Genomic DNA, 172,967 nt, shown 5'->3' with positions numbered 1-172,967 from the left:
CAGCGACTGGCCCTTCTTCTACAACTGGTTGTTCTTCAGCGACTGGCCCTTCTTCTGCAACTGGTTGTTCTTCAGCGGCTGGCCCTTCTTCTACAACTGGTTGTTCTTCAGCGACTGGCCCTTCTTCTACAACTGGTTGTTCTTCAGCGACTGGCCCTTCTTCTACAAATAGTTTACTTTCCTCTGTTTCTGCAATTAAAACATTCGCAAAACTTTGGACATCTTCCTTCGTTTGTTCATCAGCCTCAGCAACATGTATGAATTCATTTTTTTGTTCAATTGCTTCATCTAATACCATTTCTTGCTGCGTTTCCTCAAGTTCTACAATTGCTTCTACTTCAGACCCCTCTGTTTCTGCAATTACTTCTGCTTCTTCAGTTTCTTCCATTTCCGCCATTACTTCTGCTTCTTCAGTTTCTTCTGCTTCCGCCATTACTTCTGCAACTTCTCCAAGCTCTTCTGGTATTTCCACAATGATTGTTTCTTCAAGTTTTTCTTCTGCTTTGACAATCACTGATTCTTCTGGAGCTTGCTTTTCTACTTCCATAATAGGTTGTTCTATTTCTGTATTACGTTTAATTTCTTCTGATAATATTGTATCCTCGTGCTCTACTTTGGAATCTACTAATTCCTCTTGTAAAATGTTTTCGTTTAGCACCACTACATCTTTTTCTTGCTCTGCATCTTCCATACGCTCAGCTACCGTTTTATGAAGTAATTCATCCGCTGAAACTTCCTGCGGTGTATTTATTTCTTGAATTACTTCTTTTTCTTCTACTACTGGCTCTTGGCGCTCAATTTCATAACCGTTTTTCTCGAGCCATTGATCAACAACTGACTTTTCTTCCTTTTTACTCTGTTGACCTTGCTGATCAACGTCTTGATGACTAGAAGAAGTCGGTGCTTTTCCTTCTGAGAAATAAGATAATGTATACCCTTTTTTCTCTAACCATGCATCAACGACTGATTTGCCCTCTACAGATATTTCAAGATCTTCTCTTTCCTTTTCTTCCTCCTGCTTTTCTTCCTTTTTCTCTACTGAAGGACGATTATATCCATAAATCGGCGAAATCATTTCTGTTGGACGAAATGGTCTACGGCTACTTTCTTGCGGCGATACAGATACTTTTTTTACGACTGGCTCTGGATCCGGTTCATATTGCACTTCCGGCTCTTCGTATGTAGAAACTGCATTCTCCACATACTGCCGTCTACTTCTCTCCACTTTTATTCCTCTTTGAGTAGGCTGCTCTTCGTATATACCTCTTTGAACAGGTTGTTCTTCAAAGTGAGGTAATTCTCTTACGTCATCCTCATCAAATCCATCATCTGGTATTAATGGAAAACGGCATTTACCTGCATTTCTGCTTGCCATTTGTGCTTCTCTTGCTTCAGTGTAGTGGTTTACACGAGGAATTTTCGGCTGACTTTCAATTTGTTTCATTGCTTCTTTATTCATCGCTGTTTGTTCTTCCTCTTTGTTAAACAGCTTTTTCATCCAATCTAACATGCTTACCACTCTTTCTACTAAATAGTAACATCCTTTATTGTATCAGCATTCGGCAAAAAGTGCAGGTAAAATTAAGCATGTCATATTTATCCATAACATTCTAATTTACGATTGTTTTCATATAGAAAAAAGCAGCCTTCTATGTAAGACTGCTTTTAAGCTTTACTCTTCCGATATTCATCTACACTATCTGTTACACTTTGCAGTAAAGAATTTACATACTGCGGGTCAGATAATTTTTTATCTTCATCCTCATTGGACATAAACCCGAGCTCTAATAGTACGCCAGGAACTTTCGCCCAATTAAATCCAGAAAGGTCATCCCTAAATTTAATCCCATTTACTTTCACCTGATTGTTTTCTCTCATTTTATTTACTATCTTTTGCGAGATTTGAAGACTTTCTGCATAAATCTCTTTCGTATAGGGACTTCCTTCTGCTGGCGTCAATACAGCAAACCCACTTTGATTTGGATTTTCAGAACCATCTGCATGAAGGCGTAAAAATAAATCTGCCTTATGATCGTTTGCGAATGTCGCACGTTCTTTATTGCTTATATCAACATCTTGTGACGTTCTCGTCATTACTACTTGTATCCCTTTTGCTTCAAGCTTTTCTTTTAATAAAAAAGACATTTCTAATACAAGTACAGCCTCTCTCTTTTTCGTCACAACACCCGTTGTACCATCTGTCACTTTATATTTTTGCGTCGTTGCCCCTGGTCCAATCGGTTCTAAATTTAAATTTGCTTTTTGTTGATGCCCTGGATCAATAACGACGAGAAACTTTCCTTGTTTTTCATTACTCTCTACTTTTTGTTCATTATTTTGCATAAGTTGCTCAGTTGGCTTCACCGGCGTATTTTCCTCTTTCTTTTCCTCGGCCGATACTTCCTCCCGCTTAGTTTCTACTTGTTCATTCGTTTGAATTGTTTGCGATTCTTCTTTTTTTTCTTGTTCTTCTTGCTGCTTTTCTACCGGTGCTTCTTCTTTATCATCTTTACTATTTTCTTGTGTAGAAGATAATGTTTCTTTTTTCGACTGTTCTTGTGAACAACCTCCCATATATATTCCAATGAATGCAGTCATGACCATTATTTTTATATACTTCATGCTTCTCTCCCATCACTTTGCACCGGACTCAAAGTTTTTCTTATAATTGTTTTATAACCTCATCCATACTTCCAATATAAACAGGCTGCCACGTTTCTGTACCACGCTCTGCCGTATAGACTGGATAAGCGTCATCATCCACATTCACGAAAACTGGATCACCCATATCTGTTTCATATCCAATAACAATCCATTCTTCTTGCCATTTTCCACTTTCATTGCTTATTAATGAATTTTTATGTTTATCATATCGATAACCGATCTGCCCTTTTTCCAGTTCATCTTCACTAAATACATATATTTCATAAGTACCTAGCTCAACATCTTGCTGTTTTGAAGTTTCAATTCGTTTTAGAAGTTCTGCGATTTTTGGTTGTTGTTTCATACGTTTATCCCCTTCTATTTTTCTAAATTTTAACTAGATTGTTTATAAAATACAATATAGATTTTTTAAAAAAAGGTGACACCCTTATCATATTAACGATTTTTTGAGTATATCTATCACAACTCTCAATATATCAACGATTTTTTAAATATATCCATCACAACTCTCAATATATCAACGATTCACTACGAAATTTCGACTTACCGACAAAGAATGATAAAAAGAAAAGAGAGGCTGTCCAAAAGGACAACCTCTCTTTTCTTATATCAATTAAAATTTAAACTCTTGTCCAACTTCAAAGCTATCTTCTAATACAAGAATACCTTTTTCTTGCGGAGCGTCTGGAAGCTCTAATTCACGTGCAGAGCAGATCATTCCAGAAGAAGGAACACCGCGAAGCTCAGCTGGCTTAATTAACATACCACTTGGCATAACAGCGCCGATTTTTGCAACGACAACTTTTTGTCCTGCATCAACGTTTGGTGCACCACATACGATTTGTAATGTTTCTGTACCAATTTCTACTGTACAAATGTTTAATTTATCAGCATTTGGGTGCTTTTCTTTTTCAGCTACATAACCTACAACAAATTTCGGAGAAAGATCTGCTTCTACTTTTTCTTCAAAGCCGTTCTTCGCTAAAATTTCGTTGATTGTTTCTACAAGCTCTTTCGTTAATGTCAGGTTACCTGTTTCTTTTACTTCTAAGTAAGAAGATGCATTAAAGATGTTGAATCCTGCTGTTACATTGCTTTCACGATCGTATACGCGTGCAACATCTCCTTTACGATCAAAAGTACGGTTCTCTAAAGTAATATCTTGTAAGGCAACAATTAAAGTGTCACCAATTCCTTCAAGGTTATAAAAAACGTTCACTTCGTTCATCCTTTCTCTTTTCCATCTGTCTTCTTCCGATTCTTCGCTAAAATAAAGATTGGTTCAAAGTCCCCATCTTCATAAACGAATGAAAGTGATGTAATCGGAACATGCCCTTCGGCAAAAAATTTCATTGTCATTTGTGCAATAATATCATAACCGATTTCGTTGACGATATCAGCAATAATTAATACGTCTTGGTGAGGAACAGCAACAACCATGTCACCAGAGATCTTTTCACGCATCGATTGTAGTAACGTTTCGTTTAAAATACGACTCGCATCATACCCATCATTTGTGTTTAAAAAGTAGAATGTATTATCCGCTACTGTGTCCTGCTTAAATTCATAACCTAATGAGCGAGCATTAAATAATGCCATTTCGCGCACTTGCTGCTCTGTAAGCTCTAATTTTTGTAATAAGCGCTCATCAATTAGGCGATACGTTTTATTAGAATCTAGCGCGTAATAAATACGTGTTTCCGCCGTATGATCCGTCATAATAAACGGATTTCCTTCTTCTGATTGTTTTGGGAAAGAAGTAGAGCGAATAACAGGTAAAATTTTCGCCGTGCTATTTTCTTCTCTATGCATTGCAATTAACGCTTCTTGTACATAATAAGCAACCTCTTCAATCGCCTTTTCTTTGTTCACTTCCCATTTCGCTACTACTCCTGGAAGTGATACGTTAATACCTTTTTTCGAGTTTGTTTGTTCAATACGAAGAACTTCTTTCTCGCTATCATAATGAAAATCCCATTCTGGTCGAGATAATTTCTTCATTAACTCGTCTTTCATCTTTTTACTTGTCATTTTCATCTCTTTTTCCTCCCTTCCAAAAAAATAACCTCCCCCGCGAAGGTAGAGGTTGTTTTTACAATTCAATTGGCTAATTGTTTTATTTTAAACCTTCAATAAACTCTTCGATTTGCTCTTGTGTTTTACGATCTTTGTTTACATAGCGTCCAGTTTCTTCACCTTTATTGTACGCTACAAAGCTTGGAATGCCAAATACGTCTAATTTTACGCATAGATCAATAAACTCATCACGATCTACATAGTAAAATGAGAAATCACTATACTTCTCTTCTACTTCTGGCATAAATGGATCAACGAAACGGCAATCTGGGCACCATTCTGCTGAGAACATGAAGACTACATTCTCTTCATTTTTTAATTCTTGGAATTGTTCCATGCTTTCTAATGATTTCATCTATATTTCCTCCTCTAATGCGTGCACTTTTTTCACACTATAATCTTTTCTTTATACTACCATACATCGTACACGGTGCAAGGTTTATGCTTGCTTTTTATCATACTTATATTGCCCAACGAGTAACTTAACAACGTGTACAAATAATTCCGTTCGATCGACATAATCGTCTGTAAAAATACCGATAGCACCTTCGTGACTACGAATATCTTTCCGCTCTACAAACTCTTCCATCACTTCACTTAACTCTTTACCATCTTCAAGAGGCGTTAAAAAATCGTCTGGTAACTTAATACGTGCTCCTCCGGCAACGAATATCTTATCGTCACTCGTTGCGAGTGCGCCCCAGTTACACATAAATAAACCGTGATCCGTTTTCATCACGCCGCCTTCTAACCCAATACCAATTTGAGCTTCTCCTTCTTGCAATGCTCGCTTCGCTCTATTAATTGCTCCTTGCATCGTCTCTTCATCTGAAAATGGCTGTGCAGATACTCCCGATGGGACAGAAAGAGATGTAATTTCAGCATCTTTCAATACCTTCTCCACAGCCCCAACCTTCGTTTTATTCTTCGATCCAACTACTACCTTCATTTCGTTCACCTCTATAAGAATTCATTATTCTGTTCTAATATCCACTTCAGCACAAATGAAGTGCCAACCACTACCACACACCACCAAGGAATCCCTTCTACCTATAGTAGAAGGTGACTTCCCACAATATTTTTGGTCCCGAACACAAAAACATTCTTCCGCGGTCTTCATGCATTATTCGAGCACTAATTAAGCACTGACCGCTACTACACATCGCTGGGTCATCTCTCCTACCTAAAAAAAGAAAGAGCTCTGCAGCCCTTCCTCTTTACGCGTTATTCTTAATTGTTTCTAACGTCGTTTTGTCCGTTGTTCTTACAAGCTTTGTAATAAGTTCTTTTGCTGCTGCATAATCATCAACATGTAAAATAGAAGCATGCGTATGAATGTAGCGAGCACAAACACCAATTACTGCTGATGGGATACCTGAGTTACTTGTATGTACACGGCCCGCATCTGTCCCACCTTGTGAAATAAAGTATTGGTAAGGAATATTATGTGTTTCTGCTGTATCTAAAATGAATTCGCGCATTCCTCGATGAGTTACCATCGTACGATCGTAAATACGAAGAAGAGCACCTTTTCCTAATTGACCGAACTGCGTTTTATCACCAGAAGCATCGTTTGCTGGACTTGCATCAAGCGCATAGAAAATGTCTGGTTGAATCATATTAGCAGCTGTTTGTGCTCCGCGAAGACCTACTTCTTCTTGTACAGTAGCACCAGAGTATAATGTATTCGGTAATGTTTCATCTTTTAATTCTTTTAATAACTCGATTGCCAGGCCACATCCATAACGGTTGTCCCAAGCTTTCGCCATAATTTTCTTCTCATTTGCCATCGGTGTGAACGGGCAGATTGGCACGATTTGTTGTCCTGGTTTTACACCAATTTCAATCGCATCTTCATAACTATCTGCACCTATATCGATTAGCATATTTTTTATATCCATCGTTTTTGCACGTTGCGCATCACTTAATAAATGAGGAGGGATAGAACCAACAACCCCTATAACAGGACCATTCTTCGTCATCACTTGTACGCGCTGCGCTAATAGCACTTGGCTCCACCAGCCGCCTAACGTTTGAAAACGAAGCATTCCGTTTTTCGTAATTTGCGTAACCATGAAACCTACTTCATCCATATGACCTGCTACAAGAACACGTGGGCCAGTTTCGTCCCCTTTTTTCAGACCAAATACGCTACCTAAACCGTCTTGCACAATTTCATCAGCATATTTGCTTAATTCTTGCTTCATAAAACGGCGTACATCATGTTCAAAACCTGACGCACCTTGTAATTCTGTTAACGTACGAAATAATTGTAATGTCTCTTTATTCACGAAGTCCCCTTCTTTCAAACCTTAGTAGAATACCTTTTTTATTGTAACGAAATTTTCGAAATGTTTCTAGTTTCTTCTTTTTTAGCTGCATTTGCTTTATAATTATTATCGGTACACTATTTTTATTTTATAGAATTGAGGTGAATATATGAGCTGGAAAGGTTTAGTAGCAGGTCTTGGCGTTGGATTTGCAGCTGGTTATTTCGTTGCAAACAAAGTACAAGAACAATCCCATATTTCTTCAGAAAAAGCATTGAAAATGGTGAAACAAGCATTAAATCATAAAGGTGAAATTACTGGCTCTTGGGTACATATGGTTCCAGAGACATTTGAAAAATATGATGTTGCGTATGAAGTTTATCGCGGCGGTCTTACAACAATGTTAGATGATATACAAGAACGATTTGAATTTTTAGTTGATGCTAAAACAGGTACTGTTTTAGAGGTAATAGCAGCATAAAAAGAGGTTTCCCATTAGGTGAACCTCTTTTTTTTGAAAAATTGCGGATAGTGATTAAAATTATATCGGCGATTTTCCGAATATATCGGCGCAACTCGATTTATATCAGCGATTTCCCAATTATATCGGCGCAACTCAAATTATATCAGCGTTTGTTTAAATATATCGACTTACCGACAAAACCCGACAATAAAAAAGAGGCTGCTCCAATAAATATGATGGAACAACCTCTTTTTTTTAAGCTTCTATACTCGTTTTTCTCTCAATTTTTTCTACAATATGTCCTTCCTTATTCCACTTCACTGCACGATAATATGCGTCATGATAAAATGAAAACCATGCATCGTTTTCAGCACCGTACTTCATCCACTTTTGCTTATTTTCAATCGATGTCATCGGATAATCATCGTACGCCATTACCCATAATACATTTTGATGGGCGTGCGTCGGCAATAGATCAGCTAAATGAAGCATCGTTTCACCTTTGCTTTCTAACGCAATAACTGCATGTCCATCACTATGACCGCCTGTATGCGCCATTTTTATTTCATCCGTAATTTCTATTTCTTGCTGAAACGTAACAACTTGATCTACAATCGGCTCCCAATTTTCCTTCCAATATGTATTACGTGATCTAATATTTGGGTTCCTCATTTCATTCCATTCTGTTTCACTTACATAAACTTTCGCATTCGGAAACGTCGGTACAAGGTGCTCCCCTTCCCATTTCGTTAAACCAGATGCATGATCAAAATGAAGGTGCGTCATTAAGACGTAGTGAATATCTTCAGGCTTTAATCCCCGTTTTTCTAAAGATTCATAAACCGATGACTCTTCCGTTACTCCTTGATTTCTCTTCATTTTCTCATTCAATTTACCGTTTCCTATTCCAGAATCAATAAGCATATTTCCATCTTTCGTTTGCAAAAGTAACGGATCTGTTCGTAAATATATATGATTTGTATCGTTATGTTTATATTTTCGTGACCAAAGTACTTTCGGCACAACGCCAAACATTGCCCCGCCATCTAAATGTGTGTTCCCACCTTTTAACCACGTCACTTTTATATCTCCAATTCGTAATTCTTCCATCACACATCCCCCTTTTACATTAATTTTAACATAAAATTCTGATTATTTTAGTTATAAAAAAACCTATGCATTACTGCATAGGCTCTGTGCGATACTTCGCTTCAACTCGATAAATACGATGACCTTTACTAGAGAACTTCTCTTCGTACTCAGTCATAATATTACCTTCAAAATCACTGTTATGAAGATCTAGGCTTAAGTAAGTTAGTAACATACCATACTCAGCCATACTCATTAGAGAGTATTCAAATAACCCTTGGTTATCTGTTTTGAAATGAATTTCTCCGCCCTCTACTAACACTTCTTCATAATTGCGTAAAAACGTTTTATACGTTAAACGACGCTTCGTGTGACGATTCTTCGGCCATGGATCTGAGAAGTTTAAATAAACACGATCAATTTCACCTTTTGCAAAGAAAACTGTTAAATCTTCAGCATCTTTATTTATTAACTTTAAGTTCGGTAATTCTTCTTCAATTAATTTATCAAGTGCATCTACAACAACACTCGTAAATTTTTCAATTCCAATATAATTAATATGTGGATTTGCTTTTGCCATATCGTACATAAAGCGGCCACGACCTGTACCTACTTCAATGTGAATGGGTTGTTCATTTCCAAATACTTCTTTCCAATTACCCGCGCGCTCTTCTGGGTTTCCAATTACGATATGTGAATACTCATTAATTCGATCTAATGCATATGGTTTATGTCTTAAACGCATAGATGTCTCCCTCTCTTTACAAAGCTATTTTAAAGGAATGATTCCTTTTTTCTGTTTTAATCAATCTACCAAACAAAAAACCAAGTACGTACGAGCACTCGGTCCGTTTCTTTCAAGTATAAGATGTACCATTTTGATAAAAACTACATACAGCATTAAACATTCCATGACGACGTAGCTTTTTCTCTTACATTCCGAGAAGAGAAAAACAATCGAAAGGATGATCCGTTCATGCCAATTAGTCAACAACATCAATTAGAAGTGCTGAAAGATATTTTAGTCAATCACCAAAGCGATTGCTGCGGGACAGTTTCTGAATGCGAGCAATTAGAGCGCCTCATTCAATCGTTACTCGCAAACGATAATATAAGTAATGACGCTAAAACAATGCTAAACGATGTATATTCTTATAGTCAATCGGGTAAATCTTCCTCTAATTTGGACAACCATATTTCCAATAATCAAGAACAACTTACTCAGTGGATTGCTGGAATGGACAATTTTTCTTAAGTATTATTCTGAAGCAAGTAGTTGCTGTAAATATTGATGCCAATATTCAGCTTCTGCTTGCTGTTTTTTTGTTGTGTGCCATTGAATAGATAAAATCGTTTGTGCTATTACATACCATCTCATACGCCTAAGCAATGATTCATCCATTTCAATATCATAATACCCGAGCCACTCACTCCATTCATGACGCGGAATGTACCAGTATAATAACATACCTAGGTCTAGAGCTGGGTCAGCAATGACAGCTCCATCCCAATCAATTAAAAACAACTCATCTTCGTCCGACAATATCCAGTTGTTATGGTTTACATCACAATGGCATACAACGAATTCATTGTATTCAATACTTTTTAATGAATCCGTTAAATATTGAAGGCCTTGCTGAATTGTTTCATCTACCCTTATATCTCCCCTTAAAACAAGTTGCAATTGTTGTAATAACTCTTGGGCGTGAAGCGGCTGCTTCCCAAGTCTTTGAATCATCTGCACAAGCGCTTTAGAGGAGTGTATTTTCTTCAAAAGTTTCGCAACACGTTCTAGTTTCATATCCTCTGGCTCTAGCTTCTGTCCCGGAAGCCATTTTTGAGCAGAAATCACATCACCGTTCGTTACCCTTCTTGTCCAAAGTAATTTTGGAACAATTCCTTCTGCTGACAATACCGCTAAAAAGGGCGATGTATTCCGCTTTAAAAATAACTTCTGTTGTCCGTTTTGCGCAATATATGCATCGCCCGTTACTCCACCAGCCGGTACAAGACTCCACTCTTTTCCTAATAATTGTTCCAACCATTCCATATTCATTACCCGTTAACAAATCCTTATCTTTTATAGTTATGAAAAGAAAAACCGCAACATTTCTACACATGTTGTGGATTCATATATATTTTACTGTAAATGAAAAGAAAACTTGGCATAAGCCAAAAACTCTCTATTTTATTTTACAAAACCACTCATAGAATGACAACTTATCAAAATCGTCACCTTTGTCAATTCTACATTTATTACATTCTCATCGTCAAGTAGCGATTTGTCACATTATCGTCAATATATACGTGCTAATGGGAGCCAATTGAAGTTCCTTTCCTCTAAATGAAGAAATTGGCTCTATTTTCGCTTGCTTTTCGTTTACTAACACATGCCACGTTCCTTCTTTTGGAAGCTGCACCGTTTTAGCTTCCAAACCGCTATTAAATAAAACGACAATTTCTTTCCACGGCCCAAACAATTCTACATGCTCTAGGTGGTATGCAAGTACTTCTGTAGATGTTTGCAAAAAAGTCATATGCTTTTTTATAAGATCTGCGTTTTGTAATCGGAATGCCCCGTGCTCTTTGCGAATCGCAATTAACCCTTTTATATAGTTAACTGTCTCCATCTCTTTCTCTTTTTGATCCCAGTCTAATCGATTTATTTCATCATTTGCATTATAACTATTTTCATTTCCATTCTTCGTACGATAAAACTCTTGTCCTGCGTGTAAGAAAGGAATTCCTTGCGAAAGAATAACTATTGCGCTTGCTAGAAGGTGCCGTTTTTTCAAAATTTCTTCCGGTTCTTCATTACTGTGCACTAGTTTATCCCACATCGTCATGTTGTCATGACATTCTACATAGTTAATACTTTGTACCGGTTCTAGAAATAATCCTGTTTCTTTCACACTTAAAAGACTACCTGATGCTATATACTGTAAATGCTGACAGTCTACATGCCCACCAAACGCAAAACCACGTTTAGTTACATTAAATGTGCTACCTTTTATTCCATCACGAAATTGATCATTAAACTGCGCGATATGTGGCATTTTTCTTGCATTATTTAACGTTGCTTTTTCCTCAAGAGGAAGCGGTGTTTGTAAATCCCATCCTTCTCCTAATAACAATGCGTCTCGCTTTATGTTTCGCACTTCTTTTTCTATTATGTTCATTGTATCAACATCTAAAATCCCCATTAAGTCGAATCGGAATCCATCAACATTGTATTCCGTCAGCCAATATAAAATAGACTCTATAATGAATTTCCTCATCATTTTCCGTTCAGACGCTATATCATTTCCAACTCCCGTCCCATTAGAAGGCATACCATCTTCGCCATGGCGAAAATAATAACCTGGAACAAGCTTTTCAAATGATGATAGTTCTCTTTCATAAACGTGATTATATACAACATCTATAACTACTCGGATACCGTTCTCATGAAATGTTTCAATCAATTGCTTACACTCTACTATCCTGTTATACGGATCAGCAAGGTTTGTAGCATAAAACCCCGTTGGCGTATTGTAATATAATGGATTATAACCCCAATTATATGCGCCGGAAGGATTTGCCTCATCTACACCACCGAAACAAGATAACGGTAATAATTCAACATGTGTAACACCTAAATCTTTTATATGAGACAATCCTGTTAACGTCCCATTCCGTCCCGTCGTCCTCTCTTCCATCAACCCTCTATATGTTCCTTTTTTATTCACTCCACTATTTGGGTGAATAGTCGCATCACGAATATGCAGTTCATACAATATAGCATCTGTCATTGACTGTAATGGTGGTAATTCCTCTCGTCTCGTTACATTCGTCTTTTCCAAATCGATAACAACACCGTATTTCCCATTTGCAGTCGTTGACTTTGTGTATGGATCCACCGCTTCATTCCATATTAAATTAATACAGACGAGGAAGGTATATCGAGCCCCATCATGATCCCCTTGTAATGCATGAACCCAAACACCATTTTCTTCTCTATGCATGTCATAATCGGTATATTCTTTATCACTTTTATAAAATCTTACTTTTGCAAGCCTCGCAGTTGGAGCCCACACTTTAAATGTTGTTGCTTCTTTTTTGTATACAGCACCTAAATCTGTGCCTTCGTAATAATACTTCTCATCGAAAATTGCCGTTCGAATAACAGCGCCTATTTGTAAATCCGTTTCTTCGTTCCGTTCATCTCGTACTGTATAATACTTCCCCACATCTAGTGACTCTTCTATAAAGCACTCATACTTTGTTGCATCTGGAAGCGCAATAGTATGAGCAATCGGTAAATCTTTCACATTATTTCCTTCTTGCAAACGAAATGTCCGACTTGTTCCATACGCATGTGGGAGCAAAATTGTAATTTTATTCATTTCATCTAAATAGGCATCAAATGGACGTTTTACTTTCAACATAAAAAAATCACCATCATTCTCAAAATTAAAATAAAGTGAATCTTTAATCAATTCAGGGTATCCCCTGCTAATTATTAGCCCCCACCAATCGGGCCTTTGTGTGAGTATACGAGCTGCAAATAATAAAGCTTTTCTTATTAGCAAGACTCTATACAGTAACTCCATTATTCTCTATAGTATATTCACCTGTATAAAAAACGTTTTCATACATTCTATTTTTGTAGTTTTATTTCAGCAATCGATTTATATTTCGGTGTTTCCTTCACGTGAGATTCGTATAAAGTAATTGTATCCGCTTGAAATGATATTTCAGGCACTTTTTTTATATTTTCCAAATGAAACTTTCTTTCTCCCATCCATTTACGAGCAACAGTAATATGTGGATGATACGGACGTGTTTCTAAAGAAAACCCATTCCCTTCACAAATCGCATGCACTTGCTTTTGTAACTGAAACAACTCATGATTCTCACTTACCTTCGCCCAAAAAATACGTGGCCTGTCTTCCATGCCAAATGTTGAAAATCCTTGTAATGTGAAAGGTAGTTCCTTTTTTTCTATAAGTGTTTGTAATCCATTCTTTATTCCTTCTAATTGTTCCTCTGTCGCACTTCCTAAAAAGGAAAGGGTAATATGATAGTCTTCCTTATGTACCCACGAGCGAAATGGTAATTCCTCCTCCATATCCTCTTTATAATTAGAGAGCACTTCTTTTATATAATTTGGTAAAGTAATTGCGACAAAATAATGCGGCTCCATTTATATCATCTCCTTCTTTTTATTGTTGCTTTTCTTTCTTATCTCATTCAGTTAAAAAGAAGCCGCCCTCTAAAGTAGAGAGCGGTCATTATTCATATATCCTTTATTTCGCTAATTCATGAATTGCTTGCGCGTAAATTGCTGTTGCTTTTAATAAGTCTTCAATTTCAATGTACTCATCTTTTTGATGCGCAAGTTCTTCTTTTCCAGGGAATAGCGGGCCAAATGCAACGCCAGCTTTCAATGAACGGGCGTAAGTACCACCGCCGATTGCTAATAGCTCTGCTTTTTCTCCTGTTTGTTCTTCATACACGCGCTGCAGCGTACGAATTAATACGTGGTCTTTATCGACGTGATGCGGACGAGAGTTAGAATAATCCGCTACTTCAAATCCATGAATACTAACGTATTCTTTTAACTTCGCAATCATTTCTTCAAAGTTAGTCGTAACTGGGTAACGTACGTTTAACCCTAAGTTGCCACCGTTTTCTTTCGTATAAGAAAGGCGACCGACATTCACTGTTAACGGACCGCTAACTTCGTCTTTATAAGCAATAGTAGCTTTTTCACCAAAAATATCACCAGTAAATGTTTCTGCTGCAAATGTCGCAAATGCATTTGCTTTTCCATCAAGTGAAACTGTAGTTAAGAAGTTTGCTAATAGTAAACCTGCATTTTCTCCTTTTTCTGGAGTAGATCCGTGTGCTGAAATTCCTTCTATTTGCAACGTCACTGTATTTCCTTCTATAGTTGAGTTCCCTATTTTTTTAGCCGTTTTTAAATACTCTTCATATGCTACTGTAAGTGCATTTACATCTTCTCCTGTAATAACCGCTTTTGCAAAATCAGGAACCATGTTTAAACGGCGGCCTGACTCAAATGAAACGAGTTCATATACACCTTTTTTCTCTTCACTACCATTTTGCACAACTTGTATATCAGAAATTCCTTTTTCTGCATTAATAATTGGAAAGTCCGCGTCTGGCGCAAAACCGATTGTTGGCATTTCTTCGTTTTTAAAGTAGTGATCTACACATTTCCAGTTACTTTCTTCATCTGTTCCTAAAATCATACGAACGCGTTTTGAAAGAGGCAACCCTAATTCTTTCACAATTTTCATCGCATAATAAGCTGCCATCGTTGGGCCTTTATCATCAATTGCACCACGTGCAAAAATCTTTCCTTCGCGAATATCTGCACTATATGCAGGAGTCGTCCAGCCATCTCCTTCTGGTACAACATCAACATGACAAAGAATACCTACTAGTTCTTCTCCTTGTCCCATTTCAAGATGACCTGCATAACCTTCTAAATTTTTAGAAGAAAAACCTTCTAATTCTCCTTTATGTAACATGAAAGATAAAGCTTTTTCTACACCTTCACCGAACGGTGCGCCCTCTTTCGCCGACTCTTCTTCCCACACACTTTTAATTTGCAAAAATTGTTGTGTATCACGAATTAAATCATCTTTTCGTTTTGCAACTTCTTCTGTCCAATTAATCGCTGACATCACGCATCCATCCTTCGCTATATTATCTCTTTCATCATAGCAAACCGAAATCCCTTATGCCATACACGAAAGTCAAATACCGAACAATTGTAATATTTCAGATATTTCCCATTAGTTTTTCTTTTATTTTTTCAAAAATTTTTGCAGGAATTTGGCGTTTTACGTAGAATTTTATGTGTTAGTTGACTGATCATATATACAATGTCAACTACCAATATTTTTCTATATGAAATTTTGTTAAACTTTTGTAAAATTTAAGTAGATTAAAGCATGAATTTTATCATGTAGAGTACAATGGTAGTAACGACCTTCTTTCCTGAATGGGGTCAAAAAAACTAGTAGAGGAGTGGTTTTCTCTTGAAACCTACAACTACTCGTATGCTAACACGCATTAAATCAATTTATATGTACATCAATGAAAACGGAACGGTAACGACGAAAGACCTTGTAGATGAGTTCGGGATCACACCGCGAACGATACAACGTGATCTAAATGTGTTGCAGTTTAATGAACTCGTGTATAGCCCTTGCCGCGGTAAGTGGACAACAACAGGAAAGAAAGTGAGAATGACCTCATAACGAAAAAATAATTGTATGTAAATAAATACATACCCCTTTCTAACTCATTAGAAAGGGGTCTTTTCTGCGCCTAAAAACAGGACTACTTCTCAGTATCTACTTGATATGTTTTTAACATTTCTACTTCTTCATCTGTTAGCTCTCGGTATTCTCCAAGTTCTAGTTCTTCATCTAATACTAACGGACCCATCTCTGTTCTCTTTAGGTAAACAACCTTTTTCCCTACTGCTTCAAACATGCGCTTCACTTGATGGAATTTTCCTTCTGTAATCACAAGCTCAATTTCAGAAACATCATCGCTTTTTAATATTGTAAGTGCACCTGGTTTCGTTTCATAACCATCGTCTAAAATAACACCTTTAGCAAACTCTTTTACATCCTCTTCCGTTACAACTCCTGCAACGTGTGCATAGTATTTTTTCGGCACATGCTTTTTCGGAGATAATAATTGATGTGATAACTTCCCGTCATTTGTTATCAATAAGAAACCTTCCGTATCGATATCAAGTCGTCCAACTGGGAACGGATCAAAGATTGCATCTTCTAGTTCTAATAAATCTATTACTGTTTCGTGATTATCATCTTCTGTAGCTGAAATTACACCTTGTGGTTTATGCAGCATTAAATAAACAAACTCTTTATATTCTACAACTTCACCGTGAATCATAACTTCTTGCTCTTCTACATTTACATGAACCTTTGCATCTTTCACCGGCGTTCCATCAATCTTCACAACGCCGTCTTTCAATAATTTCTTTACTTCTTTTCTACTTCCGTATCCCATATTCGCTAATAATTTATCTAATCTCACGTTTTTCACCTTCTTTATTTATCATAGAAAAGGGGACGTATTTACGCCCCTTTTGATTTCAACTTTATTTTGAATCTACTGCCAAGTTTACGCTGGATTTTCTCTAACGCTTCTCCGCCAAATACTCTTTCAAGTACTCCTGTGCGAATTGCTAACAGACCGTAAACAAGACCACCAACACCTGCACAAATCGCAACTGTAATTAAAGCACCAATACGGCCATCTGGCGAAATCATGAAGGATAGAATCCACTGTGATAGTTTTACCGCCACGACCATTACAAGTGTTAATACTGCAATTTGGAATGTTCTCTTATATACAACACCAAATGAATAGTGTGCATGTTTTTGGATTTGTCTATTCGTATACCATACGGACGCTAAGAAACCGACTGCAGTAGCTAAAATCGCTCCTACTGTACCGAAATATCGAATAAAGATTACGTTACATACAAATTTCAAAATAACACCCATAACAAGTGCGACAATCGCATGTTTTTGTTGATTAATCCCTTGCAGAATCGCGGCTGTTACCGTAAATAAAGCAAATAACAATGCAACTGGTGCATACCACATTAACACTTGTCCACCTAATGGATCTGAATCGTAAAACGCAGTGTAAATTGGATAAGCAAGTGTTGAAATACCGACAACTGCTGGCAATGTTAAAAACATATTCGCCTGGAATGTTTGTGTAATTTGTAATTTTAAATAGCGATATTGTTTTTCCGTAAATGATTTTGTAATCGCTGGTACAAGCGTTAAACTAAACGCTGTTGCAAGCGATACTGGAATCATAATTAATTTATGCGTCCACATTGTGAAAATACCGAGCGCTCGCTCTGCGATATCACCTTGACCAATTGCCTGCATAATAGAGTTAAATGTCAATGTATCAATTTGTTGATATAAAGGAATTGTTAACCCAATTACAACGTAAGGAATTGCATACGCAAATAACTCTTTAAACAATTGAACGGTACTTACTGTCGATTCTGGTACAGTTTGTTCAATTAAATATTGATCCAAATATTTTTTACGTTTTAACCAGTACCAAATTAATACGCCGAGTGCTCCAACTGCTGAAACGAATGCAGCGAATGTCGCAACTCCGACTGCTGTTGCTACTGTACCGCCAAGTATTTTAATAACGATGAAACTACCCGCTAGTAAAAAGACGATACGAATAATTTGTTCAATAATTTGTGACACCGTAGTCGGTCCCATCGATTGGTGACCTTGGAAATAACCACGAATCAAACTTGCTGCCGGTACAACAATAAGTGCGAAACTTACGAGGCGAATAATCGTCGTAACTTCTTCTACCTTATTTTGTAAACTTTGTTTACCAAGCATTGCTTCTGCAAATAATGGTGCGGTCATGTACAGTACTAAGAAGGAAAGAACTCCTGTTACTATCATCATAACCATTCCCGAGCGGAACATTCTTCGGCTCGTTTTATAATCTCCAAGTGCATTATATTTGGAAACAAACTTTGAAACAGCAAGCGGCACCCCTGCCGTTGCAATACTTAAAAATATCGTATATGGAATATATCCATATGTATAGAGCGTTCCGCCTTCTGTGCCTACTAATGCATGAAACGGAAAGACGTAAATCATGCCTAAGAACTTTACTAAAAATGTCCCTAACGTCACAATAAGCGTTCCGCGCAGAAATTTTGAATCGGACATACGAAAATCCTCCTACTTCCTATATAACGCTGAACTCTAACTTTTGTATTGTACCACAATTCTCCCCTCAAGCAGTACTTCACTCTATTTTTCTTTTAAGGGAAAACATGCTATTCTTTTAGGCAGGAAATGTAGAAAATGAGGTCGATATATTATGCATTATGATGTTATTGTAATCGGTGGCGGGCCTTCTGGGCTAATGGCTGCAATCGGTGCTGCAGAAGAAGGCGCAAATGTCTTACTTCTTGATAAAGGAAATAAACTAGGGCGCAAACTTGCGATTTCTGGTGGTGGTCGTTGTAACGTAACAAACCGTCTACCACTTGATGAAATCGTTAAACATATACCAGGAAATGGCCGCTTCTTATACAGCGCTTTTTCTATTTTTAATAATGAAGATATTATTACATTCTTCGAAAATCTCGGGGTAAAATTGAAAGAAGAAGATCATGGCCGTATGTTCCCTGTATCAAACAAAGCGCAATCTGTTGTAGATGCACTTTTAACACGATTAAAAGACTTAGGTGTGAAAATCCGTACGAATACACCTGTTGAAACGATTGAATATGAAAATGGTCAAACGAAAGCAGTTGTATTACAAACAGGCGAAGTGTTAGAAACGAATCACGTCGTTATCGCTGTTGGCGGAAAATCTGTTCCTCAAACTGGTTCTACTGGAGACGGATACGCTTGGGCTGAAAAAGGTGGTCATACAATTACAGAATTATTCCCAACAGAAGTACCCATCCTTTCAAATGAACCATTTATTCGAGACCGTTCACTGCAAGGTCTTGCTTTACGTGATATAAACTTAAGCGTATTAAACCCGAAAGGAAAAGCTATCATTTCTCACAAAATGGACATGCTCTTCACTCATTTCGGCCTATCTGGTCCTGCTGCTCTTCGCTGTAGTCAATTCGTCGTGAAAGCACTGAAAAAGTTTAAAACGAATACAATACAAATGAGTATTGATGCATTACCAGAAGAAAATAGTGAACAACTATTCCAGCGCATGCTGAAACAAATGAAAGAAGATCCGAAAAAAGGAATTAAAAACGTGTTAAAAGGATACGTTCCCGAGCGTTACTTCCTATTCTTATTAGAAAAAAATGAAATTGACGGTAGCGAACAAGCTGGACAAGTTTCTCATGAAAAGATTCGTGCACTTGTGAAAGACTTTAAAGAATTTACTGTGAATGTAAATGGTACGCAGTCAATTGAAAAAGCATTCGTTACTGGCGGAGGCGTATCTGTTAAAGAAATTAATCCGAAAGAAATGTCTTCTAAATTCACGAATGGCTTATATTTCTGCGGCGAAGTTCTTGATATTCACGGTTATACGGGCGGTTATAACATTACATCCGCTCTCGTTACTGGTAGAATTGCTGGAACTACAGCTGGAGAAAATGCGAAAATGCAATATTAAAAAAGAAACAGGATTCCTGTTTCTTTTTTTATAGGTACACGAAATTATATCGGCGATTCTGCAAATATATCAGCGATTCCACGACTTATATCAGCGATGTTTCAAAAATATCGGCGATTTCTCAAATATATCGACTTACCGACAATAAGCGACAAATATACACTCCTCCTAACTTCCCATTACTTATTTGTTGCTTTATATACCTTAGTACCTTTATATTTTATATTGTTGAATATTTAAAAAAGGGTAAGGGGAAAACATATGAGAAAAAAAGTCATGGTGTCTTTAATGCTAATGACGTTTCTTTCTGCCGTAGAAGGAACGATTGTTAGTACAGCAATCCCTCGTATAACGAGTGATTTGTCAGGCGTCGAACTTGTTAGCTGGGTTTACGCAATTTATATGCTCGCCACAGCGGTTTCGACTCCAATATACGGAAAATTGGCTGATTTATTCGGTCGTAAAAAAGTTCTGCTTATCGGAGCTACAATCTTTTTAATCGGCTCTGCACTTTGCGGTGTCGTTACATCGATGGAACAATTAATCTTCTTCCGTGCTCTTCAAGGTATAGGCGCTGGCGCTGTTATGCCAATCACAATGACGATTATTGGAGACTTATATAGCGAAGCGAAAGACCGCGCGAAAGCACAGGGCTGGATGAGTGCCGTTTGGGGTGTATCTGGTGTTGTCGGGCCGTTAGTAGGTGGTTTTTTAGTTGATTCTCTTTCTTGGCGCTATATTTTCTTCTTAAACGTTCCTTTCGGAATTATCGCTTGCTTAATGTTTGCCACTTCTTATAAGGAATCTGTTAAGTCTGCCGCCAAGCAGCATATCGACTATATTGGTGCGACAGTCTTCTCATTAAGTACAATTGCTTTACTATACGCATTATTAACAGGTAGCAGTAAGCAAAACTGGGGAGACATTACAATCATCGGTCTATTAATCTTTGCGGCTGTGTCATTCATTATTTTCTTATACATCGAGAAAAAATCTCCGGAACCATTAATTCCGCTAGCACTTTTCTCTAACCGTACATTATCTACGATAAACATATTAACTCTTATTGCCGGTGCGATGATTATTAGTATTACAATGTACCTTCCAATTTGGAGCCAAGGTGTATTAGGAAAAAATGCGACAGAAGCTGGACTCATTTTAATGCCAATTCCTGTTATGTGGACATTCGGTGCTATGTTCTCCGGTAACTTAGTTGGCAAATTACAAACGAAACAAATTATTTTACTTGGAGCTAGCATTTTATCAGTTGCCACCTTCTTATTATTTACATTGTCAACAAATTCACCATCATTCCTTATTTATGTTGCAGTCGGATTATTCGGCTTAGGCATGGGGCTTGTGACACCTATTTACATGGTAACAATTCAAGCAGCCGTACCAGCTCATACACGCGGAACAGCCGTTGGTTTAAACACATTTATTAACACATTTAGTCAAACGTTAGGTGCTGCAATATTCGGTACAATCTTCAATACGATGATTCACGCACGTGGTATTAAAAACCTTGATCTTGTATCTGGCGGACACGGCGGAACTACAGCAAACGTAGCAACTGAATCACAATCTGCATTAGCAGCAAGTGTACACGTTATTTATATGAGTACTTTCGTATTAGCAGTATTTACATTAATTATTGCTTGGCTCTTATTAAAACCAGCTACACAAACAAGTGAGCAATAATAAAGAGGATGACCCAAATGGTCATCCTCTTTTATTCTTCATTCTCCACAATATGTTTAAGCACGGACAATTTATTATCCCAAAATCGTTCATAATATGAGAGCCACTGCTTTAATTCTTCTAACGGCTCCGGCTGCAAACAATATATCTTCTCTCTTCCACTCTTTCTTCCACTTACTAAATTCGCTTCTGAAAGAATATGAAGATGCTTCACAACAGCCGTACGACTCATCGGAAAATGATCCGTTATTTTTGAAATTGGTAACTCTTTATCACTTAATAACCGTAACACTTCTCGGCGGGTCGGATCAGCAATTGCTTGAAATACATCATATTTCGCTGCTGACGAAGACATTTATCCTTCAACAACCTTTTTCAGTTTTTCATTTACAATCGCTACCCAGCCGCCATTCATTCTATCGCGAATAATAGAGCTCTTCGCATTCGCTTTCGGCAGAATTTCATCAGGATGTTTCCAACCGCCGTGAATTAATGTAAATTCTGTTTTATTCTCTCCTAAGTCTCTCAAATGGAATGAAACAACCCAGCCATCTGTGTCCCATGAGAAAGATAAATGGTTTGGTTCATCAATTTCTAACACTTTACATGGTGACGGTCCAAATGGTGATTGAACATGAAACTCATGTCCTACCTCTAATTCAAAATCATTCGGCATAAACCATGATGCAATTCCTTCTGCAGTTGACACTACATTCCATACTTTTTGAATAGACGCGTTAAAAACGATTGTTTGTTTAATATCGTTTAATGTATTTTGTTGAGTCATTTTTTTAGCTCCTTTATCCGGCATCAAAACATAACACCTTTTAGTTGTATTTGAATAATATAACACCTTTTGGTTTCATGTCAACACTAATTCTTTTTACCGTTGAGAAATTCTCAACATTTTTTCAACAGGACAAACACCCTCTCAGCATTCCCTCATAATATACTCACAAAGGCAATAAAAAATAAAAAATTCTCTCAACATGAAACTCCATCATTCATATTGAAAGAAGTGCCTTACTTATATCATGCGTACATCGTCTCTCCTCCTTCCCTCAAGAGGCAATACGCAAAATATAAAAAATCAGAAGGAATATGCCCACCATTTAAGTAGGTAGTTATTTCTCTTCTCCTCAACATTTCCTTAGGAGCGAAATGACTACCGACTCACTTTTTTAAACAAAAATAAAAAGGGGATGAAAGCTATGTTCTATTGCATTAACTGCTCTGACATTCACCATGAAAAACATCCGAATGATAAAGTATTCAAAAACGGTTTTTATATTGATCCATTTTTAGGTGATCGCTATCACCTTGGTATGTGTAAAGATGCCCAAGATCATGAAACAGAGGCAAACCTTTTAACGACAAAGAAATTAGGCGCACCCCAATCTATTATGAACGTATTACCAACCCATGTTGTCCCAACATAAAGCATAAAAAAGAGCTGGCTCACCCAGCTCTTTTTTATGCTTTATAAACAATCATTGCTGAAAAACAATAAATTTGGTTTTCATCATCGTTAATAGAAACACCAACTTGGTACTTAATATCTACAAAGTGACTATCATCAATCTTTTTCAAAAACACATTTACAGCGTCTTCTAAGTCTTTTTCGTGACTTTCATCAAACACTTTCACACGAATCATGTTAACACCATCCTAGATCGCAGCCCTCCGCCGCTTGATTATTGCCACGGTGCGTATCTATGATGCGATAAAACTTTCCATTTTCATATATATATCCGTCTTCTAACACATATTGTTTATCTTCAGTATAGACATAAAACTTACCTATCATAAATTTACTCGTATATAATTCCAAATAATTTGATCTAAATTTAGCTACAACTTTATTTGTAATATCAATTTTTATTGTGTGCCCCACCTTCTCTCCCTCCTTTGCAAAGAACGGATTTAGGTATATTGTATTAGCGATTTTACATTTTATGCTTAAAAATAAGTGGATATGCCCCTTCTTCACCCTGTACTATTTTTCTAAAAAAGTTACCTATATTTATTTCACATAAAACCATAAAAAAATACATAAAAAAAGACCTTTTACATATTGACTCAAATGTATTCAATATGGTATTATATAAAATTTGACATTTTTACGAACTTATGTTATCATTAAAAGTGGTTACCACATATGGAGGTGGATGATTTGTTTCAAATTGGTGATAAAATCGTTTATCCAATGCACGGTGCAGGAATTATCGAAGCAATTGAAGAGAAAGAAATATTAGGTACTTCACGTCAATATTGTGTGATACGCATCATTAGTAAAGATATGCAAGTAATGCTTCCGATGGAACAATTAAAAAAATCAGGTATTCGTTATATCGTTGATCGAGGTACGTTAGATGATATACTTCTTGAATTTCAAAACGGGGAGTCAGACCCATCACTCTCATGGAAACAAAGATATACAATGAATATGGAAAAAATGAAAAATGGCAATTTACAAGATAGCGCAGAAGTGGTTCGGGATTTACTTCGCCGTAATAAAGAGAGAACATTAAATGCGAGCGAAAAACAAATGCTAGATAATGCACGAAAAATGATGATCAGCGAAGTCGCGCTCGTACAAAATGTTACTGAACATCAAGCAACAGAATTTCTTCAAGATACAATTAATCACTAAATTTAAAATAGCTGGCCGCTATTTTTTTTTGTAAAAAAAGGACGAAGAGTTTTATCTCTTCGTCCTTTTATATTACCCACGCCCAGCTTGAAACGATGGATATAACGTCATTCCACCATCTGCAAATAGCGTAATTCCCGTTACATAACTCGCCTCTGATGAAGCAAGCCAAGTTGCTACCGCTGCAATTTCTTCCGGTTTCCCAATATAGCCCATCGGTATCATACTTTCTACGTCAGCCCGCTGTTTTGGATCAGCAAACTTTTCGGCATTAATTGGCGTATTAATTGCACCTGGTCCAATATTATTTACTCGAATACCTTTTGGTGCATATTCTAACGCTAACGTTTCTGTCATAAGTTTAATACCGCCCTTACTTGCTGCGTAGTGCACGAATAGTGGCCACGGAATTTTCTCATGAACGCTAGACATATTAATGACAGATCCTTTAATGTCGTGTTCCACAAAGTATTTAATCGCTTCACGGCTTCCTAAAAAAGCGCCTGTTAAATTTGTATTGATTACTTTATTCCAATCTTCTAACGGCATTTCATGCGACGGTACCGCGTTTTCTATTCCTGCATTATTAATCATAACGTCGAGCGTACCAAACTCTTTCACAGCAGATTGAATGAGATTCATAACATCTGCCTCGACCGTCACATCACCTTTTACAGCAATCGCTTCTCCGCCTACCTTTTTAATTTCTTCTAACACATCATTCGCTTCTGAATCTCGTGAGCGATAGTTAATAACGACCTTTGCTTTCTCCTTAGCAAACCTTACTCCCATCGCTCTTCCGAGACCCGTTGCTGATCCTGTAATAACGACGACTTTCCCTTCTAAATCACTATACATTTCAATACCTCCTTAACCTTTTGCAATTCCTAACATAATTCCAGCTGCAATAATAAAAACGATCCCAACAACGATACCTGTTAATTGACGTTTCGTTTTTCTTTCGCCTAATATAAGAATCCCGCCAAGCGTCGAAATAACAATTCCCATTTGCGATAGTGAAAAGCTTGTTGCGACTCCGACACGCGGCTGCGAAATGAATAAAAACATATTTCCAGCTGCCCAAATTAATCCTGGAATAATATTTCGTATCGCATATTTATTAAATGGATGATGTTTAAACGTAAGTAAAATACCTCCTAACACCATACCAACTGCTTGTGGTAATAAAGCCGACCAACCATCTACGTTAAATAGCCTAATAACTACTACGTAAACTAAATAACCGACTGTTGAAATTAATAAAATTATGATGCCCCTTTTAAAATTTGCTGCTTGCTCTGCATTTTTTTCTTCTTCACTTTGAAGTGACGTTAAAATAACACCGATAAGAATACAAACGAGCGCTAAAATTCCAAGGACGACTGAAATTGTCGTGGACCATTCATGAAATACGATAACGCCAAATAAAGTCGTCGCAACTAATTGCAGTCCTGTTGAAATTGGCATCGTCCTCGAAACACCCATTAAATCAATACTTTTCAATTGATTCGCCTGACCAAGTGCCCAAAATAAACCTGACACAATTCCAACTCCAATAACGGTAGGAGTTAATACTGGCTTTACAAAAATATAAACAACAATCGAGAAAATAAGTGCACCAAGCGTTGTGCCAAGCGTTTGACTATACGGTCCACCGCCCAGTTTCACGTTAAATAGCACAATACTTCCCCAAAATATAGCTGGTAAAATCGCTAAAAATATATCCATGGCTCATTACCTTTCTTTACGAAATGTCATCAGTTACCGCTCTACACTGTTAGAGTGTGCTTTCATTTTTTCTTTCGCTTGTGCGCAAACCTTTTCTGCGATCGCACTAGAAACATTTTTTTCTCTTTCCACTTTCTTGATCTTTATGTGATCTAAATTATCTTCCAAAGTAAGTGTAACTTTGTCATTTGGCGGATTATGTGCACCTTGAAAAGTAAGAAATTGTAGCGTCACTTCAAATCGAGGAACGAATTCGTCTTTCTTACCGAGACGCTTTATATTTACAACTGAATCACATTCATATTGATCTTCTGTCGCTTGCCTTATAACGGAGTAATATCGATTTAAGAGCGCACTCTCTAAAAGTTGTTCTTTCGATTCTTTCGCCAAAGAGTCGCTTGGAGAAAAGAGAAAGATAGAACATATTATCGTCATCATTACACATATTTTTTTCATAATGCCCTCCTTGTTCTATAAATTAGTGTTCTCAAAAATACCATAAAAAAACGACTTCCCCTATTCAGGAAAGTCGTTTTAATGAATCCAATATTAACCACCGCTCACTGGCGGTATGAGTGCAACAACATCACCAGATTGAATTTTATCATCTTCATTTGCGTATTCTTCATTAATTGCAACCATAATTGGCGCTGATACTGGTACATTATATTCATTGGTAACAATATCTTTTAACTCTGCAACCGTAATATTTTCTTTCTCTATTCGTAATTCACTTGTTCCTGCTTCTTCTTGCAAGTGCGCAAATAACAATACTCGAATCATACTTATAACTCCTTCCCAGGCTCTCCCGCCGGATATGGCGTTTTTTCTAATTGGTCACCAATCCACGAGTCACCATCTTCCCAAAACTCCTTTTTCCAAATGGGAACAATTTGTTTTATGCGTTCCATAATATATTCATTCGCTTCATAGGCCGCTTTACGATGCGGTGTTGAAACAGCCACAACAACCGCGATATCAGAAATTTGCAATGTACCTATGCGATGCGTAATCGCAACGTGTGTATCTGGCCATTTCTCCTTCACTTCTAAGCCTATTTTCTGTAGCATCTTTTCTGCCATCGTCTTATAAGCGACATACTCTAAGTATAATGTACGACGCCCTTTCGTAAACTCCCTAACCGTTCCAATAAACGTTGTAACAGCACCGCATTCACGGCGAATTACTTTCTTCGCTACCTCTTCAATCGAGATTTCTGTATCAATTACTTCATAATATGTATTTATCATTTCGCACTCCTAACCGTTTGTAAAAACCAGCCTATGTACAACTTTTCTTCTGTTATATGAAATACTTTATATTCTTCTCGTAAATTTACCGGCGCATTATACCACGTAATGACCGCTACTACATTTTCTACTTTATGTACAAGTTCAACGTCTTCCGCAGAACGAAGTAACACTATTTTCGGATAGTTCTCTTTTTTATAGCCCTCTATTAAAATTGTATCCACTTCAAAAAACTCATATAAGCGAATAATTTCTTGTAAGGACCATTCCTCTCTTAACGAAGAAAGTGAAAGTAATCCCGCACCTTCTACACTACTTACGACAGCACCGGCTTTTCTGTGTCTTTCACTATCTTTTTGTGCTACTTCTGGAAAACCTCCGTGCCCGTGATGTTTAATTGTAGCAACTTTCATTTCGCTTTCGGCTAAAGCATGCACAACTTTCTCTACAAGTGTTGTTTTCCCGCTATTTTGATACCCTACTATTTGTATGATTGAAGAGACTTTGCCCAAGGCCAATCACATCCCTCCGAATGCTCTAACAATAATACGGATACTTTCATCCCTGCCTCAAATCCTCTCGTTCCTCCAGGCAACACGATAAACGCATTTGCATCCGCAAGTGAAGATACCGCACTCGATTTATCTAAACCGACCGGCATCGCTTGTAATGCCCCATCCACGATCGTCACGTTTGCTCTTACGAAACGAGTAAATGGATTTGGCTTTGGAAAATCTTTTTGTAAAATAGCATCAGCTCTATATACGTGAGGCTCCTTCGCATACAAATACGTTTTTATAATCGGATGCACAAATAATTCAAAGCCTACATAACAAGCAGACGGATTCCCTGATAAACCGAAAAGTAACTTTCCATCAACTTCAGCTACTGTCGTTACACTTCCTGGTCTCATCGCTATTTTATTAAAGAGGACATTCGCCTGTAATCTTTCATATATAGCTGGTAAGTAGTCATAATCTCCTACCGAAACACCGCCTGTTGTAATTAAAATATCAACCTCATCCATCGCCGATTGAACAGCTGTAAAACATGCATCTAGCTCATCAGCCAGTTGGCCATAATATCGGACCTTTCCACCAGCTTTCATAATTTGAGCGGCAATCATATAAGAGTTACTATTTCTAATCTTTCCTGGTTCTAACGACTCGTGTACTTCTAGTAATTCACTCCCTGTCGTTACAATACCGACAACAGGCTGTTTTACAACTTTCACAGTACTATATCCAAACGTCGCTAATAGCGCAGCAACACCTGGATTAATTGCAACACCTTTCTTAACGAGAACTTGATTTTGTTTTATATCTTCTCCTTTAAATGACACATTGTCACCACTATTAAAAGGACGCTTTAACCTCATATATGTTTTTCCGTTCTTCTCAAATCCTTCTGTCAGTTCTAGCATTACGACTGCATTGCAATCCTCTGGAATAGCTGCTCCCGTCATAATACGAACTGCTTCAAAAGAACCTACCTCTTCTACAAAAACAGACCCCGCTCCAATTTCTCCTATTACTTCAAATTCAACTGGATTCTCTTGATTCGCTTCTTTCGTATCTTCTGCTCGAATTGCGAAACCATCGTAAGGAGAACGATCAAAATGAGGAACGTCATGATCTGAGACAACATCTTCCCCAAGAATTCTCCCGTAACTTTCCGTAATAGAAACTTCTTCTACTTCACCATGCTTCGCATATTTCATTACCCGCTCTACTGCCTCAGCAACTTGAATTGGAATTCGTTTTTCCACCATCGTTTCTCACCTCATATTTGCAATTTTTTTTATCTCGATTAAACTTTATATATTAAACAGAAATTACTTCAAGGAGGAATTCCATGTCTTCATTCACACACTTTAATGACCAAGGACGCGCGAAGATGGTTGATATAAGCGACAAAAAAACAACCGTTCGAACAGCAATTGCGTGCTCTAGCATTGTAGTTACGAAAGAAATTTATGATAAAATCTCTCACAATGAAATTGGGAAAGGTGACGTATTAGCAGTTGCCCAAATCGCAGGCATTATGGCTGCAAAACGCACTTCTGATATTATCCCAATGTGCCATCCTTTATTATTAAAAGGTGTTGACGTTTCTTTCGATTGGCAACAATCAAATGAACAATATCGATTACTTATTGAAGTAAAAGTTAAAACAGAAGGTAGCACTGGCGTTGAAATGGAAGCTTTAACAGCTGCTTCTGCTACGGCTCTTACCGTGTATGATATGTGTAAAGCTGTTGATAAAGGTATGATTATTGGTGAAACGTACTTACTTGAAAAAACAGGTGGAAAAAGTGGCAATTATACGAGAAATTCGTAATCCTCTCCGTTGAACCTAAAGGATTTCCTTTAGGTTCAACCTATATATCTTGCATATAAACTTTTCGCTACATTCATATCATTTGTCCCATGAATAAACGCCCTACCATCTGTAAATAGAACAAATCGATATTCTTCTATCGGGAATGATAATAAATAAGGTGTTGCCTTTACCTCTACACTTTTTTGTAAGCGCTTTTTAATTTCTTCTAAATTAAAATCTTTCCGCATCCCTGGACGAATTTGTACTGTATTCCGCCCACATAACACTTCCGTTTTCGTTTGTGCTTCAAATGTTAAACTCGGATATGTACGTAATCTTCCACAAGATAAACACGTATCTTTTTTCTGCCTATTCACTTTAAATGCCATCTGCTGATTATTCCAAAGGTCAAACGATAGCATCGTTTCACGAAGCGCACCAAAGTCTTCTACTAATATTTTCAACGCTTCTGTTATTTGATGCGCAACTACTAACTGCACCGCTGGCTGTATAATACCAACTGTATCACATGTTGCTCCACTCGCCGGATGCTCCATTAAACAGCGGAAACACGGTGTTTTCCCTGGTAAAATTGTATAAGTCACTCCGTAACTTCCGACACAACCACCATATATCCACGGAATATTATACTTTTGTGAAATATCATTAATGAGAAGACGCGTTTCAAAATTATCTGTCGCATCTAATATTAAGTCTACACCATTCACTAGTTCTTCCATTTCTTGCACCGTTACATCAGTTACAACTGGATTAATTTCCACCTCAGAATTAATCTCTTTTAAATGTTCTGCTGCCGCTACCGCCTTCGGTTTATACTGCTTTGCATCTTCTTCTGTATATAATTGTTGTCTTTGTAAATTGCTCCATTCTACATAATCACGATCTGCAATCGTTACTTTTCCAACACCTGCTCTAACAATCGCTTCTGCATTTGCCGCACCTAGGGCACCAGCGCCGATAATAAGCACATGCTTCTCTCTTATTTTTCGCTGCCCTCCTTCTCCAACACCAGGAAATAATATTTGTCTTGAATATCGCTCCTGCATACGATAGCCCCCTTCCTTATCCTCCTATATAAGACATTTCAATTTTCGGACGATTTTTTGCACTTTCTTCTGTCCGTTCATCTGAATATCTATCTTTTCTATTCATCCATACATCTTGTATAACATGTAATAGCTCTTCATCCGAAAGATTATCTCTAAGAAGTTCCCTTATATCCAATCCTTCCGTCGCAAACAAACAAGTATAGAACTTTCCATCCGCCGAAATTCTCGCTCTCGTACAAGAAGAACAAAACGACTCAGAAACAGAAGTAATAAAACCGACCTCTACATTTGTTCCAACATACCGATATCGTTTCGCAACTTCACCAAAATAATGCGCTTCAGCTTGCTCAAGCGGATACACTCCATGAATTGTCTCAATTAATTCCCGCTTCGTAACTACTTGATCAAAATTCCATCCATTCGTACTACCAACGTCCATAAACTCAATAAATCTAAGCGTGATTCCTTGTTCTTTAAAATATGCAGCCATCGGTAGTACTTGATGATCGTTCATCCCTTTTTTCACAACCATATTTACTTTTACTTCAAGCCCTGCCTCTTTTGCTGCTATAATGCCCTTAATCACAGGTTTCGTATTAATATTTCGACCATTAATATTTCTAAATGTATCATCATCTATCGCATCTAAACTAACATTCACTCTATGTAATCCAGCTTCTTTTAATGCCTTCGCTTGTTTCGTTAAATGAATCGCATTTGTCGTTAATCCTATATCTACAAGCCCGTCAATTTTCACGAGACGTGCAATAAGTTTTGTTAAATCTTTACGAAGCAGTGGTTCGCCACCAGTAAGTCTAATTTTTCGTACACCGATGCTAACAAACACTTTTGCCAAACGTTCAATTTCATCAAACGTCAGTAAAAACTCATCTTTCAAAAAAGCATAATCAGGCCCAAATACTTCTGCTGGCATACAATATGTACATCTAAAATTGCAACGATCAATGACAGATATGCGTAAATCTTGAAGTGGGCGTCCAAAAAAGTCTTTAACCATCTCCTGCATCGCCACCCTCCCTTTCTGCCAAATTTCTTTCTTTTCATTCTATTATAATATATTTTCGAACTGCGATGTTTTTGCTAAGGTGAATAAAGTGAAACTTTAAACAATAGGAAGTTATCCATTCCCCTCTGATTAGCGAGAATTACTCTCAAATACTGGGATAAAAAAACCTTGAAACATAAAAGTTCCAAGGTTTTCTACTTATTAACTTAATCTAATAATCGTTAGAGTAGCTCCTGGCGTTGCCGTAGATAATGTAGCCAGTGCAACTACTCCAAATAATTGCAAACTAACGGCAGCTCCAGCAGGCAAATTAGCAATTATTGTTGCACTAAATGAACCAGTAGCCACTGCTGGGGAGTTTATCGTTCCCGCAAGCGGACTTCCATTTACAGTTATACGCGAACTTACAAGTAATCCTGCTGTTAAATTAATTGTATAGGCTATATAATAATTCCCTGCATTGGCAACTGTAAATACAGTATTTCCACCACTAACGGTTATTCCTGGTCCAATATTTTGATTGTTTGGTAATGGGATATTTGTACCGCCTAATAAAACAGAAATAACACTTCCTGATGTATTATTCGCAAATGCATACGTTGCAGTTGTACTAACTCCAGTCGCCCCGGTCGCTCCAGTGGCTCCAGCTCCGGTGGGACCTGTATCTCCAGTTGGACCTTGTGAACCGGTTGCTCCTGTAGCCCCCGTTGGACCTTGGATTCCTTGTGGGCCTTGAATTCCTTGGGGACCTGTCGCTCCGGTTGCTCCTGTAGCTCCCGTTGGACCTTGAATTCCTTGCGGGCCTTGAATTCCTTGTGGGCCTTGAATTCCTTGGGGACCTGTCGCTCCGGTTGCTCCTGTAGCTCCCGTTGGACCTTGAATTCCTTGCGGGCCTTGAATTCCTTGTGGGCCTTGTGGGCCGGTCGGACCTATGTCACCTTGCGGACCTTGGATTCCCTGTGGGCCTTGTGCTCCGGTTGCCCCCGTCGCTCCTTGGATTCCTTGAGGACCTTGTGGACCTTGAATTCCTTGTGGGCCGGTTGGACCTATGTCGCCTTGTGGGCCTTGAATTCCTTGGGGACCTTGTGCTCCGGTTGCCCCCGTTACACCTTGGATTCCTTGCGGACCTTGAATACCCTGTGGACCGGTTGGACCTATCTCTCCTTGAACACCTTGGATTCCTTGCGGACCCTGTAAACCCGTCACTCCGGTTGCTCCCGTTGCTCCTGTCGCTCCTGTCACTCCAGTTGAGCCTGTCGCCCCGGTATCTCCTGTTACTCCTGTCGCACCTGTTGCTCCTGTCGGGCCAGGTGGTCCACCTGATGGACCTGTCACTCCCGCTGGACCTGATGGCCCCGTTGGGCCGGTCGGTCCTGCTGGTCCTCCTGACGGGCCAGTCACCCCTGTTGGACCGGTTACTCCTGTTGGACCGGTAGTTCCTTCTCCCGTTGCTCCGGTTGCCCCCGTATCTCCTGTTGCTCCCGTCGGACCTTGTATCCCTTGAATTCCTTGTGGTCCTTGCACTCCTTGCGCACCTGTTGCTCCTTGTATCCCTTGAATTCCTTGCACTCCCTGTGTCCCCATCGGACCGGTTGGACCAATCGCCCCTTGTACACCTTGCACTCCTTGGGGCCCCTCTGGACCGGTTGCTCCTATTTCCCCTTGTATCCCTTGAATTCCAGTTTCTCCTTGTGCTCCAGTTGCTCCCGTTATCCCTTGCACACCTTGGATTCCCTGTATTCCTTGTGGACCTTGTGGGCCTGTTGCTCCTACCGGTCCTTGAATGCCTTGTATCCCCTGAGGACCCTCTGGACCCGTTGCTCCAACTGGCCCTTGAACACCTTGTATTCCTTGCGGGCCCTGAAGTCCCTCTGGGCCTTCTGGACCGGTTGCTCCTATCTCTCCTTGTATCCCTTGGATTCCAGTTGGACCTTGTGGCCCAGTCGGACCTATGTCACCTTGCGGACCTTGGATTCCCTGTGGGCCTTGTGCTCCTGTTCCCCCTGTCGCTCCTTGGATTCCTTGAGAACCTTGTGGACCTTGAATTCCTTGGGGGCCGGTTGGACCTATGTCGCCTTGGGGGCCTTGAATCCCTTGCGGACCTTGATCTCCAGTGGCCCCCGTTACTCCTTGAATTCCTTGGGGACCTTGAACACCTTGGGGACCCGTCGGACCTATCTCTCCCTGTACTCCTTGGATTCCTTGCGGACCTTGTAAACCCATCACTCCGGTTGCTCCCGTTTCTCCTGTCGCTCCTGTCATTCCAGTTGAGCCTGTCGCCCCGGTATCTCCTGTTGCTCCTGTCGGGCCAGGCGGTCCACCAGATGGACCTGTCACTCCCGCCGGACCTGATGGTCCTGTTGGACCGGTCGGTCCTGCTGGTCCTCCTGACGGGCCAGTCACCCCTGTTGGACCGGTTACTCCTGTTGGGCCTGTAGTGCCTTCCCCTGTCGCCCCGGTTGCTCCCGTATCTCCTGTCGCTCCCGTCGGACCTTGTATCCCTTGAATTCCTTGTGGTCCTTGCACTCCTTGTGCACCTGTTGGGCCTTGAATCCCTTGTATTCCTTGCACTCCTTGTGCGCCCATCGGACCTGTTGGACCAATCCCCCCTTGAGCACCTTGTACTCCTTGGGGACCCTCTGGACCCGTTGCTCCTATTTCCCCTTGTATCCCTTGAATTCCAGTTTCTCCTTGTACTCCTGTTACTCCCGTTATCCCTTGCACACCTTGTATTCCCTGTATTCCTTGTGGGCCTTGTGGGCCCGTTGCTCCTACCGGTCCTTGTATGCCTTGTATCCCCTGTGGCCCCTCTGGACCCGTTACTCCAACTGGACCTGGCACTCCTTGTATTCCTTGCGGGCCTTGAAGTCCCTCTGGGCCTTCTGGACCTGTTGGGCCTATCTCACCCATCGGACCTTGTATCCCTTGAACTCCTTGTGGTCCCGTTGCTCCTGATGGACCTGGTACTCCTTGTATACCTTGTGGACCTTGATCTCCTGTTGCTCCTGTTACACCTTGAGGTCCTATAGCTCCCTGTATACCTTGTGGGCCTTGATCTCCGGTTGCTCCCATTATTCCTTGAATCCCCTGAACACCTTGGATCCCTTGCTCACCAGTTACTCCCGTCGGACCAGGGATACCTTGAATTCCCTGTGGCCCTTCTGGACCTGTTGGGCCAATTGGCCCTTGAATTCCTTGTATTCCTTGTAGCCCCTGCGCACCTGTTTCTCCTGTACTTCCTGTCGGACCGGTTAGCCCCTGACCTGTTGCTCCAGTATTTCCAGTTGCTCCTGTTGGTCCTGTCACCCCTGTACTTCCACTCGGTCCACCCCCAGGACCTGTTGCTCCTGTCGGGCCAGTTGGACCTGGAGGGCCTCCTGAAGGTCCAGTTATCCCTGTTGGACCTGTTATTCCTGTCGGGCCTGTAATCCCTTGACCTGTTGCTCCTGTTGTTCCCGTACTTCCACTCGGTCCCTCTGTCCCTTGGATTCCTTGCACTCCTTGAATCCCTTGTGGACCTGTTGCTCCCGGTATCCCTTGCACTCCTTGGATTCCTTGAGAACCCTCAGGTCCGGTAGCTCCAATCGGACCCTGTAATCCCTGTACACCCTGTATCCCTTGTACTCCAGTCGTACCTGTTGGACCAATGGGCCCTTGTAATCCTTGCACCCCCTGTAAACCTGTCGCTCCAGTTTCTCCTTGTGGTCCTCTCAATCCTTGTGGCCCCTGCTGTCCTTCTGGTCCAGTCGCACCTATTGGTCCGACTGGACCTTGAATTCCTTGCACACCTTGAGGTCCTGTTGGGCCCCTCTCCCCCATTGTGCCTTGAAATCCTCTTGGTCCTTGTGGGCCAGTCGGACCTTGTGGACCTGTTGGGCCAGTAATCCCAATGCCAGTAAATCCCGTTGGAACGGGAGGAAAAGTAGGGCCAATAAGATTTGGTGAAATTCTGAAATTAGAGTTTAATGAATTTTGTTTATCGCGCTCTTTCACACTTTCACCACCTACATACCATCTTTTTTTGACATTAAACAAACCTTTTCTTCTTAATATGTATTTACAAAAACAATCTCAAAGACTATTTTTATTTCAAATAAATAAAAACCCCCTTAATTCCTTAAGGGAGTCCAGCAATTGAATCCATATTATCTGTATTCGGGACAGCTTGCGCTATACTCGATGCATTTACACTTTGCCCCATATTTGTTCCTGTTACAGTACCAGCAGGAGTACCTCGTGTATATGTTGTCGTCACAGAATCACCCGGCTGTAAACAAAGCTTCGTCTCTGTTCCTATTACTGTAACAACATCAATCCAAGTACACCCCATTGAACCACTATACGATTTCGTAGCAGTAAATGAAGTATCACTCAAATTGTCACCTGTAAATATATTCCCAGTATTATTAACAATAACAAACTCTTTTATATGCGCAGGCATAATTACACTCTACCTTTCCTCTACGAACCTAATGTACGTGTACTCGTTGCTAATGGCGGAAGGAATACTGATGTTCTAATCACCGCTTCTGGCTGCCTTTTTCCATTTAAAAAAATAGCCGCACTCGATCCTCCAGCACCCGCGTATATTTTCGCTACAGCTAAAGGTGAGATATCATAACAGTCGCCGACATTAACAGCTCCTGTATTATTAATAATTTTTACTTTACGCAAATTAATCCCCATTTCCCCCTCCTCCTTTTGTATACTGTATGCAAAAGAAAAAAACTTGAAACAGACTCGTTTCAAGTTTTTAGTAATTAACTATTTCATTTCGCCTTCATATTGAAGCATACCGCCAACCATATTCACTGTTTTAAATCCTTGCTCATTTAAATAATGGCATACATTCTCACTGCGCATTCCCGAACGGCAAATAAAGATATATTCATTCTCTTTATTAAAGAAGTCTACTTTATTTGGGATATCACCCATTTTAATATGTACCGCTTCTGGAATTTTCCCTGCTGCTACTTCTTCATCTTCCCTTACATCTACTAAAAATAACGTTTCTCCATTTTCTAAACGTTCTTGTACTTCTTCTGTTGTAATTGTTTTTACTTCTGTCATATGTCGTTCCTCCTTATATACAATAAAACCTTTCGTTTCTTCTTTAAACAACCATTTCTAATCAATTTTAGCATGCAAAAGAAGGAACGCAAAGAATGGAGAATTTATTTCTCAATTTCTCCGTAAAACTTATTCTTTACAAACATCTCTATCGCATTGTATCCTCAATATACTTGTTTTATGAAAGGAGTCGATTAAAATGACACTTTTTCTTTTCATTATGAGCATTATTTTTTTAACCGCCGCAATTATTGTACTCAGCATGAAAAATAATAAAAAGTTAAAATCTCCCCAAGAAATGTCATTCTTATTTCTATTACTTAGTATAGCGTTCTTCGGTATAGCAATCGCTACATATATTTTCCGTCTACAAATCATGTAAAAAAAGGTGCCTACTACACATATTGCACCTTTTTCACATCATTTATTTTCTACACAAAACTAGACACTTTCCGATTTAAAAATTCATAAACTTTCTTTTCAAATAAATGAATATCTAACGCTCCCGCCATATGCCCATTTATACTTTCTATTTCATAGACCTCCGCATACTTCCCTTGTTTTTGCAAAATGTCTACCATTTTATAATTGTAACGAGACGGCTGAAGTAAATCTTGTTTACACGGAATCATAAGTACATTCGCTTCTATTTTAGAAAGAGCCTCTTCCAAAGAAGAAAATCCATGCGCAATATCATGCAATAAAACTGCTTTCGCAGTGTACATCCACGAATTTGCATCTACTAACTCTATACTTTTGTATGTCACTTTATTTATCTCTTTCTCAAATGATGTTAGTGTAGAAAACTTTTCATAAGGTTCTACCTCAATACTGTTACGAGGAAATTCCGTTTCATAAAAATGCTCATCAAAAGCGTTCATAAACATCATTCTGTTTGCTAAATGAAGCCCCTGCATTGGCTGTGTTTCTCCATATTTCCCGCCCTTCCAACTTGGATCTAGTTGAATTGCTTCAATCGCATTTTGCGCTACATTTACTGACGTTATAATTGGATTTTGCGGGTTCGTAATAACGCCAATCATTCGCTCTACCATATGAGAGTAGTGAACAGCCCATTGCTGCGCAATCATTCCACCCGCCGACAGCCCTATTACAGCATGTAACCTTGAGATTCCCATATTTTTTATTAACTCATATTGTATACGAGCTACATCAAGAAAGGTAAACACAGGGAAATCCATAACATATTCTTCCCCTGTTTTTGGATTAATCGACTTCGGTCCCGTTGTAATTACATACGGGTTCTTCACCTGTACATTACAAAGATTATCAGTACATATAACAAAATATTTATTTGTATCAATCGCTTTTCCAGGTCCAATTAGCCCATCCCACCAACCAGACTCCTCATCATGCACAGTATATTTTCCTGCTGCATGACTTGTTGCACTAAAATAATGACAAACCAAAATGGCATTTGACCTTTCTCTATTTAAAATACCATACGTCTCATATCCCATTTGAACAGGGATTTCCCTACCATTTTCAAATGTAAACTCATTTAATGCAAACTTCTCTTTTTTTACAATTTGCACAGACTCTCCCTCTTCCCGTTATAGTATGAACTGCTTACTAAAGGTTTTTTTCTATGCAAATCAATCTCCTTCTTCTTTTCATAAATAAATGAATAATATACAAAATTAGCCACAAAATAGCACTATATTACAAAAATCAAAGAGGGCATACATATGATTTGGAATTGGCTACGTAAGAAAAAAAAATCAAATTCAACAGAGACAAAAGAAGCAGATAACCCGAAGCAGCAGCCTAGTAATCAAGAGATTGTGAACAAAGATCAGACTAGAAGTATGAAACATAATAAAGGTGATAGTAGCGAGCAAAAAAAATCGAAACAAGATGATTACTCTCATAAGAAACAGCAAAATTCTAAACAAGATGATCCTTCTCATGAGAAACAGCAAAACTCGAAACAAGACGATTCCTCTCATGAGAAACAACAAAATTCTAAGCAAGACGACTCTTCTCATGAGAAACAACAAAACTCGAAACAAGACGATTCCTCTCATAAGAAACAACAAAATTCTAAGCAAGACGACTCTTCTCATGAGAAACAACAAAATTCTAAACAAAACGACTCTTCCCATGAGAAACAACAAAATTCTAAACAAGACGACTCTTCCTATGAGAAACAACAAAATTCTAAACAAGACGACTCTTCTCATGAGAAACAGCAAAACTCGAAACAAAATGATTCTTCTCAGAATAAACAACAAAGCTCTGGAAGTAATAGTATTTATGATTTTTCGAAGCCAGAAAAAGACCGTATTCATTCACTACAAGATTTAATAGAGAAGCTCAAGAAGTCTAGTGATTTTGTTAATTATCACACATCTGATGATGAAACGATGCCATATTGGATTTCTTACTATCGTCCTTCACTTGATGGGGAGAAATTGCAAAAGTATTTAATGCCTACTCTTTTGGAACGACCTAATGCTTCACTAGAAGAACTGAAGGAACATATTCCGATGAGTGGTATCACAATTACGAATGACTTACAAAAAATTGAGGACATGGTTTTAAAAGGACATGCAATTATTCAATTGAAGCAGCAAGATCAAAAATGTATGCTTGCAAACATTGCAATTGATAATTATCGTGCACCAACCCCTCCTTTAAACGAATCAACTGTTATTGGGCCACAAGAAGGTTTCGTAGAGGATATTGATACAAACATTAATTTAGTTCGAAAACGTCTTCCTGTTTTAGATTTACAAACAAAAGAAATGATTATCGGCGAGTTTTCCAAAACAAAAGTTGTCATGATGTATTTAGACAACCTCGCTGAAAAAGATAATGTTGATTTTCTCGAGGAATCATTACGCGCTCTTGAATATGATCAAATTAATGATAGTGCTTATATACAAGAATTGATGGGTGAAAAATCGATTTTCCCTCTCTATATCAATACAGAACGCACTGATAGAGTTACAAAAGCACTCATTGATGGAAAAATCGCTATTTTTGTTGATGGTTCTCCAAGCGTGCTACTTACTCCAGTATCCTATTTCGATTTTTTCATTTCACCAGAAGACTATAACGTCTCCTGGATGTACGCTACATTTTCAAGGATTTTAAGATTAATCGCCGTTCTATTTTCAATCTGCGCTACACCGTTATACGTTGCAGTCTTAAATTATCATTATGAACTCATTCCAAGTGACTTACTTGAAACTTTGATTTTATCAAGGGCACAAGTACCATTCCCACCTTTAATTGAAGCACTCTTTTTAGAACTAGCAATCGACTTACTGAGAGAAGCTGGCGCGAGGTTACCGATGAAAGTCGGTCAAACGCTCGGTATTGTAGGCGGTATCGTAATCGGGCAAGCATCTGTACAAGCTGGTTTAACGAGTAACATTTTATTAATTATCGTTGCCTTATCAGCACTCGCTTCCTTTATTACACCTATTTATAAAATGGGTAATGCGGTTCGATTACTACGCTTCCCGTTTCTCGCATTTGCAGAAATAGGAGGACTTTTCGGGATTTCTCTTGGATTTATCTTCTTATTTACTCATCTATTCAGGCTTACGTCCTTACGTAAGCCGTACGCTTTGTTTTATCCGACAAGACAACAATCCGTTAAAGATTCTTGGATTCGTTTCCCTTTAACAATGATTGATACAAGAGATGTGCAAGCAAGACCACAACATGTAAAAAAAGCAGCAAAAGGAATTTCAACAAAACATAGATCGGACTTTGATGATTAAGAAATGAGGTGCATTCGATGAGTAAAGTTCAAGAAAAATATCAAATATCTCCTATCTTCGTTTTCTTCTTAATTCACGGTGCACAGTTCGGTGCTGGCGTTCTCGGCTTCGCTCGAATCATCGCAAAGGCCGCTGGATACGACGGATGGATGGGCGTTCTAATCACAGGACTCTGTATTCACCTCCTTATATGGATGATGTATTTTTTAGTAAAAGAAACAAACGGAAATTTAATTGATTTACAAAGGCAAACGTTTGGAAAGTGGATAGGGAATGTCTTTAATATCATCTTTGCAGCTTATTTTTTAATCGTCAGTATTTCGGTTATTCGAACGTATGTCGAAATTATTCAAGTATGGATGTTTCCTACCGCTTCCACCTTTATGTTAACACTCTTTTTGTGCTTAGTTAGCTATTACATTATCTCTTCTGGATTTCGTGTAATTACCGGTATTTGCGTCATCTCTGTTGGTGGTACATTAGGATATTTATTTCTAAGCTTATTCGTTTTGAAATATTCACATTGGGAGAATTTACTACCTATATTCACCCATTCTTTTTCAGACATTTTAAAATCCGCTCAACTGTCAATCTACAGTATGACCGGTTTTGAGATTTACCTCATGGTGTATCCATTTGTGAAAAAGCCTATGCAATCTCATAAATACGCTCAGCTTGGAGCACTATTTTCAAATCTTCTATATCTATTTAGCACCCTTTTAGCCTTTGCATTTTTTAGTGAAAAACAATTGTTAAAAACGATATGGGCCCAACTTTCTATGACCCAAGTCATTCAATTACCATTTATAGAAAGACTCGAATATATCGCAATTTCCGCTTATGCACTCGTTATTATTACAAGTTTTATCCTCCCTTTATGGGCGTCAATGAGAGCAACTCACGAAATATTCCGTGTAAAACAAAGAGGTATTTTAATCGCTTTTATCATTATCACTCTCATTGTTTCGCAACTTTTAACAAACAGACAAGATATTAATAACTTTATTAGTAATGCATCAAAAGTTAGTTTTTGGCTCATTTATGTATACATCCCAATCCTATTTATTATTGTGTGGGTGAAAAGAAAATGGAAAAAATCAAAAGCACAAGTAAATTAATACTTATTTCTTGTATAACATTCTTCAGTTTAACCGGATGTTTACAAAAAAATATTATCGATGATGTACAACTTATTCAAGGAAGCGTTTTTGATGTAGCAAAAGATAATAAAGTAAAAGTGACATTCGTTTGTCCCATTCAGAAAAAAGGAAATAAAGTTCAAGTTTTTGAAGGTAGCGCCAATGCGGTAAAACAAGTAAAAGCAGACACATCTTTAGAATCTTCTCAACCTTTTGCTAGCGGACAAATGCGTGTCGCTCTATATACTATAAGACTTGCCAAAAAAGGAATGTCTACTTCATTCGATACATTACTTCGAGATGTGAATATAGGGAACGCTTTATATGCTGCTTTGTTAGAGGGGAATGGTACTGAACTTTTAAAAGGCAAATATACAACCTCATACAACGTTGCAATTTATATAAAAAAGTTGCTAGAACATAATATGGAGACCGGTCCTTTACCAAGAGATAATCTGCATGTAGGAGCATTCCGTTATTATCAAGAAGGACAAGACTACTATATTCCAATTTTAAAGAAACATGGTGATAAAATAAAAATCACCGGAATTGGTCTTTTTAAAAAGGATAAATATATCGGTAAAATTGCGCAAAAAGATATGTTCATATTTAAAGGACTGTTAGAGAAACATAAATTAGATTCACATGAATTTAAAACAGATTCTGCGTACGTAATGATTAATAATATTCGTTCTGTTCCAACTTACGATATAAAGATTAAAAGCGGAAAGCCTTCTTTTTTCATTCACGTTCATCTTGATGCACGTATTCAAGAACTATCGAAACAAATTAACTTAGAAAATAACAAGAACACAAAAAACATTGAAAAAAATGTCCAAAAACAATTGGATGTACAGGCTGCCAAATTAATTAAGCAGTTCAAATCTTTAGGCGTCGATCCCCTCGGGCTAGGAGCAAGATATAAACACCATTATCGCCCATTCAAATTAGAAGAGTGGAGACAAATGTACAAAGATGTTCCAATTCATATAAAATACACCGTAAATATTACAAATTCTGGTGTGATTGAATGAGAAATGATTGAACTCCTCTCTCCGGCATGATACAACGGATAGAGGAGTTTTTATTTTAGATAGAGAGAGAAGATATTTATGGGGGAGCTTATGTCTAAAAAATTAGTAAAGCCTATTTTAAACGGTATTTTATTTCTCGGCGTCTTTTTATTTGCTCATACATACTTAAAAAATGTTTCCTTCACACGTTATTTACTTGTCGTTATACCGATGTTACTCGTTGGTATGTTCGGCATCGACCTTATTTTATCCATTTTAATAAAAAAAGAAGAATAACGAGCGAGGATGTCTCATAAGTCGAGATTTTTGACTAGATGACATCCTTTTCATTTTCTATTTTGGAATCAGCGCTACAGTACATGAATTTATATCAACGATTTTTCAAATATATCTACCATAACTCAAAATATATCAACGATTCGACACAAAATATCGATTTACCAACAAAAATTGACAATAGTAACAACCTATAATAAGAAGAGAATTTTTCAATATATTTTTAGAACATCCTTTTTTTATTTAATAATCACCTTATGTTACAATGAAATTCGGCACAAAGTGAGAAAGGATGAAACAACATGACAAACGAAAAAGGTTTAGATAAAGGGTACGAGCTTGTTGCAAAAATGCATGAAGATTTCGGACATCCTGTAACAAATACTCCAACAAAACTAACAGAAGAGCGCGCAAAAATCCGTGCAAGTTTTATGCAAGAAGAGCTAGAAGAATTTCTAGAAGCAACTACTGTTGAAGATCAATACGATGCACTTATTGACCTTATTTACTTTGCATTCGGAACGTTTGCAGAAATGGGCGTACGTCCAGATAAAGGATTCGAGATTGTAAACAACGCAAACATGGCAAAACTATTCCCTGATGGGAAACCTCGATTCCGTGAAGGCGACGGCAAAATTTTAAAACCAGAAGGCTGGCAAGCACCAGAACCACAACTTCGAGCTGAAATCGAACGTCAGCGCCAAGAAGCTGAAAAAAACTGCTAGGATTTCCTAGCAGTTTTTTATTATGTCTTTTTTTCTGCAGCTCATTAATGACCCACGTGCCCCGCGTGTCCTGCTGCTCCACTAATACTAGCTGCTCCTGCTGCTCCTGTTCCCATTCCACCTGTCCAAGGAGAAGATTGTTGATATTGCTGATATTGTTGGTGCTGTTGGTGCTGTTGACCTTGGTGTCCATGATGTTGGCCTTGGTGCCCATGATGACCGTGTTGGCCTTGATGACCTTGGTGATGGTGGTGACCTTGGTGTCCATGATGTTGGCCTTGGTGGTGATGTCCATGGTGACCATGTTGGCCTTGATGACCGTGTTGGCCTTGGTGACCGTGTTGGCCTTGGTGACCGTGTTGGCCTTGGTGAGTTTGATAAAGAACAGCTTGTGGATGAATGTGGTGGTGACCGTGGTGATGTACTTGTTGTTGGTGATGACCTTGATGGTGGTGATGACCATGATGGCCGTGTTGACCTTGATGGTGGTGATGACCGTGTTGGCCATGTTGACCTTGATGGTGGTGATGACCGTGTATGACTTGCGGATACCCACCTACTCCTCCTGCTACAACACCTACTCCTGGTACAGGGAATCCTGTCTGTCCCCCTCCAACGAAAGAAGGAAATGTAGTTGGTACTCCTACTGGAATTCCAGTTTGTGCGCCAGCTACTGATGTCGGAAATCCTCCCGTTAACGTTGGAATTCCAGTTTGCATGCCTGCTACTGATGTTGGAAATCCTCCATGTGCTCCACCCATCCAGCTCGGAATTCCACCGTATCCTTGTTGCCCTGCTCCTCCCATTAACATCATTTGTTCATAACTATCCGATCCACCTCCGAAGAAGCCATGCGGTGCATTATTGTCCATCCCTTTCATTCCTTTCACCCCTTGTTTTCAATTTAACCTACCTTTTGTATCATATTTCCTAGTTAAAAATAGGTGTTTGTCTGCATAATAATTCCTCACCTTTTTCCTCATTCATGATAGAATCAATTGACTAATTATTCTTTCTCCACTTTAAAAGGAGGCATTTCTATTGAGAAACGTTACAAAAGCTTCAAACGACAATTTAGATTCAATCTTACATATAGATATTGATGTAATTGGAGACGATAGTAGACGAAATTATATTAAACACGCTATTGATAAGGAGCAATGCATCATTGTAAAAGAAGACAATTCTATTTTAGGTTTTCTGACGTATGATACGAACTTCTTTGGCTACACGTTCCTCTCATTAATTATTGTTTCGCCAACAAAAAGAAGACAAGGTCATGCAAGCTCATTAATCTCCTATATGTTAAGTAATTCTCCTACTCAAAAAATATTTTCTTCAACGAACGAATCGAATACAAATATGCAAAAAGTTTTTAAAGCGAATGGATTTATGCGTAGTGGAATAATTGAAAACCTAGATGAAGACGATCCAGAAATTATTTTCTATATAAAAAAGCCCAGAGCATAAAGGCTCTGAGCTTTTCTTTCATTCATTAGTTTGCAACAACGTTAACAAGTTTTCCAGGAACGACAATTACTTTACGAACTGTTTTTCCTTCGATTTGTTCTTTAATTGCTTCAAGTGCAAGTTGTTCCATTTCTTCTTTTGATGCGTCTTTACTCATTGTTAATTTTGCGCGAACTTTGCCCATAATTTGAACAACGATTTCAACTTCATCTTCTACAAGTTTAGACTCATCAAATGTTGGCCAGCTTGCATATGTGATTGTTTCATTGTAACCAAGCTTGCTCCAAAGTTCTTCCCCGATATGAGGTGCAACTGGTGCAATCATTTTTACGAAACCTTCTACATATTCTTTCGGAAGTGTATTAGCTTTGTATGCATCGTTGATGAATACCATCATTTGAGAAATCGCTGTGTTGAAGCGAAGCTCTGCATAGTCTTCTGTTACTTTCTTCACTGTTTGATGGTAAGCTTTTTCAAGCTCTTTATTTGGTGCATCAGTAATTTTCTCACTTAATTCACCGTTATCTTGAACGAACAGGCGCCATACGCGGTCTAGGAAACGACGAGCTCCGTCAAGACCATTTTCAGACCAAGCAATTGAAGCATCTAATGGTCCCATAAACATTTCGTATAGACGAAGTGTATCTGCACCGTGGCTCGCTACGATATCATCAGGATTTACAACGTTACCTTTTGATTTACTCATTTTCTCGTTGTTTTCACCTAGAATCATACCTTGGTTGAATAATTGTTGGAACGGCTCTTTCGTTGGAACTACACCGATATCATATAATACTTTATGCCAGAAACGAGCATATAGTAAGTGAAGTACAGCATGCTCTGCACCGCCGATATAAATATCAACTGGAAGCCATTGTTTTACTTTTTCAGGATCTACAAGTGCTTCGTTATTGTTTGGATCCATGTAGCGTAGGTAGTACCAACAGCTACCAGCCCATTGTGGCATTGTGTTCGTTTCACGACGACCTTTTTTACCAGTTTCAGGATCAACAACATTTACCCACTCTTCGATGTTAGCTAGTGGTGATTCCCCTGTACCTGAAGGACGGATGTTTTCTGTTTTTGGAAGAACTAACGGTAATTCTTCTTCTTTCACAGCTGTCATTGTGCCATCTTCCCAATGGATTACTGGAATTGGTTCACCCCAGTAACGTTGGCGGCTAAATAACCAGTCACGTAGACGATACGTTACTTTTTGATTTCCTGCACTTGTTACTTCAAGCCATTCAATCATTTTTGCGATTGCTTCTTCTTTATTTAGTCCATCAAGGAATGCTGAGTTTACGTGTGCACCATCACCTGTGTACACTTCTTTCGTAATGTCTCCGCCTTTTACAACTTCCTTCATTGGAAGATTGAATACTGATGCGAATTCATAGTCACGCTCATCGTGAGCTGGAACTGCCATTACAGCACCTGTTCCGTAAGTTGCAAGAACGTAATCAGCGATCCAGATTGGTAATTTCTCACCGTTTACTGGGTTAACTGCGTAAGCACCAGTGAATACACCAGTTTTTTCTTTCGCAAGTTCTGTACGCTCTAGGTCACTCTTCATTTTTACAGAATTAATGTAAGCTTCTACAGCTTCTTTTTGTTCTGCTGTTGTAATTTCAGCAACAAGTGCATGCTCTGGAGCAAGTACACAGTATGTTGCACCAAATAATGTATCAGGGCGCGTTGTGAAAACTGTGAACTTCTCATCTGTACCATCAATGTTGAAGTGAACTTCTGCACCTTCAGAACGACCGATCCAGTTACGCTGCATATCTTTTAAGCTTTCCGGCCAATCAAGCTCATCTAAATCTTCTAATAGACGATCTCCGTAAGCTGTAATTTTTAACATCCACTGTCTCATCGGACGACGTTCAACTGGATGTCCACCGCGCTCACTCTTACCGTCAATGATTTCTTCGTTTGCAAGTACTGTACCAAGCGCTGGACACCAGTTTACAGGTACTTCATCAACGTAAGCTAAGCCTTTTTCAAATAGTTTTAAGAAGATCCATTGTGTCCACTTGTAGTAGTTTGGATCCGTTGTATTTACTTCACGATCCCAATCATAAGAGAAGCCTAATGCTTTAATTTGATTACGGAACGTATTAATATTAAGCTCTGTAAATTCTGCCGGGCTGTTTCCAGTATCAAGTGCATATTGCTCTGCTGGAAGACCGAATGCATCCCACCCCATTGGATGAAGAACGTTATATCCTTGCATACGCTTCATACGAGATAAAATATCTGTCGCTGTATAACCTTCTGGATGTCCTACGTGTAAGCCTGCACCTGATGGATATGGAAACATATCTAGTGCATAAAATTTTGGTTTTTCTGTCTCATCTGGCGTACGGAATGTTTTATTCTCTTCCCAATATCCTTGCCACTTCTTCTCAATTTCTTGATGATTAAAGCTCATGAGATACCCTCCTTGAAATTCTATTTATTTTCACCGCCCAAAATACAAAAAACCTCTCATCCCTAGAAAGGGACGAGAGGTTATAGATTCCCGCGGTACCACCCTAAATTAATGTAAAATATACATTCGCTTAGATCCGTAACGTGGATTAACGGCAATTGCTACTATTAGTTTCACAACTGCAACTCAAAGGCGAGTTCATAACGAAACGTGGATTGACTTGCACCGACCGTCAACTCTCTAAACCAGCTTCTATTACTACTACTCCTTTTCACTGTTATTACAAATATGAGTTAATTTAAATATATTCTAAAACATGTTACATGTTCCGTCAAACTAAACTGCAATTTTTTCTTCAACTGTTTCTTCTACTTTTACTCGTTTGTCATAAATGCTCGTTGCTATAAGCGCTACTACAAGCATTACCATGATCGCGATAAACAATACTTCCATATTGTATAAATCAACAATTGCTCCGCCAACGACTGGTCCGAACATTTTCCCTACAGTCGCCGCACTATTTACGACCCCTTGATAAAATCCTAATTTATCTTTCGGTGCAAGTATATTTGCAATGGTCGGAACCGCTGGCCATACGAATAACTCACCAATCGTTAATGTTACCATCGCAACGAGGAACATCGTAAATTGCTGCGCTTGACTTAACACAATGAATGAAGCCGCAAAAATGAAAATCCCAATCATAATTTGTTGTTTTAAAGAACGCTTCATCCAGCGAATTAGCATACTAACGAGCGGCTGCGCACAAACAATCATCGCTCCGTTTATCGTCCATAATAAACTATAGTGACGAAGGCTAATATTTAATTCTTGCATATGTGTTGCAATCGCCCCTTGCCACTGTACGTATGTAACCCAGCATAAGGCATATGCTACACACACAATAAGAAGTGCTTTGAATCCCGGTGTAAGTGACCACCCTTTTTTCGTTTCGACTTCTTTTTGTACCTCTGACCCTTTTTTGTCTTCCATACCACGGAATCCAATAAAAGCAATTAAGAAGAAAACAAAGTATAAAATAAAGTTCGCTAAGAAAATATAATCAAAACGATACGACGCAACTAAACCACCGCACGCTGTTCCAATCGCAATACCAACGTTTTGTCCAACATACATCGCATTAAATGCTCGTCTTCCGCCCTCTGGCCAAACTGTACCAACCATCGCATACATCGATGGAAAGACCATTCCAGAACCAAAGCCAATTAATGCTAGCCATACAACATATAACGGCCAACCGTGGAAGAACACAAGACCTAAAATCGATACGAGTGTAATGACAATTCCTACTAAAATTGATTTATAACCGCCCCATTTATCAAATAAAACACCGCCGAGCAAGTTTCCGATTACACCAGTAAGCGAGTTGATCATTAATACCATTCCAGCCACTGATAAAGATTTCCCTAGATGATCATGCAAATAAATTGTATTAAAAGGCCATAAAAAAGAAGCACCCGTGACATTAATAATCATCCCAGCTACTAATAGCCATACTTTCCTTGGCATATTCTCCCCTCCTATTCTATTTTTTTCGTTCATATATAACAGTAAAATTGTAGTCGTTTTTAAATAGGAAGGCAACTGATTAATAGTTGATGAAATTCAGATAATGGTTTATCGGTAAATGAAATTATATTGATTGCTTCTTGGATTATATCAGCGATTATTAGAATATATCGACTTACCGACAAAAAATAACAACAGTAACAATATATAAAAGGGTAGACTGCATGAAATTTTCATGCAGTCTACCCTTGTTTGTACTACCCAACTTCTTTTTCTCGCTTCGCACGTTCTTTAGCGCTCCATTTAAATATTTTATCCAACAGAGAGTATATCCTCCCAGACTCTTTCGTTAATAAAGGTCCTAACGATGCCAATATTAACACGTATAAAGCTGAAAATGGTTTAATCGTCGCCATTAAGCCGCCCGCAATTCCAATATTCGCGACAATAATGGAGAATTCTCCGCGTGATACAAGCGTTAATCCGATATTCGTAGATGCCTTATGTGATAACCCTGCTTTACGTCCCGCAGCCATTCCAGCGATAAAATTACCGATGAGAGTAATGAAAACTGCTCCTAAGGCCAACCACACGGCTCCTCCAAGAGAAAATGGATCTATACTTAAACCGAAACTGAAAAAGAATATAGCTCCAAAGAAATCACGAAACGGAACGACAAGATGCTCGATTCGATCACTATGCTCCGTTTCAGAAAAGACAAGCCCTAATAATAACGCTCCAATCGCCTCAGCAACATGAATCGTTTCTGAAAAACCAGCCACAAAGAATAAAATAGCGAATATTACGATAATAAAAATTTCATTAGACGAAATATCTAATACTTTATTTAGGAACGGCGTAGCTTTTCGAGCGATTATAAAGAATAATAACATATAGCCTACTGCGATTAAAACAGATGTAAGAGCACCTACAAATGACGTTGCCCCTCCGAGTACTAACCCTGAAACAACTGACAAATATACAGCTAAAAAGATATCATCAAACATAATGATTCCTAAAATTAGCTCCGTCTCTTTATTACCAGATCGCCTTAAATCAACAATTACTTTTGCGACAATTGCACTCGAGGAAATTGTTATGATTCCGGCAATAATTAATGTTTCTAATAAGGGGAAACCCATTATATATCCGTAAAGCAAACCTAATATAAAATTAAGCGATATATGAACAGTTCCCCCAAAAGCAATCGACTTTCCGGATTTAATTAATTTTTTTATTGAGAATTCTAAGCCTAAATAGAATAAGAGGAATATGACGCCAACACGGCCGAGGAAGGAAATTACTTCTCCGCTTTCAATAAACCTTAAATCGATAAGCCCTAAATCTGGGGCATGAGGCCCCACTAGCATACCAAGTATAATGAGAAACGGAATAATCGAAAACTTTAACTTTGCAGCGAGGATAGCTGCAAAAGCTACTAATACTAACGCAGTTCCAACTTCAAAGACTAAAGTATCCATCGATTATGAGTCACCTCCCGCTGAAAGCAACTCATTAATAATTCTCTTCACTTCATGTCTTTCACCCGATAATACGAGCATATCACCAGCCTCAATGATAGAATCTGGACCTGGATTGAAAAATTTCTTCATATTCTTTTTCAAAATAGCAATGATTGTTACGTTATATGTTTTACGAACATGTAAACTACCAATTGTCTTTTGTACGACTGGTGCGTTATTTTCTATTTTAAACCACTCAATTGATAATCCTTCAAAAGCCATCTCAATCGTGTCTAACGCTTGTGGCCTATAGACCATTCCGCCTAATATAGCCGCAATTTGTCTCGCTTCAGAATCGCGAAGAGAAATGCTTGAAATACTCTCATCATGATCCACATCAAAATGATACATTTCTCTTCTTCCATCATCATGAATAACGATAACCATTTTTTCATTACCTTTCGTAATTACTTCAAACTTACAACCAATACCCGGAAGTTCACTTTCTCTAATATTCATATTTTCCGCCCCCTAAAATTTTTAGTTACGGCTTTTACAAATCTACATCGATCTCCGTTTTAAACTTTTCATCTTTTGAAATACCTAAATATTTGAGCGTTTCTGATGGCGTTGCGTGATGGAAATGTTTTTGCAGTAGCGCAATCGCTATTCCTCTTTTGTACGCGTGAAACCCAAATGTTTTTCTCATTGAATTCGTTCCAATCTTCCCAACAATTCCAACTGCTTCCGCAGCATTATGAATCACCCGATAAGCTTGTTGACGCGTAATTGAATTTGTCGTTTTATTAGATTGAAATACGTAGTTTTCTCTTTGAGCATCAAAAGATTGTACGTACGCTAAAAGCGCTTCTTTTACTTTTGTATTTAAATAAATATCTTGTTTAAATTTTTCATCTTTCACAGGAAGAGAATAAAACTCTTTAGCAGTTCCATCTTCATTTAATACATCTTCAAACTTCATACTAAGTAGCTCAGTAATTTTTAATCCCGTGTTAATTCCAATAACGAATAAAAGATAATCTCGCTGGGAATGCTCTTTCAAATATTTTTTCATAGCCTCAATTTGGCTTATATCTTTTAGTGCCTCTACAACTTCCATACATGTATTCTCCTCATCTTATGAACGGTAATTTTCTCATCATGTTGTCCATTTTACCTTATCATGCTATGGGAATTCCATGTATTATCCATTTCCTTTTAAATTTTTTACGCTATACAATTGAAGCGATATACTTTAATGCACCTAAAAATTCTGGATATTTATGATTTGGAAACTTACTATTGTAAAAATACGTTGCGGTTAGAAAAATAACGAGGGATAAAGATGAAAATAGTAAAACTTCTTTGGACCTTAGCGCTATACTTATAACTTCAAATAAAGATCCATCTTCTTTCTGCAAGTTGGATTCCTCCTTTCATTTCCTGCTACTTTATACATTCATTTTATGTTACTTAATTATATTCTATAACACAATTAAGTAACATATCAATGTTTTTTGATATTTCTTTCTGAAAATAAAGAAAAATACCGAGCACCCTATGCTCGGTATTTTTGTTATTAGTCCTCTTTCGGAAGAACAATTCCTTTATACAATTGAACTGTAATGAAGTAGTAGATCGCATAAATGACTACGAAAATTACAATCGGTACCCAAATACGGAAATACGGATCAACTAAAATGAAACCAAAAATATTCATACCAACTAATACATGGGCAATACCGACAATTGCCGGGAATAAGAATACTAAGAACAACTCTTTATAAATCGATTTCGTTAATAATTCACGGCGCACACCGATTTTACGAAGCATTTGATAACGCGTAATATCTTTTGATGCACCAGAAAGAATTTTAAACATTAAACAACTTGCCATCATCGCTAAGAAAGCAATTCCAAGGAAGAAGCCCATAAATACTGTTCCACTCGCAACGCCATAGAACATGTCGTAAGCTTGATATTTACTATTTAATCTTTCAGCTGCTACATTTTTATATTTATCTAGCTGCAACTCGTCAAGTTTTTTCCATTCTTTTGTGTATGCTACAAAATCATCTGTTTTCCCTGTAAATACGATTCCTTCTTTACCATTTACAGTATCGTACATTTTTTGATCTACAATTTTAATTGCATGATTCTCATATACGTAAAATGGGTGAATTGTTCTGAAAGCCTCGTCCCATTCTTCTGGAAGTTCTTTAGCGTTCGCATCTTTTTCATTCATTTCTCTAGAAACTGCACCTACCGGTAGTTCCTCTGAAACTTTCTTCGTATTCACTAAATCTTTCATCGACTTCATATTTGACATATCTTTTATTAAAGGACGATTTTTTTCTAAATCTTCTTTTACATAATAAACGTATTTACCATCTACTTTGTAACGATATTCGTTTTTCTCTTTAAATGTAATACCGTCTAAAATTTTCTTTTCTTCAGCTGTTGGGTTATGAACTACTGAATCATATATTACTAAACCATCTACCATTTTTATAACATTATTTTTAAACGCCATACCACCTGAAATTGCACCGGCTCCAAGAGCAACTAACATTGCTACTGTCGCAAGCACTTTCGTTAAACTATTAATACGGAAGTTTAATTGTGCAAAAGTAAAAGCGTTAAGCCCTTTTTCGCTTCGTTTTTTATTACTTTTTAACTTTTTAATAATAACAGGAAGAAGCGATCCAAATAGCATGTAAGTACCAGCTGTTGTTGTAATTAATGCAATAAGGATTCCCATTTCTCTTAGCTTTTCCATATAAATCATTGATGCATAGCCAATACCTAATAAAATAACCGCAAGGAATGCAACTAAACCTGTCATTTTCCCTTTTACTGCAACACGTTCTGTTTGTGCATCTGCATGTACAAGTTGTAATACAGAAATACGTGATAATTTAATACTATTCATAATTGCTGATAATACAAATAATGCAAAGAAGAAGATGCAAGTAACAGTCATGGATGGTAAATAAAATGCTTTATAACCTTCACCCGCAAATTCGAGTTGTTTCATTAACAACTGACCAATACCTTCAGCAAGTCCTACACCAACTGCAAGTCCAATCGCAAGAGACGCGGCACCTAATACAATTGTCTCAATAAACATAAGTAATGTAACTTTATGCTTTTTTGCTCCTAACATCATATACATACCAAACTCTTTTTGACGAAGTGATAGTAAGAAAGAGTTCGCATATAAAATATAGAAGAAGGTTATAATTGCTAATAAAAATGAACCTGCTTGGAATACGAATCCAATTGATTTAATAACTGAGTTAGATTCGATAAACGCTTCATTCAGCGCTAACGTTTGGAACATATAAAAAATTGAAATCGACATGACAAGACCAACAAGTAAGACGATATAATCTTTCAGCTTACTTTTTAGCCCTGACATGGAAAGTTTGAATAACATGCCAAAGTCTCCTTTCTTACGCTTTTTGTGTGCCTAAGTCTGCAAGCACATCTAAAATTTCTTTATAAAACTCTTCACGTGTACCACCACGGTGAATTTCTTTATATAGCTCACCATCTTGAATGAATAAAATACGCTGACAGTAACTTGCACTATACGGATCATGTGTAACCATCATAATAGATACGCCTTGATCTTCATTTAAGTTTGTCATCGCATCAAGTAAACTCGCTGCATTTTTAGAATCAAGCGCTCCTGTTGGCTCGTCCCCTAAAATAATTGCAGGCTCATGTACTAAAGCGCGCGCTGCTGCCGAACGTTGCTTTTGTCCACCAGATACTTCAGATGGATACTTTTGAAGTATTTCTGTGATTCCTAACATATCTGCTACTTTTTCTACTTTCGGTCCAATGTTACGTGATGAAACACCTTGAAGTGAAAGTGGAAGTGCAATGTTTTCATAAATAGATAAGTTTTCTAATAAATTAAAGTCTTGGAAGATGAATCCTAACTTTTGTGAACGGAAATCTGAAAGCTCACCTTGCTTCATTTTTGTAATATCCGTACCCGCAATTTCAACAACGCCGCCTGTTGCTTTATCTAACGTTGAAATTACATTTAATAATGTCGTTTTACCAGAACCAGATGGTCCCATAATTCCTACAAACTCACCCTCTTGAATTGAGAATGATACACCTTTTAACGCGTGTGATTGGTTCTCACCTTTTTTACCGTACACTTTTTGAACGTTTTTCACGTCTACAACTGGTTTCGTCATATATATCCTCCTATGCTTGTTTTTCCATTACCTATTTTGCGCTTTTTGGAGGGGAACTGCTATTTGTTAACATTACATTTACCTTACACTTTTGTAATATAAAAAGGCTGAGCATGTAAGGTTGGCTTTTTTCCTTTAAATACAAATTCGTTCACTTTTTGAAATGGTACATCCGCAAATGAAATTATATTGACTTACCGACAAAAGCTGAAAATAAAAGTAGGCTGTTCCACAAAAGGAACAGCCTACTTCTCTTTTTATTTCTTTAAAGGTGTTACCGTCCAGTACGTAATAACACGCCAAATCCATTCTAGTGGACCCATCTTAAAGATTTTCATCCAAATCACACTAAACACAATTTGAATTGCGTAAATTGCAATACATACATATAACGTCTGCATGTACGTTAAGTTTCCCGCAAAGTTAAATGCACTTCCTGCAATTAAAATCATTGCAGTTTGTCCGATATAATTTGTTAACGCCATACGACCATAGTATTTGAGTGGTGCTAACAATGTTTGAACTGTTTTTAATTGAAGTAATAAAATTAATGCGCCCACATAGAAAGCTGAAATGACTGGTCCAACTGTAACACCAATTTTTAAAAATTGGCCTGCAGCATCCATTGTTCCGTCCTCATTCATAAGTATCATATTTACAAATGGCTCAGCAGGCACGTGCCCGTATTGATACCATACAGCTACGACACTTAAAACAAACATAATACCTGTAAAAATAGCGACTTTCTTTATATTTTTTGAAAGATTTTCAAATACACGATATTGGCCTGCAGCAAGACCTAATAAAATTAAACCAAGTGGTAATAGTTCTTTAACACCCATTACACTAAAGGCTATTGTCAAAATAAGACCAATTACTAAGTTCACTTGTTTTTTCGCTTTATAAAACGGTAAAACGATTAACCCGCAAATTGCATATAACGTTAGCGCTTCTCCAGGCTGAAACATGTAATGAATCAAACCGAAAATAAATAATGCAACTACGCGGCGTAGAAATAAAATGTATCCATTTTTCCCTTTTGCAATTGCTCTCGTAATGAAGATATAGAATCCCACTCCAAATAAGAATGAGAAAATCGAGAAGAAACGACCTTCTACAAATAAGTATAGAAACCTTTGATAACTTGCATCCACTGTATTAGGGTCTGGAATTTTAATATTAAGTAGTGCAAGAATATTTACTAAAATAATCCCCAGTAGTGCGAAACCACGAATGTAATCTAACTCATCAATTCGTTTGTTTGTAATATTGTTCCCCATAAAGCAACTCCTTGTATAAAATTTAATCCTTCCTTACTCTACTGGAAAAGGACAATCGTAACTATCGGTTAACCTTACAGGAATCTTACATTATTGTAATATAATAAAATAAAACCAGGTCATATTGCGACCTGGTCTACTCTGATTGCTTCGATCTTTGAGGTTGTCCTTTTTTACTGTTGCGCTGTTTCACTTGCACAACTGGATCAAGCTCATTCGAAAACTCAGCGTTATGTCCATTTTGTGTTTTTTGTTCTGGGTTATTTTGATCTGAACGTTTCGCCATTACATTCACTCCTTATTAGTGCGGTGTAATAATCATTTGATGTTGCAATTGGCGAATTGCCATACGTGCTCTATTTAACTGCTCACGTTGCTCATCATTCGCATGTTGTTGCATCGTTTGTAAATCGTTATATGCTTGTTCTAATTGTAACTGTGCATCTGAATACTCCATCGTATTGTAATGCTCTTGTCTCATACCAAGATCTAATTGCTCTTTCGCATATTCCACCGCTTGTTCCGCCTGTGTAATATACGATTCAAGTGATTGACGCTCTGCCATAATTGTCCCTCCTTGCTTCAATTCCCCTTTAGTGTGTCCCTTCCATCTGAACCTTATGAGTATGTTATAATGGATTTTGTTTCATTTTGACTCGGCTTAGGAGGGAAAATAATGAAGGTTCAAAACCCTTTTCCATATACAAACGACAATAAACGTTATCATACATGGAATTACCATTTACGAAATGAATTTGGTGAAAAAATCTTTAAAGTTTCATTAGATGCTGGCTTCGATTGTCCGAACCGTGACGGTACAGTTGCTTACGGTGGTTGTACATTTTGCAGTGCTGCCGGATCTGGCGACTTCGCTGGTGATCGCCGCGATGATGTTATAACGCAATATCATGAAATGAAAGAAAAAATGCGTTCAAAGTGGAAAGATGGAAAATGTATCGCTTATTTTCAGGCTTATACAAATACACATGCACCACTTGAAGTGTTAAAAGAAAAATTCGAACCGCTTCTAGCAGAAAAAGACGTTGTCGGTCTTTCTATCGCGACTCGTCCAGATTGCTTACCGGACGATGTCGTTGCATATTTAGCGGACTTAAATAAACGCACGTACCTTTGGGTTGAACTCGGATTACAAACTGTTCATGAACGAACTGCCAATCTGATTAACCGTGCTCACGATTATCCTTCTTACGTTGAAGGCGTAAATAAATTACGTAAACATGGCATTAGAGTTTGCTCTCATATTATTAACGGCCTTCCTCTTGAAGATTACGACATGATGATGGAAACAGCTCGTGAAGTAGCGAAGCTTGATGTACAAGGAATTAAAATCCACTTACTTCACTTATTAAAAGGAACGCCAATGGTGAAGCAATATGAAAAAGGACAACTAGAATTCCTTTCTCTTGAGGATTACGTAAGTCTCGTTGTAGACCAACTTGAAATGATTCCAGAAGACGTAATTGTGCACCGTATCACAGGTGACGGTCCACCTGATTTAATGATTGGCCCAATGTGGAGCTTAAATAAATGGGAAGTATTAAATTCCATCGATGCAGAATTTGTACGCCGCGGAAGCTGGCAAGGAAAATATGCAAATGAGGAGAAACAAAAATGAAATTAGAACGTGTATTACCGTTTGCTCGCACTCTCTTGCAAACGGCAGTAAAAGAAGGCGATTACGCTGTAGATGCAACGCTCGGCAATGGGCATGACACTTGCTTCCTAGCTGAAATCGTTGGAGATAACGGAAAAGTATTTGGATTTGATATTCAAAAAGAAGCTATCGAAAGTTCTACCATCCGTCTAAAAGAAAAAGAACTTTTTGAACGTACAGTTTTAGTTCACGATAGTCACGATACACTTGTATCCGTATTACCAGAAGATGCAAAAGGAAAAGTGACAGGCGCAATCTTCAACTTAGGTTACCTTCCAGGCGGAGACAAACATATCGTTACAAAGCCGAACTCAACGATTTCGGCGATCGAACAGTTATTAGAAGTAATGGCACCTGAAGGTATCATCGTCCTCGTCATTTACCACGGACATCCAGAAGGACAAGTAGAACGCGACGCTGTACTTAAATTTGCAGAAGAACTCGACCAAAAACATGCTCACGTTTTGCGATACGGCTTCATTAACCAACAAAACAACCCGCCATTTATTGTGGCGATTGAGAAGCGATAAAGTGAAACTTTAATCAGTGGGGGCATCCCCCGCCGATTATCAGCCCTCACCAGTCGGGCATTTACGGGGTAATTATATCAACGATTTTTCAATTATATCTATCATAACTCGGGATATATCAACGATTTTTTCGATATATCTATCATAACTTACAATATATCAACGATTTCTTGGATATATCGATTGTTCGACAAAACATAACAAAAAGACGTGCACTCACTGCACGTCTTTTTGTTATTCTCCTATATAATGGATATATACAATGTTAAAGGAGACGAAAAAATGATTGGAATACTAGCAGGAATGGGGCCAAAATCAACTGGGCCATTCGTCGATACAGTTGTAGCAGAGTGCCAAACAATATACGGAGCAAAACATGATATAGACTTTCCTCATATGATGATTTATTCTTGCCCAACACCGTTTTACATGGATCGTCCTATCGATCACGAAGCGATGAAAAAAGCGATTATTGAAGGAGCACAAAAACTCGAAAGTGCTGGTGTAGACTTTATTGCTATGCCTTGCAATACAGCGCATCTTTATTTTGAAGAATTACAGCATTCTCTTTCTATTCCAATTTTGAATATAGTCGATGAGACGTTACGAGCAATTCCTGAAACTGTAAAAAGAGTCGCTCTTCTCGCAACAGAAGCGACTGTTCAAGCTGGAATTTACCAAGACGGGATTGCAAAACGTAATATAGAATACCTCCATAATGAAAAATGGCAGGAGATGATTAATCAAATTATTACTTGTATTAAAAGCGGAGAAGTTGAAGAAGCCCGCAAATTATGGAGCGCGCTCGTTTTACAATTAAAAGATGAAATAGATACTGCTATTATCGCATGTACTGATTTGAATGTTGTGGCGAGTGAGGATTTTGTGGATTCTGCTCAATGTCTTGCTGAGGCGGTTGTTAGGATGTATCTATCAAATACTAAGAGATCTTCATAAACATAGAAAACAGCCCTTTTAAAATGTGTTTTTTGTTTGCTAAAAATCCCCAAAACTTTTAACTTTCTTCACAATTCTTTCAAAGTATCCACACTTAATCTCGCTATATTAAATAAGTAGTTATTCATATAGGGAAGGTTAGGGGAACTGAAAGTATGAAAGTAAATCGTTCGCTTCATTACATTTTTTGGCGTTGGCATTTTTATGCTGGGCTTTTTATTACGCCACTTCTTATTACGTTGTCACTGAGCGGAATTGGGTATTTATTTCGAGAGGAAGTTGAAGATTTCATCTATAAAGATTTATATTTTGGGAAGAGCGCCCAAACAGAATCTATTTCGATGTCTGATTCTATTTCCTTAACAGAGAAAAAATATCCACATTATAGTGTGGCGAAAATTAGTGAGTTTAATGGGGATTATAATACGAGGCTTACTATTGCAAATGAATATACTGGGCAACAAAAATATGTGTATTTAGATAGCAATAATCAAATTGTTGGGGATCAAAACGCTAGTGAAACGTTTGCCAATATCATGCGGGAATTACATAGTTCTCTTTTAGTTGGTGGTACTGTCGTCAACTATATTGTAGAACTCGCGGCATGCTGGACAATCTTTTTAATTATGACTGGTTTATATATGAGTATACGCCAATTCAAAAACACACCATCATCCAATAAGCGAGAAAAAGCAAAACGGCGTCATTCTATTATCGGTATTATATTTACAATTCCTCTCGTTCTGCTAGTCGCATCTGGATTGCCGTGGTCAGGATTTATGGGCAACCAAATTTATAAAATCGCAGCGTCGAATGAATCGATCGGATATCCCAAATTATATATGGCACCGCCTGAATCGAAGGTAAAAGAATTGCCGTGGGCAACAAGAAAAGAAGCTCCGCCTGAATCGAATTCAAATGAACCGAAAGCAATTTCTGTCGATGAATTACAAAAAGGAATTGAAATAAAAAAGCCATATGTTATCTCACTACCAGCTGATCCGAAAGGTGTATTCACTGTTTCAAAATCGAGCGGTTCTGGTATTACGGGTATGCATGTTGCACCCAATGAAGAGATAACAGCTTACTTTGATCAATATAGCGGAGAACTCATTTCAAAAACGGACTATCGTGATTATGGCTTATTTGCACAATGGTTCACTTACGGTATCCCGCTTCACGAAGGACATTTATTCGGATGGCCAAATAAAATATTATGCTTACTAACGACATTTTCTTTATTACTTCTCATTTATTACGGAATAAAAATGTGGTTAGCAAGAAAACCGAAAGGAAAATTAGCAGCACCGCCAAAGCAAAGAGATAAGAAAAGCGTACTCGTTTTCTTTATCATGATGGTTATACTAGGCGCTGTCATGCCTTTATTCGGACTATCTGTTTTAGTTATTTTCGCGATTGAACTTCTTATATATGTATTTTCAAAAATACGATCATAATAAAAAGCATTTGTACCCCCGTGTACAAATGCTTTTTATTTACTATTTTCTTTTTTCCTACCACTTATTAAAAAGACAATGTCTACTATAATAATCAATGCAATGATAACTTGAGCCACATAATCCATCGTTGTAGGACCGCCGGCTTTATTCATCATCATATACGTTCCAGTTACAAATGAAATGGAAAGTAGCACGAGTAATGTTACTTCCATATGGTCATATACCCTTTGAAACACTCTCTTCATTTCCACCACCTCTTTCCCATATTATAACAAGAAAACCACTCTACAAGAGTGGTTTTCTTCATCACTGCGCCATTTTCTTTCGGTACAACTTCCCGTTCCAATAGAAGAATCGTGAAGTAAGCCCTCCGTATTTTACAATGCGCCGTGCCATTTTGTGCATATTCTTTTGTGCTGATACTTTTTGGTCTGATAAATAAATACCAAGTAACCCTCGGCTAATAAGACGATGAAACTTCGCATGAGGCAAATCACCAATGCTGTTCTCTGCTTCTTCTACAAAATGTTTCATGCGATCTAATATCGCTTGCTCATTTTCGTAATAACTACAGAAATTCAAATCTCCGCCTATACGGTCTTCTTCTTGATCAATGAAATAATCAAGCAAAATATGAAGTCCTTGTACGTAAGGGAAGTATCCTTGTCTAATTTTCGCAATATCTTCATCATGTAATTCATCATGAAATGCATATGCTACAAGACAGAAGATTCCAAGCGTAGAACCCGCACATGCTGAAAATTCAAACCAGCTCATCTCGGGTAAGTTTTCTTTATGTGCTTCAAACCATGTTTTTAAACGTGGTTCTCTTTCTTCTAACTTCACGTGTTTATGAATTTGTAAATCACAATAATAACAAGCTAGTTCATGAAGAACAGGAGCAATTTTGTCATAGTGCTTCGTTTTCTTTAAAACATCTTGGCACGTTTCAACAAGTTCATCTAAATAACCACCATCATCTTGATCATCACGATAACGATAATAATTACCGCCACCTTCTACTTCAGGTGATAATGCCATTAACATGGATTCATGCAGCGCGGCAAAATCGTTCGGATCAAGCGATGTACTGCGATCACATAAATTATCTAAATAGTCGCTAATCGTTTGATACGCTACGATAAAACGAATACATTCCTCTCGGTGTTCATTTGCTAATAGCGCTAAAATGCCACCGCCCTCGCAATGAAACGTTTTATGCTCAATACTTGCGATTGCCTGACTATGAAGCTCATCATTCGGAATATGGTAGGCACGCTCTTTCCACATCGCTAGCTCATGGTGTACAACCGGAAACACATCACGGTATACTTTCGCCATGAGCGTTATGGGATTACTCGGTACGTTCACTTCTTCCTTCATCTCCTCTATTCATTGTACAAATAATTTACTTATTTGTTTCTATTATGTTATTGATACGTATTTCAGTAAATGACTGAATATAATTCAAAATTTCATCACGCTCATACTCATTTAATAATTCATGATAACAATTAGGCCATTCTTTATATGCCTTATCACTTATTTTAACATTATCAAACCACATGCGGACACGTATTTTATCTACAAGTTTATCCTCACATGCTTGCATTAGCAAGAGCGGAACATCTGGAAAATCGTTTATTTTCTTATGAGCCATTTCAATAGACTTAATTAATTCACTATACCAACGTACTGATACTTTGCGCAAGAACAATGAATCATTCTCCATCGCATCTCTCACTTCATGATTACGTGTCGACATTTCCACTGTAAGATTCGTTGCAAATTGCAATTTTGGTGCAACAACATTTAATATTTTTGAAGCCGCTCGAAGCGGAGCAGCAGGTGCAGCTAATACGCCTAAACATGGCGAACTTAAAATGATACCATCTATATCTTCTCTCTTCGTTTCTTGCATCATACGAATCACGATAAGACCGCCCATACTATGACCGAATAGAAAAATAGGTACCCGGTATTTTCTAGCTTCTTTCACCCATAATTTAACTTCTTCTATGTATTCATCAAATGAATCAATATGTCCTCTATTTCTCGAAGTCGTTCCATGTGACGGAAGGTCTCCCATCACGACGTGGTAGCCGATATGATTCCACATTTCCGCGACCGCTTCGTAGCGTCCGTGATATTCCATTGCGCCGTGTACAATAACGACTACAGCTTTCGCTTCCTCCGCTTCATAATTCCACATACAGACCTCCTCCATTTCACTCTTTTTCATAATTTGATACACTAAAACTAGTCTCTAGGAAAGGAAGGCTTTACATGATATATCCTTATAAAGAAAAAAACCCAAAAATTTCGAGTAGTGCTTTTATCGCTGACTATGTTACGATTACAGGCGATGTTTCCATTGGTGAAGAAGCAAGTATTTGGTTTAATACAGTCATCCGAGGTGACGTATCACCGACTATAATTGGAGACCGGGTAAATGTACAAGATCAATGTACACTCCACCAAAGCCCTCAGTATCCTCTTATTTTAGAAGATGACGTTACAGTTGGACATCAAGTCATTTTACATAGCTGTCACATTAAAAAAGATGCTTTAATTGGAATGGGATCTATTATATTAGATGGTGCTGAAATTGGTGAAGGAGCCTTTATCGGTGCTGGGAGTCTCGTTTCACAAGGGAAGAAAATTCCACCAAATACGTTAGCGTTCGGTCGCCCAGCGAAAGTCATTCGTGAATTAACAGAAGAAGACCGTAAAGACATGGAACGAATTCGCACACAATACGTTGAAAAAGGTCAATACTATAAATCATTACAAAAATAATTTTCCTGCTGCCATAAGATTGGCAGCTTTTTTCATCCCGATTGGTGAAGGCTAATAATCAGTGGTGGATGAACAGAATCCCCACTGATTAAAGTTTCACTTTATAAAAACTAACTTTTTCTTTACAAAACATTATTATTCCCTCAACAAAATCTTATTAAAATAGAAGCAAATATCTCCATATATATGTAGATGAGGGAGGAGAATTTTCATGAAGGTCAGTGGATTATATAAAATAGAATGTTACATTTTCAAAGGAATTAATCGCTACTTTGATCAAAAAACATTAAATATCTTTTTCAGCAATATTACTCATATTGGTGGTGCCACTTTCTCCATTGCACTCACACTTTTCTTTTTAATTTTCGCAAAAGGGACTTTGCATCAAGCTGCAATTGCAACTGCTATTTCTTTAGCAATTAGCCATATTCCTGTGCAAATATTAAAAAGATATTATCCACGAAAACGTCCTTATTTAACAATTCAGGATGCAAAATATCCAGTCCATCCATTAAAAGACCACTCTTTCCCGTCTGGTCATACAACGGCTGTTTTCTCTGTGTTCATTCCATTTATTTGCTATAATCCAAGCTTACTTGTTTTTCTATTACCGTTAGCATTATGCGTCGGGATTTCTCGCATTTATTTAGGGCTTCACTATCCGTCAGACGTATTCGTCGGTATGTGCCTCGGCACTTGCTCTGGCATCATCTCTTTTTATCAATGCATCCCACTCTTCACGTAAAGGAGCGATATGATGAGAGTCGCCATATTTACCGATACTTTTACACCACAAATCAATGGGGTTGCGAAAACATTAGAGCGATTAACACGTTACTTTCAAAAAGAAAATATCGCCTATTCTGTTTTCGCCCCTCAGCATACCGCTGAAGATAATTTCGTAGCAAATGTGAACAAAATGAGAAGTATCCCGTTAACAATATTATATCCAGAATGCCGCTTTTCTTTTCCTACTCCGCGCATTAAACGGGAACTTCTTACCTTTAAACCTGATATGATTCACATTGCTACACCTTTCAACATGGGACTTTGTGGATTGTATTATGCAAAAAAGTTAAACATTCCAGTTGTCGGTTCTTATCATACTGATTTCGATGCCTATTTACGCTATTACAAAATCGAATTCCTCTCTAATATGCTTTGGAACTATTTAAAATGGTTTCATAGTCATATGCAAAAGAATTTTGTTCCTTCCTCTGAAACATTACATCAACTAAAAAATAAAGGGTTTCAGTCCCTCTCTATTTGGGGACGTGGTGTAGATTGCACACTCTTTCATCCAGCTTATAATACAGAGCTATTCCGAAAAAAATATAATATTACAGCGAAGTATGTCCTTTCCTATGTTGGACGGATTGCTCCTGAAAAAGATATTGATACGTTGCAAGACCTTATCGTTAAATCCGCGCATACTCGAAACGACATTCATTGGCTCATCGCCGGAGATGGTCCTCTAGCAGCAAACTTATGTGAAGCTGTCTCGAAAACAAATGTCACTTTTACTGGCTATTTACAAGGTGAAGATTTAGCTGAAGCATATGCTTGTTCTAACATAATGGTATTTCCATCAGCTACTGAAACGTTTGGAAATGTCGTACTCGAATCACTTGCATGTGGTACCCCTGTCATTGGTGCAAATAGTGGCGGAGTTAAAAATATTATTACAGATGGAAAAACGGGAGTTCTTTGTCCACCAAAAGATGCGGATGCATTTCTATCATCCATTTATTCTTTATTACAAAATAAAGAAAAACTTATACAGATGGGAATAGCAGCTTCGTCTTATGCGAAATCTAAAAGCTGGGATGAGATTTTTCGTGGCTTACTTAATCAATATGAAGAAGTCCTTCAGCACACCACATCAGAATTACTCGCTTAAACACAAAAACTCCCTTCAAAAAAATGAAGGGAGTTTATTACACGAACACAAATTTTAGTTTAATAAATGATACATAAGGTTAAATATCACTTTATTCCTATATTCATTATAGCAAAAATAAACATAACTAAACAGACTTGTAATAAAAACCCATAAAAATTAATATATGGTTATACAGTGTTTTTACTGTATAGTGATTTTAAGAATTCCCCTTAAAATCAGCTTACTCACATACCTTTATACAGCAATTGTTCCCCAATTCTGTATATCAAAAAACCTTTCAATCATTTGAAAGGTTTTTTTGAGCTTGCACATATTCTTCTTTCGTATTTACATTTATAAACCATTCTGCATTTGCTTGTATATCTTCTCCGGCAACATATTTCACATTACATTGTAATAAAAGCTGCCCCATACTTCTTTTTTCTTCTTGAAGTAAAGTATAAATCTTTTCTTTCACACGGTTATGATACGCTGCAAGTAACGGTTGTTTTCTTCCATTAATAATAGGTACAACCGCATCATATTCATTGTTCGTTTGCTCTAATAAAATAGTAAACCACTCATGCGAAACATTTGGCGCATCGCAAGGCATAATAGCGTACCAATCTGCTTCTATATATTCCATTCCTGATACAATTCCAGCAAGTGGACCGTTTCCTTTATAGTGTAGAATATCTTCTATAACAGGAACTTGTACGAATTGCTCTACTCGCTCTTTTATATCAGAATGACTAATGACTACAACCTCTTGGAGCGTCCTTGTCATCACTTTCAAAATATGCTCAATAAACGTACTCCCTTGCCAGCTCGCTAACGCTTTCGGCTCACCAAACCTACTCGACATACCGCCCGCTAATACAATTCCAGCCCATTTACTCATTGGCGATGCAGCTCGAATGTAATATGACCTAACTCCGGTAAAATCAACTTATTCATCGCAAGGCGAACTGCTCCGCTAGATCCTGGCATTGAAAAGACAACTTTTCGCCCAATTGTGCCACCAACCGCTCTACTTAACATTGCACTACTTCCGATATCTTCTAAATAACTAATCATGCGGAACAACTCACCAAATCCGACAATTTCTTTATCTAATAAAGCTGATACAGCTTCAATTGTGACATCACGTTTCGTAATACCTGTACCACCATTTGTTAATACAACATCAACATCTTCCTTATGATAACCAGCTAACACTGCTTGCTGAATACTTTCTTTATCATCTTTTACAATTGCATAAGAAGTCACTGTATGGCCTGCTTCTTTTAACAATTCATGTAATAGTTGTCCGCTCTTATCTGTCTCTTCCGTACGTGTATCGGAAATTGTTACAATCTTGCAACGCACTTCTTTTGGCGCTTGTTTTTTATGTTCATTGACACTCATTTTTCTTCTTCCTTTCTTAAAGACTTTTCTTCATTTTATCATACATACCTTTACACAATTATGTATGAAGACGATGATGCATCATGATACAATATAAGTATAGTAATCCACAAAAAGGAAAATGAAAAACATTCTTTCTTATCCCCCTAGACTTCACATCATTAGCTAACCTTTAACTTTTCTTATATTTTCTACATAGTAGAATTCAGTTTTTAAAATTGCACTACCAAATAAATCGGAGGTCTACCTATTATGGAACTATACAAAAAATTAACAACAACATTCATCCTCTTATTCGTTGCTTCCATCACTGTCGGTTTTTCTCTAAAAGGAGCAATTCCATACGCCACATTAGTAAGTATTATATTCGCAACGCTATTTTTACTAAGCAGTGCCTTTTGCGCGGGTAAAGCACGTCAAATGAAAGGTTGATTGCATATGTTACATAAGAAACGGACCATTTGTAAATCATGTGAAAAAGAAATACAAACATATGAAAAATCACGGATTCATATGCCATTTCCAGCAAGTGGTATGACTAATATGAAAAAATATATTGAGCTAGACGGAGAAGTGTATTGTAAATCATGCATTCAAATTGTAAGTAAAACGAAATAAAAAAAGCTTTGCGCTCACTGCGCAAAGCTTTTTTTCATATATTATAGACCAGCTTGCTCTTTTAAAGTAGCTGCTTTGTCTGTACGTTCCCATGAAAGATCTACATCAGTACGTCCAAAGTGACCGTAAGCTGCTGTTTGTTTGTAAATTGGGCGACGTAAGTCTAGCATTTTAATAATACCAGCTGGGCGAAGATCGAAGTTGTTACGAACTAGTTCTACTAGTACGTCTTCAGATACTTTACCAGTGCCAAATGTATCAACTGAAATTGATACTGGTTGTGCTACGCCAATTGCGTATGCAAGTTGTACTTCTGCTTTGTCAGCAAGTCCAGCTGCTACGATATTTTTCGCAACATAACGAGCTGCATATGCTGCAGAACGGTCAACTTTCGTTGCATCTTTACCAGAGAATGCACCGCCACCGTGGCGAGCGTATCCACCGTAAGTATCAACGATGATTTTACGTCCTGTTAAACCAGCATCACCTTGAGGTCCACCAATTACGAAGCGGCCAGTTGGGTTAATGAAGAATTTCGTTTCTCCATCCATTAATTCTGCTGGAACTACAGCTTTAATTACATGCTCTTTTAAATCGCGATCGATTTCTTCCCATGTAACATCTGGATGATGCTGTGTAGAAATTACAATTGTATCTACACGTACAGGTTTACCATTTTCATCATACTCAATTGTAACTTGCGTTTTTCCATCCGGACGTAAGTATGATAATGTGTCATCTTTACGTACTTCAGTTAAACGGCGAGCTAATTTGTGAGCAAGCGAGATTGGAAGTGGCATTAATTCTTGTGTTTCATTACATGCAAAACCAAACATTAAACCTTGGTCTCCTGCACCAATTGCCTCAATCTCAGCGTCAGTCATTTGACCTTCGCGTGCTTCTAGCGCTTGGTCAACACCCATAGCGATGTCAGCAGATTGCTCATCGATAGATGTTAAAACTGCACAAGTTTCTGCATCGAATCCGTATTTTGCGCGTGTGTAACCAATGCCTTGAATTGTTTCACGAACGATTTTTGGAATGTCTACGTAAGTAGAAGTCGTAATTTCCCCCGCTACCAATACTAAACCAGTTGTTACAGTTGTTTCACAAGCTACACGTGCATTTGCGTCTTTTGATAAGATCGCATCTAAAATTGAATCAGAAATTTGGTCACAAATTTTATCTGGATGTCCTTCAGTTACAGACTCAGATGTGAACAGATGACGTTTTTTTGTCATGTGGTAAACCTCCCTACAGTAATTGTATATATTGTACGGAACTCATCCTTAATTTGCCACAAACTGCGACATACATTTATTCTCCCACACAAGCATACAGAAAAACCTTTCCTACTTAACATAGAGGAAAGGTTTAATTTGCTACTTGCATACTGCTTTTTGCCCTTTGCTCTTATCGTTCGAGACCATTAGCCTCGCACAGGTTTTAGCACCTATTCACATGTATTTACCACTACAAGTGAGGTTGCTGGGCTTCATCGGGCCTGTCCCTCCGCCAGCTCGGGATAAGAGAGTATCCGTCCCAACCTATACTAAAGAAATGATATTCATTTGTCAATTAATATTCACATTTTCCTGAAAGTTTTTCTCAATACGCCTGGAATGAAATATTAATAAGGAAATAATACATTCACACAAACAAAAATAAATAAATAGTATACATTATTTATATAATTGTGTTATACTCTTGATGGGGATTACGAGAAATATTTCATTAAATGAAAAGGATGGTATATAAATATGAGTACTGTGAATGTCCAAATCGGTTTACATGAATTATTGAACGGAAGCAATGCACAGATTCAACTAAGTGTTCCGCAATTAGTGGAAAAAGTATTAATGCGAAATGAAGGGAAATTAACTTCTACTGGTGCAGTTTCTGCTTCAACAGGAAAATACACAGGACGTTCTCCTAAAGATAAATTTATTGTGAAAGAAGCATCGGTTGCTGACAAAATTGCTTGGGGAGCTGTGAACCAACCGATTTCTGAAGAACATTTTAATAAATTATATACTAAAGTTTTAGAATACTTAAAAGAAAAAGAAGAGTTATTCGTCTTCAAAGGATTTGCAGGCGCTGATCGCAACTATCGCCTACCAATTCAAGTTATTAACGAATATGCATGGCACAATCTATTTGTACATCAATTATTTATTCGTCCAACTGAAGAAGAATTAACAACTCATGAATCAGAGTTTACAATTGTTTCTGCACCGAACTTTAAAGCAGATCCAGTAATTGACGGTACAAACTCTGAAGCATTCATCATGGTTTCATTCGAAAAACGTATCGTACTAATTGGTGGTACAGAATACGCTGGAGAAATGAAAAAATCAATCTTCTCTATTATGAACTTCTTACTACCTGAACAAGATATTCTTTCTATGCATTGCTCTGCAAACGTAGGTGAAGAAGGTGACGTAGCACTATTCTTCGGTTTATCTGGAACAGGTAAAACAACTTTATCTGCTGATCCAAACCGTAAATTAATCGGTGATGATGAGCATGGTTGGTCTGATAACGGTGTATTCAATATTGAAGGCGGTTGCTATGCGAAATGTGTAAACCTTTCTCATGAGAAAGAACCACAAATCTTTGATGCAATCAAATTTGGATCTGTTTTAGAAAACGTTGTCATTAATGATCAAACACGCATCGCTGACTATAACGATACTACTTTAACAGAAAATACACGTGCTGCCTACCCTATGCATGCGATTGACAATATCGTGTTGCCAAGTGTTGCAGGACATCCAAATACAATCATTTTCTTAACTGCTGATGCATCTGGCGTATTGCCTCCAATCAGTAAGTTATCAAAAGAACAAGCTATGTACCATTTCTTAAGTGGTTACACTAGTAAACTAGCAGGAACAGAGCGCGGCGTTACATCTCCGCAAGCTACATTCTCAACTTGCTTCGGTTCACCATTCTTACCACTTGATGCATCTCGCTATGCTGAAATGCTTGGTGAAAAAATTGAGAAACACGATGCGAAAGTATTCTTAGTAAACACTGGCTGGACTGGTGGCGAATACGGTGTTGGTAAGCGTATGAACTTAGGTTACACTCGCGCAATGATTCAAGCAGCACTAAGCGGTGAACTTGCAAAAGCTGAAACTGCTAAACATGACATCTTCGGTCTTGAAGTACCTCTTCACGTACCAGGTGTACCTGACGAAGTATTAATGCCTGAACAAACTTGGGCTGATAAAGCTGCTTACAAAACAAAAGCAATTGAACTTGCAAACGAATTCAAAGCTAACTTCAAAAAGTTCGACAGCGTTTCTGAAGCTATTATTAACCTAGGCGGTCCAATCGCTTAAGTTAAAACTTTCTGTTGGAATAACCCTTTACTCATATGAATAAGTGTCGTGTAACCGAAAAGTTTCGCGTACTCACCGACAAAACCCAATGCGGCTTAACGGTTACACACACTTACATAAAAAAGAAGCTTACGTTTTTACGTAAGCTTCTTTCTATCTATTTTTTATACAAGTACGGAGCTAAAAAAGGCTCTAACCGCTTCCAACCATCGCCGGATTCTCTATTCCATCTAAAAAATTCCCAACCACAATCTAGAATTCATATACTTACATTTTCACACATACAAATCACGGATTCAAACACACAAACTATTTCCCTACTTACTACATCCTTCTGTTCTCACACTGTATGGAGCTAAAAAAGTCTCTAACCGCTTCTATCCACCGCTGGATCCTCTATCCCATCTAAAAAGCAGCTTTTATCTTTTTATCTCTTCGTTAATTCTTTCTCATCTTTCATGCTATAGTAGCCTAAATTAACAACAATTAAGAAATAACCGCCCATAATCCCTACTGCAAAAGCCCACATCACCATATGGTGCTCAATTTCGTACATAATAATAGCACCCAAAATAGCAGCGGCAAAACGGTTAAACATACCGAGCGTCGGTGCTTTCGTTTTCTTTACAATACTATCTCCTAACTTCTCAATCCTTCTCCCTAAAAGCCAAACACAATACATACTTACCATAAGTCCAATTCCTGCACCTAGAAAATGCGCTGAAAACGGCGTTAACCTCCAGCCTAATAGCAGAATACCTAGTAAATAATACGATTGAATTTTAAACGATCTTAATGACATACTAATCATGCTGTACCCCTCTTCAGTAGTTTTAATCTATCCAACAAAAGCTGTATAACTCATTTCTTTCGAGTTCATACTACTTAAAATTCTCTTCACTCAAATTAAAAACAACATAAACCCAATGTTTATGTTGTTTAAATGTTTTCAGAAAATAATATTATACAAGATTTCGAACATCATATTCTTATAATTTGTGACGTTTTTCCAAACATTTTTCGTCCATTTATGAAAAAAGTGATATCAATCTATGAACATACGGATATGATGTAATAAATACACAAATAAAGGGGGCGTCTAATGATTTATTTTTTAATGGCTCTCATTCATCTCATTGTCCCTGCACTTATTGGACTTTCGCTATATTGGTACACGAAAAATCATAGTATTTTCTACGCTGTCCTCGGTGTTCTCCTTCCAGGTATTATTCTTATCACACTCTTCCGTATTCCATTTTTAAACTTAATTCCACTTATTACTGCTATCTTATTTCTCGTCTTCTTACCAAAAATAAAAAAATAGGAAAGCAGATCATAAGTGATCTGTTTTCCTATTTTGATATAGGTTCCTGTACGGTAGTATGAACTTTTACTTTCTCCAATTTTACAAACCATAGACCAAAGAAAATGATTATCCCACCGATCATTTGTTGTAATGAAATAGATTCATTTGCCCATATAGCTGCAAATAAAACCGCTACAATCGGTGTAATATACATATATACCATCGTATGGGATGCCCCAATTTTTTGAACACCGATATACCACATTACTAAACCAAATACTGTTACAAAGAAAATAGAATATAGTAAAGCAAATAGTGTCATCCCTTTTGTAATGTGAAACGGCATGACAAATACATGTGGACCACTTAATAATAAAAGCGGAATTGCTCCAACTAATGCCGACCATGCAGTAACACGTAGTGCTGAATATTTTTTAATTAATGGCCCTGCTAAAACAGGATAAAGCCCCCAGCATATTGATGTAATCATTCCAATTCCATTCCCGTAAAAAGAACTAGCGAGTGAATGCCCCGCTACTAAAACTAATGCTGCACCCACAAAGGCAATCATAGAACCAATTAACTTCCGAGAAGAAAACTTTTCTTGTTTCAAAAAAAACGCAAATAAAGTTGTAAAAATAGGTGAAATAGAAATGAGTAAAGAGGCATTTGTAGCGGATGTATATTTAACAGTTTCCATAAATAACGTTTGATATAGTACAATACCTACAAAACTAACAACGATTAATCTTGGTATATCTTTTCGCTCCACATAAAGCGACTTTTCAATAAAGAATGTAATCAATAACAGTAACGGTGCCGCCGCCATCATCCGAATAGCAGTAAACTCAATTGCTGTAAATTCTACAAGCCCATATTTTGCAATGGTATAGTTAATACCCCAAATCATAACGACACTTAAAATTAATAACTCAATTCCCCATCTTCTCATGCGTATCCCCTCCGCAAAGAAAATTATACAGAAAATTCAATCATGTGTACATTTCATTATGTGAAAAAATCTTTTTATTGTATCAAGAGCTTTACTTTGACACATGAAATTATATCGGCGATTTTTTAAGTATATCGACTTATCAACAAAAACGGCAATAATAACACCTTATGCAATAAAAAAGACGATTCCAAAAACATATTGGAACCGTCTTTTCTTTATTATACTCGAACATGTAACTTCATATTTGGATTATAAAACTGGCTCGGGCTTTTCAACTGAAGAGTTCCTCCACCTTCATGCCAATCAACCGTTAACTTATCATCCATAAATACAAGCTTTGTACGATCGGCGATAAAGCTAAGTGTACTTGATTCAATATCTACATCACGCTCATCTTTTTCAGCTACAGCTACTAAATCAATGATTCCGCTCATAACACAACCGCAACCTTCATTATCGTAAAATAACTTTATATATTTCGCTTCATTTGGAATCGTATCCATAATTTTTTTATATGCTGCTTCTGTTACAGTAACGTACATCTGTTAATGTTCATCCTCTCTTCTCGTATCATTCATATATTGTACCACTATTTTTCTAAAACTTTGTATACAGAAAATTAAGACTAATATACAATGTATGTGATAAAGGAGGTTCTATCACTGATGTCTCAACTAAAGCGATATCCTATTTTATTAGGCCTATTAGGTAGCTTTTTTATTTCTAGCGGAATGATATTACAACATATACTTCCCTATTCTCCTTCTATTGGTTGGATTCTAGGTTTTATTTGTTTCCTATCCACTTCTTATTTTGCCATGAACAATAAAAATAACTAATAGAGTAAGAATTAGTTTAAGGAGGATAACACAACATGCCAGCTTTAAAAGAAATAGAACAATCACTCAATCATATATTCCAAATCGAAAAATACGGTAAAGACATTGCCTTTAGTCGCTTTATCCCTGCTGTATATGATTCTATCCAATTTCCATGGCAACAATTTTTTGAAGCAACTTTTGTAGAGCTATTTAACGGTCTTATGATACGAGGGGCTGAAAATGTAAACAAAGTATTTTTAGCTGTATTCCCTACAGATGACGTTCTTGAAGCCTTCATTTCACAATCGACACCCGGTGATTTACTCTTTATGCATCATCCACTTGTAATGGAGTGCGGTGATCCGCTTGGAAAATCAGGCCGTGGTTTTATTCCCATTCCAGAAAAATATTTGCAGGCGATAAAAGAAAAACAACTTTCTATATATACATGTCACGGACCAATGGATTTTCATCAAACGTATGGAACAAGCATTTCAATCGCAAAAGCACTCCAAGCCAGTGTAATTGACGGATTTGCTTACGGTGGTCCAGAAAGCGAGCCAGTCGGTCTCATTTGTGAAATAGATGAAACATCAACAGAAGCACTCCAAAAACGTCTAAAAAAACTCTTCCACATTCCTTACACAGACTTCGAAGGTAAACAACACGATTCCATTAAAAAAATTGCAATTATCGCTGGATGTGGCGATGTCGTATCTTTAATGAACGAAGCAGAAGAAAAAGGTGCTGAAGCATATATTGCAGGAGAAATCCATTGCCATATCGACAATGATTACGGTAGACATAAATACTCGCTCATTATGGATTACGTAAAAACAACGAATATGTCACTCATCGGTGTGTCACACTCTGCCTCTGAATATTTAGTGAAAGAGACATTGATATATGATTGGTTTAAAGAAAACTTTCGTTTGGATATTACTTTAATTCCGCAGGAGAAATGGTGGTTATAAAAGGACGCTTTAATTAGTGAAGATGGGTACACACACCAATTGATTTTTTACAGAATAAAAAAGGAGATCGCTCTCAAGTAAGTAATCTCCCTTTTTCGAATATTTTATCATTACATCGGCAACATTACCTTTACCGTCGTTCCAACTCCAACTTCACTTTCAAAGCTCATTTTACCGTTGTGGTCTTTAATAATTTTTTCTGTAACTACTAACCCTAAACCTGTGCCCGTTTCTTTCGTTGTGTAAAAAGCTTCATTTAACTTTGGAATTTTATCTTTTGGAATGCCGCACCCCTCATCTTTCACCTGAACGACGATTCCATCTTCTACGGTAACTTTAATCGTAATCGTTCCACCAACTGACATTGCTTCAATCCCATTTTTGATTAAATTAAAAAATACTTGTTTTAATCGTTTTTCGTCGCATGTAATTGACGGTATGTCTTTACTGTAAATACCTTGTATGTGCACCCCTTGTTCTAAAGCAGGCTTACCCATAACCCGAATAACATAAGCGATAATTTCTTGTATGTTATGAGTTTCTGATTCTATCGATTTAGATTTTTCAAATCCACTAAGTTCTGTAGTAATTGTATGAATTCGTTCTACCTCTTGCTTCATAATATCGCTATAAATCTTATCCTCGGGATGCTTGTTCGCTTGTTTATTCACAAGTTTTTTTAAAGTTGCTAAAGGTCTTCTAATCTTATAGCCAATAACTGTTGCCATTTTTCCAACAGTTGCTAGCTTTTCTGTTTGTTTTATTTCTTTATCCATCATCTCAATCGTACGAATGTAAGACTGGAATCTCAAAAATATAATCCAACATATAATGGAGAATACGCTACATAATGTCATTGGGATTAAAACGAGAGAAGATTGAATAATGATTCCAATAAGAGCGTACCTTCCAACTATTATCCCTATAACTAACCAAAAATATTTTTTACTCACGAAGATTGGTGCAAATAAAATGAAAAATCCTTCTACTATATTTCCACCATCAAACTCAGCATCACTACCAGAATAAATCATAATATTATGGATAAAATCTAATATATTATAGCCAATTAAAATGATATACTTTACCGCAAATGGATTCTTCCATTTCATAAAATATATGCCGATACAAAACAATATCACCATCCAAAAATAGAGCCATAAACCTAAACCATCTTCGAATTTTCCTACTCCTTCTTGTTCTCCCCCTATTAAAGGTACGATAAATTCATAGGCAAGATCATATACAAAAAATATAATAAAAAATAAGCTTAAAAATACTTTGAGTGCCTTTATTTCTTCATTTTTAAATATATAGCCTTTATTCATATGGTAACTCCTAGCTTTTCTTCCACTTGGATTTCATAATTTCCAAACTTCATTGGAAGAATGATGTCTATTCTTGTTCCAATATCTCTTTCACTTACAATGCATAATTCACCAAGATGCTCGGCAACAATTCGATCCGCTACCGTAAGTCCTAGACCAATTTTATCTTGTTTCGTTGTATAAAAAGCCTCTGTCACACGGGCTAAATTTTCCTTCTTAATACCGTAACCACTATCGATTATACTTATCATCACATAATCTTTCCCTTTATTTTCTAATCGCAAATCTAAAATGCCACCTTGCTCCATTGCCTCCAGAGCATTATTTATGACATATAAAAAAACTCCTCTTATTTTTCGTTCATCACATTCAACTTCCACTGTTTTTTCTTCCACATTAGAAATAAGTTGAACATTTGATTCATTCATTTTTTCGCGAAGAGTTTTTACTGCTTGTAATACAATTTTTCCTACATCATGTTTCTCATAAATAGAAGGTTTACATGTAGCAACTTCCATTAACTCACTTATCATATTATTCATATTTTCTATTTCAAAGATCATTCGTTTATAAATAGGATCATCTTCATGCTTCTCTCGCTGTAATTGTGTAAATCCTTTTAACGAAGCAAGTGGATTTTTAATTTCATGCCCGACTGTCGCTGCCATTTTTCCGATCACTGCTAATTTTTGTGATTCACTAGCAATCTTAATACTTTCCTTTACAGCTGAAAGATATTGTAAAAATCGATTTAAAATGATGTATGCAGCTATTAATAAAAGTGTATACATAATAAGAAACATAAACGCTTTTACTTCCTCTAATACAAATAAATAAATCACATATTTCCCTATAATCGTAGCAAGTAAAAACACAAAATACTTTTTATTTAAAAATATAGGTACAAAGAAAATGAAAATAATTTCTATTATATTTACCCCATCAAATGCCGCCTTATTATAAAGAATATACGAAAGTATATTCGCCATTTCTATCCCTATGTATGCAAATAAACATGCATATTTAACAAGGTTTGCTTTCTCTTTTTTTATTAAATATATATTCACGCCGAGTATTGCTGTTCCACAAATAACTTGCCATAGTATGTTATGTCCCTTATCCGTTAGTGATTTATTTTCTAATACGATTGCATAGAAAATTTGATATGCAGTAACAGTAACAAATAGCACCCATAAGAAAATTTTTGCATTCCTTTCTTCTTCTTTATATGATAGAAAACTTTCTTTCACTTTAACACCCCTTCAAAATAATATCTCGAAGAATACCATTTATTATAATAAATGATTTTCATAGACAAACAAAGATAAATCGAACATTTGAGGAAAATCATACCAACAGTGTAATATCTTCAGACTATATGCAAGCATAAAAACTACAATCAATAATACGTATATTATGGGAGGTGTTTTATATGGACGGCAAAAAAATAAAAAGACAGCACAGCTCCAATCCTTTACACGCGAAAATGAAGGAAAGGAGATGACAACAAATACAGGTGTTAAAATTTCAAATGATGAAAACTTTTTAACTGCCAGTGATCGTGGCCCTACCCTTCTGGAAGATTTTCTTATGCGAGAAAAGCTTTCTCATTTTGATCGTGAACGAATTCCTGAAAGAGTCGTTCATGCACGAGGATACGGAGCACATGGCATTTTTGAGTTATATGAATCTTTAGAAGAGCTAACAATGGCACACTTTCTACAAAACCCTTCAAAAACAACACCACTTTTCGTTCGTTTTTCTGAAGTAGCGGGATCAAAAGGAGCCAATGAAACGAATCGAGATATTAGAGGATTCGCTGTTAAATTTTATACAGAAGAAGGGAATTTCGACTTAGTAGGAAATAACATACCAATTTTCTTCATTCAAGATGGTATTAAATTTCCTGATCTTATTCACGCCCTTAAACCAGAGCCACATAATGAAATTCCACAGGGCCAAACAGCACATGATACTTTTTGGGACTTCATCGCCAATAATCAAGAATCAGCTGCAATGATGATGTGGATTATGTCCGACCGTACAATTCCAAGAAGTTTTCGAATGATGCAAGGATTTGACGTTCATACATTTCGTTTCGTTAATAAAAATGAAAAGTCGCGATTCGTAAAACTCCACTGGAAGCCAAAGCTCGGCGTTCATTCGTTAATTTGGGATAGAGCATACTAACACACATAAGGGGGATACTTCATGTTTGTTACGGTCGAGAAAGATGTTCATATTTTTGTGCAAGACGTTAATCCCGGTCCTGGTAGTAAAACTGTTTTTTTCGTCCATGGCTGGCCTTTAAATCATCAAATGTATCAATATCAACTCAATGTTTTACCGGAGCACGGCTTTCGCTGCATCGCCATGGATATACGCGGAAATGGGCAATCTGATAAGCCATGGACTGGTTACACGTATGACCGATTAGCTGATGATATTGCAATTGTTCTGGAAGCACTCCAAGTAGAAAATGCTACGTTAGTCGGTTTTTCAGTCGGCGGTGCTCTTTCTATTCGCTATATGTCTCGCTACAATGGGCGTCGTATTTCTAAGCTCGCATTAATTGATGCCGTCTCTCCTTCTTTCGTGAAAAATCAAGAGTCCCCTTACGGTGTACCAAAAGAACAAGCAGATACCCTCATTCATCAAATGTATGTAAATTTACCAAAATTTTTAAGTGATGTATCTTTATCATTTTTCAATAGAAACTTAGGAGCTGCAACCCTTGAATGGTTTTCTTATCTCGGTATGCAGTCCGCTTCCTATGCTCTCATCAAAATTTTGCAAGCAGCTGCAAACGAAAACGTAACGAAAGACTTAAGTAAAATTAACGTTCCAACAAAAATATTCCACGGCGTTCACGACCAACTGATCCCATACAAAAGTGCTGAACTCACGCAAAAACGGATTAAAAATGCTCAACTACATGCTCTTACAAATAGTGGTCACGGCTCTCCAATCGACCAAGCAGATGAATTAAATGCAGAACTTATAAAATTTTTAAATTCATAGTTTCCTTACAGCAAATTCTTTTTTATTAACTATCTTTTTTGTTTATCCAATTAAATCGGCCCATTCATAAGTAAGAATAACTACGATACGAATGATACATTTTGTTATCTTCTCATCTCCTGTTTTAATTTATCCCATCGAATATCATTACAACTTATTTTTCAAAGAAAGTGAAAGTATATGCCCTATAGATTATTTGTTGAAGTGAATGAAGTTTTTACAAAATAAAATTCACACATTTCTCACAAATCAATCAATAAAACGATTACATTTTTGTTTATACTAAATGTACAAGTAATACTCCCTAAACCCAGCTTGTCTGGTTACCCCGTTAAATACTATGAAAAAAGGACTTGTATCCTATACAAGTCCTTTTTTGTTTCCCCTATTTAAAGAGTATATCTTTACTATACTGCTTTCCAGCAAGTAAATCATATTGAATCATTTTATATTGCTCTAACATTTCTTTTTGTTTCTTTGTTAAGTCTTTAATCTCTTCGCCATTTTTATCAACTTTTAATTCATCTCTAAGCACTGGGATTTCTTTATATAATCCCGATAAAAATTGATAAAATGGTGATTTATTTAATCCTGCGTAATCAAAAACAAGATTTGAGAAATACATTGGACTTACTAAACCTAAGTTGTCATTTGGTATATCAAAATTTGCATACATTAACAATGGTGTTTCTGCCATTGATAATCTTTCACTTACAGTTTCTTCATTCTCTATATATCCAGCCTCTTTATAAATAGCCTTATTTGTCCCTAGTACTGGTAAATGATCTCCAAAAAAGACTAATAAAGTAGGTCTTTCTAATTCATTAAGCTGGTCTATTAAATATTTTAAAGCTTCATCGGAGCGCCTTACACCTTCCGTATATATTTCTAATTCTGCCTTCGATGCATCTTCTGTTAATCCATTAACTTCTATTTGATTTTCTTCAAATCGTCCCGGATTATACGGAAAATGATTTTGCATCGTTACGGCATGAATAAATGTAGGCTGTTTTCTCTTATTCAATTCATCTATTATTTCTTTACTCATAGACAAATCACTAACATTGTCCCCAGCTAATTCTTTATGCTTCATCGTATCTTCTGCATTAAAGTTATCAAATCCAAATACATTATATACAGTATCTCGTTTGTAAAATGAGCGATCAAAAGCATGAATTGCACTTGCATAGTATCCTTGTTTTTTCAATTCACTTGCAATAGATGGGATTTCTTTCTGACCTGTAACAGCTTGTTGATACGGTATAGAACCGGGCATTAACAAACTCATTGAATAACTCGTTAGCGCTTCAAATTCGGTATTCGCTGTATTCCCCCCAAATGTAGGAGCTATTGTTTGTCCACCTGGAAAATTCTCAATATAATGATGTAGATTCGGGACTGGATCTTCGCTAAATGAAAGATTCGTTAGTTTTGTAGGGTCCCAAAAAGCCTCGCTCATCAGAAATATAATATTCGGTTTCTCAGCTTTTTTTTGTTCACTCACATTAACACCATATTGTTTCTTTATGTCATTCGCAATTTGAAGCATATTTTCCTTTGAATATTTTTCTGGTTCCTGAATAACTGTCGTATCTAAGTTACTTAAAAATCCTAAAACCAAGCCATTTTGACCATAGTTCATATTTTGATTCCATAAAGGGAAATATACCCCACCCTTTACAAATAACTTATTCACAAATGTATTAGGGTAATTACTAAACGCATATACCATAAACAGAGATGTACATATTAAAACAATTCGCATACCGATATGGATTTTTATAGATTTAATATGCTTTCGAATAGTAAAAACAACAAATGCAAATACAACTATACTAATGATTCCTATTAATATATTTTTCAAACTAAAATAATCCATAACCATTGGTATAACTGACTGCATATGCCCTATTTGTGTAAAGTCAGATGGATATAGCGGCTCTCCTCTGAACATACTCTTGAAGTAATTAACAATCCCTAAAATAATAAAAGAACAACTAGTTAACATTACACTTAGTAAAATTTTCCCAATTGAATTGTAAACTAAAATATACACCATATAAATGAGTAAAACGCTGAATAGGCACTGTGTATACTGCAAATAAATCCAGTTATTCACAAGCAAAAAATTCATATATTCTTGTATGAATATATAAATAAAAACTATTAAATGAGCTATTGGCAGCAATAAAATATGAACTCTTATAGCTGGTCTAAGTTTATTGATTATCCCTTTATTCAAATAATCAATAAAAAATAGTATGCTCCATAAAATTATAGTAATTATACTTAACGTGATTCCTTCATTAAAAAATAACTTCGTCTTCTCTAATTCGAAATAGCCTAATGTAATAACAAACAACGTTTCTAAAAAAACAGTCCATATTCCGCTAATAATGAAAGAAAGTAACGGGCTCTTTCTTTCTTGCTGAACAGAAAAATTATAACGAAATTCATTTCTTCTTTGTTGCTGAACTACAAAATCCAAACTCAACTTATTTCCCTCTTTTCTCTTCTTGTTTTCTTCTCTCTATTTCACCCCGCATCAGTAAAAAACATTATACTTATGAACTTTATATCTATTTTTATTATATATATATAACCTTAAATACCCCTTAAAAAATAACATTTTTTCGTACTTTTTACAACAAAATAGATTCTCAAAAGTACAAAAATACTGCATATACAAACTATATTACAAAAGGATTCCACCTTTAAAAAAGTTAAAATTTACCGTTATTTTAGGAGATATAATCTATTTATTATGCAAATTAAAATACGAAGCAAAACCTGATCAAACTTGCAGGTTTTGCTTCGTATTTTGATTTCTATTGCTTATTCCTTACAAACTAAGAGGACAGATCATGATGCCTTTAAGAACGTGTTGAAACATCTACTATAAAAGAGAAACTATCCACATTCTCCATATAATACATACGATTACTATAAATACAAAATCAAAAAAATCTAGTCTCGGACCCTTTTCCATATGCATATGTAGCCACATATGAACCCATTTCATTTTTTATACTTATGAATATTTTTCTGTGTAAATTGATAAATGAGCAGTTGCATGATGTAAAAACCGACTACAAAAATGAATACTAAAATGAGAAATCCAATCACGAAATTCCTTCCTATTTTTGTAGCGCTTTTTCGACGATATGGTTCTTCAAAACCCACTCCTCAAACTGAGCACTTCCAAATTCCCAGCTTAAATCACGAGCATGTACAGAAAAAACGTAATGACCAGCATGTTCGTCCATAAACCTTCCTAACTCTACATCCTCTTTCTGAATACCGTATACTCTAAAATTAAAATACACATCCCATACGTCTTCATTCTTCCTCTTATAAGCAATCGATTCCATATCACATTCTGTTCCGAAATAATCAAGATGTAAATGTACGCTATCATCATATTCGTACTTCATTTTATCACCCCTTATATTTGTACTTCTTTATCACTCAAAAAATTCCTGCTATCTATACTCACATATGGGCACTTACCTACATATCATGCTTGTAGAGTGACTTCTAGGAGGTGTTATATAGTGAAAAAATTAATAGCTGTTTTTTGCATCATGTTACTAACTGTTTTCACTTTTGCTGCTTGTAGTAGTAAAAAAGAAGGGCCAAAAGATCAAACTCAAAACATTCGCGTCGGCGAAGTTACCCATTCTCTTTTCTATGCACCGTTATATGTTGGGATTGGAAAAGGTTTTTTTAAAGATGAAGGACTAAATATTGACCTACAAACAACAGCTGGCGGAGATAAGACGATGACCGCCCTATTATCTGGTGGAATTGATATTGCTCTTGTCGGTTCTGAAACGTCTATTTACGTTCATCAACAAGGAGCAAAAGACCCTGTTATTAACTTCGCACAGCTTACACAAACAGATGGGACATTTTTAGTTTCACGTAAAAAACTAGATTCTTTTAATTGGAATGACGTAAAAGGTGTTACGTTTTTAGGTCAGCGTAAAGGCGGCATGCCGCAAATGGTTGGAGAATACGTTTTAAAGAAAAATGGCATTGATCCTCACAAAGATACGAACTTAATTCAAAACATCGAGTTTGCTAATATTGCAAATGCCTACGCATCTGGTACGGGAGAATTTGTACAGCTCTTTGAACCGACTGCAAGTATATTCGAAAAAGAAGGTAAAGGTTATATCGTCGCTTCGTTCGGAAATGAATCTGGTACTGTTCCTTATACATCGTTCATGGCAAGAGAAAGTTTCTTAAAGAAAGATAAAACTGCTGCTGAAAAGTTCACACGTGCGCTCTATAAAGCGCAGCAATGGGTTGATACACATAGTCCCGAAGAGATCGCTGATGCCGTTTCTCCGTTATTTAAAGACACTTCAAAAGACATTACAGTAAAAGTAATTGAACGGTATAAAAAGCAACATTCTTATGCGACAAATCCGCTATTAGATGCGGAAGAATGGAAACAGCTCCAAACTATCATGAAAGACGCTGGTGAATTACAAAAAGAAGTCCCACATGAAGCGCTCGTCAATACGAAAATTGCCGAAAGCGTTATTAAGAAATAGAGGCGAAGTGTATGAGTTTTTTACAAATACGTAACGTTTCTCACTGCTTTTTCGCAAAAGAGAATGCCAAACTGATTCTCGAAGATATGAGTTTACAAGTGGAAGAAGGAGAATTTATTTCTATACTCGGTCCAAGTGGTTGCGGGAAAACAACGCTTCTCTCGATTATCGCCGGTCTACTTGATCCAATTGAAGGCATCGTATTTTTAGATGGTGAACCAATTACAACAAAAAGTCCATCTATGGGTTATATGCTCCAGCAAGATTACTTGTTTCCGTGGAAAACAATTGAAGAAAATATTATGCTTGGACTTCATATTCGAAAGATTTATGATGAACGAACGAAAGAACATACTTTAAAGCTTTTAAAACAAGTCGGTTTGCATGATGTAGAACAGCAATATCCTCGTGAATTGTCCGGTGGTATGCGTCAACGCGCTGCACTCGTTCGAACATTAGCGACTGATCCAAAAATTTTATTGTTAGATGAACCATTCTCCGCTCTCGATTATCAAACAAAGTTAAAACTAGAGGATCTCGTTTTCACATTATTACGTAACTTTAAAAAAACATCTTTACTCGTGACACATGATATTGAAGAAGCAATTGCGATGAGTGATCGTATTTATTTACTACAAGCGAATCCTGGGAAAATTGCAAAAACGTTCGTCGTCCCAGAAAGTATTCGCTCCTTATCACCGTTAGAATCGCGCCATCACTACGACTTCCCAGCCCTTTTCCAAGACATATGGAAGGAGCTGGAGCGCCTTGGATAATATAAAACAGCTACATGAACAATTTCGAAAGAAAGAACGCAGGCGTGCATGGATTGCTCGCTCGCTACAACTTTTATTGCTCATTCTTTTCTTTGCATTATGGGAAATAGCTAGCAAAAACGAATGGATTGATCCTTTACTCTTTAGCTCTCCGTCGAGTATTTGGGATCTCTTTCTTAGCAAGTGGATTGATGGTTCGCTTTGGATTCACATATGGACGACACTACTTGAAACAGGAGTAGGCTTCATTCTTGGAACAGTACTCGGCGCTATTATTGCCACGTTCCTTTGGTGGATACCACTTTTAGCTCGCGTTCTTGATCCATATCTCGTCGTCCTAAATGCAATGCCCAAAGTCGCACTCGGGCCTATTATCATTGTAATCTTCGGTCCTAATATTTCATCGTCTATTGCAATGGGCGTAATCATTTCCATCATCATTACCATTCTCGTTATTTACAGCGCATTTCAAGAAGTCGATTCTAACTATATAAAAGTAATGGACACATTTGGCGCAAATAAATGGCAATGCTATAAGCAAGTTATACTCCCCTCATCGTTCCCTGCAATTATTTCAACGCTAAAAGTGAACGTTGGATTATCATGGGTCGGTGTTATTTTCGGTGAGCTTCTCGTTTCTAAACAAGGGCTTGGTTACTTAATCAGCTATGGATTCCAAGTCTTTAACTTCACACTCGTCTTACTGAGTGTGCTACTCACATGTGTTCTCGCAACACTGATGTATGTGTTTGTAGAAGCATTTGAAAAACTTCTAATCGGAAAACGAAAAAGAAGCTGACTCAAAACGATATGCTAGAGTCAGCTTCTTTCTTTTACCTTTTATCACACATTTTTGTTTCATTTGTAACATTTCCATCGGCAACCGTAACTGTATGGAAACAGTCTTTCACACGTACTGTAACGACATTATCTTTTCGATCTATTACATGATAATCGTTGAACTTTTTATTTAGTGCACTACGAATTTGCTCCCCTTCAAAAATCGGAAAACCGTGAGACATTACCCAAATGAGACCAGCAACAGCAAGAATCGTTTTCATACGTTTCATTACCTCCTCGAGAGTAAACTTATAGTCCCTACAACACGCGCATTATAATTGTGTCTAAATTGTGACATTTTTATACTAATTCTCTTTTATAGCACTAGTTCCTTCTTCTTTTTTAAAAAAGACAGAATTTTCAACTTTCTCAACATAAAAAACGTAAAGAACTAAAATTCTTCACGTTTTCTCTTGGCTAAAATATATCGGATACATAGCTCCCATTCATGTCCAATTGGTTACTCTATCGTTTTCGAAACATCATATAATCCAGCTAACACTTCCGCTCTCATTTTTACAAGCTCAGGGAACTGATAGAAAAACGCAATTTTTTTATATTTTAACTCCGTTCCTTCTTTCACCTTTTTTGAATCTTGTAAAATAAACGCTGTAAATGTATCTGCAATGTCTTCTGCTACATTTGTCGTCCCGTAAAGAGAAACAAACTCATTTTGTTTCTCTTTAAAAAATTCAATTTGAGCTTCTTCGCTTTCTTCCACTTTCTTTTCTGTCCACTCCTGCTCAATTGGTTTCCAGAACAAATTGTGGAATTGATTTATATAAGAGCTCTCCTTCGCACATCCTTCTTGCAAGAAAAGAGATTTACATTTATTTTGGTATGATGAAATATCTTTTTCTTCTTCAAAAGCCTTTAAGTATTTTTCATTTACTGATATTTGTTTATGCCCGAGTGTTAATACGTGTGCTGTCTCATGTATTAATGTTTTCATCACTTGATCAATATTTACTGCAGAATCAAGCGTATCTAAACTAAGGGTCCACTCTTTCGGATACTCTACATTCGGCATAACGTGGGCGACAATTCCATCGTAACCATCTGTTACCATGTCAAACTCTTTTATGTCAGTGCGATACTTAGCTGGAATAAGAGTGCTATACATCTCCCATAATGATTGATGATACGCTTTATCTTGACGTTGTTTTAGTATCTCTTCTTTCGCTTCTTTATCTTCTGCGAACGCCTTATTCAATCGTTTCCGATCTAGTTTATCGAAATACGGATCTACAATTTCATCACCATCAATATAATAAGAAGCTAAAAAGAAATAATTTTCATCATCCTCTTTTTTCATTTCCGCTTCTTTCATATCATTACTTGAATTTCCTTCTAAAACATAATCCTCTAGTACTTCAAGTTCTGAAAGTCCATCTATTTTTTTATATACTTTTTGAAGCGTCTTATCACCTATTTGTGCACATTCTTCTGTCGTTTTGCACACATCTTTTTTCTCTCTTTTTGAAGTTTGCTCCGACATATCACATCCAGCTACTAAGCCCGTTGAAATCATAAAACACACTAACTTGCCATACAGTTTTTTCATACGCCCCTCCATTATTCCATTCTACAAAAATATCATAATCATTTTTTAACGAATATGCGATAATTAATTATAAAAACTGTATGGAGGTTTCCCATGATTCGAGCAGTCTTATTTGACTTAGATGGAACACTATTAGATCGTCGCCAATCTCTAGAGCAATTTATTCGTGATCAATATAATCGTTTCGCCTTTCATTTGATAAACATAGAAAAATTCGAGTATTGCTCTCGTTTTCTCGAGCTCAATAATAATGGTTACACGTGGAAAGATAAGGTATATTCCACTCTCCTTTGCGAATACAACATTACCACTTTAACGCCAGAGCAACTGTTGCACGACTACATTACAAACTTCCGACATCATTGTATTCCTTTCCCAAACATGCATGAACTACTTCAACAATTAAAACAGCGAAACATTAAAATTGGTATAATTACAAACGGCTTTACTGAATTTCAAATGAGCAACCTTCGAGCATTAAACATACATACGTATACAAATACAATTCTCGTTTCAGAAGCGGAAGGAATCAAAAAACCTCATCCTGAAATTTTCGAACGTGCTTTACAAAAGCTGAATGTAAAAGCCGAAGAATGTCTTTACGTTGGAGATCATCCAGAAAACGACGCGCTCGGTTCTGAACAAGTAGGAATTCTTGGCGTTTGGAAGAGAGATTTATTTTGGGGTGACTTCGAGCATTCACGTGTGATAGATGATTTATTAGATGTTCTTTCATTTTTAGAGGTAGAGATAAAAACAAGATAATAGTAAATAAATTATATAAGCGATTTACCGTCAAAAAGAGGAGGCCGTTATTTAAAAACACCTCCTCTTCCTTAAATTATGTAAAGATATATTTACATTCTCGAACAAAAAAAGAAACCGGCCATTTTACTTCGTAAAACAGCCGATTTCTTCTATATGTTTCATCGTACGCGCTAATACATCGTCGCGCATAATAAAGCTAAATTTTCTATCAGTTTTAATGTTATCAGGAATGTCTTTTAATAAAACAGACCCTTTCGTTTCTTCGTAATGCGTATGTTCTTCTACCGCACTAATTGTTGCAAAATAAATGTTTTTAATGATTATTTTGTCTTTTCCAGATACTTTATATTGTCCTAAGTAAGTTAAATCCGAAACTATGCCGCCGGTTTCTTCATGAACTTCTCGAACCGCCGCTTCTTCCGGTGTTTCCCCTAGTTCTACTTTACCACCTGGAAATTCAAGACCGCGACGTAAATGATGCGTTAATAACCATTGATCCCCGTACCGGCATACAACCCAAACATGCTTTGGCTCAGGAGAAAATGGATAACGTTCAAACGATAATTGTACAGTGTTGTGGTAATAATCTTTAAATTTGTACATGCCATTACTCCCCTATTGATGGTTACAAGTTTTTCCTACCACAAATTGTAGCATATTCTCGCTTTTCTGCATAATATTATCCAATTACAATCCATTGATTATTCCCATTTGTGCGACTAATTCTTTCGTCTCATGATTTCCTAATTCGTAAATCATTTTATATGCTTTTTGTAGTTGTTCATCATATCGATCATTATTTGAATCGTGATGATATTCAACAAATGGAACGTGAGACCGTACAAATGAACCTAAATCCTCTACATATGCTTGATCAAAGTACGCTCTTAACTCCGTAATTTCCTCATCATTTGCGTAAACTTCAAAATTGTACGTATCTGCCGTCTTCACTTGTGAAATTTGACCATTACCTATTGATATATAATATGTTTTTTTCTTCTCCATGTAACACCCTTCTTTCATCCTTTTAGTTTCTATTGTTTTCATCAATTACAAAATTATGTAAAATAAAGAAAAGGAGGGATTTCATGTTCAAAATATTAATTATCGGTATCATAATCGTCCTAGTCATACTAGTACTCTCCGTCATGACGATTAATAAAGGCTATGCATACAAACATTCCGTTGATAAACCAGAAGATAATCCTTTTACAAAAAATAATAAGGAGGATTCATAATATGCTTCGTGTACTTCGCATTGCAATCGCACTCACTGTGATCATAATGTCGATAATCGGGCTCTATACAGGTCAAAATAACTTTCTACCACTTTCACAATTTTTATTAGGAGCTCTCATGTTCCTCATTGCAATGGAACAAATAAAAAAGAAGGATTCAGGAACAGGATTCATTTGTATTGTTGCCGGTGCTTTCATTTGGATTGTTCTTATCATTAGCTATATAAAATAAAGGGGATACATGTATGCTAAAAGGATTGCGAATTACTTTTTCACTTATTGCTTTATGTATAGCAATCTATAGTTTCTTTACTAGTAATAGAGAAATTATGCCTTATATGTTCATCTTTTTAGGGATGATGGCTTTCGCTATTAGTATAGAGGAAATCTTAAAACAGCAAAAAGGTGGTAGTATACTTGCTCTGTTAGCAGGAGCTAGTGCTTTATTTCTTGGCTTCTCAGAAATATTTCGATAAATAGTCTCTTTAAAGGAGGTATACAACGCTAACTGGATTACGCTATTTTTTCATGCTTCTCACACTCTCTCTTTGCACTTATTCTCTTGCTACCGACAACTTCACACTTCTCCCATACATGCAATTTGCTCTCAGTTGTTTCTTTATTCTTCTAGGAATTAATGAACTGAAATCCGGAAGAAAATCAATGGGTATCTCGCATTTTTTCGTTTCTAGTCTTATGCTCTTCATTGTAATATCGAATTACTTTCACTAAAGATAACATGTAATTTCCAATCACCTACTGCCTTTCATTTCTTAAAAATGCTCATAAGTGAAACTCGTTGTTTTTCTATACAACCTTTACTTTTCTCTTTTACAAATAAAAAAACTGCCTTTTCACAGGCAGTTTTTCTTTATCCAAATACTTTTTCAAGTTCGTCTTTATCTTGGCTTAACCAGAAGTTCATTAAGCGTTGTGCTCCTTCTAAATCGTGAAGCTTCGCTTGGCCACATTGTGTTTCGTTTGCAGCTGGAATTTCTGTAATTTGAACCGCATCTTTTAATGTTAGTTCTAATAAATCAATGATTTCACGAACTGTTGGTGTTCCGCTTACAACAAGATAATATCCTGTTTGACAACCCATTGGTGAAATATCGATAATATCAAAATGCGGATAACGATCAATATATTTACGTAAATTAAATGCTAATAAATGCTCTAACGTATGAATAACATCTGGTTTCATTGCTTGTTTATTCGGTTGGCAAAAACGAATATCGAATTTATTTACAATACCGTCACTACCTACGTTATGAACTCCGCAATGTCTTACATAAGGTGCCTTTACAATCGTATGATCTAATTCAAAGCTTTCTACTGATGGCATACAACATCTCTCCCGCTTTTAATTTAATTCCGTTATATCCAATATGATATAACGGAAATTCACATTAGTAAAGTATTATGTACAGTCGTGCTATAATACTTTAAGAATATGCTGAAAAGGAGACCATTATGAAACAGATTTTCATTGGAATTATACGCTTTTATCAAAAATTCATTTCTCCGGTGACGCCGCCAACGTGCCGCTTTTATCCGACTTGTTCTCATTACGGATTAGAGGCGTTTCAAAAACATGGCGCACTCAAAGGCTTTTGGCTTACTTGTACGCGTATATTAAAATGTCACCCTTTCCACCCGGGAGGATTTGATCCTGTCCCAGATAAAAAGGATGACAAAGTAAATTCTTAATTGTCGTAACCATTCACAACTAAATCTAATTTTCCTGTATCAGGATCTATAACAAGACCGTGAACAGGTACTTCTTCCGGAAGTAACGGATGATTGCGAAGTATTGATACACTATGTTCTACACTTTCTTCAACACTAGAGAACCCTTGTAGGAATCTTTCTAAATCGATTCCAGAATAACGGAGTGTATCTAATTTCTCATCTGTTACACCGCGCTCTTTCATCTTCTCAATTGTACTGCTTGCTTGAATTTTTGCCATACCACAATCATGGTGACCAACTACACAAACTTCATCGGCACCAAGTTCGTATACAGCAACTAAAATACTACGCATAATACTTCCGAATGGATGGGAAATAACAGCGCCTGCTACTTTAATAATTTTCACATCACCGTTACGCATATTCATCGCTTTCGGTAATAATTCAACAAGACGAGTATCCATACAAGAGATAATTACCATTTTTTTATTTGGAAATTTTCCTGTTTCATACTCTTCGTATTTTTTCTCTTCAACAAATTTCTCATTGTACTGCAAAATCTCTTCTAATGACTTCATAGTAAGGAACCCTCTTTTCTCTCATTTACACTACATAAATAGTGTACCAAAATATGAAAAACTCAAAAAGGATATCGCTTTATAGTAAAAATAAGATTTTTTCAGATAATCGACATAATTCTTTCAAAATATACACACAGCTTTGTAACAAGTTTCACATACTTTAAACGTATTTTCACTATAAACTGATTGTAGATAATGTAAAAAAGGAGTGAATATTCATTATGTCCGACGTTCTATTACTGAGTCGTTTTCAATTTGCAATTACTATTTTTTATCACTTTTTATTTGTACCTTTGACAATCGGACTTGTCATTTTAGTAGCATGTATGGAAACTCAATACGCCCGCACATTGAATCCAACATACCGCAAAATGGCAAATTTCTGGGGTAAATTATTTACAATTAACTTCGTAATGGGGATTATAACCGGGATTACGATGGAATTCCAATTTGGAACAAACTGGTCTGAGTACTCCAAATATATGGGAGACATTTTCGGATCACCTCTCGCAATTGAAGCACTCGTTGCCTTCTTCTTAGAATCTACTTTCATGGGAATATGGTTATTCGGTAAAGACAAAATTTCACCAAAGTTCCGTGCCTTCTGTATGTGGATGGTTGCACTTGGAACAAATATTTCCGCACTTTGGATTATTACAGCAAACGGCTTTATGCAAAATCCTGTTGGCTATGTAGTACGTAACGGCCGCGCTGAATTAAATGATTTCTGGGCACTTGTTACAAATCCATATGCTTGGAACATGTTCTTCCATACTGTAATTAGTTGTTATATCGTTGGTGCTTTCTTCGTTATGGCCATTAGTGCCTATCACTTGCTACGTAAAAATGAAGTGGAATTCTTCAAAAAATCATTTAAGTTTGGTTTAATGTTAGGCTTATTCGCCGCAACTATTACACCGTTTATGGGACATCAATCTGGTGTATCGGCAGCTAAATATCAACCTGCTAAAGGAGCTGCGATGGAAGCAGTTTGGGAAACTGGAAAAGGACAAGGTTTCTCAATCATTCAAATTCCTGATGTGAAAAATGAAAAGAACTTTGAACTACTTACAATTCCAAAACTCGGAAGCTTCTTCTATACAAACTCATTTGATGGAGAAATTGTTGGTTTAAAAGATATTCCGAAAGAAGATCGCCCAAACGTTAACCTCGTGTACTATAGCTTCCGCTTAATGGTCGCACTTGGCATGTTCTTTATGGCGTTAACTTGGTTCGGTTTCTATTTAAACCGAAAAGGAAAACTAGAAAACTCAAAACGTTATTTAAAAATTACAATGTGGTCTGTCTTACTTCCGTACATTGCGATTAACGCTGGCTGGATTGTCGCTGAAGTAGGTCGTCAACCGTGGACAGTTTATAAACTCATGCGTACAGCAGAATCTGTATCACCTATATCAGTTCCACAAATTTGGTTCTCATTAATTAGTTTAATATTGTTCTACACTTTACTTTTAATTGCAGACGTATACTTAATGCTGAAGTTCGCAAAAAAAGGACCAGCTGCATTAGAAGAGCCTGCTACTGAAGGAGGTACAGCTCATGTCTCATGATATGCTTGCAATCATCTGGTTCGGTTTATGGGGCGTAATTTGGACAGTTTACTTCATTCTTGATGGCTACGCACTCGGTAACGGAATGATTTTCCCATTCGTTGCGAAAGACCGACAAGAACGAAATCAATTACAAGAAGCAATTGGCCCATTCTGGGGTGGTAATGAAGTATGGTTAATTACAGCTGGTGGTGCAACATTTGCTGCCTTCCCAATCACATATGCAAATATGTTTAGTTACCTATACACACCACTATTTTTAGTATTACTTGCACTATTTGCTCGTGCTGCTGGACTTGAATTTATGCATAAAGATGATTCACCAATTTGGCAAAAAACTTGTAAATGGGCATTTACAATTGGTAGTTTTCTAATCGCCTTTTTATTCGGTGTTACATTCGCTAACCTATATTACGGACTACAAATTGGCAAAAATGGCTATGAAGGAAATTTACTTAGCTTACTAAACCATTACGGTATTTTAGGAGGTCTGTTCTTCACTGCTATATTCGTCGTATCTGGTGCTCTTTGGGTCATGATTAAAACGACTGGTGAAGTATCCGACCGTGCTTATAAAATCGCAAGACCATTTTCAATGGCAGCTGCTATCATTTTAGCTATCTTCTATGTAGCAACTGCAAATCGCACAAACTTATTCCAAAACTTTACGGAATATCCGGTACTATTTATTCTTCCAGTACTTGCAATGTTAATGAGTGTACTCGCACTTATTATGGTGTACAAACATAAAATCGGTCTTGCCTTTACATTTGTTTGCTTAACAATCGCAATGTTTATGACAACTGGCTTTGCAGGTATGTTCCCAAGAATGTTACCTTCTCGCATTAACGACGCCTATAGTACAACGTTATACAACGCAGCTGGTAGCCAATTAAACTTAAAAATTATGTTCTTCGTTGCAATAGTTATGGTACCAATTGTTATTAGCTATCAACTTTGGAGCTACAGTATTTTTAAAAATAAAATCCATAAAGACTCTGCTAAAGGATATCACTAAGATAAAAAGACACTTCGTTTGAAGTGTCTTTTTTACGTATGATTTTCGATAAAGTGAAACTATAATCAGTGGGGATTTTGTTCATCCCCACTGATTATTAGCCCACACCAATCGGACATTTCCGGGCAGTTGATTCCCTACCTAAATACTCAGCACAAGCCGATCTGTGAGGTGGGAGTCTTACTGCCCGTAAATAGCAGGATAAGATGTTATACTTTCAATCTAACAACTATGATACAGAAGAATCACAAACAGCTCACTACTAAATTGTATCATAGGGCAAATTCATCATTTTATGCAATTTTACATATTGCACTATAAGGTAAATTGTATCTCTTGGTCATTTACATCATTATCCCTTACATCTGCTGTACTAATCCCGCTAAATGTTCTCACATTTAATCCAGTGTTCGATGATCCCGATCCATTATAAGCTTTCGTCTTTTCAATCGGTTGCACGTTATATTTATCCCCTAAATTAATCGTCCCATTGCAGTTTTCAATAATAACACCTTCAACAACTGCCGGCATATTGTCACCTACTTTCATTTCCTTACTTTCATTTTATGAAAATCGCCTATAAAAATAGCATGTTTCAATAAGAAAAAGCACTCAAAATGAGTGCTTTTTCTCTAAGCATGAATGGCAAGTTTGGAGACAGTTGACTTCTTCAAAATTTTATTAGGGGTAATATTTTGAAAAAGAAAGCCTTTCATATTTAACTTAACACCACTGGAATATATAGTAAATTGATAATATTTATACGGAAGATTGCTAATGTTTAGTATAGATAGTTTCCACTATGTTAACAGTAAAAACTCATCTCCACTAAACAACAAAAAGTGCCCTCAAAGAAGACACTTTTCATAAACAGACACTATAAAACAGAATTATTTATCCCGCATTAACGGGCAGTAAGACCCCCACCTCAAAATTCAGCGAAAGAAAAAAAGTTAGGTGGGGGATCAACTGCCTGTAAATGCCCGATTGGTTCAACTAATAATCAGCTGAGGATGAATCCCCACTGATTAAAGTTTCACTTTATTGTTATACGATTGTTAGATACAAAAAGTAGAGGGAAATGCTTGTACAAAATTCTGCTTTATAAAGTCTGTCTACAACTTATATTTTAATCCTCTTCATTTGAAAATAAATATAATATGCACAATTACATACAAAAAAGAAAAGACACTCTACCGAGTGCCCCTTCAACCATTTTACTTTTAATATATCGCCTTACATACATTTTAACATATGTATCTATATAATTTATTAAGAAAATTCAAAATCCTTTTTCTTTCATTTTCACTTATGAAATCATGTAATATAAAAGATATGTCAAATTCTTATACAAGTTGAGGTGTACTATATTTATGCTGTATTTTGGAATTATTCCTCTTATATTGTTTATTATTTTTCTTATCTCTTATTTAAAAGATCCGCGAAAAATCATAAACGGCTTTTTATTTAATGCCTTTATCTGTTTTTTCCTTCTTTTTTGCGTAATCGCATCTTTGAACTCAGATAGTGCTGTCTTGCGTTACATTATATTTTTACCTTTTTTAGCCCTCCTCATTATGCTTCCTTTCGGTATTATCGCTTTAATGTTTGGATTATTTCTTAATGCAAGAATTTTAATGAAGCGAGAAGGAAGACGGTTCACTAACTGTTTAACGCTCCTTGCTGCATTAGGGATGTTATTCTTTATGTTACTCCCTATTATAAATCCAGCAAGTTTGGTCTCATCACATTTAGAGCCTATTTTTGCAGGTATTTCTCTTATAAGCGTATATTTCTTTATACACTTATCTAACTTTTTAAGTGCTTATTTTCTATACCAATTCAACAGACCAAGACGTAATCAAGATTTCATCATCGTTCTCGGTAGTGGCTTAATTAATGATAAAGTACCACCTTTACTTGCAAGCCGCATTAATAAAGCTATCGAATTTTATTGGAAACAAGCAGCTGTGAATACACCACCAACAATTATTTTCTCTGGTGGACAAGGTCCAGATGAAGGGCTTCCTGAAGCAGAAGCGATGCAAAATTATGCGGTTGAAAAAGGAATTCCTCTTGAACATACAGTGCAAGAAAATCGTTCTGTAAACACATATCAAAATATGTCGTTCTCTAAAGAAATTATGGATTCTTTAAAACCTGAAGGTACGTATAGAAGTATTTTTACAACGAATAATTTCCACCTTTTCCGCGCTGGTATATATGCAAGACAAGCTGGCCTGAATAGCCAAGGAATTGGATCAAAAACCGCATTTTATTACTGGCCTAATGCAATGATTCGTGAATATGTTGCGATTGTCGTAATGGGACGTAAACGTCATATGAAGTTTTGCGGAGCTATTTTAGGATTCGCTTTATTCGTGTCAGTACTTAGCTTTATATTTTCTTAATAGCATCCCATCCTTTGAAAGGATGGGATTTCTTATACTCATTTCAAAAATATTTTAAAGATAATATGGCGATAATATTCCCTCCATACATCCATTAAAGGAGAATTTTTTCAAATTAAATGTTAAAATGAAATTTAGGTGTGAATGATGTAACAAACAAGAAACTAGTTTGAAACGAGGAAATTATATGGAGAAAACTATCAAAAACAAGCCCAATAAGCTAAAAATCGCTTCAAAAGCTTTGATGATTATTATTGGGGCATTTATTACAGCGTACGGATTAGAAGCTGTCTTAATTCCAAATAACGTATCCGACGGTGGTGTAACTGGTTTAAGTATCGTTAGTTCAAGATTATTTGGATTGCCATTAGGGGCTCTAATCGCAGTTATTAACATTCCTTTCGTTTGGTTAGGATATAAGCAAATCGGTAAAAGCTTTGCAATTTATTCCATTATCGGGATTGCTTCATTAGCAATAGGTACCGTTGTCATGCACGGAATACCAACTATTATTGAAGGCGATACATTATTAGTTACAGTTGTTGGTGGTATTATTATCGGTTTTGGTATGGGACTAGCATTACGTAACGGCGGAGCATTAGATGGAATCGATATGCTAGCTGTATTACTTTCTCGCAAGTTACCTTTTGGAACGAGTGACCTTATTTTATTCTTAAACATGTTCGTGTTTATTTTCGTATCAACAGTATTCGGTCTTCAAGGAGCTATTCTTTCGGCAATTGCTTACTTTATTGCTTCGAAAGTGATTCATATCGTTGAAGTTGGTTTAAGTGGTTCGAAAACATTTAAAATTATCACAAAAGAGCCTGAATTAATGGTAGAAACAATTCGCGATCGTTTAGGCCGAAGCGCAACGTATAACGAAGTATACGGTGGTTATTCAAGAGAGAAATTCAAAGAAATTTCTTGTGTAATTAACCGTTTAGAAGAAAGTAAAATGAAAGATCTTATTAATGAAATCGATCCAAATGCCTTTATTACAGTTTATGACGTAGCAGAAGTAAAAGGCGGTAATTTCAAGAAACGTGATATTCATTAATCGTTATGAAAAACGAGGCTGTGCCAACATTTTGGCACAGCCTCGTTTTATTATTAAGTTGCTATCGTTGTCAATTTTTGTCGGTAAGTCGATATATTCCAATAAGCGCTGATATATTTGGAGTTGTGGTCGATATATTCCAATAAGCGCTGATATATTTGGAGTTGCGGTCGATATATTCCAATAAGCGCTGATATATTTTTACTTTCCCCCCTTATGCCTAAATCGTACCACCTGAAAGGAATTAATTTCCACGACATAAAAAAGACCAAAAAGCAATTTACACTTTTCGGTCTCTATACTATCTTCTCTTCGTAATTTTCCCAGAACCACCGACCCTCGTTTTCGGAGGAGATGTATTCCTTGGCGGGGTTTTAATAGATGATTTCGGCTTCACATCTGATCCGCTTGAACCACCTGGTGTTTTTGTAATTTTCCCTTTGCTTCCGGTAGAAGGTGGAGGCGTCGTATTATTTCCTTTTTCAGTAATACTTCCCTTATCACCTACTGATGACTTCGAATCTACATTATCGCCTCGCTTAATGATAGATCCTTTCCCCTCCTTCGTAATTGGAGGCGGGGTTTTCTTTTCTTCTTTCGTAGGTGGCCTTTCCGGAATAACTGGTTTATGATTTTGTCTGTCATTATATCCTCGATAATCACCAGATGATGATTTTTTTGAACCGAATATATCGTTTAATATACTCCCCATAATATACCCTTGCAAGAAGGATGGTTGGTAATTTTGACGGACAAACTCTTTATTACTTATTTCAATTAACGTATCAGACGGTTTCTCTTTATCCTTTTGCAGATTATAAATCTTATCAGAATAAACGAGGAACATTTGATTTTCGTCTTCTTTAGATGCTTGCTTCGGTTCTCTTTCATTAATGAGTTCCTTTGCTACTTCAGGAACAGACCGATTGGCGGCCCTATACACGTAAGATTCTTGTTTACCTTCCTTTGCAACAGACTCGAGTGGATAACGGTCTTGAATCGACTTCGTCTGCCCGCCTTGACAGCCTGATAAGGCATAACCGGCAACAACAAGTAAAATAACGATAGCAAGTATAGGGATCACGAACGATTTAATCATGGTAAACAATCGGTTTGACATGATTACGCCCCCTTACGTTGCTCTTATAATTTGTACATCAGCAGGAATGATAGCTTCTCCCTCATACATCATTGTGCGACCATTTTGCCATTCAATACGTAATAATTTTCGGTTATCAGATTGAAATTCCCATACGTACTGTTCTTCTGAAGCAGCGAATGGTGTTTTCCCCATTACAACAACACGTCCGTTATATTGCTCTTCCATATGATACTCAGTATCATCCATTTCAATTGTCGTCGGGACTTCATCAATTGAATCTAAGCGACCATCAATTGGTGTATATAATTTGTAATACGTATTTTCACGATCTTCAATTTTCAAATAACGAATATCTTTTCCATCTTGCAGTGTTAAAACAATTTCCTTACGAGAATGCATGCTCGTTTTTCCAGTTAATTCGTACATAACTAATGAAACTTCAATCATATCGCCAGGAGCTAACGTTAAAAGACTCTTTTCCGGCTTCAGCGGCTCTGGACTTTTCATTATATTTTTAATTCGTTTAAATAAGCTCACAATCTACCCCTCCTTTTCTCTTTATAAACAAGCCCCTAAAATAAGTGCACCAACAATATGTAATGATCCAGCTAACATCGCATGCGCAACGCTGCCTTCTTTCGTACCTTCTTCTAAATCTAAACCAGACATTTTCTTTAGCACAAATTCAATAAACATTTCTACCACTAATAAAATAACGAAAGAAACTGCTGAAGCAAGTAGTGCTTGCCATAAGTCATTTGCTTTCGTTATTGATTGAGATAAAATGTAACCTTGTGCGAATAATTTCATGACAAAACGAGTTGTTACAGCTGTATTCCCATTTTTTATTTCTTTTAAATCATTGTATTTTGTAAAAATTGAATCAACCCACATAATTGCAAATAAAAGTACTGCACTCGCTCCAGTCCATACGAGCATGGCTACTACATTCATCCATGTCATTGCAAAACCTCCTCTAAATATAAAATGAAACTTTAATCAGTCGGGCGTTTTCCATCCCCTACTGATTATTAGCTCCCACCAACCTTCTTGCTTTCACGAAATGTTGAGGCGGGAGTCTCACTGCCGACAAATAGCGGGGAATAGAAAACCGACATGAATTTGTTTAGACATGTCGGTTCATTTGTCTCTATTCTATATTATTTCTCATACTGCTTCATAATACGAGCTAATTCATCGTCAACAGCAGAATTTTTGTTTAAGCTTGCGAATTCATCATCTAATGACTTTTCTTTTTTGTAAACTTCACCGCTTGCTTCTGCTTCAGCTTCTAATTGAAGAGCTTTCTCTTCCATACGGCTTAAACCAGCTTTTGCTGAATTTGAATCAAACCCAGACATCGCCTGATTAATATTCTTTTGTGCTTTCGCTGCATTTACACGTGCTACAAGTGTTTCACGTTTATTTTTCAGCTCTGTTAATTGCTTACGCATTTCTTCTAACTTTGCACGAAGATTATCAGCAGCTGCTTTATTTTGCTCATAGCTTGCTTTATACTCATTCATTTTTTGCTCTGCATTTTGTTTTTCTTCTAGTGCACGGCGCGCAAGATCTAAGTTACTAGCTTGAACAGCCATATGAGCTTGCTCTTCACGTTTTTTCACAAGTGCTTCTTGCTCTTCAAATAATATTTTGAACTTTTTCTCAAGTGCAATTTGAGCTGCTACACTCTTCTCAGCTTCTTGTACATCCGCTTGCATATCGCGTAAATATTGATCCGTCATCTTAACTGGATCTTCCGCTTTTTCAATCATTGAATACACATTCGACATTGTTAAATCTCTTAATCGTTTAAATACAGACATCCAAATTCCTCCTATGATATACCTCATATTTCAAATTCACTACTTGGAAAACTGAAAAATCTTCCTTTACAGTAAAGAATATTCATTTTACAGCCTATGTGTTTATTATAACAAAACTAATATGTCCTTACATGTTATTTCCAAAATATAGCCAATATAATATGACATTCCAGATATAATATTGTTTTCCTAATATATTCTCATTAAAACCCTCTAAAATTGACTTATTTTTATTTACTTTCACTAAATTACATTATTGTAATGTTACTGTAAGCTAACTCGATAGTTACGTTCCGATATTTCTTATACACTAATACCAGAAGCAACAAACAAGCTTCTCAAACTGTAAGAACTAATACAAAAACTGTATTTACTATAAAACATATGACAAGGAGAAATCATCATGAAAAAATTAGTAGGAATCGGATTAGCAGCAGCAATTTCATTCGGAGCATTATCAGGTTGTTCTTTATTAGGAGAAAAGGCAAACGGCTTTGTATTGTACGGATCAGAAGAGCAAGTAACACAAATTGCAGATAAAAACAAAAAAGAAGTGAAAGAAAAAGACTTCTATAAAATGAAACTTACAACGTTAGAAGATAAAAAAGTTCTTGTAATGGATAAAAAAACTGGTGAAGAATTAGTGAAGAAAGAGTTACTTAGCAAAGTGGATGCAAAAGACGACACGAAACCACTTGATAAATTACCAGCTGTAACAACAGAACAAGGTGTATTATTCTCAAAAAACAAAATTGAAAATGCTACAATTGATGGCGCGAAATTAAAATATGAAGGCAACACAATTATCGGAAGTGGCCGTGCATACGCAGATATGTTCGCGATTGTTGATGATGCAACTTACAACAATGTAAAAGGTGAAGAAAAATCGGTGGGTGTATTAAAATTTGATAAGGACCCGAGTAAAGAATTCCCTGGCAAAAATGGTGTAGAAACATCACAACTTGTAAAAATTAAAAAGTAAGAAAAAAGCTTTGCGAGATTCGCAAAGCTTTTTTTCTACTTGTGAGCAATTTGCTCCATATCCGGACTACAGGTTTGCGACTGGCATGACTTATTTAAAGAACATGCTGCGCATTTTCCTTTTTTACTTCGCTTTGCGAAATTAACTAACGTATATGCTGCATAACCAAAAATGATAGCTCCAATTATAATATTGACCATCATCATACATCTCCTTTTAGAATCCGAGTAAAGATCCAACTTGGTATATAATAAGCGTTAATACATAAGCAACTACGAGCGGATAAACGACTGAGAAAATCGTCCATTTCGCTGATCCCGTTTCACGTTTAATAACAGCTACTGTCGCTAAGCATGGAACGTATAATAAAATAAAGAACATAAATGCATACGCTGATAATGCTGTATAATGTGCTCCCATTACGTTTCCAAGCACATCTTCTTTAACCGCATAAATAATCGCCATTGTAGAAACGACAACTTCTTTCGCTAAAAATCCTGTTAAAAGGGATGCTGCAGCTTGCCACGTTCCAAAGCCTAGCGGTGCAAATAGCGGTGCGATAAATCCACCAATCATCGCTAAGTAACTGTCTCCCATATCAACACCAAATCCTGATGGACCTGCATAATTTAATAGCCAAATGACAACCGAACCACCAAAGATGAATGTACCAGCTTTACGAACAAACCCTTTCCCTTTTTCCCATGTGCTAAGCCATAACGTTTTCGCTTGTGGCACGCGGTAAGGCGGTAGTTCAATGACGAAAATAGATTTTTCCGCTTTTAAAATAGTAAGAGACATTATTTTTGTAACTAATAACGCAAGGACAATCCCTGCAACGTATAAAGAGAACACAACAGTTGCCTGACTATGAGGGAAGAACACTCCCGCAAATAATGCATATACAGGTAAACGTGCTGAACAAGACATAAATGGTGTTACTAAAATTGTAAGTAAACGCTCTTTCTCCTGTTCAATCGTTCTCGCTGCCATAATACCTGGAACGTTACAGCCAAAACCGATAATCATCGGAATAAAAGCTTTACCGTTTAAGCCGAAGAACTCCATAATTCTATCCATTACAACTGCAATTCGCGCCATATATCCTGAGTCTTCTAATAATGAAATGAAAAAGAATAGTGCAAAGATTTGTGGAACGAATACTAACACAGCACCAACACCGGCAATAATACCTTCTGTAACGAGTGCTTGAATAAAATCAGAAGCTCCAATACTTGTAAGTCCAGCCGTCACCCAATCCGTAAGCTGCCCACCAAAAAACTCATCTAACATATCCGATAAAGGTGTACCAATCCAAGTAAACGTAACCTGAAAAATAAAAAACATAACTGCTAAAAAGATTGGAAGTCCTAAAATTTTATGTGTAATTAATCTATCAATTTTTTCTGAAAAAGGAATTTCCCCTTCTTTCTCATGCTTCATAACATTTGTTTTTAACTTTTCAATATACGCTTCACGAGTTTTGTAAATGTGCTCTTCTAACGTACAATCAAGTTTTCCTTCTAAGCGAGATCGAATGGCTATGAGTTCCTTATAAATTGGTAATGCTTTCATTTCTTTTTCTACTACTTCGTTATTGCTTAAAAATTGAAGTGCTAACCATCTCGGATGCTCGTAATTCACTGTCTCTAAAAGAGCAATTACTTCTCCAATTCCTTCATCCATTTGTACACCATATGAAATAACAAATGGGGTTTTCTCGTTTTTGTCAATTTCTTTAAGAGTCGCAAGTAGTTCTTCACAGCCTTTTCCGCTTCTTGCAACGACAGGCACAACTGTTACACCTAATAGTTCTGATAATCGTTTTACATCGATCACAATTCCTCTTTGCTTCGCCACATCAACCATATTTAAACCGATTGAAACTGGCTTGCCAAATTCGAGCAACTGCAACGTTAAATGCATATTTCGTTCAAACTGCGAGGAATCCACAATATTTAACATATGCTGAAATTCTTCTGTTAATAGAAAGTTTGTTACAACACCTTCATCACGCGAAACTGGATTTAAATCATAAACGCCTGGTAAATCAATCAATGTGCCTTGCTTATCTTTTAATTTACCAACCTTCTTTTCTACTGTTACACCGCTCCAGTTTCCTACATATTCATAAGAACCAGTAAGTGCATTAAATAATGATGTCTTCCCTGTATTCGGATTCCCTAGCAAAGCTACCTTATTCACGCTAATTCCACCTTTATCATTTTCGCGTCACAATGACGAATACTAATTAACTGTCCACGACACTCCAATGTACAAGGACCTTTAAACATCGCTTTCTGTTTCAGGCGAAGTTCGCTTCCTTCCGCTAGACCGAAAGCAGCTAGTCTACGCTTTAATAGCTGATCTAAAGACTGAATGCTTTTTACTAACACTTTCTCTCCAATTTTAATATCTACTAAGCTCATAACCTTCCCCCTCAGAAGAGAATGATAATTATTTTCAAAAAAATTATACCACACCCAATTTCTCTTGTACTATACCCTTTTGCTTCATATTTATTAACATTTCGCTACAATTGTATTTCAATTATTGTCATGCTGTATTCATTTGCCATTCTCATCCATTTCGCTTACAATAAACAATAGCAAATAAAGAATCTCGTTATCACTGGGGGAGCCATGCCGCTGAGAGGGAACACTTCGTTCCGACCCTTCGAACCTGTTAGTTAATGCTAACGCAGGGATTGTGCAAACGTCCGAAATACATACCTCATTTTTATTTACGTATTTCGTATCCTCCTATGATATCTATTCTTTTTTGTACAACTTGGATTTAGGGGGAGACAACATGCGTAACACTAATTTACAAGCGATGATCGAATCTGCTATTCTTGCAGCCTTCGCCATGGTCATCGACATTTTACCATTATCAATTAAACTTCCAACAGGCGGTTCTATCTCATTCGCTATGATTCCTATTTTTATTATTGCTTACCGCTGGGGCTTTAAATCAGCTTTCTTAGGTGGTTTAGTTTGGGGACTATTACAAATTGTCGTAGGTGATGCCTACATTTTAACACCAGTTCAAGCATTCATTGAGTACTTCATTGCCTTTGCTTTTATCGGATTTGCCGGGTTATTCTATCGTCCAATTCAAAATGCACTTTTAGCATCTAATGCGAATGGCAACGAACAATCAAACTTAAGTAGCCATAAAAATAAACCTTCATCAAAACAAAACCAAGGAAAGAAAGTAATTGGATTCATTATCGTTGCTACATTTATCGGTAGTCTAGCTCGTTACTTCTGTCACTTTATTGCCGGTATTATTTTCTGGGGACAATATGCACCGAAAGGTCAATCAGCTGTGCTATATTCATTAATCGTAAATGGCAGCACAATGCTTGGTTCTTTTATTCTATGTACAGTTTTACTTATATTTTTATTTATCACTTCACCACGCTTATTCAAAAGCATCAATGCTTATCAAATAAATGCAAACAAAAAGGGCGCTTAACTAGCGCCCTTTTTTATATCAAAATTCTCAATGAGTAATATCAATAATAAATACAATAAATGCACAAAGAAAAATAAATACCATCACACCTAGTAAATTGCTATTCATGGCTAATCTACTCCTTACATAACCTCTTTTTCTAACAAGATTATATCTCTTAAAAATAAAGATTAGGTAAAGATAATATGAAAATAACTTAAAAAAAAGCGTAGCATGTATGATCTACGCTTTTTTCGGTAAGTAGAAGTAAAATAACACACCGTCTTCTGTATTCTTTACTCCATATTCAGCTTCGTGTAGTTCTAAAATATTCTTTGAAATGGCAAGCCCAAGCCCCGTTCCACCTTGTGAACGATGACGCGCTGCATCCACGCGATAAAAACGATCCCAAATTTTATCTAATTGCTCTTCTTCAATATGAGTACCTTTATTTTCAATACACACTTTTATACGATTTTTCTCATCTATTGTAGAAATAATAATATCCTCTTTATTCGGTGTATAACGTATGGCATTCGTAATGAAGTTCACGATGACTTGTTCAATCCGGCCTTGATTTGCGACTACTTCAAATGGACCTATGTTTTTATGAACACGAAGTTCTTTTTTCTCTATTTCTACAGAAAGGTGTTCACATATATCTTCAATTACTGTATCGATATAAAATGAATCCATTTTCATTTTATATGTACCTGACTCAAATTTAGCTAACTCAAGCATATCTAAAATTAACGTATCCATTTTATCTACTTCTCGTTCCATCGCTTGAAAATAGTACTCTTTTTTATGCTCAGCTACTCCATCTTTCAAAATAGAAATACAGCTTTTCATAATACTCAGCGGTGTTTTTAATTCATGCGAAACACCAGAAATGAATTCCTTCCGCGTCTTTTCTAGCTTTCTTTCCTTTTCAATATCTTGTTCTAGCTGTCCAATATGCGAATGGAGTTTATTCGATAGCGTATTAATATTTTTCGATAAATCACCAATTTCATCTTTTGAAGTAATTGGTATTTTTTCTGTGAAATCTAAATGCGTTATTTTTTTCGTCGTATCATTTATTTTTAATAATGGTTTTGCAATTTGTTTTGAATAATAGAATGACGCTAGAAAAATAAGAACAACTACAAATGCAATGATATATATGTAATAATCTTGCACCATTTGTACAGCTTCATCTACAGGCTGTAAAGAAGCCATTGCATAAATATATGTTACCGATCCGTCTTTTTCTTTTATTGGTTTGATTAATAATTTATATTTTATATCATTTTTTTCATAGTCCATTGTTTGTGTTGCATATTGTATGTGCTTGCTCTCTTTTAATAATAAATCCGTTTGAAATTCTTTTATGTTATCCAAGAATATACTATTTTTATAAATTGGATTCACAGGACCTTTTACATCTGGGAGCTGTACTTTTGTAACACGTCCTTCTATGTAAAAGCCTAATTCCTGAGCAGCTTCTTCCTGAACAGCTGGTTTCTTTTCCTTAACAAGTTGCTCCCCAGCTGCTCTCCTTTTCTCCTCATCTAATTTAATTTTCTCCTGAAACGCTTTTTCTAATGGCTTATTAGATCCATTTAAATTTTGCTTACTTAACGTGAAAGAGAATGGAATAAAACTATCTTCTTGTTTCATCCCAGAAACAGACATTATTTGTCCTAAAAACTGATCTGATGATTTATTATCAATCTCCTCTATATTGACGAGATTGTATAAGGGAATCTTGAATATTTGTTGTCCAAACTCCTTTTGTTTCCTACGGTCTATCGTTACCTCAAAATAAAAATCATCCACATGTTTTAAATTCCCATTCTGATCTAATGTCGTAATCCACGTATTATTTTCTCTAAAAAAGTCTTGCTCCAGTTTCTGAATTCCTTCTGCATTTCCTGCGTAATTTAAATAATTCTTTTCAAAGGAATTTAAATTCACTTTAATATCTTCTACTTTTCGATTCGCATAATATTGTTTGAAAAATATCGTTTGTCCAATAAATATCGTCGCTAAAATTAACATACATAATGCTGTTGTGAGAGTAAATAATTTTAGTACAATCCCTTTTCTCATACATTCCCCTCAAATTTATATCCAGTTCGTACTACAGTTGTAATGTACTTTGCTTTCTCTCCTAATTTATTTCGCAAATTACGAATATGGCTATTAACTGTTCGATCATCGCCAGCAAATTCGTATCCCCAAATTCTTGAAATTAATTGTTCCCTTGTTAGTACAATCCCTTGGTTTTTCATGAAATACACCAATATTTCAAACTCCGTATGCGTTAAACTAACATCTACCTCATCAACAGTAACAGTACGTGATGGAAAATGAACGTGGATACCATGAATTGATAACGTATCATCTTCATTCTCTAAAGGTTTCTTCGATGCTTTTCTACTTTCTAATAATCGTTTCGCTCTTGCTAATAAAATTGGTGGACTGTACGGCTTCGTCACATAGTCATCTGCTCCAAGTTCAAAACCAAGTAACGTATCATCTTCATCTACGCGCGCCGTCAACATAATAATAGGCACCTCGGACGTCTTCCGAATTCTTCGGCAAACAGACCATCCATCGAGTTCCGGCAACATAATATCTAAAATAACTAAATCAACCTCTTCTTCTTCAAATACAACTAAAGCTTCTTTCCCGTCCCTTGCTTCAAACACTACATATTGTTCACTTAAAAAATAGTCCTTTAATATTTCACGTAATATATCTTCATCTTCAACAATTAAAATGTTTTTTGACATAACGTATGTATCCCCCTCTCGCCTTCAGAAACTATAATTTTATTTTGAATAACTAGCAGTTAACTTCGCCTCGATAATATATCTATCCGGTGCATCTCCTATATAATCAAATGGGTAACAAGTTGTTAGTGTTAATAGTGGTTCTTCTTTTTTTATAATAACAGTACGATCATCCGCATGGGTAATCCACGTCTTTTGAATTTCATATGTGTAAGTTTTATTATCATACTCTAAAATAAGAGTATCCTTTTCTTTCAACTCTCCTAAATCTGTAAATACAGTATCCCGATGTCCACTCAGTACAGTATGTCCCCCTCCAGATGGCGTTGTCGTTAAATCGCTAACAAACATACCAACTCCTTTTTTGAGCGTTGCATTATTCGCTCCCCAATATATAGAAAACTTCTTCTTTATTTTCGGTATATTTAACATTGCTACTTTTTCTCCTTCTTTATGTTCTATTTGAGAAGAAGGCACTTGAGAAGTTACAGGTGTTTCATGAGAAAGTTGAGTATCTTGTATATTTTTAAGTTTCTTTATTTCTTCTGCCGTTAATTCTTGCGCAGAGCTTTTTCCTTTATACCATTCCACAGCGTAATATGATCCCATGAATAGCCCTATGGCCATCAATATGATACCGATATAATTGAGTAACTTCATGTTTCATCCCTCCATGCAAAAAATGGTAGGGATAACCTACCATTTTTAATATGTGAAATTATCCCATTCTTTATAGGACAATATTTTATTTACGCCTTAACTTTATTACGACGATTCAAACCAAATAATGTACCTACCGCTACAAGACATGCGCTTAATCCCATCATTGCTACATTATTAGATGCTGTATTTGGTAATTTTTCACCTTTTACAATTGGCTTCGCTACTTCTTTTTTTGCCGCATCATTTTTTTGTTGCACTTGTGCTTCTTCTTTTTTCCTTACTTCATTCTTTTGTTGCTCTTTTATCGCTGCTTCTTTTTTAGCCATATCACTTTTCTCTTGGACTTGTGCCGCTTGCTTTTTCTCTTCTTCATTTTTTTGCTGCGCCTTAATTGCTTCTTCTTTTTTAGCTTTATCTTGTTGCACTTGCGCTGCTTCTTCTTTTGTTACTGTTCCAGTATCTGCACTTGCTACTGAAGAATATCCTACTGTTAAAAGTGCCATTGCACAGATTGGTAATAGTTTCTTTTTCATTTTATCTCTCTCCTCTTATACGTTTTACATCACTTCGCATCGGATGTATCACTAGAATAAACAAGAGATATAAATATAAGATGCAGATGAAATATATTTCATTTAAAGATTTCATTGTAGAAAAATAAAAAAACATCGCAATATATACGATGTTTTTTTGGGTGCGTGTCTCAATATTTACATGTTACTTTCGCGTGTTTCAGAAGTAGAGCGGGCCGGAGCGATAACTAATTGTCTCGGCTCAGTTTTCTTGAAGTGATTTTTGACGTTACACTTACGACGTTGAACAACCCACGCTTTAATAGGATTTGTTAAAATAATCTTTTGCTCTTCGTTAGGGGTCTCTTCTTCCAATCTACAACTTTCGCTCCATTTACGCCATTTCATTGTAAATTGCGAAGAAGAATGATCGTCTTTACGATCAAACAAGTGCAAAAAATCCATTTCTCCAGCTAGCATTACGGTGTTACTAGTCGCTAAAAAAGAAAAGGTTGTCCAACGTTTCTCCATGCCCTCCTACTCCTTCTTCACATATAGAGTGCCTAAAACTTAATTTACCTAAAATATGCTTGCCTTTTACCTTACACCTCTAGTTTATCCAAAATACTATTATGCAACTATCGATTTGTCTTACAACTACCTTACAGTTTTGTAAGAAACGAAAAAACCTTCACTATATATACGTGAAGGTTTCTTAATTCTTATCTATATGATTTTTCATATTATCAAGTCCAGCTTCTTTGAGCTGTGATATCATACCGTGGGAAATTGCGCCTAATACTAAAGTCATTCCAATTAGTGAAATGCGAATTGCAGGTACATCAATTATGTAAGCCAACATACCAAGAACAATTGTTAAAAGCAATGCTTTTATAAATGTTACACTTGTATACTGTTTCTTTTTCATCATAATCACCCTTTGCGGAAGCGTTTTCTTAATGTAATCAGTATATCATATCATCTGACTATTTTGTGGGGATTTTTGTAAAAACCTTATGTCTTCTTTGACTTTTTTCTTTCTATCCTTTACAGTCGAAATGTTCACAAGTTTTACACTGTAGGAGGATTCAAATGAAAATTGAAATAAAAGACACTTTAATTTCTGAAGAACAATTACAAGCAAAAGTAAAAGAACTAGCACTTCAAATCGAGCGTGACTTTGAAGGAGAAGAAATCGTAGTTATCGCCGTATTAAAAGGTTCATTCGTATTTGCTGCTGATTTAATTCGTCACATTAAAAACGAAGTAACAATCGACTTTATCTCTGCATCTAGCTACGGAAATCAAACAGAAACAACTGGAAAAGTAAAACTATTAAAAGATATCGATGTAAACATTACTGGAAAAAACGTAATTGTCGTAGAAGACATTATCGATTCTGGTTTAACACTTCACTTCTTAAAAGATCACTTCTTCATGCATAAACCAAAAGCATTGAAATTCTGTACGTTACTTGATAAACCTGAACGCCGTAAAGTGGACTTAAAAGCTGAATATGTTGGCTTCCAAATTCCAGACGAATTTATCGTTGGCTACGGCATCGACTGCGCAGAAAAATATCGTAACTTACCATTTATCGCTTCAGTTGTAACGGAGTAATATAATAAAATAAAGTGAAACTTTAATCAGTGGTTTTTTTCTCCCACTGATTATTAGCCTTCACCAATCGGGCTTTTACGGGCAGTTAATCTCCCATCTGACTTCCTCGTATTCGGCGAAATTTGAGGTGGGAGTCTTACTGCCCGTTAAGCGGGGTAAACTTCCATCAATTACTGATGGAAGTTTATTTTCTATCACAATTCGTAAAAGACAAAGGGAGAGAATAAAAATGACAAAGACAAAATTTGAAAAGGTACTCCTCATTGTAAATCCAAAAGCTGGACAAGGCGACTTACATACAAATTTGGCGAAAATCGTACCACCTCTTGCGGCAAATTTTCCTGACTTACGTATCCTTCATACGAAAAAACAAGGCGATGCAACAAAATATTGTCAGGAGTTTGCTAGTAAAGTAGATTTAATTATCGTCTTTGGCGGTGACGGAACTGTATTTGAATGCACAAACGGCTTAGCCCCTCTTGAAACTAGACCTACACTTGCAATTATTCCAGGCGGAACTTGCAACGACTTCTCGCGCACACTTGGTGTTCCGCAAAATATTGCAGAAGCGGCAAAACTTATCACAAAGGAACACGTAAAACCAGTTGACGTTGCAAAAGCAAATGGACAACATTTCTTAAACTTCTGGGGCATTGGTCTCGTATCTGAAGTATCAAATAATATCGATGCAGAAGAAAAAGCAAAGCTTGGAAAAATCGGCTACTACTTAAGCACAATTCGAACTGTAAAAAATGCTGAAACATTCCCAGTAAAAATCACTTATGACGGACAAGTATATGAAGACGAAGCTGTCCTTGTTATGGTTGGAAACGGTGAATATCTTGGTGGTATTCCTTCCTTTATTCCGAACGTAAAATGTGATGACGGTACACTTGATATTTTCGTAGTCAAGTCAACAGGCATTCAAGCGTTTAAAGATTATATCGGAAAGAAACTATTTGAAGACTCAAATGAAAATGATATTTTCCATGTAAAGGCGAAATCCATTCATATTGAAACAAAAGAAGAAAAAGAAGTAGATACAGATGGCGAAAGTTCGCTTCATACACCGTGTCATATTGAATTGTTACAAGGACACTTTACGATGATTTATAATCCTGCGGTTGTATAAGAAAAAACGAGTGCTATCACTCGTTTTCCTCTTCTAATCTAGTTATGTTGTTGAATCATCTCTTGTATTTCTTTAACTCTCTCCAAAGTAATTCCATTTCTTTGTTCGATCGCTAAAGTAAGTACATTAAATGTGCATGAAGTTTAGCATATTTTAGGACATAAATAACGATAAAAAAGCAAAAAAACATAGTCTTCACTACGTTCTCTTGCTTTTTTCATTTACTAACAATCCGAAAATAAGCACGAACCGTCAACAAATAATAACCAATATAAATAACGCTATACAGGCCAATGCTAATTAACAACGGGACTGCAATTTCATATGGAATAACTGTCGCTAATCCTTTCAGCGCAAATAAAGTGTGTAATATACCAAGTACTAAAGGAGTGAAGAAGATAAATCTCATTTGTTTTGCGATTGCCTTTTTCATTTCTTTTTTCGTAACACCGAGTTTTCGAAGAACGATGTACCGTTCACGGTCTGCATGTGCTTCTGTTAATTGTTTGAAGTAAATGATAGATCCTGTTGCAAGTAAAAATACAAGTCCTAAGAACATACCACTAAACATCATTAAACCTGATATTTCAATACCATCACGGAAAATAGTATAGAAATCACTGAATTGTTCTCTTCCTTCTGCATCTTCTTCCGGTATTACTTTCTTTAATTTCTCTGTTAACACTTTACTATTTCTTTCATCTTTCACATCAATATTTTTCACAGTATGAGCTCCAATTGCCTTCTTCGCTTGCTCATACACTTCATCCGGAACGACAACTAGAAGTTCATATAAGTTTGTAATATTTTTTGCTTGTACATCTTTCACTTGTACTGGTGCTACTTCTCCAATTGGGAAGATAGCTTCTCGATTTTTATATACGCCACTATCCCCCTTCCCTTCACTGTACATGCCATCAAATGCATACGCTTCTGTCTTCTTTAAAGACACAGTTTCTTCATTTAAATACTTTGCAATTTTATTAAATGCTGACTGTGCGATAATTTCAGTTGTTCTTGCATGTAAACTATCTTTATTTGAAATATTATCACCGTATTCACCTATCACTTTTACTGTCTCTAACTCATATTGATGAATGACTTCATTCTTTTCTTCTTTTAAAATCTCATTCACTTTACGATCCACATGATTATCTTTCACTTCATATGAATAACTAACTGGCTTATATTTTTTTGCTTGCATGTATGTGTTGTAATACATCGTAACAGAAGTTCCAACCGCCGTTAACGTTACTGCGCTTAATACTGCAATCGTCGCTAACGATTTCGCATTTCCTTTAATGCGGTATAGTAACTGAGATGTCGTCACAATTTGCATTCCGTTATAGAATGAAGATTTTTTGTTTCGCACTCTTTTTAATACAAAGACTGTAAAGAACATAAATAATAAATATGTTCCAAGTACTGTTGCTAATAAAATGTAAAGAGCAAGTGGCATAAAGTTATCACTGTTTGCATTTTTAATAGCCGTTACTGATAAGAAATACCCTGATCCAATTAATAATATAGAAATGATAGCCATTATTTTAGAACCTTTTGGCATGACTTCGCCTTCGTTATCTGCACGGAATAGCTCAATTAACTTAAATTGATAAATAACGCGGTACCCTTTAAACGATGTGTATAAAATAATGAAACAAAAAATAACTGCTGTATCTATAACCGCTCCAATCGGTACTTCAAAATGAACTTTTACACCTAACTCCATCATATTTACAAGTAAATTCAGGAACCCTTTTGAAAGTAAACTACCTATTATAATTCCGATTACTAACGATAATAACCCCATTAACATGTTTTCATAAAAAAGCATTTTACCTATTTCTTTCTTTCGAATACCAAGTAAAGAATAAAGACCTATTTCTTTCTTACGCTTTCGTGTAAAGAAACCATTCGAATATATAATAAATATAGCAACGAAAATAATAAGCATTACACTCGCAAGCTGGAATCCTCGTCCTATGTTATCTCCAGCTTCACTTATTTGTGAATTGTATTGCAACGCCTTAAACGTAAAATAAATGACAATACTAAAAATCATAGACGCAAAGTATATAAAATAATCTTTAAAATTTCGTTTTATATTCCGAAGTGCAATGCTAGATAAGTTCATTTGTAGCACCTCCAGATATGGAAGACATCACATCAATAATTTGTTGGAAGAATTGTTTGCGTGTCATACCCCCGCGGTGTAATTCTTTATATAACTTGCCATCTTTAATAAATACAACACGTTTACAATAACTTGCCGCAAATGCATCATGCGTTACCATTAAAATTGTTACACGATCTTTCTCGTTTAATGTTTTCATGCTTTCTAATAAATCTGTCGCTGACTTTGAATCAAGTGCACCCGTTGGCTCATCCCCAAAAATCATGCTTGGATTTGTTACAATCGCTCTTGATGCTGCACAGCGCTGTTTTTGTCCACCTGATGCTTCATGCGGATATTGATTTAAAATATGATCTATTCCAAACTTCTTCGCAATCGTCTCGACTCGTAATTCTACTTCTTTCGCCTTCACTTTTGATAAAGCGAGTGGCAGTGCAATATTCTCTCGTACTGTTAACGTATCTAACAAGTTATAATCTTGAAAAATGAATCCTAAATGATTACGACGAAATAGCGCCAATTCATCATCATTCATCTTCACAATATCTTTTCCATCAATTAAAATCTCACCTTTTGAAGCTGTATCAATGGTAGAAAGGACATTTAAAAGTGTCGTCTTACCAGAACCAGACGGTCCCATAATACCGACAAACTCTCCTTCTTTTACCTGTAAATGAATATCTTTCAACGCTTCAAACGTATTCCCGCCTGTATCATATATTTTCGAAATCCCTTTCGCCTCTAACATTGTTTTCATCTATCTGTACCTCCTGTTATGATTCTTGATGTTCTCTTTAAGCAACAGAATTCAGTATAGATACATTTTCTTAACAAATAGTGACGGGGTTTCTTAATATTTTCTTAAAAAAGAAATTTAATAATCATAAAAAAGCCTGCAGTTGTTACACTGCAGACTTTCAAATGTTTAATAAATTGATTAACCTAAATATGCTTGTTGTAATGCCTCTAAACCATCTTTATAAATTCCATGGAATAGATTAATTGCCTCTTCATCAGTAACCGCTACAGGAGTGAAGCTACCAGACCATTCAACTAATGATGTGTTAGCATCTTTACCTTCTTTCACACGAATTGTAGATAAATAGTTTGTCACAGGGAACGGTGCTTGCATAATTGAATATGTGTAGTAGCGCTCTTTCTCATTAAATGCTTCTAAACGCTCTACAATCGCATCGCCATCAGGGTTAGCTAAATGGCGTACACGCCCGCCTTCCGTTACTTTACTGCTAGGAATATACGGTAACCAATCTGGAAGTGCATCAAAACCTCCAATTAATTTCCATACTTGTTCAGGTGAAGCTGGAATTTCAATAGATGTAATAGTGTTTGCCATTTTCATTACGCTCCTTTTTATTTAACGTTAATTGGTAGTGGTGCATGAGCTGCAACTAGTTTTTGTTCACGCATTTCTTCCCAGAACGCTGCCGGAATCACTGTTTTCAATGCAGCTTGGTCTTCTGCAATTCGTTCCGGTTTACTTGCACCAGGAATAACAGCTGCAACCGCTGGGTTAGCCAGTGAAAACTGTAAAGCAGCAGCTTTAATGCTAATTCCATGACGATCTGCAAGGTTTTTCATTTTATTAACTTTTGCAACGATTTCTGGTGACGCTTTTTGGTATTCGAAGTGAGTACCTCCAGCAAGTACACCTGAGCTATATGGTCCACCAACAACAATGTCCATATTGTTTTTTACAGCTGCAGGCATTACGCGTTGTAACGCACGCTCATGGTCTAATAATGAATAGCGACCCGCTAGTAAAGAAACATTTGGTTTTGCTTCTTCTAAGTCCAGCATAAGTTCAATTGATTCTACTTTATTTACTCCAAGGCCCCAGCCTTTAATTACACCTTCATCACGCAATTGAGTAAGTGCACGGAATGCTCCTGTGCGAGCAATTTCAAATTGTGAAATCCACTCATCTCCATAAAAATCTTGTGCTACATCATGAATATAAACAAAATCTAGACGATCTGTTTTTAAACGTTTTAAACTATCCTCAATAGAACGAAGCGTTGCATCCGCACTGTAGTCATTGATGATTTTATTTTTACGACCAAATTCGAATAGTCCGCCCTTTTCACCTAAATCACGTGTAGATGGATCTTCCAATTCATCTGAAATAATTCGACCTACTTTTGTACTTAAGAAGTAATCATCACGATTTCGTTTCGATAGTGCTTCACCAAGACGAATCTCTGCTAAACCAGATCCATAAAGTGGCGCTGTATCGAAGTAACGAACACCATTATCCCAAGCAGCATCCACTGTTGCGATTGCTTCTTCTTCTGGAATATTACGGTACATATTACCTAGTGGTGCCGTACCAAAACCAAGTGTGCCTTTTAATAAATCTTTCATTTAAAATCTCCTCCTAAAAATCTATTTAAAAATAATGAATGGATATCAATTAATGTGAAAAGGAATGACTGATCAAAAGCGATATAAAGGGTTCGAACAGTCAGAGAAGTATGCACTCCAAAGCACGATAGTTATTAAAAAAACATAGATACTTTGTAGTTTCATATTACTCATGTCCCTCTTACGTATGTAATTATGTCTCATCTAAGACCCAATAAAAAGTACGCACTTTAAAGTGTTATAGATACTAATAAGTAACAATTTTATGTTTCAACGTCTGTAGCTCCAAAATAAAATGATTAAAATTGATTTTATTAAAAAAATCCACTATTCCTGTGGAGGTCACTATAGAAGTTATCAGTGGAAAATGGAAAGTTAGTATTATTCCTTATAAAAAAAAGGCAAAACGAACCGAAGTATGTTCGTTTTGCCTTTTTATCTTCTTTAAAATATTACATTACATTTCGAACAAAAAGGAGCAGAATTTCCTTTTCTAATTTTCGAATCACATTTTGGACAATATACATATCGCTCTTCTATCTTTTGCCGCTCTATCATATGTAAGGATACTATTCTCATACTACACATAACCCCAATTAATATAAGACTAACAATGAGTAGCATAACTCTCACTCCCCTTCTACATGTTACCATAAAATAACAAACCCGATTCTCTCATCAAGAATCGGGTTTATACTTACAGTCCTAACTTTGCCTTTGCACCGTCAGGAATTTTATCTATCGTTACTTGCACTTTATCATGTAAAAACTGTCCTCTTGTAAGCACATGCCAGTACGAACCTTTTTGTAATTCACCTACTCCATCAATCGTTACTTCTTTTTCTTTCCCATCCTTATCGTAAGCTTTCACCGTATATTCACGGCCTTTATTTCCACCTAACTCTTTTCCATCCGTATCAATAATTGCATAATGATTCTCTATATCAAGAAATGGGTTCATCTGATCTAGCAACTTACTTCCATTTAATAAATATGCCGCCCCTGCGACAATAACAAGTAATGCTCCAAAAATAAATCTTTTCATCTATATTCCGCCTTTCATTCTGTTTTCTTGAGGACATTTCTAAGTATAGAGCGCATTTCTTAATAAAAACTCATACGGTTTCTTAACTTTTTCTTAATGTAGAGGAAATGTGACGTCACATCTAGGTACATGAAATTATATCGACGATTTTTCAAATATATCGAACACAACTCAAAATATATCAACGATTTTTTCAATATATCGACGTTTCGACAAGGAATATCGACTTACCGACAAAAGTTGACAGTAGAACCGCACAATAAAGGAGGCTGTCCAAAAATATATTTTGGAACAGCCTCCTTTACTTACTCACCACTGCACTTCTTTTTACATAAAACAAACTTACGATCAAAACGACAATCCCGCCAAAATACACACCATACTCTATCGCAATCGCCACAATACTTTCAATATGTTGTCCAAATATAGAACCAAGCACAAAGTAAACGAGCGTCCAAACAAAGCCTGTCGTATAAGAATACAAAGCATACATCTTAAATGACATGTTATTCATTCCAACTAAATACGGTACGATATGTCTTACAACTGGTATGAAGTAACTTGTGACTAACGCATAATGACCATACTTCTCTACCATTTGTTGAGATTTCAAAAGATATTTCGCCTTTTGCTTTTTCATTAGCTTATCAAGTACTTTTGTACCAAATATTTTCCCTAATATATAACCTAAAGAAAGCCCAGATACAACGCCTAAATATGTTAATACGAATGCAGGAATAACACTTAATATACCGAGTGAAGATACAAAACCACCACTCATTACAATCATTTCGTCAGGGATTGGCATACCGATAATTCCTAACCATAAACAGAAAAATAATGCCCAATACCCGTACTGTTCAATGTATGATAATAATTCATGTAATTCCATTATGCATATGCTCTCCTTAGCTCTTTTTTACAGCTAAAGACGTAAGCTGGCGGGAAATTGAGCCACACTTTTTCTAATGTAATTTCAGGGAAGAAATGCTGTATAAAGCCTTTTTTCACAAGTGAATATTGAAATGTTATGAATTCCCCATTCTCATGTATCGCTTCCATTGCATTGTTTAAAATACGTTTTGAAACTTCTTCTGGTAAAGAAGTAAAAGGCAATCCTGATAAGACGTAATCAATGCATTCTATATTGAACTTTTCCATATACTTCTTTATATTTTCAGCTGAACCGTGTACAACAATGACGTTCTGCTCATCTTTAAATTTTCTCTTTAGCTCTTTGCAAAACACTTCATTAATTTCAATAAGAAGAAATATTGTTTCCTTCTTCTTTCTCTTCATAATTTCTTTCGTAAAAACTCCTGTACCAGGACCTAACTCTACAATGCATTTCGCTTTATTAAAATCAATTACATCTACCATTTTCTTTGCTAATATTTTTGAACTTGGCGCAATGGCACCAGTATGTTTCGGATGTTTAATAAATTCATGTAAGAATGTTATGAGTTGCATGTAAACCTCTCCCCATTCGTTCAATAGTTTTTAACTTGTGTCTAAGTATAACTATTGTTTCTTAATAAAAATTGAGGAGATTTCTTAAGATTTTATGAAGAATAAAAAAACAGCTATCGCCTATAGCGATAGCTGCCCCTTATTACTTCGCACTCACGATCTTATAATAAGAACGAACTGTTAAGAAGTAATATCCAATATAAATAGCGCCGTATACTCCGATACTAATTAGAAGCGGAATCATAATTTCAAATGGTAGTATGTTCCCTAAACCTTTTAATGCAAACAAGCTGTGCAGGATTCCGATTACTAACGGAATCGCAAAAATAAAGCTTACTTGTTTTGCAATCGCTTTTTTCATTTCTTGTTTTGTGACCCCTATTTTGTGAAGTACAACATAACGCTCACGATCAGCATTTGCTTCTGTTAATTGTTTAAAGTAAATGATAGAACCTGTTGCTAGTAAGAATACAAGTCCTAAGAACATTCCGATGAACATCATTAGTCCAGTTCCTTCAAGCCCCATATGGAAACCAGTGTAGAAGTCTCTAAATGGTGGCACCATTTCTGATTCACCAGCTGGCATCACTTTTGCTAATTTTTCCGTTAACACTTTACTGTTTCTTTCATCTTTTACATCGATATTTTTTACAACACGTGTTCCAAATGCTTGCTTCGCTTGCTCATACATTTCATCTGAAACGACAACAACTAGTTCACCTAAGTTTGTAATTGCATTATCATTTGCGTCTTGAATCGCCAATTTCTTCGTTTCATTTCCAATTTGGAATACCACTTTATTCCCTTTATATTGAGGGCTAAACTCATGCCCTTCAATATAAGAACTATCATATATAAATGCTTCTCCTGCAGCTACATTCACTGTTTCTGCATCAATTTTTTTAGCAAGTTTATTAAATTCAGATTGAGACATAAATTGATATTTCTCTGAGATACTGTAGTTCATATTAAGGATGAAATCAACTTTATCTCCTTCAAACTTTCCTTTTACAGGAACCATTTCAACTTCAAATTGATCTTTTACAGGATGATTTTCTTTCTCTTCAGCAAAAATCGCATTTACTTTCTTATCTAATTCTGCATCTTTCTTCTCATAAGAGTAGCTGTATGGTGCAACTGCTTTTGATTGTGTAAATGTGTTGTAATACATCGTAACTGACGTACCAACTGCTGTTAATGTTACCGCACTTAAAATAGAAATTGTCGCAAGTGACTTTGCATTTCCTTTAATACGATATAGTAACTGTGACGTCGTTACCATATTCATACCGTTATAAAACGATGACTTATTATTTCTTGAACGTTTCAATACGAATACTGTAAAGAACATAAATAGTAAGTACGTACCTAATACTGTCGCAAGTAAAATATAAAGTGCAATTGCCATAAAGTCTGCATACTTAACTGCCTTCATAAACATTAATGCTAAGAAATAACCTGAACCGATTAAGAAAACTGAAATTAATGCCATAATGACTGATCCTTTTGGCATTGCTTCTCCTTCACGTTCCGCACGGAAAAGTTCAATTAATTTAAAGCGATAAATTAAACGATATCCTTGGAGCGATGTATATAAAATAATCACAAGGAAAATAATTGCTGTATCAATAATGGCAGCCATCGGTACTTCAAAATGAACATTTAAGTTTAAGCCCATCATACTTACTAATAACTCAAGGAATAGTTTTGAAAGGACACTACCGATTGCAATCCCAATTACTAATGACATTAGTCCCATTAACATATTTTCATAAAAGAGCATTTTACCAATTTGTCTTTTACGAATACCTAATAACGAATATAAGCCAACTTCTTTTTTACGTTTACGTGTAAAGAATCCGTTCGAATATATAATGAACACTGCTACGAAAATGATAAGCATCACACTTGAAACTTGAAACGCACCGCTAATTTTTTTAGAGGCTTCCGCTGCTTTTTCCATTTGTGAATTATATTGCAGTGCTTTAAATGTAAAGTAAATGACGATACTAAAAATCATAGATGCAAAATATACAAAGTAGTCTTTAAAGTTCCGCTGTATGTTGCGGAGGGCAATGCTAGATAAGGTCATCAGCCATACCTCCAGAAATAGAAGACATTACGTCAACGATTTTTTGGAAGAACTGTTTACGCGTCGATTCACCGCGATGCAATTCTTTATATAGTTCACCATCTTTAATGAAAATAACTCGTTTACAATAACTCGCCGCAAATGCATCGTGTGTTACCATTAAAATGGTAGAGTTATCATATTCATTTAACGACTTCATACTTTCAAGTAAATCTGTCGCTGATTTAGAATCAAGCGCTCCAGTTGGCTCGTCTCCGAAAATCATACTTGGATTTGTAACGATTGCACGCGATGCGGCGCAGCGCTGCTTCTGTCCACCAGATACTTGATATGGAAACTGACTTAAAATATGATCGATACCGAACTTTTTCGCAATTTCAAGAACACGTCGATCAATTTCATTTGCCTTTACTTTCGATAAAGCAAGAGGTAACGCAATATTCTCTTTCACTGTTAACGTATCTAATAAGTTATAATCTTGGAAAATGAAACCTAAATGATCGCGGCGGAATAACGCTAGCTTATCATCATTCATCTTCACAATATCTTTTCCATCAATTAAAATTTCACCGTTCGTCGCATTATCAATTGTAGAAAGAACATTTAGTAAAGTCGTCTTACCAGAACCAGAAGGTCCCATAATTCCAACGAACTCACCTTCTTTTACTTGTAAGTTAATACCTTTTAACGCTGCAAATTTATTACCACCCGTGTCATACACTTTTTCAATATTTTTTGCTTCTAACACTGTTTTCATCTCGACATCCCTCATTTCTTCTATTCTCTATTTTCAACTATATACACTCTCTACTCTTGCCACTATCGATGTTTCTTACACAAACATGACAGTTATGTAAGACGCATAAGTAAAGATATAAAAATTTAACCTACTGAACAAAAGTACTTTGTTACTATAACATTGGGATATCATACCATCCATTCATTCTCCTTACAGGAACATTACAATTTTGTAAGGTAAAAAAGCTACCTACAAAGTTGTGCACGAAATGTCGGATGTGGTTATTTCTTTCCTGCTATTCTATGTACAGAGGAGGTCATAGTATGGATTCACTTAAAAATATGAATGCTGCAATGCACTATATTGAAGATAACCTTACGAATGAAATTGATTTTAAAGAAGTTGCGAGGCTAGCTCTCTGTTCTGAGTATCACTTTAAAAGAATGTTTTCGTTTTTAGCAGGTATATCACTATCTGATTATATTCGCTGTAGACGTCTTACTCTCGCTGCCTTTGAACTAAAAAACAGCAATATAAAAGTCATTGATGTTGCTATAAAATATGGCTACAATTCACCAGATTCATTTGCACGTGCATTTCAAAATTTGCATGGCATAACGCCTTCAGAAGCTCGAAGTACTAGTCATTCTTTGAAAGCTTATTCACCAATGACCTTCCAATTATCCATTCAAGGAGGAACTGAAATGAACTATCGAATTGAAGAAAAAGACTCATTTCGAATTATAGGTATTACAAAACGAGTGCCAATCGTTTTTAACGGTGTAAATGAAGAAATTGCTTCTATGTGGAAAAGTTTAAACCCACAGTCCATTCAAACATTAAAGATACTTTCAAATGTGGAACCAAATGGAATCATTAGTGCTTCTACAAATTTTTCTGAAGGAAGAATGGAGGAAAAAGGCGAACTCGATCATTATATTGGAGTAGCCACAACGAAAGATTGTCCAGAGCAATTCGCGCAACTTGAAGTCGCAGCTTCAACATGGGCTATATTTGAAGCTGTCGGTCCATTTCCTGATGCATTACAAAATGTGTGGGGACGTATTTATTCTGAATGGTTCCCTTCTTCAAACTATGAACTAGCAGGAGGTCCGGAAATATTGTGGAATGAAAGTAAAGAGATATCCTCGCCGAATTTCAGAAGCGAGATATGGATACCTGTTTTAAAAAAGTAATATAAGAGTCTAAACCTTTTCAAAATAAAAAAGCTGCTCTTCCTTTTTAAAGGAAAAGCAGCTTCTTTATTTTATCCTGCTATTTGCGAGCAGTAAAACTCCCACCTCAAAATTCAGGTGAAGCAAAGAAGTTAGGTGGGAGATAAACTGCCCGTAAACGCCCGATTGGTAAGGGCTAATAATCAGCGGGGGGATGAACCCCCCCCACTGATTAAAGTTTCACTTTATACTTCTTCTCGACTCGTTCTTGTACAAGAAAATAGTAATAATCGTAAGTACTATAACAACGACAAAAGTAAATACTCTGTCGTTCGAGATAGTACCGGTACCGATTAACAAGGCAGGTATAACTGCCATAATTAAGCCACCAAACATACCGATAAACGATCCTATACTTTGTTTTATTACTTGAGTTTCTGATACCCAATCATAATAACCAAATCGATTATTAATAAAAATTCCCCATACTGCCGAAAAGAGTGAGTATGTTATCGGTGTTATTACGATGAAAAGAGAACTCCAAATATCTAGTTTTAACCCAATTATTAGCAATACGGCACTAATAAGTGATGCAGGTATACTCAATGAAAGATTCATAAGAATTTTACTGTCATAAACCATCTTTGGCGCTATAGGCAATGACTTAATAATCCATACATTTTTTCCTTCTAAAGACAATGACACACATGTTGTACACGTCATTGAAATCGCTGCTGCAATAGCAAATGGAGCAATCTTTTGCAACAAGGGCTCAATTCCAGGGTACGCTATTAATTGACTTGGCCCTACTACAACTACAGCTAACGAGAAAGCTATCGCCATCACGACTCCCATTCCACTATTTATGACATACACTGTAGAAGAGAAGAAACGTTTCAGCTCTTTTTTATACAATGCGACCAATACACTTTCTTTTCTTATACTATTAATCTCATAATTTGAAAGCATATGATAAGTGGAAATCCCTGTGTTTATTTGCTTATATTTTAACGAAAGTATTTTTACAAAAAGATAATACCAACTAACTGATATCCCGACGAATAAGATGAAAGCTATAATATCAGCATGAACAATTGCTTTTTGAAACATGTTAGCTAGTGGATACACTTTAGTTAATTGCTCCGAAACAATTGCACCAATTCCGTTCATATCATTAAGGCTATATTGAGCATTTCCGTTTTTTAGCATAAAGAAACCGAATGTAATAATTACTATAAAACTTAAAATCGTAGTTATTTTATTCGCATTTTTAAATTTAGAAGCGATTGCCGTAATCGCAGCTCCAAAGATTGCTGCAATTGTTGTTGGAATTAAAGATGCTATAAACATACTGATGAACCACATAAAGTAAAAAGAAACTGATTGATTTTCATGTATGCCATAAACAACTCCCATCGGTAGCATGATTATGATTGAAAAGATTGTATTCAGCAAGTATAAATACAAAAATCTACTTGCAATAACAGTACTTACACGAATCGGCAATGACATTAAAAAGTCGTAATCCTTAAAAGCAAAAATTTCTCCATTTGCCTTAAATATAGTGAAAAACAACGTTAATACACTGCTAATAACTAGTGCATAAACGGGAATAATTTCACTCATTCCTAGTTTCACCAATCCATATGCCGAGGCTCCGCAATATAACATTAGCATGACACCAACTAGAGCAATAGATGCTGTCAGCAAAATCTTATTCTGCTTCTTTTTCTTATCTTTTTCATATTTAAAAGTGTTTAGACCGAGCTGCGTTATTAACCGGATTTTTAAAAGTCCTAAACTATTAGTATTCATTAGCAAGCTCCTTCATAAAGAGTTCTTCCAATGAACTTTCCTTTATTAAAGAATGCACTTCTCCTGAAAGTGCTAATTTCCCTCTATTTATCATCGCTATTTTATTACATAACTTCTCCGCTACATCTAAAACGTGCGTAGAAAAGAAAATCGCACTTCCTTTTTCACAAAGCTCTTTCATAATACCTTTCAAAACTACGGCTGCTTTTGGATCAAGACCAACGAAAGGTTCATCTAAAACTAATAATTTCGGTTTATGTAAAACCGCCGATATAATCGCTACTTTTTGTTTCATGCCATGCGAATAAGAAGATATTAAGTCTCCCAAGTAAGGTGTAATCTCAAAGGCATCCCCATACTTCTGGATCTGTTCTTCCCGATCCTTCGCCGGCACTTTAAATACATCCGCAACAAAGTTCAAATATTGAATTCCTGTTAATTGCTCATATAAATCTGGATTATCAGGAATATACGCCATTACTCTCTTACATGCAATCGGATCCTTTTTTACTGAATGTCCATCAATAAAAATTTCGCCCTCTTCAAAATCTATAACTCCTACTAACGACTTAATTGTTGTACTTTTCCCCGCACCGTTATGTCCAATAAATCCAAAGATATCTCCTGCTTTAACAGTAATATTTAAATGATTTACTGCTTTCTTTCCACCTTTGTATGTCTTACTAAAATTTATAATTTCTAACATGTAAAATCCCCCCAAGTCATCTTTTTAACTGAATTTTCAGACCTTGAAACAAAAAATTTACTCAGTGAGCTTTTCATTTTCCCCACTGAGTATTAAAATCTCTTAACACATAGAAACTATAACTATAAAATTTGATTAATATAGCTCACAATTGTATTTCTTTTTTATATAAAACGTAAGAATATAAATTCGTTATAATAACAGCAACTACTATAATCCCCAGCATCATATAAGATCTCCAATCAGCCGGAGCGAAAACACTTATAATCATAATAATTCCTAAAGCCACAAATACTTTTCCACTAAATCGATGTGTTTTCCGCCACACTTCTTCATTACTTAACGTCCATGGATTACGCATCCCGACAAAAAAGTTTGGCTTACACTGTGGTAAATAATTACCCATTACTAAAAATAAAACACCCACTAATAATTCTGGAACCCGATTAATAAATAAGTTATATCCTAATCCACTTGTAATAATATCTATATTCCCTACAAATAGTAGCAGGAGTACCCCATTATTCATCATCATAAAAGCTTTAGAAAATTTCTCGTAATTTGCTTTTCTTGGATCAATCTTAGGTATCACATTTAGAAATATATATAATGCAATCATAATTCCGACCATAGAAATCATTCCGTAAAATTTAGACGAATAGCCATCTACCTTACCGCCGCTCCAATGTGTCGCAATTGTATCCGGCAAATGTGGCCAAGCAAACGCCCAAGCTAAACAAGTTGTAACAATTAATATAATTGCGAAAAGATGTTTTTTCATTTCCCCTCTTCCCCCTTATTTGTAAACGTAAACACCCAAGTCAACAAATCTTGAAAGACAGTTGTGTTTAAAGAGTACACAACGAATTGCCCTCTTTTTTCATCTTGAATAAGTTCAGCATTTTTAAGTGCACTTAAGTGGTGTGAAATACTTGGTTTCGTCATATTGAAATGTTCGGCAATTTCACCAGCGGTTAGATCACCTTCTTTTAATAAGTCTAAAATTTTTCGCCTTGTTGGATCTGCTAATGCTTTGAATGCTTGATTCAATGTCTTTCTTCCTTTCGATAATTAGACATTTAGATATTTATCTAAATGTTAAAATGATTTCAGTTAATTGTCAATAATATGTAAGGCCCTTTTTACTTTTTCCACTTTTAACCTACATTAATTACTTTATAGAGTAAAACTGTAAAGATGGAAGAAATACGAGGGATACAAAATAAAAAAAGCTCTTCTAACTAAAGGAAGAGCTTCTTTTATTTAAATTTTATCATTTTATTAACAAACGAAGAAATCCAAAAGATTATTAAACTTATAATAAAGGACATACCTACTATCGTTCCGAATGCATTTAACCAATAACTAATCATGCTTTCACACACCTAGTTTGGATTCTATTAAATATAATACGAAATTATTCATTCTTTGTAGATTCCTTTTGGACAGTTTTATGCGTCATGTCCACTGGAATTTTCGTTGTCCAAGTTCCTTCCGTTCCTCCAATTCTGTTAATATTAATATGTACAGATAAGAAGTCTGGGAATTTTTCACCTTCTAACGGTTCAAAAACAACTACTCCCTCTGGTTTGTCGTGCGCAGCTAACACCGTTTCAAAACTCTTTCCTGTTTGATCAGTTAAGTAAAAAATACTTGCCTCTGGTGCATCAGGATTACCCATACGATCTTTTTGATAATTATCGATATGAGTGTTACTAAGAAAATGCAAATATTGCACAGCATTAAATTTCTTATTTTCATAATGTGGACTCTCTACTTGTTTCCCGTCTTCTTTACCATCAGATTTAATATCAAGCCCAGTTGTATTAAATTCATATGGAACGAGCGAACCATCTTGTTGTTCAAAACGATAATAAACAAGTATTTTGGCATCTTGAATTAATATTTCTTTTATATGAAGAGTAATACCATTATCGACTATTTTTTCATTTAGCTGTATAGACTTTCCATCCGCAGCATCCTTTTTAACTTGATCATTAATCATGTCATTTAATTTTACTTCCGGTTTTACAAAATAAGAATTGTTTAATGCCATTGTACTCGTCGGTATAACGACAGCCGCTATTAAACCCACTATTAATAATTTCTTTTTCGTTTTCTTTTTGCTATCTTTTTTATACATTTGACTAAAGGATTGATAAGCATGCTCTTTAACTTCTTTAGGGACCTCTTGTTTCATTGCTTTTTTAAATTCATTTGAAAACGACATTTGAATTAGATTCCTCCTCATCTATTTCTATACTAGATTGATTCCGAATTTTTTCTAACGCTCTGTGAATTCTAGACCTTACTGTACCTATAGGGATTTGTAATAGTTCTGCAATTTCTTCATACGTATAATCGTGGTAAAAGCGATACACGATTACTATTCTAAATTTAAATGGAAGTTCTTGTATCACCGTTAATAACTGCTCTTCTGTTTCTTTTCTTAATAATACTTTTTCGGGAACGTCTACAACTGGATCATCACGTAATTGTTGTTTTTCAAATAAGCGCATCCTCTTCCATATATTTTTTCTCCACTGACTAATCTGTTTGTAAACAATTCCATTCAACCAAAATAGAAACGGTCTAGATTGATCATATGTTGAAATAGATTTCCAAAGTTGAAAGTAAACTTCATTTACGATTTCATTTGTATCATGCCGATTTTTAACTATAGCGAAGACAGTTTCATATATTCTCTGACTCGTTAAATCAAATATAAATTCAAAAGCCTCCTCATCACCTTTTAATAAACGTTCTATCCAGATATGTATATCTTCATTACTTGCCAAGTAGTGCCCCCTCCTTAACGATGTTCTCACTATATATTGGACAGTAAGCAAAATAAAGTTCCAAATTTCATAAAAAATATATTATTTTTTATGAAATTTCATCTATTTAAAAGGACAATACATTCAGTTATCCCTATAATACTTTTTACTTTTCTCACTTTTAACCTATACTGTTAACTAGCTTATATTTCAACATAATGAAAAGACGTGAAACACATGGTACACTATAGCTACAATTGTTTTTTTGAGGAGGAATATACATATGTATAAAATTTTAATCGTTGAAGACGATCCAAATATTTCATCATTACTGCAATCTCACATTCAAAAATACGGGTACGACGCTGTTGTTACTGAAAACTTTGATGATATTATGGAATCGTTTAACGCCGTGAAACCACACCTTGTTTTACTTGATGTGAACTTACCGAAATTCGATGGATTCTACTGGTGCCGTCAAATTCGTCATGAATCTACTTGTCCAATTATTTTCATTTCAGCGCGTGCTGGTGAGATGGAACAAATTATGGCGATTGAAAGCGGTGCGGATGATTATATTACGAAACCGTTCCACTACGACGTTGTAATGGCAAAAATTAAAGGTCAATTGCGCCGTATTTACGGTGACTATGCACCAAATATTTCTGAGCGTATCGTTGAAGTAGAAGGTTTAAAACTATTCCCTGAACGTCCAGAAATTCACTTCGGATCTGAACAAGTTCTTTTAACGAAGAAAGAAGCAATTTTAGCCGAAATGTTATTATCTAAATTCCCTCGTACAGCGAGCCGTGAAGATTTATTAGCTGCTCTTTGGGATGATGAGAGCTTCGTTGAGGAAAATACATTAAACGTAAACATCACGCGTCTTCGTAAAAAGTTCAATGAGCTTGGTATTGAAAATGCTATTGAAACAGTACGTGGACTTGGATATCGTTTTAACGCAACTTGGAGTGAATAAGCATGAAGCTATTTTTACGTGATCATTTTACATTTTTTCTACTGTACGTATTAAACTTCGGTATCATTTTCGTTCTCTATGATGCAGTAGATGGATTTCAAAATAATAAGTTTTACTTCATCGTTTTAAGCTTATACTTATTTATTTGTTTCCTTGCTTATCGTTACGTTCGTAACCGTAGAATGTATCATAGATTAAGTGAGCAGCCAGAAAAAATGGAAGATGCGTTTATTGAAAGAGCAACCGCTCCGATGCCTCACGGTGTAAATGAACTCGTGCGTACGCAATACCGTCTCTTCCAAAAAGAACTACAATCGTATGAAGTAAAACAACAGGAACATCAATTGTTCATTAACCATTGGGTGCACCAAATGAAGACACCTGTTTCTGTTATGCAGCTTATGGTACTGGAGATGGAAGACGAACATTTAATTCCGAAATTCAAAAAAGAGTTAGAGCGTCTAAACCAAGGACTTGATATGGCTTTATACATGGCTAGGTTAAATAACTTCCATGAAGATTTCCATGTTGAGACGATTTCATTAAAAGATACGGTAACAAAAAATATTAATGGATTAAAAGAACTATTCATTCGTAATGGTGTCTTCCCTGTTTTAGAAGTACATTCTGATCTAAAGGTTGCTTCTGATGCGAAATGGCTAAAATTTATTATCTATCAGTTAATGACAAATGCAGTCCGTTACTCTGGTGAGCGTGGAAAGAAAGTGTTCTTATCCGCTTATCGAAATGGAAAAGATATTATTCTAGAAATTCGCGATGAAGGTGTTGGTATTCCGCAAGAAGATATTCGAAGGGTATTTGAACCATTTTACACTGGGAAAAACGGTCGTACATTCGGAGAATCTACCGGTATGGGGCTTTATATTGTAAGTAAAATTTGTGATTATTTAGGTCACTCCGTCAAACTAGATTCTGAAGTTGGTAAAGGAACGACGATTAAAATCATCTTCCACAATGCTGCGAATAATCAAGCAGAGAATGTAGAGAAGGTGACTGAATCATGATCAGAACATATGCTAGCAAAATGTATGAGAACTCACTCTCATACATTTTTTGCAATAAAACTACATATTTCCCTGCTAACGGGAGGCACGTATTATGACATTTTGGCAATTTGCATTTAAAAATGTAACGCGCAACTCTAGAGCTTATTTTGCTTACTTTATAAGCAGTGCCTTTTCCATTGCTGTTTTCTTTTCGTTCGCTGTTTATTTGTTTCATCCGAAATTACAAAATCCCACTATGATCTCTGAAATTTCAGGATTAATGATTTTTTCAGAAGTTGTGATTGTTTTGTTCTCGTTCTTTTTTCTACTCTATTCAATCGGATCGTTTTTAAAAGTTCGTAAAAAGCAATTTGGTATTTTAACTATTTTAGGTATATCAAAAAAACAATTACATCGACTCGTTTTCACTGAAAATATGTTAATTGGTATTTTATCTATCTTTTTCGGTATGCAGTTTGGACTTGTCTTTTCGCAGTTTTTCTTATTAGTAACAGCGAAAATTACACATCTACCGGGGATATATTTATATCCCCCTACGAATGCTTTCATTTTAACAACGATTGTGTTTCTTAGTCTCTTTATCGCTGTATCTTCATTTACACCCATGCTAATTCGTACGAAAAAGACGGTAAACCTATTAAAAACGAATGGTAGGAAACAAAAGGAAAGAAAACCATCCATATTTATCTCTCTATTTGGTGCTATCTGTTTATTAGGTGGTTATATTTTAGCTGCAAACCCTAAATATTTCTTCTCAATAAACACGCAAGTAGGCGTTATCTATATGGTTTCAAGTGTTTTTGTGATTCCAGCACTTGTTACAATTGGGACATATTTTTTCTTTTCTCAAATTAGTTTCTTACTTATTTATATTTTAAAGAAAAGAAGAAAGTTTTATATGAAACGAATTAATATGCTTTGGATTTCGGATTTAGCAAGTCGTATTCGAACGAATATCAATATGCTTTTTATTGTAGCGATGCTTTCTACAATTGCTTTCACAATGATTACGTTCCTATATGGCTTCGGAAAGTTTACAAAGCTAGATGTTGCGAGAACTTCACCTTTTCCATTTTCTTATTTTTCATATGACGCCAATCCTTTTGTTAACAAGCATTTAACTTGGCTTGAACAGCAGTTACAAAAAGAAAATTTCTCTTATAAAAAGATAAAAGCTGATTTATATGAAACACCATTGAAAGAAGATGAAGGTATAACGACTTACAATGACATCTATGCAATGAAACAAAGTGACTATAATAAACTTGCAGCTTCCCTGCGAATGAAACAACTATTCATGAGTGATAACGAAGCATATGTCTTAACAGGTAGCGCTTATTTCACCTTATTCAGCCAATTTGAGCCAAGCTACAATAGAAAATCCATTACACTTTCTAGCACAAATACGACATTACAAGTAAAAGGCTATGAACAAGTAGGGGCCATTCCCTCTGACTTTTCATATCAAACTTTAATTTTACCTGACACTGTTGTAAACAACTTACCAAATACAACAAAGCATGTAGCAGCGTACAATTATAACGTACAAAACTGGGAAAAGACGTATGAAATTGCTGATGATTTTATGAAAAGAATACAAAGAGATCGACAAGAATTCCAATACGAAGGACCCCTTGTACGCTCCTATGAATCAGCAGGCTCATTATATAGAATCACATCAGGAAGTGCCGCATACTTCCTAATCGGGACATTCTTAGGTGTCATTTTCTTTATTGGAGCTGGTAGCGTTCTTTACTTCAGAATGTATACAGATTTAACGAACGAACAAGAAAAATATGTAGCAATTTCAAAAATTGGTGTAACAGATGCAGAGATGAAAAGATCTGCAACCATTCAACTTAGCATTTTATTTTTTGTTCCGTACGTTATGGCGTCCATTCATACAATGTTCGCGACAAAAATGCTTCAAGACGTAATTGCTTTATCACTATTCAAAGAAATTTCAGCCGTTCTTATTATTTTTGGAGTAGTTGAATTCATCTTTTTCTTATTTATTCGTTCCTTTTACATGCAAAAGTTATCAGAGTATACGAATGGTTAAGTTTTATAAATATATTAGTACAGGAAAAGGATACCTCTTATATTCTTTTCCTCTTCACTCTATTAGGAGGTTTAGGTGAATGACTTTTTGGCAGTTTGCCTTTAAAAATGTAACAAGAAACGCCAGAGCTTATTTCGCCTATTTTGTAAGCAGTGCGTTTTCCATTGCTATTTTTTTCTCATTTGCAGTTTATTTATTTCATCCTAAATTGCATATGACAGACGTGAATTATGCTCTGAACATATTAATGACAATTTCAGAAGTTGTCATTGTGTTCTTTTCATTTTTCTTTTTACTCTATTCAATTGGTACATTTTTAAAGGTTCGTAAAAAACAATTTGGGATTTTAACAGTACTTGGTATATCTCAAAAACAATTAAAGCGACTCATATTTATAGAAAATATGCTGATTGGTGTTCTTTCTATATTTTTTGGCATTCAACTTGGGCTTGTTTTTTCACAGTTCTTTTTACTAGTTACCGCCAAAATTACACATGTACCTGGCCTATATTTATATTGGCCGACAGGTGCTATCGTTTTAACTATAATCATCTTTCTTGGACTCTTCATTCTCGTATCATCTTTTACACCGATGCTAATCCGTACGAGAAAAGCTGTACGACTTTTAAAAGAAGGAACAAAACAAAAAGAAAGAAAAGCATCCGTACTCATTTCTCTATTTGGTGCGATATGTTTAATATCTGGATATGTATTAGCAGCAAATCCTCTATATTTTATGTCGCTAGGCGACATCATTGGGCTTTTATATGCCGTCTCTAGTATATTTGTCATTCCATCGCTTATTGCAGCCGGAACATATTTTTTCTTTTCACAGATTAGTTTTTTACTTATTCGTATATTAAAAACACGAAGAAAGTTTTATATGAAACGAATTAATATGCTTTGGATTTCGGATTTAGCAACGCGCATTCGAACAAATATTAATATGCTATTTATAGTAGCAATGCTATCAACGCTCGCTTTTACAATGATTACATTCTTATATGGATTCGGGAAATTTACAAAGTTTGATGCGATTAGGCAAAACCCTTTCCCGTTTACATATTTATCACATACTGAAAATACGTTAGCTGATGAACATTTAAACTGGTTAGAACAAAAATTTAATGAAGAGCACTTTACTTATACAAAATTTAAAACAGACATATATGAAGTATCTTCAGCTGAAGATAACGCGCAGCTCTATTATGCCATTAAACAAAGTGACTATAATGTACTTGCTAAGGCGTTAAATTGGGAAACTCTCTCGGTGAATAAGAATGAATCTTATATTCTTATGAAAGACTTAGACGATCAAGTTGTTGGAACAATTCATACTAAAGAAAAGAAAAATACTCTTACACTTGCTCAAAACAATTTACAACTACAAGTGAAAGAATATAAAAGTTATAACCCATTCCCAAACAGCTTAATATACCAATTGCTCATACTATCTGATGAAAATGTAGAAACATTATCCAACGCTTCAAAACAGATGAGTGTATATAACTTTAAAGTTAACGATTGGGAAGAAGCACATACTATCGGTTCAGCATTTATAACAAAAATTGATAACGACAATGCAGCTATTCAGGCAGAACATCCACCGTTTCATGCAAGTGAAGCAAGTGACTCTTTATACAACACGAAACTAAACGTTGCTTCATTCTTCTTAATCGGAACTTTTCTTGGTGTTATTTTCTTCATCGGTGCGGGCAGTGTTCTGTATTTCCGAATGTATACAGATTTAACAAATGAGCAAGAAAAGTATATAACGATTACAAAGATTGGATTAACAGCAGACGAAATGAAACAATCTGCTACAATCCAACTTGCGATTCTTTTCTTTGTCCCTTACATTATGGCATCCATCCATACGATGTTCGCGACAAAGATGCTACAAGAGATATTACATCTCTCGTTCTTCGCTGAAATTACAGTCGTACTTATGATTTTTGGAACGGTTGAAATTCTCTTTTTCCTTTTAATTCGTTCCTTTTATATGCAAAAATTATCACAACATATTAAGTTTTAAAAATAGAAAGGTGATTATTATGGAAGAAGTATTACACATAAAAAACGTCTCAAAAGTGTATGAAGGGAAAGTCCCTCATACCGCTTTAAAAAATATAAATTTACACGTGGATAAAGGTGAATTCGTCGCAATTATGGGGCCTTCTGGAAGTGGTAAATCTACGTTTTTAAACGTTATTTCTACAATTGATTCTCCTACTTCTGGAGAAGTCGTAATTAACGGCAAACAACCTCATACATTTCGTAGAGAAAAATTAGCAATTTTCCGCCGTCAAGAATTAGGATTTGTTTTCCAAAACTTTAACCTATTAGATACGTTAACGATTGGAGAAAATATCGTATTACCTTTAACGTTAGATAATGTTCCTTTAAAAGAAATGGACGAAAAGCTCGATAACATCTCAAAGAAACTTGGAATTGATCATATTTTGGACAAACGTATTTTTGAAGTTTCAGGAGGGCAAGCACAGCGTACTGCGGTAGCACGTGCTGTCATTCATCATCCGTCTCTTTTACTTGCGGATGAACCAACAGGAAACTTAGATTCAAAAGCAGCGATTGATGTAATGGAATTATTTACGAAATTAAACAAAGAAGAAGATGCAACGATTTTAATGGTTACGCATGATCCGTTTGCAGCAAGTTATTGTAACCGTGTTATTTTCATTAAAGATGGAGAGCTTTACAATGAACTGCATCGCGGATTGTATCGTGAGAAGTTTTATCAAGAAATATTAGATGTCCTAGCATTATTAGGAGGAAGACGTGGATGACATTTTGGCAATTCGCATTTAAAAATGTCTCGCGTAATTCTAAAGCATATTTCGCTTATTTTGTAAGTAGTGCTTTTTCTATTATGGTTTTCTTTTCATTTACTGTATATGCGTATCATCCGCGCTTACAAAGTGTACAAGGCTTTCAAGATCGGGATCCTCTAATGAACTTAGCTAGTACAGCACAGCTTGTGATTGTTATGTTCTCGTTTTTCTTTCTTTTATATTCAATTGGAACATTTTTAAATGTTCGGAAGCAGCAATTCGGGATACTCACTATTCTTGGTATCTCACAGAGACAATTAAAAAGATTATTATTTACCGAAAACATGATAATTGGGATATTATCTATCTTTATCGGCATACAGGGTGGTCTTGTATTTTCTAACTTTTTCTTATTAGTCACTTCGAAATTAACAAGTTCGAAAGGTCTTTATTTATATTGGCCAACAGAAGCGGTTATCGTTACAACCGTAACGTTTATCATTTTATTTTTAATCGTTTCTACGTTTACACCAATGTTTATTCGTACTCGAAAAACAACGCAGCTTATTAAGGGAGTTAACAAAAAGAAGAGCGAAAAAAAACCATCTATACTCATTTCACTATTTGCTTTAACTTGTTTAGGACTATGCTATTATATTGCCGGTTATCCGCAAGGCTACATAACGGAAAAAAATGCACAAAATGGGTCTGTATTCTTAATTATGCTATCTATTTTACCGCTCGTAGTAGTTGGGACGTATTTGTTTTTTTCACAAACATTTCTTCTCTTTATCTATATTTTAAAGAAACGAAGAAAGTTTTATTTGAAACAAATAAATATGTTATGGATTTCAGATTTAGTTTCTCGTACCCGCAGTAATATTAATGTACTCTTTATCGTTTCTATGCTATCTGCACTTGCATTTACAATTATTATCGGGTTATTTGCTGCAAACAATCATACGAAAGCATCCATACTAGAACGATATCCAATACCATTCACCTATACATCAGAAGGTGTTAATGCATTTGAACAAAAGCATATTACTACGATTGAAACTGAACTTACAAATACTAATTTTCAATATGACAAATATAAGTTTACCGTTTTAAAAGATACAGCTTCAAAAGAATCAATTTCCATTATGAAAATGAGTGATTATAACGCAATAGCAAAGCAATTAAACAGACCAGAAATCACTCTTGATTCTACACAAGTTTATAATATTTCTCGCTATTCACCAGCGTTATTAAATCTCGTGTCTAACCCATTTGCGAAGCAGGACACGATTACACTTGGCTCTAATAAAAAAGAATTTCAAATTAAAGGTTTTATTAATAGAGGAATTGAGCCTCCCTTTGCATTACCTCACTTAATTGTGATGCAAGATGAAGTAATTGAAAATATGATTCCTCATATTGAAACAATTACAGTTTATAACTACTTCGTGGAAAATTGGGAAAACGCAATTGTCCCAACAAAAAATATATTAAAAAGCTTAGATCATGATGCAGAAACCTTGTATGAAGCACATAAGGATGAAGAAGATTTCATTAAACTATTTCATATTTATACAGCTACGGATGAACTCGTTCATAGTAAAGGAAATGCGGTTGCTCAGTTCTTTATTTGGGCATTTCTCGGCTTTATTTTCTTTATCGGTGCGGCTAGTGTTTTATACTTCCGTATGTATAACGACTTAACGAATGAAAAACAAAAATACATTACGATTACAAAGCTTGGCTTAACTGAATCAGAAATGTTTCGCTCTGCAACAATTCAATTAGGAATTTTATTTTTCGTTCCTTACATCGTTGCTGGTGTTCACACGTTATTTGCGGTTAAGTTTTTACAAAGTATGTTTTCTTTTTCATTACTAAAAGAGACATGTATCGTACTCACCTTTTTCGGGATTATCGAGATTATTTTCTTCTTCTTAATCCGTTCTCTGTACATTAATAAATTATCACAACATATTAAAACGTGAATAAAATGGCCTTGTGCAATACGCACAAGGCCATTTTCAATAGTTTTTAATTAGCAGCAATATCCACCATAGCCGCCTGCATAACCGCCGTAACCACCATAACCACAACCGCCGCCTCCGCCGAAGCAGCTAGCACCGATGATAATTAATAAAATAAACAATACGATTAGAAGCGCAAAACCGCCTCCGCACCCATGTCTGCGGTTACAATCATCATGTCTGTGTTCACACTTTTCGCTCATTACTCTATTCCTCCTTTAGTATCATTCATAACAAGTTCACCTTGCTCTAAATGAGGGGATTCCATTTATAGTATGTTTTCAGGGCGAATAGGAAGCTTGGCTTACTTAAAAACGGGCTTGTTTCAGAAAATGAGCCTCATTAAAAAATGAATTAGCCTTATCAAGATGTAGGTATAAAAACATTTGACATACTAATAATTTCTTACTAATATTTAATTGAACGATCAATCAATTTTTTGATTATACATTCAAATTATATAAATCAGGAGTTGAATAGCATGACTGATTCTTTTATTGCAGAGGCTAGACGTGAACAAATTATTCTTGCATGTATCGATACATTAGAAGAGGTTGGATATAACAACTTAAGCTTAACGAAGGTAGCAAAAAAAGCTAAGATTAGCACTGGACTTATTTCTTATCATTTTAACGATAAGCTTTATCTTATGAATCGAACATTACAATTTTTAGTTGAGAAACAACATGAATTTATTAGCAATCGAGTACTATTAGCCCAATCTGAAATAAACAAACTAGAGGCTTTTATTGAAGCACATTTGGCTTATCAAGAAACTCATTACAAAAATAATATTGCCTTAATTGAGATTGTCTTTAATGCAAGAAATGAAGAGAATGTTCCTTATTACAGAATCGAAGACGACGAAGAAGATGATGCTCTTAGAACGATGTTATTAGATATTTTGAAGACTGGTCAACAAAATGGAGTGTTTTCTAACTCTTTCCGAATTGACACATTGGCTTCATTTATTTTAGGAGCAATCGAAGAAAGAATGCTAAAGGCGAATTCATCGATATCTATAGAAAATTACTCAGATGAGCTCATAAAAATGGTGAAGAAACTCACTATTTAAATGCCCTGATTTTGAAAAAATATATATTAAGAAAGGATGAACTACAAATGAAAAAGGTATCTGTCATTGGATTAGGTTTTTTAGAAAAATTACTTGCTATAGTAAGTCCAATCCTTTTAGGCGTTATTGGATATTTTTCACCTAAATTAATAGAGATTATAAAAAAGATTCCTCTTTTTTCTGACTCGAAAATTATAGAACTTTTAAATTCTATTAACCCTTTTTGGCTTCCAATTATCCTCATGTTAATTGGCACTATTGCAGGGATTTTATTTTCTTTAATTATTTATAGTGACGCTTTAAAAATGAACATTACTTCGGAAAGCATTCACGTGAATAAGGACGATCACAAGAAACAAATCACCAGGTCAAATGTAAAAGCCGTTTTTGTAGATAAGCGTCAAGTGATTATCATTGATCAAGAAGACCGAGAATGGTTACGTGAAACATCTGACATTAACCCAAGCAAAATTAAAGATACTTTCGTAATGCACGGCTTCCCCTGGGTGGAACAAGATCCTTATAAACATGAGTATAGCTTATGGAAATTAGAGGATGAGCGATTTAATAAAAGCATAAATACTATTTTGTATGAAAGACGAAATGCTCTTCGAGAAGGAAACTCGAAAAAAAAGAAGCATTTATGCAAAGATTTGAATGAGCTAGGAGTCTTTGTCAAAGACGATGGAGAAGATCAGTATGTACGTTCCATTAAGTAGTAGAAAGCACAAAAAACGAATAAAACCTACAGAGAAATTACATTTCCTCTGTAGGTTTTATTCGTTTAAATCTGATCTCCTCTCCTAAAGAAACATATTCAACAAAAGAGCAAAACCGAATGCAATAAATGATAACAATGTTTCCAGCACCGTCCACGTTTTAAACGTTTCCTTCACCGTCAAACCTAAATACTCTTTTACAAGCCAGAAGCCTGCATCATTTACGTGAGAAAACATTAGTGAACCTGCACCGGTTGCTATAACGAGCAATTCTAAATTTACACCAGACATGTGCTGAATAACTGGTGAAACAATTCCTGCTGCTGTCGTTAATGCTACTGTAGCTGATCCGGTCGCTATTCGAATTAATCCAGCTACCATGAAAGCTAAGACGATTGGGGATAACGATATATGTTCTGCCATTTGCGCAATCGCCGTTCCAACTCCACTTTCAATTAATATTTGTTTAAACCCACCACCTGCACCAATTATTAAAATAATTGAGCCTACAGGTAGTAAACTTTCATCTGTTAATTTTTTTATCATCTTTTTATTAATTCCTTGTTTGATGCCAAGTAAATAAAATGCTGCAAAACATGAAATAAGTAAAGCGATTACTGGACTTCCTACAAAGACTAAAAATTCAGTTATTTTTATTGATAAAGAAATATACGGTGCAACTACTGATAAAATCATTAACACGACTGGCAGTAAAATAATAAAAAACGAAACTTTACGACTTGGTAAATCGGTTGATACAGTCGTAACTCGAACAAGCTCCGGTTCATTTTCAGGTATAACCCTCTTATGTACCCACTTCGCAAATATCGGCCCTGCGATGATGGCTGTTGGTAACGCGATAATTAATGAATATAAAAGCACTTTTCCTAAGTTCGCATTATAAATCCCGATTGCAGTCATCGCACCTGGATGCGGAGGCACTAGCCCATGCACAATCGATAATCCAGCAATAACAGGTAACGCAATTAACAATATATTTTGCTTCGTCGTTTTTCGAATGGAAATAACAAGTGGTAATAAAATGACGATCCCCACTTCAAAAAAGACTGGAATCCCTATAACAAACCCTGCAAATAACATTGCCCAAGGTAATTTTTTTACGCCGAAAAATCGAATAAAGAAATCTGCAACTTGCATGCCTGCCCCTGAATCAGACATCATTTTCCCTAAGATAGTTCCAAGTGCCAAAATGCCAACTAAATGCCCTAGTACACTACCAACACCAGTTTCATAGGCAGCCACTATTTTCGTTAAGTTCAGTCCAGACATGATAGCTAAAAACAAACTCGCAACTGTTAAACTAATAAATGCATGCCATTTCCACCATGATACCCCTAAAATGACAATTGCGATCGCAAGTAACGTGACGATTAATAAGTATATATCCATCTCTCATTCCCCTTACTTTATAAAAAAAGAGGGAAAATCCCCTCTTTTTTATACGTCATAATTAACTACATAATGCTGCATTTCTGTATTGTAGTAGCCTTCGCTATATTCAATTACTTCGCCAACTTCATCGTAAGAATAGCGCATACGTTTTAATAACGCTGTCCCCTCTTTTTCACCTAACGATTCTGCAACGAAACTGGGCGCAAGTCCAACTGCGAATTCATCTCTGAAGTTTTCTAAATGTATACCTCGGTCTTCGACTAAATCATAAAGTGATTGTAAATCAAAGTCCGATAAGTCTGTACTTGCCATTTTCGCTGAGAAATAGTGCGTATAATGAATATATGGTGCATCATTTAACGTATATAAACGTTCAATACGAAAACTCTCTTTACCGAATAAGCGAAATGGCACTGTTCCTTCTTCATTATGAACGACTTCTGCCTTTAGCAATTTCTTTTGTACTTTATATCCTTCTTCCACTAACACTTCAGTAAATTTCTTACCCTTTGACAGTTTTGTCGCAGAAGTATTACGGATGACTTTCGTTCCTTTACCGCTCTTCTTTTCCAAATATCCTTCTTGAGCGAGTTCTTTAATCGCATTACGTACTGTAATTTTACTCACTTTGAACTCTTCCTCTAATTGTGGTTCTGAAGGAATATTCGTATGAATCGCATATACACCATGCAATATTCGATCACGAATAATATTTTTTATTTGTAAATATAATGGTCCTTTTTTTCTCGTTACGTTCACCGTTACACCCACTACCTTTCTACATCACCTACTGATGCCGTCATTGCCCGAAGTATATCCTTCTCTGATGACATTGGCGTATCACCGACGATTGTATGTGCAAGCATGCCAGCTGCTGACGCAAATGAAACAGCTTTCTCTGGTGCAAACTCTTCTATCTCGCCATGAATAATCCCGCTCGTATAAGCATCTCCAGCACCTATTCTATCATATACAGAAAACGTAAGTGTTTTTGCAAAAGTGAACGTTCTATCTTTACATATAAACCCGCGCAGTGAATGTGTATTGTCACTGCTAATAGAGCGATGAGTACCAGCAATTGTAGCAATATGATACGTTTCAGCTACCTTTGGAATAAGATCAACAAGTTGCGCCTCTCGCTCCGTTTCTTCTGTTTTCATTCCTAAAACAAACATCGCATCTTTTTCGTTCATCATAACGATATCAGCAAGTCCTAGCATTTCTTCATAATGCGGCTTTGCCTGTTCATATCCGTCTTCTCCCCAAAGTGATGGACGATAATTGCAATCAAAAACGACGGCTCCTCCGTTTTCTTTAACTGCTCTCGCTAAAGACTTCATATGATGGCGCACCGTATCATTCATCGCAAGTGTAATACCGCAAAAATGAACGATATCAATTTCCTTAGCAATTTCTTCACATTGGTACATCTCTTCAGACGCCGTATTGAAGCTACTTTCTAGTCGATTCGAATACGTAACGCGGCTTGCACGTGCACCGAATCCATTTTCTAAAAAATACATACCTACATATTTACCGCCTCTTGAAACAAGAGAAGTTTGAATCCCTAACTTTTGAATGTAAGATACAGCTGCATCTCCAACCGAATTTTCCGGTAAAGTTGAAATAAGAAGCCCTTCATGCCCTAAGTGAGAAAGTGCCGCTGCAACGTTCACACCTGTACCTGAAAATGAGTAATTTAGCGTGTTAGCTTGCGACAACAATTCATATCCAGGTACTTGCAGGCGCATCATTACTTCGCCGAATGCTGCAATTTTCTTACGCATATTGATCAACTAGCTTCTTCACGACTGCTAATAATTCACGCACATCTTCTACTTTCGTGTTACCAGTTTCTTTATCAATAATAGAAGAGTACACGTGCGGGATAACTTGCTCTACATTTGCCTCAAGCGCAATACGTACAATTGTTTCGAAGTTTTCTTTATCAATTCCGCCTGTTGGCTCTAATGCGAATCCTTCTTCCGCACAAGCTTTCGCAACTACGCGATATTCTTCTTCATGAGCTAGCCCTTTCATCGGGAAGTACTTCAATGAATTTCCGCCCATATCACGTACAAGTGCGATCGCTGTTTTAATTGGAACGATTGCTTTTTCTTCTCCAGCCGCACTAATTGGGCCAGTAGAAATATTTACGTAACCTACTTTTCCTGTTGGCGATACTAAACTATTAATCCAGCTATCTTTTTCGCCAAGATTTGCACGTGTCGCTCCAACTGAAGGGAACACTTGGTTAATATGGCTACCAGGATAATGCTTCGCAATTTCAGCTACAACTGCTGCTTGGCGATTATCTCCTGCTCCTAGTCCGATCGATACAGCGTCATCAATTTCTTTTCCGTATGCTTTCATCGCTGTAACAGCTTCTTCTACAGTTGGATAATCTTTTGATAATACACCAACTACTACATAACCTTCTGCTGATTCAAAAATATCTTTTGCATTTTCGATATTGTTCGCTAATACATTTAATGCTACGCGGCCTTTATAAAAACGTTTTTGAATGTTTGTCATTTTAGTTTCCCCCCTACAATTTCTCTCAATTTTTCTTCAATTACATGTATGTCATCACCTTGAAGTGGACGTGGATCAATATCAAAGAATCCTTGTCTTACTCCGTAATCACGTGTATAAATTGCGATTTCCCCTTCGCGTAATGCTGTCACAACGTCTTTTGCTGATTTATTTAATTGTGTCTCGTTAATATGAATACGAGCTCTAAAGATTGCTCTTCCGGCTTCATCTTGAACGATCGTTACATTTACGCCGTTTAACTCTTTTAGTGGCATAAGTACTTGTAACAATTCTTTTTCTTGCTCGCTCTTATCTTCTTTTACTCCGTACTCATCAAGCGCTTGAAGTAAGCCAAATGTTGTTTCTTTCCCAACCTTCATACTTCTTCCGATGCAATGTAATTGCACTTTCAGCCACTCAATATACTTTCTTTTACCGCCCACAATACCAGAAGTAGGCCCTTCAATCGCCTTTGAACCACTATAAATGGCAAGGTCTGAATACTTCACATATTTTTGAATGTCTTCTTCAGCTGCCGCATCGACGATAAGCGGGATGTTATTTCGCTGCGCAACTTCCCATGCTTCTTCAACAGAAATCATATTTTTTTGTACTGCATGATGGGATTTCACATAAAGAATCGCCGCTGTATTTTCACCAATCGCATCTTCAATATGCTCTGCTTTCCCTTCATTTGCATAGCCAACTTCTACAAGTTTACCGCCGCCTAAGTAAATCATCGTTTCAACAGGGGCACCGTATTGAACGTTATGACCCTTTAACATAATCACTTCGTTTTTCGCGATTACTTCTTGATGAAGTCTTTCACTTTTACGGCGATTTCCTTCTGTAACGATACCAGCGATAGAAAGCGCAATTCCACTCGATGCTGAATTCACAACAACTGCTGCCTCTGACTCTAGAATTCTCGCAATATGGTCTCCTGCTTTATCTACTAAATCAGCAATTTCCACATAATTTTGTCCACCATGTTTCATTGCATCCATAACTGTATTTGCCGGAGCGGATACACCTAAAATACTCATTCTACCGCTCGCATTAATCACTCTTTTTAATCCATACTTAGCATTCAATGAATGACCCATTGATTACAACCCCTTTCGTATCAATCCTTCTTTCAGCAATGCGCTGATCCCCTTCTGAATCAATTAACGTAACCTTCTCATCTTTCACCGTAAATAAAGTTAAATTTGCAATATCGCCTTCTTGAATGCGGCCAAGCTCAGGTTTCTTAAGCCACTCTGCTGCATGTTTCGTAACCGCATCAATCACTTCTTCTAGCGGATAACCTAAGTACAGGAATTTCGAAAGAACGTGAGCCATACTATACACTGGACCGTGCACGCGATTCTTCCGGTAAATATCTGTACTAATTGTATTAAGCGCAATACCGTAACGCTTCGCCGCTTCTGCTACTTTAAAAGAAAAACTAGCATTACCATGACCAACATCTAAATGTACGCCGCGATTCACTGCATCTAGTAACACAGGTAGCGGTTTGCCTTCTTCATCAAATAAATTATTTTCTTTCCCGTTTAAATAATGTGTAATGACATCATCTTTTTCTAAAAGAGGTACAACTTCCTCAATGCGAGGAGGCGCTGAACCGATATGTACCATAATTGACAATGATGTTTCACGGGATAAATCACGCGCTATATGAAGTGGTTCAATTCCACTATCACAAACGACACTTTTACTCATTCTCGCCTTTAATCCAACGATTACATCTTTATACTTTTCTACTGCTTCTATTACTTTCTCTTTATCTATCCATTCCATATTGGATAATTCATCAATTCGTTTTAAACCGATGCGAGAAATATTTAAAAAGGCAAATAAATTCGTTTTTGCCTGCTCTCTACTTTTTACTAAATCTGCAATGCGATCAGCTCCGCAGCTACCTGCATCAACAATTGTCGTTACCCCTTGCTTAACGCCAATTTCATCCACCTCATCGCCATACGGATCAAACTCTGGAAAAGCGTGAACGTGCAAATCAATCCAGCCACTTGATACGTAAGTACCAGAGTAATCAAGAACCTTTCCACCTTCGCCAGCACCAGCTTTCGTCACCTGTGCGATTTTATTATCTTCAATTACAATGTCAATCTCTTCCCCGTTCACACGTTTCACATTACGTAGTACGAATCGTTCTGTCATTGTACTTCCACCCTTTTCTATAAGAAGCCATAAGAATACGCTTACATTAAAATTTCATTTTTCTTTATCTCTTTCACACATTTAGAGTAGCACAAAAAAAGGGAGAAGTAAATATAACGTTATAATGTTTAAAAGTAAATAAAAAGATGCTCCTCAAAATGCTGATAGTACAGGAAATTATATCAACGATTTTTCGAATATATCTATCATAACTTACAATATATCAACGATTTTTCAATTATATCTATCGTAACTCAAAATATATCAACGATTCGACAAGGAATATCGATTTACCGACAAAAAACGCCAATCCCTTTCTTATATACGAAAAGGCTGCTCCAAAACGGAACAACCTCTTTATCTATTCCTGAACCGTCACAATAACCCCATCCATATTGTTCCCCGAAATTTCATACTGCTTATTTACTGGGACATTTACGTTCATATTCTCTGAAACTTTATAATAAGAAACCGTATATTTCTTGCCTTCCACCTCAGTTGAAATTTCTTTTTCCTCTTTTAAGAACTCTAAATATTCCTCTAGCGTAAAATTCTTTTTTTGCATAATTGCGCTATGAGGTAAACCGACGTAACGTATATGCCATGGCTCATATTGAATGCCTGTAATGTTACTTTTATTTTTCGGGTAGCGTAATACAAAGCCATGCTTCCATACGTTCTCCTCCACCCACTTACCTTCAGGAGCCCTCTCCATTTTCTTTTGAGTAGACCCAACATCGAGTGATAATCCTAAATTATGCTCACTGTATCCTGCTGGGAGTGCATAATCTGATCCCATTTCTTTATATAATTTACTTTGTTCTTGAAAATCTCGGTACCCGCTACTCATTAGGAAATGCTGTACTCCATCTTTTCCAGCCGCATCGACAACGTTCAAAAACTTTTTTACAACACCCTTTGATAAGCGAAGGTTTCTATCAAATATTACATAACCTCTTACTAATTCACTATTATGATTTACATTTATAATATCAGACCTAATACTATCTTTTTTTACTGGGTAATCTTTATTAACTAATAGTAGATCCCCTTTATAAATTTGTTCTTTGGTAACCTCTACCTTTTCCATACTTGCAGTCTTTACTGCACTATTTTCCCCGCCGATTTTCACATCAATTTCCTTTTGAAATAACGGTGATATATAAACGCCTACACAGATTGTGCATGCTATAAAAAAAGAAATAAATACCCACTTTTTCATTTCTAGTTCCTCCTTAACGTAACTTACGTATAGAATAGAAAAAACTATTAAAATAAAAAGTGGGGTAAAGTTTAAATTTTTATTAAATTGTTACGTTCTCGTCTTTTGGCAATCTCACTTCAAATAGCGTTCTAACTACATTACTTTCAGCAGAAATCGTACCGTTATGCTGCTCGACAATATTTTTTGCAATAAATAGTCCAAGGCCTGTCCCGCCACGGTTCTCGGTTCTCGCTTTATCACCTGTATAAAACATATCAAATAGATACGGTAAATCTTCTTCTGGAATGCTATCTCCGTAATTCATAACTTGCACGACAACTTCTCCATTATCGACATACCCATTCATATCAACAAATTGTCCATCATATCCGTATCGAACAGCATTTGTTAACAAGTTTTCAAATACTCTAGCTAACAATTTTCCATCACCGTGCATCGGTAAATGAGCATCAACATGCAATCTAGCTTCTAAATGATGTTTCTCTAATAACGGATATAATTCCTCTTCTAACTGTATAAGCAACTCACTTATATCAATAGGCTTTTTATCCAGCTTTAGCATGCCATAATTCATACGTGTAATTTCAAATAGCTCATCAATTAAACTTTCCAGCCTTTGTGATTTCGTATATGCAATCGTGGAAAAATGTTTAATTTGTTCCTTCGTCAAATTCTCATCTTTAAGAATTAAATCTAAATATCCTAACACGGATGTTAATGGCGTTCTTAAATCATGAGCTAAATTCACAACGAGCTGATCTTTACTACTTTCAGCAAAGTCGCCTCTTTCCACAGCTTCTTTTAACTTTTCACTCGCAACATTTATTTCGCGCGCGATATTTCCAAACTCATCATTTGATGAAACTTGAACTTTATTTGTAAAGTTACCGTTCGCAAGATGATGAATCCCATTAGAAATTTCATCAAAGTATTTTAAATACGGTTTTGTCAAAAAGAAGAAAAAGATAATAGATAACGGAATAAAGAAAATTAAAAAGAAGTTAATGTCCCCAAATTCCCTTACCATTGATCGAAATTGCGCTAAAGGCTCTTCGTAGCGAACCATCTTTTTATAATACAGCTGCAATCCTTTATAAATTATATAAGTTACAGTTGCTGCAAGCACCATACTTAACGCAAATAAGGCAATCATTTTAAAACGAAAGCTTTTCATCATGTTAGCCATTGAAAGTATAACCTACCCCCCACACCGTTTTTATTAACTTATCCTTTCTTTTATCTTCCCCAAGCTTTTTCCGTAACGTACGAATATGTACCATAACTGTATTTCCACCTTCATAATAATCATCTGCCCATACTTGCTGAAAAATATTTTCCACATTGTACACTTTCTTCGGATGACTCGCTAATAAATATAAAATGTCAAATTCTTTCGGTGTTAACTCAATTTGCTCTCCATATACATTTACCGTTCGGCGCTCAGGATCAATAATGACTCCGCCAATCTCTAAAGCAGACTTACTTTCCGCTACTTTCGGTTGATTTAACGTAAAAAACCTACGCAGTTGTGCATTTACACGTGCAACTAGTTCTATTGGTGTGAAAGGCTTCGTCATATAATCATCCGCACCTAGTACAAGACCTGTCACCTTATCGAAGTCAGATGTTTTCGCGCTTAAGAAAATAATCGGCATATGATATTTGGCGCGAATCTGTCTCGTCACTTCATATCCATCCATTTTCGGCATCATAATATCTAAAACCACTAAGTCAATTGGCTGCGTTTTAATAATATGCACCGCTTCTTCTCCATCGGCTGCTTTCACAACATGATACCCTTCTTTTTTTAAATGTATCTCAATTAAATCAGCAATTTCTGCCTCATCATCAGCTATCAAAATTGAAATGCGCTTCATCTTACTCCCCCTTTATACGCTCGATTTTAAACTAGTCTATCCAATTTGTACAATACAAAAAAGGCTACCCGTTTGAGTAGCCTTAGTAAATGAAATTATATCGACCATAACTTGAATTATATCGGCGATTTTCCAATTATATCGACTTACCGACAATTAACGACAAAACCCTCTCGCTATTTGCGGACAGCCTAACGAAACTTCCATTTACCGCTCAAACACAATTCGCTGCTTCGTGATTTCATCCAGTCTCTTGCGGTCTACTTCATACTCAGCTTCAACACTTTGCGGTACAATCACTTTCCCGCCCTTAAGCATCACTTCCGGCGAAATAATATCCTGCTCCCAATGTCGACTAGAAGCGGATATATCACCAGGAATCGTAAAGTTCGGCAATGAAGCAAGCGCAACGTTTTGTGCTCGTGATATGCCCATCTCTACCATACCACCGCACCAAACGGGTATGTTATGCTCCATGCAATAATTATGGATTTGAATAGATTCTGTTAATCCGCCCACTCGCCCTGGTTTAATGTTAACGATGCGGCAACTACCAAGCGTAATCGCAACGCGCGCATCTTCTAAACTATGGATGCTTTCGTCTAAACAAATCGGCGTTTCAATTTTCTTTTGCAGCTGTGCATGATCAAGAAAATCGTAATCCGCTAGCGGTTGTTCAATCATCAGCAATTGAAATTCATCTAGTCGTTTCAGCCTCTCCGTATCCGCTAATGTATAGGCTGAATTTGCATCAGCCATTAACGGGATATTCGGAAACTCTTTACGAATTTCTTTCAATAATTCGTAATCATGCTCTGGCTTTATTTTCACTTTAAAACGCTCGTATCCTTCTTCCGCGTACTTCTCGATTTGTTTTAGCATAACCGGAATCGTATTGATCCCGATTACAACGCCGACCTCAATTTCAGACTTCGTTCCGCCAAGCAATGTCGCTAGTGGTTTCTTTTGACGCGTCGCATATAAATCCCAAACAGCCCCTTCTATTCCGGCCTTTGCCATTCGGTTTCTCTTTATATGCTGGAACAAACTCGGCACTTCATTCGGATGAGAGATTTCAGTTTCCAATAAATCCGGTATTAAAAAATCCTGAAGTACATGCAGTGCTGTCTTCACCGTTTCTTCCGTATACCACGGTTCAGAAAAAGCAACGACTTCACCAAATCCAATGTGCCCGTCCGTATCTTCTAATTCAACGACGATACTCTCACGCCTTTCGTAAGTTCCGTAGCTTGCAGCAAACGGGATTGCGAGTGGCATTTCCGTTATATAAAGTATCGCTTTTTTTATCTCCACCTACATCTCCTCCAATAATTGTCTTAACTCTCGTCTTAACAATTTTTTCGAAGCGTTTCGTGGTAATTCCTCTAAGAAACACACTTTCTTCGGCACTTTATATTTCGCTAATTTCTCCTCGCAAAAATGAAGAATTTCTTCTTCTCTTACCTCTCCGCTTTTTACAACAAAAGCAGCTGGCACTTGTCCCCAACTTTCGTCAGCCATACCGACAACACCGGCTTCTGCTACTGCAGGATGAGATAGTAACACTTCTTCAATTTGAGCTGGATATATATTTTCTCCCCCAGAAATAATTAAATCACTGCGGCGGTCTAATACGTATAAAAATCCTTCTTCATCTAAATAACCGAGGTCACCAGTATGAAGCCAGCCATTTTGAATTGTTTCACGCGTCGCATCTTCACGGTTGAAATAGCCACCTGTTACGTTCGGTCCTTTTACAACAATTTCTCCTTCAGCATGTGGAGGCACTATTACGCCGTCTTTTTCAATACGAAGCTGACATTGGAATAGTGGTTTTCCAGCTGATCCTACTTTCGTTAACATGTAATCTGCTGATAACGTACAAATTTGCGAAGACGTTTCTGTCATACCGTACGTTTGATACACAGGAATTCCTTTTTCTACACACGTTTCTAATAACGGTTTCGGCGCTGGCCCTCCGCCTAGTAACATGCATCGTAAAGAAGAGGGATATGTCTCTTCTCCAAGTCGCTCTAAAAGATCTGTTAACATTTTAGAAACGACAGAAATAATCGTAACGCCTCTCGTTTGAAGTGCTTCATGAATAAAATTAGCATCATATTTCGGAACGAGTAAAATGCGCATACCGTACATAATATTTTTCATTAACAGAGATAGCCCGCCAACGTGGAACATCGGCATACAAGCTAACCAGCAATCATCATCACGAAGCCCTAAATTAAGCGAAGAACCGACTGCGCTTGCCCAATGATTACTGTACGTTAAAATAACGCCTTTCGGCTTCCCTGTCGTCCCAGACGTATAAATAATTGTCATCGCTTCTTCTAAAGAGAATTCTTCCTGTATAGATGCTTCCGCCTTCGATCCATTCATCACTTCAGCAAATGAATATACAGGAACATCTGTAGTCTCAAAATCTTGATCCGTCACTAAACAAACAACTTCAGCATCATCCATTTGCCAAAGTAGCTCTTCTCTTGAAAGACGCGTATTTAAAAGCACAGCTACTGCACCTACGTAAGATAGGGCGTGAATAACTGTAATCATCTCCATACCATTTTTCATCAGAACAGCCACCTTTTGTCCACGCTTCACTCCAACGTGCGTGAGGTGTTCACAAACAGATACTACTTTTTCATGCAACTGCATAAAAGTAACCTTTTCGTCCTCTATTTCAATTGCAGTGCGATCTGGTGTTAAAAATGCACGTTGCTTTAACCAATTTGGCATAGTTTCCATCATACATTCTCCTTTCCTGAAAGAAAGAGACTTGATATGACATCAAGTCTCTTAGTTGTTTTGTTTCCGGTTGATTCCATCTAGCTACAGCGGCTAGAACAGTCGGTCGTTTCACGCCTTCCTACGAGGCAAAAAGCGCCTCTACGTCAGGAGTTCCAACGCCCTCTTGTTCTAAGCAAGCCGCTTCCGCTTTTGGTTTCATCCAGCTGCGCCTCCTAGCCCCTTCCATCTAAGAACCTTCCGCACGAGAAAGTAAAAAACACTTTCTGTGCGAAAGAACCTTAGCCTACGAGGCTAAACAGTCGGCTCCGCTTTTGGTTTGATCACGGGAAACGAGGGAATTGACCGAAGTCCGGGCTGCGTTTTTCTTTGAACGCGTCACGACCTTCTTTTGCTTCGTCAGTTGTGTAGTACAATAACGTTGCATCTCCAGCTAATTGTTGAATACCAGCTAGACCGTCTGTGTCTGCGTTGAATGCAGCTTTTAGGAAACGAAGTGCCATTGGGCTGTTTGCTAAAATTTCTTGTGCCCATTGTACTGTTTCTGCTTCAAGCTCTTCTAATGGTACTACAGTGTTTACTAAGCCCATATCAAGCGCTTCCTGTGCACTATATTGACGACATAAGTACCAAATTTCGCGAGCTTTCTTGTGGCCTACCATACGAGCTAAGTAACCAGCTCCGTATCCACCGTCAAAGCTTCCTACTTTAGGACCTGTTTGTCCGAATACAGCGTTGTCTGCAGCGATCGTTAAGTCACATACGATATGAAGTACGTGTCCTCCACCGATTGCATAACCTGCTACCATTGCGATAACTGGTTTAGGAATTGCGCGAATTAGACGTTGTAAGTCTAATACGTTGAGACGTGGGATTTGGTCGTCACCTACATATCCACCATGACCGCGAACTTTTTGGTCGCCGCCAGAACAGAATGCACGTCCACCTTCACCTGTTAAAATGATAACGCCAACATTTGCATCATCACGAGCGTGTGCAAAAGCGTTGATCAACTCCATTACCGTTTTAGGACGGAATGCGTTATGTACTTCAGGGCGGTTAATCGAAATCTTTGCGATACCATTGTATGTTGAATAAATAATATCTTCGTAATTGCCTTCTTTTACCCATTCAATAGCCATTACAACTACCTCCTTGTATATTTCTGATCTCCTCTATAAGTGTAGCTTCCCTCTTAGGTGAAAAAAGCATCACTGCATAGTTTTTAGAAATCCCTTTACTATTGTATCAAACTTTTCAGGTTGTTCCACATGAATTGCATGGCCAGCACCATCAATTTTGACAAATTTCGCGTCAGAGACGCATTTTTCGATATTTTTTAATATGCGAAAGAACTTTTCATCATGCTCACCGTTCATTAAAAGAACAGGCATTTTTAAGTTTTGTAGCTCATTCCACCATGAAGGCTGAGCCCCTGTTCCCATGCCTCGCAAGCTATTTGCAAGTCCTTTTGGATTGTTAGCAAGTCGTTCTTTTCGCACTGCTTCTTGTACCTTTTCTGCTAAACGTTTTTGCGTTTCGAACAGCGGAATATTTTCCCACATCGCTACAAAACTTTCGATTCCTTCTCGCTCAATTTTATGAGCAAGTCGCTCATCTTTTTCACGACGTTCTTTTCTAGCCTCTTCACTTTCAAGCCCAGCTGTACAATTTTCTAATAAAAGAGAACGTACATATTCTGGATATAGGCATGCCATCGTAATCGCCAGCCTACCGCCCATTGAATAGCCGAGTATGTGCGCTTTTTCAATATGAAGGTAATCTAGCAGCTCTTTCATTTGTAATGCCGCATTTCTAATATCATAATGCGTCACAGCTTCAGGACTTTCCGTTTTTCCGTGCCCAACAATGTCTACTAAAATGACTTGAAATTTCTCGCTCCAAGAAGGAACGAAAAAACGCCACGTTTCCATGCTTCCCGTAAAACCATGAAGAAGTAGAAGTGGTTCACCGCTTCCGACTACTTCATATTCATACGATACACCTTGCAGCGTTACTTTCATCGTGATTCACCTTGTAAAGATGTAGTAATCACGTCCATCGTTTTTGCCCATAATGTACGGTGCAATGTTAAGTTCTCATCACGATTCGTACAAATTTCCACAACGTGTAAACCTTCCGCCCTTGTTCCCTTTTGTACCTCTTCTCGGAATTGCTCCCAACCATTTACACGGCTAAATGAACCACCGTACATTTTAACAACGTGTTCATAATCAAGCCCAATCGGTGTTCCAAATAATGATTCAAAATGTTCCTTTTTCTCATACTGTGGTAAGAATGAGAAAATACCACCACCGTCATTATTTACAACGACAATTGTTATGTTTAATTCATGTAATTTCGCTGCTAACAGTCCATTTAAATCGTGATAAAATGATAAATCACCGATGACTAATACGAGCGGATCACAAATAACGCTCGCGCCTAAAGCTGTTGAAATGATTCCATCGATACCATTTACACCGCGATTTGCCATCACCTGAATGTTTTTATTTGATGTGAAGAAGAATGAATCTGTATCACGAATTGGCATACTATTACTCACAAATAACGTTGCCCCATCTGGTAATACGCGTACAATATCCGTAATAACCTTTCCTTCAAATGCCGTTTCGTATGTTTCCATTTCACGAAGCGTTTCCTTCGTTTTTTCGTTTATATGTTGCCACATTCGGGACCAATCATTCTTTTTCATAGCTGGCATTTTTTCTATTAATGCCTTGCAAAATGCAATATCATTTGCCTGTACAACTTCTGTCGCAACGAGAGCTGGATCTCTCCATTGTCCGGATTCGTCGACAACGATATGAACGGCTTTCGTCTGTTTTTTAATAAACTGCGTTAATGCTTTCGAAACAGGCATACCACCAAAGCGAATCATAACTTCTGGCTTCCACGTTTCTTTTAACAACTCATTTCGTAAAAATGTATCGTAACAGTCAATTACCATCGTTTTATCGTGATGTCCGCTACGAATGTTAGAAAGTGGATCCGCTAATATTGGATATCCTGTTTTTTTAGCTAATTGTGCCGCAAACGCTGCGATTTCTGAATGACTATCATCTCCACAAATAATAAGCCCCTTTTCCATATGTGAAAGGCGCCCTACAAGAGAATCTACATATTCACTCGTCATCACCGCGTTCCCTTGCTGAACTACTCCTGTATATTCCCCGCGTCCTTTATCCCATAAACTTTTTAATGAAAAGTCCGGGATAAGCGGTTCACGCACTGGAAAATTAAGATGAACAGGTCCTTGCGGCGTTAAAAGTGCGCTTGCTATCATGCGCTGCGTCGTCATGCGAGCATAATGATACATCGCTTCACTCGCTTCTGGAATTGCCATCTCTGTAAATTGCTTCACAAACGTACCGTATAAATTAATTTGATTCATCGCTTGTGGTGCACCGACATCTCTTAATTCATGCGGTCTATCTGCCGTTAAGACGATAAGCGGTACTCGTGAATGAAAAGCTTCACATACAGCTGGGTAATAGTTCGCTGCTGCCGTTCCTGACGTACATAATAATGCAACAGGACGTTTTTTTGCTTTTGCGATACCGAGCGCAAAAAATCCTGCTGATCTTTCATCTACGTGTAAATATGTGTTCATTCCTTCATGTTGTTCCATTAGTAGAGCAATCGGCGTTGACCGTGAGCCTGGACTAATGACAACATCACATACATTTAGACGCGTCAGTTCATCCACGAACGCGCCTAAATAGTATGATAATGCTTCTATATGATTGTTCATTTCATTAATTCCTCCAAAGCACCAAGCATCGGTCTAAACTTCAAACTTGTTTCTTCATATTCAAGTTGCGGTACTGAATCAATTACAATCCCACAACCGGCAAATAAGGATGCTTTCTCGCCATTTAATAATCCGCAGCGAAGTGCAACCGCAAATTCACCATTTCCTTCATCATCTATCCAACCAATCGGTGCACCATACAATCCTCTGTCTAACAATTCAACATCACGGATCAGTTTCATTGCTTCCAAACGAGGCGTCCCGCCAAGAGCTGGTGTTGGATGTAATTCTTCTACCATTGTTAAAAGACTCACATCACCTTTTGCTTCTACAGGCGTATATAAATGAATTAAGTTTTTCGTTGTTAATAAACCCGGACTTTCCGGAATATTAACGACGTTGCAATGCTCATTTAATACACCGCGAATCATGTTCACTACATAACCATGTTCAGCTAAATTCTTTTCATCATGAAGAAGCGCATTACCATTTTGTTTACTTTCTTCTATAGAATGACCATGACCGATTGAACCAGCAAGACACATCGACGTAAACTTCTCATCTTCTTTGCGAATTAATCTCTCTGGCGTCGCTCCTAGGAAACATGCTCCTTTATAATCAAAAGAAAATACGTAACAATCCGGTTGCCCAATGCGAAGCGCTTCTAAAACAAGAGCAGAATCAATAGAATGATTCACCTCTACTTTTAACTCCCTCGCTAATACAACCTTCTGCACGTTACCCTGCTTCATCTCATCTTGCACTTTCTCAATTGCTTTCATCCAGCCTTTCGGATCAACTTCTACTTTAGAAGTAACAATTAATTTCGATCCTTCTAGCGCACATTTACTCTCCCCAAAAATTTTCTCTTCTAAAGAAATCATTTCGTTATAAAGAGTTTCTGCACAATCTGTTTCTGAAACAAATGTATTCATCGTTAACCACGCTTTTTCATTTTTTACAGTTAATAAAAATGCGGGTAGTGAAAATGTTGTATCTTTAAATTCTTTCCATAGGTCTGTTTTCTCTTTTTCTGGATCAAATGAAAACCCACCAAATAAAAGAGGACCTGTTCCAAATTCATATTCATCTCTTTGCACAAATGCATTCTCTTTTACTTTCTCCCACTCATCACGAGCAGTTTGAAAGCGCTTATGAGAAGAATTTGCTATAGTGAAAACAGAGCCAATTCCTGCAAATATTACATGCTGAGCTGGGTCTGCAAAATAACATCTATTTTCGAATGAAGTCCTTTTTCCTGCTGCATAAAACAGAAGTGGATCCACCCAGTCTATTTGTTTGACAAAACTAACTAATGTTTTTTCATTCTTTACACGCTTAATGGCCGCACTAAGAACTTCTTGCAAGCCTTTTTGTTTCGTTTGAATCACAATTGTCTCCCCCCTATGGGCGAAAAATAGTCATAATTACGCTTGATTTTAAGATACACCTCAAACGAAAGGCCTGTCAACGTTTAGCATTTCTGAGAAATTCACCTTCTCTTCCTAGAAAATAAACGTTGACACTAAATGATGCTTTTTCTACACTTAATTGTGTACAATATGTGACCTAAGGAGGATTCAACATGGAAATGAACGTCGAAACGAATTCCTCTCCTACGGCGCCAAAGCCAAGTAAACAAACAGGCTGGCGCATTTGGTGGAGTTTACTACGCCCCCATACATTAACAGCAGCTTTCGTTCCTGTTTTCATCGGAACAGCATATGCGATGCAGGTCGGAGGTATAAATCAAATACATCTCCCTCTTTTCCTTATGATGCTTCTTGCTTGTCTTCTCATTCAAGCAGCAACAAACATGTTTAATGAATACTTTGATTATAAAAGAGGACTCGATCACGAAGGTTCAGTCGGTATCGGCGGCGCTATCGTTCGCGATGGCATTCAGCCAAAAACAGTGCTTAACTTAGCATTTGGATTTTTTGGCATCGCAATGCTATTAGGCGTTTATATTTGTATGAATTCTAGCTGGCGGCTTGCTGCAATCGGTCTCGTTTGTATGGCCGTTGCTTACCTTTATACAGGCGGCCCACTTCCAATTGCCTATACACCATTTGGAGAGTTAACAGCAGGATTATTTATGGGTGTCATTATTATCGGGATTTCATTCTTTATTCAAACTGGAACTGTAACATCAGAAGTCATTTTACTATCTATTCCAAGCTCCATTTTAATTGGTGCCATTTTACTAGCTAATAACATCCGTGACTTAGATGGCGATAAAGAAAACGGTCGTAAAACGTTAGCAATTCTCGTTGGACGTGAAAGAGCCGTTGGTGTACTTGCTTCTATGTTCATCGTTTCCTACATTTGGACAATTGCTTTAATTATCGTGGGCATCGTATCACCATGGATGCTGATCGTATTTTTAAGTGCACCGAAAGCATTTAAAGCGACGAAAGGTTTTATCGGCAAAAGCATTCCAATGGAAATGGTACCTGCGATGATTTCAACAGCAAAAACAAATACAATCTTCGGTCTCCTCATGGGAATCGGATTATTACTTGGATATTTCCTTTAAAAGGAGCTGCTAATGCGGCTCCTTTTTCATATACCAATTTCAGCTCATAATTCCTACTCGCAACGCTCATACTATGTAAAGAAACTGAATTGTAGGAAGGTGGATGACAATGTTAACTCCACAACAAGTAAATCAATTTAAATCCGTTTTAGAAAAACAAAAACAAGAACTAGAGCAAACAATACAAACTCATGAAAATGAAAATCGTGCCTCTGAACGCGATTCCGTCGGAGAATTGTCTAGCTATGATAACCATCCAGGTGATATGGCTACAGAGCTATATGAACGTGAAAAAGATTTCGGGCTTATTGAGCTTTGGCATAAACAGCTAGAGGATACGAAACATGCCTTGCAAAAAATAGAAGCAGGTACGTACGGTATTTGTGAAGTGTCTGGCGTGGAAATTCCATTTGAAAGATTAGAAGCAATGCCGACTGCTACAACATGCATACAGCACGCGACAAATAAATTAAATATGGAGACCCGTCCAGTTGAAGAAGAAGTATTGGCTCCTTCTTTCCATAAGCACGATGAAGATCATTCTGTTGAGTACGATGCAGAAGATGCGTGGCAAGATGTCGCAAATTATGGAACGTCTGAAACACCGTCTGATTTAGAAAGACAAGATTCAAAAAATTATAATGGTATGTATGTAAATAGTGAAGAGAATGTTGGATATGTAGAGGATTTCGAAAACTTTATCGGTACAGATATGTATGGAAAAAACCCACAAGTTTTCGCCACAGAAGAACATGAAGAGTATGAACAAATGCTTGATGACTTTGAAGAGCGTACCTTCAAAGGCGAATTATCTTCAAATGAATCTAGTTCCAAAGAGTAAAGTGAAACTTTAATTAGTGCGGGGACCATCCCCCACTAATTATTAGCCCACACCCTTCGGACGTTTATGGGATAAAAAAAGCATTCCGAAATTCGGAATGCTTTTTATCGCTAGCTAATTAGTTTTTTGTAACGTTAGCTGCTTGTGGTCCGCGGTTTCCTTCAACGATTTCGAAAGAAACTTCTTGACCTTCTTCTAAAGTTTTGAAGCCTTCGCCTTGGATAGCTGAGAAATGTACGAATACGTCTTCTCCGCCTTCAACTTCGATGAAGCCAAAACCTTTTTCGCCGTTAAACCATTTAACTTTACCTGTTTGCATGTCATGTACCTCCTAAATAAAAATGAAACTATGAATCCACATGAAAAGGTGGATATAAAGGACATGAATGTATAACAAGCTTACAGCCTTTAATACAACGTGCTTTATTTCCGTACCACATTATGTAGCTCAATAGTGCTTTCACTATATCACGCTATATGAAAAACGTCAAATGAGAACACTTTCATTCCATCATTTTTTTATAATTTTAATATAATGTTGAATTTCCATCTCCTTACTTTATTTGAAAATTAACAAAACTAGAGTATTCTAATACTATTAAATTCTGTACAATATAAATATATATTACATATGAGGTGAAAAAAATGAAGGCACATGAAATCGAATATAAGTTATACGGTGACGATATGCAGTTCGTTGAAATTGAATTAGATCCAGAAGAGAGTGTTATCGCAGAAGCTGGGGCAATGATGATGATGGAAGACTACATCGAAATGGAGACAATTTTCGGTGATGGTTCTGGACCATCTAACGGTCTATTCGGAAAATTAATGGGGGCTGGTAAGCGTCTTGTTACAGGTGAAAGCATGTTTATGACTGTATTTACAAATACAGGTCACGGCAAACGCCACGTCTCATTTGCTGCTCCTTATCCTGGTAAAATTGTTCCTGTTGATTTAACAGAATATCAAGGGAAAATAGTTTGCCAAAAAGATGCGTTTCTTTGTGCTGCAAAAGGTGTTTCTATCGGAATTGAGTTTACTAAAAAAATAGGAACTGGTTTCTTTGGTGGTGAAGGTTTCATCATGCAGAAACTTGAAGGTGATGGTCTAGCTTTCATGCATGCAGGCGGAACTGTATATAAGCGCGAATTAAAACCCGGTGAGAAACTTCGCATTGATACAGGTTGTCTCGTTGCCATGACAAAAGACGTTAACTATGATATTGAATTTGTAGGAAAAGTAAAAACAGCTCTATTTGGCGGTGAAGGTTTATTCTTCGCAACGCTAGAAGGTCCTGGAACGGTTTGGATTCAGTCCTTAACACTTAGCCGCTTAGCAGCACGCCTTACGAGTCCAGCAGCTCAAAGCACCGGTGAAGGCAGTGTTTTAGGTGGACTTGGTCGTTTATTAGATGGAAAAGAGTAAAAGTGCCCTTATGGGGCGCTTTTTATTTAGGTGGACTACGCTTCCCCTCCCCCCTCATATAACTAAATGTTCCATCCTCATTTTCAAAACCCTCAAAAAGAATGAATCAAGTCCCTCACTGCATATATTTAACCATACCTTTTCTTAAGGAGGGCTTCCTTAATGCGTACTCCTTTATCCTTTGATAAAGACACTGCCATATTGTTAGCTTCTTGTTGTGAGTTAACGTATGAACAATATAAACAAAATGGGATTTTTGAAATACCAGATGGTTTTCAATATGTACAAGGTTTTCAAGGAAAAACCATTCAAATGACAGAATGGTTTGGATTCATATTAGAATCTGAGGATACAATTATTGTAGCTTTTCGGGGCACACAAACAGATACAGACTGGATTATCGATTCACTCGTCAACCAAAAGCCATACCCATATGCTTTAAACAGCGGAAATGTCCATAACGGCTTTCTTTCTATTTATGAATCTTGCCGAGATTCTATTATGGATATGCTCGTATCATTGCCAGCCCATAAAAAACTACTAGCTACCGGACATAGTTTAGGTGGTGCGCTTGCTACATTACACATATTAGATGCACGTATCAATACCGCCTTCGCACAGTATGGCCTTTATACATTCGCTTCTCCAAAAGTAGGAGATATCGCTTTTCGAAATTATTATAAACTACAAGTAGCTAGTAGCTTTCGTTTTGTAAATTTATTCGATGTCGTTCCACTTCTCCCTCCGCGAAACATAAATTTTAATGATCGTGATTGGGAATATGCCCACGTTCATCACAATATGACATTTACAAAAAATACAAAATCTATTACGAATAATCATTCCATGACAACATACAAAACATGTCTGACTTCTCATTTTTAACCAGTAAACAATTGGAAATTATACATTCGTATACTATAATAATATATGAATTTACTTTTGGATGAGGGGACCTTACATGTTAAAGTTTATCTTTGCACTTTTTCTCATTGTAATTTTTTCGGTTACAGGTTTCTTTACATTTTCATACTTTGCGACAGGAGAATATGGTGGAACAGGCATAATCTATACCGCTATCCCATTTCTTTCTTAAGCAAAATAAGTAAACCGAGCTTAGTCTCATTTAGCTCGGTTTACTTTGCGAAGCAATCGTATTCCTGTTTTAAAAGCGAATACACTTTAGAATCACTGTACGTATTATTCATTTTTACATTTTGCCTTAATGTACCTTCATATACCATTTTTAATTTTTGCATCACACGTTCAGAAGCTACATTTCTCACACTACATCTCCCTTCAATACGATTCAAATTTAATTCTTGAAAACCAACTTTTATAACTTGTTCTAACGCTTCAACAATAACTCCTTTCCCCCAATATGTTGGGCTAATTACAGCTCCAATCGATGCACTATTATGTGGCATAAGCCATATTCCACATGTTCCAATTACCTTTTGGTTATCATTCAGCATAATAGACCATATAAGAGCCTTACCATCTCGTATCGTTGTAAACATATTTTCTAATAAACGATGAGTTTCCTCTTTCGTTTTATGTACTTCCCTCGGTACATATGTAGCTGTTTCCGCATTAGAATATACTTCAAATAAATCAGCTGCATGTGCACCATGTATCTTCGTTAAAATTAATCTATTTGTTTTTAAATCTCCTTGTTCATACATACCCTTCATATGCCATTCACCACACTTCTGTATAATGAGTAAAAGTCCCTTCAAAAGGGACTTTTACTTAATGTTGTTTAACCGTATTACCAATACCCCAAATTTCATTACTGTACTGCAAAATCGTTCGATCGCTCGCAAAATGACCTGATTGTGCAATATTTAAAATCGACATTTCTAGCCATTTCGTTCGATTTTCATAAGTACGCCCTACAGCTTCTTGCCTTTCCGCATATGGACCAAAATCTCGCAAAACGAAATATTCATCATTTTGAATAACGAGAGAATCGTAAATTGCTTCAAATTCAGCTCCCGACTGTGCAAAGAAACCATTCGTTAACTGATCTACTACTTTTTTAATATGCATATTGTGGTGATAATAATCACTTGCACGATATCCACCATTTTGATAGTAATGAAGAACCTCTTCCGCCGTTAAACCGAAAATGAAACAGTTATCATCACCGACCCTGTCTTTTATTTCAATATTAGCTCCGTCTAATGTGCCGAGTGTAATCGCACCATTCATCATAAATTTCATATTTCCTGTTCCTGATGCTTCTTTACTCGCAGTTGAAATTTGTTCACTTACATCCGCCGCTGGGAATATATCTTCCGCTACAGAAACTCGATAGTTTTCTAGAAAGATAACTTTCATATATTGGCTTACGTACGGATCGTTATTTACTTTCCTTGCGAGTTCATTAATTAATTTAATAATTTTTTTCGCATAATAATAGCCAGGTGATGCTTTCGCTCCAAAAATAAAAGTACGCGGATAAAATGTAAAACTAGTATCCTCTTTCAAACGGTTATACAAATATAAAATATGAAGAACGTTTAATAATTGTCGCTTGTAAGCATGCAGTCTTTTTACTTGCACGTCAAAAATAGAATTTGGATCAATTGTAATCCCCATTTTATTATGAATACGCTCCGCTAAAATCTCTTTACGCTCTTGTTTTACCTCTGCAAATTTCTCTTGGAAACTCGCATCATATTGAACTGTTTGCAACGCCTGCAGCTTAATCGGTTCTTTCTTCCACTCTGTTCCAATCGCCTCTGAAATAAGGTTCGTCAGCTGCGGATTTGCCTTCATTAACCAACGTCTATGAGCGATTCCATTCGTCTTATTATTAAACTTATCTGGATAAAACTCATAAAACAATCGCATTTCACGTTGCTTCAAAATTTCCGTATGAATTTTTGCTACACCGTTTACGCTATGGCTACCGACAATTGCTAAATGAGCCATTTTCACAAGATCATGTGCAATAATCGCCATATCTTCAATGCGATGCCATTCGTACGGATAACGTTCCCAAAGTTCATGACAGAAACGTTCATTAATCTCTTCAATAATCATATAAATTCTCGGTAATAACGGTTTAAAAATGTGAATTGGCCACTTCTCAAGCGCTTCTGATAACGTCGTATGATTCGTATAAGAAATCGTTTGCGTCGTTATGTGCCAAGCCTCTTCCCATGCTAATTTTTCTTCATCTAATAAAATACGCATCAGTTCTGGAATCGCTAAAACCGGATGTGTATCGTTAATATGAATCGCAATTTTTTCATGTAATTGACGAAGGTCACCATATCTTTCTCTATGCGTACGAACGATATTTTGTAAACTTGCTGATACGAGGAAATACTGTTGTTTTAAGCGAAGTATTTTCCCCTCATCATGCGTATCATCTGGATATAAAAACTCCGATACCGCCTCTGTTTCACGCTTATATTTCAAAATATCTTTGCAGTTTTGCGGGAAAGGAACTGGTTCAGCATTCCAAAGCCTAAGCGTATTTACAGTACTCGTCTCATAGCCTACTACTGGAACATCATATGGTACCGCCATAATGACTTCTGCATTCGTATGTCTGAACTCTAAACGTCCATCCATTTCTAACGGCTCCACACTGCCAAAATAGCTTACTTCTACAGCTTGATCATGCCTTCTTACTTCCCATACATTTTCATGAAGAAGCCATTGTTCTGGAAACTCAACTTGATAACCATCAACAATTTTTTGATCAAACAAGCCATGTTTGTAACGAATCCCACAGCCGTGTCCTGGTAAGTTTAAAGATGCGAGTGAATCAAGAAAACAGGCTGCTAGACGTCCAAGCCCACCATTTCCAAGACCTGCATCTGCTTCCACCTCTTCTAACTCTTGCAAAGAAATCCCAAGCTCCGAAAGGCCCTGCTCACATACATCCCTGATACCTAAATTTAAAATGTTACTTCCAAGCAAACGTCCAAGTAAAAACTCAATGGATAAGTAATACATTTGCTTTTGCTCTCCAGACCGATAGCTTTCGTTCGTTGCAATCCATTGACTATTCATATACTCACGTACCATGTACCCAAGCGTATTATATTGATCACGAGTTGTAGAGTCTTTGAAACTTTTCCCATACATCGTCTCTAACTTTTCTAGAAAGGCTGATTTGAAACTTTCAACATGAGTAAACATTTTTTCACCACCTACATGTTATTCCATGAGACTTTTATACAATTTCTTATAAGCAAGAGCTGATTTCTCCCAACTATAATCTTCAGTCATCGCTTGTTTTACAAGCTGTTCCCATACCGGCTTATCGTGATAAAATTCAATTGCACGGAGAACCGTATACAACATGTCATGTGCATTGAAATTCGTAAAACTGAAACCATTTCCTTCTCCTGTTTCTTCATCATAAGATTGTACAGTATCGTTTAATCCACCTGTTTCTCTTACAATCGGAATCGTACCGTACGCTAATGCGATAAGTTGTCCAAGTCCACACGGTTCAAACAGTGACGGCATTAAAAATAGATCGCTTCCCGCATACACTTGATGCGCAAGCTCCTCATTAAATCCGATATATACCTTCACCTTCTCTGGATACTCATATGCCATCCATTCAAAGAACTGTTCGTATTCTGAATCACCGGATCCTAAAATAATACATTGTACATCTTCTTCCATTATTTCACGGAATACAGTACGTACTAAATCAAGACCTTTTTGTTTCGTTAATCTCGTGACCATTGCAATAATTGGTGTATCCTCTTTTTCTGGCAAACCAAAATAACGCTGCAATGCACGTTTATTTTCATTTTTTTCATATAATGACTCTGCATCATACTGAGCTGTAATATACGAGTCCGTTTCTGGGTTATATACGCTCGTGTCAATTCCATTTACAATGCCACTCAGCTTATCATTATATTTTCGTAGCAATCCATCTAATTTCTCACCGAAAAACTCATATTGTATTTCTTCTTTATATGTCGGGCTAACCGCTGTAATTTGATCAGAAGCGATAATACCGCCTTTCATAAAGTTCACATTTCCATAAAACTCTAGCTGTTCACTATGAAAATATTCATCACCAAGCTCTAACAGGTCGTACATCACTTCAGGAGAAAATACACCTTGGAACTGCAAGTTATGAATTGTATATACCGTTTTAATACGCTCATATAATGGGTTGTCTTGATACTTTTCGCGAAGTAAGAAATTAACCATAGCGGTATGCCAATCATGGCTATGAAGAACATCCACTTCAAAATCAAGATGCGGAATACACTCTAAAACTGCCTTCGAAAAATAAGAAAAACGCTCTCCGTCATCATAATGACCGTACAAAGAATCCCTCTTAAAATAATATTCATTGTCTATTAAATAATACGTAATCCCGTCTTGCTCACCTTTTAAAATTCCGCAATATTGATTTCTCCAGCCAAGAGGAACGTTAATTACTTTATGAAGCGTACATCCATCTCTTAATTTTTGCGGAATAAGACTATAATTCGGAAGTATAATACGTACATCCACACCTAATTTTTTAAGCTCTTTTGGGAGCGCACCTGCTACATCAGCTAATCCTCCCGATTTAACAAACGGTACACATTCTGATACTGCAAATAAAATATTCACTTGTTGTCCCACTGCTCGAAAAGCATATATTACTCTTCTTGCAGCTTCCTCCCTTCGAGTTTTCATTTAAATTAAAACTTTAATCAGTGGAGGAAAGACCCCCACTGATTCTTCAAGAATAACTATTAATCGTACTGTTTTGAATGCTTCCTTTTTCTACAACGTACGGCTCATCGGTGTTTCCTTTTAAAACGACACCGTCACCAATTTTCACGTCTTTATCAATAATAACACCGTCTATTATACAGTTATCTCCAATTTGGCTCTTTTGCATAATAATACTATTACGAACAATTGAACCTTTTCCAATTTTAACAGAACGGGAAACAACACTGTTTTCTACTTCCCCTTCAATAATACTGCCATTTGCAATCATTGTATTTTTCACGACTGCACCCTTTAGGTAACGAGTTGGTGGCTCATCTTTTACTTTCGTAAAAATCGGTGCTTCTTTCTTAAATAATTGCTTCCAAATAGCAGGTTGCAAAATTTCTAAGCTATGTTTATAGTAACTTTCAATCGAGTCAATAATAGCTACATATCCTGTATGCTCATACGTAGCAATATGCAGTGATTTTCCGCGCTTTTCTCTCACTACATCAAATAAACTGTATTGCTCCACATCTTTATATGTCTCAAATAAATCTAACAATAATTGTTTCTTTAACACGTATGTTTGAAGCGAAACCCCTTCATGGCAAACTTCAGTAATATCAGCTGCCGTATGTATATGCCGCTCTAACACCGCCTGGAAATTTAATGCTGTTACGAGATGGCTATTCGTAATAACAACGTATTCTTCTCTGCTTCTTAGAAAATAATCAATATGTCTTCTAAAATGTGCAAAAGATCCAAACTCATCTTGGTCACATTGGCAATTTGGTGGGAATAAAAACAATCCGTCACGTTTTCTATCTAAATCCCACTGTTTCCCTGAACCAACATGGTCCATTAACGAACGGTTTTTATGGCTTGTAAAAACCGCCACACTATGAATATTAGAATTCACCATATTGGAAAGCATGAAATCAATGAGTCGATAACGGCCCCCAAACGGTAGCGCCGCTAGTGAACGATGCCCTGTTACTTTCTGTAAGGAAGTAAAACTTCCCGTTGCATTAATAATTCCTAACATTTTTTCTCCCATTCATTTCATCCCCCTTTTCTATTTCCCTTCAGCAATTAATACTACATCGTCAACATTTTTTTCTGGACGAATGATTGTTCCATCTTCAATAACCATTTCCGATCCAACAATTGCTCTTTCAATCACAACATTTTTCCCAATCTTCGCTCCTGGCATAACGACGGAATCAATAACCATACTACCTTCTTCCACCGTCACCCCTTGGAATAAGACAGAATGCTTCACGTCCCCTTCAATGACGCACCCTTCGTTAATCAATGATTCTTCCACTTTTGCCTTTTCCGCAATATATTGAGGCGGTTCGTTTGGATTGACAGAATAAATACGCCAGTTACGATCATTTAAATTCAATGATGTTTCATCGCGAAGTAAATCCATATTCGCTTCCCATAAGCTTTTCACTGTTCCAACATCTTTCCAATATCCTTCAAACGGATACGCCATTAGCTTCTTCCCTTCATCTAATAAAAGCGGAAGTACATCTTTTCCGAAATCATTACTAGATTCAGGATTTCTTGCATCCATTTCTAAATACTCTTTCAAAATTGCCCAGTTAAAAATATAGATTCCCATTGATGCAAGATTACTTCTTGGAAATTGCGGTTTCTCTTCAAACTCAACAATTTCCATCTCTTCATTCGTATTCATAATGCCAAAGCGACTCGCTTCATCCCAAGGCACTTCAATAACAGAAATCGAAACGTCCGCTTCTTTCTCAACATGGTAATCTAGCATTTTACTGTAATCCATTTTATAAATATGATCGCCTGATAAAATAAGGACATACTCTGGTTCGTACTGACTTAAATAGTTTAAGTTTTGATAAATGGCACTTGCCGTACCTGTGTACCACTTCACACCTGAAGACTCCGCATAAGGAGGTAATACTGTGACTCCACCGTTTACTCGGTCTAAATCCCAAGCATTGCCGATTCCGATATAATTATGAAGTTCGAGCGGTTGATACTGCGTCAAAATCCCAACCGTTTCAATACCAGAATTCGCACAATTACTTAACGTAAAATCAATAATGCGATATTTACCACCAAATGGAACAGCTGGCTTGGCTAAATTTTTTGTTAATGCACTTAAACGACTACCTTTTCCCCCTGCTAGTAACATTGCTACGCACTTTTGTTTTTGAGCCATCTTGTTTTTTGCTCCCCTTTCTAGTCTTCACTGGTCGTAATATGGATACGCCAAATGGTGGAATTGTAATTTCTACATGTGCCTCTTGATTATGGTACGGTTCTAGAGTCGCCTTAAGACGTTTTTTATTCACTTGCCCCGAGCCGCCATATTGCTCCGCATCACTGTTTAAAATCTCGTTATAATACTCGAAATCTGGTACACCTACTTTATAGTTTTCATATGTAGCTTTCGTAAAATTACATACGACAACTAACGCATCTTCTTGTTTATCTCCTTGGCGAATAAACGAGAAAATACTTTGCTCATTATTATTAGCATCAATCCACTGAAATCCTTCAGGTGAATGATCAAGCTGCCAAAGTGGTTTTGAGCGCTTATACAATGCTATGAGCTCTTTAAAGTAATCATGCATATAACGATGCATTTCAAAATCATGTAAATTCCAATCTAAATCTTCAAGGTCTTTCCACTCATCAAACTGCCCAAATTCTCCTCCCATGAAAAGTAATTTCTTTCCTGGGTGAGTAAATAAATATCCATATAATAAACGAAGCTGAGCAAACTTATCCCAGTAATCTCCTGGCATTTTATTTAATAACGACTTTTTCCCGTGAACGACTTCATCATGAGAAAGCGGTAATATGAAGTTTTCAGAGTAAGCATATAGTAAAGAGAATGTTATTTTCTCATGAATATACTTCCTGTATTCAGGTGCACACTCCATATATTTCAGCACGTCATTCATCCAGCCCATATTCCATTTGTAATTGAATCCAAGTCCACCTTCATAAGTTGGAGCTGTTACAAGTGGCCAAGCTGTTGAATCTTCTGCTGTCATAAGACAGTCTTCATCCTCTGCAAATACCGCTTCATTTAACTCTCGTAAAAATGAAACAGCGTGCTCATTACTTTGCTCCTGTCCTTCTTTATTCCAGTACAACATATTCGCAACTGCATCCACCCTGAAACCGTCAATATGGAAATATTTCATCCAAAATAACGCATTTGAAATTAAGAAATTACGTACTTCCCTTTTTCCTAAATCAAAATTGACAGTTCCCCATACTTGGTTTTCTTGTACATCCTTATCTTTATATTCATAAGTCGGTGTCCCATCAAACAAATATAGACCGTGAGCATCTTTACAAAAATGCCCCGGCACCCAATCTAAAATGACACCGATTCCATATTTATGACATTCATCGACAAAATACATCAAATCATGTGGTGTGCCGAATCTACTCGTTGCTGCATAATATCCCGTCCCTTGATATCCCCAAGAACGATCATATGGATGCTCAACAAGCGGCATGATTTCAATATGTGTAAATTGATGTTCCACCACATACGGAATGAGTTCTTCTACCATTTCCCTATAAGAATACAGCGTTCCATCTTCTTTCTTCTTCCAGGAACCGAAATGTAATTCATAAACTGTCATCGCTTCTTTATAAATCGGCTTTTTCTTTTTCTTACGACTCCAGTTTTTATCATTCCATTCGTATCCCTTCATATCAAAAACTACAGATGCCGTATTCGGTCTTACTTCTGCATATACAGCGTACGGATCTGCCTTAAAAATGACTTCACCAGCCATCGTTTCAATCGCATATTTATATATTTCTCTTTCTTCAATATGCGGTATAAACAAGGACCAAATTCCCTCTTCTGTCTCTTGTAGCATCTTATGTTGCTCATAATCCCATTCATTAAAATCGCCAACAACACTCATTGCTTTCGCATGAGGAGCCCATACTGTAAATCGTACCCCTCGCATCTCATCTTCCGTCACAATATGTGCGCCAAAGATGCTATAACTCTCATAGTACTTTTCTGTATGAAACTCATCTCGTTTCACTTTTTCACAATTTATTACATTCAATATGCTCACCTCACTAAGATGACAGAATTTTTTATACTTTAACTATTTCTGCAAAAAACTGTGATATCCTTGTTAATTTATAAAAAATATTCGTTTTTTTCTTAAAAACGTTGGTTTTTCTTCACATTTCCGTGTAAAATATCGAATTTTGACGAATATTCATTGCAAACGCTTCATTTTCCCCTATCTTTTTTACTATCATTTTTTTCTCAACCTCTATTTTATTAGGTTTAGCCTATTTTTCATGCTATTTTCTACTTAAAACCGTAGCAAAACAATCTGTCATAAAAAAATATTTCTCAATATTTTTTGTCATAATTTTATTGAAATGCAAAATTCCTAAGTAGGTTATTCTCAATAAAGAATATTAAATTTTCATAAATATAACTCATACTAAAATACTGTGTTTACTCTATCTATATCCAAAAAGAAAATTCGATAAAAAATTAAATTAAGGTGGGTTCTTATGCCAGTAAAACAAAAATTAGAACTGGGAGTTGGCACGGCAACACTCAGCTTATCACTTACATTCGGTGGTTTATTCGCTTATTTCAGTGATTCTGAAACATCGAGTAACTCATTTCAAACTGTCTAACAACAAAATTAGGTACTGAAAGCTACTTGGTCAATATTATTATGCAAGACCTGAGGAAAGCCTTGCAGGTGATAAAGATATTTGCTTCGTCGAAAAGAACTTCTTGAAAAAAGGACCAGATGCATCTAAATCACAAACAGCTGTAGAAAAATCAAAAAGCGGTACACTCGCAGATATTTTAAAGAAATTGGGCTTAACGCCTAAAAAATAATAAAGTGAAACTTTAATCAGTGGGGGGTTTTGTTCATCCCCACTGATTATTAGCCCGCACCAATCGGGGTCTTACTGCCCGGCAAATAGCGGGATAATAAAGAGCACTCTACTTTACGTAGAGTGCTCTTTTTCTATAAACGACCCTTATCCAGCAAAAGGGGTATATTGGGGATATACAAGGGAAACCGGAAAAGGAATTTATATTAAATTATATAAGTTCAGAGGTAAGAAGCAGTTTCCCACCTCTGAATTATTTAGCAATTATTATAGTACTGGTGCCATTGTTTCTTTTAATACTTTTACAGAATGAGCGAATTTCACTTTTTCTTCTTCATTTAGCTCAAGCTCTACAATTTCACGTACACCTTCGCGGTTAATAACAGCTGGAACACCTACGTAAGCATCTTTCTCACCGTATTGACCTTCAAGGTATGCAGATACAGTTAATACGCTGTTCTCGTTGTTTAAGATCGCTTTAGTTACACGAAGTAGTGACATACCGATTCCGTAGTAAGTTGCACCTTTACGCTCGATGATATGATAAGCTGCATCACGTACGTTTTCGAAAATTTTATCTAAGTCTTCTTGATTGTACTGTTCGTTGTTAGCTAAGATTGTTTCTAGTTTTTGTACACCGATAGTAGCGTGGCTCCATACTGGAAGTTCAGTATCACCGTGCTCACCAACGATGTAAGCATGAACGTTACGTGGATCTACATCTAAGTAGTCACCTAACATGTAACGGAAACGAGCAGAGTCTAAAGTTGTACCAGAACCGATTACGCGCTCTTTTGGTAGACCAGATTCTTTCCAAGTTACGTAAGTTAAAATGTCAACTGGGTTAGTTGCGATTAAGAAGATTCCATCGAATCCGCTATCCATAATACCGCGAACGATTTGTTTAAAGATCTTTGTATTTTTCTCAACTAAGTCTAAACGAGTTTCACCTGGTTTTTGTGGTAATCCCGCAGTGATAACTACTAAATCTGCATCTTTACAATCTGCATAGCTACCGCTCCAAACTTTTGTTGGTGATGGAGAGAATGGTACCGCATGGCTTAAGTCCATTGCTTCCCCTTCTGCTTTTGCTTCATTAACATCTACAAGTACGAATTCTTCAGCTACACCTTGGTTGATCATTGAGTAAGCGTAACTACAACCTACAGCTCCTGTTCCTACTAATACTACACGATTGATACCTTTTTTCATGTTAATTTCCCCTCTCTATTGTTCACATATATTTTTTTATGATTGTTTAAGTAATTAATTAAAATACTAATTTAATGTTGTTTAACTTCTTTACATTCATATTGTAGCACGTATCATTGTGAATTACTTCACAAATTATGACCTATTTGTGAACTTTTTCACATAGAGTGTAAAGTTATTGGAATAGGTGTGGAATCCATTTCAATGGAGGCGTTTTCTTTAGATTGTGAAAGGGTTTTTCTTATGGTTTTTGTCGATAAGTGAAATTATATCGGCGATTATTAGAATATATCGACCGTAACTCCAAATATATCAGCGATTATTGAAATTTATCGATCGTAACTCAAATTATATCAGCGATTTTTGCAATATATCGACTTACCGACAAAACTCGACAATAATGACAACATAAAAAGCTGTCTCCAGTAGATTACTTATTGGGAGACAGCTTCTTCTATATATTATTTATTTTCCGCAGTAGCTCCCGGATGTATTTTCTTCGATTTATACAAGTGCAGGGGGCTACAGCCATACAGATGGGATAAAAGTTCAATTTGAGTATGATTTGTTAAGTAGATGATTCCTTCATATTCATACAGGCCCAAATAAACAACATGATTGTATTTACGGCTCTCTATGTACCCCACTGCAATAGCGAATACTTCATATTTCTTCTATTGCATAAAAAAGCAGACTATCCAAAGCCCACTTTTACACAATAAAAAAGAGATAGCAGATTATGCTATCTCTTTTAGTATGACCCGTACGGGATTCGAACCCGTGTTACCGCCGTGAAAGGGCGGTGTCTTAACCACTTGACCAACGGGCCAATTCTGGCAGAGAAGAAGGGATTCGAACCCTCGCACCGCGTTCGCGATCTACTCCCTTAGCAGGGGAGCCCCTTGAGCCACTTGGGTACTTCTCTATAATATGGCTCCGCAGGTAGGACTCGAACCTACGACCGATCGGTTAACAGCCGATAGCTCTACCACTGAGCTACTGCGGAACAATTATGGTGGGCCTAAATGGACTCGAACCATCGACCTCACGCTTATCAGGCGTGCGCTCTAACCAGCTGAGCTATAGGCCCATAATTGAAAAGCGGGTGAAGAGAATCGAACTCTCGACCAGAGCTTGGAAGGCTCTTGTTTTACCACTAAACTACACCCGCATTAAATTGTAAATGGTGAGCCATGAAGGATTCGAACCTTCGACCCTCTGATTAAAAGTCAGATGCTCTACCAACTGAGCTAATGGCTCATTTTGAAAGTGGTGCCGGCTAGAGGACTTGAACCCCCAACCTACTGATTACAAGTCAGTTGCTCTACCAATTGAGCTAAGCCGGCTTGCGATTTCAAAATGGTGGCTCGGGACGGAATCGAACCGCCGACACGAGGATTTTCAGTCCTCTGCTCTACCGACTGAGCTACCGAGCCTTTATGTAAAAAAATGGCGGTCCCGACCGGGGTCGAACCGGCGATCTCCTGCGTGACAGGCAGGCATGTTAACCACTACACCACGGGACCATTTGGTTGCGGGGACAGGATTTGAACCTGCGACCTTCGGGTTATGAGCCCGACGAGCTACCGTGCTGCTCCACCCCGCGATGATAAAATATTCAATTTAGAAAAAATGGAGGAGGTAGAGGGATTCGAACCCCCGCGCGACTCTCGCCGCCTGTCGGTTTTCAAGACCGATCCCTTCAGCCGAACTTGGGTATACCTCCGAGATATAAACTTTGAGTGGTGGACCTTGTAGGACTCGAACCTACGACCGGACGGTTATGAGCCGTCTGCTCTAACCAGCTGAGCTAAAGGTCCTTATGGTAGCGGCGGAGGGGATCGAACCCCCGACCTCACGGGTATGAACCGTACGCTCTAGCCAGCTGAGCTACACCGCCATAAGTAATATAAAAATAAGTGGAGCCTAGCGGGATCGAACCGCTGACCTCCTGCGTGCAAGGCAGGCGCTCTCCCAGCTGAGCTAAGGCCCCATGTTTTTGGGAATATCGGGAAGACAGGATTTGAACCTGCGACCCCCTGGTCCCAAACCAGGTGCTCTACCAAGCTGAGCCACTTCCCGTTAATAAAAGCGCGCCCGAGAGGAGTCGAACCCCTAACCTCTTGATCCGTAGTCAAACGCTCTATCCAATTGAGCTACGGGCGCATATGGTGCCGAGGGCGGGGGTCGAACCCGCACGGTGGTCACCCACCGCAGGATTTTAAGTCCTGTGCGTCTGCCTGTTCCGCCACCCCGGCATGTCATATTGAAAATTGGAGCGGAAGACGGGATTCGAACCCGCGACCCCAACCTTGGCAAGGTTGTATTCTACCACTGAACTACTTCCGCAAGACATGTTATGAGATATTTTATTAAAAGTGCGGGTGAAGGGAGTCGAACCCCCACGCCAAAGGCGC

The 172,967-nt window shown here is 36.8% G+C and carries 176 protein-coding genes, 18 tRNA genes, 7 pseudogenes, 2 riboswitches and 1 other annotated feature; of the genes and pseudogenes, 62 read left to right on the top strand and 139 right to left on the bottom strand.

The genetic code is table 11. The annotated features are described in order from the left end of the window. From DPQ31_RS24280 to DPQ31_RS24245, 8 genes and pseudogenes are all read right to left on the bottom strand, one after another. Positions 1-1,510, bottom strand: a pseudogene (locus DPQ31_RS24280) (DNA translocase FtsK); the annotation flags it as partial. Positions 1,511-1,665: 155 nt separating this feature from the next. Then, a complete protein-coding gene (locus DPQ31_RS24275; RefSeq protein ID WP_199632917.1) occupies positions 1,666-2,622 on the bottom strand; it encodes an N-acetylmuramoyl-L-alanine amidase in 957 nt (318 codons plus the stop codon). A 40-nt stretch (positions 2,623-2,662) separates the two neighbouring features. Then, a complete protein-coding gene (locus tag DPQ31_RS24270) occupies positions 2,663-3,007 on the bottom strand; it encodes a hypothetical protein (RefSeq protein ID WP_000813346.1) in 345 nt (114 codons plus the stop codon). Between the two features lie 270 nt (positions 3,008-3,277). Beyond that, positions 3,278-3,892, bottom strand: coding sequence for a YtpR family tRNA-binding protein (gene ytpR, locus DPQ31_RS24265; protein ID WP_001006772.1), 615 nt, complete (start codon positions 3,890-3,892; stop codon positions 3,278-3,280). Then, positions 3,889-4,701 carry a DUF1444 domain-containing protein gene (locus DPQ31_RS24260; protein ID WP_000784599.1) on the bottom strand — a complete coding sequence of 271 codons (813 nt, stop codon included), beginning with the start codon at positions 4,699-4,701 and terminating at the stop codon, positions 3,889-3,891. Before DPQ31_RS24260 ends, ytpR begins: the two co-directional genes overlap by 4 nt. Positions 4,702-4,780: 79 nt before the next feature. Further along, the gene (locus DPQ31_RS24255) at positions 4,781-5,095 is read right to left on the bottom strand and encodes a thioredoxin family protein (protein ID WP_000838192.1); all 315 of its coding nucleotides are present in this window, start codon (positions 5,093-5,095) and stop codon (positions 4,781-4,783) included. Between the two features lie 84 nt (positions 5,096-5,179). Beyond that, positions 5,180-5,689 carry a DUF84 family protein gene (locus tag DPQ31_RS24250; protein ID WP_097959495.1) on the bottom strand — a complete coding sequence of 170 codons (510 nt, stop codon included), beginning with the start codon at positions 5,687-5,689 and terminating at the stop codon, positions 5,180-5,182. A gap of 268 nt (positions 5,690-5,957) precedes the next feature. Further along, the gene (locus tag DPQ31_RS24245; protein ID WP_001031519.1) at positions 5,958-7,031 is read right to left on the bottom strand and encodes a M42 family metallopeptidase; all 1,074 of its coding nucleotides are present in this window, start codon (positions 7,029-7,031) and stop codon (positions 5,958-5,960) included. A 148-nt stretch (positions 7,032-7,179) separates the two neighbouring features. Here DPQ31_RS24245 and DPQ31_RS24240 point away from each other — a divergent pair, with 148 nt between their 5' ends. Continuing rightward, a complete protein-coding gene (locus DPQ31_RS24240) occupies positions 7,180-7,491 on the top strand; it encodes a PepSY domain-containing protein (RefSeq protein WP_000118536.1) in 312 nt (103 codons plus the stop codon). Positions 7,492-7,728: 237 nt separating this feature from the next. Here the strand turns inward: DPQ31_RS24240 and DPQ31_RS24235 are convergent, their stop codons facing one another. Further along, positions 7,729-8,583: a YtnP family quorum-quenching lactonase gene (locus tag DPQ31_RS24235; protein ID WP_097959494.1), complete on the bottom strand. Its 855-nt coding sequence runs from the start codon at positions 8,581-8,583 to the stop codon at positions 7,729-7,731. A 70-nt stretch (positions 8,584-8,653) separates the two neighbouring features. Continuing rightward, entirely contained in the window at positions 8,654-9,307 is a 654-nt protein-coding gene (gene trmB / locus DPQ31_RS24230) for a tRNA (guanosine(46)-N7)-methyltransferase TrmB (protein ID WP_001239372.1), read from the bottom strand. A 231-nt stretch (positions 9,308-9,538) separates the two neighbouring features. Here trmB and DPQ31_RS24225 point away from each other — a divergent pair, with 231 nt between their 5' ends. Further along, positions 9,539-9,817, top strand: a complete 279-nt coding sequence (locus DPQ31_RS24225) for a YtzH-like family protein (protein WP_001122853.1) — start codon at positions 9,539-9,541, stop codon at positions 9,815-9,817. A 3-nt stretch (positions 9,818-9,820) separates the two neighbouring features. On the opposite strand, the gene DPQ31_RS24220 is transcribed toward DPQ31_RS24225, so the two are convergent. The 4 genes from DPQ31_RS24220 to pepV form a co-directional block, all read right to left on the bottom strand. Then, positions 9,821-10,618 carry a phosphotransferase family protein gene (locus DPQ31_RS24220; protein WP_002039786.1) on the bottom strand — a complete coding sequence of 266 codons (798 nt, stop codon included), beginning with the start codon at positions 10,616-10,618 and terminating at the stop codon, positions 9,821-9,823. Positions 10,619-10,847: 229 nt separating this feature from the next. Then, a complete protein-coding gene (gene pulA / locus DPQ31_RS24215; RefSeq protein ID WP_087970538.1) occupies positions 10,848-12,989 on the bottom strand; it encodes a type I pullulanase in 2,142 nt (713 codons plus the stop codon). A gap of 212 nt (positions 12,990-13,201) precedes the next feature. Continuing rightward, positions 13,202-13,747, bottom strand: coding sequence for an RNA 2',3'-cyclic phosphodiesterase (gene thpR / locus DPQ31_RS24210; RefSeq protein ID WP_000433245.1), 546 nt, complete (start codon positions 13,745-13,747; stop codon positions 13,202-13,204). 103 nt (positions 13,748-13,850) lie between these two features. Beyond that, positions 13,851-15,257 (bottom strand): dipeptidase PepV, encoded by a 1,407-nt coding sequence (gene pepV / locus DPQ31_RS24205; RefSeq protein ID WP_087970537.1) that lies wholly within the window; start codon positions 15,255-15,257, stop codon positions 13,851-13,853. 357 nt (positions 15,258-15,614) lie between these two features. Between pepV and DPQ31_RS24200 the strand changes: the two genes are divergently transcribed. Beyond that, positions 15,615-15,836 (top strand): DeoR family transcriptional regulator, encoded by a 222-nt coding sequence (locus DPQ31_RS24200; RefSeq protein ID WP_000805512.1) that lies wholly within the window; start codon positions 15,615-15,617, stop codon positions 15,834-15,836. Between the two features lie 82 nt (positions 15,837-15,918). Here the strand turns inward: DPQ31_RS24200 and DPQ31_RS24195 are convergent, their stop codons facing one another. Together DPQ31_RS24195 and DPQ31_RS24190 are read right to left on the bottom strand one after the other, a co-directional pair. Then, complete coding sequence (locus DPQ31_RS24195; RefSeq protein WP_001234943.1) at positions 15,919-16,647, bottom strand: pseudouridine synthase; 729 nt, start codon at positions 16,645-16,647, stop codon at positions 15,919-15,921. A gap of 41 nt (positions 16,648-16,688) precedes the next feature. After that, entirely contained in the window at positions 16,689-18,341 is a 1,653-nt protein-coding gene (locus DPQ31_RS24190; protein WP_001284037.1) for a putative polysaccharide biosynthesis protein, read from the bottom strand. Between the two features lie 154 nt (positions 18,342-18,495). Between DPQ31_RS24190 and DPQ31_RS24185 the strand changes: the two genes are divergently transcribed. Beyond that, the gene (locus tag DPQ31_RS24185; protein WP_000558865.1) at positions 18,496-19,767 is read left to right on the top strand and encodes a BaiN/RdsA family NAD(P)/FAD-dependent oxidoreductase; all 1,272 of its coding nucleotides are present in this window, start codon (positions 18,496-18,498) and stop codon (positions 19,765-19,767) included. A 261-nt stretch (positions 19,768-20,028) separates the two neighbouring features. Continuing rightward, positions 20,029-21,468, top strand: coding sequence for an MDR family MFS transporter (locus DPQ31_RS24180; RefSeq protein ID WP_208731117.1), 1,440 nt, complete (start codon positions 20,029-20,031; stop codon positions 21,466-21,468). A 31-nt stretch (positions 21,469-21,499) separates the two neighbouring features. On the opposite strand, the gene DPQ31_RS24175 is transcribed toward DPQ31_RS24180, so the two are convergent. Together DPQ31_RS24175 and DPQ31_RS24170 are read right to left on the bottom strand one after the other, a co-directional pair. Beyond that, positions 21,500-21,823 carry an ArsR/SmtB family transcription factor gene (locus tag DPQ31_RS24175; protein ID WP_000098843.1) on the bottom strand — a complete coding sequence of 108 codons (324 nt, stop codon included), beginning with the start codon at positions 21,821-21,823 and terminating at the stop codon, positions 21,500-21,502. Next, positions 21,824-22,255, bottom strand: coding sequence for an SRPBCC family protein (locus tag DPQ31_RS24170; protein ID WP_033661377.1), 432 nt, complete (start codon positions 22,253-22,255; stop codon positions 21,824-21,826). A gap of 424 nt (positions 22,256-22,679) precedes the next feature. On the opposite strand from DPQ31_RS24170, the gene DPQ31_RS24165 reads away from it, so the two are divergent. After that, positions 22,680-22,907, top strand: a complete 228-nt coding sequence (locus DPQ31_RS24165) for a DUF3973 domain-containing protein (RefSeq protein ID WP_000498976.1) — start codon at positions 22,680-22,682, stop codon at positions 22,905-22,907. Between the two features lie 34 nt (positions 22,908-22,941). On the opposite strand, the gene DPQ31_RS24160 is transcribed toward DPQ31_RS24165, so the two are convergent. Then, positions 22,942-23,124 (bottom strand): sporulation protein Cse60, encoded by a 183-nt coding sequence (locus tag DPQ31_RS24160; protein ID WP_000621749.1) that lies wholly within the window; start codon positions 23,122-23,124, stop codon positions 22,942-22,944. Position 23,125: 1 nt separating this feature from the next. Continuing rightward, positions 23,126-23,362 carry a DUF2553 family protein gene (locus DPQ31_RS24155; RefSeq protein ID WP_000510185.1) on the bottom strand — a complete coding sequence of 79 codons (237 nt, stop codon included), beginning with the start codon at positions 23,360-23,362 and terminating at the stop codon, positions 23,126-23,128. Between the two features lie 264 nt (positions 23,363-23,626). On the opposite strand from DPQ31_RS24155, the gene DPQ31_RS24150 reads away from it, so the two are divergent. Further along, positions 23,627-24,121, top strand: a complete 495-nt coding sequence (locus tag DPQ31_RS24150; protein ID WP_000451446.1) for a CarD family transcriptional regulator — start codon at positions 23,627-23,629, stop codon at positions 24,119-24,121. A gap of 72 nt (positions 24,122-24,193) precedes the next feature. Here the strand turns inward: DPQ31_RS24150 and DPQ31_RS24145 are convergent, their stop codons facing one another. The 7 genes from DPQ31_RS24145 to moeA all read right to left on the bottom strand — a co-directional run bounded on the left by DPQ31_RS24145 (position 24,194) and on the right by moeA (position 28,870). Beyond that, complete coding sequence (locus DPQ31_RS24145) at positions 24,194-24,979, bottom strand: glucose 1-dehydrogenase (RefSeq protein ID WP_000286691.1); 786 nt, start codon at positions 24,977-24,979, stop codon at positions 24,194-24,196. Between the two features lie 12 nt (positions 24,980-24,991). Beyond that, positions 24,992-25,849, bottom strand: coding sequence for a glucose uptake protein GlcU (gene glcU, locus DPQ31_RS24140; RefSeq protein ID WP_000350875.1), 858 nt, complete (start codon positions 25,847-25,849; stop codon positions 24,992-24,994). Positions 25,850-25,882: 33 nt separating this feature from the next. Beyond that, complete coding sequence (locus DPQ31_RS24135; protein WP_208731116.1) at positions 25,883-26,305, bottom strand: DUF3888 domain-containing protein; 423 nt, start codon at positions 26,303-26,305, stop codon at positions 25,883-25,885. A 93-nt stretch (positions 26,306-26,398) separates the two neighbouring features. Continuing rightward, positions 26,399-26,632, bottom strand: a complete 234-nt coding sequence (gene moaD, locus DPQ31_RS24130; protein ID WP_097959489.1) for a molybdopterin converting factor subunit 1 — start codon at positions 26,630-26,632, stop codon at positions 26,399-26,401. A gap of 2 nt (positions 26,633-26,634) precedes the next feature. Further along, positions 26,635-27,099 (bottom strand): molybdopterin synthase catalytic subunit MoaE, encoded by a 465-nt coding sequence (gene moaE / locus DPQ31_RS24125; protein WP_000611221.1) that lies wholly within the window; start codon positions 27,097-27,099, stop codon positions 26,635-26,637. Then, positions 27,096-27,617: a molybdopterin-guanine dinucleotide biosynthesis protein B gene (mobB, locus tag DPQ31_RS24120; protein WP_208731115.1), complete on the bottom strand. Its 522-nt coding sequence runs from the start codon at positions 27,615-27,617 to the stop codon at positions 27,096-27,098. The genes moaE and mobB overlap by 4 nt, the downstream gene beginning before the upstream one ends. After that, positions 27,581-28,870, bottom strand: a complete 1,290-nt coding sequence (gene moeA / locus DPQ31_RS24115) for a molybdopterin molybdotransferase MoeA (RefSeq protein ID WP_208731114.1) — start codon at positions 28,868-28,870, stop codon at positions 27,581-27,583. The genes mobB and moeA overlap by 37 nt, the downstream gene beginning before the upstream one ends. Before the next feature lie 83 nt (positions 28,871-28,953). Between moeA and moaC the strand changes: the two genes are divergently transcribed. Continuing rightward, entirely contained in the window at positions 28,954-29,439 is a 486-nt protein-coding gene (gene moaC / locus DPQ31_RS24110) for a cyclic pyranopterin monophosphate synthase MoaC (RefSeq protein ID WP_208731113.1), read from the top strand. A gap of 35 nt (positions 29,440-29,474) precedes the next feature. Here moaC and DPQ31_RS24105 read toward each other — a convergent pair whose 3' ends face one another. The 6 genes from DPQ31_RS24105 to DPQ31_RS24080 form a co-directional block, all read right to left on the bottom strand. Beyond that, entirely contained in the window at positions 29,475-30,488 is a 1,014-nt protein-coding gene (locus DPQ31_RS24105; RefSeq protein ID WP_098711860.1) for a molybdopterin-synthase adenylyltransferase MoeB, read from the bottom strand. Between the two features lie 16 nt (positions 30,489-30,504). Continuing rightward, positions 30,505-31,518 (bottom strand): GTP 3',8-cyclase MoaA, encoded by a 1,014-nt coding sequence (gene moaA / locus DPQ31_RS24100; protein WP_001157125.1) that lies wholly within the window; start codon positions 31,516-31,518, stop codon positions 30,505-30,507. Positions 31,519-31,719: 201 nt separating this feature from the next. After that, entirely contained in the window at positions 31,720-35,511 is a 3,792-nt protein-coding gene (locus tag DPQ31_RS24095) for a BclA-related collagen-like exosporium protein (protein WP_208731112.1), read from the bottom strand. Between the two features lie 124 nt (positions 35,512-35,635). Further along, the gene (locus DPQ31_RS24090; protein ID WP_001110863.1) at positions 35,636-35,959 is read right to left on the bottom strand and encodes a hypothetical protein; all 324 of its coding nucleotides are present in this window, start codon (positions 35,957-35,959) and stop codon (positions 35,636-35,638) included. A gap of 20 nt (positions 35,960-35,979) precedes the next feature. Next, on the bottom strand, positions 35,980-36,204 hold the full coding sequence (locus tag DPQ31_RS24085; protein WP_000512461.1) for a spore germination protein: 225 nt from the start codon (positions 36,202-36,204) through the stop codon (positions 35,980-35,982). Positions 36,205-36,282: 78 nt separating this feature from the next. Next, on the bottom strand, positions 36,283-36,588 hold the full coding sequence (locus tag DPQ31_RS24080; RefSeq protein ID WP_000141215.1) for a rhodanese-like domain-containing protein: 306 nt from the start codon (positions 36,586-36,588) through the stop codon (positions 36,283-36,285). A 199-nt stretch (positions 36,589-36,787) separates the two neighbouring features. Here DPQ31_RS24080 and DPQ31_RS24075 point away from each other — a divergent pair, with 199 nt between their 5' ends. Then, positions 36,788-36,970 (top strand): hypothetical protein, encoded by a 183-nt coding sequence (locus DPQ31_RS24075; RefSeq protein ID WP_000171892.1) that lies wholly within the window; start codon positions 36,788-36,790, stop codon positions 36,968-36,970. Positions 36,971-37,019: 49 nt separating this feature from the next. On the opposite strand, the gene DPQ31_RS24070 is transcribed toward DPQ31_RS24075, so the two are convergent. Then, entirely contained in the window at positions 37,020-38,144 is a 1,125-nt protein-coding gene (locus tag DPQ31_RS24070) for a homoserine O-acetyltransferase family protein (RefSeq protein ID WP_208731109.1), read from the bottom strand. A gap of 153 nt (positions 38,145-38,297) precedes the next feature. Here DPQ31_RS24070 and DPQ31_RS24065 point away from each other — a divergent pair, with 153 nt between their 5' ends. The 5 genes from DPQ31_RS24065 (at position 38,298) to DPQ31_RS24045 (ending at position 43,517) form a co-directional block, all read left to right on the top strand. Beyond that, positions 38,298-40,343, top strand: a complete 2,046-nt coding sequence (locus DPQ31_RS24065) for a spore germination protein (protein WP_208731107.1) — start codon at positions 38,298-38,300, stop codon at positions 40,341-40,343. 17 nt (positions 40,344-40,360) lie between these two features. After that, positions 40,361-41,461: a spore germination protein gene (locus DPQ31_RS24060; protein WP_098911418.1), complete on the top strand. Its 1,101-nt coding sequence runs from the start codon at positions 40,361-40,363 to the stop codon at positions 41,459-41,461. After that, the gene (locus DPQ31_RS24055; protein ID WP_098911419.1) at positions 41,431-42,516 is read left to right on the top strand and encodes a Ger(x)C family spore germination protein; all 1,086 of its coding nucleotides are present in this window, start codon (positions 41,431-41,433) and stop codon (positions 42,514-42,516) included. Before DPQ31_RS24060 ends, DPQ31_RS24055 begins: the two co-directional genes overlap by 31 nt. A gap of 90 nt (positions 42,517-42,606) precedes the next feature. Then, positions 42,607-42,792, top strand: a complete 186-nt coding sequence (locus DPQ31_RS24050) for a hypothetical protein (protein ID WP_000038783.1) — start codon at positions 42,607-42,609, stop codon at positions 42,790-42,792. A gap of 302 nt (positions 42,793-43,094) precedes the next feature. Beyond that, positions 43,095-43,517 (top strand): pyrophosphohydrolase domain-containing protein, encoded by a 423-nt coding sequence (locus tag DPQ31_RS24045; RefSeq protein WP_000180546.1) that lies wholly within the window; start codon positions 43,095-43,097, stop codon positions 43,515-43,517. 44 nt (positions 43,518-43,561) lie between these two features. Here DPQ31_RS24045 and DPQ31_RS24040 read toward each other — a convergent pair whose 3' ends face one another. Then, positions 43,562-44,398, bottom strand: coding sequence for a hypothetical protein (locus DPQ31_RS24040; RefSeq protein ID WP_208731105.1), 837 nt, complete (start codon positions 44,396-44,398; stop codon positions 43,562-43,564). Between the two features lie 160 nt (positions 44,399-44,558). Between DPQ31_RS24040 and DPQ31_RS24035 the strand changes: the two genes are divergently transcribed. Further along, the gene (locus tag DPQ31_RS24035; protein WP_001246768.1) at positions 44,559-44,987 is read left to right on the top strand and encodes a GNAT family N-acetyltransferase; all 429 of its coding nucleotides are present in this window, start codon (positions 44,559-44,561) and stop codon (positions 44,985-44,987) included. 25 nt (positions 44,988-45,012) lie between these two features. On the opposite strand, the gene leuS is transcribed toward DPQ31_RS24035, so the two are convergent. From leuS to DPQ31_RS23980, 11 genes are all read right to left on the bottom strand, one after another. Next, complete coding sequence (gene leuS / locus DPQ31_RS24030; protein ID WP_000009472.1) at positions 45,013-47,421, bottom strand: leucine--tRNA ligase; 2,409 nt, start codon at positions 47,419-47,421, stop codon at positions 45,013-45,015. Positions 47,422-47,486: 65 nt separating this feature from the next. Beyond that, positions 47,487-47,705: a binding site (T-box leader), on the bottom strand. A 52-nt stretch (positions 47,706-47,757) separates the two neighbouring features. Further along, positions 47,758-48,951, bottom strand: coding sequence for an MDR family MFS transporter (locus DPQ31_RS24025; RefSeq protein ID WP_001137542.1), 1,194 nt, complete (start codon positions 48,949-48,951; stop codon positions 47,758-47,760). 257 nt (positions 48,952-49,208) lie between these two features. Further along, positions 49,209-50,432 (bottom strand): cation:proton antiporter, encoded by a 1,224-nt coding sequence (locus DPQ31_RS24020; protein ID WP_000380433.1) that lies wholly within the window; start codon positions 50,430-50,432, stop codon positions 49,209-49,211. A gap of 3 nt (positions 50,433-50,435) precedes the next feature. After that, positions 50,436-50,933 carry a cation:proton antiporter regulatory subunit gene (locus tag DPQ31_RS24015; protein ID WP_001026058.1) on the bottom strand — a complete coding sequence of 166 codons (498 nt, stop codon included), beginning with the start codon at positions 50,931-50,933 and terminating at the stop codon, positions 50,436-50,438. Between the two features lie 34 nt (positions 50,934-50,967). Further along, positions 50,968-51,534, bottom strand: coding sequence for a tyrosine-type recombinase/integrase (locus tag DPQ31_RS24010; protein ID WP_000454203.1), 567 nt, complete (start codon positions 51,532-51,534; stop codon positions 50,968-50,970). Between the two features lie 112 nt (positions 51,535-51,646). After that, positions 51,647-51,835, bottom strand: coding sequence for a hypothetical protein (locus DPQ31_RS24005; RefSeq protein ID WP_001168331.1), 189 nt, complete (start codon positions 51,833-51,835; stop codon positions 51,647-51,649). Between the two features lie 158 nt (positions 51,836-51,993). Further along, positions 51,994-53,853, bottom strand: a complete 1,860-nt coding sequence (locus DPQ31_RS24000; RefSeq protein WP_098000229.1) for an FtsX-like permease family protein — start codon at positions 53,851-53,853, stop codon at positions 51,994-51,996. A 16-nt stretch (positions 53,854-53,869) separates the two neighbouring features. Next, a complete protein-coding gene (locus DPQ31_RS23995; protein ID WP_000165849.1) occupies positions 53,870-54,631 on the bottom strand; it encodes an ABC transporter ATP-binding protein in 762 nt (253 codons plus the stop codon). Between the two features lie 257 nt (positions 54,632-54,888). Further along, a complete protein-coding gene (locus DPQ31_RS23990) occupies positions 54,889-55,911 on the bottom strand; it encodes a DUF418 domain-containing protein (RefSeq protein WP_000527724.1) in 1,023 nt (340 codons plus the stop codon). 136 nt (positions 55,912-56,047) lie between these two features. After that, entirely contained in the window at positions 56,048-56,197 is a 150-nt protein-coding gene (locus tag DPQ31_RS23985; protein WP_001129345.1) for a hypothetical protein, read from the bottom strand. A 15-nt stretch (positions 56,198-56,212) separates the two neighbouring features. After that, positions 56,213-56,476: a YtzC family protein gene (locus DPQ31_RS23980; RefSeq protein WP_000840865.1), complete on the bottom strand. Its 264-nt coding sequence runs from the start codon at positions 56,474-56,476 to the stop codon at positions 56,213-56,215. A gap of 111 nt (positions 56,477-56,587) precedes the next feature. On the opposite strand from DPQ31_RS23980, the gene DPQ31_RS23975 reads away from it, so the two are divergent. The 4 genes from DPQ31_RS23975 (at position 56,588) to DPQ31_RS23960 (ending at position 60,530) form a co-directional block, all read left to right on the top strand. Further along, positions 56,588-57,547, top strand: a complete 960-nt coding sequence (locus DPQ31_RS23975; protein WP_000868020.1) for a tRNA modification radical SAM protein MnmL/YtqA — start codon at positions 56,588-56,590, stop codon at positions 57,545-57,547. Next, positions 57,544-58,116, top strand: coding sequence for a tRNA 5-(aminomethyl)-2-thiouridylate-methyltransferase MnmM (locus tag DPQ31_RS23970; protein ID WP_097957406.1), 573 nt, complete (start codon positions 57,544-57,546; stop codon positions 58,114-58,116). Before DPQ31_RS23975 ends, DPQ31_RS23970 begins: the two co-directional genes overlap by 4 nt. Positions 58,117-58,398: 282 nt before the next feature. Then, positions 58,399-59,073 carry an aspartate/glutamate racemase family protein gene (locus DPQ31_RS23965; RefSeq protein WP_098710970.1) on the top strand — a complete coding sequence of 225 codons (675 nt, stop codon included), beginning with the start codon at positions 58,399-58,401 and terminating at the stop codon, positions 59,071-59,073. Between the two features lie 155 nt (positions 59,074-59,228). Continuing rightward, entirely contained in the window at positions 59,229-60,530 is a 1,302-nt protein-coding gene (locus DPQ31_RS23960) for a PepSY-associated TM helix domain-containing protein (RefSeq protein WP_098911425.1), read from the top strand. Positions 60,531-60,565: 35 nt separating this feature from the next. Here the strand turns inward: DPQ31_RS23960 and DPQ31_RS23955 are convergent, their stop codons facing one another. The 3 genes from DPQ31_RS23955 to DPQ31_RS23945 all read right to left on the bottom strand — a co-directional run bounded on the left by DPQ31_RS23955 (position 60,566) and on the right by DPQ31_RS23945 (position 62,745). Then, positions 60,566-60,778, bottom strand: coding sequence for a hypothetical protein (locus DPQ31_RS23955; protein ID WP_000832127.1), 213 nt, complete (start codon positions 60,776-60,778; stop codon positions 60,566-60,568). A 61-nt stretch (positions 60,779-60,839) separates the two neighbouring features. Next, complete coding sequence (locus DPQ31_RS23950; RefSeq protein WP_001102465.1) at positions 60,840-61,904, bottom strand: tetraprenyl-beta-curcumene synthase family protein; 1,065 nt, start codon at positions 61,902-61,904, stop codon at positions 60,840-60,842. Between the two features lie 37 nt (positions 61,905-61,941). Beyond that, positions 61,942-62,745 carry an alpha/beta hydrolase gene (locus DPQ31_RS23945; protein ID WP_098657209.1) on the bottom strand — a complete coding sequence of 268 codons (804 nt, stop codon included), beginning with the start codon at positions 62,743-62,745 and terminating at the stop codon, positions 61,942-61,944. Positions 62,746-62,819: 74 nt separating this feature from the next. Between DPQ31_RS23945 and DPQ31_RS23940 the strand changes: the two genes are divergently transcribed. From DPQ31_RS23940 to DPQ31_RS23930, 3 genes are all read left to right on the top strand, one after another. Next, entirely contained in the window at positions 62,820-63,332 is a 513-nt protein-coding gene (locus tag DPQ31_RS23940; protein ID WP_000640217.1) for a gamma carbonic anhydrase, read from the top strand. Between the two features lie 211 nt (positions 63,333-63,543). Continuing rightward, entirely contained in the window at positions 63,544-64,077 is a 534-nt protein-coding gene (locus DPQ31_RS23935; protein WP_000868586.1) for a phosphatase PAP2 family protein, read from the top strand. A gap of 12 nt (positions 64,078-64,089) precedes the next feature. Further along, the gene (locus DPQ31_RS23930; RefSeq protein ID WP_098911428.1) at positions 64,090-65,232 is read left to right on the top strand and encodes a glycosyltransferase family 4 protein; all 1,143 of its coding nucleotides are present in this window, start codon (positions 64,090-64,092) and stop codon (positions 65,230-65,232) included. A gap of 280 nt (positions 65,233-65,512) precedes the next feature. Here DPQ31_RS23930 and DPQ31_RS23925 read toward each other — a convergent pair whose 3' ends face one another. Continuing rightward, positions 65,513-66,115, bottom strand: a complete 603-nt coding sequence (locus tag DPQ31_RS23925) for a molybdenum cofactor guanylyltransferase (protein WP_098911429.1) — start codon at positions 66,113-66,115, stop codon at positions 65,513-65,515. Then, complete coding sequence (locus DPQ31_RS23920; RefSeq protein WP_098911430.1) at positions 66,112-66,621, bottom strand: MogA/MoaB family molybdenum cofactor biosynthesis protein; 510 nt, start codon at positions 66,619-66,621, stop codon at positions 66,112-66,114. The genes DPQ31_RS23925 and DPQ31_RS23920 overlap by 4 nt, the downstream gene beginning before the upstream one ends. A 252-nt stretch (positions 66,622-66,873) precedes the next feature. Between DPQ31_RS23920 and DPQ31_RS23915 the strand changes: the two genes are divergently transcribed. Together DPQ31_RS23915 and DPQ31_RS23910 are read left to right on the top strand one after the other, a co-directional pair. Then, positions 66,874-67,053 carry a hypothetical protein gene (locus DPQ31_RS23915; RefSeq protein ID WP_000424805.1) on the top strand — a complete coding sequence of 60 codons (180 nt, stop codon included), beginning with the start codon at positions 66,874-66,876 and terminating at the stop codon, positions 67,051-67,053. Between the two features lie 6 nt (positions 67,054-67,059). Continuing rightward, positions 67,060-67,239 carry a hypothetical protein gene (locus DPQ31_RS23910; protein ID WP_000902511.1) on the top strand — a complete coding sequence of 60 codons (180 nt, stop codon included), beginning with the start codon at positions 67,060-67,062 and terminating at the stop codon, positions 67,237-67,239. 41 nt (positions 67,240-67,280) lie between these two features. Here the strand turns inward: DPQ31_RS23910 and metK are convergent, their stop codons facing one another. Then, the gene (gene metK, locus DPQ31_RS23905; protein WP_000163114.1) at positions 67,281-68,480 is read right to left on the bottom strand and encodes a methionine adenosyltransferase; all 1,200 of its coding nucleotides are present in this window, start codon (positions 68,478-68,480) and stop codon (positions 67,281-67,283) included. 169 nt (positions 68,481-68,649) lie between these two features. Then, positions 68,650-68,771: riboswitch (SAM riboswitch) on the bottom strand. Positions 68,772-68,999: 228 nt separating this feature from the next. Between metK and pckA the strand changes: the two genes are divergently transcribed. Then, entirely contained in the window at positions 69,000-70,586 is a 1,587-nt protein-coding gene (pckA, locus tag DPQ31_RS23900) for a phosphoenolpyruvate carboxykinase (ATP) (RefSeq protein ID WP_000108809.1), read from the top strand. 427 nt (positions 70,587-71,013) lie between these two features. On the opposite strand, the gene DPQ31_RS23895 is transcribed toward pckA, so the two are convergent. Next, complete coding sequence (locus tag DPQ31_RS23895) at positions 71,014-71,397, bottom strand: ATP synthase subunit I (protein WP_208731103.1); 384 nt, start codon at positions 71,395-71,397, stop codon at positions 71,014-71,016. Positions 71,398-71,688: 291 nt separating this feature from the next. Between DPQ31_RS23895 and DPQ31_RS23890 the strand changes: the two genes are divergently transcribed. Beyond that, the gene (locus DPQ31_RS23890; RefSeq protein ID WP_000639048.1) at positions 71,689-71,910 is read left to right on the top strand and encodes a hypothetical protein; all 222 of its coding nucleotides are present in this window, start codon (positions 71,689-71,691) and stop codon (positions 71,908-71,910) included. A gap of 28 nt (positions 71,911-71,938) precedes the next feature. Here the strand turns inward: DPQ31_RS23890 and DPQ31_RS23885 are convergent, their stop codons facing one another. Beyond that, positions 71,939-72,844: a DMT family transporter gene (locus DPQ31_RS23885; protein ID WP_208731101.1), complete on the bottom strand. Its 906-nt coding sequence runs from the start codon at positions 72,842-72,844 to the stop codon at positions 71,939-71,941. Positions 72,845-73,065: 221 nt separating this feature from the next. Next, positions 73,066-73,389 carry an iron-sulfur cluster biosynthesis family protein gene (locus DPQ31_RS23880; RefSeq protein ID WP_000289564.1) on the bottom strand — a complete coding sequence of 108 codons (324 nt, stop codon included), beginning with the start codon at positions 73,387-73,389 and terminating at the stop codon, positions 73,066-73,068. A gap of 332 nt (positions 73,390-73,721) precedes the next feature. Between DPQ31_RS23880 and DPQ31_RS23875 the strand changes: the two genes are divergently transcribed. Beyond that, positions 73,722-74,642, top strand: coding sequence for a Nif3-like dinuclear metal center hexameric protein (locus DPQ31_RS23875; RefSeq protein ID WP_001111097.1), 921 nt, complete (start codon positions 73,722-73,724; stop codon positions 74,640-74,642). Positions 74,643-74,752: 110 nt separating this feature from the next. On the opposite strand, the gene DPQ31_RS23870 is transcribed toward DPQ31_RS23875, so the two are convergent. Together DPQ31_RS23870 and DPQ31_RS23865 are read right to left on the bottom strand one after the other, a co-directional pair. Further along, complete coding sequence (locus DPQ31_RS23870) at positions 74,753-75,970, bottom strand: ATP-binding protein (RefSeq protein ID WP_208731100.1); 1,218 nt, start codon at positions 75,968-75,970, stop codon at positions 74,753-74,755. Next, positions 75,967-77,220, bottom strand: coding sequence for an ATP-binding protein (locus DPQ31_RS23865; protein WP_000664866.1), 1,254 nt, complete (start codon positions 77,218-77,220; stop codon positions 75,967-75,969). The genes DPQ31_RS23870 and DPQ31_RS23865 overlap by 4 nt, the downstream gene beginning before the upstream one ends. A 166-nt stretch (positions 77,221-77,386) precedes the next feature. Here DPQ31_RS23865 and DPQ31_RS23860 point away from each other — a divergent pair. Both DPQ31_RS23860 and DPQ31_RS23855 read left to right on the top strand, forming a co-directional pair. After that, positions 77,387-78,154: pseudogene (locus tag DPQ31_RS23860) on the top strand (catalase); the annotation flags it as partial. Positions 78,155-78,181: 27 nt separating this feature from the next. Beyond that, the gene (locus DPQ31_RS23855; RefSeq protein ID WP_208731099.1) at positions 78,182-78,991 is read left to right on the top strand and encodes an alpha/beta fold hydrolase; all 810 of its coding nucleotides are present in this window, start codon (positions 78,182-78,184) and stop codon (positions 78,989-78,991) included. 385 nt (positions 78,992-79,376) lie between these two features. On the opposite strand, the gene DPQ31_RS23850 is transcribed toward DPQ31_RS23855, so the two are convergent. The 3 genes and pseudogenes from DPQ31_RS23850 to DPQ31_RS23840 all read right to left on the bottom strand — a co-directional run bounded on the left by DPQ31_RS23850 (position 79,377) and on the right by DPQ31_RS23840 (position 82,425). Continuing rightward, positions 79,377-81,485 (bottom strand): LTA synthase family protein, encoded by a 2,109-nt coding sequence (locus DPQ31_RS23850; RefSeq protein ID WP_000050731.1) that lies wholly within the window; start codon positions 81,483-81,485, stop codon positions 79,377-79,379. A 402-nt stretch (positions 81,486-81,887) separates the two neighbouring features. Then, positions 81,888-82,117: pseudogene (locus tag DPQ31_RS23845) on the bottom strand (hypothetical protein). A gap of 11 nt (positions 82,118-82,128) precedes the next feature. Next, on the bottom strand, positions 82,129-82,425 hold the full coding sequence (locus tag DPQ31_RS23840; protein WP_087970517.1) for a DUF3986 family protein: 297 nt from the start codon (positions 82,423-82,425) through the stop codon (positions 82,129-82,131). A gap of 120 nt (positions 82,426-82,545) precedes the next feature. On the opposite strand from DPQ31_RS23840, the gene DPQ31_RS23835 reads away from it, so the two are divergent. The 3 genes from DPQ31_RS23835 to DPQ31_RS23825 are packed head-to-tail and all read left to right on the top strand — an operon-like array spanning position 82,546 to position 85,128. Then, complete coding sequence (locus DPQ31_RS23835) at positions 82,546-83,553, top strand: ABC transporter substrate-binding protein (protein WP_208731098.1); 1,008 nt, start codon at positions 82,546-82,548, stop codon at positions 83,551-83,553. An 11-nt stretch (positions 83,554-83,564) separates the two neighbouring features. Then, the gene (locus tag DPQ31_RS23830) at positions 83,565-84,329 is read left to right on the top strand and encodes an ABC transporter ATP-binding protein (protein WP_000009038.1); all 765 of its coding nucleotides are present in this window, start codon (positions 83,565-83,567) and stop codon (positions 84,327-84,329) included. Next, on the top strand, positions 84,322-85,128 hold the full coding sequence (locus DPQ31_RS23825) for an ABC transporter permease (RefSeq protein WP_000368773.1): 807 nt from the start codon (positions 84,322-84,324) through the stop codon (positions 85,126-85,128). Before DPQ31_RS23830 ends, DPQ31_RS23825 begins: the two co-directional genes overlap by 8 nt. Before the next feature lie 34 nt (positions 85,129-85,162). Here DPQ31_RS23825 and DPQ31_RS23820 read toward each other — a convergent pair whose 3' ends face one another. Together DPQ31_RS23820 and DPQ31_RS23815 are read right to left on the bottom strand one after the other, a co-directional pair. Further along, a complete protein-coding gene (locus DPQ31_RS23820) occupies positions 85,163-85,390 on the bottom strand; it encodes a hypothetical protein (protein ID WP_000849116.1) in 228 nt (75 codons plus the stop codon). Positions 85,391-85,629: 239 nt separating this feature from the next. Continuing rightward, positions 85,630-86,733 (bottom strand): hypothetical protein, encoded by a 1,104-nt coding sequence (locus DPQ31_RS23815; protein ID WP_087970516.1) that lies wholly within the window; start codon positions 86,731-86,733, stop codon positions 85,630-85,632. Between the two features lie 93 nt (positions 86,734-86,826). Here DPQ31_RS23815 and DPQ31_RS23810 point away from each other — a divergent pair, with 93 nt between their 5' ends. Beyond that, a complete protein-coding gene (locus tag DPQ31_RS23810; protein WP_208731097.1) occupies positions 86,827-87,498 on the top strand; it encodes an HAD family hydrolase in 672 nt (223 codons plus the stop codon). A 126-nt stretch (positions 87,499-87,624) separates the two neighbouring features. On the opposite strand, the gene mutTA is transcribed toward DPQ31_RS23810, so the two are convergent. Further along, the gene (gene mutTA, locus DPQ31_RS23805; protein ID WP_000276384.1) at positions 87,625-88,104 is read right to left on the bottom strand and encodes an antimutator 8-oxo-(dGTP/GTP)ase; all 480 of its coding nucleotides are present in this window, start codon (positions 88,102-88,104) and stop codon (positions 87,625-87,627) included. Between the two features lie 84 nt (positions 88,105-88,188). Beyond that, complete coding sequence (locus DPQ31_RS23800) at positions 88,189-88,506, bottom strand: hypothetical protein (RefSeq protein ID WP_000412304.1); 318 nt, start codon at positions 88,504-88,506, stop codon at positions 88,189-88,191. An 83-nt stretch (positions 88,507-88,589) separates the two neighbouring features. On the opposite strand from DPQ31_RS23800, the gene ytzI reads away from it, so the two are divergent. From ytzI to DPQ31_RS23785, 3 genes are read left to right on the top strand one after another with little or no spacing between them, the layout of a single operon-like run. Continuing rightward, positions 88,590-88,739 (top strand): YtzI protein, encoded by a 150-nt coding sequence (ytzI, locus tag DPQ31_RS23795; RefSeq protein ID WP_000472800.1) that lies wholly within the window; start codon positions 88,590-88,592, stop codon positions 88,737-88,739. Between the two features lies 1 nt (position 88,740). Further along, positions 88,741-88,971, top strand: coding sequence for a DUF3953 domain-containing protein (locus DPQ31_RS23790; protein WP_000946673.1), 231 nt, complete (start codon positions 88,741-88,743; stop codon positions 88,969-88,971). A 13-nt stretch (positions 88,972-88,984) separates the two neighbouring features. Continuing rightward, positions 88,985-89,215, top strand: a complete 231-nt coding sequence (locus tag DPQ31_RS23785; RefSeq protein ID WP_000911974.1) for a DUF3953 domain-containing protein — start codon at positions 88,985-88,987, stop codon at positions 89,213-89,215. 395 nt (positions 89,216-89,610) lie between these two features. Here DPQ31_RS23785 and luxS read toward each other — a convergent pair whose 3' ends face one another. Next, positions 89,611-90,084 (bottom strand): S-ribosylhomocysteine lyase LuxS, encoded by a 474-nt coding sequence (gene luxS, locus DPQ31_RS23780; RefSeq protein WP_001141371.1) that lies wholly within the window; start codon positions 90,082-90,084, stop codon positions 89,611-89,613. 128 nt (positions 90,085-90,212) lie between these two features. Here luxS and yidD point away from each other — a divergent pair, with 128 nt between their 5' ends. Then, positions 90,213-90,449: a membrane protein insertion efficiency factor YidD gene (yidD, locus tag DPQ31_RS23775; protein ID WP_000809336.1), complete on the top strand. Its 237-nt coding sequence runs from the start codon at positions 90,213-90,215 to the stop codon at positions 90,447-90,449. Here yidD and DPQ31_RS23770 read toward each other — a convergent pair. Beyond that, positions 90,446-91,009, bottom strand: coding sequence for a beta-class carbonic anhydrase (locus DPQ31_RS23770; RefSeq protein ID WP_000838170.1), 564 nt, complete (start codon positions 91,007-91,009; stop codon positions 90,446-90,448). The genes yidD and DPQ31_RS23770 overlap by 4 nt on opposite strands. A gap of 224 nt (positions 91,010-91,233) precedes the next feature. Between DPQ31_RS23770 and cydA the strand changes: the two genes are divergently transcribed. Then, positions 91,234-92,583, top strand: a complete 1,350-nt coding sequence (cydA, locus tag DPQ31_RS23765) for a cytochrome ubiquinol oxidase subunit I (RefSeq protein WP_001286179.1) — start codon at positions 91,234-91,236, stop codon at positions 92,581-92,583. Next, positions 92,573-93,601, top strand: a complete 1,029-nt coding sequence (gene cydB, locus DPQ31_RS23760; protein ID WP_208731096.1) for a cytochrome d ubiquinol oxidase subunit II — start codon at positions 92,573-92,575, stop codon at positions 93,599-93,601. The genes cydA and cydB overlap by 11 nt, the downstream gene beginning before the upstream one ends. A gap of 315 nt (positions 93,602-93,916) precedes the next feature. Here the strand turns inward: cydB and DPQ31_RS23755 are convergent, their stop codons facing one another. Continuing rightward, the gene (locus DPQ31_RS23755; protein ID WP_002039815.1) at positions 93,917-94,150 is read right to left on the bottom strand and encodes a spore germination protein; all 234 of its coding nucleotides are present in this window, start codon (positions 94,148-94,150) and stop codon (positions 93,917-93,919) included. An 824-nt stretch (positions 94,151-94,974) separates the two neighbouring features. On the opposite strand from DPQ31_RS23755, the gene DPQ31_RS23750 reads away from it, so the two are divergent. Then, on the top strand, positions 94,975-96,012 hold the full coding sequence (locus tag DPQ31_RS23750) for a YdcF family protein (RefSeq protein WP_098911437.1): 1,038 nt from the start codon (positions 94,975-94,977) through the stop codon (positions 96,010-96,012). Between the two features lie 187 nt (positions 96,013-96,199). Beyond that, a complete protein-coding gene (locus DPQ31_RS23745; RefSeq protein WP_000415908.1) occupies positions 96,200-97,072 on the top strand; it encodes a YitT family protein in 873 nt (290 codons plus the stop codon). Between the two features lie 301 nt (positions 97,073-97,373). Here the strand turns inward: DPQ31_RS23745 and DPQ31_RS23740 are convergent, their stop codons facing one another. The 4 genes from DPQ31_RS23740 to DPQ31_RS23725 form a co-directional block, all read right to left on the bottom strand. Further along, complete coding sequence (locus tag DPQ31_RS23740; RefSeq protein WP_000071184.1) at positions 97,374-98,192, bottom strand: DUF4247 domain-containing protein; 819 nt, start codon at positions 98,190-98,192, stop codon at positions 97,374-97,376. A gap of 12 nt (positions 98,193-98,204) precedes the next feature. Further along, positions 98,205-98,711 carry a DUF4178 domain-containing protein gene (locus DPQ31_RS23735; protein ID WP_000051741.1) on the bottom strand — a complete coding sequence of 169 codons (507 nt, stop codon included), beginning with the start codon at positions 98,709-98,711 and terminating at the stop codon, positions 98,205-98,207. 21 nt (positions 98,712-98,732) lie between these two features. Next, a complete protein-coding gene (locus DPQ31_RS23730) occupies positions 98,733-99,137 on the bottom strand; it encodes a DUF350 domain-containing protein (protein ID WP_000220091.1) in 405 nt (134 codons plus the stop codon). Between the two features lie 197 nt (positions 99,138-99,334). Beyond that, positions 99,335-100,000: a PspA/IM30 family protein gene (locus DPQ31_RS23725; protein ID WP_000110297.1), complete on the bottom strand. Its 666-nt coding sequence runs from the start codon at positions 99,998-100,000 to the stop codon at positions 99,335-99,337. A gap of 403 nt (positions 100,001-100,403) precedes the next feature. On the opposite strand from DPQ31_RS23725, the gene DPQ31_RS23720 reads away from it, so the two are divergent. Next, entirely contained in the window at positions 100,404-100,982 is a 579-nt protein-coding gene (locus tag DPQ31_RS23720; RefSeq protein WP_087970511.1) for a lipoprotein BA_5634 family protein, read from the top strand. Positions 100,983-101,017: 35 nt separating this feature from the next. Here DPQ31_RS23720 and DPQ31_RS23715 read toward each other — a convergent pair whose 3' ends face one another. The 3 genes from DPQ31_RS23715 to DPQ31_RS23705 are packed head-to-tail and all read right to left on the bottom strand — an operon-like array spanning position 101,018 to position 103,411. Further along, positions 101,018-101,185: a FeoB-associated Cys-rich membrane protein gene (locus DPQ31_RS23715; RefSeq protein WP_000989587.1), complete on the bottom strand. Its 168-nt coding sequence runs from the start codon at positions 101,183-101,185 to the stop codon at positions 101,018-101,020. Between the two features lie 13 nt (positions 101,186-101,198). Next, positions 101,199-103,187 (bottom strand): ferrous iron transport protein B, encoded by a 1,989-nt coding sequence (gene feoB / locus DPQ31_RS23710; protein WP_208731095.1) that lies wholly within the window; start codon positions 103,185-103,187, stop codon positions 101,199-101,201. Continuing rightward, positions 103,184-103,411 carry a FeoA family protein gene (locus tag DPQ31_RS23705; RefSeq protein WP_000060512.1) on the bottom strand — a complete coding sequence of 76 codons (228 nt, stop codon included), beginning with the start codon at positions 103,409-103,411 and terminating at the stop codon, positions 103,184-103,186. The genes feoB and DPQ31_RS23705 overlap by 4 nt, the downstream gene beginning before the upstream one ends. A gap of 194 nt (positions 103,412-103,605) precedes the next feature. Further along, a riboswitch (TPP riboswitch) is annotated at positions 103,606-103,707 on the top strand. Positions 103,708-103,793: 86 nt separating this feature from the next. Between DPQ31_RS23705 and thiT the strand changes: the two genes are divergently transcribed. Next, entirely contained in the window at positions 103,794-104,462 is a 669-nt protein-coding gene (gene thiT, locus DPQ31_RS23700) for an energy-coupled thiamine transporter ThiT (protein ID WP_097957392.1), read from the top strand. Between the two features lie 222 nt (positions 104,463-104,684). Here the strand turns inward: thiT and DPQ31_RS23695 are convergent, their stop codons facing one another. The 6 genes from DPQ31_RS23695 to DPQ31_RS23670 form a co-directional block, all read right to left on the bottom strand. Then, positions 104,685-106,535, bottom strand: a complete 1,851-nt coding sequence (locus DPQ31_RS23695; RefSeq protein ID WP_097957390.1) for a sensor histidine kinase — start codon at positions 106,533-106,535, stop codon at positions 104,685-104,687. Next, positions 106,532-107,221: a response regulator transcription factor gene (locus DPQ31_RS23690; RefSeq protein ID WP_000041849.1), complete on the bottom strand. Its 690-nt coding sequence runs from the start codon at positions 107,219-107,221 to the stop codon at positions 106,532-106,534. The genes DPQ31_RS23695 and DPQ31_RS23690 overlap by 4 nt, the downstream gene beginning before the upstream one ends. A 39-nt stretch (positions 107,222-107,260) precedes the next feature. Beyond that, positions 107,261-107,881 carry a class D sortase gene (locus DPQ31_RS23685; protein ID WP_208731093.1) on the bottom strand — a complete coding sequence of 207 codons (621 nt, stop codon included), beginning with the start codon at positions 107,879-107,881 and terminating at the stop codon, positions 107,261-107,263. 89 nt (positions 107,882-107,970) lie between these two features. Continuing rightward, positions 107,971-108,417, bottom strand: a complete 447-nt coding sequence (locus DPQ31_RS23680) for an LPXTG cell wall anchor domain-containing protein (protein WP_000728018.1) — start codon at positions 108,415-108,417, stop codon at positions 107,971-107,973. A 177-nt stretch (positions 108,418-108,594) separates the two neighbouring features. Then, positions 108,595-108,927 carry a hypothetical protein gene (locus DPQ31_RS23675; protein ID WP_097957389.1) on the bottom strand — a complete coding sequence of 111 codons (333 nt, stop codon included), beginning with the start codon at positions 108,925-108,927 and terminating at the stop codon, positions 108,595-108,597. 184 nt (positions 108,928-109,111) lie between these two features. Beyond that, positions 109,112-109,327, bottom strand: coding sequence for a hypothetical protein (locus tag DPQ31_RS23670; RefSeq protein ID WP_002039823.1), 216 nt, complete (start codon positions 109,325-109,327; stop codon positions 109,112-109,114). Positions 109,328-109,488: 161 nt separating this feature from the next. Between DPQ31_RS23670 and hpt the strand changes: the two genes are divergently transcribed. Continuing rightward, entirely contained in the window at positions 109,489-110,016 is a 528-nt protein-coding gene (hpt, locus tag DPQ31_RS23665) for a hypoxanthine phosphoribosyltransferase (protein ID WP_000687583.1), read from the top strand. A 229-nt stretch (positions 110,017-110,245) separates the two neighbouring features. Then, positions 110,246-111,148: a diacylglycerol/lipid kinase family protein gene (locus tag DPQ31_RS23660; protein ID WP_087970505.1), complete on the top strand. Its 903-nt coding sequence runs from the start codon at positions 110,246-110,248 to the stop codon at positions 111,146-111,148. Between the two features lie 38 nt (positions 111,149-111,186). On the opposite strand, the pseudogene DPQ31_RS23655 reads toward DPQ31_RS23660, so the two are convergent. From DPQ31_RS23655 to DPQ31_RS23605, 11 genes and pseudogenes are all read right to left on the bottom strand, one after another. After that, positions 111,187-111,264, bottom strand: a pseudogene (locus DPQ31_RS23655) (DUF2199 domain-containing protein); the annotation flags it as partial. A gap of 101 nt (positions 111,265-111,365) precedes the next feature. Beyond that, positions 111,366-113,282: an ABC transporter permease gene (locus DPQ31_RS23650; RefSeq protein WP_208731091.1), complete on the bottom strand. Its 1,917-nt coding sequence runs from the start codon at positions 113,280-113,282 to the stop codon at positions 111,366-111,368. Then, positions 113,269-114,039 (bottom strand): ABC transporter ATP-binding protein, encoded by a 771-nt coding sequence (locus DPQ31_RS23645; protein WP_098911443.1) that lies wholly within the window; start codon positions 114,037-114,039, stop codon positions 113,269-113,271. The genes DPQ31_RS23650 and DPQ31_RS23645 overlap by 14 nt, the downstream gene beginning before the upstream one ends. A gap of 180 nt (positions 114,040-114,219) precedes the next feature. Beyond that, positions 114,220-114,636, bottom strand: a complete 417-nt coding sequence (locus DPQ31_RS23640) for an SRPBCC family protein (protein WP_000024115.1) — start codon at positions 114,634-114,636, stop codon at positions 114,220-114,222. 17 nt (positions 114,637-114,653) lie between these two features. Further along, complete coding sequence (locus DPQ31_RS23635) at positions 114,654-115,664, bottom strand: aldo/keto reductase (protein WP_208731089.1); 1,011 nt, start codon at positions 115,662-115,664, stop codon at positions 114,654-114,656. A 444-nt stretch (positions 115,665-116,108) separates the two neighbouring features. Beyond that, a complete protein-coding gene (locus DPQ31_RS23630; RefSeq protein ID WP_087970497.1) occupies positions 116,109-116,288 on the bottom strand; it encodes a hypothetical protein in 180 nt (59 codons plus the stop codon). 73 nt (positions 116,289-116,361) lie between these two features. Then, entirely contained in the window at positions 116,362-116,709 is a 348-nt protein-coding gene (locus DPQ31_RS23625) for a YxeA family protein (protein ID WP_087970496.1), read from the bottom strand. Positions 116,710-117,010: 301 nt separating this feature from the next. Beyond that, entirely contained in the window at positions 117,011-117,601 is a 591-nt protein-coding gene (locus tag DPQ31_RS23620) for a DedA family protein (protein WP_208731087.1), read from the bottom strand. Next, positions 117,601-118,179: a class I SAM-dependent methyltransferase gene (locus DPQ31_RS23615; RefSeq protein ID WP_098157790.1), complete on the bottom strand. Its 579-nt coding sequence runs from the start codon at positions 118,177-118,179 to the stop codon at positions 117,601-117,603. Before DPQ31_RS23615 ends, DPQ31_RS23620 begins: the two co-directional genes overlap by 1 nt. 142 nt (positions 118,180-118,321) lie before the next feature. Beyond that, the gene (locus tag DPQ31_RS23610; RefSeq protein ID WP_087970495.1) at positions 118,322-120,271 is read right to left on the bottom strand and encodes an ABC transporter permease; all 1,950 of its coding nucleotides are present in this window, start codon (positions 120,269-120,271) and stop codon (positions 118,322-118,324) included. Continuing rightward, positions 120,258-121,028, bottom strand: coding sequence for an ABC transporter ATP-binding protein (locus tag DPQ31_RS23605; protein WP_000859652.1), 771 nt, complete (start codon positions 121,026-121,028; stop codon positions 120,258-120,260). Before DPQ31_RS23605 ends, DPQ31_RS23610 begins: the two co-directional genes overlap by 14 nt. Before the next feature lie 305 nt (positions 121,029-121,333). On the opposite strand from DPQ31_RS23605, the gene DPQ31_RS23600 reads away from it, so the two are divergent. Then, positions 121,334-122,206, top strand: a complete 873-nt coding sequence (locus DPQ31_RS23600) for an AraC family transcriptional regulator (RefSeq protein ID WP_000377676.1) — start codon at positions 121,334-121,336, stop codon at positions 122,204-122,206. A gap of 219 nt (positions 122,207-122,425) precedes the next feature. Here the strand turns inward: DPQ31_RS23600 and DPQ31_RS23595 are convergent, their stop codons facing one another. The 6 genes from DPQ31_RS23595 to DPQ31_RS23570 form a co-directional block, all read right to left on the bottom strand. After that, positions 122,426-124,000, bottom strand: a complete 1,575-nt coding sequence (locus DPQ31_RS23595; RefSeq protein ID WP_199632124.1) for a putative ABC transporter permease subunit — start codon at positions 123,998-124,000, stop codon at positions 122,426-122,428. Then, positions 123,990-124,706 (bottom strand): ABC transporter ATP-binding protein, encoded by a 717-nt coding sequence (locus tag DPQ31_RS23590; protein WP_000889765.1) that lies wholly within the window; start codon positions 124,704-124,706, stop codon positions 123,990-123,992. Before DPQ31_RS23590 ends, DPQ31_RS23595 begins: the two co-directional genes overlap by 11 nt. A gap of 145 nt (positions 124,707-124,851) precedes the next feature. Continuing rightward, on the bottom strand, positions 124,852-125,487 hold the full coding sequence (locus tag DPQ31_RS23585) for an SdpI family protein (RefSeq protein ID WP_000716342.1): 636 nt from the start codon (positions 125,485-125,487) through the stop codon (positions 124,852-124,854). After that, complete coding sequence (locus DPQ31_RS23580; protein ID WP_001070532.1) at positions 125,484-125,756, bottom strand: autorepressor SdpR family transcription factor; 273 nt, start codon at positions 125,754-125,756, stop codon at positions 125,484-125,486. The genes DPQ31_RS23585 and DPQ31_RS23580 overlap by 4 nt, the downstream gene beginning before the upstream one ends. Positions 125,757-126,123: 367 nt before the next feature. Beyond that, a complete protein-coding gene (locus tag DPQ31_RS23575) occupies positions 126,124-126,936 on the bottom strand; it encodes a DUF4179 domain-containing protein (protein WP_208731085.1) in 813 nt (270 codons plus the stop codon). Then, positions 126,920-127,504 carry a sigma-70 family RNA polymerase sigma factor gene (locus tag DPQ31_RS23570; RefSeq protein WP_000157855.1) on the bottom strand — a complete coding sequence of 195 codons (585 nt, stop codon included), beginning with the start codon at positions 127,502-127,504 and terminating at the stop codon, positions 126,920-126,922. Before DPQ31_RS23570 ends, DPQ31_RS23575 begins: the two co-directional genes overlap by 17 nt. A 262-nt stretch (positions 127,505-127,766) precedes the next feature. Between DPQ31_RS23570 and DPQ31_RS23565 the strand changes: the two genes are divergently transcribed. The 6 genes from DPQ31_RS23565 (at position 127,767) to DPQ31_RS23540 (ending at position 136,332) form a co-directional block, all read left to right on the top strand. Further along, positions 127,767-128,462, top strand: a complete 696-nt coding sequence (locus DPQ31_RS23565; protein WP_000276732.1) for a response regulator transcription factor — start codon at positions 127,767-127,769, stop codon at positions 128,460-128,462. Between the two features lie 2 nt (positions 128,463-128,464). After that, the gene (locus DPQ31_RS23560) at positions 128,465-129,487 is read left to right on the top strand and encodes a sensor histidine kinase (RefSeq protein ID WP_208731083.1); all 1,023 of its coding nucleotides are present in this window, start codon (positions 128,465-128,467) and stop codon (positions 129,485-129,487) included. Positions 129,488-129,581: 94 nt separating this feature from the next. Beyond that, positions 129,582-131,552, top strand: coding sequence for an FtsX-like permease family protein (locus DPQ31_RS23555; RefSeq protein WP_208731081.1), 1,971 nt, complete (start codon positions 129,582-129,584; stop codon positions 131,550-131,552). Positions 131,553-131,631: 79 nt separating this feature from the next. After that, entirely contained in the window at positions 131,632-133,587 is a 1,956-nt protein-coding gene (locus DPQ31_RS23550) for an FtsX-like permease family protein (RefSeq protein ID WP_106080584.1), read from the top strand. A gap of 19 nt (positions 133,588-133,606) precedes the next feature. Next, entirely contained in the window at positions 133,607-134,359 is a 753-nt protein-coding gene (locus tag DPQ31_RS23545; protein ID WP_000393256.1) for an ABC transporter ATP-binding protein, read from the top strand. Beyond that, positions 134,356-136,332, top strand: a complete 1,977-nt coding sequence (locus tag DPQ31_RS23540; protein WP_208731079.1) for an FtsX-like permease family protein — start codon at positions 134,356-134,358, stop codon at positions 136,330-136,332. The genes DPQ31_RS23545 and DPQ31_RS23540 overlap by 4 nt, the downstream gene beginning before the upstream one ends. 50 nt (positions 136,333-136,382) lie before the next feature. Here the strand turns inward: DPQ31_RS23540 and DPQ31_RS23535 are convergent, their stop codons facing one another. Further along, complete coding sequence (locus DPQ31_RS23535; RefSeq protein ID WP_001290392.1) at positions 136,383-136,574, bottom strand: YjcZ family sporulation protein; 192 nt, start codon at positions 136,572-136,574, stop codon at positions 136,383-136,385. 278 nt (positions 136,575-136,852) lie between these two features. On the opposite strand from DPQ31_RS23535, the gene DPQ31_RS23530 reads away from it, so the two are divergent. Next, complete coding sequence (locus tag DPQ31_RS23530; RefSeq protein WP_097953560.1) at positions 136,853-137,446, top strand: TetR/AcrR family transcriptional regulator; 594 nt, start codon at positions 136,853-136,855, stop codon at positions 137,444-137,446. Positions 137,447-137,493: 47 nt separating this feature from the next. Then, a complete protein-coding gene (locus DPQ31_RS23525) occupies positions 137,494-138,165 on the top strand; it encodes a YqeB family protein (RefSeq protein ID WP_208731078.1) in 672 nt (223 codons plus the stop codon). A gap of 84 nt (positions 138,166-138,249) precedes the next feature. Here DPQ31_RS23525 and gntP read toward each other — a convergent pair whose 3' ends face one another. The 15 genes from gntP to DPQ31_RS23450 form a co-directional block, all read right to left on the bottom strand. Next, positions 138,250-139,575 carry a gluconate permease GntP gene (gene gntP / locus DPQ31_RS23520; RefSeq protein WP_208731076.1) on the bottom strand — a complete coding sequence of 442 codons (1,326 nt, stop codon included), beginning with the start codon at positions 139,573-139,575 and terminating at the stop codon, positions 138,250-138,252. A gap of 48 nt (positions 139,576-139,623) precedes the next feature. Then, complete coding sequence (locus DPQ31_RS23515) at positions 139,624-140,349, bottom strand: GntR family transcriptional regulator (protein ID WP_000539290.1); 726 nt, start codon at positions 140,347-140,349, stop codon at positions 139,624-139,626. Further along, positions 140,349-141,365: a sugar kinase gene (locus DPQ31_RS23510; protein ID WP_097957374.1), complete on the bottom strand. Its 1,017-nt coding sequence runs from the start codon at positions 141,363-141,365 to the stop codon at positions 140,349-140,351. The genes DPQ31_RS23515 and DPQ31_RS23510 overlap by 1 nt, the downstream gene beginning before the upstream one ends. Continuing rightward, positions 141,358-142,113: a 2-dehydro-3-deoxy-phosphogluconate aldolase gene (locus tag DPQ31_RS23505; RefSeq protein WP_208731075.1), complete on the bottom strand. Its 756-nt coding sequence runs from the start codon at positions 142,111-142,113 to the stop codon at positions 141,358-141,360. Before DPQ31_RS23505 ends, DPQ31_RS23510 begins: the two co-directional genes overlap by 8 nt. Beyond that, entirely contained in the window at positions 142,110-143,219 is a 1,110-nt protein-coding gene (locus DPQ31_RS23500; RefSeq protein WP_173780973.1) for a DgaE family pyridoxal phosphate-dependent ammonia lyase, read from the bottom strand. Before DPQ31_RS23500 ends, DPQ31_RS23505 begins: the two co-directional genes overlap by 4 nt. Then, a complete protein-coding gene (locus DPQ31_RS23495) occupies positions 143,197-144,297 on the bottom strand; it encodes an amidohydrolase/deacetylase family metallohydrolase (protein WP_098911452.1) in 1,101 nt (366 codons plus the stop codon). The genes DPQ31_RS23500 and DPQ31_RS23495 overlap by 23 nt, the downstream gene beginning before the upstream one ends. A gap of 361 nt (positions 144,298-144,658) precedes the next feature. After that, positions 144,659-145,519 (bottom strand): D-Ala-D-Ala carboxypeptidase VanY, encoded by an 861-nt coding sequence (locus DPQ31_RS23490; RefSeq protein WP_000759391.1) that lies wholly within the window; start codon positions 145,517-145,519, stop codon positions 144,659-144,661. Positions 145,520-145,601: 82 nt separating this feature from the next. Beyond that, positions 145,602-146,708, bottom strand: coding sequence for a sensor histidine kinase (locus tag DPQ31_RS23485; protein WP_000002593.1), 1,107 nt, complete (start codon positions 146,706-146,708; stop codon positions 145,602-145,604). Continuing rightward, positions 146,701-147,399: a response regulator transcription factor gene (locus DPQ31_RS23480; RefSeq protein ID WP_000822514.1), complete on the bottom strand. Its 699-nt coding sequence runs from the start codon at positions 147,397-147,399 to the stop codon at positions 146,701-146,703. Before DPQ31_RS23480 ends, DPQ31_RS23485 begins: the two co-directional genes overlap by 8 nt. A gap of 207 nt (positions 147,400-147,606) precedes the next feature. Next, complete coding sequence (gene menC / locus DPQ31_RS23475; RefSeq protein ID WP_173780970.1) at positions 147,607-148,713, bottom strand: o-succinylbenzoate synthase; 1,107 nt, start codon at positions 148,711-148,713, stop codon at positions 147,607-147,609. Next, positions 148,714-150,159 carry an o-succinylbenzoate--CoA ligase gene (locus DPQ31_RS23470; RefSeq protein WP_199632120.1) on the bottom strand — a complete coding sequence of 482 codons (1,446 nt, stop codon included), beginning with the start codon at positions 150,157-150,159 and terminating at the stop codon, positions 148,714-148,716. A gap of 323 nt (positions 150,160-150,482) precedes the next feature. Continuing rightward, positions 150,483-151,301: a 1,4-dihydroxy-2-naphthoyl-CoA synthase gene (menB, locus tag DPQ31_RS23465; RefSeq protein ID WP_000963888.1), complete on the bottom strand. Its 819-nt coding sequence runs from the start codon at positions 151,299-151,301 to the stop codon at positions 150,483-150,485. Between the two features lie 69 nt (positions 151,302-151,370). Continuing rightward, positions 151,371-152,183 (bottom strand): 2-succinyl-6-hydroxy-2,4-cyclohexadiene-1-carboxylate synthase, encoded by an 813-nt coding sequence (menH, locus tag DPQ31_RS23460; RefSeq protein WP_097959478.1) that lies wholly within the window; start codon positions 152,181-152,183, stop codon positions 151,371-151,373. After that, positions 152,180-153,934: a 2-succinyl-5-enolpyruvyl-6-hydroxy-3-cyclohexene-1-carboxylic-acid synthase gene (gene menD / locus DPQ31_RS23455; RefSeq protein WP_208731074.1), complete on the bottom strand. Its 1,755-nt coding sequence runs from the start codon at positions 153,932-153,934 to the stop codon at positions 152,180-152,182. Before menD ends, menH begins: the two co-directional genes overlap by 4 nt. Further along, a complete protein-coding gene (locus DPQ31_RS23450; RefSeq protein ID WP_000616758.1) occupies positions 153,931-155,325 on the bottom strand; it encodes an isochorismate synthase in 1,395 nt (464 codons plus the stop codon). The genes menD and DPQ31_RS23450 overlap by 4 nt, the downstream gene beginning before the upstream one ends. 194 nt (positions 155,326-155,519) lie before the next feature. Between DPQ31_RS23450 and DPQ31_RS23445 the strand changes: the two genes are divergently transcribed. Further along, positions 155,520-156,473 (top strand): 1,4-dihydroxy-2-naphthoate polyprenyltransferase, encoded by a 954-nt coding sequence (locus tag DPQ31_RS23445; RefSeq protein ID WP_208731073.1) that lies wholly within the window; start codon positions 155,520-155,522, stop codon positions 156,471-156,473. 109 nt (positions 156,474-156,582) lie between these two features. Further along, positions 156,583-157,314 (top strand): yteA family sporulation protein, encoded by a 732-nt coding sequence (locus DPQ31_RS23440; protein WP_000957400.1) that lies wholly within the window; start codon positions 156,583-156,585, stop codon positions 157,312-157,314. A 118-nt stretch (positions 157,315-157,432) separates the two neighbouring features. Here DPQ31_RS23440 and cspD read toward each other — a convergent pair whose 3' ends face one another. Then, complete coding sequence (gene cspD / locus DPQ31_RS23435) at positions 157,433-157,633, bottom strand: cold-shock protein CspD (protein WP_001193053.1); 201 nt, start codon at positions 157,631-157,633, stop codon at positions 157,433-157,435. A gap of 326 nt (positions 157,634-157,959) precedes the next feature. On the opposite strand from cspD, the gene DPQ31_RS23430 reads away from it, so the two are divergent. From DPQ31_RS23430 to DPQ31_RS29430, 3 genes are all read left to right on the top strand, one after another. After that, entirely contained in the window at positions 157,960-158,742 is a 783-nt protein-coding gene (locus tag DPQ31_RS23430) for a TIGR00266 family protein (protein ID WP_000643604.1), read from the top strand. Between the two features lie 162 nt (positions 158,743-158,904). After that, a complete protein-coding gene (locus DPQ31_RS23425) occupies positions 158,905-159,627 on the top strand; it encodes a lipase family protein (RefSeq protein WP_001260116.1) in 723 nt (240 codons plus the stop codon). Positions 159,628-159,703: 76 nt separating this feature from the next. After that, a complete protein-coding gene (locus DPQ31_RS29430; protein WP_000911069.1) occupies positions 159,704-159,838 on the top strand; it encodes a hypothetical protein in 135 nt (44 codons plus the stop codon). A gap of 40 nt (positions 159,839-159,878) precedes the next feature. Here the strand turns inward: DPQ31_RS29430 and DPQ31_RS23420 are convergent, their stop codons facing one another. The 6 genes from DPQ31_RS23420 to glgB form a co-directional block, all read right to left on the bottom strand. After that, complete coding sequence (locus tag DPQ31_RS23420) at positions 159,879-160,436, bottom strand: GNAT family N-acetyltransferase (RefSeq protein ID WP_000677946.1); 558 nt, start codon at positions 160,434-160,436, stop codon at positions 159,879-159,881. Between the two features lie 58 nt (positions 160,437-160,494). Further along, positions 160,495-162,903, bottom strand: a complete 2,409-nt coding sequence (glgP, locus tag DPQ31_RS23415; protein ID WP_000494069.1) for a glycogen phosphorylase — start codon at positions 162,901-162,903, stop codon at positions 160,495-160,497. Positions 162,904-162,921: 18 nt separating this feature from the next. Beyond that, a complete protein-coding gene (gene glgA, locus DPQ31_RS23410) occupies positions 162,922-164,352 on the bottom strand; it encodes a glycogen synthase GlgA (protein ID WP_208731072.1) in 1,431 nt (476 codons plus the stop codon). Between the two features lie 112 nt (positions 164,353-164,464). Next, positions 164,465-165,499 (bottom strand): glucose-1-phosphate adenylyltransferase subunit GlgD, encoded by a 1,035-nt coding sequence (gene glgD, locus DPQ31_RS23405; protein WP_000504178.1) that lies wholly within the window; start codon positions 165,497-165,499, stop codon positions 164,465-164,467. A gap of 18 nt (positions 165,500-165,517) precedes the next feature. After that, positions 165,518-166,648 carry a glucose-1-phosphate adenylyltransferase gene (gene glgC, locus DPQ31_RS23400; protein ID WP_000057608.1) on the bottom strand — a complete coding sequence of 377 codons (1,131 nt, stop codon included), beginning with the start codon at positions 166,646-166,648 and terminating at the stop codon, positions 165,518-165,520. Continuing rightward, on the bottom strand, positions 166,596-168,533 hold the full coding sequence (gene glgB, locus DPQ31_RS23395; RefSeq protein WP_208731071.1) for a 1,4-alpha-glucan branching protein GlgB: 1,938 nt from the start codon (positions 168,531-168,533) through the stop codon (positions 166,596-166,598). The genes glgC and glgB overlap by 53 nt, the downstream gene beginning before the upstream one ends. 466 nt (positions 168,534-168,999) lie before the next feature. Between glgB and DPQ31_RS23390 the strand changes: the two are divergent. Continuing rightward, positions 169,000-169,119: pseudogene (locus DPQ31_RS23390) on the top strand (TasA family protein); the annotation flags it as partial. A 28-nt stretch (positions 169,120-169,147) separates the two neighbouring features. Further along, positions 169,148-169,339 (top strand): annotated as a pseudogene (locus DPQ31_RS29870) (peptidase); the annotation flags it as partial. 266 nt (positions 169,340-169,605) lie between these two features. Here DPQ31_RS29870 and DPQ31_RS23385 read toward each other — a convergent pair. Continuing rightward, positions 169,606-170,550 (bottom strand): L-lactate dehydrogenase, encoded by a 945-nt coding sequence (locus tag DPQ31_RS23385; RefSeq protein ID WP_000715347.1) that lies wholly within the window; start codon positions 170,548-170,550, stop codon positions 169,606-169,608. Positions 170,551-171,031: 481 nt separating this feature from the next. Between DPQ31_RS23385 and DPQ31_RS23380 the strand changes: the two are divergent. After that, positions 171,032-171,196: pseudogene (locus tag DPQ31_RS23380) on the top strand (IS4 family transposase); the annotation flags it as partial. A gap of 111 nt (positions 171,197-171,307) precedes the next feature. Here the strand turns inward: DPQ31_RS23380 and DPQ31_RS23375 are convergent. The 18 genes from DPQ31_RS23375 to DPQ31_RS23290 all read right to left on the bottom strand — a co-directional run bounded on the left by DPQ31_RS23375 (position 171,308) and on the right by DPQ31_RS23290 (position 172,899). Continuing rightward, positions 171,308-171,379 (bottom strand) — tRNA-Glu (locus tag DPQ31_RS23375). 5 nt (positions 171,380-171,384) lie between these two features. Further along, positions 171,385-171,475 (bottom strand) — tRNA-Ser (locus tag DPQ31_RS23370). 6 nt (positions 171,476-171,481) lie between these two features. Then, a tRNA-Asn gene (locus tag DPQ31_RS23365) sits at positions 171,482-171,556 on the bottom strand. A 7-nt stretch (positions 171,557-171,563) separates the two neighbouring features. Beyond that, positions 171,564-171,640: transfer RNA gene (locus DPQ31_RS23360), tRNA-Ile, on the bottom strand. A 10-nt stretch (positions 171,641-171,650) separates the two neighbouring features. Beyond that, positions 171,651-171,721, bottom strand: a tRNA-Gly gene (locus DPQ31_RS23355). Positions 171,722-171,734: 13 nt separating this feature from the next. After that, positions 171,735-171,810 (bottom strand) — tRNA-Lys (locus DPQ31_RS23350). A 10-nt stretch (positions 171,811-171,820) separates the two neighbouring features. After that, a tRNA-Thr gene (locus DPQ31_RS23345) sits at positions 171,821-171,896 on the bottom strand. Positions 171,897-171,910: 14 nt separating this feature from the next. Continuing rightward, positions 171,911-171,986 (bottom strand) — tRNA-Phe (locus tag DPQ31_RS23340). Between the two features lie 14 nt (positions 171,987-172,000). Then, positions 172,001-172,076, bottom strand: a tRNA-Asp gene (locus DPQ31_RS23335). Between the two features lie 3 nt (positions 172,077-172,079). After that, positions 172,080-172,156: transfer RNA gene (locus DPQ31_RS23330), tRNA-Met, on the bottom strand. 27 nt (positions 172,157-172,183) lie between these two features. Beyond that, a tRNA-Ser gene (locus DPQ31_RS23325) sits at positions 172,184-172,276 on the bottom strand. Positions 172,277-172,293: 17 nt separating this feature from the next. Continuing rightward, positions 172,294-172,370 (bottom strand) — tRNA-Ile (locus tag DPQ31_RS23320). Positions 172,371-172,373: 3 nt separating this feature from the next. Beyond that, positions 172,374-172,450, bottom strand: a tRNA-Met gene (locus tag DPQ31_RS23315). Between the two features lie 20 nt (positions 172,451-172,470). Next, positions 172,471-172,543 (bottom strand) — tRNA-Ala (locus tag DPQ31_RS23310). 15 nt (positions 172,544-172,558) lie between these two features. After that, positions 172,559-172,632 (bottom strand) — tRNA-Pro (locus tag DPQ31_RS23305). A gap of 10 nt (positions 172,633-172,642) precedes the next feature. After that, positions 172,643-172,716 (bottom strand) — tRNA-Arg (locus DPQ31_RS23300). 3 nt (positions 172,717-172,719) lie between these two features. After that, positions 172,720-172,808 (bottom strand) — tRNA-Leu (locus DPQ31_RS23295). 16 nt (positions 172,809-172,824) lie between these two features. Continuing rightward, positions 172,825-172,899 (bottom strand) — tRNA-Gly (locus tag DPQ31_RS23290). Positions 172,900-172,967 lie beyond the last annotated feature (68 nt).

This window comes from Bacillus sp. COPE52 (genome assembly GCF_003355115.1).
GTDB lineage: Bacteria > Bacillota > Bacilli > Bacillales > Bacillaceae_G > Bacillus_A > Bacillus_A toyonensis.
This window is presented reverse-complemented; position numbering and strand designations above follow the sequence as displayed.

What these genes read in the sequence shown, in the direction of transcription:
- DPQ31_RS23620 (WP_208731087.1), bottom strand. Translation starts at nt 117,601, where the DNA reads ATGGAATTACATGAATTATTATCATACATTGAACAGTACGGGTATTGG.
- DPQ31_RS23895 (WP_208731103.1), bottom strand. Translation starts at nt 71,397, where the DNA reads ATGATTAGTATGTCATTAAGATCGTTTAAAATTCAATCGTATTATTTA.
- DPQ31_RS24015 (WP_001026058.1), bottom strand. Translation starts at nt 50,933, where the DNA reads ATGAATATTAGAGAAAGTGAACTTCCGGGTATTGGTTGTAAGTTTGAA.
- cydA (WP_001286179.1), top strand. Translation starts at nt 91,234, where the DNA reads ATGTCCGACGTTCTATTACTGAGTCGTTTTCAATTTGCAATTACTATT.
- DPQ31_RS23690 (WP_000041849.1), bottom strand. Translation starts at nt 107,221, where the DNA reads ATGTCAAAAAACATTTTAATTGTTGAAGATGAAGATATATTACGTGAA.
- DPQ31_RS23485 (WP_000002593.1), bottom strand. Translation starts at nt 146,708, where the DNA reads ATGGCTAACATGATGAAAAGCTTTCGTTTTAAAATGATTGCCTTATTT.
- moeA (WP_208731114.1), bottom strand. Translation starts at nt 28,870, where the DNA reads ATGGTGGAAAAACGAATTCCAATTCAAGTTGCTGAGGCAGTAGAGCGG.
- DPQ31_RS23490 (WP_000759391.1), bottom strand. Translation starts at nt 145,519, where the DNA reads ATGAAAAAGTGGGTATTTATTTCTTTTTTTATAGCATGCACAATCTGT.
- DPQ31_RS24080 (WP_000141215.1), bottom strand. Translation starts at nt 36,588, where the DNA reads ATGACAGAAGTAAAAACAATTACAACAGAAGAAGTACAAGAACGTTTA.
- DPQ31_RS23590 (WP_000889765.1), bottom strand. Translation starts at nt 124,706, where the DNA reads ATGTTAGAAATTATAAATTTTAGTAAGACATACAAAGGTGGAAAGAAA.
- DPQ31_RS23890 (WP_000639048.1), top strand. Translation starts at nt 71,689, where the DNA reads ATGATTTATTTTTTAATGGCTCTCATTCATCTCATTGTCCCTGCACTT.
- DPQ31_RS23540 (WP_208731079.1), top strand. Translation starts at nt 134,356, where the DNA reads ATGACATTTTGGCAATTCGCATTTAAAAATGTCTCGCGTAATTCTAAA.
- DPQ31_RS24225 (WP_001122853.1), top strand. Translation starts at nt 9,539, where the DNA reads ATGCCAATTAGTCAACAACATCAATTAGAAGTGCTGAAAGATATTTTA.
- DPQ31_RS23820 (WP_000849116.1), bottom strand. Translation starts at nt 85,390, where the DNA reads ATGAAAACGATTCTTGCTGTTGCTGGTCTCATTTGGGTAATGTCTCAC.
- DPQ31_RS23995 (WP_000165849.1), bottom strand. Translation starts at nt 54,631, where the DNA reads ATGACGAAACCAGTTGTAGACGTGAAAAACGTTCAAAAAGTGTACGGT.
- DPQ31_RS24235 (WP_097959494.1), bottom strand. Translation starts at nt 8,583, where the DNA reads ATGGAAGAATTACGAATTGGAGATATAAAAGTGACGTGGTTAAAAGGT.
- DPQ31_RS23965 (WP_098710970.1), top strand. Translation starts at nt 58,399, where the DNA reads ATGATTGGAATACTAGCAGGAATGGGGCCAAAATCAACTGGGCCATTC.
- DPQ31_RS23980 (WP_000840865.1), bottom strand. Translation starts at nt 56,476, where the DNA reads ATGGCAGAGCGTCAATCACTTGAATCGTATATTACACAGGCGGAACAA.
- DPQ31_RS23955 (WP_000832127.1), bottom strand. Translation starts at nt 60,778, where the DNA reads ATGAAGAGAGTGTTTCAAAGGGTATATGACCATATGGAAGTAACATTA.
- DPQ31_RS23925 (WP_098911429.1), bottom strand. Translation starts at nt 66,115, where the DNA reads ATGAGTAAATGGGCTGGAATTGTATTAGCGGGCGGTATGTCGAGTAGG.
- DPQ31_RS24270 (WP_000813346.1), bottom strand. Translation starts at nt 3,007, where the DNA reads ATGAAACAACAACCAAAAATCGCAGAACTTCTAAAACGAATTGAAACT.
- DPQ31_RS23975 (WP_000868020.1), top strand. Translation starts at nt 56,588, where the DNA reads ATGAAGGTTCAAAACCCTTTTCCATATACAAACGACAATAAACGTTAT.
- DPQ31_RS23945 (WP_098657209.1), bottom strand. Translation starts at nt 62,745, where the DNA reads ATGTGGAATTATGAAGCGGAGGAAGCGAAAGCTGTAGTCGTTATTGTA.
- DPQ31_RS23985 (WP_001129345.1), bottom strand. Translation starts at nt 56,197, where the DNA reads ATGGCGAAACGTTCAGATCAAAATAACCCAGAACAAAAAACACAAAAT.
- DPQ31_RS23815 (WP_087970516.1), bottom strand. Translation starts at nt 86,733, where the DNA reads ATGAAAAAACTGTATGGCAAGTTAGTGTGTTTTATGATTTCAACGGGC.
- menD (WP_208731074.1), bottom strand. Translation starts at nt 153,934, where the DNA reads ATGAACAATCATATAGAAGCATTATCATACTATTTAGGCGCGTTCGTG.
- DPQ31_RS23930 (WP_098911428.1), top strand. Translation starts at nt 64,090, where the DNA reads ATGAGAGTCGCCATATTTACCGATACTTTTACACCACAAATCAATGGG.
- DPQ31_RS23705 (WP_000060512.1), bottom strand. Translation starts at nt 103,411, where the DNA reads ATGAGCTTAGTAGATATTAAAATTGGAGAGAAAGTGTTAGTAAAAAGC.
- DPQ31_RS24060 (WP_098911418.1), top strand. Translation starts at nt 40,361, where the DNA reads ATGAGTAAAGTTCAAGAAAAATATCAAATATCTCCTATCTTCGTTTTC.
- DPQ31_RS23990 (WP_000527724.1), bottom strand. Translation starts at nt 55,911, where the DNA reads ATGGGGAACAATATTACAAACAAACGAATTGATGAGTTAGATTACATT.
- DPQ31_RS24150 (WP_000451446.1), top strand. Translation starts at nt 23,627, where the DNA reads ATGGAGGTGGATGATTTGTTTCAAATTGGTGATAAAATCGTTTATCCA.
- thiT (WP_097957392.1), top strand. Translation starts at nt 103,794, where the DNA reads ATGCGTAACACTAATTTACAAGCGATGATCGAATCTGCTATTCTTGCA.
- DPQ31_RS23885 (WP_208731101.1), bottom strand. Translation starts at nt 72,844, where the DNA reads ATGAGAAGATGGGGAATTGAGTTATTAATTTTAAGTGTCGTTATGATT.
- DPQ31_RS23855 (WP_208731099.1), top strand. Translation starts at nt 78,182, where the DNA reads ATGTTTGTTACGGTCGAGAAAGATGTTCATATTTTTGTGCAAGACGTT.
- DPQ31_RS24170 (WP_033661377.1), bottom strand. Translation starts at nt 22,255, where the DNA reads ATGACTCAACAAAATACATTAAACGATATTAAACAAACAATCGTTTTT.
- thpR (WP_000433245.1), bottom strand. Translation starts at nt 13,747, where the DNA reads ATGGAGCCGCATTATTTTGTCGCAATTACTTTACCAAATTATATAAAA.
- DPQ31_RS24085 (WP_000512461.1), bottom strand. Translation starts at nt 36,204, where the DNA reads ATGGGGATTAATTTGCGTAAAGTAAAAATTATTAATAATACAGGAGCT.
- DPQ31_RS24220 (WP_002039786.1), bottom strand. Translation starts at nt 10,618, where the DNA reads ATGAATATGGAATGGTTGGAACAATTATTAGGAAAAGAGTGGAGTCTT.
- DPQ31_RS23720 (WP_087970511.1), top strand. Translation starts at nt 100,404, where the DNA reads ATGAAAAAATTAGTAGGAATCGGATTAGCAGCAGCAATTTCATTCGGA.
- luxS (WP_001141371.1), bottom strand. Translation starts at nt 90,084, where the DNA reads ATGCCATCAGTAGAAAGCTTTGAATTAGATCATACGATTGTAAAGGCA.
- moaD (WP_097959489.1), bottom strand. Translation starts at nt 26,632, where the DNA reads ATGATTCGAGTATTGTTATTTGCGCACTTGCAAGAAGAAGCAGGAACA.
- DPQ31_RS23750 (WP_098911437.1), top strand. Translation starts at nt 94,975, where the DNA reads ATGCTGTATTTTGGAATTATTCCTCTTATATTGTTTATTATTTTTCTT.
- DPQ31_RS24055 (WP_098911419.1), top strand. Translation starts at nt 41,431, where the DNA reads ATGGAAAAAATCAAAAGCACAAGTAAATTAATACTTATTTCTTGTATA.
- DPQ31_RS23755 (WP_002039815.1), bottom strand. Translation starts at nt 94,150, where the DNA reads ATGAAAGTAGGTGACAATATGCCGGCAGTTGTTGAAGGTGTTATTATT.
- DPQ31_RS24010 (WP_000454203.1), bottom strand. Translation starts at nt 51,534, where the DNA reads ATGGAAGTTGTAGAGGCACTAAAAGATATAAGCCAAATTGAGGCTATG.
- DPQ31_RS24075 (WP_000171892.1), top strand. Translation starts at nt 36,788, where the DNA reads ATGACACTTTTTCTTTTCATTATGAGCATTATTTTTTTAACCGCCGCA.
- moaC (WP_208731113.1), top strand. Translation starts at nt 28,954, where the DNA reads ATGTCTTCATTCACACACTTTAATGACCAAGGACGCGCGAAGATGGTT.
- DPQ31_RS23770 (WP_000838170.1), bottom strand. Translation starts at nt 91,009, where the DNA reads ATGAAGTCATTAGAAGAGATTTTGCAGTACAATGAGAAATTTGTTGAA.
- DPQ31_RS23575 (WP_208731085.1), bottom strand. Translation starts at nt 126,936, where the DNA reads ATGTCGTTTTCAAATGAATTTAAAAAAGCAATGAAACAAGAGGTCCCT.
- DPQ31_RS23635 (WP_208731089.1), bottom strand. Translation starts at nt 115,664, where the DNA reads ATGAAAGATTTATTAAAAGGCACACTTGGTTTTGGTACGGCACCACTA.
- menH (WP_097959478.1), bottom strand. Translation starts at nt 152,183, where the DNA reads ATGAAAGTAACGCTGCAAGGTGTATCGTATGAATATGAAGTAGTCGGA.
- metK (WP_000163114.1), bottom strand. Translation starts at nt 68,480, where the DNA reads ATGACAAAAAAACGTCATCTGTTCACATCTGAGTCTGTAACTGAAGGA.
- DPQ31_RS23715 (WP_000989587.1), bottom strand. Translation starts at nt 101,185, where the DNA reads ATGATGGTCAATATTATAATTGGAGCTATCATTTTTGGTTATGCAGCA.
- DPQ31_RS24105 (WP_098711860.1), bottom strand. Translation starts at nt 30,488, where the DNA reads ATGCAGGAGCGATATTCAAGACAAATATTATTTCCTGGTGTTGGAGAA.
- DPQ31_RS23470 (WP_199632120.1), bottom strand. Translation starts at nt 150,159, where the DNA reads ATGGAAACTATGCCAAATTGGTTAAAGCAACGTGCATTTTTAACACCA.
- DPQ31_RS23970 (WP_097957406.1), top strand. Translation starts at nt 57,544, where the DNA reads ATGAAATTAGAACGTGTATTACCGTTTGCTCGCACTCTCTTGCAAACG.
- DPQ31_RS23960 (WP_098911425.1), top strand. Translation starts at nt 59,229, where the DNA reads ATGAAAGTAAATCGTTCGCTTCATTACATTTTTTGGCGTTGGCATTTT.
- DPQ31_RS23535 (WP_001290392.1), bottom strand. Translation starts at nt 136,574, where the DNA reads ATGAGCGAAAAGTGTGAACACAGACATGATGATTGTAACCGCAGACAT.
- DPQ31_RS23555 (WP_208731081.1), top strand. Translation starts at nt 129,582, where the DNA reads ATGACATTTTGGCAATTTGCATTTAAAAATGTAACGCGCAACTCTAGA.
- DPQ31_RS23640 (WP_000024115.1), bottom strand. Translation starts at nt 114,636, where the DNA reads ATGGCAAACACTATTACATCTATTGAAATTCCAGCTTCACCTGAACAA.
- DPQ31_RS24250 (WP_097959495.1), bottom strand. Translation starts at nt 5,689, where the DNA reads ATGAAGGTAGTAGTTGGATCGAAGAATAAAACGAAGGTTGGGGCTGTG.
- DPQ31_RS23480 (WP_000822514.1), bottom strand. Translation starts at nt 147,399, where the DNA reads ATGAAGCGCATTTCAATTTTGATAGCTGATGATGAGGCAGAAATTGCT.
- DPQ31_RS23430 (WP_000643604.1), top strand. Translation starts at nt 157,960, where the DNA reads ATGAAGGCACATGAAATCGAATATAAGTTATACGGTGACGATATGCAG.
- DPQ31_RS23730 (WP_000220091.1), bottom strand. Translation starts at nt 99,137, where the DNA reads ATGACATGGATGAATGTAGTAGCCATGCTCGTATGGACTGGAGCGAGT.
- DPQ31_RS23445 (WP_208731073.1), top strand. Translation starts at nt 155,520, where the DNA reads ATGGAAATGAACGTCGAAACGAATTCCTCTCCTACGGCGCCAAAGCCA.
- DPQ31_RS24065 (WP_208731107.1), top strand. Translation starts at nt 38,298, where the DNA reads ATGATTTGGAATTGGCTACGTAAGAAAAAAAAATCAAATTCAACAGAG.
- DPQ31_RS23565 (WP_000276732.1), top strand. Translation starts at nt 127,767, where the DNA reads ATGTATAAAATTTTAATCGTTGAAGACGATCCAAATATTTCATCATTA.
- ytpR (WP_001006772.1), bottom strand. Translation starts at nt 3,892, where the DNA reads ATGAACGAAGTGAACGTTTTTTATAACCTTGAAGGAATTGGTGACACT.
- ytzI (WP_000472800.1), top strand. Translation starts at nt 88,590, where the DNA reads ATGTTCAAAATATTAATTATCGGTATCATAATCGTCCTAGTCATACTA.
- DPQ31_RS23645 (WP_098911443.1), bottom strand. Translation starts at nt 114,039, where the DNA reads ATGAAAACAATGTTAGAGGCGAAAGGGATTTCGAAAATATATGATACA.
- DPQ31_RS23610 (WP_087970495.1), bottom strand. Translation starts at nt 120,271, where the DNA reads ATGACCTTATCTAGCATTGCCCTCCGCAACATACAGCGGAACTTTAAA.
- DPQ31_RS23600 (WP_000377676.1), top strand. Translation starts at nt 121,334, where the DNA reads ATGGATTCACTTAAAAATATGAATGCTGCAATGCACTATATTGAAGAT.
- DPQ31_RS23500 (WP_173780973.1), bottom strand. Translation starts at nt 143,219, where the DNA reads ATGGGTCATTCATTGAATGCTAAGTATGGATTAAAAAGAGTGATTAAT.
- DPQ31_RS24165 (WP_000498976.1), top strand. Translation starts at nt 22,680, where the DNA reads ATGTTCTATTGCATTAACTGCTCTGACATTCACCATGAAAAACATCCG.
- leuS (WP_000009472.1), bottom strand. Translation starts at nt 47,421, where the DNA reads ATGAGCTTTAATCATCAAGAAATTGAGAAGAAGTGGCAAGGATATTGG.
- DPQ31_RS23650 (WP_208731091.1), bottom strand. Translation starts at nt 113,282, where the DNA reads ATGAACTTATCTAGCATTGCACTTCGGAATATAAAACGAAATTTTAAA.
- pulA (WP_087970538.1), bottom strand. Translation starts at nt 12,989, where the DNA reads ATGTTGAAAGTAAAACGTCCATTTGATGCCTATTTAGATGAAATGAAT.
- DPQ31_RS23840 (WP_087970517.1), bottom strand. Translation starts at nt 82,425, where the DNA reads ATGAAGTACGAATATGATGATAGCGTACATTTACATCTTGATTATTTC.
- cspD (WP_001193053.1), bottom strand. Translation starts at nt 157,633, where the DNA reads ATGCAAACAGGTAAAGTTAAATGGTTTAACGGCGAAAAAGGTTTTGGC.
- DPQ31_RS23505 (WP_208731075.1), bottom strand. Translation starts at nt 142,113, where the DNA reads ATGACAAACATTCAAAAACGTTTTTATAAAGGCCGCGTAGCATTAAAT.
- DPQ31_RS23530 (WP_097953560.1), top strand. Translation starts at nt 136,853, where the DNA reads ATGACTGATTCTTTTATTGCAGAGGCTAGACGTGAACAAATTATTCTT.
- DPQ31_RS24260 (WP_000784599.1), bottom strand. Translation starts at nt 4,701, where the DNA reads ATGAAAATGACAAGTAAAAAGATGAAAGACGAGTTAATGAAGAAATTA.
- DPQ31_RS24160 (WP_000621749.1), bottom strand. Translation starts at nt 23,124, where the DNA reads ATGATTCGTGTGAAAGTGTTTGATGAAAGTCACGAAAAAGACTTAGAA.
- moaE (WP_000611221.1), bottom strand. Translation starts at nt 27,099, where the DNA reads ATGATAAATACATATTATGAAGTAATTGATACAGAAATCTCGATTGAA.
- DPQ31_RS24275 (WP_199632917.1), bottom strand. Translation starts at nt 2,622, where the DNA reads ATGAAGTATATAAAAATAATGGTCATGACTGCATTCATTGGAATATAT.
- DPQ31_RS23880 (WP_000289564.1), bottom strand. Translation starts at nt 73,389, where the DNA reads ATGTACGTTACTGTAACAGAAGCAGCATATAAAAAAATTATGGATACG.
- DPQ31_RS24025 (WP_001137542.1), bottom strand. Translation starts at nt 48,951, where the DNA reads ATGCCAAGGAAAGTATGGCTATTAGTAGCTGGGATGATTATTAATGTC.
- DPQ31_RS24090 (WP_001110863.1), bottom strand. Translation starts at nt 35,959, where the DNA reads ATGCCTGCGCATATAAAAGAGTTTGTTATTGTTAATAATACTGGGAAT.
- glgP (WP_000494069.1), bottom strand. Translation starts at nt 162,903, where the DNA reads ATGTTTACTCATGTTGAAAGTTTCAAATCAGCCTTTCTAGAAAAGTTA.
- DPQ31_RS24040 (WP_208731105.1), bottom strand. Translation starts at nt 44,398, where the DNA reads ATGAAAGGGATGGACAATAATGCACCGCATGGCTTCTTCGGAGGTGGA.
- DPQ31_RS23595 (WP_199632124.1), bottom strand. Translation starts at nt 124,000, where the DNA reads ATGAATACTAATAGTTTAGGACTTTTAAAAATCCGGTTAATAACGCAG.
- DPQ31_RS23545 (WP_000393256.1), top strand. Translation starts at nt 133,607, where the DNA reads ATGGAAGAAGTATTACACATAAAAAACGTCTCAAAAGTGTATGAAGGG.
- DPQ31_RS23695 (WP_097957390.1), bottom strand. Translation starts at nt 106,535, where the DNA reads ATGAGAAAAGGGATTGTACTAAAATTATTTACTCTCACAACAGCATTA.
- DPQ31_RS23830 (WP_000009038.1), top strand. Translation starts at nt 83,565, where the DNA reads ATGAGTTTTTTACAAATACGTAACGTTTCTCACTGCTTTTTCGCAAAA.
- DPQ31_RS23585 (WP_000716342.1), bottom strand. Translation starts at nt 125,487, where the DNA reads ATGAAAAAACATCTTTTCGCAATTATATTAATTGTTACAACTTGTTTA.
- DPQ31_RS23920 (WP_098911430.1), bottom strand. Translation starts at nt 66,621, where the DNA reads ATGAGTGTCAATGAACATAAAAAACAAGCGCCAAAAGAAGTGCGTTGC.
- DPQ31_RS23800 (WP_000412304.1), bottom strand. Translation starts at nt 88,506, where the DNA reads ATGGAGAAGAAAAAAACATATTATATATCAATAGGTAATGGTCAAATT.
- DPQ31_RS23670 (WP_002039823.1), bottom strand. Translation starts at nt 109,327, where the DNA reads ATGATGAAAAAGAAACAGTATACAAGTGTAACATTTATAAAAGCATTG.
- DPQ31_RS24045 (WP_000180546.1), top strand. Translation starts at nt 43,095, where the DNA reads ATGACAAACGAAAAAGGTTTAGATAAAGGGTACGAGCTTGTTGCAAAA.
- gntP (WP_208731076.1), bottom strand. Translation starts at nt 139,575, where the DNA reads ATGGATATATACTTATTAATCGTCACGTTACTTGCGATCGCAATTGTC.
- DPQ31_RS23385 (WP_000715347.1), bottom strand. Translation starts at nt 170,550, where the DNA reads ATGAAAAAAGGTATCAATCGTGTAGTATTAGTAGGAACAGGAGCTGTA.
- DPQ31_RS23685 (WP_208731093.1), bottom strand. Translation starts at nt 107,881, where the DNA reads ATGAAGTTACTCAATTATATCGGTATCATATTGATGGCCATAGGGCTA.
- DPQ31_RS23680 (WP_000728018.1), bottom strand. Translation starts at nt 108,417, where the DNA reads ATGAAAAAGAAACTATTACCAATCTGTGCAATGGCACTTTTAACAGTA.
- mutTA (WP_000276384.1), bottom strand. Translation starts at nt 88,104, where the DNA reads ATGTACAAATTTAAAGATTATTACCACAACACTGTACAATTATCGTTT.
- DPQ31_RS24000 (WP_098000229.1), bottom strand. Translation starts at nt 53,853, where the DNA reads ATGTTATTCAAACTTTCCATGTCAGGGCTAAAAAGTAAGCTGAAAGAT.
- DPQ31_RS24190 (WP_001284037.1), bottom strand. Translation starts at nt 18,341, where the DNA reads ATGTCCGATTCAAAATTTCTGCGCGGAACGCTTATTGTGACGTTAGGG.
- DPQ31_RS23560 (WP_208731083.1), top strand. Translation starts at nt 128,465, where the DNA reads ATGAAGCTATTTTTACGTGATCATTTTACATTTTTTCTACTGTACGTA.
- DPQ31_RS29430 (WP_000911069.1), top strand. Translation starts at nt 159,704, where the DNA reads ATGTTAAAGTTTATCTTTGCACTTTTTCTCATTGTAATTTTTTCGGTT.
- DPQ31_RS23740 (WP_000071184.1), bottom strand. Translation starts at nt 98,192, where the DNA reads ATGTCAAACCGATTGTTTACCATGATTAAATCGTTCGTGATCCCTATA.
- DPQ31_RS23625 (WP_087970496.1), bottom strand. Translation starts at nt 116,709, where the DNA reads ATGAAAAGATTTATTTTTGGAGCATTACTTGTTATTGTCGCAGGGGCG.
- glcU (WP_000350875.1), bottom strand. Translation starts at nt 25,849, where the DNA reads ATGGATATATTTTTAGCGATTTTACCAGCTATATTTTGGGGAAGTATT.
- hpt (WP_000687583.1), top strand. Translation starts at nt 109,489, where the DNA reads ATGAAAATTGAAATAAAAGACACTTTAATTTCTGAAGAACAATTACAA.
- DPQ31_RS23935 (WP_000868586.1), top strand. Translation starts at nt 63,544, where the DNA reads ATGAAGGTCAGTGGATTATATAAAATAGAATGTTACATTTTCAAAGGA.
- DPQ31_RS24145 (WP_000286691.1), bottom strand. Translation starts at nt 24,979, where the DNA reads ATGTATAGTGATTTAGAAGGGAAAGTCGTCGTTATTACAGGATCAGCA.
- DPQ31_RS23745 (WP_000415908.1), top strand. Translation starts at nt 96,200, where the DNA reads ATGGAGAAAACTATCAAAAACAAGCCCAATAAGCTAAAAATCGCTTCA.
- glgC (WP_000057608.1), bottom strand. Translation starts at nt 166,648, where the DNA reads ATGGCTCAAAAACAAAAGTGCGTAGCAATGTTACTAGCAGGGGGAAAA.
- pckA (WP_000108809.1), top strand. Translation starts at nt 69,000, where the DNA reads ATGAGTACTGTGAATGTCCAAATCGGTTTACATGAATTATTGAACGGA.
- trmB (WP_001239372.1), bottom strand. Translation starts at nt 9,307, where the DNA reads ATGCGTTTAAGACATAAACCATATGCATTAGATCGAATTAATGAGTAT.
- menB (WP_000963888.1), bottom strand. Translation starts at nt 151,301, where the DNA reads ATGGCTATTGAATGGGTAAAAGAAGGCAATTACGAAGATATTATTTAT.
- DPQ31_RS23660 (WP_087970505.1), top strand. Translation starts at nt 110,246, where the DNA reads ATGACAAAGACAAAATTTGAAAAGGTACTCCTCATTGTAAATCCAAAA.
- DPQ31_RS23785 (WP_000911974.1), top strand. Translation starts at nt 88,985, where the DNA reads ATGCTAAAAGGATTGCGAATTACTTTTTCACTTATTGCTTTATGTATA.
- DPQ31_RS24020 (WP_000380433.1), bottom strand. Translation starts at nt 50,432, where the DNA reads ATGGATACTTTAGTCTTTGAAGTTGGAACTGCGTTAGTATTAGTAGCT.
- DPQ31_RS23875 (WP_001111097.1), top strand. Translation starts at nt 73,722, where the DNA reads ATGCCAGCTTTAAAAGAAATAGAACAATCACTCAATCATATATTCCAA.
- DPQ31_RS23810 (WP_208731097.1), top strand. Translation starts at nt 86,827, where the DNA reads ATGATTCGAGCAGTCTTATTTGACTTAGATGGAACACTATTAGATCGT.
- DPQ31_RS23440 (WP_000957400.1), top strand. Translation starts at nt 156,583, where the DNA reads ATGTTAACTCCACAACAAGTAAATCAATTTAAATCCGTTTTAGAAAAA.
- pepV (WP_087970537.1), bottom strand. Translation starts at nt 15,257, where the DNA reads ATGTCAGCGATTAATTGGACAGAAGAAGTTGCAAAACGAAAAGATGAT.
- yidD (WP_000809336.1), top strand. Translation starts at nt 90,213, where the DNA reads ATGAAACAGATTTTCATTGGAATTATACGCTTTTATCAAAAATTCATT.
- DPQ31_RS23870 (WP_208731100.1), bottom strand. Translation starts at nt 75,970, where the DNA reads ATGAATAAAGGCTATATATTTAAAAATGAAGAAATAAAGGCACTCAAA.
- DPQ31_RS23495 (WP_098911452.1), bottom strand. Translation starts at nt 144,297, where the DNA reads ATGACAGAACGATTCGTACTACGTAATGTGAAACGTGTGAACGGGGAA.
- DPQ31_RS23425 (WP_001260116.1), top strand. Translation starts at nt 158,905, where the DNA reads ATGCGTACTCCTTTATCCTTTGATAAAGACACTGCCATATTGTTAGCT.
- DPQ31_RS23940 (WP_000640217.1), top strand. Translation starts at nt 62,820, where the DNA reads ATGATATATCCTTATAAAGAAAAAAACCCAAAAATTTCGAGTAGTGCT.
- DPQ31_RS23915 (WP_000424805.1), top strand. Translation starts at nt 66,874, where the DNA reads ATGGAACTATACAAAAAATTAACAACAACATTCATCCTCTTATTCGTT.
- DPQ31_RS24050 (WP_000038783.1), top strand. Translation starts at nt 42,607, where the DNA reads ATGTCTAAAAAATTAGTAAAGCCTATTTTAAACGGTATTTTATTTCTC.
- DPQ31_RS23550 (WP_106080584.1), top strand. Translation starts at nt 131,632, where the DNA reads ATGACTTTTTGGCAGTTTGCCTTTAAAAATGTAACAAGAAACGCCAGA.
- DPQ31_RS23510 (WP_097957374.1), bottom strand. Translation starts at nt 141,365, where the DNA reads ATGCGTAAGAAAATTGCAGCATTCGGCGAAGTAATGATGCGCCTGCAA.
- cydB (WP_208731096.1), top strand. Translation starts at nt 92,573, where the DNA reads ATGTCTCATGATATGCTTGCAATCATCTGGTTCGGTTTATGGGGCGTA.
- DPQ31_RS23790 (WP_000946673.1), top strand. Translation starts at nt 88,741, where the DNA reads ATGCTTCGTGTACTTCGCATTGCAATCGCACTCACTGTGATCATAATG.
- DPQ31_RS24180 (WP_208731117.1), top strand. Translation starts at nt 20,029, where the DNA reads ATGAGAAAAAAAGTCATGGTGTCTTTAATGCTAATGACGTTTCTTTCT.
- DPQ31_RS23675 (WP_097957389.1), bottom strand. Translation starts at nt 108,927, where the DNA reads ATGGAGAAACGTTGGACAACCTTTTCTTTTTTAGCGACTAGTAACACC.
- DPQ31_RS23605 (WP_000859652.1), bottom strand. Translation starts at nt 121,028, where the DNA reads ATGAAAACAGTGTTAGAAGCAAAAAATATTGAAAAAGTGTATGACACG.
- DPQ31_RS23630 (WP_087970497.1), bottom strand. Translation starts at nt 116,288, where the DNA reads ATGCTACTCATTGTTAGTCTTATATTAATTGGGGTTATGTGTAGTATG.
- DPQ31_RS24240 (WP_000118536.1), top strand. Translation starts at nt 7,180, where the DNA reads ATGAGCTGGAAAGGTTTAGTAGCAGGTCTTGGCGTTGGATTTGCAGCT.
- DPQ31_RS23725 (WP_000110297.1), bottom strand. Translation starts at nt 100,000, where the DNA reads ATGTCTGTATTTAAACGATTAAGAGATTTAACAATGTCGAATGTGTAT.
- DPQ31_RS23910 (WP_000902511.1), top strand. Translation starts at nt 67,060, where the DNA reads ATGTTACATAAGAAACGGACCATTTGTAAATCATGTGAAAAAGAAATA.
- DPQ31_RS23420 (WP_000677946.1), bottom strand. Translation starts at nt 160,436, where the DNA reads ATGAAGGGTATGTATGAACAAGGAGATTTAAAAACAAATAGATTAATT.
- glgD (WP_000504178.1), bottom strand. Translation starts at nt 165,499, where the DNA reads ATGGGAGAAAAAATGTTAGGAATTATTAATGCAACGGGAAGTTTTACT.
- DPQ31_RS24255 (WP_000838192.1), bottom strand. Translation starts at nt 5,095, where the DNA reads ATGAAATCATTAGAAAGCATGGAACAATTCCAAGAATTAAAAAATGAA.
- moaA (WP_001157125.1), bottom strand. Translation starts at nt 31,518, where the DNA reads ATGCAGGAGATGGTTAAAGACTTTTTTGGACGCCCACTTCAAGATTTA.
- DPQ31_RS24185 (WP_000558865.1), top strand. Translation starts at nt 18,496, where the DNA reads ATGCATTATGATGTTATTGTAATCGGTGGCGGGCCTTCTGGGCTAATG.
- DPQ31_RS23615 (WP_098157790.1), bottom strand. Translation starts at nt 118,179, where the DNA reads ATGCAACTCATAACATTCTTACATGAATTTATTAAACATCCGAAACAT.
- DPQ31_RS23525 (WP_208731078.1), top strand. Translation starts at nt 137,494, where the DNA reads ATGAAAAAGGTATCTGTCATTGGATTAGGTTTTTTAGAAAAATTACTT.
- DPQ31_RS24175 (WP_000098843.1), bottom strand. Translation starts at nt 21,823, where the DNA reads ATGTCTTCGTCAGCAGCGAAATATGATGTATTTCAAGCAATTGCTGAT.
- DPQ31_RS24135 (WP_208731116.1), bottom strand. Translation starts at nt 26,305, where the DNA reads ATGAAAAAAATATGTGTAATGATGACGATAATATGTTCTATCTTTCTC.